We start from the raw sequence: 230,686 nt of genomic DNA, 5'->3' as shown, positions 1-230,686 counted from the left end.
CAATTTGGAAGGACAACCATAACAGGGGTTTTTTCAGAGCAAAACTCAGAACGTCAAACCGTAAACGTGCAAGGCGGAGGAGCGGTGCAGGAGTTTGAAAAGTTTATTTTAGATTACGATGAGAATAGACACTTTTTCTTATCGCATTACTTTAGGGATAATTATGATAAGGTTTTAAAGAATTACCCGTTTATCAATACCAATGTTCAAATTACTCGTGTTCAAATTTGGGTAACAAACCGTAGTACATCTTCTCAGAACATAAGTAATGCGCGTAATATTGTTGCTATTCAGGATTTAGGAGAATCTAATCCAGAACATGTAGGAGTGTTGCTAGATCCAGACGGAAACCCTATTAACCCTCCATCGTTCTCAGGATTTTTACATGCTTCGTCAACAGCTTTTCCAGATAACAGCAATAACAATTTTAATCCAGAAGGAATTAATGGTGCTCAGCAAACAGCACTAACATCCGCTATACGAGAAATATCGACGGTAGATCAAGGTTTTGGAATTCATGCTTCGGAAGTAGATGAAGGTGTAGATTATGCGAAATTAGAAAATGCTCGTCAACTAAAAACTAACGAATATACACTACACCCACAACTAGGGTATATCTCATTAAACCAACGCATCTCTAACGATGAAATTTTGGCTATTGCCTTTCAATATACCGTAAACGGGCAAGTGTATCAAGTAGGAGAATTTGCTAATGATGGAGTAAATGCTACACAAACAGGCATGAACCCTAATAATCCTAATACACCTCCAAATAACCAAAACCCACAGCAAGAGGTTGCTATTACGCAAAATTTAGTAGTAAAACTACTAAAAAGCCCTGTAACCAATGTTAAAGAACCAATTTGGGATTTAATGATGAAAAACATCTATAGTTTAGATGCTTACCAGTTGGAACGCGAGGATTTTAGGTTTAATATTCTTTACACAGACCCTCAACCATTAAACTATATTTCTCAAGCACCAAACTCCTCTACACCTTTACCAAACGATGTAGAGAAAACCAGCTTATTGCAAGTATTTAGTTTAGATAAATTAAATGCCAATAACGACCCCGTTGCGGGCGGAGATGGTTTCTTTGATTTTGTAGAAGGCCTCACTATCGATTCACAAAACGGGCGTATAATTTTTACTTCGGTAGAACCTTTTGGTAAACACCTGTTTGATAAATTAGATTTAACACCTACCGGAGGAAGTGAAGATTATAAAGACGAAAGTACTTACAACGACAACCAAAAACGTTATGTTTTTAGGTCTCTCTATACCACTACAAAAACACAAGCAGAGCAAGAAAATGCAGAGAAAAATAAATTCCAATTAAAAGGAAGCTATAAATCATCTGGGCAAGACGGTATCCCTATTGGAGCTTTTAACGTTCCGCAAGGTTCTGTAACGGTATCTGCAGGAGGACGTGTTTTGCAAGAAGGTGTAGATTATACGGTAGATTACCAATTAGGACGCGTAAAAATTATTAACGATGCCTTGCTGGCTTCAAATACACCTGTACAAGTTTCTACCGAAAATAATGCTATGTTTGGGCAGCAAACAAAGCGTTTTACAGGAATTAATGTGGAGCATAAGTTTAGTGATAATTTTATTATTGGAGGTACTTTTTTAAACCTAAATGAGCGTCCAATTACTCAAAAAGCAAACTATAGCTACGAGCCTGTAAATAACTCTATTTATGGTGTAAACCTAAACTATTCTACCGAGGTTCCTTTCTTTACACGTTTAGTTAATAAATTACCTAATATAGATACCGATGTTGCTTCTAACTTCTCGGTGAGAGGAGAGTTTGCTTATCTGCAACCGGGATCTCCTAAGGCAGACGATTTTAATGGTAAGGCAACCTCTTATGTAGATGATTTTGAAGCCTCTCAAACAGCCATTTCTGTAATGTCGCCAACATCTTGGTTCTTATCAAGTGCGCCTTTAGGTTTTGGCGGAGAAAAAGCCAATAACGATTTATCATCAGGTTACCGTAGAGCAAAGTTAAATTGGTACACCATAGACCCTATTTTTTATAGCAGACAACGTCCTACAGGAATTACCGACGAAGATGTTTCTACCTATGCAACACGTAGGGTTTATGTAGATGAAATTTTCCCTAATACCGATATTGTACAAGGACAAACACAAGCAATTTATACCTTAGATTTAGCATACTATCCCAAAGAACGAGGAATGTATAACTATAATCCTGCTGCAGCTGGCGGAAATACCTTGCCAACTCCTCAGGATAATTTTGGTGGGATAATGCGTGAAATTACCACCACAAACTTCGAACAGTCTAATGTAGAATTTATTGAGTTTTGGGTAATGGACCCTTATGTTTACAACGAGAATGCTAACCTTAACCAAGGGAAAATAACCTTTAACTTAGGAAGTATTTCGGAAGATGTTTTAAAAGATGGAAGAAAACAATACGAAAATGGTCTACCTAAAGACCCTTCGATAAACAATACCATTACAACCGCATTTGGAAAAGTGCCAGCAAACCAATCCTTGGTATATGCCTTTGATTCTGAAGGACAAGAGCGTGTAAACCAAGATATAGGTTTAGATGGATTAACCGATCAGGAAGAGCGAGAATTTTTCCCACAGTTTGCAGGCCTAGATGACCCTTCTAACGATAATTATGAATATTTCTTATCGGTAGATGGTGGTATTGTAGAACGTTACCGTAACTATAACGGAGTGCAAGGAAACTCACCTACAGATGTAGGCCAAACCAATAGAGGGAACTCAACACTTCCTTCTACCGAAGATATCAATAGAGACAATACCATGAACACCATAGATAGTTATTTCGAATATGAAGTTCCTATCTATAGAAACATGGGAATAGATAATAATACAAGTTCTGTAGCCGGAATTAATCACGATTACATCACCGATGTTAAAGAAGTAACCACAACACTTAAAAACGGAGAACAAATGGATGTGCGTTGGGTGCAATTTAAAGTGCCGCTTCGTACAGAAAGCGAATTTTCTGTAAACGGAATAGCCGATTTGCGTTCGGTGCGCTTTATGCGAATGTTTTTAAGTGGTTTTAGTGATGATGTAGTGGTGCGTTTTGGTGCTTTAAACTTAGTAAGAGGTGATTATAGAAAGTATAATTTAGCCATTGTTCCAGATGGTTCAGACCCAGATAATACACCAGGCACAACCCTTGAAGTAGCCGCAGTAAGCGAAGAGCAAACCTCGTATTATGTTACACCTCCAGGAGTTTATCGAGAGGAGATGATTAATAACAATCAGCGTATTCGTGAAGATGAACAATCGTTATCTTTAAAAGTAAAAGGCTTAGCACCTGGCGACTCTAGAGGGGTTTATAAAAACTTCCAAGTAGATATGCGTCAATATAAAAACTTGGAAATGTTTTTACACGCAGAAAGCTTACCAGCACCTTCATCGCCTATTAGCGATGGCGAACTTTCTGCCTTTGTACGTATAGGAACCGATTTTACAGATAACTTCTACCAAGTAGAAATTCCTTTACAAGTAACCAATCAAACCAGTAGCGATCCGCGAGTTGTTTGGCCAGAAGCTAACGATTTATTACTGCCGCTAGATTTGTTGCAGCAAATAAAATCTACCGTAATAGGAAACGCTACATACAACAGGCAGGATTTAAACTTTTTTGATGAAAATTTACAACCAATTTCTGGCAATACAGCAACCGATGGAATGCGTGTCGGTATAAAAGGAAACCCGAGCTTTGGGAACATCCGTATTGTAATGTTGGGCTTAAAAAACACGGGAGATCGAGAAGTTGGAGGAGAAGTTTGGTTTAACGAGTTACGTTTATCCGATATGAAAAACCAAGGCGGTTGGGCTGCGGTGGTAAATATGGATACTAATTTTGCAGATTTTGCTAGTATTTCTGCTACAGGAAGAAGAAGTACAGTAGGTTTTGGTTCGATAGAGCAAGGACCTAACCAACGTAGCCGTGAAGATGTAAAACAATACGATGTAGTAACCAATGTAAATGTAGGGCAGTTATTGCCGAAAAAATGGGGGGTCAAAATTCCGGTTTCTTATAGTAGAGGAGAGGAGCTGATTACGCCACAATACGATCCAGAATTTTTAGACCTAGAGTTGGAAACCTTATTGGATAACACCAACAACCAAGCAAGAAAAGATGAGTTAAAAGAGCGCGCAGAGGATTATACCCTAAGGCAAAGTGTTAGTGTTATCGGGTTAAGAAAAGAACGCACCAATCAAGACCGTAAAGCACAGCCTTATGATGTAGAAAATTTCTCTATCTCTGGAGCGTATAACCAAGAAGATCATAGAGATTTTGAGATAGAAGAGGCCTTAGACCAAAATGTAAATTTAGGGGCTACCTACGATTATAGTTTTAGACCTAAAAAGATAGAACCTTTTAAAAACATTAGTTTTTTAGATAGTAGTAGGTATTATCAGCCAATTAAAGATTTCAATTTTAATTTATTACCAACCAGTTTTTCTGCCAGCAGTAATATTGTGCGTCAATATAACGAACAAACTTTTAGAGAAATTAATTTGCCTCCAGGTTCATTAGGTTTACCAAAGCTGTATCAGCGTGATTATCGCTTTAACTGGCAGTATAGCTTGAATTATAAACTTACCGAATCTTTACAATTTAACTTTAACTCTTCTAGTAACCGTATTGTACGTAATTATTTTAGAGAAGATAATACACAGGATAACAGCGTAGGAATTTGGGATAACATGTTTGATGTAGGTGACCCAAATCAACATTACCAAAGTTTACAAGTAAATTATGATATTCCATTTAAAAAAATTCCTGTTTTAGAGTTTATTCAGGCACAATATTCTTATACTGGTAATTTTCAGTGGCAAAAGGGCTCGGAAGTTTTACGAAATTTACCAGGAATACCAGACTTAGGAAATTCTATTCAAAATTCAAATACCCATCAAATAAACGGGAACTTGGATATGGATAAGCTTTACCGTTATATTGGTTTGAAGAAAAAAGGTAAAAACTTAAGATCTGTTCAGCGCCGTACCTTACCAAACCGTTTAGGATTTTCACGTGGCGATGATGAGGAAAATAAAACGAACACCCCAAATACAAATACCAAACTTTCTTTTGGAGACAAAGCACTTAATACCCTAATAGGTGTTGCTACGGCAGTAAAACGTGTAAATATTAATTATCAAGAAACCAACGGGATATACTTACCGGGATACACCAATGATATTGGTTTTGTGGGTACGCTAAAACCTACGGCAGGCTTTACATTTGGAGCGCAAAATGATGTACGAGAAATTGCCGCTAGAAACGGGTGGTTAACATTATATCAGGAATTTAACGAGCTATATACTCAAACAGAAACCAAAGATTTGAATATTCAGGCAGAAATAGATTTACTGCCCGACCTTACCATAGACCTTAATGCTAATAGAATGTATAATGAAACTTATACAGAAAATTACAGGGTGAGTCCTTACGATTTACAATACCGATCGCTTACACCAAACACCTATGGTAATTTCAACATATCGACAATTATGTTAGGTTCTGCTTTTAGTAAAAGTAGTCAGGAATTTTCGGAAGCCTTTAATGAATTTAGAGAAAACAGGTTGATTGTAGCCAGAAGATTGGCACAACAAGCAGGAATAGATATAAGTAATCCAGCCAATATAGATCAAGCAACAGGTTACCCTAAAGGCTTTAGCGGAGGGAGTCAACAAGTTTTATTACCCTCGTTTCTTGCAGCATATACCGGTAAAGATGCTGCTAGTGTAAGCTTAGGAACATTTAGAGATACCCCGCTGCCTAACTGGAATGTAAAATATACAGGACTAATGCGTATTAAATGGTTTAGAGACAATTTTAAACGTTTTAGTATGCAGCATGGGTACAGTGCAACCTATAATATTAACCAATTCCAAACCAACTTAAGCTATAACAGAAGTAATCCTTATAGCACAAACAACCTAAACCAAGCAGGCGATTATAAAAGTGAAACGCTAATTTCTAACATCAATTTAGTAGAGCAATTCTCTCCCCTAATCAAGCTAGATATGGAGATGCAAAACGCTATAAAAATTCTAGCAGAAGTTCGTAAAGACAGAGCCTTATCGTTAAGTTTTGATAACAATTTACTTACCGAAATTCAAGGGAATGAATATATAGTAGGCTTAGGATACCGTATTAAAAACTTAAAAATAGTAAGTAATTTAGGAGGAAGCAGACGCGTTTTAAGTAGCGATTTAAATTTTAAAGCAGATTTCTCTTTTAGAAGAAACAAAACCATTATACGTTACCTAGATATAGAAAACAGCCAAACAACTGCAGGGCAAGATATCTGGGGCTTTACCTTTAACGCAGATTATGCCATAACAAAAAACTTAACCGCAATATTCTTTTACGACCACAGCTTCTCGGAGTATGCTATCTCTACGGCTTTCCCGCAAACAACCATACGTTCAGGAATAACCTTGCGTTATAATTTTGGAAATTAAATAACAACCTAAATATATAAATTATGAACATACCAGAAGAATTGAAGTACACCAAAGATCACGAATGGGTAAAGATTGAAGGTGATGTGGCAATTGTAGGAATTACCGATTTCGCTCAAAGCGAGTTAGGAGACATCGTTTATGTAGAAGTAGATACGCTAGACGAAACCCTAGACAAAGATGAGGTTTTTGGAACTGTCGAAGCCGTAAAAACAGTATCCGATTTATTTCTTCCGCTTTCAGGAGAAATCGTCGAGTTTAACGAAGGTCTGGAAGATGAGCCTGAAAATGTAAACACAGCCCCTTATGAAAACGGGTGGATTATTAAAATTAAAATCTCTAACCCAGCAGAAGTAGAAGGCTTATTAGATGCAGCAGCTTATAAAGAGCTTATTGGAGCATAAAAAACTATTATTTACAGCGGCCATTTGCTATACCGCAGTACTGCTTTACCTTTCGTTAGGGAACATTTCTAACATTCCTAGACCAAAGTTTCAATTAGCAGATAAAGTATGGCATTTTATCGCTTATTGTGGTTTAGCTAGCCTTTGGGGGCTAGCTTTTTTTGCTATAAAAAAACACAACTTAACCAAAACGATAATAATTATTTGTATAGCTGCTATTGTTTTTGGCATAATTGTTGAGTTTCTACAAGGAAGCCTAACGAGTTATCGTACATTTGATTTTTTCGACGCCTTGGCTAATACATTAGGAGTAATCGTTGCAGTACCGATTTTACTATTTATTAATCATAAATACCGCGATAAAATTTAAATAGTATTTTAATTTCGTAAAAAAATATTTACATTAGCACCCGATACTAAAACACTATGGAACCAAAAAAGAACCCCAAAAAAGATTTACGAAAGAGAAGTATCCTTTTCTTTCAAGTAGGTCTTATTGTAATGCTAGCCGTTACGTATGTTGCCATTGAATGGAAAACCTACGAGAAAAAGGCTATAGAACAAGATGTAGTTCAATTCGATCAATTAGAGGAAGAGGAAGCGCCAGTAGTGATGCCGCCAGATATGCCACCACCGCCACCGCCACCGCCACCAGCACCAGAAAAAATTGAGATTATTGAAGATGATTCTGAAATTGAAGAACAAATTATAGAATCAACAGAGGTAACAGAAGAAGTTCCAGAAATTGTTGAGGTAGCAGAAGTAGCAGATGTTCCAGAAGAAGTGATAGAAGATGTCCCTTTTGCAGCTATCGAGGATGTGCCAATTTTTCCAGGTTGCGAAAAATATAAGTCTAATAACGAGCGTAAAGACTGTATGAGCGAAAAAATTAAAAATTTCGTGAATAAGAAATTTAATACAGATTTAGGTGCAGAATTAGGTTTAAGTGGTATTAACCGTGTTTATGTACGTTTTAAAATTGATAGAGACGGTAAAATTACAGGAGTGCAAGCAAGAGCACCACACCCAAGATTGCAACGAGAAGCTGAGCGTGTAGTAAAAATGTTACCAAGTATGACACCAGGAAAACAGCGAGGTAAAGCTGTTGGGGTATTATACTCGTTACCAATTGTATTTAAAGTTCAGTAAAAAAACAATCCATATATAAAAAGCCTTGATGTTTACATCAAGGCTTTTTTTTGAGCTTTTAAGTAACTAATTTTTTGGTATGTATAAGAATAATTTTCTATTTTTAGTTCTGCTAAATTTCTGTAGCTTGCTTAAAAACAGCAGGACTTAATTTATCTGACAACCTTTATTAACTCGAAAAATACTTTATAAAACTTTGGGTGAGTACAAGGTGAGTCCAATATAAGTCCAATGTGTCTCCAGTATTTCTTATAAAAACATTGGACACAGACTGAAAGTATCCTCAAAATAGTTTGTAAAGCAGTTAACTCCGTATATAATTAAGTGTTTTTTGCTAAAAAGTTGTATATATTTGAGGGTATATGGAAGTTGGCAAACAGTTAAATAACTTATGGTAATTTTATTAAGTGTATTAATTTTTATAATTGTGCCTATTCTATTTATTATCTATGTACACATATCTGAAAAGAGAATAATTCAAAGAAGTAATAAACAGCAGCAACAAGAGTACCAACCGCAATTATCGAAGTTAAAATGGTCATCCAACGAAGGTGAAATTTCTGAATCTGTTCCACGTTATAGACTCTTTGGGAGGTTACCTCTTCTGACTTATAAGTCTTAACGTAACCTTTAGAACTTTGAATTATACCTTGATAAGTGATTCTAATATGATTTTTTTCTATAAGTCTTATCAGATTTTCTGATTCTAAATACAAAAGGATTTCACTTATTTTAACTAAATTTTTTGTCTGTTGAGTTTGTTTTGAGAATATATCAACGAAAAGTTCATCAACTGTTTTGTTATCAGAATTAGAAAGTTCGATTTTCTTGTTGGTGTCGTTAATAAGTTTAATACGTAAATCGTCAAAATATAAACTTAAAGTTTCAGACTCAATTAAATAATTTAAGCAGTTATCTAATAATTCTAAATTATCTTCAATAAGATTTTGTTTTGACATAAAATTTGAATTTAAAAATTTAAATTACGGAATTAAAAACCGATTTGCCAACAAAGTATAACAAAAATAGAGGTTAAGTTGTTTCGCCTCCAAGTAAAAGTAAACAGCAAAAACAAACCACAACGGAACAGAAACTAAACCTTTACCTCTACTTCTGTTATACCAAGACGTTGTACGTCATACCAAAAAAAACGAGAAAATTGATTAAAGAAATAAAAAGTGAGTTAAAAAGAATTGAAAAAGAAAAGGGAATTCAGATTCTGTATGCTGTTGAATCTGGAAGTAGAGCTTGGGGGTTTGCTTCAACTGATAGTGATTGGGATGTGAGATTCTTATATATTCAAAATCCGAATTGGTATTTATCCATTGATGACAGAAAGGATAATATGGAAGTAATGTTGCCAAATGATTTAGATTTTGCAGGTTGGGAATTAAGAAAAACTCTAAAATTATTTAGAAAGTCAAATCCACCTTTATTAGAATGGTTGAGAAGTCCTTTTATCTATTTAGAACAATATTCGACAGCGGAAAAAATGCGTGAATTGACCAAATATTATTTTAATCCAAAGTCTTGTACTTATCATTATTTGCATATGGCAAAAGGAAATTATCGAGACTATTTACAAACTGATTTAGTAAGAGTTAAAAAATACTTTTATGTTTTAAGACCAATATTAGCTTGTAAATGGATTGAATCTATGGGAACAATGGCACCAATGGAATTTGAAAAACTTATAAATACTCAAGTTGAGAATCCTGAATTGAAAAAAGAAATTGAGAATTTATTGGATCGAAAAAAATCAGGAGAGGAACTTGACAAAGAACCTCGAATTGATATAATTAATGAATTTGTTGAAAAGCAAATTGAACACTTTGAAAAGAAAGTAGAAGATTATAATAAAAATTTCAAACCAGAAACTGAAAAGCTTGACAAGCTTTTCAGAGAAACATTAAACGAGGTTTGGAAATAAAAAGTGATTTTCCAATAAAGATGGTAACCGCTACACAAACCTTATAACTTTACTTAAGTTAATTTTATATAAGCCGTTTTAAGCGGCTTTATTTTTTTATCAGTTGAGTGACTAGCTAATAGTTGATTGCAGATTGAGTAGATTTCTTTTTTATTGTTTAAAGATATTTTATTTAGCATAAACCTAGCCATTTATATTTTAGCATTTTTAACGAGTTAATAAGTTTGAAATTTAGCTTTTTGAAGTATCTTTGCTGTTCGAAAAAAATATCGACTAAGTCAATAGAAATTTTAGGCATAGTGCTACAGCAATATATAGAAAACTTTAAAGAAATTACAAAAATGCGCTTAGCAGTAAGTGTGGTTTTTTCTTCGGTAGCAGGATATTTTTTAGGCGCCCCACAAATAGATTTCTTTGTTGTATTGTTGCTTGCTATAGGCGGGTACTTTATGGTTGGTGCATCTAATGTATTTAATCAAATCATAGAGAAAAATACAGATGCGCTAATGCATCGCACAAAAAATCGTCCGTTACCTTCTGGTAGAATAAAACCAACTTCAGCTTTATTTTTGGCTATTTTACTTAGCTTGTTAGGGCTGTTGGTGTTGTACATGATAAACCCTAAAACGGCATTTTTTGGAGGTTTATCTATCCTGTTGTACGTAGCTGTTTATACGCCGTTAAAAAGAGTTACGCCTTTGTCGGTATTTGTAGGAGCTTTTCCTGGGGCTATTCCTTTTATGTTGGGCTGGGTTGCCGCAACAAATAATTTTGGGATAGAGGCAGGAACACTTTTTATGATACAATTTTTTTGGCAATTCCCTCATTTTTGGGCCTTAGGTTGGTGGTTGTATGACGATTATGAGCGCGGAGGCTTTTTTATGCTCCCTACAGGAAAAAGAGATATAGGTACGGCCATTCAGATAATATTATATTGTATTTGGACAATTATTGTTTCGGTAGTACCAGTGTTGGGGGTTACAGGCGATTTAAAACTTTCGGTAGTTTCGGCAATTATTATTTTCTTGTTAGGATTACTTATGCTGTTTTATGCAATAAAACTATTTAGAAATAAAGATGAAGCAACGGCAAAACAACTTATGTTTGCAAGTGTATCGTATATAACACTTTTACAAATAATTTATGTAGCCGATAAATATATAAGAATATGGATTTAACTAAAGGAACCGAGCCTGAAAAGATAAAACGCTCGAAAAAAATGATGCTATGGTTTGCCATAGTTAGTATGGCAATGATGTTTGCGGGACTAACAAGTGCTTATGTAGTTAGTAAAAATAGACCAGACTGGCCAGAGGATGTAGTTTTGCCAGATGCTTTTCTTTGGAGTACGTTATTTATTGTTTTAAGTAGCGTTACCTTTATTTTAGCAAAAAAAGCTTTGCTGAAGAGCAATAGAAGCTTGGCGAGCAAAATGTTAATCGCGACCTTAATATTAGGTTTGGTGTTTGTTATATTGCAATTTGTAGGTTTTCAGCAATTTATAAATCAAGGGCTTTTTCCTGCAGGAAGTACAAGTGTGATTAATGTTTCGTTTTATTATTTAATTATTTTTACACACTTAGTCCACGTATTTGCTGGAATTATTGTTTTGCTGGTTGTAATTTATAATCATTTTAAACAACGATATTATCCCGGTCAAATGCTTGGTATAGAGCTTGGTGCTACTTTTTGGCATTTTGTGGACATTCTCTGGATATATTTGTTTTTATTTTTATATTTCTTAAGATAATAAAATTATCTATTTTTGCGTAATATTTAACATTAATTTCATTCTATGGAAGCTACTGTTGAAAAAACAGGAACAGAAGGAAAAGTATGGGGTGGGGGTCACAACTCTTCTCCATTAAAAGCTAGCTATGGTAAGCTAATGATGTGGTTTTTTATCACCTCAGATACCTTAACATTTTCAGCGTTTTTAGCGGCTTACGGTTTTTCAAGATTTAAATTTTTAGATGCTTGGCCAATTGCCGACGAAGTGTTTAACCACTTCCCATTTTTACATGGAGTAGATGCACCTATGTATTATGTGGCATTGATGACTTTTATCTTAATATTTTCATCGGTAACTATGGTGTTGGCAGTAAATGCTGGGCACGAGATGAATAAGAAAAAGGTTACACTATACATGTTCCTTACCGTTGTTGGAGGGATAATATTTTTAGGCTCTCAGGCTTGGGAATGGAAAAACTTTATAAAAGGTACCTACGGTGCTGTAGAAACCAGAGGAGGAAGAATTATTCAATTTGTAAATACAGAAGGGAAACGAGTAGCATTAGCAGATTTTGCTCAGCCGTTGCCTGTTGTTCGTGAAGCGCACGAAGCTTCAAACGGATTGTGGTATGCAGCTGATGAAAGACCGAATCCTTCATTTTCTTTAGAAGAAGTTAAAGCAGGATTTACAAAAAATGACAATATATTGGTGCGTTTGCAAAATAATGCAGAAGAAGGCGGTAAAGTTGTACTCTCTAGAGAAGAATCTTTAGCGGTGATGAACAATCAAGCAAACCTAGTTGTAGAAGGTGCAAACCTTACACGTAATGAATATGGACATCCGCTATTTGCAGATTTCTTTTTCTTTATTACAGGATTTCATGGGTTTCACGTATTCACTGGGGTAGTAATTAATATTATTATCTTCTTCAATGTACTTATAGGAACTTACGAAAGAAGAAAAAGTTACGAAATGGTAGAAAAAGTTGGGCTTTACTGGCACTTTGTAGATTTAGTGTGGGTATTTGTATTTACTTTCTTCTACTTAGTTTAAAAATATAAAAGCAATAAGAAATGGCACAAGACGCATCACATTCAACTAATGCAGTAAAAAGAATTTGGACTGTATTTGTAATCTTATCTGTAATTACTCTCGTAGAAGTAGTGCTTGGTATTTTTAGACCAGAAGTTTTAATAAATACCTCATTTTTAACTATGCACTTGCTTAACTGGATATTTATTATCCTAACCATTGCAAAAGCCTATTATATTGTATGGTCTTTTATGCACATGGAGCACGAAACAAAAGGTTTAAGACGTTCTGTAGTATGGACGGTTGTATTCCTTGTATGTTATCTTACTTTTATACTGTTAGATGAAGGTACTTATATTTTCAATGTCTATAAAGATGGCTATATTCAGTGGAAATTCTAAGATAAGTTAAAAACATTAAAAAGGCGGTTTATTCAAACCGTCTTTTTTATTTTTGTATAGTTTTATTTTTAGCTTAACAGCAGAATAATTTAAAAAGCATACATGAAAAAAATAGCCGTATTATTCTCCTTATTTGCACTTCCTATTTTAGCATATTTGTTTTTCTCCTCAGGTGTAAATAATTTTGCTAAACTTCCTGTGTTGACAGAAAACATTTCTGAACTTTCTGAATTTGCCACCTTAGATGGAAAGCCAATAACATTAACCAACAAAATTACCGTATTAGGTTTTTTTGGGAAAAATGTTGACGCCCTAGAAGGAAACGCGTTTAACCTTACCGAAAAAATTTACGATAAAAACCATGAGTTTGTAGATTTTCAATTTATTTTTCTTGCCGATACAAGTCAAAAAATAGCAGTGAAAAAGCTGTTAGATGAATTAGCAACCACAACAAACATAAAAAATTGGAAGGTAGGTTTTGGTACAGAAAAAGCGATAGAAGCTGTATTTAATAGCTTGCAAACTACCCAAACATTAGATGATTATTATACCACTCCTTTTGTTTATATCATCGATAAAGAACGAAAGTTAAGAGGGCGTATAGATGATGAAGACGTTGCCGATGGTAAGCTTTACGGATATGATACACGCTCTGTAGCAATTCTATCTAATAAAATGGCAGATGATGTACGTGTAATTCTTGCAGAATACAGGTTGGCATTAAAGAAGTATAACAAAAACAAGTCAGAGTAAATGAAACGTAAATATTCTTATATAGGGTTAACCATTGTAATTCTAGTATTTGGGATATTATTTATTCCTAAAATCGTAGATACCTTAGCGCACGATAAAGTAGTAAAATCCGACAGGCTTAATAGGTCTCAAACGGCTTCAGAAGAGCTAGCCTATATAGAAATACATGGCGAACCTAAAAAAGTACCATCTTTTGAATTGATAAATCAGCATAAGGATACCGTTAGCAATAAAACCTATTTAGGTAAAGTATATGTAGTAGAATTTTTCTTTACTACTTGCCCTACCATTTGCCCTATTATGAATAAAAATATGGTAGCTATACAAAAGGAAATCAACAATACCGAAAATTTTGGAATAGCCTCATTTTCTATCAACGCAGACCATGATACTCCAGAAGTTTTAAAAGCTTATGCTGAAAAGTATGGAGTAAGCAACCCTAATTGGCACATGCTTACAGGAAATCAGTCTGAGATTATAGAACTTGCCAATAAAGGCTTTAACCTGTATGCAGCCTATAGCGAAAATGCTCCAGGAAACTTTGAGCATTCGGGTTATTTTGCCTTGGTAGATCAGGAAGGTTTTATACGCTCTCGTCGCGATCAGTTTGGGAATCCAATTATTTTCTATAATGGGCTAGAGGAAGATGATTTAACATTACTAAAAGAAGATATAAAAAAATTACTTAAAAATGGCTAAAACAGACCGCACTGCAGTTCCGGTAATTATTACCCTTTCTATTTTAATTCCGCTTGTTGTTTTGGTGCTTATGTACCTACCTGAACGATATGATTTACTAGGATTAGAAGTAGGAACATTTCCCTTTTTTCATGCTGTTTTAAATGGTTCTACAGCAGTATTGTTACTGTTGGGTTTTTTTCTTATAAAAAACAATAAGCCAAACCAACATAAATATGCCATGATAACGGCCTTTGTGCTTTCATCGGTGTTTTTGGTAAGTTATGTGTTGTCAAAAATTAGTAACCCGCCTGTACCTTACGGCGGAGAAGGCTTTTTACGTTATTTATATTTCTTTATATTAATTACTCATATCGTGCTTTCGGCAGTTATTGTACCTTTGGTACTTTTTACCATGTATAGGGGGTTAACAAAGGAGTATGCTAAACATAAAAAAATAGCAAAATACACTTTTCCTGTATGGCTTTATGTGGCTATAACAGGGGTTTTGGTTTACGTGTTTATGGTGCCTTATTATTAATATAACTATAATAATTATGAGAAATATAGGAAAAAAAAGTGTCTTGTTCGTTGTTTTAGGTTTTTTACCTTTATTAACGCAGGCTCAATGTGCAATGTGTAGAGCCGTTTTAGAAACACAAGCCGATGGGAATGCAGCAGAAGCAATTAATGATGGAATTGTTTACCTCATGATATTTCCTTACTTGCTAATGGGAGGATTAGGTATTTTTGTATGGCGAGAAATGAAAAAGAGAAATAAAAAAGCCTGACTTTTTATATAAAAGCTAAAAAAAGCCTAAATTGCTGTAACGATTCCATAATAAAAGAGTCATATTAATATAGCGTATACTAAATTTAGGTTATGATAGAAATAAAAAATCTTCACAAGTCATACCGGACGGGAACTAATGCATTACACGTTCTTAAAGGGATAGATTTTTCTGTAAAAGAAGGCGAGCTTGTTGCCATCATGGGTTCTTCGGGCTCAGGAAAGTCTACATTGCTTAACATTTTAGGAATGTTGGACGAAGCAGACGAAGGTTCTTATACGCTTGATGATGTTCCTATAAAAAATCTAAACGAAAAAATTGCGGCAAAATATCGCAATAAATTTTTAGGATTTATCTTCCAATCTTTTAATTTAATAAACTATAAAACCGCCCTGGATAATGTGGCTTTACCTTTGTATTATCAAGGAATAGGGAAAAAAGAACGCACCGAGCGTGCATATGCTTACTTAGAAAAAGTAGGCTTGGCACAATGGGCAACACATTTACCTAACGAGCTTTCTGGCGGGCAAAAACAAAGGGTAGCCATTGCAAGGGCATTAGCGAGCGAGCCTAAGGTGTTGCTCGCAGATGAACCTACAGGAGCCTTGGATACCAAAACCTCTTATGAGGTGATGAACCTTATACAAGAAATTAACGATGAGGGAAAAACCATCCTTATTGTTACTCACGAGGAAGATATTGCGCAGATGACAAAACGCATCGTACACTTGAAAGATGGTGTAATTATCGACGATAAACCTGTAAAACAAGTAAGGGCATTAGCACATGTTTGATTTAGACCGTTGGGAAGAAATATTTGATACTATACGTAAAAATAAATTGCGTACTTTTCTAACAGGGCTTTCGGTGGCCTCGGGAATTTTTATCATGGTAATTCTATTGGGTTTTGGGCAAGGAATGCAAAATGGAATTCAGAAGCAATTTCAGCGAGATGCCGCTAACCGAATATCAATTTGGCCAGGAGTAACTGCCATAGAATATAAAGGTTTAAACCCTAATAGAAGAATTCAGTTTAAAAATAGCGACTATACTTTAGCAGCACAAAAATACTCAGATCAGCTTGCTTATAAATCACCTTTATATAGAATATGGGGAGGCTTAGTTTCTTATGGAAAAGAATCGGGAAATTATAGGGTAGAGGGTGTTTTACCAGATTATCAATTTCTTGAAAATGCAGAAATGTTGGATGGGAGATTTATCAATCACCTAGATTTTCAAGATAAAAGAAAAGTAGCCGTTATTGGGAATAAGGTAAAAACAGATATTTTTAAAGATAAGGAAGAAGTACTGGGCGAAAGAATAGAAATTAGCGGAATTAATTTTATAGTAGTAGGCGTATACACAGATCCAGGAGGAGAACGAGAGGAATCTAGGGTGTTTTTACCCATATCAACAACTCAACAAGTATTTAGCGGTGGGAATAATATAGATAATTTATCGTTTACGCTTCCTCAAGAAGAAAATTTTGAAGCAGCCTTAGCTACCTCACAAAGCTTTATTAAAAATATAGAACAGCAGCTTAAGCAAAAACACACTGTAGCTCCAGAAGATGAAAGTGCAATTAATGTAAGTAACTCGCTAGAACACGCAAAACAGATTTATGACCTAATATTTATTATAAAAACCTTTTTTTGGTGGGTAGGGATAGCAACAATATTTGCAGGCGTAGTAGGGGTAAGTAATATTATGCTGATTATCGTAAAAGAACGCACTAAAGAAATAGGAATTAGAAAAGCACTAGGAGCTCGTCCTATTTCTATTATAGGAATGGTTTTGCAAGAATCTATTTTTGTAACCGCTATTGCAGGTTTTTTAGGATTAATAACAAGCATGTTGCTGTTAGAATTAATAGGGCCATACATTCAAACAGATTTTATTGTAAATCCTACAGTAAATTTTAATGTCGCTTTAAGCACTGTAATTGTGCTTATTGTAGCAGGAGGAATTGCTGGCTTTTTTCCAGCAAGAAGAGCGGCCAGAATTAAACCTATTGTAGCCTTAAGAGACGAATAATATGTTTACTAGAGATAAATGGGAAGAAATAATAGAATCGCTTAGTGCCAATTGGGTAAGAACTATTCTTACGGCATTAGGTGTGGTATGGGGTATTTTTATTCTGGTAATATTATTAGCTGCAGGAACGGGCCTAGAAAACGGAATTAAAAAAGGCTTTGGAGGTTTGGCTACCAATACAATGTTTATGTGGGCTCAAAATACCTCTAAACCTTACAAAGGTATGCCTAAAGGGAGATTTTATAATTTTAAAATTGAAGATGTAGCGGCTTTAAAAACAGAAATTGAAGGCTTAAAATATGTTTCACCAAGAAACCAGTTAGGAGGCTTCGGGGGGAATAACAATGTGGTTAGAGGTTTAAAAACAGGAGCGTTTAATGTTTATGGAGATTACCCAGAAATTATTAGGCAACAACCCATGGATATTACATCTGGACGATTTCTAAACTACAATGATATCGACCAAAAAAGAAAAGTAGCTGTAATAGGGCAAACGGTTAAAACAACCTTGTTTGATAAAGATGAAAAAGCTTTAGGAGATTATATCAAGATAAACGGTGTTAACTTTCAAGTAATAGGAACTTTTGCCAAAAAAGGCAATGGAGGGCAAAATGCAGAAGAAGCACAAAAAGAAATTTATGTGCCATTTTCAGCCTTTTCGCAAGCCTTTAACCGTGCAAATAATGTAGATTGGATGGTGATTACCGCCGATAATAAAAACTCGATAACCGATTTAAAAACACAAGTATTTGATATTATAAAACAACGGCACACCATAGACCCTAGCGATGATAGAGCCGTAGGAAATTTCGATTTATATAAGGAATTTAAAAAAATACAAGGCTTGTTTTTGGCATTAAACATTATTGCCTTTGGAGTTGGTATTTTGGTATTGCTTTCAGGAGTTATTGGGATTAGTAATATTATGCTTATCGTAGTAAAAGAACGTACAAAAGAAATAGGCATTCGCAGAGCATTAGGAGCAACCCCGTGGACAATTCGAAGTCAAATTTTATTAGAATCTGTGTTTCTAACTATTATTTCAGGAATGGTAGGGATTGTTTTTGCCACAGGAGTGTTAATGTTGGCTAATTTTATGTTAGATAATATGGCTTCGGCAGATATCATGTTTGCCAATCCAACAGTAAATATAGGCGTAATTGCAATAGCATTATTAATTTTAGTTGTTTCTGGAATTTTAGCAGGTTTAATTCCAGCACAAAATGCTATAAAAGTAAAACCTGTAGACGCATTAAGAACAGAATAATATAATACATTACATAATGAAACGAACCTTTACTATTAGTATACTAGTGCTTATCCTTGTTGTTTTTGTGGGGGCTATGTTCTACCTATACAAGAAAAATCAAGAAAGTCCAGTGGTTTATAAAACCGAAAAACCCTCGGAAAAGGATATTGTAAAACAGACCGTTGCTACAGGGAATATCGTGCCTAAGGAGGAGATTCTTATTAAACCTAATATTTCAGGTATTATAAACCGTATATACATAAAAGCAGGCGATACCATTGCCGTAAACGATTTGATTGCAGAACTAAAAGTGGTGCCTAATGTATCTAATTTAGCCAATGCAAAAAATCAAATATCAACTGCCAAAATTGCTTTAGATAACGAGGAGAGAATGTATAACCGACAAAAAGAATTATACGATAAAGGCGTGATTTCTGCAAACGATTTTGACCAAGCACAAGTTGCTTTCGATCAAGCAAAACAAACTTATTCTGCAGCAAAGCAAACCTATGAGATTATAAAAACCGGTACCACAAGCGGAGTAGGAACTGCTGCCAATACTAAGATTCGCTCTACCATTTCGGGTATGGTTCTAGATGTGCCTGTAAAAGAAGGAAACCAGGTTATCGAAGCTAACAATTTTAACGAAGGGACAACCATAGCGACTTTAGCAAATGTTGATAAAATGATTTTTAAAGGAAAAGTAGATGAGTCTGAAGTTGGCAAAATAACCGAGGGACTTCCGTTAGAAATTACAGTTGGAGCCATCGAGAATAAAAAATTTAAAGCCGTATTAGATTATATTGCTCCAAAAGGAATAGATGAGAATGGAGCTGTGCAATTTGAAATAGAGGGAACACTAGAAAATCCAGAAAAAACGTTTATACGTGCAGGATTAAGCGCAAATGCTTCTATTATTTTAGATCGTGCAGATAATGTCTTAGCCGTAAAAGAATCGTTATTGCAATTTGATGAAAAAACAAATACGCCTTATGTAGAAATTAAGAAAGGAAACGAACAAAACTTTATCCGTAAAGATGTTGTTTTGGGTGTAAGCGATGGCATTTATGTAGAAATAAAAGAAGGGGTTTCTAAAAATGATGAAATTAAAATCTGGAACCCTATTGTAAAACCTACAAGCTTTACAAAACCTCAATAAAATATTAATAAATTAAGCTTTACTTTAGTAATGAATTATACTCGTTTTATCATAGTTCTAACTGCTTTTTTTCTCCTTAATATAGGGAAGGGCAATCTTTATGCGCAAGAAAAAAGTACTTTATGGTCGTTAGAAGAATGTATTGCTCATGCTTTAAAACATAACATCTCTATAAAAGATGCGCAGCTGGATTTAGAGTTGATGGAGGTAGATGTTTTACAAGCAAAATCTAATTATTTACCATCGGTTAACGGGCAAGCAACCAACTCATGGAATACAGGGTTAACACAAAATATAACTACAGGTATTTTACAAACTCAAACCACACGTAATTTATCTTTAGGAGTAACCGCAGGAGTAGATTTATTTAAAGGGCTGGTTAACTTAAGGCAATTACAACGTGCAAAATTAAGTCAATTATCTAGCCAATATTCTTTAGATAAAATGGAAAACGATATTGCTCTTTTTGTAATAAACGCTTACCTAGAAGTTTTAATAAACAAACAAACTTTAGCCGTGCTTACCGAGCAGAATAATGTAACGTTATCACAATATAAGCGAACACAAGATTTAATTGATGCAGGAACACTTCCTCAGGGTGATATCCTAGAAATAGAAGCGACTAATGCAGATGAGCAGCAGCAAATTATCAATGCAGAAAACAATATAAGAATAGCACTCATCAATTTAGCTCAACTATTAAGGATAGAAAATTATAGCTCATTTGATATTCCAGACCAAACTTACGAAGTTCCAATGGCGCTTATCTTAGAGAAAACACCTCAGGAAATTATAGAAATAGCAAAACAAAACCGTTATGAGATAAAAATTGCCGAATCTAATGTAGCGGTTGCCGAAAAAGATATAGCCTTAGCAAAAGGAAACTACTGGCCAAGCTTACAGGCTTTTTTCAATTACAATACACGAGAGTCTGGAGCTAACCAAATCCTACAATCGGGGATAGACCCTGCCCAACCAACAATGCCGATAGGGGTAGTGGAAACAACAGGACAAACCGTAGTAGCTCCTAATTATTTGGTAGAAGAGGTTTCTCCTAAACCTTTTTTCGATCAATTGTCTCTAAACGATGGGATATCTTACGGGGTTCAACTAAATGTACCTATTTTTAACGGGTTTTCTACACGCAATTCGGTAAAACGTAGCAAGATAAATGCCGAGCGTGCAAAATATAAACTAGAGCAGGCAACGCTAGATTTAGAATCTGATATTTACCAAGCTTATGTAGATGCACAAGGATCCGCAAAATCATTCGAAGCAGCTACCAAAGCAGTAAAAGCACAACAGCAAGCTTACCAATATGCTAAAGATAGATACGATGTTGGGCTTATTAACGCCTTTGATTTCAGTCAGTCTAAATTTAGGCTAACCAATGCAGAGAGCAATCTTATTCGAGCAAAATTCGATTATATTTTTAAATTAAAATTACTCGAGTTATATTTCGGCATTAATCCAGAAGATATTCAACTTTAGGTCGCATATCATAAAACAATTAGCGTGGCAAAAATATTACTGCTAGAAACAACTACCACCAATTGCTCTGTGGCACTTTGTGAGAACGAGAACATTATTGCTTTGTATGAAGATGCAGAAAATGGTTATTCTCATGCAGAAAAGCTTCATCTTTTTATAGAAAAAGCACTTCAAGATGCTAAACTTAGCTTGCAGCAACTTGACGCTATTGCGGTAAGTAAAGGGCCAGGTTCGTATACAGGTTTGCGTATAGGGGTATCGGCAGCAAAGGGGCTTTGTTATAGTTTATCAATTCCGCTTATAGCGATTGAAACCATGGAGGTTTTAGCTAGAGGAGCTCAAGTAGATGTAGGCGATTTTATTATCCCGATGCTCGATGCTAGAAGGATGGAGGTGTACACCGCAGTTTTCGATGCTACTTATAAGAAGCTAGAAAATACTTTAGCAAAAATATTAACAGCAGATGCTTATAAGGAATATGTAACTTCGGGAAGTTCGGTTTGTTTTATCGGTAATGCAAATGAAAAATGTAAAACCTTTATTCCTTCATCAGAAAAGATTAATTATATAGCTGCATTGCCTTCGGCTAAGAATATGGCTGTAGCTGCTTCAGAAAAATATAAGCAACACCTATTTGAGGATGTTGCCTATTTTGAGCCTTTTTACTTGAAAGACTTTGTGGTTACTCCTAAGAAAAAATAGGCATTACTCTGGTGGTGTGTTTTGTTTGTAGAGAAAAACATCGTGCGAGGAGTTTGGAGCGCTAATTCCAGCTTCGTCTAGGCGTATTTTTATTTGTTCCATAGTATACCAATGGCAGTCCCAGAAATTTTTTGTAGTAGCCCAATAACGTATAGATAAGTTTATGACGCTATCATCTAAAGACTCTAATAAAACCCTAGGGGCGGGTGTTTTTAGGATGTTTTTTTGCTCATTAAGAAGTTGTAATAAAATATCTTTTGCTAATTTTAAATCTGCATTGTAAGGAATTTTAATTGCAATTTTATCTCGCCTTTTTCCTTCGGAAGTGTAATTGATAACTTTATTATTAGAGAGAATTCCATTAGGAATTACAGCCAATTGGTTTCCGTCTGTCTTAATTTTAGTATAGAATAGCGAAATGCTTTTTACCGTACCCAATACCCCTTGAGCTTCTACATAATCATCTATTTTAAACGGTTTAAGAATAATAATTAAAATACCACCAGCAAAATTAGAAAGCGAGCCTTGTAAAGCAAGTCCAATGGCTAGAGTGGCCGAACCTATAATGGCAATAAACGATGTGGTTTGGATACCAAGCTGAGATGCCGCAGTAATAAACACAGCAAGTTTTAAAATAATATTTAAAATAGAAACAATAAACTGTTCAAAAGCAAGGTCGTAATCTTTTAGTGCGAGGTATTTTTTTACGTACTTAATAAATAGTCTTGTAAGCCATAATCCTACAACTAAAATTAAAATAGCAGCAATAATATGCGGGATAAAATCTAGAAGCTGGTGATAATATTTTTTAATTAGTGTTGGAATTGAAATAAAATTCTCCATAAAAAGTTTATTTTTAACCACAAAAAGGTATGATTATGCCTGCAAAGCTAAGAAAATATAAGAGGGATAGGAATAAAGAATGCTATCATAAACAAAAGTTGTTAAAAAAAATAACACAATGTGTAAATTTAATGTTTTGGTAACAATAGAAATACTTTAAGTATAGTATTAAAATATGATTTTTGCCATTTCTTAAAAAATATAGATTTTATGGAAAATGTTTACATCGTTATGCTTGTACTTTTATTCGCGCTAGCCATTACAGATTTGGTGGTTGGGGTGAGTAACGATGCAGTAAATTTCTTGAACTCAGCTATTGGATCTCGTGCTGTTTCTTTAAAAACAATTATGATTGTAGCAAGTTTAGGAGTTGCTTTTGGTGCTATTTTTTCAAGCGGATTAATGGAAGTAGCCCGAAAAGGTATTTTTGTACCTGGACAGTTTACCTTTGAAGAAATTATGGTAATCTTTACTGCGGTTATGCTTACAGATGTACTGTTGTTAGACTTTTTTAACTCTTTAGGTTTACCTACTTCTACAACAGTATCTATTGTATTTGAGTTGCTTGGAGCAGCGGTAAGTGTTGCGGTTATAAAACTTTACAATACTTCGGCAGATTTTAGCGAGCTTATTTACTATATAAACACTTCTAAAGCAACCCAAATTATTATCGGAATACTGTTATCGGTCATCATTGCCTTTTCCATAGGTGCCTTGGTGCAATACCTTTCTCGATTGGTGTTTTCTTTCCAATATGAGAAAAAAATGAAACACGTAGGAGCAGTTTTTGGAGGGCTTTCAATTACATCTATCACCTATTTTATTTTTATAAAAGGAATGAAAAGTATTGGCTTTATTCCTGTAGAAATAAAAAACTATGTTAACGACCAAACCTTGATAATTATAATAGGAAGCTTTATTTTTTGGACGGTTGTTTCGCAAATAGCCATGAGTGTTTTTAAGCTTAATATCTTAAAAGCCATTATTGTTATTGGTACTTTTGCATTGGCATTAGCTTTTGCAGGAAACGATTTAGTAAACTTTATTGGAGTGCCTATTGCGGCATGGCAATCGGTAGGAATATGGCAAGCATCAGGTTTAGCGCCTAACGAGTTAATGATGGATGGATTAGCAGGAAGTGTAGAAACACCAGAGTTTTTACTGGTTATAGCAGGGGCCATTATGGTAATTACACTTTGGGTATCTAGTAAGGCAAAAGCCGTAGTGGATACGGGTGTAAACCTATCTAGACAAGGAGACGGAGCGGAGCGATTTCAGCCTAATAACTTATCTAGAATTATAGTGCGGTACTCTATTTTTACAGGAAATATTATAGGCTCTTTGCTTCCTAAAAAAGTAAAAAATAAGATAGAAGCTAAGTTTCAGAAAAAAGAAGATTTTGTAAAAGAAAAACGTATAGATGCACCTGCATTTGATATGGTAAGAGCTTCTGTAAACCTTGTTGTAGCAAGTATTCTTATCTCGATAGGTACAAACTTAAAATTACCACTATCAACCACCTATGTAACTTTTATGGTGGCAATGGGTACATCTTTAGCCGATAGGGCTTGGGATAGGGAAAGTGCAGTTTACCGAGTAGCAGGTGTAATTAATGTAGTAGGCGGATGGTTTGTAACGGCCTTGGTAGCCTTTGTGGCAGCTGCTATTTTTGCTTCTATTATCTGGTATGGCGGAATTACCGCCGTAGTAATACTGGTAGCTTTAGGAACATTCTTTGTTGTTAGAGGAGCAGTTTTGCATTCTAAAAAGGTGAAAGAAGAAAAAGAGAAGAAGAAGTTTAACCGCCGTGACATTATTACAATTAATGAAATTACCATAGAGACTTCAGAAAATGTTGTAGATGTAATAGATGGTATTAGCAAACGCTATAACCGTGTGGTAGATCATTTAGGGTATCATGATTTAGGGAAACTAAAGAAAGATGCCAGAAAAGTTAAAAAATTAGAAAGCGATGTAGATGAACTTAAAGGTAATATATTCTACTTTATAAAATCGCTTGAAGATGATACGGTAGAAGCAAGTAAATTCTATATCTTAGTGCTAGATCACTTACAAGAAATGGTACAAGCCATATCAGAAATCACAAAATCAAGTTATAAGCACGTTAACAACAACCATAAGAACTTGAAATTTAATCAGATTAGAGATCTGAAGAGTGTAGATAGGGAAATGGAAGTGCTTTTTAATGAGATAATCACTACTTTCCAAACACATTCGTTTGAAAATATCAATAAAATTATTGAAGAAAAAGAAGGGCTTCTTGATAAGGTTTCAGGCTTAATTCAAAAACAAATTAACCGAATTAGAACCTCGGAAACTAGTCCGAAAAACACAAAACTTTATTTTGGGTTATTATTAGAAACTAAAGATTTAATAAGTGCAACCTTAAGCCTATTAAAATTATTTAGAGATTATTATGAAGATGCAAAAAAAGCCTTCTAAAAAATAATTGCGTTAACTTAAACAAAGTTGACAAATTTATAATAGGATGATTTAATTTAAAAAAGCTGCCTGAAAAGGCAGCTTTTTTAGCTAATTACTTTTAGGGGAGAGGGAATGCGTGTAATAAAAAAAGCATCTTTTCTTTTATAGACAAGATGCTTTTTACTACCTGTAAGAGTAATTTACTTATCCATTTACAGCCTCTACATAGTTTACCTTGCCCTGCATCATATCGCGTAACATGGTTTCTATACCGTTTTTTAAGGTAATGGTAGAAGATGGGCAGCCGCTACAAGCACCTTGTAGAATTACTTTTACTGTTTGTGTTTCTGGATTGTAAGAATCAAACAAAATGTTTCCGCCATCGTTTGCTACAGCAGGTTTTACATATTCATCTAAAATAGCAACAATCTCTTTAGAGGTGTCATCTAAATTTTCGATGTTAACTTTAGTTTCTGCTGCTTTATTTTTATTGGCTTCTAGCTTTTCTTCGGCAATTATTGTTTTACCTTCTTGGATGTAATTACGGATAAACTCTCTCAACTCCATTGTGATGTCATTCCATTCTGCGATATCATATTTTTGGATAGAAATATAATTCTCATCAAAATACAATTCTTTAATAAAAGGAAAGTGAAATAAGGCTTGTGCTAAAGGTGAAATTGCAGTTTCATCTATGTTTTTAAACTCAAAACTTTGCAAAACAAGCTTTTTGTTGGCTACAAATTTCATCACCCCAGGGTTAGGAGTACTTTCTGCATATACCGTAACCGCAACATTTTGCGAAGGCTTATGGTTAATAATTAAAGGTTTCCCTTCGTTTAGATAAGTTTGTATTTGTTCTGCCAGCTCACCTTCTACAGCATCCCATTCTACAATGTCATACTTTTCTACAGCAATAAAATTTTGTGCCATGTACACTTTTTTTACGAAAGGTAAATAGAAGAGTTGTTGGGCTAGTGGTGCGTTTTTAGCCTCGTCGATGTTGTTTAATTCGAAGGCTTCATCGTTAAAAAGAAATTTATTTGCCTCGAATTTTACAATATTTTTACGATTTGTGTGTTTTATATCGATAGAATAGTTACTCATGTTATAAATTTTTTAGCAAAAATACTAAAAGAAATATAACAATTTGAATATATTTACGGCTTACTATTTATTTTAAGAAAGCATTTAGATTTTAAGTACGCAGCTTTTTTATGTTAAAAAGATATTTTAAATTCACGTCGAGTAATTTTGTTAATATTTTGCTAACATATATATTTGAATTATTTTAGCTGAGTTGAGATAACCCAAACGCATATGAAATTTTTTAAGACTACTCTTATACTTATTCTTGCAAGTTTACCTTGCATATCATTTTCGCAAGAACGCGGTATACCCGTATATTCAGATTATTTAACCGATAACCTTTACCTTTTGCATCCGTCAATGGCAGGAGCAGGGGTGCGTAGTAAAATACGCCTTACAGGAAGAAGGCAATGGTTTGATGTAGAGGATGCTCCAGGGCTAGAAACCGCAAGTATTAATGGTAGAGTAGCCGATAATATAGGGCTAGGAGGTATTTTGTATAACGATAGTAATGGGCGTTTTTCTCAGCAAGGGGTTTATGCTACTTTTGCGTATCACTTATTGCTTTCTAGAGATCGTGTAGATCTTAATCAATTATCATTTGGTTTAAGCGTAGGTGTGCAACAAGAAAAATTAGACGAAACAAATTTAATAGGCGGTGTAAATCCTAATGATCCGGCTATTTCTGGGGCAGAGCTTTCAGACTCTTATTTTAATGTAGATTTTGGAATGTCCTATTATTATATGGAGTTTTATGCCCATGCTACAGTAAAGAATATTATTCCGCAGAAACGTGAAATATTTGATGATTTAGAGACCGATAATCAGCGTCAATACATTGGGTCTGTAGGTTATGTTATTGCGCCATTTGGCTCGGATTGGTCGTTTGACCCTTCGGTAATGTTAATGTATAAGGAAGAAACTACCGAAACAAATTTAGACATTAACGGTAAAGCTATGTACGGAACAGATTTTGGTAGCCTTTGGGGTGGAGTTTCTTACAGAAGAAGTTTTGATGGTGCAGAATATACAGAAAACGGAACAACTATAAATAATCAAAAATTACAGTACATTACACCATTTATAGGGATAAACTATAAAGATTTTATGTTTGCGTACACTTATACCTATCAAGCAAACTCTATAGTGTTAAGTAACTCTGGTTTTCACCAAATTACTTTAGGATTTAATTTTGGTAAGAGCAACGAGCGTTACCACTGTAATTGCCCTGCAATTAATTACTAAAACGGATTTTTTTAAAAGTCTAAATAACTAACTTCAAATTCTGGGTTAGGAACAAAATGCCTTAACAATTGTACATCTTTATTGGTGTAGAATTTTGGGGCATTTTGTGGTTTTGAGACTAAAGCTCGGTAAGTTGCTAAAATATTTTTGGTTTGCTGCGCAACAGCTTGTCCAGAGTCTATTATCTTTACCTCTGGGGGTAATATCTCTTGCAATAAAGGAATTAGATAAGGATAATGACTACAGCCCAAAACAAGGTAATCTATTTCTTTAGCTAGCATGGGAGCTAAAAGTGAACGTAATAATTTTTTTGTTTCTGTGTGATATTCTTTTCCTGCTTCTATAGCTTCTACGAGTCCTTTTCCTATCACTTCTATCACTTCTACATCTTGGGTATATAACTCGGAAGTTTTGCTAAATAACTCGCTGCTAAGCGTTCCTTTTGTAGCTAAAATGCCTATTATTTTTTTCTGACTAGATAATGCAGCTGGTTTTATGGCGGGCTCTATGCCTATTATGGGGGTGTTAAAACTTTCTCTGAGTTCTGTAATTGCATTTGTTGTAGCGGTGTTGCAAGCAACAACAATAATTTTACACCCCATTTTTATAAGTAGCTCGGTGTTTTTTTTACTTAGCCGTATTATTTCTTCTTTGCTTTTTTGACCATAAGGAGCATTAATGCTATCGGCCAAATAAATGCAGGATTCTAACGGGAGGGATTGGTGTATTTCTTTAAAGATGGAAGTGCCTCCAACTCCCGAATCAAAAATTCCTATAGCTCCTGTTGCATTCATAAATAAACTTTGGTATTGAAAATATTCATTTTTTTATCAATAGGCTAATAAAAGATAAACTTTCTATCGAAAAATGGATGTGATAAAAAAACAAAGCACTTTGTAAAGATACAAAGTGCTTTTTAGATTTTAAGAAATTTAAGTTGGATTAGATACCTAAATCTTTTTTAACATCGTTCATTAAATTATAACCGTCTGCTAATAAAACTCCAGTTCCGGTAGTAGAGTCTAATACGTAGCTATAACCTTTTGCACGTGCCACTTTTTGGATTGCTTGGCGTGCTTTTTCTAATACAGGTTTAATAAGCTCTTCTTCTTTTTTGGCAAGTTCTTGTTGCGCTGTTTGTCTGTATTGCATTATTTTTTGCTGATCAGCTTGTAGTTCTAAAGCTCTTGCCTCATTTTCTTCATCGGTTTTAGAATTTGCTTCAGATTGGTAGCGCTCGTTTTTGCTTTGAGCTTCTTTGTATAAGTTTTGCATTTCAGACTCGTAAGTTTTAGAAAGTTTTTCTAATTGAGCCATTGCAGATTTGTAAGAAGGCATAGCTTCAATTAAATCTTGTGTAGCTATGTGTGCTACTTTAGAGTCTTGTGCTTGTGCTGTAAATGCTCCCGCAAATACAAATGATAAGGCAATTAAAAAGGTTTTGAAATTTTTCATTGTTCGTTTAATTAAATTTGATTTTTATTGATTACTTATTTCTATTTCTTACTTCTTGTAATGAGTCTCTCATGCGTTGTCTTTCTTGTAAGATTTTGTTTCGGCGTTCTTCAAACTCACGTTTTCTAGCTTGGCGCAATGAGTCTCTTTTATTTTTTCTGTCTTGTAATTCTTGTTCTCTTTTGTTTACAATAGCTTCTCGCTCTTCTGTGCGTTCTTTTTCTTCTTCGGCATCTTCTCTTGCTTTGGTAACAGATTTATAAACTTCTTTTTTAGGTTTTTCTTCTTCTGCTTTTTTATTTTTTCTGTCATCTACACGTTGTTTTCTTGCAGAACGTTCTATCATTCTTAAAACCTGGTCGCTAATGTCGTGTCTGTTTGCAGAATAAAGCATTAATGCATCGGCAGAGTTTTCATAAATAAAATCATATTCTCTTGTAGATCCTATTTCTTGTACCGCATTAAAAACTTGGTCTTGCACCGGCTGTAACAACTGTTTTTTTTGGGTTATTAAAGCTCCGTTAGGGCCAAATTTCTCTTGTTGGTAATTAGACATTTGTTCTTCTTCATATTTTATTTCTGCTTCGCGTTCTTCTATCAATTCTCTTGTAAGCAAGGCGCGTTCGGTGTCTAAGCTTTCTTTAAGGTCTGCAATAGTTTGCATTTTTTTCTCTAAAGCGGTTTTCCATTTTTGCACTTGGTTACTTAATTGTTGGTTTGCTTGTTGGTATTCTGGTACATTTTCTAAAATGTAATCCATGTCAACATAACCTATTTTTAAGCCGCGTTGTGCTTCTGCTTGAAAGCTTAAGCTTAGAGTTACGATTATGATTAAAATTAATTTCTTCATAGTTTAGGTTGTTAATGAAAATATTGTGCCAAACACAAATGTACTAAAATTGTTGTCCAATAATAAAATGTGTTTCCCATCCATTTGCTCCAGAATTTGTTCCTGGGATAGGGTCAAAGCCATATCCAAAGTCAATTCCTAAAAGCCCAAATGCAGGCATAAAGATACGAATTCCAAATCCAGCAGAACGATTTAACTCAAATGGATTAAAATCTTTAAAACTATCAAATGTAGACCCTCCTTCTGCAAATACCAAGGTATAAATAGAGGCAGTAGGCTTTAATGTTATTGGGTAACGTAATTCTAACGAGTATTTGTTGTAAATTGTTGCCCCGTCATTATAAGAAGCTGAAGATGTTACCTCTCTATCTCTCGGGATAAGGGTGTTGTTTCGGTATCCACGCAGACGGATGTTTTCTGTTCCATCTAGTGTAAAGTTAGATAAACCATCTCCTCCTAAAAGGAAACGTTCGAAAGGAGGTACGCCTCTATCTTTATTGTAAGAACCAAGGAAACCATATTCTACACTAGAACGTAATACTAGTTTAGCGAATAGGTTGGTGTACCAATCTCCGTTAAATTTAATTTTATAATATTCTAGCCAGTTGTATTTCTTTTGGTCTATTTTGGCAAGGTCAGGGTTACCATCTTTATCTTGGTAGTTCGGGTCGTCTGCCAAGCCTGCATAATCTACATCGTTAAACATAGAGTAAGGCGGGGTTAATTTTGCTGTAATGCTAAATTTAGATCCTCCCATTGGATAAATAGGATTGGTGTAGGTGTTATCCCTACTTAATCCTATTGTTAGGGCTAGGTTGTTTGATGTTCCTTCTGGGAAATTGAATAAACCTATCTGGTAGTTTTCCATTTTATAATGCTGGTAGCTAATGGCTGCAGATAAGGTAAAATAATCATCTGGAACGGTTAGACGTTTAGCTACACCAACAGAACCTCCTGTAATTAAAAAACGTCTGCTACGGTCTGTATCACGGTTATAGAAATCGTAGTAATAACGATTGGTATGTGAGAACGATGTGGTTAATCGGATAGGTTTTTTTCCTCCCAACCAAGGTTCAGAGAATGTTAAACTATAGGTTTGGTAATAACTTGAAGCTTGTGCTCTTAGCGATAAAGATTGCCCGTCACCCATAGGTAATGGTTTGTAAGAGTCTTTATCGAAAATTCCACGAAGCGAAAAGTTATTTAACGATAATCCTAAAGTACCTACAAAGCCGCCACCGCCGTAACCTCCTTGAAGCTCAATTTGGCTAGCTCCGCTTTCTACAACACTATACTCTAAATCTAGGGTTCCTGCTTGTGGGTTTACGTTTTTGAATTCTGGCGAAAGTTGTTCGGCATCAAAAAAGCCTAATTGTCCTAATTCTCTTATGGTTCTCACAACGTCTTGTTTGCTGTATTTTTGTCCAGGTCTTGTACGTAAGTTTCTGTAGATAACACGGTCGTGAGTTCTGTCGTTACCTTTAACGGTGATGTTATCAAAATAAGCAATTTTTCCTTCTTGGATACGGATTTCAAAATCTATGGTATCGTTATAAATTTTGGTTTCTACGGCGTTTATTTGAGAGAACAGATACCCGTTGTTTTGGTACAAGTTGGTTAAATCTTCGGCATCTGGTTTGGTGTTATCGGCTATTTTTTTGTCTAAAAGCACGCCGTTGTAAACGTCGCCTTTATCGATGCCTAAAACCATACGTAATTGCTGGTCGGTGTATACGCTGTTTCCTAAAAAAGAAATGTCGCCAAAGTAGTATTTGTCTCCTTCTTCGATGGCTAAATCTAATCCTATGTTTTTATCGTCTATTTTATAGATGCTATCTTTTGTAAAACGCGCGTCTCTGTATCCTTTAGATTTGTAAAAATCTACTACTTTCTTTTTGCTTTCTTTAAATTCTTCTGCGGTATATTTAGAGCGTTTCCAAAAGCGCAAAAAGTTTTTGCGTTTGGTTTTCATTTTACGTCTTATTTTGCCATCAGAAAAAACTTCGTTTCCTTCAATATTAAGTTTACTTATTTTTACTTTTTGACCTTTATCAAGATTTAAAATTAAGTTTACTTTAGGTTTTTCTCCAGTAGTGGTGTCTTTTATATTGACGGTTTGGATGTCTACATCGGTGTTGAAAAACCCTTTTTCTTTATACTTGTTTACAATGCCACTTTTGGTGGTAGCAATAAAGTTTTCGGTAACTTTTGTGCCTTTTTTTAGTTTATGTTCTTTTATAAAGGCAGCTTGTTTTTTAGGTTTTTTTATTCCTTTTACAACGGTTTTGTTGAGTTCAGGAACTTCTACAATTTCTAACTCTAATTGAGCGGTGTTGTTTTCTATTTTACTTACGTAGAAGTTGATGTCGCTAAATAAACCTAAATCCCATAATTTTTGGATAACATTGCTAAGGCGATCGCCAGGGATGTAAAGTTTTTCTCCTTTTTTTAATCCTGTAAATGCAATAATGGTTTGTTCATTATAGCTGGTGTTTCCTATTACTTTTATGTCGCCAAGGGTGTATTCTTTAGCATTTGCAATAGGGACATCGTTTTGTGCATAGGCTGTGTGTAGGCTGCTTATTAGCAATAGGCAGTAGCATATGATGAGTAATTTATTATTCATTAAAGCATTAATTGAGTTGTTCGCTTGTTTTTCCAAATCTTCTTTCTCTATTTTGATAATCGATAATGGCTTCAAAAAGGTTTTCTTTTCTAAAATCTGGCCATAGTATCGGGGTAAAATATAATTCTGCGTAAGCAATTTGCCAAAGCATAAAGTTACTTATGCGTTGTTCGCCGCTTGTTCTGATGAGTAAATCTACATCAGGCATATTATGTGTGTAAAGGTAATTGTCTATAGTGTTTTCCGAAATATCTTCTAAAGTAATTGTGTTTTCTTTAACTTTTTGAGTAATGTTTTTTATTGCGGAAACCAATTCTTCGCGTGCGCCATAGCTAAGTGCCAGGGTTAGCGTCATGTGTGAGTTGTTTTGGGTGGCTTGAATTACTTCTTCTAGCTCGGCTTTAACTTTTTTAGGAAGACGTTCTAGGTTTCCTATAGCGTTAAGCTTTATATTGTTTTTGTTGAGGGTATTTAATTCTTTTTTAAGTGAGGAAACCAGAAGCTTCATTAATGTTTTTACTTCTAGTTTTGGTCGGTTCCAATTTTCTGTAGAAAAGGCATAGAGGCTAAGGTTTTTGATGCCTAATTTTGCGCAGGTTTCTACGGTTTCTCTAACGGCGATTGTTCCTTTCTCGTGTCCTGCTACTCGGAGTAAGCCTTGTTTTTTAGCCCATCTTCCGTTGCCATCCATGATGATAGCAATGTGTTTTGGGAGTTTATTTTTATCTATTTCTTTATCCATATTTAAAATATACAATAGCAGGGTTTTCTTCCGAAGGTGTAAGTTAAACTAATTCCTGTAAAGATATACCAATCGTTTGTATTAGGGTTCCCAAAGGAAGGGAATGTTTCTTTTGCGTTTATTTCTTTAGGGTTGCTTCCGTCTATATTATCGGTAAATGTATATCGAGCTCCTATTTCTAGGGCTAAAACCCATTTTGTATTAATGGTGCCTTTAATACCAATAACCATAGGTATTGCTATGGTGGTATTATTGCTGTGTGTTGTAAGTTTGTTGTTTTTGATATGCATGTGGTTGGTAAATGCAGCGGTTAATCCTGTGTATAAGTAAGGAGTAAGTTGTGGCTTGTAATTGTGCAAGTTCCATTCCCAAAATGTATATTCTAATCCAAGAGAGGCCTCGGTTAGTCCGTTAGTAAACGATAAGCCTCTTTGTTGCCTGCGTTGTTCATCACTATCGGCATCATTGGCTTTTAACTTTGTGTGTAAAATTGAAAACCTAAAAGCATGTCTGGCGCTTCTGTTCCATTTAAATATAGCTCCTCCAACAAGGGTGTTTGGGGAAATGTAATTGGTTTTACCAACATCGCCTACAAAGTTAGCACCTCCTAAAAAAGGACCAACTTCATAGGTTTGAGCTTGTGATATATACCCCAAAAGAGTCATGCTTATTAGCGTTATTAAATACCTCATAGATTTTCAAAAGTTTGCAAATATAAAAATTAAGTTTTCACTTCCTTAATATATAGATGTTTTGTATTTGTTAATAAACAAATTTATGAGTTATTTATTGTTTGTTTCTTTTGTCTTCTCCCCATAAAAGTTTTTTTCTGAGGGTTTTTATAAAACTATCTTCGTGTAATAATACTAGCCCAATAGTAAAGTTGGCTTTTTTAATACTAATAGTTGTATTGGTGTTTAAACTGGTTGTTTTAGCGTCTAACGAGGCTAAAAATTTATCTTCACGGCTTATTACTTTTAATTTAATCTCGGTGTTATCAGGGATAATCAGGGGTCTGGCGTTAAGGTTATGCGGTGCTATTGGGGTAATGGCAAAGGCATTGGTGGCGGGCTCTATAATTGGACCGCCGCAACTTAACGAGTAACCTGTAGAGCCAGTGGGTGTAGAGATAATAAGCCCATCTGCCCAATATGCACTGAGGTAATTATCGTTTAGCCATGTTTCTACGGTGATCATCGAGGTTGTGTTTTTTCTACTTATTGCAATTTCATTTAAAGCAAAGCCTATGTTGGAAAGACGTTTGTTTTGAGGTGATGTTGCAACGCTAAGTAATGAGCGTTGAGAAATATTGTATTCTTTATTTATAATAGCCTGTATGGCTGCTTTTATTTCTTTTTTATGGATGGAAGCAAGAAAGCCTAACCGTCCTGTATTAATACCAACAATAGGGATGTTTAAATCTTTTACGTAGCTAACACTTTTTAGAATCGTACCGTCGCCACCTATTCCGAAAAATAAGTCGAAACTGTTATCAAGTTTTATAAAAGTTGGATAGTTATAATCTGGAAGTCTTAGCTTATGATTGTTTTGTATAGAGGTAAAGAAGTTTTTTTCTACATAAGTGTCTATGTTATACTCTTTAAGTAATTGAAAGAGTTCTTGTAGGTAAACTTCAGAGTTTTCATGATAAAATTGTCCGTATATGGCTACTTTCACGTGAAATGTTTTTTGTAATTAAATATTTAAATATTTGTCAAGGTATTTAGAGCGGTCTTTCAGGTTTTCTAAAAACGCATCTTCTTGGTGTGAGCTGATAATTTTATAGTTATACCTTCTAAAGTTTTGTAGTATCTCGTTTATTCCTTCTGGACTTAATTTAATAGTAATTTGTGCAGTATCGTTAGATAATTTATTTACGATAGCTCCTAATATTTTGTTTTGTCCAGATTCTACAATTTGACAAATTTCGCTAAAAGAATAATCTTTAATGCCTTTTTCTATTATAATTATAGCACCAGGTTCATGTAAAAATGATGTATTGTAAAACATATCGAGTATATCATGTAGCTCAATATACCCAAGATATGTTTGAGTGTTTTTAGTAACAACAGGTATTATATTGGCATTGTTTTTTGCAAAAGCCGTATAGCAGTCTAGCCAATGCTCTTCGGGATGGGTGCTAAAATACTCGATAGCATATCGATAATCGGTTAATTTTTTGTTCGCTTCAAAACAGCGTATATCGTTTTCTGCAATACAGCCAATAAATTTATTTTTCTCTTTTATAGGGATGTGGCTTAACGTAAGCTCATTAAATAAAGTTTGAAAATGGGCTATAGATTGACTGATATCCTGGATTTTGACATCGTTTATTACATAAGACTCAATACTCATAAGCTTATATTTTCTTGCAAAATAATTAAAATAACAAATATAATGGTAGAAGTACTTTGTATTTTTGTCTAAATTTAAAGTTCTAACGATGACAAAACTAAGCGTAAACATCAATAAAATAGCAACCTTAAGAAATGCTAGAGGAGGAAACACACCTAATGTAGTGACGGCTGCAACAAACGCAGAAGCGTATGGAGCACAAGGCATAACGGTACATCCTAGACCAGATGAAAGACATATAACCTATCAAGATGTAAAGGATTTACAACCTATAGTTACCACCGAGTTTAATATAGAAGGAAACCCAATTCCGCAATTTATAGAATTAGTCTTAAAAAACAAGCCAACACAAGTAACTTTAGTACCAGATGGGGATGATGTACTTACATCTAATGCGGGCTGGGATACCCTAAAAAACAAAACGTTTTTACAGGACGTAATAAAAACTTTTAAAGCAGAAGGAATACGAACTTCTATTTTTGTAGATCCCGTTTTAGCGCAAATAGAAGGAGCAAAAGAAACGGGGGCAGACAGAATAGAACTTTATACAGAAGCCTATGCCGTAGCCTTTGCAAAAGGCGATACAAGTGCCGTAAAACCTTACGCAGCCTGTGCAGAATTAGCACATAAACTAAACCTAGGGGTAAATGCAGGGCACGATTTATCGCTCGATAATATTGCTTTTTTTAAAAAGAATATGCCTTATTTAGATGAGGTTTCTATTGGGCATGCCTTAATTTCAGAGGCGATTTATCAAGGCTTAGAAAATGTGATACAACAATACCTAAAATTTTTAAAATAATGATTAAGCTGCATTCTAATATTATAGGAGATAAGGGGCAACCTCTTTTAATCTTACATGGGTTTTTAGGAATGGGCGATAATTGGAAAACGTTAGCGAAGAAGTATAATAAAGAAGGTTTCCAAGTACACCTTATCGATCAACGAAATCATGGTCGTAGTCCACATACATCCGAATTTAATTACGATATATTAGCTACAGATGTCGTAGATTACTGTAAACAACATCAGCTAAAAAATATATACCTATTAGGGCATTCTATGGGAGGGAAAACAGCAATGCAAGTTGCAGTAAAATATCCCGAATTACTTAAAGCTTTACTGGTTATCGATATCGCACCTAAATATTACCCACCACATCATCAAACTATTTTAGAAGGCTTAACGGCGCTTTACAAAGCTCACTTAACCGATAGAGGAGATGCCGATACACTGTTAGCTACATATATTTCAGATTGGGGAGTACGGCAATTCTTGTTAAAAAATTTATATTGGAAAGATAAAGAAACACTTGCTCTACGTATAAATTTGCCTGTTTTGAAAGAAAAAATAGAGCAAATAGGAACTTCTATTAGCGATGATGCGATGTACATGGGGAAAACACTTTTTATCAACGGAAAAAAATCTAATTATATAACAGAAAATGACAAAGATTTGATTTTAAAACATTTTCCCAATGCAGAAATAGAACCAATTGAAGGAGCAGGACATTGGGTACATGCAGAAAAAGCAAAGGAGTTTTTTGAAAAAACCATACTGTTTATGAAAAAAACCGATTAAAAACTCTTATGTATGCATAACATTTTGTAAGTTTATCGGTGTAATAATGTTATTATTGCCAATTAATAAAGGAAATGTGTAACAAATTCGTAAAACTATGATGAAAAAAATATTACTTTTTTTAGTGCTTATTTCTTCGGTATCTGTTTCCTATGCAGGAGGTTATCGCGTAAGTACACAAGGGCAAAGAGCTCTAGCCATGGGTCATACAGGGGTGGCCGTTGTTAATAATGCAGAACTAGCCTTTTTTAATCCCGCAGGGCTAGTATATTTAGAAAATAAAATTAATATTTCTGCAGGGGTAACTGGGGTAATCTCCAATATTAGTTGGCAGAATACACAAACAGGCGAGCATATAGCGGCCGATAATCCGTTTAGTACGCCGTTTTATTTATATGCTTCTTACCGAGCAACAGATTGGTTAACACTAGGTTTAAGCGTATATACACCTTACGGAAGTACGGTAGAATACCCAACAGATTGGTCGGGGTCTCACTTAGTAAACACTATAGATCTTCAAGCAATCTACATTCAACCGGTAGTATCGCTTAAGTTGTCAGAATACTTTAGTGTAGGCGGTGGACCTATTTTTGTAACAGGAGGTGTAAAATTCAACAGAAACTTAAACAGAACCTTAACAGACGAAGAAGGAAACCGTTCTAATGTAGAAATAGATGCCTCTGGTGTAAACGGCTGGGGATGGTCTGCCGGATTTATGTTTAACCCTACCGAAGATTTTAGATTAGGATTTCACTATCGTTCAGAAATTATCCTAGAGGAAGAAAGTGGAGAAGCTGTATTTTCTAATGTTCCTAACTCTCCGTTAGCACCTGTACAAAACGGTAAAGTAGCTTTTGGAGCAAAAATGCCTATGCCTGCAGAAATAACAGTAGGACTTTCGTATCAATTTACCGATAAATGGTTATTTGCATTTGATTATAACCGAGCTTTATGGAGTGCCTATAGCTCGTTAGATATTAATTTTGCACCAGAAGAATATCCAGATTCTATCAATCCACGTAATTATAAAAATGCTTCAACCTATCGTTTAGGTTTACAATACCAAGCAATGGATAACTTAACCTTAAGAGCAGGTTGGTATTATGACGAAACGCCTGTGCAAAGTGGTTATTTTGCACCAGAAACACCTCGTAATGATTCTCAGGGATATACAGGAGGGCTTTCTTACCAAATTACCCCAAGAATAGCTATCGATGCTGCTTTTACCTACTTACACTTTAAGGAGGTAGAAGAATCTTACGACCACTATCAAGAAAATGGACAAGAGGTTACTTTCGAAGGGCTTTACAAGAGTAATGCTTTTTTACCAGGTTTAGGTGTAACTATTAACTTATAAAAACATTTAGATAATTATGAAAAATTACTTTAAATATACAATTGCCTCTGTTATTGCTGTCGGAATGTTTTCTTGTGAACCAGAATTTGAAAATTCTGTAGAAGATCAAGGCTTTTATTCTAATGGAGATGCAGATTTTTCTACTTATGTTTCTGTAGGAAATTCACTAACAGCAGGCTATGCAGATAATGCTCTTTATAAACAAGGACAAGAAAATTCGTTCCCTAACATTGTTGCGCACCAACTTAAACATGTAGGCGGTGGAGATTTTACACAACCACTTATGAATGATAACTTAGGAGGGCTCTTATTTGACGGTCAAGTAATCGCAACTACACGTTTGGTACTAGGGGTAGATGCAGAAGGTAACCCTACGCCTAAAAACATTGCAGGAGCACCTTCTACAGAGATAACACAAACCTTAACAGGAACTTATAATAATATGGGAGTTCCGGGAGCGAAGAGTTTTCACTTACTGCTCGAAGGTTATGGTAATGCTGCTAATCTAGCTATAGGAAAGGCAAATCCATATTTTGTTCGTTTTCGTTCTTCAGAAAATGCAACAGTTATTGGCGATGCTGTAAAGCAAAACCCAAGCTTTTTTAGTCTTTGGATAGGAAATAACGATGTGTTGAGTTATGCTACTTCAGGTGGTGCAGGAACAGATCAAACAGGGAATTTAGACCCTTCAACGTATGGGGCTAACGATATTACAGATCCTAACGTATTTGCGTCTGTATATAGCCAAGAAGTAGATGCCTTAATGCAATCGGCTACAAGTGGTGTACTAATTAATATTCCAAACGTAGCGTATACACCATATTTTACTACGGTTCCTTATGCTCCATTAGATCCATCTAACCCTTCTTTTGGACCCATGATTCCACAACTTAATGAAACCTACGGAATGTTGAATAATGTTTTTGCCTATTTAAACGTTCCAGAACGTAGTATCGTGTTCTCTGAAACCGCTGCTAATCCCGTTGTTATTAAAGATGAAGACTTAACAGACCTTTCTACAGAAATAACACAAGTATTAATGGCTAATGGTTTAAATCAAACCGTTGCAACACTTATGGGAATGCAATATGGGCAAGCACGACAAGCTACTCCAGAAGATTTATTGGTGTTAACAAGTAGAGGAGTGATAGGCGAACTTAATCAAGAGCACCTAGAAGCGTTACTAGCCATGAATGTTCCGCAGGAAATAGCAGCACAACTTTCAGTAAACGGAATAACTTACCCATTAACCGATCAATGGGTGCTTACCAATACAGAGCAAGCTATAGTAAATCAAGCAACTGCTGCATATAATGCCGTAATAGAAGGTTTAGCTACGGCAAAAAATTTAGCTTTTGTAGATGCGAATGCGATGATGGAGCAATTGGCAAATGGGGGAATTACTTATGACGGAGGAATGGTAACTTCTGCTTTTGCTACGGGAGGTGCTTTTTCTTTAGACGGAATCCATTTAACACCACGAGGAAATGCCATTATGGCTAATTATATTATTAGAGCTTTAAACGAAACTTACAATGCTACGGTTCCTGTAGTTAATGTAGGAAATTATAGCGGTACACCAGCACTTGGAGCTACAGAGTAGTAGAAAATATAAGATTAAAATAGTTAAAATGCCGAGAAAACTCGGCATTTTATGTTTTATAACTTCATAAATAATAGTACTTTTAAAAACAGAAATTAATAGAAAATACCTCATCATGAAACTTATTCTAAAAATACTCATCACTGCATTTATCGTAGTAGCATTGGCAAACTTACTTCCAGGAGTGGCAATAAAAAGTTATTGGACAGGAATAGGAGTTGCTATAGTTCTTGGTATTATGAATGCTCTAGTAAAACCAGTATTGATAATTTTCACCTTGCCTGTTACCATTATTACTTTTGGGTTATTTTTGCTGGTAATTAATGCCGCAATTATTTTAATGACAACAGGACTTATTAGTGGGTTTTATGTCGATAATTTTTGGTGGGCATTATTATTTAGTTTGCTGCTTTCTTTTTTTCAAGCAGCGCTATTTTCCATATTCGAAAGAGATAGAGAATATTAAGAATTTGCCAATAGGTAATTGTAAACGCTAGTATTCTAGTACATTTTAAAAAACATATAAAAGCAAAATTAATTAAAAACTTGGTTGGCAGACAAATAAATTGTAATTTTGCCAACCAATTTTTTAGAATTACAAACACATGAACATCACAAGAGAAAATATTGACGAGCTCAATGCAGTGGTAAAGGTTGAAATTGCCAAAGAAGATTACAACCCAAAGGTAGAAAAAGTGCTAAAAGATTACCGTAAAACCGCTAATATTCCAGGATTTAGAAAAGGGCATGTGCCAATGAGTTTAGTGAAAAAACAATACGGGAAAGCCGTATTGGTAGATGAGGTAAATAAACTCTTGCAAGAATCGCTTAATAAATATTTAACCGAAGAAAAATTAGATGTTCTAGGGAATCCGTTGCCAAAAGAACAAGAAAATTTCGATTGGGATCAGGAAAATTATGCTTTTGAATTTGAACTTGGCCTAGCTCCAAAATTCGAAGTATCCTTACAAGCAAAAGATGCCATTACGCATTACCAAATTGTTGCAGATGATGCTATGATAGACAATCAGCTGAAAACTATCCAAAAGCAATACGGGAAACTAGTAGCAAAACAGGAAGCAGAAGAAGGTGATATGTTTACAGGAACCTTTAAAAATGAGGCTGAAGGAATAGAGAACTCAGCTACATTTAGCACCGAAGCGATTAAAGGAAAACGCAACTTGAGTAAATTTGTAGGGGCAAAAGTTGGTGATACGCTAACATTAAAAACAAAAAGTTTATTTGAGAACGAGCATGATTTAATGCAACACCTTAAAGTAGAACATGATAAAGCACATGATTTAGATGTTGAGGTAACTTTCGAAATTTCGGAAATAAATAAACAAGAGCTTGCAGAATTAGACCAAGAATTATTCGATAAGCTTTTCGGGAAAGATAACGTAAAATCAGTAACAGAATTAAAAGAGCGCATAAAAGCAGATGCTGAAAAGCAATTTGAGCAACAAAGCGATCAACAATTACTTAACGATGTTACCGAAGCATTAATCGAAAACACTAAATTTGAGCTTCCTCAAGCATTTTTAGAAAAATGGATACGCTTTAACGGTGAAAACGAATTAAGCGAAGAGCAAGCTAAAGAAGAATACGAGAAAAGTGAAAAAGGAATTCGTTTCCAATTAATCGAGGGGAAATTAATACAAGATAACTCTCTTCAAGTAACTTTCGATGAAATTAAAGATTTCACCAAAGATCGTATCAAAGCGCAAATGGCTCAATTTGGGCAATTAAACCCAGAAGATAAAGAGTTAGACGATATCGCCGCAAGAGTATTAGGAAACCAAGAAGAAGTAAGAAAGCTTTCAGAACAATTGATGAATCAGAAAATTTTAGACTTCTATAAAGAAAAAGCAAACCTAACTCCTAAAAAGGTAACTTACGAAAATTTTGTTAAGGAAGTATATCAATAAAATAAACAAAAATTTAATACTTATATTTAAGGCGTTAAACCCATTTAGGGAAACGCCTTTTTTTTGTATAAAATAATTCAAATAATATCACCATGGATTTTGGAAAAGAATTTGAAAAGTATGCAGTAAAGCATCACGGAATAAACAGTAACTATTATAATAAAATTATTAGCAGCCTTACTCCAGTAGGGATGACGCCTAACATTATTGAGGAACGCCAAATGAATATTGTGGCAATGGATGTTTTCTCACGTTTGATGATGGACAGGATAATCTTTTTAGGAACCGCTATTAACGATCAAGTAGCCAATATTATTCAGGCTCAATTACTTTTTTTAGAAAGTACAGACGCTAAAAAAGATATTCAAATATACATCAACTCTCCAGGAGGAAGTGTGTATGCAGGTTTAGGAATTTACGATACCATGCAATTTATCAAGCCAGATGTTGCTACCATCTGTACAGGAATGGCAGCTTCTATGGGAGCGGTTTTATTATGCGCAGGACAAAAAGGAAAACGTAGTGGTTTACCACATTCACGTGTGATGATACACCAACCTTTAGGAGGCGCACAAGGACAGGCCAGTGATATCGAAATTACCGCAAGAGAGATTTTAATTCTTAAAGAGGAGTTATACAATATCATCTCTAAACATAGCGGGCAATCATACGATAAAGTTTACGAAGATAGTGACCGTGATTATTGGATGAAAGCCGATAAAGCAAAAGCATACGGAATGATAGATGAGGTGTTAACAAGAGACGAAATTAAATAAATTTATGGCTAAGGAAGATTTAGAATGTTCATTTTGCGGTCGTAAAAAAGCAGATACCGAAATCCTTATTGCAGGATTAGACGCTCATATTTGCGACCGATGTATAGAACAAGCCTATGGAATTGTTGTAGAGGAAACCCAGCAGGAAACAAAAAAAGAACTCTCAGCAGAATTTGAGTTACGTAAACCAAAAGCAATAAAAGGCTTCTTAGACGATTATGTAATTGGACAAAACTACACTAAAAAAGTAATGTCTGTAGCTGTTTATAACCATTATAAACGCCTATTACAACCTAATTCAGATGATGATATAGAAATCCAGAAAAGTAACATCATCATGATTGGGCAAACCGGAACAGGAAAAACACTTATTGCAAAAACAATAGCTAGAATGCTAAACGTGCCGCTAGCAATTGTAGATGCTACAGTACTTACCGAAGCAGGTTATGTAGGAGAAGATGTAGAGAGTATTTTAACGCGTTTATTGCAAGCAGCAGATTATAACGTAGAGAAAGCAGAACAAGGAATTGTTTTTATAGATGAAATAGATAAAATAGCTCGTAAAAGCGATAACCCTTCCATTACACGCGATGTGAGCGGAGAAGGAGTGCAACAAGGTTTGTTGAAACTTTTAGAAGGAACGGTTGTAAATGTTCCGCCTAAAGGAGGAAGAAAACATCCAGACCAAAAATTTATAGAGGTAAACACAGAGAACATTTTGTTTATTGCAGGAGGAGCTTTTGATGGAATCGAAAAAGCCATTGCAAAACGATTAAATATGCAAGCGGTAGGCTATAGCGCGTCTAAATCTGACGATGCTATCGATCAAGAAAACCTATTGCAATATGTAATTCCTAAAGATTTAAAAGATTTTGGATTAATTCCTGAAATTATAGGAAGGTTACCTATGCTTACCTATATGAGTCCATTAGATAAGAAAGCCCTAAAAGCAATTCTTACAGAACCTAAAAACGCTTTGATTAAACAGTACACAAAGCTTTTTGAAATGGATAATATCAGCTTAGAAATCACTGAGGGAGCTTTAGATTATATTGTTGATAAAGCGGTAGAATATAAACTAGGCGCAAGAGGTTTACGCTCGCTATGTGAAGCTATTTTGACCGATGCAATGTATGAATTTCCAGATAGCGATGTAACCGAGTTTAAGCTCACAAAAACCTATGCAGAAAAAGCATTAAATAAGTCTACGCTTAATAAACTTAAAGCTGTTTCTTAAGCAGGAGAAGAATCCTTTTTTTGTAGAACGATAAAGTTTAAAATTAAAAAGCTCATTTCAATTGAAATGAGCTTTTTTTATGAGTTATGTGTATGACGATTTTACATCATTCCTGGCATTCCGCCCATGCCTTGTGGCATAGCTCCGCCTTTGTCATCTTCAGGAAGTTCAACTAAAGCACACTCTGTAGTAAGAATCATCCCAGCAACCGAAGCCGCATTTTCTAACGCAACACGCGTTACTTTTTTAGGGTCGATAATTCCAGCAGCAAGCATGTCTACATAAGTTTCTGATTTTGCATCATAGCCAAAATCTTTTTTTCCTTCTAGTACTTTGTTGATTACTACAGAACCTTCTCCTCCAGCATTTTCTACAATGGTACGCAATGGGGCTTCTATGGCTTTTGCTACAATTTGTACTCCTGTGGTTTCGTCAAGGTTATCGGTAGTTAATTTTTCTAGTACAGCTTTGGCTCTTACTAGAGCAACACCTCCACCAGCTACAATACCTTCTTCTACAGCGGCACGAGTAGCATGTAAAGCATCATCTACACGGTCTTTTTTCTCTTTCATTTCTACTTCAGAAGCAGCACCTACATAAAGTACGGCAACACCGCCAGCAAGTTTAGCAAGGCGTTCTTGTAGTTTTTCCTTGTCGTAATCTGAAGTGGTGCTTTCTATCTGTGCTTTTACCTGATTAACACGGTTTTTAATCATTTCATCATCACCAGCACCATTTACGATAGTTGTATTGTCTTTATCGATAGATACTTTCTCGGCGGTTCCTAATTGTTCGATAGTTGCATTCTCTAGAGTGAAGCCTCTTTCTTCAGAGATAACAGTACCTCCTGTTAGGATAGCAATATCTTCTAGCATTGCTTTTCTGCGATCTCCAAAACCTGGTGCTTTTACAGCAGCAATTTTAAGTGATCCTCTTAGCTTGTTTACTACAAGTGTAGCTAAAGCCTCCCCATCTACATCTTCAGCAATAATTAAAAGAGGTTTTCCACTTTGTGCTACAGGCTCTAGTACAGGCATAAGATCCTTCATGGTAGAGATTTTCTTATCGAAAATTAAAATGTAAGGATTATCTAATTCTGTAGTCATTTTCTCGCTGTTGGTCACAAAGTAAGGTGATAAGTAACCACGGTCAAATTGCATTCCTTCTACTACATCTACATAAGTTTCTGTTCCTTTGGCTTCTTCTACAGTAATAACACCTTCTTTTCCTACTTTGTTAAACGCTTGAGCGATTAAATCTCCAATAACTTCATCGTTATTAGCAGAGATGGCTGCTACTTGTTTAATTTGTTCAGAAGAGCTTCCTACTTCTTTGGTTTGTTTGGCTAAATTTGCAGTAAGTGCTTCTACGGCTTTGTCTATTCCGCGTTTTAAGTCCATTGGGTTAGCTCCTGCAGCAACGTTTTTAAGTCCTTCAGAAACAATTGCCTGAGCAAGTACTGTTGCGGTAGTTGTACCGTCTCCTGCAAGATCGTTAGTTTTAGAAGCTACTTCTTTTACCATCTGAGCTCCCATGTTCTCTAGCGTGTCTTCTAATTCTATTTCTTTAGCTACAGAAACACCATCTTTAGTTACAGTTGGTGCTCCAAATGATTTTCCTATAATAACGTTACGACCTTTTGGTCCTAAAGTAACTTTAACGGCGTTTGCTAAAGCATCTACACCGCGTTTGATCCCGTCTCTTGCTTGAACGTCAAATTTTATATCTTTTGCCATAATTGTTTGCTTTTTGTTTGTGTTATTTTAATACAGTGAGTGAATTATAGAATACCTAAGATTTCGTCTTCTCTCATAATAAGGTAATCCTTTCCTTCTAATTTTAATTCTGTTCCAGAAAATTTTCCGTAGAGTACACTATCACCAACTTTAACAGTCATATCGTGATCTTTTTTACCGTTTCCTACGGCAACTACTTTTCCTTGTTGTGGTTTTTCTTTTGCAGAATCAGGAATGTATATACCCGAGGCGGTTTTGTTTTCTGCTGCTACAGGTTCTACAACTACTCTGTCAGCTAAAGGTTTAAAGTTTAATCCCATATTGCATGTATTTTTTATTGAATAATAGTTATAAATTTTGTTTCAGAATAGACTAAAAGTATGCCATATAAAGAAAAATGCCAACTTGTCACGGTGACAGTTGGCATTTTTATATGCGTGTATATGGTTTGCTTATTTGCTTTCTGGCTCTGCTGCTGGTGTGCTTGTATTTGGTGCTGCAGGAGGTGTTATCGTTTTTGTAGGAACGGGAACGGTGTTTTCTTTCATGATTCTTGATTCTTGGGTGGCCGTGTTACCGTCCATAATAGAAACATTGGCTAAAAGGATTAACACCAATAAGATTGTTGCTAAGGTCCAAGTACTTTTGTCAAGGAAGTTTGTGGTTTTCTGTACACCACCTATTTGTTGGTTTCCACCACCTCCAAACGAAGATGATAATCCCCCTCCTTTAGGGTTTTGTACCATAATAACAACGACTAGCAAAAAGGCTACAATAACGATTAAAACTAAAAATATTGAAAATGTGCTCATTGGTTTTTATTTTCTTGTATTTTTTCGATTGCTCGAATTTGGTCTGCAAAGAAACCACTTTTTTCTGGATTTTTCAAAATTAATATTTTATAAGCCTGAATTGCTTTCTGATAATTTTTCTGTTCTAAATAAACTTTAGCCAGTGTTTCTGTCATTAAGCGGCTTTCGGGCTCGGTTTTGAAAGATAACTCACGTGTGGGTTGTTTATCTTTCTGGGGTACAATTTTAGGGTTTTTTGCGATAAAATTGTCAATTAATTGTAATTTTTTATTTTTTTCTGCCGATTTTTTTTCAGATGCTTTGGTTTTTTGAGGTTCAGTGGGTATTTTTTTTGCCTGCGTAAGCTTTAGCCATTCGTTAAAAGAGTAGGTTTCTTCTTTTGTAAAGTTTAGTGGTTTGCCTAAATCTAATGTTGTTTCTTCTTGGTGGGTTTCTTTTTGGGTAGGCTCAAATAAATTAGGGTCTAGTATTTTTTCTGCTTCGGCTACATTTATCGATAAATCTTTATCATTATCTTGAGCTTGTTGGGTGATCTCTTGGTTGTTTTTTGCTACCTGATGTTGGTTAAAAGCCTTAGAGGTAATGTAATCAAACAAGACATTCCTATCGGTTGTTTGGGCTGCTGTGCGTTTTAATGCTGCATTGTAAGCAAAGCTGTTGTTGTTTTTTAAGGCTTTTAATAACAAGGCTTGTGCCGATTGGAAGTAGGGGTGCTTCTCGGTTAATTCTTTAAGGAAATCGGTATCCTTTAAGCTAATCGCGTTAGAACTTTGTAGTAGGGCATGATATTTCTCTCGGACGCTATTCATTACCAATTAGAAAGGGATTCGTTAAAAACATCTTGTGTTATACGGTTGTAAATCTCTTCGATGGCAGTATCTAGCGTGCCTCCTATAAGTTGTTGATTGGCATCATAGTCGTAATAAAAAGAGAAGCGCTTTTCGAAATCTTTTTCTGGGTCTAGGTTGTTGTAAAAACGTACGTTTATGGCAACGGTTAGGCGGTTTTGTGCGGCGGTATTGCTACTTGTCGAGGTCATAGGAGCTATGTAGTAGTCTATAATTTCGCCTTCATAAATTAAGTCACCATTATTATTGGTTAACGAAAGGCTTGTTTGGTTCTGGATAAGGTCTTGAAGCTGTATTGTGAAAGTTCTGTCTATACCAGGCTCTACTAGGGTTGCATTGTTTTGGAAAAAATTTACCTGAAAGGTTTCGGCTTCCCCAATGTCTGCACCTGTAAACGAATAGATACCACATCCGCTCATAGTTGTTAAGGTAATTATGCTTAAGTAGAAAAGTAACTTTTTCAATTTTATAGGTGTTAGGGTTATAAATCGTATTGCTTTATTTTTCTATATAAAGTGCGTTCGCTAATGCCTAATTCTTCGGCAGCTGCTTTTCTTTTTCCGTTGTGGCGTTCGAGCGATTTTTTAATTAGTTCTATTTCTTTTTCTTGTAAAGAAAGAGTTTCTTCTTCTTCAATTTCTTCTGCGAAAGCATATTTATCTTCTTCGATAAGTGAATTATTTTTTTCAGGAATTTGAAGTACTTCTAATTTATCTTCAAATTCTTCTTCAAAATCTTGCTGAGCAGGCGATTCTCCGTAAATCTTATTAATTAGGTTTTGGTTGTCTGTTTGTACTTGCTCATTATTACCGCTTTGCATTAATTCAAGGGTAAGCTGTTTTAAATCGTTCAAATCGTTTTTCATATCGAAAAGAACTTTGTATAAAATTTCACGCTCGTTGCTAAAGTCGTTAGCTTTTTTTTCTTCACTAACAATAGCGGGTAGGTGGTTTGTATTATCTGGCAGGTATGTTTTTAACGTGTGTGCAGAGATAATACGCTCTTGCTCAATTACCGAAATTTGTTCGGCGATATTGCGCAACTGCCTAATGTTTCCTGGCCAACGATATTTTTGTAGTAATTGTACGGCATCATCGGTTAGTTTTACAGAGGGCATTTTGTATTTTAAAGCAAAATCTGATGCGAATTTTCTAAAAAGTAAATGGATATCGTCCTTTCTTTCTCGCAATGGAGGGAGTAACACTTCTACGGTACTTAAACGGTAGTAAAGGTCTTCTCTGAATTTACCTTTTTTTATAGCATCAAACATTTTTACGTTGGTAGCTGCTACAATTCTAACATTTGTTTTTTGTACTTTAGAGGAACCTACTTTTATAAACTCTCCGTTTTCTAAAACACGTAATAAGCGTACTTGTGTAGTTAGGGGGAGTTCCCCTACTTCATCTAGAAAAATAGTGCCGCCATCGGCTACTTCAAAATAACCGCTTCGTGTTTGTGTTGCACCGGTAAAAGCTCCTTTTTCGTGTCCAAAAAGCTCACTGTCTATTGTTCCTTCGGGGATAGCTCCACAGTTTACGGCAATGTACTTGCCGTGTTTTCTGTGAGATAACGAATGTATTATTCTTGGGATGCTTTCTTTTCCTACACCACTTTCTCCTGTTACTAATACGGATATATCTGTAGGCGCTACACGTATTGCTTTTTCTATGGCGTGGTTAAGCCCAGGATCGTTCCCGATAATTTCAAATCGTTGTTTTGTTGCTTGCACAGATTCCATTATGAAAAATATTAATTGTTATCAGAATAACCTATAGCTTCACCAATAAGGGTTGCGCTTGTGCAATCGGTAATTTTTACCATAACAAAATCTCCAATTTTATAGTTTTCTTTAGGAAAAACCACCATGGTGTTCTGCGAGTTTCTTCCGCTCCAGTGTTGGTCTGATTTTTTAGATTCTTTTTCGATAAGAATTTCCTGTGTTTTGCCTACTTGTTGTTCTGTTCGGTATAACGAGTGTTTTTGTTGTAGCTGGATAATTTCTTGTAAACGACGTTTTTTGTCTGCTTCAAGCACATCGTCTTCAAATTTTCTTCCTGCCATGGTTCCAGGGCGTTCTGAATAGGCAAACATAAACCCGAAATCGTATTTTACATATTCCATTAAAGAAAGTGTATCTTGGTGATCTTCTTCTGTTTCTGTAGGGAAACCAGCAATCATATCTTGAGAGATAGCACAATCTGGAATTATCTTTTTAATATTATCAATGAGTTCGAAATATTCTTGGCGTGTATGTAAGCGGTTCATCTTTTTTAATATACGGTCGCTTCCGCTCTGTACAGGTAAATGTATGTATTTACAGATATTTTGGTGCTTAGCCATCGCTTCGATTACATCAAGCGTCATATCTTGCGGATTGGAAGTAGAAAAGCGGATGCGCATTTTGGGTTGTGCTTTAGCAACCATGTCCAAAAGGTTGGCAAAATTTACCGCAGTGGCTTTTTGCATTTCGGTAGCTTTTTCGAAATCTTTTTTTAGTCCGCCGCCATACCAAAGGTAACTGTCTACGTTTTGCCCTAGCAAGGTAATTTCTTTAAACCCTTTTGCAGCCAAATCGTTAACTTCTTCTAGGATGCTTTGTGGGTTACGGCTACGTTCTCTACCACGGGTAAACGGAACTACACAAAAAGTACACATGTTGTCGCACCCACGGGTAATAGATACAAAAGCTGTAACACCATTGCTTTGTAAACGAACAGGCGAAATGTCTCCGTAGGTTTCCTCCTTAGAAAGGATTACGTTTACGGCATTTCTACCTTCTTCCACTTCGCTTATTAGGTTAGGTAAATCTTTATAAGCATCGGGACCCACAACAAGGTCTACAATTTTTTCCTCTTCAAGAAATTTGCTTTTAAGGCGTTCTGCCATGCAGCCCAATACGCCTACCTTCATTTTGGGGTTAATGCGTTTTACGGCATTGTATTTTTCTAAACGTTTACGTACGGTTTGTTCTGCTTTTTCACGGATGGAGCATGTGTTTACCAAAACCAAATCGGCATCTTCTAAGTTTTGGGTGGTGTTAAAACCTTCTTTTGCAAGAATAGAAGCAACAATTTCACTATCGCTAAAATTCATTTGGCATCCATAACTTTCTATAAAAAGTTTACGGCTGTTTTCTGGTTTCGGGGTGGTTACTAGGCTGTTGCCTTGTTGTTTTTCGTCGATAACCTTCTCCATATATCTTTCTTAAATTAAATTATTAAGGAAAGCAAATATACATGTAATTTGAGTTTCTGACAAACTGACAGCATGAAGTTTTTTTAGGTGCTTTTAAAAATAAAATACTCTGTAAGTTGTTGATGTATATTTGTTTACATGTTTTTTAAAAAAAAATAGTTTTGAAGCTATTAAGAAAATAGTTTACTTTTGGCTAATTATCTAACTTAATTATAATCAATTATGAGTTTACAGCAGTTAACAGAAAAAATAGAAAAAGCACCAGAATTAGATTTTGGGTCTATATTTAACGATAGCATAGAGCTATTTAAAAAGGTATGGGTTCCGGGTTTTGTAACCATTTTACTTACGCTACTTTTAATGTTGCCTTTTTATATAGTAATGTACTTGCCATTAATAACGATGGGGGTAATGGATCCTGAAATGTTAGAGTATGGAGGTTCTGCAGTGAGTATGGGTACAATGATATTTACTTACGGGATGATGTTGGTGTTTTTGGTAGCGGTGTGCTACATAAGCTTGGCTTTGCAAGCTGCGTTTTACAGAATTTGTAAATATAAAGACTTAGGGATAGAAGGGAAAGAAGATTATTTTTACTTCTTTAAAAAACAATATTTTAAGAGGACATTAGTGTTGGGTCTAATGACTTCGTTAATTGCGATGTTGGCAACTATGCTGTGTATGCTGCCTGTTTTTTATGTTATCGTGCCGCTTTCTTTTATGCCGATGTTTTTGGCACTTAAACCAGAATTAGAATGGAAAGATAATTTAAAAGCTAGCTTTGCTTTAGGGAATAAAAAATGGTTAATTACTTTCGGGTTAATAATGGTGAGCGGAATACTAGCGCAGTTTGTAGGAATGTTAGCTTGCGGGATAGGAGTTTTATTTACAGCGGCATTTGGTAAACTACCAGTGTATTTTATTTACAAAAAAGTAATAGGAATAGAAGAGGAGGAAACCTCGGAAATAGACGAAATAGGAAAGCTGGAGTTGTAGTGAATTAAAAGATGAATCCAAAAATTAAATTAGGCATTGTTCTCTCGGGCAATGCCTAATTTAAAAAAAATAATATAGTTTTGCACTTTAAATAAGAAGCGAATGGCAAAGAATTTAGTGATTGTAGAGTCACCTGCAAAAGCAAAAACCATAGAAAAATTTTTAGGGAAAGAGTATAAAGTAGTTTCAAGTTTTGGGCATATAGCCGATTTGCCTACAAAGGAATTAGGGGTAGATGTAGATGAAGACTTTAAACCTAAATATGTTGTAAATAAAGATAAAAAAGATGTTGTAAAACAACTAAAGTCTTTATCGGCAAAAGCAGAAACAATATGGCTAGCTAGTGATGAGGACCGTGAAGGAGAAGCAATAGCTTGGCACCTTGCGGAAACACTAAAATTAACTGACGAGAAAACAAAACGTATTGTTTTTCATGAGATTACCAAGAAAGCTATTCAGAATGCGATAGAAAATCCAAGAACAATAGATTATAACCTTGTAAACGCACAACAAGCTAGACGTATATTAGATCGTTTGGTAGGTTATGAGCTTTCTCCGGTTTTATGGCGAAAAGTAAAAGGAGGTTTATCGGCAGGTAGGGTGCAATCGGTGTCTGTGCGTTTAATTGTAGAGCGAGAAAGAGATATACAAGCATTTAATCCAGTAGCTTCGTTTAGAATCGATGCAGAGTTTACTACAACTGCAGGAAAAAGTTTTAAAGCAAAACTTCCTAAAAATTTCAATACAAAAGAAGAAGCAGAAGCTTTTTTAAAGGAAAACATAGGTGCGTCTTTTCAAGTAGCTGATTTAACCAAAAAACCAGCAAAAAAATATCCAGCGCCACCATTTACCACATCAACACTTCAGCAGGAAGCGGCAAGAAAATTATATTTTTCGGTAAGTAAAACCATGACGGTTGCGCAGCGTTTGTACGAAGCAGGATACATAACATACATGCGTACCGATAGTGTAAACCTGTCTGATGAAGCAAAGAATAGTGCAGCTCAAGAAATTGTAACCGCTTATGGCGAAAAGTATCATAAGGCCAGAAATTATAAAGGCAAAACAAAAGGAGCGCAGGAAGCACACGAAGCCATTAGGCCAACAAATTTTGCCAATCATGAAATTCCAGCAGAACGCGATCAGCAGCGTTTGTATCAATTAATTTGGCAACGTGCTATCGCTTCTCAAATGAGCGATGCAGAATTGGAACGTACCAATGTGAAAATTTCTGCAAACAAACACGATAAAGAGTTTACGGCCAATGGGGAAATGATAAAATTTGATGGATTTCTAAAAGTGTATTTAGAAGGAAATGACGATGAAAATGAAGAGCAGGCAGGCCTCTTGCCAGAAATGAAAAAATCAGACCAGCTTTATAATTCATACATTACCGCAACAGAACGATTTACGCGTCCGCCGGCACGTTATACAGAAGCCTCATTGGTTAAAAAGTTAGAAGAATTAGGCATAGGAAGACCTTCTACTTACGCACCTACAATTTCAACTATTCAAAATAGAAAATACGTAGAAAAAGGCAGTATAGAAGGCGAGGAGCGACCTTATGTGAAGTTTGTTTTAAAACAAGATAAACTTAAGGAAGAAAAGCTAACCGAAAAAGTAGGTTCAGATAAAGGGAAATTGATACCTACCGATGTAGGTATGGTGGTAAACGATTTTTTAGTAAATCATTTTACTTCGATTTTAGATTATAACTTTACAGCAAAAGTAGAAGAGGATTTTGATAATATTGCCGAAGGAAAAATAGAATGGACAGAAATGATTGGAGATTTCTACCAAGATTTTCATCCAACGGTAAAAGATGTTGCTGAAAACGCAGAAAGAGAAGTAGGAGAGCGTGTGTTAGGAAAAGACCCAGAAAGTGGGAAACCTGTAAGTGTACGTTTAGGGAAATTTGGACCAATGGTGCAAATAGGTACTGTAGAAGACGAAGAGAAACCAAGATTTGCAAGCTTAGGGCCTAACCAAACCTTAGCGAGTATCACTTTCGAGGAAGCTTTAGATTTATTTAAACTGCCTAAAGCTCTAGGAGAGTATAAAGAAGAAAAAGTAGAGGTAAATAATGGCAGATTTGGCCCTTATGTACGTTACGGGAAAAAATATGTTTCTCTGGCAAAAGGAGAAGACCCAATGGGTGTAGATTACAACAGAGCTTTAGAACTTATAAAAGAAAAAGAAAAAGCCGATGCGCCTATCTATAATTATGAAGGGAAGGATGTGCAGAAAGGCGTTGGTAGGTTTGGTCCGTATATTAAATGGGACGGAATGTTTATCAATGTAAATAAGAAATATGACTACGATAACCTTTCGGAGTCTGATATTATTGAACTTATTGAGGATAAGAAACGAAAAGAAATAGAAAAGCTTATTCACGATTGGCCAGAAGAAGGTATCCGTGTAGAAAAAGCACGTTGGGGAAGAAGTAAAATTCTTAAAGGAAAAACAAAAATAGAACTTCCTAAAACCGTAGATGCTCAAAAATTAACATTAGAGGAGGTAAAAGATATTATCGAAAAAAACAAGCCGAAATCTAAAGCTAAATCAACAAAGAAAACCACAGCCAAGAAAAGTACAGCAAAGAAAAAAACCACAACTAGGAAGACTAAATCTTCTAAAAAATAACCTATGAATTTTGATTTCTTAGCGCCTGTTGCAGACGAGGTTCTTGCAGCATTTCAAAATGATCAATTTGCTTATGGTCACGAAATTCAATTTCATACAGCAACAACATTTCCAGATTTAGAAAATGTTAAAATAGCCTTGTTGGGTGTTTGTGAGTCGAGGGTAAACCCGAAAGAATCCTCAACTGCTATTTTTAATGAAATTCGTAAAAATTTATATGGGCTGTATGCCGGGAATTGGGATGTTCAAGTAGCCGATATAGGTGATATTCTTGCAGGAGATACACCGGAAGATACGTATTTTGCGTTTCAAAACATTATAGAATATTTGTTAGACGCAAAGGTTATTCCGCTTATTTTAGGCGGAAGCCAGGAGTTGGTTTACTACTTATATAGGGCTTATGATAACCGTGGTATGGTGAATTATGTTAATGTAGATGCGCGTTTTGATATCGGAAATGCAGAGCAACCCATAAGTACCCACTCCTACGTAGGTAAAATGATAATGGATGAGCCTTACAACTTATTTAATTATGCTAACATTGGTTATCAAACCTATTTTTGCCCACAAGAAGAAATAGGGCTTATAGAAAAGCTTTTTTTTGAAGCTTATCGTTTAGGGGAAATCAGTAAAGATATTACCTTAATAGAGCCTATTATGCGTGATGCGGATATGCTAAGCATAGATGTTTCCTCGGTAGAGGCACTTACAAAAGGAAGCCCTAATGGTTTTTCTAATAGAGAAGCTTGTGCTTTATCAAGATATGCAGGTATTGGAGACAGATTAACATCTTTTGGGATTTTTCAGTTGTACGATTTGGAAAAAACAGAAAATAATTCTATGTTGGTCTCTCAAATGTTGTGGTACTTTATCGAAGGGGTAAATTATCGTAAACATGAAACTGATATTTTGAAGGAAGGAAGCTATCTTCGTTATGCTGTTCCTGTAGAAGATGTAGCTCCGCTAACTTTTTACAAGAGTACTAATTCGGGACGTTGGTGGATAGAAATACCTTTTTCTACAAGTTTTAACAATAAATTAAAAAAGCCAACGTTATTGTCTTGTAGTTATCAAGATTATTTAGATGCGTGCAATCAAGCGATACCAGAGCGTTGGTATAAGGCTAAACGCAAAAATGAAGTCTGATTTGTTAATATAATATTAAGTTTTTTGTATTTTTTTTAAGAAAAAAATTGTTTTTTAGTAAAGAATTAAATAGGTTTACGCCCCTAAAATAAGATCATCTTAACCTAAGTATAGTTATGAAGAAATTAGTTTTTATTATTTCTGTTTCCTTTTTGTTAGCTAGTTGCGGTAGTGGAGACCGCGGTCAACTTGTTGGAGCTAAAGGAAAAAAATGGCATCCAGAGAAGCCTTTGGGTATGTCTTTAGTACCAGGAGGTTCATTTTCTATGGGTAAATCAGACGAAGATTTAGCTGGTTTACAAAATGCCCCAACCAAAACTGTAACTGTTCGTTCTTTTTATATGGATGAAACAGAAATAACCAATTCAGAATATAGAAAATTTGTACACTGGGTTAGAGACTCTACCATTAGACAACGTCTAGGAGAAGAAGCAGAATTTTCTGGTGGAGGCGATGGAGATGGCGGAAACAACGGCTCTATTCAAGATTTTGCTTTTAAAGGATCAGCAAACGCAGATGATGCAGATGATGAAACTCCGTATCAGCAATATTCTATCCATTACGATCCAACAAACCAACGTTTAAATTGGGATGTAGATATTATTTGGGAAACAAACGAGTACCCAGACCAATACTATGTTACGGTTATGGATGAAATGTATCTGCCTGCAGACCAATCATACAATGGGCAACGCTTAATGGATGTTACAAAATTTAAGTACAGCTATAAAACAATGGATATTGAAGCGGCAGCACGTTCAAAAGGTGACCGTTCGCAATTTATCAAAGAACATTTAGTAGAGGTTTATCCAGATACAACCGTATGGATTAGAGACTTTAATTACTCTTACAATGAACCAATGCATAACGATTATTTCTGGCATGCTGCTTATGATGAATATCCTGTAGTAGGAGTTTCTTGGACACAAGCAAAAGCTTTTTGCGACTGGAGAACCTTATACCATAACGCTTACAGACGTTCTAAAGGAATTCATAATGTAAACTCTTACCGTTTGCCATCTGAGGCAGAGTGGGAATATGCAGCGCGTGGAGGTATAGAAGGAGCAACATACCCTTGGGGTGGTCCTTACGCTAAAGATGATAGAGGTTGTTTCTTAGCAAACTTTAAACCAATGCGTGGAGATTATGCAGCAGATCAAGCCTTATATACTGTAGAAGCAGAATCGTTCGAAGCAAATGATTTCGGATTATACAACATGTCTGGTAACGTTGCAGAATGGGTGAACTCCTCATACAGTGCAGAATCTTACCAATACTCTTCAACCATCAACCCAAATGTTAACGATAAGAAGAATAAACGTAAAGTAGTACGCGGAGGTTCATGGAAAGACGTGTCGTATTACTTAGAAGTAAGCTCTAGAGACTATGAATACGCAGATTCTGCAAGAAGTTATATAGGCTTTAGAACAGTACAAGATTATTTAGGGAATGATTTAGATTTAAATCAACCTCCAAGATAATAATACCAATTAAAATTAAATTAAAAACAAACTTAACTTAAAAACTTAAAATTATGGCAAAATCAAAGAGTGGAAAAAAGATAATGAACATGGTGTACGGTTTAGGTGCAGCAGTTGTAATCTTAGGAGCATTATTTAAAATTATGCACTGGCCAATGGGTAACGAAATGTTAATCGCAGGGCTAGTTACTGAGGCATTAGTATTTTTCATTTCTGCTTTTGAACCTGTAGATGATGAATTAGACTGGTCATTAGTATATCCTGAATTAGCAGGCGGACAAGGAGCTCCAAAAGGAAAAGCGATTGCACAATCACAAGAAGTAGCAGAAACAGAAGGTTTATTATCTAAGAAATTAGACAAAATGCTTAAAGATGCTAAAATAGACGGAGCCTTAATGGAAAGCTTAGGAAATAGCATTAAAAACTTCGAAGGAGCAGCTAAAAATATGGCACCTACTGTAGATGCTGTAGCTTCACAGAAAAAATACAGTGAAGAAATGACTTTAGCAGCTTCACAAATGGAAAAATTAAACAACTTATATAAAGTTCAATTAGAATCTACTTCAAAGCAAGCAGAAGTTAATCAAGCTGTAGCAGACAATGCAGTGAAATTAAGAGCAGAAATGGAGTCTTTAGCAACTAACCTTTCTTCATTAAACAATGTTTACGGAGGAATGTTATCTGCAATGTCACCAAAAAACTAAGAAACTTAGTAGATCACTAATTGTATAACTTAATATAACTAAAATATATGGCATCAGGAAAACAAACGCCAAGGCAGAAGATGATTAACCTTATGTATTTAGTATTCATCGCGATGATGGCACTAAATATGTCTAAGGAAGTGTTATCTGCTTTTGGAATGATGAACGAAAGCCTTACAGAAGCTAATCAAGCTGCTACAGAAAGAAACAGCTCGTTCATGACAGGCCTTACAGAAAAAGCTGCAGAGCAACCTGAAAAGTATAAAGAATTAGCAACTAAAGCTAAGAAAGTACAGGAAGCCTCATCAGAGCTTAACAACTATATTGCAACCCTTAAAGAAGATGCATTAAAAACAGTAGATAATCCAACAGATTACGAAACAATGGATAAATCTGGGTTTTTTGATGAGAAATTTTACCAAAGTAAAGTAACTAAAGAAGGGCAAGAGTTTGTAGGGAAGATAGAAGCTTATAGAAATGAATTAGCTACAGTATTAGGCGATGATTATGAAAGCATCCTTAAAGATGTGAATCGTAAATTTAGCACCGCTAAAGTAACCGACAGAGAAGGAGTTAAAAAAGATTGGATTCACTATAACTTTGTAGGATATCCTTTAGTAGCTTCTATTACAAAGCTTACACAAATGCAAGCAGACATTAAAACGATAGAAAATCAAATTCTAGCTGCAATGCTTTCAGGACAGTTAAAGGACGAAGTTTCTATGACAAACTATACAACTTTAATGGAAACTTCTAAATCTGCTTACTTCGGAAGCGATACTTTTGATGGGCAAATTGTATTAGGACGTAAAGATGCAACTACAAAACCTAACAAAGTAGAGCTAAAACTAGACGGTAGAGATTTAACAGAAGGAAAAGATTTCGAAATTAAAGACGGACGTGTAGCTTTAACAACAAACGCAGGTAGCGTAGGAGAACATACTATAGAAGGTAAACTTATCTTTAATCAAGATGGAGAACCAATAGAAGTTCCGGTAAAACAAACTTATACCGTTATACCTAAGCCTAATGCAGCAGTAATTTCTGCAGATAAAATGAATGTAGTTTACCGTGGTGTAAATAACCCGATGACTATCTCTATCCCAGGTGTGCCAAGCGTAAGTGCAAACGCACCAGGATTATCATCAGCAGGAGGAGCAGGAAAATATGTAATGAATGTTACAGGAATAAAATCTCGTGAAGTGAAAATTAACGTTTCAGGGAAATTACCAAACGGAGAGACAGTTTCTGACAGTAAAAACTTTAGAATTAAAGAAATTCCACGTCCTGTAGGAACCGTACGAGGAGAAGATGGAAACGGAGGGCCTGTAAGAATGCAACGTAACGGATTAGAAATTTCTACCATTAGTGCTAAAATTCCAGATTTCGACTTTGATTTAAAATTAGCGGTATCAGGATTTAAAATGCAGGTTGCAGGACAACCAATTGTAGAAGTACACGGACAGAAACTAAACGGAGCTGCTAAACGTGCATTGCAAAATGCAAAACGTGGAGATGTAGTTCAGATTTTTGATATTAGAGCTAAAATTGCAGGAAACTCATCGTACAGACTACCATCTGTATCTCCAGTAATTGTTCAGCTTACAAATTAATAAAACAAGATATACCTAGCCATAAATCAAAATGTGCTTTATGGCTAAGCATATCTAACCAATACTAGTAATAGCAAATAAATTTATAACACATGAAATTGAAAAGCCTTTTTGCTGCCGTTTTGATAGGATTTGCTGGGACTTCAGCTTTTGCTCAGCTTAACATTTTAAATGCTAAGTCGCCAGATGAAATCGGGAAGAAAACACAAGCGCAGATAGAAAATGATAACGATGAGCCACTACCATACGGATATGTTGGTGAGCGTGATATTTTATGGGGGAAAACGGTTTGGGAGTACATCGATTTAGATGAGCGTATAAACATACCGTTATTATATCCGCTAGACACTGGTAGGTTAGGTAACGAGCGTATGTCGTTGTTTCAAGTATTATTAACTAATATTAGAAACGGAGAAATTAAAAATGTTTATGCAGACTCTTATTTTAACCGTAAGCGTACATTAGAAGAGTTAGGGCCAACCTTATCTAGACGTGATACCTTATCTCAAGGATATGCACAGCTAAATGCAGGAGAAGCTCTAGACCCTCAGTTTATACGAAGAACCGATATTGACGGTTCTGATGTACAAGGCTACAGAATACGTGGGTATTGGTATTTTGATAAGCGTCAAGGTGATTTACGTTACCGTTTATTGGGTATTTGCCCAATGGTAGTAGATGCTTATGCTAAAAGCCAAAATAACGAAGACGCTAAACCTGTAGAGTTGTTTTGGGTATTCTACCCAGAAGCAAGAAAAGTAATGCATAAAGCTATGGCATTTAATACAGATAACTCTTCAGAGCCTATCACTTTCGATCATTTGTTAAACTCAAGAAGATTTAACGGTGTTATTTATAAAGATGATAACATGTATGGCGATCGTGAGATTGAAGAATATGTTGCTGATAATGCACTAATGCAGTTATTAGAATCAGATCGTATTAAAGAGTCAGTTCGTAATTTCGAATCATATATGTGGAGTTACTAGACTAGCTTGCATATTATAAATAGATAAAAACGCTCTTTTTAAAGGGCGTTTTTTATTTTTGTACCATGGTATACAATTATCTCATTATAGGTTGTGGTTTAGCGGGAATTAGCCTGTCTGAACAACTTTATCAAGAACAGGACTCTTTTTTTGTTATCGATGGCGATACAGAACGCTCTACCAGTGTAGCAGGAGGAATTTTTAATCCCATAATGTTAAAACGTTTTAGTTTAGCCTGGGAGGCAGATAAACAACTCCCGTATGCTTTAGATATTTATAAGCGTTTGGAAAACCTTCATCAAACAACCTTTATTCATGAGCTTCCTATTTATAGAAAGTTTAATGGAGTTGAAGAACAAAACAATTGGTTTGTTGCGTCAGATAAACCTGGTTTGAATTCCTTTTTATCTTCAACTTTAACAGAAGAAGTAGATGAGCTGTGTTCGAAATTTAAATTCGGGGAGGTAAAACAGACAGGCTACGTAAATACAGCTTTACTACAAAAAAAACATATAAACTGGTTAAAGGAGGAAAATAGGTTTAGCCAAGAGAAGTTTGATTACCAACAATTGCATTACCACCAAGAAGAAAATATTTATACTTACAAAACATTAAGAGCAAAGCATATTATTTTTGCTGAAGGGGTTGGATTACGTAAAAACCCTTTTTTTAATTGGCTTCCATTAAAGATGAATAAAGGAGAATATATTGTGGTCGAGGCACCAGAATTTAAGCTTTCTTCTGTTATAAAAGCAGGAATGTTTGTATTGCCCTTAGGGAATAATTATTATAAGATTGGAGCTACTTATGATAACACAGGGAATGATTATTTACCTACTTCAGAAAAGAAAAAACAGCTCATACAAGCCTTTGAGGAAATTAGCCATAAACCGTACACATTAATAGATCAAGAAGTAGGCTTACGCCCAGCTACAGCAGACAGGCGTCCGTTTTTAGGAAAACATCCTAAAAACAGCAATATGTATGTTTGTAATGGCTTTGGTAGCAGAGGAGTTTTAATAGCCCCTACTGCTGCAAAACAACTTCTTTGTTACATAAATGGACAAGCAGATTTACCAGAAGAGGTAGACATTACTCGTTATGCGAAGCTGATTTAACTTTAGTTTCATCGTAATGCAAAAAGAAGTTTATCCAAATATTACGAGAAAGTCTCATAATAACAGGCATAAACACCACTAAAGTACCCATAATGGCATAAAAAGAAGTCATTAAAGAAGTGCCAATAAAATAATAAGAAATAATAAAAGCAGCTACCGCAAAAGCCACACCTACACCATAACTAACGTACATAGCACCATAAAAAAACGAAGGCTCTATTTTGTATTTTGTATGGCAGTGAGAACACCTTTCATGCATATTGTAAATAGCACCTAACCTATAAGGGTTTGATTTTTTATACATAGCCTCTTGATGACAAACGGGGCAAGTTCCTGTAAAAATACTATATAGTTTAGTGCCTTTTAAAAAACTCATGCTGTATATTTTTATATCTTATACAAAATTAAGCATATTTGCAGAATTGCTATGTTATTAAAGTTACAATTATGCTTAATATTTCAAATGTATCTATTTCTTTTCAGGGAGAGTACCTGTTTAATGGAATTAGTTTCAAGTTAAATCCAGGAAACAGGATTGGTTTAGTAGGAAAAAATGGAGCCGGAAAATCTACCATGCTTAAAATTCTTTCTGGAGATATAGAACCAGATACAGGACAAATAGCAAAGGAAAAAGGAACCCGAATAGGCTTTTTACGTCAAGATATAGATTTTGAAGAAGGACGTACCGTTTTAGATGAAGCTTATCAAGCATTTACTACGATAAAAAGTTTAGAGCAGCAGCTAGAAGAAATCAATAAGCAATTAGCAGAGCGTTCCGATTATGAATCTGATTCATACAATGAGCTTATTGTGCAGTTGAACGAAGTTCAGCACCAATACGAAATACATGGAGGCTATAATTACCAAGGAAACACCGAACGTATTCTGCAAGGTTTGGGTTTCTCTCGAGATGATTTTGATAAATATACCGAAACCTTTTCTGGGGGATGGCGTATGCGTATTGAACTGGCAAAACTGTTATTACAAAACAACGATATCCTTTTACTCGATGAGCCAACCAACCACCTGGATATAGAAAGTATAATTTGGTTAGAGGGCTTTTTAAAAAATTATGCTGGTTGTGTGGTTATTGTATCGCACGATAAAATGTTTTTAGACCAAGTAACAAACCGAACCATAGAAATCCTGTTAGGCAATATTTACGATTATAACCAACCCTATTCAAAATACCTAGAAATACGTAAAGAGCGTAGAGAGCAGCAAGCCGCAGCACAAAAAAACCAACAAAAAGAGATTGCCCATACCGAGAAGCTAATAGAGAAATTTAAGGCAAAAGCAAGTAAGGCTTCTATGGCACAATCCCTGATGAAAAAACTGGAAAAAATAGACAGGATAGAAGTAGATGAAACCGATAATAGCGTAATGACGCTTAATTTTCCGGTTTCGGTAACTCCAGGGAAAGTGGTGGTCGATGCAGAACATATTGTTAAAAATTACGGAGATGTAGAGGTTTTAAAAGGCGTAAAACTAGAAGTAGCTCGAGGAGATAAAATTGCTTTTGTAGGGCAAAACGGACAAGGAAAATCTACCCTAGCTAAAATTATAGTAGGAGAAATCAATTACCAAGGAAACTTAAAACTGGGGCATAATGTTCAAATTGGTTATTTTGCTCAAAATCAAGCAGAATACCTAGACGGAAATAAAACCGTTTTAGATACCATGATAGATGCTGCAAATGCTTCTAACCGTACAAAAGTTAGAGATATTTTGGGCGCTTTTTTATTTAGAGGAGAAGAGGCAGATAAGTATGTAAAAGTATTGTCGGGAGGTGAACGCAACCGTTTAGCTTTAGCTAAATTAATGTTACAGCCGTTTAATGTCTTGGTGATGGATGAGCCTACCAACCACCTTGATATCTTATCTAAAAATGTTTTAAAAGAAGCATTAAAACGTTTTGAAGGTACACTGATAGTGGTATCGCACGATAGGGATTTTTTACAAGGTTTAACCAATAAAGTGTATGAATTTAAAGAGCATAAACTTACCGAGTTTTTAGGCGATATAGAGTATTACCTAGAGGAAAGAGCAATAGATAATTTAAGAGAAGCCGAAAAGAAAACTCAAAAAAGCACTAAAGAACCTGTTATAGCAGAGCAGCCCGCTAAGTTATCATATCAACAACAAAAAGAAGTAAAGTCGCTGAAAAATAAAATTAGTAATATTGAAAAGCAAATCAATAAACTAGAAGCTGAGCTGAAGCTGTTGGATAAGAAATTAGCCTCAGATTATGAAAAACTGCTTCAGGATAAAAGTTTCTTTAGTGATTATGAGAAAAAGAAAGAGTACTTACAAGTACTTATGCAAGACTGGGAAGAAAAACAATTAGCCTTAGATGAATTATCGCTTTAATCCCTATTCCTTAAAAGCATTCTTCAATCATAGCAAATAATGCATTAGGTAACGGAGGGTTTTTCCAATTTATTTCTAAGCTTAGTGTTTTTTCTATCAGTCTTACTTGATTGTTTGTAGCAGAAGAGAACACAAGGTTACCTATGTTTTCTGTAAGTGCTTCTTTAAACAAATTATCTGCATAAATTAATGCTAAAGTTTCTTCTAGTAAGAGCATTGCCTTTTTGGCATAGTATTTATCGGCAGGACTTATTTCTTCAGATTGATGTTCCCATTTTAAAGCAATTTTCTTGTTTAACTTACCACTAATGGCTGTTTCAAGTTGGTTTATATCCTTTTTTAAAGACAACATTGTAGGGGTGTCTTTTTCGGTAGGGACAAAAGCTATTTCACCATCAGAAAATAAATGTGCATAAGTCTCTATATCATGGATATAAATACTTGTTATGTTAAGCGCATGTATATAATTAACTCCCATATTAGTGTTTTTTTCGGCTATTAAAACGGAATTTTCTGTTGCCGTATAATTAATAAAATACCCATAGTGTGTAATTCCCGATGCAGTACTAATGCTTATTTGCGGAGGAATAAAATGATCTGAATTTTTATCTAATTCTACCGCTTTTTCAAGTGTTTTAAGAACAGTATCGGTTGTTAGCGCCTTTAGTTTTAAAAGTGTTTTGTAGTTCATGGCTTTAAAATATAGTTTTACAGAGCTACAAAGTTGAGTTTATCTGGTGAGTTTTGGTTCACAGAATTCCGTGATATTTACTAATTAGCAGCATTAAGTTAAAGATATTAATGTTGAAATAGTATTTTTGTGCTTTTAAAACACTGTAAATCAGTGATTTGTTTTTATGTTTTAAAATAATATCAAATTTTATTTAATTTATTTGGTTTGAAAGTATTTAAATCCCTATATTTGCAGTCCGATATCGCGGGATAGAGCAGTAGGTAGCTCGTCGGGCTCATAACCCGAAGGTCACAGGTTCGAGTCCTGTTCCCGCTACTAGAACAAAACAAACCCCTGTATTTACAGGGGTTTGTTTGTTTTTAGAGTTGCTTTTCGGTTTATATTTGGTTCAATTTATTTACTGCTAAGCTTTCTTAAAAAAATAAAAGCACAACCAATTTGGTTGTGCTTTTTACTTTATGATGTGGTTGTAGGTTATTCTATAATCGTTAATTCGTCTACAATGCGTTCAGCACCAGCATACTTATCGATTAGCCAAAGTACGTATCTGATATCCACATTGATAGTACGTTGTAATTTAGAATCGAAAATAACATCACCGGCCATTGCTTCGATGTTACCATCAAATGCTAAACCTATTAATTCTCCATTTCCGTTTAGTACAGGCGAACCGGAGTTTCCTCCTGTAATATCGTTGTCAGATAAAAAGTTTACAGGTAGTTCGCCTTTACTGTTGGCATATCTTCCGTAGTCTTTCTTCTCATAGATGTCTAACATATTTTGAGATAAATCAAACTCACTATCGTTTGGCTTGTATTTTTTAACCATTCCTTTTAAGGTGGTGTAGTTGTTAATACTAGCATCGTTTGTAGGATCTTTCGGTAAAGCTCTTACTTTTCCGTAAGATAAACGTAAAGTAGAGTTTGCATCTGGGTATTTAATATCGCTAAAACCAGATTTGCGTAAACCGTCTACTAATAATCTAAATGACTTTTGGTAATCGTTTAGTGGTTGTACTAAGTTTTCAGGTTGTTCTCTATATTTACCTAACAATTGAGATGATAAAATATATAACGGATCGTTAGCTAATAATTCTTTATTTGGGTATTTTAAGAAAGCTGTTACACGCTCTTTAGAGGAAAAAATACTCAATTCGAAAATAGCATTTACGTAATTGGTAAAATCACCATCTTTAGCAATTTTAGCAACAATCTCTGGTAATTCGTAATCTGCTTTAGTTGAATATAACTTTAGTTGCTCTGCTAAAATTTCTTTCTCTAATGGTAAATGATAGTTTGTGTATTTGCTCTCTATAAAAGCATTCAATTTAGGCTCTAAATTCTTACGAGCAGCTTCATCGGCATTAACATACGATTCTAAGCTTTTACCAATTTGATATGGTAAAACAGAAAACTTACTAGAACGTAATAACGACATTAAGTAGTTGTCGTGCTTTGCCTTATTGTTGGTTAAGCTGTAGTAATTGTTAATGTTAGTAACCACATCTCCATAGGTTGCTTTGTTGGCTTTTTTGTTAGCCCATCGGTTAAATTTCTTTTCAACTTTACGTTTAGTTTCGGCAGTTTTATGAGCTGTTAACGCATCAATCATACCTTGTCTATTTTTCCAGTAGTTAGCAATTCCGGCATACTGAGAAGCATACATTAAGTTGATAGAAGCATCCTCGTCCATGTATTTTTTCATTACATCCATGCTAAGTTTAGAGCCTTCTACCCAAGCAGGATAAGCGTAGTTTACGTTTTGCTCGATTCCTTCGGCGGGCATCCAACGGTTTGTTCTACCAGGATAACCTAAAATCATTGCAAAATCGTTTTCTTTTACTCCTTTAATGTTTACGGGTAAGTGGTATTTTGCTTTTAATGGTACGTTATTTTCAGAGTATTCCGCAGGGTTTCCGTCAGCATCGGCATATACTCTAAATAAAGAGAAATCTCCTGTGTGACGTGGCCATTCCCAGTTATCGGTATCTCCACCATATTTACCCACTTTATCAGAAGGTGTACCTACCAACCGAACATCTTTGTAATCTTCGTATACAAAATAGTAATATTCATTTCCTTGGTAAAAAGAACGTACAGAAACGGTGTATTTACCACCTTCGTTGTTCTCTTGTTCTATTTTAGCAATTTCTTTGTTAATAGTAGCTTCACGTTCTTTTTCGGTCATCGAATCGTTTACTTTAGATAAGATACGTTCAGAAACATCATCCATTCTTACAAAGAATCTCACAAAAAGACTTTCTGGTTTAAGCTCGTCTTTTAATGTTTTTGCCCAAAATCCATTTTTAAGGTGGTTTTGTTCTTCGGTAGATAATTCTGCAATAGCATCATAACCACAGTGGTGATTTGTAAGTACCAATCCATTATCAGAAATAATACTAGCGGTACAACCACCATCAAACTGAACAATAGCGTCTTTAATACTTTGGTTGTTGATACTGTAAATTTCTTCAGCAGTTAACTGAAGTCCCATTTTTTGCATATCACGTTCGTTTAAACGTTTAATATGCATTAAAAACCACATGCCTTCATTGGCAAACAACGAAGCAGGCAGAAAGATTAAAAAAGCAATTAAAAAAAGGCTTGTTTTTTTCATAATATAATTTAAATAATAAAAAATTAGGTTGATTTTTTTTAGTAGTATCCCCACCTAAAAATTTAATAAGATTAAGGTGTCTATTTGATACTTAGACTAAGTAAACAATCAGTTCGTAAAAATACTTAATAATTTAGTTGAAGAAAAAGGCTAAACGTTAAAAATTATACCAACTCGATACCAAAAAGGTATAGGGAGTAATTGAGATGATTGTATAGGAATACAATCAATGTTAATGAAGCTTAATTTATAGTCGATTTTATATGTAACTATAGATAGAGAAAGGCAGCTATTATTGTTAAATATCTATCGTGAATTTTTTTCATACTCATAAATAAAGCTAAAAAACACTTTTAAACCTCTTTTTCAAGAAATTAGGTTTGTAACTATGGGGAATAAGGATGTTTTCTTTAAACTATATATAAAACAACAAGAACTTTTGTGTTGTTTTTTTTCTAGGAAGAGACATCTATTTTTAAAACCTTTTGTAACCTTAATGGATGTAAGGTTTTATGATTCAAACAAACCCAATCTAATAAAGCATCGTATTGATAATATAATATACCGCTCCAGAGATATACAATACTAGAAGAGTTTATTGTGTTACTTACAAAATTGATTGCAGGGGATATTTTATTGTTTGGAAGTATTTCTAGACTAAATAACTCTTCCTGAACGGATAAGTCGTCCTTTTTTCTGTGTACACTCATCCAAAAACAAAGTTTAGCTTTATTTGCCTTGATAGGCCAAGTAATTGCTTTTTTAGGTTGAAATGCTTTTAGTTTAATGTGTAATTTTTGTGAAGCTAATGCGATATCTTTAATTACTATACGGCAATAGCGTTCATAGGGACTGTGATAATTAAACTCAAAACCTTCGAGCAGCTTTGGCTTTCCATCCCATAGTTTTTTTTCTCCAATGGGGGCAGGATTATCAGTACAAGCAGCCAATTGTAGTCGTGTTCTTAATCTACAAAAGGATTTAGAATCAGAAAAATCTCTACTGTATGTTTTTATGCCGATTCTTATTTTTTTCGCCAAGGTAGAAGCTCTTCCAAAATCAGAAGCTGCTTTTTGGGTTCGCTCAGTTTGTTTTATTTTATTTTTCTGTGGTTTTCGCTGAATGACTGTTTTACCATCAAGGGTACGAAACACTAGGTCACCTAGACTTCCGGTTATCTGATTATTTTTTCCTAAGTATGCCATTGTTATTGCTTTTAATTAGTTATTTCTACTGATAGTGCGTTAAGTTTATGTCCATTATTTTATGGAATATATTGCTGTCATATTGGAGTCACTTTGGACTCACCCTGTACTCATAATGAAGCCTGAGGGGCAATATTATTTTCTTAATAGCTAAAAAACAACATGTTAATTGTATGAATATACGTGTTTCTAAACAATAAAACTAATATAAAACCTCTGAATGATGAGAAGTTAGATATTATTGACAGGAAATCACTAAAAAGTGTGAGCGAGTATCATTCATGTTAATCAAGTGGGAATAGTAGCTAATCAGGTAGTATTATTATTCATTATATGGCGTTTTTAAAAAAGTTGATTTTCTATTGTTTAAGTGTAAATTATGTAAAAATCGAAGGCTTGAGTTTTGTAGGAAAAATACTATATTTTCTTTATTTGTATTTTTTGATGTAGTGGTAAAAAACAATATCTTTAAACTTTTGAATTAAAGGTAAAAAATCCTCAATGTCTGAAGATCATAAAAAACAACTCGAACAACAACTTTGGAATATCGCCAACACCCTTAGAGGCAAAATGAATGCCGATGAATTTAGAGACTATATTTTAGGCTTTATTTTCTACAAGTATTTAGCAGAAAAGATGGAAATTTATGCCAACGCCATTCTGCAACCCGATGGCATCCAATTTACCGATATAGACGAAAACAGCCCTGAAGGACAAGAGTACATTGACGCCATTCGAGAAGAAGCCTTAGAAAAGTTAGGCTACTTTTTAAAACCATCCGAATTGTTTACTTCCATAGCTAAACGTGGAAATTTTAATGATGATGGCGAGCCTTTAGTCAAGGAAGAAGAAAGTACGTATAGCACGAAAACCAACTTCATTTTAGAAGATCTTCAAAAAATATTAAACAACGTACAAAACAGTACCATGGGTACGGAGAGTGAAGAAGATTTCGATAACCTCTTTGAGGATATGGATTTAAACTCCACTAAATTAGGAAAAACCCCAGAAGCAAGAAACGAGATTATTGCCAAAGTATTGGCACATTTAGATAACATCGATTTTCAGTTAGACCAAACCGAATTAGATGTTTTAGGAGATGCCTACGAATATTTAATCGGTAAATTTGCTAGTGGTGCAGGTAAAAAAGCTGGGGAATTTTACACGCCTCAAGAGGTGAGTATGGTCTTGGCAAAGTTGGTAACCACAGGAAAAAAGAAGTTAAAATCGGTGTACGATCCTACTTGCGGAAGTGGTTCGCTCTTGTTACGTGTAGCCAAGGAAGTAGAGGAGGTGAATAACTTTTACGGACAAGAACTCAACCGTACCACCTATAACTTGGCACGAATGAACATGATTTTGCACGGGGTGCATTATCGTAAGTTCGATATTAAACAAGAAGACACTTTAGAGCATCCGCAGCACATAGACCTCCGTTTTGAAGCCATTGTTGCCAATCCGCCCTTTTCTGCCAATTGGAGTGCCAACCAACTTTTTATGACCGACGATAGATTTAGTCAATACGGTAAGTTAGCCCCAAAAAGTAAGGCCGATTTTGCTTTTATACAGCACATGGTACATCATTTAGCTGAAAACGGACAAATGGCAGTGGTGTTACCACATGGCGCCTTGTTTAGAGGAAGTGCCGAAGGTCATATTAGAGAATATCTTATAAAAGAGAAAAACTATCTGGATGCCGTAATAGGTTTGCCTGCCAATATTTTTTATGGTACCAGCATACCTACCTGTATTTTGGTGTTTAAAAAGTGTAAAGAACACCCAAACGATATTTTGTTTATCGATGCCAGCGAGCATTACGAAAAGGTAAAAACGCAAAATGTATTGACCCAAGAAAACATAGACAAAATAATTACCACCTATCGCGAACGCAAAACCGAAGATAAATACAGCTATGTAGCTACCTTAGATGAAATTGCTGAAAATGATTACAACCTAAACATACCACGTTATGTAGATACCTTTGAAGAAGAAGCACCGGTTGATATTGATGCGGTTATGGCAAACATAAAAAGCCTGGAAACCCAACGCGCTGAACTCGATAAAGAGATTGACGGGTATTTTAAGGAATTAGGACTGAATTTTTTTAACGCTTAAAAAATCTCTAAGGTGAATAAAAACAGTAACGAAATAAGAAAAGTTCCCAATTTGCGATTTCCAGGGTTTCATGAGGAGTGGGAAGAGAAATCTTTTAAAGAGCTTACAAAAATCAATCAAGGTTTACAAATTGCAATTTCTGAGCGTTATACCGAAAAAGTTGAAGGAGGCTATTTCTATATTACTAATGAATTTTTAAAAGCTGGAAATACTAAAAAATATTATATAAAAAACCCTCCGAAGTCTGTTTTATGTTCTGAGAATGATGTGTTAATGACAAGAACAGGAAATACAGGAATGGTCGTGACTGGTGTTTCTGGAGCTTTTCATAATAATTTTTTTAAAATAAAATTTAATGATGAAAGTCTAGATAAAGATTTTCTAGTTCATTTTTTAAAGTCTCATAAAATACAATGCTTGATTTTAAGATTAGCAGGAACATCAACTATTCCAGATCTTAATCATTCGGATTTTTACAGAATAACTATTGTTAAACCACAATTGTTTGAACAAAAAAAGATAGCGAGTTTTATCAACTTATTGAATTCAAGTATCTCTACTCAAAACAAAATAATTGAGGATTATAAGACACTCAAAAAAGGGGTGATGCAGAAAATCTTTAAGCAAGAGATACGGTTTAAAGATAAGGATGGAAAGGAATTTCCTAAATGGCAAAAAAAGAAGTTGGGTTTATTTTTAATTCAACATAATGAGAAAACAAAATATAGTGATCAGTACCCCGTTCTAACCTCTTCGAGACAAGGAATTATGTTTCAAACAGAATACTATTCGGGTAATCAAGTTGCGAGCAAGGATAATACAGGTTATAATGTTGTACCAAGAAATTATTTTACTTATCGCCATATGAGTGATGATTTAGTTTTTAAATTTAATAGGAATACAATTTGTGAAAAAGGAATTGTAAGTACTTTATATCCTGTTTTCTCAGCGAAAAATATAAATGACAAGTTCCTTGAATATAAATTAAACGATGGAGATGAAGTCAAAAAATATGCTCTACTTCAAAAACAAGGTGGATCAAGAACATATTTGTACTTTAAAAAATTATCTAATATGAATATGAATTTACCTTGCTTAGAAGAACAACAAAAAATTGCATCAACCCTTTCTACTATTGATAAAAAAATAGCTTTAGAAGAAGACTATTTAGACAAATTAAAGGCTCAAAAAAAATACTTGTTGCAAAACATGTTTATATAAATAAGTTTTGCAGTAAAAACTTTTTCTGTTGTTGATATTGCTCTAAAAGTTGCTTTTCTTTGTCCAGTTTTGCATCAAGGGATGAAAGAAAATTGGCGATTTTGGTTTGTTCTTCTAATGAAGGATAGGGTAATTTTATTTCAGAGAAGTATTTATAACTAATCATTTTACCATCTCTAATACCTTCAAGTTTTCTATTTAATTCTATGATGTAGGCAGCTGTTTTTAAATAATACTTATAAAACACTCGATTCATATTTTTTATAGGTCTTAAAATAATATATGCAGGACTACAAATCCCTTTGTAATTAGAGTATTCTATTCCTCCTTGAAAAGACCTTAAACTTATAATAAAATCACCCTCTTGAACAACTTTATAGGCGCTTACACTTTTTGCTGTAACTCCAATGTTATAGTCAATCAAATCTCTTGGAATAGCACCTTTATCTTGAGTAATTGCAAGAATTGGCAAATCGGAATTGTGCTCTTTATCTGATATATTCTTGAACAGTAAATTTCCGTTTTTAAATTCCCATTCAGAAAAATCATTTCCATTATCGTCCTTAAATCGTAATTGTTGAGAAAATATCTTTTGTTGCAATCCTTTGGAGAGGGATTTTAAGTCTTCAACTATTTTGTTAGAGGTTTGGATGCGAGCGTCAATTAAAGTTAGAAAATCTACTAATTTATGTTGTTCTTCAATTTCAGGAAAAGTTAATTTAATTTTTTCTAATCTTCCTTTTGAAATTCCCAAGACCTTAGTGCCTTGAGCAATTTTCATTATCTGTATTCTTACCTCATAAGTTTTCATTAAAAAAGAAGCAAAACCATTTACTATTTCTTTTGATTCTTTCCTTGCTAAAAACGTATGTAATCCTGCTACTAATTTTTCTTTATTTAGATTTTTTATTTCAATTGTTTTTCCAATATCATTATAATCTTCTGAAGCATCCGCTATAACTAAATCGCCTACTTTTAAATAATTATCTTCATCAATAGATTTCGTATCTATTTCTTTATTTATGAAAGGTACTATTTCAATATCAATATCAAACAGTGAGTTGAATTTAGTATGAATATCTCCATAATGAATGTTTTTTATTTCTCCTTTTTCATAATTAAGATTTTCACGAGAGTATGAATTTGTTTTTTTAAACGAATAAATATTATTGAACACTCTTTTTTTCCACTCCTCATTAAACCCCGGAAACCTCAATTTAGGGATATTTCCTTTGGTGGGAACATAAATTTCTAAAATACTTAAGGAAATCTTTTCCCGAATTACTTTCCTTTATGTTTAAAATCCTTAAGTGTAGTTTTGGGTTTTCAACGAAAATTCAAAACAATGAACCCCAAAAAAAGCATTCAACAAGTAGCCAAAATGTGGCAAAAAGACAAAAAACAATACGTAAAAAAATCTACCATTTCCTCGTATTTATTGCTGTTAGAAAACCATTTATTGCCAGAGTTTGGTAATCAAAACACCATTACAGAAGATGAAGCACAAGCGTTTGTGTTCAAAAAATTAGAAAGTGGCTTAAGCAAAAAGACAATTAAGGACATGCTTATTGTTTTAAAAATGGTGCTGAAATTTGGTGCAAAACACAAATGGCTGGTCTATCAACCTTTCGATATTCAATTCCCAACCGAAAGAAAACAACACCAATTGGAAGTGCTGAGTAAAGCGCAACAAAAAACCATTATGCAATACATAAAAAACAACTTTACGTTTAGAAACCTTGGCGTGTATTTGTGTTTAAGCACCGGCATGCGTATCGGCGAAGTGTGTGCCTTAACCTGGGAAGACATAGATATTGCCAACGGCGTGATTCATATTAATAAAACCATACAACGCATTTATAACATTGAGGAACATACGCGCAAAACAGAGCTTATTATTGACACGCCCAAAACTAAAAACTCGCATAGGGAAATTCCCATTAGCAGTGATTTATTAAAACTGGTAAAGCCTTTTAAGAACATTGTAAACAGTTCCTTTTATGTGCTTACCAACGAAGCCACCCCAACCGAACCCAGAACTTACAGAAACTATTACAACAATTTAATGGAGGCAATAGGTATGCCTAAATTAAAATTCCACGGACTCCGCCATAGTTTTGCCACCCGATGCATAGAAAGTAATTGCGATTATAAAACGGTAAGCGTTTTGTTGGGACACGCCAACATAAGCACCACCTTAAACTTGTACGTACACCCCAACTTTGAACAAAAGAAAAAAGCTATCAACCAAATGTTTCGTTCATTAAAATGATATTCCGTGAGTTTTTATGGTAAAAGCTTTTTTGTTTTCACAATATTAAGCTGTATATTTACTAACCACAATACACTTTCCGTGCCTCTTTACAATGCACACTCGGGAGGTTTTTTCTTTTAAGTTGGTGACTCAAAAAAAATACTATTTGTTTATAGATGAAAGCGGTGATCATGGTTTGGTTAAACTCGATCCTTCTTTTCCCGTTTTTTTACTTTGTGGGTTATTGACTTCCGAAGATCATTATAACACGATCCGGGATAGAATTAATACATTAAAAGGTAAGTTCTGGAAAAACAAGAAAGTGATTCTTCATTCTAGGGATATCAGGAAGTGCGAAAAAGAGTTCCAGATTCTATTTGATTTAAAAATCAAAAAAGAATTTTATGAAACAATCAATGATATTATACAAAACAGTAAGTACAGGATTATTTCGTCGGCTATTGATAAGGCTAAATACATAAAAATGTATGGCAGGCTTTCAAATGATGTGTATGAACTAGCACTTTCATTTATCATTGAAAGAGCAATCTTTAGCTTGGACGAAGTTAAAAATGTTGAAAAGCACTTAGAAATTGTAATAGAAAAAAGAGGAAAAAAGGAAGATAGAAAATTAGCAGAACACTTTCAAAGATTATTGTCCAGAGGCACAAACTATGTTTCAGCACGGCGTTTAAAAGAAGTAAATGTTAAAATTGTATTTAAAGATAAAAAGGAAAATATTAATGGACTCCAATTGGCGGATTTGGTGGCTTATCCCATAGCAAGATATGTTATAGACCCAAAAAGAGCGAATCCGGCATATGATATTTTAAACTCGAAAATATACACCAAAAAAGGTAAAAAATATGGGCTTAAGGTGTTTCCGTAAAAAACACAAGCCAAACTTTCGTTTGGCTTTAGTTCGACCGGGGACACCCCAATCCTTATATTTTTATATGACAAAAATAATATATTTTAGAATTCCAAACAAACTTATTAACATTTGTATTGAGGGTAATTAAAAAATAAATGAGCACACAATCTGAACAAATATTAGAAAATAAATTAGTAGAACAACTACAAAGCTTGGGGTATGCAAAAGTTAGCATTCCAGACGAAACAGCTTTATTGGCTAATTTAAAAACACAGTTAGAAACCCATAACAACATTAGGTTTACAGCTAACGAGTTTGAACGTGTACTCAATATACTAAGTAAAGGTTCGGTGTTTGAAAAAGCCAAAACCCTACGTGAAAAACAGCATATTGTACGAGATAATGGCGACAATCTTTATTTCGAGTTTTTAAATACCGAGCATTGGTGTCAAAACCAATATCAGGTTACCAACCAAGTCACCATGGAAGGCTCTTATAAAAACCGCTACGATGTTACCTTGTTAATTAATGGTTTGCCTTTAGTGCAAATAGAATTAAAGCGTAGAGGTTTGGAAATGAAAGAAGCCTTTAACCAGATTAATCGTTATCAAAAACATAGTTTTGGAAGTGGAAGAGGGCTATTTCATTACGTACAATTATTCGTTATTAGTAATGGCGTAGATACTAAATATTTTAGCAATTTTGGTACTCACAAGCAGGAGTATTTACAAACATTTCATTGGACAGATGAAAACAACAACCCTTATAACAATATTTTAAAAGGGTTTGCTGATAGCTTTTTAGAGCCATGTCAGTTAAGTAAGCTTATTTGCAAGTATATTGTATTGAATGAAACAGATAAGCGTCTTATGGTGCTTAGACCTTATCAGTATTATGCGGTTGAAAAAATTATTAAAAAGGTTACAGAAAACGAAATCCTTAATGGTTATAAAGTAGAAAAAAATGGGTATATCTGGCACACTACCGGTAGTGGAAAAACCTTAACCAGTTTTAAGGCTAGTCAGATTCTTTCAAAAATTCCAGCGATAAAAAAAGTGGTGTTTGTCGTAGATAGAAAAGATTTAGATTATCAAACCAATCAAGAATACGACAAATTTAGCAAGGGCTGTGTGAGTTCGGCTGAAAACACAAGTCAACTTATAAAAAAGTTTAACGATCCTAATGTTAAAATCATAGTCACCACGATTCAAAAATTAAATAATGCCATTTCAGGAAAGCATCTTTATAAAATGAAAGGCATGCAAGACCAACGCATGGTTTTTATTTTTGATGAATGCCATCGTTCACAATTTGGGTCCACACACCAAGCCATTGTAAGTTATTTTTCAAACATTCAGCTATTCGGATTTACAGGTACGCCTATTTTAGAACAGAATTCCGATGGTATGAAAACCACAGCAAGTTTGTTTGGTAACTGTTTGCATAAATATGTTATTACAGATGCTATAAAAGATGATAATGTGCTTAAATTTTCTATTGAATACATTAGAACCTTCAAACAAAAAGAGCATATAATAGATTTAAAGGTTGAAGAAATTAATGAAGCAGAGGTTTTTGAATCGCCAGAACGTAAAAACGCCATTGTAGATTATATTATTAAATATCACAACTTAAAAACACAAAGTAGAAAGTTTTGTGCCATGATGTGCGTGCAAGATATAGATGCTGTTATTCAATATTATGAACTTTTTAAACAAAAAAAGCAAAACGGCGAACACAACCTAAAGATTGCAACCATATTTAGTTACGCTCAAAATCAAGATGAAGTAGATTACCAAACCAAAGCTCTAGCCATGGCCGCCGAACCAAGTTCAGAATATGTGCCAAGTCCGCACCGAAGAGAGTTATTAGAAACCTATGTGGAAGATTTTAATAAAATGTTTGGAATGGCAGAAAGTATAAAAGATACGCAAGGCTATTATAATTATTACAATACCGTTGCCAAGAAATCTAAAAATAACGAAACAGATATTTTATTAGTGGCAAACATGTTTTTAACGGGGTTTGATAGCAAATATGTGAATACATTGTATGTAGATAAAAACTTAAAATACCACGGATTAATTCAAGCATTTAGCCGTACAAACCGCATATTAGACAAAAACAAAACCCAAGGAAATATTGTAAGTTTTAGAAATTTAAAAGAAAATACCGACGAAGCTATTGCCTTGTTTAGTAACAAAGAAGCGATTGCCGAAATTCTTTTAGAACCCTATGAAGCTTATGTTGATAAATTTAATGAAGCGGTACAAAAACTTTTAGAAATAACACCAAGCGAAGACGCTGTAGATTCACTTTATACAGAAGACGAAAAACTACAGTTTGTTTATGCTTTTAGAGCTCTTATGCGTCTTAATAAGAAAATGGGGCATTTTACCGAGTTTTCATGGAAGGATTTAGATATAAGTGAAAATGATTTTGCTGAATACACTTCTAAATACATGAAATTAAAAGATGGTATTAATGTTAAGTCTTCCACAGAAAAAGCATCGATACTAAATGATATCGATTTTGAATTAGAGTTATTGAAACGTGACACTATAAACGTGAGTTACATTATAGAGTTACTGGCAAAATTTAAGTCGAAGCACAGTGAAAAGGATAAAAAAAATATCGAAGATGATATTTCTAGATTGTTAAAAAGTGAAGTAACTCTAAGAAGCAAGCGCGAATTAATTGAAAAATTTATTCAAGATAATTTACCTCAAATAGAAGATTCAGACAGCATTCCACAAGAGTTTGAGAAGTTCTGGACAGAGCAACAGCAAAAAGCATTTGAAACCTTTGTAAAAGAAGAAAACCTATCATCAGAAAAGACTCAAAAACTTATTGAAGATTATCTGTATGCCGAAAGAAAACCCTTAAGAGATGAACTTCTAGGTCTTATTGAAGGAGATAAACCATCGGTGTTAAAACGAAAATCTATTGGCGATAGAATTTTACAAAAGGTGGTTAATTTTGTAGAGACATTTATAAATGGGATGGATGGTTAAAAAGTAAATAGCTTGGTAGTAGTAATCAACTTTATTGGATGCTATCATAGGTTTTTTGGTGGGAATTATACGATAAAAACTACTTTAATACGGATAAAAAAAGAAGCCCTATGAAAGTTATTCATAGGGCTTTTTATAAGATAGAAAGACTTCTTATTTAGTAAGGTCTTTAACGTTTTTCTTAACGTCTTCTGCGCCTTTTTCAATAGCGTCTCCTGTTTTTTCAGCAGCTTCTTTTACAGCGTCTGTTGCGTCTTTAGCAGCTTCTTTAGCTTTTTCAGTTCCTTCTTCGATAGCTTTTTCTGCTGCATCAGTTGCTTTTTCAGCTTCTTTACCAGCTTCGTCAGCTACTTCTTTCACTGCTTTTTTAGTTTCTTTAGCTGTTTCTTTTGCGTTGTCTTTAGCTGTTTCTACAGCTTCTTTAGCGTCCTCTTTGGTAGTTTCTCTACAAGAAGTTACCGCTAATACCATTGATAGTGCCATTGCACCTACAAATAACTTTTTCATAACGAGTTAGTGTTTTTAGAGTTAAAATTAATTTAGTATTATATGTTGATCGTAGATACAAAGATAATGTTTTTATTTTTTTTATATTATTTTTTAATAAAATTTATCATTTCTTAAGCTCTAAACGGAAATTAATTTTTTTTCATCGATTAGATGTATTATTTTCTGGGTAGCATTTAGTTGGCTCATTACAAACTGTATGGCATTGTTTCCCATATTAAAACAAGTTTGGGGGGTTGTTAAAAAATTATTAAAAGCTAATTTTAATTCATAATCATTAGCAACCTCAATTAACCCACCTGCTTGTTTCATGGCTATAGCTTCTGGAAATTTTTTATGATTTACCCCAATTATTATTGGAATTCCAAAGGTTGCAGGTTCTAAAATATTGTGTAGTCCTGTGTTTCCCATTGCTCCACCAACGTAGGCAAAAGCAGCATAGCTGTATAGTTTACTTAAAAGTCCTATACTGTCTATTAACAGTACTTGGGTGTTTTTTACGTTGCTACTAGTGGTAAGTTGAGAATATTTTTGTGTAGGCACTTGTAGTTGTTTATAAATCATATTAATATGATTTTCTTTAACTACATGAGGGGCTATAATCAATTTAACATCATGTTTTGTCTGGTTGATATAATCAATAATTGCTTTTTCGTCTTCAGGCCAAGTGCTTCCACATACAATGCAGATTTTTCCGTCGATAAACTCATCGATAAACGGAACATTATTGTTATGTGTGCGTTGTTTATAAACCCTATCGTAACGTGTATCGCCTCCTAGAATTGCATTTTTATAACCATTGGCAAGCAATAGGTTTTTAGAGCTTTCTTCTTGGGTAAAAATATAATCGAAAGAAAATAAAGCTTGCTGTAAAAATTTTCCATAAGGTTTAAAATAGATTTGATTTTCACGAAAAACTCCCGAAATAATCATTTTTGGAATTCCTCTGCTATGTAATTCTTTAAGGTAGTTTGGCCAAACTTCGTATTTCACAAAAATAGCGAGTTGTATATTAAGGCTTGCCACAAAGCGCTTTGCATTTTTTTTGGTATCTAAAGGAAGGTAAATAGTGCAATCTGCCAGTAAATTATTTTTTTTAATTTCATAGCCCGACGGAGAGAAAAAGCTAATAAGAATTTTATAGGTAGGGAAATCTCTTTTTAGTGCTTCAATTACAGGTACAGCCTGCTCATACTCACCTAAAGAGGCGGCATGTATCCAAATAATTTTATCTTGAATTGTGAAAGTTTTGTTTAAATGCTTCCAAACAAATTTTCTGCCGTTTATAAATAACTTCATTTTAGAACTAAAAAGCGCGCTTATTTTTAAACCGATGCCTGTAATGTGTATAAGAATATTATAGAGTAGCTGCAAAAGAAAGTTTTTAATTAAAATAAGTTTTTGATGAAAACTGAAGTCAACAATTTTTGATTTTGTATTTTCGTTATGCTAAAATATAAGATTTTAGGGAATAAAAAGCTAAACAGAATTTTTACTGATGAAGAAAATCCAAATGGTCGACCTCCAAGGTCAATACCAAGCTATAAAAGAACAAGTAAACCAATCGCTTACCGAAGTGATAGAGAGTGCAGCCTTCGTTAATGGGCCGCAAGTACATAAGTTTCAAGAAGAATTAGAAAATTATTTAGGTGCAAAGCATGTAATTCCTTGTGCCAATGGTACCGATGCTTTACAAATAGCCATGATGGGACTGGGTTTGAAACCAGGAGATGAGGTGATTACTGCCGATTTTACTTTTGCCGCAACTGTAGAAGTAATTGCTTTATTGCAATTAACCCCTGTTTTGGTTGATGTAGAAAAAGATACGTTCAACATAGATCCTGAAGCCATAAAAAAAGCCATTACTCCGAAAACCAAAGCCATTGTTCCGGTACATTTATTTGGTCAGGCAGCTAATATGGATGCCATTATGGAAATCGCTAAGGAACATAATTTATATGTAATAGAAGATAATGCCCAAGGCATCGGAGCTAATTACCACTTTAAAGACGGAAGTTCTATAAAAACTGGGGTAATAGGTGATGTAGGAACGACCTCGTTTTTTCCATCTAAAAACCTAGGTTGCTATGGTGATGGCGGAGCTATCTTTACCAACAATGATGAATTAGCTTATATGATTAGAGGTATTGTAAACCACGGTATGTATGAGCGTTATCATCACGATGTGGTAGGGGTAAACTCTAGGTTAGACAGTATGCAAGCGGCTATCCTAAGAGCAAAACTTCCTAACTTAGATGCGTATAATAATGCGCGTAAAAAGGCGGCAGAAAGATATACAGCAGCTTTTAAGGATAATAAACATATTATAACACCTGTTATTTTAGGTGAAGAGGATACGCATGTTTTTCATCAGTATACTTTAAGAATTACGAATGGGAAACGAGATGCTTTAGTAAAACATCTGCAAGAAAACGCTATTCCTTGTGGGGTGTATTACCCAATACCTTTACACTTGCAAAAGGCGTATAAGGATGAACGTTATAAGGAAGAAAACTTCGAGGTAACTAATTTACTTGTAAAAGAGGTTATCTCTTTACCAATGCACACCGAATTAGAGGAAGAGCAAATTGCTTTTATTACTAAAACTGTTAATGATTTTGTAGGTGAAAGCTAACAAAAGCAGTTAGCTTTCTGTTATAAAGAGTTGTTTAAATTATAAAACCCCTGTTTTATTTATATAAAACAGGGGTTTATTTTTGTTTTAAACGTTATGCTTAATTATAACTCAGGGCTATTGGTTAGCATACTGCGATCTATTTTTTTAACTAAACCTTGCAGTACTTTTCCTGGTCCTACTTCTGTAAACGAAGCAGCCCCGTCTTTAATCATGTTTTGCACACTTTGCGTCCATTTAACAGGAGCTGTAAGCTGACTAATTAAGTTTTCTTTTATTAAAGCAGCATCATTAACAGCTGCTGTGCTTACGTTTTGGTATATAGGGCACAATGGTGTATTAAATGTAGTGGCTTCAATAGCTTTTGCAAGTTCTTCACGAGCAGGTTCCATTAAAGGAGAGTGGAATGCTCCGCCCACAGGCAGCATTAACGCACGTTTTGCACCATTTTCTTTTAAAGCTTCACAGGCTTTCTCGATAGCTTCTTTTTCACCAGAAATCACCAATTGTCCTGGACAGTTATAGTTTGCCGGAACAACAATACCCTCAATAGAAGCACAAACATCTTCTACAATTTTATCTTCAAGTCCTAATACTGCAGCCATTGTAGACGGGTTGATTTCGCAAGCTTTCTGCATCGCTTGTGCACGTTGGGCTACAAGTTTTAGTCCGTCTTCGAATTCTAAAGTTCTGTTTGCTACTAATGCAGAAAACTCTCCAAGCGAGTGTCCTGCTACCATATTAGGAGTGGCTTTATCTCCTAAAACCTTATACATAATTACAGAATGTAGAAAAATAGCGGGTTGTGTAACATTAGTTTGCTTGAGATCCTCTGCAGAACCTTCAAACATAATGTCTGTTATAGAGAAATTTAATATTTTATTTGCTTGATTAAACAAGGCCTGGGCTTCTGGATATTTTTCGAATAAATCTAACCCCATACCCGTATATTGTGCTCCCTGACCGGGAAAAACAAATGCTTTCATAAATAAAATTTAAAGTTTTAGGGGTAAAAATACTAAATAATAACAAGCTAACCGCGTTTTTATCTCGGGGCTGTTGTTATATTTTTTTGGTATACGTAAAAAAGGTATAATTATAGTTATGACGATTGTCAGCTTGATGGGGTTCTTCCCGTGTTACTTCCCAATTTTCTTTATTGAATGTTGGGAAATAAGCATCGGCATCTGGAAAAGAATGTTGCACTTGCGTAAGCTCTATTTTATCGGCAAGTGGTAAGAAAAGCTTGTAAATTTCGCCTCCCCCAATAATAAAAACTTCTTCATTTTTAGGGCAAGCCGCAAGAGCTTCCTCTACCGAATTTACTACAATGCAATTGGGATTAGTATAATCTTTATTTCTTGTAATAACAATATGGGTACGGTTAGGAAGTGTTTTTGGGAGCGACTCGAATGTTTTTCTACCCATAATAATATAATGGTGACTTGTTAAGCTTTTAAAATGCTTAAAATCGTTGGGTAGGTGCCATAGCATTTTATTGTCTTTTCCTAAGGCATTATTTTCTGCTACAGCAGCAATTAGCGTAATGGTCATTCTGTTAAATATTTTCAGACGAGATATCCTCCTCCTTATCTTTTTCTTCTATGGCTATTTCTGGAGCATTCGTAATGGCTTGCTGGATTTTTATTTCTTTTTTCACCTCTTTTTCTAACTGGTTTATTCTTTTTTGTTGTTTGGCAACTAGTTTTTCGAGTTGGTTTTCTTCCCAGGCTTTTCCCATAAATTTATTCATTATAAAAACGTTGATAAAATGAATTAATAAGAAAAATAGCCATAATAAAATTGCCCAGACATACCAGTCAAGGTTAAAAAACCGTATTCCTTCCCCAATGTTAAAAATTACATTTAAGACAATAAACAACACTGCGCCAGCTAGAAAAACCACAAAATGTCGCATAAGTGCTTTTTTTTGTCTTATTCTGCGTTGAGCGTTTTCGATAAGTTCACGTTGCTCAGGGTCTATGCCTGTGTGTTTTTTTGCGGCCATTTTTTAGAATGTTATTGGTTAGTTACCCAAATTTACGTAAAAATATTAGGTTATTCAACAGCTTATACGGCTACTTTTGCCTTGATATGAGGGTGAGGATTGTAATTTTCTAATTTAAAATCTTCAAATTCAAAATCAAAAATATTTTTAATTTCTGGGTTTATTTTTATTGTAGGTAAGCTTTTAGGCGAACGCGAAAGTTGCAAATTTACCTGCTCAAAGTGGTTGTTGTAGATGTGTACATCTCCAAATGTATGGATAAAATCACCATATTCATAGCCACATACTTGCGCAATCATCATGGTTAATAATGCGTAGGATGCAATGTTGAAAGGAACGCCTAAAAAAACATCGGCGCTACGTTGGTAAAGCTGGCAGGATAACTTTCCGTTTGCTACATAGAACTGAAAAAAAGCATGGCAGGGCGGTAAAGCCGCTTTTCCGTCTGCTACATTTTCACTAAACGATTTTTTTCCGCTAGGCATAACACTAGGGTTCCATGCTGTAACCATCATTCTGCGGCTGTTGGGGTTGTTTTTTAGCGTTGCAATAACATCCTGAATTTGGTCTATCCCTTCGTTGTTCCAATTTCTCCATTGTTGCCCATAAATAGGGCCTAAATCACCTTTTTCATTTGCCCATTCATTCCATATTCTTACGCCATTATCTTGGAGGTATTTTATGTTGGTATCTCCTTTTAAAAACCATAAAAGTTCATGAATAATCGATTTTAGGTGTAACTTCTTGGTAGTGACCATTGGGAAACCATTTTGTAAATCAAATCGCATTTGATATCCAAAAACACTTCTTGTCCCAGTTCCTGTACGATCTCCTTTATCGGTGCCGTTTTCTATTACATGATTTAGTAAATCGAGGTATTGCTTCATCCGTTTTTTTATTTTGGGCGTTCGGGCGGGCTTTCGCAAGTCGCTTTTTGCTATTATAGCAAAAGAGCTCCAACAATTTGCTCAATCCCTAACGCGTAAAGGTAAAAAAATCTTTTAGAATTATGATTCCTGATTTGAGAGGAATTCGGCTATTTTTTCTATAAAGAGGTTTGGTTTCTCTTTATGTACTGTATGTCCTGTGTCGGGCAGAATGAGCTTTTTTGTTTTTCCTTGCACGTTTTCTAAGGTTTTATCTAATTGCAACAACGAGCCATATTCATCGGCTTCTCCTTGTATAAAAAATACTGGACAATTAATTTGTTGTAATTCAGGTTCGATATTCCATTGCCTAAAACCTTCGCTTTGCCATATAGTAACCCATGCTTCGAATAGGTTTTGGGTATTTTCTTTATGGTATTTGTATAATTTTTGAGGTAAGTTGGTGTTTTTATATGCTGTTTGAGCTTGTTGTATTCCTGCTAGTGTAATTTCTTCAACAAAAATATGGGCGGCTTCAGCAATAACAGCTTTTATGTTTTTTGGGTATAGGCTAGCGGTAAGCAGTGCAATTGTTCCGCCGTCGCTATGCCCTAATAGAACGGGGTTTTTAAAGTTGAATTTATCCATTAGCTTTTTTACCACTTCGGCTTCCAAGCTCATATAATTAATCGGTCTGTAAGTGGTTTGCATTGCGGCCGATTTTCCGTAACCTAAACGGTCATATACAAAAATGTTGTAGTTGGTTTTTAGGGCTAATTTTTGAGGTATATCTCGCCATAATTCTACACAGCCTAAAGAGTCGTGTAATAAAATTAAGGTGGGATTCGAGGGGTTGATTATATACTGCTCATAATATAATTTTTGCCCATCTACATTTATGTAAGCTTGTTTATGCTTGGGTGTTTCCATAATGCATTAGCCTATAATCATACCGGCAATAGTGGCAGACATTAACGAGGCTAAGGTACCACCAATTACTGCTTTTAAGCCAAATTCTGATAAGGTTTTACGTTGCCCAGGCGCTAAAGATCCTATTCCGCCAAGTTGTATTCCTATCGAAGCAAAGTTGGCAAATCCGCACAGCATATACGTTGCCATGATGATTGATTTTTCATAGGTGAAATACATTCCTTTAGAAGCGTCTTTTAATTCTGCAAGTTGGATGTATCCAATAAACTCACTAGCCGCAAGTTTTATTCCTAGTAATTGCCCCATAAGCATCATGTCTTCTTTTGCAACGCCTATTAACCACATTAAAGGAGAAAAAACATAGCCTAAAACTGCTTCTAGAGAAAATGTTTGATAAGGGGTGTTTTCGGCTAAGTAGGGGTTAAGGTTAGTCCAATCTCCAATCATTTCGAAGCCGTAATTAACCATAGCGATAAGCGCAACAAAAACCAACAACATGGCACCTACGTTTGCGGCAAGTTTAAGTCCTTCTGTAGTACCATTGGCAATGGCATCGAGAATATTGCTTCCTATTTTTTCGGTAGAAACCTCAATATTAGAAACAATTTTTTCTTGCTGAGGATAGAGTATTTTAGAAATAACAATAGCCCCTGGAGCAGCCATTACAGAGGCTGCTAGTAGGTGTTTTGCAAATTCGAGTCGGGCTTGTGGGTCATCGCCACCTAAAAACCCGATATAAGCAGCAAGTACCCCTCCTGCAACGGTTGCCATACCTCCAACCATAACAAGTAATATTTCAGAGCGTGTCATGCGTTCTAGGTAGGCTTTAATCATTAAAGGAGCTTCTGTTTGTCCTAAAAAGATGTTTCCTGCAACGCTTAAGCTCTCAGGTCCAGAAACGCCTAATAATTTGGTGAGTACCCAAGCTAAGCCTTTTACAATTACCTGAATAACGCCTAGGTAAAAAAGGATAGAGGTAAGGGCAGAGAAAAAGATTACCGTAGGTAACACTTGAAATAAGAAAATAAAGCCATAGCTTTTGGTGTCCATTAATCCTCCGAGAAGAAATTCGCTACCCGTAGCGGTAAATTCTAATATTTTAACGAAAATATGCCCGACAAATTCAAAAGCAGTTTGTACAAATTCTATTTTTAAAATTCCGAAGGCTAATAAAAGTTGGAGTCCTAGCCCTAGACTAACAGTACGCCAGTTAATAGCTTTTCGGTTATTGCTAAGAAAAAAGGAAATAATTAATATGCTAAACATTCCTAATGCGCCTCGCCACAGACTTTGCATGCTAAAGCCTTGACTGGGGATTACCTGAGATTTTTTTTTGGGTGCCAGTTTGGTTTTGGCTGCAGATAATGTTATTTTGTTTCCTTTATGGAGTAAGGTGAGGTTGTTTTTGGTAAGAGCGCTAACTTTTATTTGAGAAAGGCTGTCTTTAGGAAATTCATGAAAGAGAAGAAGTAATTTATCTTTTTTGATGTAGCTTCCTGAGCTTACAACCGTATGGAGGCTATCTTTAAAGGTGAAACTTTCTTTCGAAAATTCTAAACTTTTAATGTTTTCAAAGTTGGTGTTTTCTGTGTGTTGATCAAACAGCCATTCTTTGTCTATATTTTGTGCTTGTGTAAAACAGGTAACAAAACTTATCAGGAGGGTGATAAAAATATTTGTTTTCATTGTTTTTAATATAAGGTTCAAGTAAGTAATAAGCACTTACTTTTTAGGATGAGGTTTATTTGCGTTTAGAAATTTCATCTCGAATACGTGCAGCAGCTTCGTAATCTTCATTATTAACGGCCTCTTCTAATGCATTATTGAGTTCTGATAGCGATTTATGTTTAAGGTTGTTATCGTTATCTGTAGGAGCGGCTTCGGGAGCTTCATGTTCGATATCTGGTGTAGCCATTTGGTAAGCGTCTTCTTGCTCGTCGGTTGCTTTTAAGTGTACACCTGCTTTGTCTAGGATGTTTTTGTAAGTAAAAATAGGCGCATTAAAACGCAGTGCTAATGCAATGGCATCGCTTGTGCGCGCATCTATAATTTCTTCTATTTTATCACGCTCGCAGATTAGGCTGGAATAAAACACACCATCTACCAGTTTATGGATGATAACTTGTTTTACAATAATAGAGAACCTGTCTGCAAAGTTTTTAAATAAATCGTGGGTTAGTGGTCTTGGTGGGCGGATGTCTTTTTCTATGGCAATGGCTATGGATTGTGCTTCGAAAGCTCCAATAACAATTGGAAGTTGGCGTTCCCCTTCCATTTCGCTTAATAATAAGGCGTAAGCCCCATTTTGGGTTTGGCTGTAAGAAATTCCTTTAATGGTTAATCGCACTAAACTCATACTACAAAATAATCAAAATAAATTAAATAAAAAAGCGGTCTAAAATTGTTATACAAATTTAGACCGCTTCCTAAATTTACGGGGCACAATTTATAAAAAATTATGCGTTTTTAGCTTTAAAATCTTTTAATTTTTCAATTAATTTAGGCATTACTTCAAAGGCATCACCAACAATACCGTAATCGGCTACTTTAAAGAAGGGTGCTTCGGGGTCGTTATTGATAACTACTTTTGTTTTTGAAGCGTTAATTCCTGCAATATGTTGGATGGCTCCAGAAATACCTACTGCGATATATAAGTTGGAAGCAACGGGTTTACCTGTTTGGCCAACGTGTTCACTGTGTGGTCTCCACCCCATGTCACTAACAGGCTTAGAGCATGCTGTTGCAGCACCTAGTGTGCTAGCAAGTTCTTCTATCATTCCCCAATTTTCAGGGCCTTTAAGTCCTCTTCCTCCTGATACTACAATTTCGGCATCGGCAATGGTGATTTTATCTGTTGCTTTGTCTATACTATCTATATTAATTTTGAAGTCATCACTGCTTAAGCTTGGCTCAAAATTTTCTACGTTAGCAGTTGTAGGGTTTTCTTTTAATCCAAAAGCATTTTTTGCAAGTCCTACAATTTTATTTTCAGAAGCGATTGTAGTAATGTTGAAGGCTTTGTTGGAAAAAGCATTTCTTTTTACTTGAAAAGGAGAAGTGCTTACAGGGAGTTCAACAACATTTGCAGCATATCCTGCTTCTAAGTTTACCGCTAGTAAGGGAGCAATGTACTTATCATTTGCAGTTTGCCCAATTACAATTACTTTAGCTTCTGCTTTTTTAGCGGCTTGGGTGATAACATCGGCGTATGCTTCGGCATTAAATTTATCAAGTTTACTATTGTTAATCGAAAGTATGTTTTCTACACCGTAATTGCCTACTTCCTCTGCGTTTTCGTTATTGATGCTTACTGCGGTTACGTTTGTACCCATTTGCTCTGCAATGGCTTTGGCAAACGAAGCGGCTTCGAAAGCTGCTTTTTTATATTTTCCGTTTTCTGATTCTGTATATACTAAAACTGCCATGTTTTTCTTTTTTTTAATTACTATTTCGGGTTTGTGTTAAACTTAGATTACTTTAGCTTCGTTGTGAAGTAAGTTGATTAATTCATCTAAGTTTTCAGGATCGATTAGTTTTACTTCTCCTTTTGGAGCAGGTTTTTCAAATTTAGCAGCTTCGGTTTGAGGGGTGGCATTTATAGGCTCTACAACGTTTAAAGGTTTTTTACGAGCCATCATAATTCCTCTCATGTTAGGGATGCGAAGATCGCTTTCTTCAACAAGTCCTTTTTGTCCTCCTATAACTAATGGAAGCGAGCTAGATAAAGTTTCTTTACCTCCGTCTATTTCTCTAATGATGGTTGCTTTATTGTCTTCTATTTCTAAACCTGTACAAGCATTTACAAAATTGGCACCTATAAGTTGTGCTAACATCCCAGGAACCATTCCTCCATTATAATCTATAGATTCTCTTCCTGCGATTACTAAATCGTAATTACCTTCTTTAGCTACTTTCGCTAACTCTTTAGCTACTTGGAATCCGTCTTTAGCTTCAGTATTTATACGTATAGCGTTATCAGCACCTATAGCTAGGGCTTTTCTTAGTGTAGGTTCGGTTTCGGCACCACCCACATTAATAACATCTACACTAGCACCTTGTTTTTCTTTAAACCACATAGCGCGTGTTAGTCCAAATTCATCGTAAGGATTAATTACAAATTGTACGGCGTTGGTGTCAAATTTTGTGTCATTTTCCGTAAAGTTAATCTTAGATGTAGTATCAGGAACATGACTTATACAGACTAATATTTTCATATTTTTTAGTTTATAGTGAGTTATTTTTCTAAAATAATTGATGCGAATATACACAAAATTAAGAAAAAAATTACTATGCTTGCATAATATTTTTTGTAAGAAATAGATAGTTTTTAGCAATAGGAATTACTAAGTTTGTAACTTGTAAAATTTAGAGTGAATAGATAATGAGAACAATTCAATTTAGAGAGGCCGTTTGTGAGGCTATGAGTGAAGAAATGCGCAGAGATGAAGCTGTGTATTTAATGGGAGAGGAAGTAGCCGAATATAATGGAGCCTATAAAGCGTCTAAAGGGATGTTGGATGAGTTTGGGCCTGAACGTGTAATAGATACGCCTATTGCCGAAGCTGGTTTTGCAGGGATTGGAGTAGGTTCTACCATGACGGGAACTAGACCAATTATCGAGTTTATGACGTTTAACTTTTCTTTGGTAGGAATAGACCAAATTATTAATAATGCCGCTAAGATTAGACAAATGTCTGGCGGGCAATTTAATTGTCCGATTGTTTTTAGAGGCCCAACCGCCTCTGCAGGACAGTTAGCTGCAACACACTCACAGGCTTTTGAAAGTTGGTATGCAAATTGCCCTGGTTTAAAAGTAATTGTGCCTTCTAATCCTTATGATGCAAAAGGTTTATTGAAATCGGCAATTAGAGATGATGATCCTGTTATTTTTATGGAAAGTGAGCAGATGTATGGCGATAAAGCTGAGGTGCCAGAAGAGGAATACACAATCCCAATAGGTGTAGCTGATATAAAAAGAGAGGGAGATGATGTTACCATCGTATCTTTCGGGAAGATTATAAAAGAAGCTTATAAAGCAGCCGAAACTTTGGCAGAGGAAGGAATATCTTGCGAAGTGATAGACCTTAGAACGGTTAGACCATTAGACTATGATACGGTGATAAAATCGGTAAAGAAAACAAATAGATTAGTGATTTTAGAAGAAGCTTGGCCTTTTGGAAACGTTTCTACCGAAATAACTTACCAAGTACAAGAGCAAGCTTTTGATTATTTAGATGCACCTATCCAAAAAATAAACACAGCAGATACACCTGCACCTTATTCACCTGTACTTCTTAAAGAATTTTTACCAAACAGCGAAGACGTTGTTAAAGCTGTAAAAAAAGTACTGTACAAGTAATAGTGATAATTTTTTTCAAAAAACTTCATCTTGTATAAATTTTTATATAAGATGAAGTTTTTTATTTTTAACCAATGATTAAATTCCAATTAATAACATTTCTTTTTATCTTAATAGGCGGAGTAATTACTGCTCAAACTAAAGTAGATGGCGTGGTGGTAGATGAGCAAAATAATCCTGTGCCATTTGCTAACGTTATTTTCTCAAGTTCTTCTGTAGGAACAATTACCAACGAGAACGGTAAGTTTTACTTACAATCTGATAATAACTACAAAAGCTTGGAGGTGTCTTTTATGGGATTTAAATCAAGAAAAGTAACCCTAGTAAAAAATGTAACTTATGAGATGGAAATTGTATTGGAAGAAGAAACAAGTGCATTACAAGAAGTAGTTATTTACCAAGGGAAAACTTCCAAGAAAAACAATCCAGCTATAGATATTCTTCGTAAAATATGGGAGAACAAACGTTCTAATGGGGTTAAAAAATTTAAACAATACCAATACCGAAAATACGAAAAGCAAGAATTTGACCTTAACACCATAGATAGTGCCTTTGCGAATAAAAAGATATTTAAAGGCATGGAGTTTATTTTTGAAGAGGCCGATACCAACCGAGTAACCGGGAAAACCTACTTGCCTATTTATTTAAACGAGGCAGTTTATCAGGTTTATGGAAACAATGTTATAGGGAAAAATAAAGAAATTCTTAAAGGAAACAAAAACTCAGGATATAGCGATAATCAAACCTTGATAGATTTTGTAAAAGACCTTTATGCAGATTATAATATCTATGATAACTATTTAAAATTTTTCGATAAAAGCTTTGTAAGTCCATTATCTCGTACAGGAATCAACGTGTACAACTACGTGCTGGCAGATACCGCTTTTATAGATAATAAATGGTGTTATAAAATTGTGTATTATCCAAGACGAAGAAACGAGCTTACTTTTAAAGGCGACTTTTGGGTAAACGATACCACCTGGGCAATCAAGAAAATAAACATGCAAGTTTCCAAAAGTGCCAACATTAACTGGGTAAAGGAAATTTATATAGAACAGGAATACGATGTGCTAAACGATTCTATTTTCCTAATTACACGCGACCACTTTATGTCAGATTTTTCATTCAATAAAAAAGAAAAATCAAGAGGAATGTACGGAAAGCGCACCACACTATACGATAATTATAAATTTGATATAAAAAAACCAAACAACTTCTACAAAGAAACCGTAGACCCCTATAATTACGAAGTTTATAACCGCGACGAAGCTTTTTGGGAATATAACCGAATAGAGAAATTAAACAAAGACGAGAGGAAAGTATATACCTTATTAGATACCTTAAAAACCGTAAAAGCATTTAAACGCATTTATGATATAGGGACAATATTGGCTTCAGGTTATGTAGAATTAGACAACTTTGATTTTGGGCCCGTATTCTCTGCATTCGGATTTAACGAAGTAGAAGGAATGCGAATTCGTTTAGGAGGTAGAACCTATTTTGGACGTAACGATCCTTGGCGTATAGAAGGTTATACCGCTTATGGTTTTAAAGATAACAAATTTAAGTACGGAATTTCGGGGAAATGGTTGCTGGATAGAAGAAAACGACTGATAATCTCAGGCGGAAACAGGCGAGATGTTGAACAATTAGGATCAAGCCTTACCAATACCAACGATGTTTTGGGCAGAAGTTTAGCCTCTTCTTCATTAATCACGGTAAGCGCCAATAACACCCTGTCAGAAATAAACTTATCTACTTTTGCCGTAGAGATAGAACCCGCTAAAAATTTAAACATTAGGGTAGGAGGTTCTTATCGAGAGTTATCGGCAGCATCGCCAGATTTTAGCTTAACCCATTATACAGATAATACCCACACAACCACTTCAGATGAGATACATCAAACCGAAATATCTACCACAATACGTTATACGCCAGGAAAAATAACAAGCGGGTATGGAGTGGAGCGTAATGTTATAAATTTAGGCGATTATCCGGAGTTGTTTTTAAACTATTCTTTAGGGCTTAAAGACGTGATAGGAAGTGGATTTGATTATAAAACCATCCAATTCTTTTACCGTCAGCCATGGCAAATAGGAGGTTTTGGTAAATTTACATCAACCGTCGAAGCAGGGAAAACCTTTGGTGAAGTCCCCTTAGGGCTGTTAAACGTAGTGCCAGGAAACCAAACGCTGTTTTCTATTTACGGGAGCTACCCTTTGGTTGATTATTATGAGTTTGTAACCGACACGTATTTAAGTGTGCATTTTGAGCATAACTTTAACGGAAGGCTTTTTTCACGTATTCCGCTTATTAGAAAGTTAAACCTGCGGGAAATTGTAGGCTTTAGGAGTGTTATTGGAGAAATTTCGGATAAAAATCAAGCGCTTAATGCCTCTACTTCTCATCCCGATTTATTTGCGCCATCTTCTAAACCATATTGGGCATGGAGTGTAGGTGTAGGAAATATTTTTAAAGTTTTTAGATTAGATTTTCACTTCCGTGGAAACTATTTAGAAAACCCTGGTGCGCGATCTTTTGGAGTAACTGGAGCCTTTGGTTTTTATTTCTAAAAATAATAAGCACAAGTATTTACATTTTACGTACCTTTGCAAACCTAAATTAAAGAATAAAAATAATTTTTAATATAGAAAGAAATGACATTTGATGTATTAATTGAAATTCCAAGAGGAAGCAGAAATAAGTATGAATTTGATTTCGATATAAAGAAAATCCGTTTTGATAGAATGCTATACTCTTCTATGATGTATCCTGCAGATTACGGATTTATACCAGAAACTTTAGCTTTAGATAACGACCCGTTAGATGTTTTAGTAATGTTTACAGAGCCAACCGTGCCAGGATGCGTTGCGGAGGTAAAACCTATTGGGGTTTTTCATATGTCTGATGAAAAAGGACCAGACGAAAAAATAATATGTGTGCCCGTAAGCGACCCAATCTGGAATACTTATGAGGATTTAAGCGATTTAAATCAGCACCGTGTTAAGGAGATAGAACATTTCTTTAAAGTATATAAAGATTTAGAGCATAAAAAAGTAGAGTTAAGAGGTTGGGGCGATGTACAAGAAGCTAAAAAATTAGTGGAAGAGTGTACAAAACGTTACCAAGAAAGCAATTTACCAGAAGGGAAATTTAGTATTTAAACACTACTATTCTTTTTTAAAGAAAAAATCAAAAAAACGTCTAAAAAATACTTTTTAGACGTTTTTTTGTATGGTAGGTTTTCCTTATTTTAAATTGTTTGGATATAGAGCTTGCCTTTTGATATAAGTTAGAAAATAAAAGCTAAACTGTTTTCTTTAGTATTTTTTTATAAGTAAATGTAGCTAAAAAATAAACTAAAGAAATCAACAAGAATATAGTCCCAGTCATTGCGAAAAACTCAACAAACCTCATTAGCATACTCGGTTCTTTTGGGTCGGCATCCATTATAAACCCGAGATTTGTGAGAATTAATGACAGAAATAAGATTTTAAAAATATTTTTTTTCATTTTGATTAAGGTTAAGTAGGTTTTTTATAGAAGTCTGTCTATAAGTTAGAAAATAACGTGTTTTTAAACCTTATTTTAGCTAGGGTCTATACTGGTTCCTGCTGCTGCACGCTCTGCTTTAGGGCTTTTTCTAGGCATAGTTCCAAAAATATGATCCCATAGTGGAGAGGAAACCCCAAAGGCTTTATCGGGTTCTCTGTAATGATGAATGCTGTGGTGGTGCCATAAAATTTTTAGGAAATTTTTAGGCACTTTAAATGCATGTACCGAGTAATGTATGCCCAAATATCCTGCGTAGCCAATTAAAAAACCTGCTAGAAAGCCAAAAACATAGTCTCCTAAAACAGCTCGGTAAATTATAAATAAAATACTAGCAATAATTAGACTTAATACAGGAGGCATGGCTAGGCGAGATTTATCTTTAGGGTAATCGTGGTGCACGCCGTGCATGGTGTAAGAAACTTTCTTTTTGGTAGGCGAGGTAGCAGGAATATGGTATAAATACCTGTGCATAATGTATTCTACAAAAGTGAAGAAAAATAACCCCGCAGCAAAAAGTAAAATCATCATAGGGGTTTCAAAACCTTTTTCGATGATTCCGTAGTAGATAAGTGCGGCAGAAATTATCCCAAAAATTAGTAGTGGTGCAGAAATATGCGTGTGTGTAAGTTTTTCTAAAAAGGGATTTTTAAATAATTTCGGAGATCCTTTGTGTTTTGGGCGTTTTAGTTTGGTAGATTCCATATTATTTATGCTTTTATATAATTAAAAATTTTATTTATATAAATTTAATAACTTACATGAATAATCCATGCAATTCTCCGTCAATTTTATTAATAATATTTCCTAAATCTTCAGGATTGTCTACAAAGTTTACATTATCTACATCTATAATTAGTAAGTTTCCTTTGTCGTATTCTTGTATCCATGCTTCGTAGCGTTCGTTTAGCCTGCTTAGGTAATCTATAGAGATAGAGTTTTCGTATTCACGACCTCGTTTATGAATTTGCCCTACTAAATTAGGAATGCTGCTTCTTAGGTAGATTAATAAATCGGGGCTTTTGGTAACGCTTTCCATAAGGTCAAATAAAGAACTGTAATTTTGAAAATCTCTATTTGTCATTAATCCCATAGCGTGTAGGTTAGGAGCAAAGATGTATGCATCCTCATAAATAGTACGGTCTTGAATAATGGTTTTGCCGCTTTCACGAATTTCTAAAATTTGCCTAAACCTACTGTTTAAAAAATAGATTTGAAGATTGAATGACCAACGTTCCATCTGGTCGTAAAAATCTTCTAAATAAGGGTTTTCTAAAACGTCTTCAAAATGGGGTTCCCAATTATAATGCTTTGCTAAAAGCTTGGTAAGGGTGGTTTTTCCTGCGCCAATATTTCCGGCAACTGCTATATGCATGCTAAATTTAGTTTGGTGTTAATTGATATGTATAAAGAAAATTTCCATCGTAAATATAAAGATTTTCATGGGTGAAATAAAAATCTTTACAGGTATTTTCTAAACCATTAATCGGAATAAAACGAGCATTTGCAACTTCCTGAATATATAGTTTTTCCTCTTTTTTAGCTATTAGTTTATTGTTGTTGTTATGTATTTTTTCAAACCCGTTATGAGGGGTCGTTGCTAGCATTTTTCCGTAACGGTTATACTTAATAATTTTTTTAGGGCTAAGTAACCAGCAATAATTATAGTTTCCTGTTAAGCCTATAACTTCGTCTTTGATAGGTAAAGGAGCGATTGTGTTTGATAAGTTTTTGTAATCGATGAGTTCGAGCTGTGTATTATCGGTGTTATAAATCCATAATTTAGGATTGATTGCGGTAGCAGCGTATGAAATGGTTTTAAAGTTTGTAATATGATTGAAATTAATTCGGGTAATCTCGTTAAGCTTATTGTCTAGCAGGATAATGCTGTTGGTTTCTTTAAAAAATACAAGAATTTTTAGCGGATTAATAACATCTACGCTGGTTATTTCTCCTAATCCAAGTGTTTTAAATTGGTAGTTTTCTTGTTGTCCTTTTTTATAAAGCGTCTGACTCTTGATGTAATAGCTGTTTTGTAAATTATCGATACCTACAAAACGGTCTGCAATTAATTTTTCTTTACCAACAAGTTTTACATAAATACTGTCTTGCCCAAAACTTGCTTGCATATAAAAAGTAAGTAAAAGAAATAAAACGTATTTCATAAATTATAAGTTTTGTAACCAGCAGTCTACGGTATCGGTAAGCATGTGGAAACTGAGCCCGATAGCAATTAAACGTATCCAGTAATTTTTACTAAAAATAGCAATTAGCGTATAAATGCTCCAAGCCCAATAACTATGCAATACATGAAAATTAATACTGCAACGCTCAGGGTCAAAAATAGGCGAAGCTAACAAATGGTCTGCATCTACCAGCATGGTGGCGAGTAATATTAAATACGCTTTTTTCCAATGTTTTTTATCGTAAAGGTATGCAATACCTATAATTACTAAAAAATGCATTCCGTAATGAATACTGTTTTGAAGCATTTTTATTTCTTTTTAGGTTCAATATCACTTTTGTCTGGCAAGAGTAAGTTTTTTAGCTTTTTTTCTAAAATAACATACCTTGCAATCCCAATAACAATAAATAGTACAGAAAATACCAAGGCCATATACCCAATACCTTGCAAATTAGGGTACTCTTTAAGTTGTAAAATAGCAATGCCGCCAACCAGCAGGTATAAAGAGGCTTTTGTGTAAGAAAGCAATGTGCGCTCATTGGCTAGTTTGGTGCGTTCTAGTGCTAAATATTCGCGCAGATTTGTTTCGTCTTTAATCCTTGGTTTTAACGGGTTATGAATTTTTATTTTCCTTACTTTTTTAACAGGCATTGTTTATAGGGTTAGGTAGCGTTGTTATAAAATTACATATTTTTTTACAAAGAAAACGTATTCTGTAAAGTTGTTGACAAAATGACTTTAGGAAGTCATCTTTTTAGAAAAAATTTAGAAACAAGACTACTTAAATAATGTATTTTTGTAAGTGCAAAAGTACGTAAATCATGTCTTGTTTTCCCGATATTAATGAACTTACTCCAAACCAATATATAGATACTATAAATGGAGTGGAAATATGGCTTAAGCGGGAAGATTTATTGCATCCTTTTATTTCGGGAAACAAGTATAGGAAACTAAAATATAATGTTCAAGATGCTGCTTCTGTAAAAAAAACAATCTTAACTTTTGGCGGTGCTTTTTCTAATCATATTGCAGCGACTGCAGCAGCAGGAAAACAAGCAAATATAAAAACCATTGGAGTAATAAGAGGAGAAGAGCTTGCTAATGACTTATCCAAAACACTTGCCGAAAACTCTACCTTGCAGTTTGCACACAACAACGGAATGGATTTACATTTTGTAACCAGGCAGGCGTATCGAGAAAAGCATACTTCAATCTTTCAGGAAAATTTAAAAAAGCGTTTTGGGGAAGTTCTAATCGTACCCGAAGGAGGTAGTAATAAGCGCGCAATACAAGGCTGCACCGAGATTTTAAGTAAAGAAGATATAGAAAACTTTACCCAGGTGTGTTGTGCAGTAGGTACAGGCGGTACAATTTCGGGGATAATCCAATCGGCAGCGCAAACACGTATTATAGGTTTTTCAGCACTAAAGGCAGCATCGTTAGCCACTGCGATAGCAGCAAATGTAAATACCTCTAATTGGCAATTAAACACCAATTATATATTTGGTGGTTATGCAAAAGTACCCGAAGCACTTGTAGTTTTTATCAATAATTTTAAAAATCAATATAAAATACAATTAGACCCTATTTATACAGGGAAAATGATGTATGGCATTTTTGATTTATGCACAAAAGGGGTATTTCCGAAAAATACTCGTATTTTAGCAATCCATACCGGTGGGTTACAAGGTATAGCGGGTATTAATAAACGTTTAAAACAAAAAAACAGCTTACAACTTATATGAAAATTTCTTCTTATATAAAAAACATAGGACTTTGTTTATTGCTTAGTGTGATTATTACATCTTGCGGAAGCAAAAAGAAAACCACTTCAAAAAAACGTAATCAAACCACACAGCAAATACAAAAACCACGTCCTAAGGTTGATAAACCTCATTTAAATGTTTCGGATTATGAAAACATGACGGTAGACCCTAAAAAAGATGTTTCGGGTTTTGAAAGTCCTGTAGAAAAATACATTTATACTTATGCAGAGATTGCTATGGAAGAAATGCGTTTATACCATGTGCCTGCAAGTATTACCTTGGCACAAGGAATTTTAGAGTCAAGTTCAGGAAATGGAGATTTAACCAGGCGCTCAAACAATCATTTTGGGATAAAATGTAACGGTTGGCAAGGAGAGAAAGTATATCATGACGACGACGCTTACCAAGAGTGTTTTAGAAAATATATAAACCCTAAATATTCATTTAGAGATCACTCCTTGTTTTTAGCTAAACGTAAGCGTTATGCCAGTTTGTTTGAGCTAGATAAGGACGATTATAAAGGTTGGGCAAAAGGATTAAAACGAGCGGGTTATGCTACAGATCCTCGCTACCCTAACAAGCTTATAAGTCTTATAGAACGTTATAATTTGCAAGAATACGATAATATTGTTCTAGGAGAAGGCAGCAGAAAAGGAAGCAGAACAAAGCCCCATAAATCCAAGCCTAACTACAATAGTACACCCTATGTAGTAGAAAAGGGAGATACCTTGTATAATATTAGTAGGCGTTTTGATATAAGCGTTGAAGAGTTAAAGCAGATAAACAATTTAAAATCTAATAGTCTAAGTATAGGGCAAAAACTATACATAAAAAAGCAATAAACATGTTATATAAACGAAGTAGTCAGTTATTTAAAGAAGCTCAGAATTATATTCCTGGTGGAGTAAACTCTCCCGTAAGGGCTTTTTCGGCAGTTGGCGGGACTCCTATTTTTATGAAAGAAGCTAAAGGAGCTTATTTGTATGATGAAGATGGAAGAAAATATATCGATTATATCAATTCTTGGGGGCCTCAAATTTTAGGACATGCTTATCCGCCTGTAATTGAGGCTGTAATTGATAAAACTAAAAAAGGAACTTCCTTTGGTGCTCCCACAGAAATAGAAACTCAAATCGCAGAATTAGCGGTAAACATGGTGCCAAATATAGACCAAATTAGAATGGTAAACAGCGGTACAGAAGCATGTATGAGTGCAGTACGTTTGGCAAGAGGGTATACCAGCAGAGATAAAATAATAAAGTTTGCAGGTTGCTATCACGGGCATAGTGACTCTTTTCTAATTCAAGCAGGAAGCGGAGCCGTTACCTTTGGTACACCAAATAGTCCAGGAGTAACTAAAGGAACAGCAAAAGATACTTTATTGGCTACGTATAACGATTTATCTAGTGTCGAGAACCTGTTGAATGCAAATAAAGAGGAAGTAGCTTGTGTAATTATAGAACCTGTTGCCGGAAATATGGGATGTATTCCACCTACAAGAGAATTTTTACAAGGCTTAAAGGATTTATGTGCTAAACACGATACATTACTAATTTTTGATGAAGTAATGACGGGCTTTAGGTTAGCATTAGGAGGCGCACAAGAAGCCTACGAAGTAGATGCCGATATTGTAACCTTTGGAAAAGTAATAGGTGGAGGACTCCCTGTAGGTGCTTTTGCTGCTCGAAAAGAAATTATGGATTATTTAGCACCTAATGGTCCCGTATATCAAGCAGGAACTTTAAGCGGAAACCCATTAGCCATGGCAGCAGGTTTGGCCATGCTATCTGCCTTGCACCAAGATCCTGGAGTATATCAGCGTTTAAGTGAAAAAACAACTTATTTACGAAGAGGAATAGCTGAGGTGCTAGAACAACAAAATGTAACATATCAATTAAACCAAAAAGGGTCTATGATGTCATTACATTTTACCGACACTCCAGTTACCGATTTTGCTTCTGCAGTAAAAGGGAATAATGAATCTTTCAAAAAGTATTTCCATGGGATGTTGGCCGAGGGTGTTTACTTACCACCTAGTGCTTTTGAAACCTGGTTTATTACCGATGCATTAACTTATCAAGATATCGATAAAACTATAGAAGCAACAGCAAAAGTTGCAAAAACATTATAATTACTGGTTTATAATTATAAAAAGAGGCTGTCTGGAAAGGCAGCCTCTTTTTATTTTATAAAGTTTGGTTTATTGCTAATAATTCTTCTAGGTAATCTCGTTTGTTAGAAAGTCTGGGTATTTTATGCTGTCCTCCTAGTTTTTCATGTTTTTTGGACCATGCATAGAATAAACCTTCTTTTGCCTGATGTATTTTCGGGCTGTTTAGCGTAGAGTTGTTGTAGCGCTTAGCTTCATAATCGCTGTTTAGCTTTTGTAGGTGAGTATCTAAACATTGGGTAAATTTAAGAGGGTCTGTAGGAGATTTTTTAAATTCTATAATCCACTCATGAGCTCCTTTTTCTTTTCCTTCCATAAAAATAGGTGCTACTGTGTAATCGATAATTTCGCAAGCCAGTTCGTTACAAGTGTTTTTTAATGCATTTTCTGCATTTTCAATAATAAGTTCCTCTCCAAATACATTGATGTGGTGTTTGGTTCTGCCCGTAATTTTTATTCGGTAAGGAGAGGTGTTTGTAAAGCGTACAGTGTCTCCTATTTTATAACGCCATAAACCTGCATTGGTGGTAATAATTAAAGCATAATTCTTACCTATTTCTACTTCGTTTAAAGGGATTATTTTTTCTTGTGGCCTATCATAGGTATCCATTGGAATAAATTCGTAGAAAATTCCATAATCTAAAAGCAATAAGAGTTCGCTGCTGTTATTTTGGTCTTGTACAGCAAAAAAACCTTCCGATGCGTTATAGATTTCATAGTACCTAAACTTCTCTGAAGGAATTATTTTTTTATACTGTTTGGCATAAGGCTCAAAGTTAACACCGCCATGGAAGTAGACTTCTAGATCTGGCCAAATTTCAAGTAAGTTTTCGTGTCCTGTTTCTGTAATAACTTTATTGAGCAATACAAGCATCCATGATGGAACCCCCGCTATACTGGTAACATTTTCCTTAAGGGTTTCTTTTACAATGGCTTGTATTTTTTCTTCAAAGTTACTCATTAACGAGATTTCATTTCCTGGTGTACTGCTATAGGTTGCCCAAAACGGCATGTTATCAATTAAGATAGCCGATAAATCTCCAAAAACGGTTCCGTTTTCTTTATAAAGTTCTTTACTGCCGCCTAGCCTTAAATTTTTTCCTGTAAAAAGCTTCGCATTGTCGTTATTATTTAAATATAGGCACAATAAATCTTTTCCTGCAGCATAATGGCAATCTTCCAAAGACTCGTTGCTAACAGGAATAAATTTACTTTTAGCATTGGTTGTTCCGCTAGATTTAGCAAACCATTTGATAGGAGTTGGCCAAAAGATATTGTTTTCGCCGCGTCTTGCTCGTTCTATTTGTGGTTCTACATCTTCGTAAGATTGTACAGGTAAACGTTGGTTAAAATCCTGATAACTTTTTATCGAAGCAAAATCGTATTGTTTACCTATTTCTGTATCTTTTGCTTTGTCTAAAAGCTGATGTAGTAATTCGTTTTGAACTTCGTGTGGGTATTTTATAAAAAGCTCCATTTGGTGTATGCGTTTCTTTAAAAACCAAGAAGCAATAGAATTTACTATAGGAATTGACATAGATAATGTATATTTAAACCCTCTTCGGGAAAAATATAAAAATATAATTTTTTTGAGCTTTATAAAAGCGATGTTGATAAAATAAAATTACACGGAATAACACCTTTTGAGAAGTAATTACTATGCAAGAAAATAAAATAACATATACAGGAGTTTTACAGAAAATGAAAACCGAGTTACAGGCTCAAGTTCAGTATTATTTAGATTTTCCTACAGATGTACTTCAGGTAAATTTGTTGTTGGGGAAAACTATATCGATTGATTTTCAAGGCTATGAGTGTCTGAGTTGCCATGAGGATAAAAAAATATTTCGACAAGGTTTTTGTTATGATTGTTTTTATCAAACCCCTAGAGCTGGCGATTGGATAATGAAACCTGAGTTAAGCAAGGCTCATTTAGATCAAGAAGATCGAGATTTAGCCTACGAGAAGGCAGTGCAATTACAACCACACATTGTTTATTTAGCAAATTCTAGTAACATAAAAGTAGGTGTAACCCGAAAAACACAGATTCCAACCCGTTGGATAGATCAAGGTGCACACGAGGCCATTAAAGTGGTAGAGGTACCTAACCGCTATCTTGCTGGGATTACAGAAGTAGCTTTGAAAGCGCATGTTGCCGATAAAACCAATTGGCGAACCATGCTAAAAAATGAATTGGTAGATGAGGATTTGGAAGCTAAAAAGCAAAGCTTACAGCAATATTTACCTACAGAGGTACAAGAATATTATTTAGAAAATGAAAAAGAAACAATTATAAATTTCCCTGTACTTTCTTATCCCGAAAAGTTAACGAGTCTAAATCTTGCTAAAACTTTAAATTATGAAGGGGAGCTGGTGGGTATAAAAGGGCAATATTTGCTCTTTAAAGACAATACGGTTTTTAATGTAAGGGCACACGAAGGTTACGTAATTAACCTATCATTACTGTAATATCATTAAACAAAAAAGTGCTGAAATTTCAGCACTTTTTTGTTTTTTAAAATTCTTCTTTATCTCGTAAAGACTGGATGTAAGCAGCTTTCTGAAGTTGTTTTCTTTTGGTTACAGACTTTTTGGTATAATGTTGTTTCTCTCTAAGTTTCTGTAAAACCTTGGTGTCTTTAAATTTTCGTTTTAGACGTTTTAAAGCTCTTTCTATTTTTTCTCCGTCTTTAACTTTTACAATTAGCATATATATTTATTATTTATTTTTTCAGAAAACCAAAACTCTTTTGGAAAAGGCTGTACTTTTGGAGTTGCAATATTACTCATAAATATGTAGAAAACAGCCAAAAATAGAATGTTTTTATTAGAATTGGTACTTTATGTTGTAGTAACACAGGTGTAGGTGTTTGTTTTGTTAAAAAAGATTTGTGTTTTAGATGATAAGACGGGACGTTGTTATTTTAAAGCTCAAATAAATACAAATAGTGAATTTGGTAGGAATTTAGATTAGAAAAAGAGGGATTTTAATCCCCCTTTTTATGTAAATATAAGATGAAGTTTTTTAAAAACGCATTCCTAATCCAAATCCAATAAGCATAGGGTCTAATTTTACTTTGGCAGGAATAGCCAATTTGCTTCCTTCAGGTGAGCCTTCTGGTAATAAATTGGTTGCATTTACAGTAACATCTGTTTCTAAGAAAAGCTTTTTAAAATCGACATTGATAAAGAATTTCTCTGTAATATCGATATCAAAACCAAATTGGTATCCCCAGCCAAACTTATTATCATAGCTAATGTCTTGTGCAACACCAGATTTTTCATTGTAGAAAATAGTGTAATTAACACCTAACCCAACATAAGGTTTAAATACTTCTCCTATTTTATGGTGGTACTGAAAGTTTAATGTAGGAGGCAATAACCAAACGCTTCCTAAATCTACATCTGCATTATTAGGCCCATTTATAGCAGATAGGTCAGACCCAAGTGTTCCTACGCTGTGTTTTGATGTTCCTAAAATTAATTCTGCAGCAAAATTTTTAGTAAAGAAATAAGTAAAATCTAATTCTGGGATAAAATTAGCATTAACATCTATCTGTCCTCCAATAGTAGAGATATTTGCTCTATTATGAGGGACAACCCCTACACCTCGTAACCGCATTTGCCATTTGTACGATGTTTCTTTTTCAGATGAAGGTGAATTTTCTTGTGCGAATGTTGTTCCACTTAATAAAAGTACCCCAGCAATAGTAAGCAATAATGTTTTCATAATATTTAATTTTTAATACTTGAGTAAAAGTAAGCTGAGGGGTAAGTATTGTATATGATAAAAATCATCTATAAATTATGGGTAGATGAACAGAAATATAGAATGCTTTGTTTTGTTTTTTTTAGCGAACTAATAAGATATCTTTAAGTAAATAAGTATTTGTAAATTAAATAGTTGAAATTTTATTTAAACATGTTTAAACCAATGCAGAATCCGTTTGCTAAATAGTTGTTAATTTGTATTAAACATTGTTAAAATTACTTGCTGTTATCTGTAAGCCAAGCAGCGCTAGGTGTAGCAACTTCTGTTAAGGAGGCTTTTAATTTACCTCGATTTAAATTAAGGTGTTGATATTCGGTTCTTTCGTATAATAAATTATAGGCAGATTGGTGAAATCCGTATTGTTTAAGTGAGTTAAATTTGTGTGTTGTTTTTTTCGGTGATAAGTTTATGGTATCCAATTCAATTTTTAAAAGATCCACTAAAGTATCGTTTACAAAGGCTTGATTATAGCTAATAGGTTTGTTAGTTAACCTTTGCTGATTAATTTCTTTTATTATTTCGAAAACAATAGGGGCGTTATTTTCGGCTTGTCTACGAGCCCAAAATTTTTTGTAGTATAAGGTTTGTGATTTTGGGGTTTTGTAGGTTAACTCTAGGCTGTCTAGTAAGTGGTTTAGGTTACGTTTTATATAAATATCCCGAATAAGAAATTCATTATTATACGTAAATATTAATTTTTCTAACTTATCGTACCCGTATTTTTTAAAAGATTCGTGAATTATCTTTAAGTTTTCGGGGTTTCTTATCCATGTGTTTTCAACCCAATTCTCGTGTCGTAAATCAAAAAAAGAGGTCTTGGTTTCGGTATAAAACGCTTGTTCTTTTTCTGTTTTAATGTTACATGAACTTAGGCATAAAATAAAACAGATTAATAAGGGTATTTTTTTCATAGAAAAGTTTTTATAAACAAACAGGGCTTCATACATAGAAACCCTGTTTGTTAATTGTAAAGATAAAATTATTTTTATTTCCACCAATTTTCCTTTTCTGTTGGCGAGTAATCTTCCCAACCTTGGGAGATGTATTTTTTGCTAGGAAAAAACTCTCCTGCTCCTATATCAAAATCATCATTAGCGTTTGGTACTCTATAGTCTCCCCAATTAGCTATTTTTTTTGGAGCATTAATGTTAGGTTGCCAAGTTCCTATAAAAGCATTATTAAAATAACCATCGGAAAACAATTCTATATCATCATATTTTATTTCATCTTTAGCAGATAAATACCATTTAGAATATAATTTACCTTTAAATATTCCAGTGTTTTTTTGTAAAGAATCTTCTTTAAACTTATATTCTGCAATAAGTATTCCTTGAGATTTTATTTTGTGAGATTCATATTCATTGTCAACACCAAAATGTAAATTTTTCACTTCTCTAATTTTAATGATACCGATGCTTCCTGTAAAGTTGTAGATTTTTCCTTTTATAGCATATTTTCCTGTAATGCTGTACTTGTTTAAATTGTTTATATCCTGTTTTACACTTAGTATTTTTATTTTTAAGCGTTGGTGGTTTTTACCTAGAATGCCTAACGTAGGTCTATCCTGTATCCAGAGATTGGCAAAGTTATAGTTATTGTATATTGCTAGTGCATTTTCTGGTTTAAGTGCTGTATTGTTTGTTATTTTTTGTTCTGTAATGTTGTTTTGAGCGCATGCTAGGCTTGTAAAAAATAATAAAGTTAATAAAGGTTTCATTGTTGAGTTTTTAAGCTTGTTTTGTAATTACTGAAAGCATAAGTCTAGGAGGCGGTTAAGGCTTTAATATTTGTAATCCTGATGCCTTTAAAGCAATCGTCGGCACAGTTTGGCTCAACATAACCACAGGTGGAAATTATTCCGTTATTTTTTGTTTCAAAATATACTTTAGCGTTTTCTCTTTTTATAAGCCAATTGTTCTTTACTTTTTTATACACTTCATCAAGGGTAATTGCTTCTGTTCCATTTTTATGGGTATTTATTTCCTTTCCTTTTTCTATCCAAGCTATGTTGTCGATTTCTTTTAAAGAGCTTTGGGGATGAGATTGCTTAAATTCCCGTTGTATAACTTTACCTTTTTTTACGGTAATTGTGGTTTGTTGTGTTATTCCTGTCCACGAACTGTTGCTTACTGTATATTGGTAGGAGTTACCTGTACTTTTCTTAAAGCTTTCCCATGTTTTTTTACTCGTGTCATATTCATTTTGATAATTGATGTTTGTGGGTGCGCAAGCAAAAATAAAACTGCTTAATAGCAGGATATTGGTTAAGTAGAATATCTTTTTCATTTTTTAAATTTTCGGGTATAAGGTAAGTCTATTTCTTTTTACCAAAAATACCTTTAATTAGGTCTTTAGCGGCATCTTTAACTTCTTCTTTATCGGTTTTATCCTCTTTTGTTTTTTCTGTTTCGTTGTTGTTATTTAAAAATTTATTTATTTCATCTTTAGCTTTATCCTTTAAATTGTCTTTTTGCTCTTCAATTATTTTGTTGCTTAACTCTTTAGTAGCTTGTTGGATGTCTAATTGTAATTGAGGGTTGGTGAAATTTCCGCTAACGCCAATAGGTAAGTTTATAAGGGTATTTTCTAGATTTTGATTACTTAATTTTGCAAGATTACTTCCTATATCTTTTCCGAGGTAGCTTGCAGGAAGTGCTACGGCAAGTTGATAGTTTATAGAGTTGTCAAAACCATGACTACCGGCTACTTGTATGTTAACATCTTTATTAATAGCGATGTTAAAAGGTTTTACCTTTACTTGTCCGTTATCAAAATTTAAAGATGCGGTTACTTCTTTTAAGTTTAGATTGTCAAGGCTAAGTTTATCTATGCGGTTGTCTAATTGCTTAAGCAAAGGCGATTTTTCTGATTTCACTTGAGCTTCTATAACTTCGGCAAAAGCATTTCCGGCAAGAGAACCCAGTACAGGAGTTAGCGTTTTTGTAAGGTTTCCTTTTAAGCTTAAACGGGTTGAAAAATCACCATCTAGGGTGTTGGCAATAGGAGCAATACTTTGCAATAAACCTATTCCTGTAAAGGATTGCGCTATGTTCATGTGGTTAAGCTCTAATTGAGTTGCAAAGGTAGGGGCGTTGTTTTTTGTAGAAACATTTCCGTTAAGGCGAATGTTTCCTCCAAAAAGGTCTGAGGTGATATTTGTTAAACTAGCAGTTTCATCTTTTATACGTAGGCTTCCTTTTACATTTTTTAAGTTTAAGTTGTCGTAGATAACGGTATTTGCTGTAAAATTTAGCGTTGCATCAAGGAAAGAAGGTATTTTTATTTGTTCTTCAGGTGTACTTTCATCTTGTGGCTTTTCCTTTGAAGCTTCGGAGGTTTTTGGGGTTTCTTCGGTTGTACTTACCATAAAATCGTTTATAGAAAAAGTATTTGAACTTACATTAAAAACACCTTTTAAGTCTTGGTCTGCAAATAAATACCCCATAATATTTTCGATGTTTCCGTTAAAAGAAGCGTCGGTTTTTCCTGTGGTTAGTGTTAATTGCTCTAAGTTAACTTTGTTTAGGTTAAACAGTACTTTAGCTTGATTAATAGCAATTGGGTTGGCAAAATCATCAGAGGTGTAACTGAAATTATTCAGCCCAATTTCTCCGTTGCTTTTAATGTTATGGTATTGTTCTTTCTCTAAAGAATTCATGTCGAATTGTGTAGTGATATTAGCAGAAAGAACACCATTTAATTTAGTATCAAGTTCGATAGGGTATACTTGTTCTATGTTGGATAAATTTAAAATTCCATTAGCGGTTAAATTTATTTTTGCATTGCTAGTGATATCTTTAAATTTTCCAGAGGCTTTAAATTGATCTTGGTCTATTCTAAACCTTAAGTTATTTAGGTTAACATAGGTATTTTCTAAAATTCCTGTTTCGTTATTAATAGCAATATCAAGGTCTATATCGTTTACGGCTTTTGGTAAACTAGGGTATTTAAAGTAGGCTTTGTTACTTTTTATGTTAATAGCAAAAGTAGGAATATGGGTTTCGTCTATAACTCCTTCAACTTGTCCGTTAATGCTAAAATCTCCCGAAGTTTTTACATCAGAAATATCTTTAGCATAGGTTTCTGGGATAAGCCCAAGAAAGTTTCTAAAGTCAGAATTTGGAGTGCTAAAGTTAAGTTTTGTCTCGGTGGTTTTTTCGTTTACTTGTACATACCCGTTAAAGGCTAATGGTAATTGATTAATAAGGGCTTTATTGTCTAGAAATTCAAATTTCATTTTTTCTAAATCCATATTAAAATCAGCATCTAATTTTATACGGTGTTTATTTAGGTAAGCTACATCTTCTGTTATGAACGAAACAGTTGTATTGGTTTTTGTTTTTAGCTTAGAGGTGCTTGCCGAAAAATCGCCTGTTCCTTCATGGTTAAAATCCTCCAACAGAAAAGTCATGTTAGAAGACTTATCGTTATAACGGATATTGCTGTTTGCTATCTTGTAGTGTTGTAGCCCAAGATTAAATGTGTTTTTTTCGGTAGGTGTTTCGCTAGGTTCAGTAGGTGTTTTACTTTCTTTTGTGATGTTGTAGTTGGCGTTTCCGAGGCTGTCTACTTTTATGGTAATATTCGCTTTATTTATTAAAAACTCTTTAAGATTAATGTTATCTGTACCTTTTAGAAGTTGTAAAAGCTCTATTTGTAGCTCGATATCTTTAATTTGTGCAAGTGTATCTCCCTGAAAAGGTGCCTTGTTAATTACGCTAACATCATGTAAACCAAGCGATGCTTTAGGGAAACTGCTTAATAGGCTTAGGTTTAATTTTTTCCAGTTTACTTCGGCATTAATATTTTCGTTAATGGCGTTTTTTACTCCCGCTTCTAATTTATCTTTAAAGAAAAAAGGAATTACCAGTAAGGCAATAATAAGTAGGAGTAGTAAGATGCCTATTAGTTTAAAAATCTTTTTCATGGTGTTTAGAGGTTTATTTCTTCTGCAGGTTTAAGGTTAAATTTTCTTCGTAAAATGTATGTGCCAAGATACAAAAACGGCGTGTCTAAAGCAGCAATAAGTACTTTAAATAAAAAGCCGCTTAGCAATAAAATGCTAAAGTTTTCCCAAGCTATTTTTCCTACGCTGCAAAGTAGGAAAACCACTGTAAAGGTATCTACAAACTGTGATAAGAAAGTAGAGCAGTTGTTTCTAAGCCATAAGTGTTTACCTTTTGTAAGTTTTTTCCAGAAATGGAATAATTGTATATCGATATATTGTGCAAATAAATACGCTAGCATAGAAGCTAAAACCGCAATAACAGTGCTGCCAAAAACCTTAGAGAATAGCTTGTCGTTTATGGGCGACCAACTTGTGGCAGGAGCCATTTGTGCCGTGTAAACAATAAGCATAGAGAATAAGGAAGCAAAAATACCGGCTGTTACAATTTGGTTAGCTTTCCGTTTACCATAAATTTCACTAATCAAATCGGTAATTAAAAAAGTGATAGGATAGGGGAGAACACCTACCGAAATTTCAAAAGTATAAACCCCAAAAAAATCCCAATAGAAAAATTTTTGAAAAATAAGGTTAGAAGCCACCAACGATGCAATAAATAACGATGCTAGCACAAGGTAAACCTTATATGCTGAATAATGCTGCGGATGAATTTCTTTCATAAAATTATGTATACAAACTGCAAAAATACGTTTATGTTATTTTCTTTTGTTTAATTTGCCAAAAAATACCAAATCTATTTTTTTTGAAACATACACGCGTATATTTATCCTTAGGAAGCAACCTTGATGAAAAGCTAAAACATCTACAAAATGCTATAAATGCAATACATAACCAGGTAGGAAATATTGCCGAAATATCTAGTGTATATCAAACACCTGCTTGGGGCTTTGACGGGAACGATTTTTATAACATTTGTATTGGTGTAGATACTTTTTTACCCCCAGAAAAATTGCTCGAAAAACTGCTAGAAATAGAAAAAACACTAGGAAGGACAAGAAATAAAGAGGTAAATGCTTACCAAAATAGAAGTATAGATATAGATGTTATTTTTTATGGAAATATACTTGTAGATAAACCAAAGTTAACCATTCCGCACCCAAGGTTAACCGTACGAAAATTTGTGCTGTTTCCATTGGCAGAAATAGCTCCAAATTTTATACACCCCAGTTTAAATAAATCTATAGAGGTATTGAAGGCAACCACAAAAGATGTTTCTTTAATAAGCAAAGTGCCTCAAAAACTTAACAAACCTTTACTTCCCGACAATCCTTATAATTATTTGGTTATAGAAGGAGCTATAGGAGTAGGGAAAACAAGTTTATCAACTTTGGCGGCTCAAGATTATAATACGGCGTTGGTTTTGGAGCGTTATAAAGATAACCCATTTCTTCCTAAATTTTATAAAAATCAATCACGTTATGCTTTTCCGTTAGAGATGTCCTTTCTGGCCGATAGGTATCAGCAACTTATTGATGATATTTCACAATACAATATTTTTACAGACCATGTAATTGCTGATTATGATATTTATAAATCCTTAATTTTTGCAAAAATAACCTTAGCCCCAGAGGAGTTTGCTTTGTATAAAAAGCTATTCAACATCATGTATAAAGATGTAGCAAAACCCGATATGTATGTGTATTTATACCAAAATACCGAACGATTATTAGAAAACATAAAGAAAAGAGGGCGAAGCTATGAGCAAGACATTAGAGGCCAGTATTTAGAAAAGATAAACGAAGGCTATTTGAGTTTTATAAAAAATCAGCATTACTTTCCTATCAAGATAATCGATGTTTCTGAACTCGATTTTATAGCCAATAGAGAAGATTACCTAAAGCTTTTAGAAACTATTTTTAATTAAGTTAGTTTGCTAAAAACATCCCAAACTACCACCCCAACACTTACCGATATGTTTAACGAGTGTTTATTACCGTATTGAGGGATTTCAATCACCTTATCACTTGCCGAAACTACCGTTTGCTGTACACCTTTTACCTCATTGCCAAAAACAAGCGCATATTTTTCTTCTTTATTAGGACTAAAGTCATTAAGCATTTGGGCATTTTCAGCTTGTTCGATGCTTAAAATTTTTACGTTTTCGGTTTTAAGTTGCTCAATTATTTCTAGCGTATCTTTAGCATAAACCCAATCAACCGTGTTGGTAGCGCCCAAGGCTGTTTTATGGATGTCTTTATGCGGCGGAGTAGCTGTAATCCCACACAAATAAATTTTTTCTACCAAAAAAGCATCTGCCGTTCTAAAAACAGACCCAATGTTATGCAAGCTTCTTACATTGTCTAACACAACGATAATAGGTGTTTTCTTGGTGTTCTTAAATTCAGAAACACTAATGCGTTCTAACTCACTATTTTTAAGTTTTCTGTTTTTCATGATAGGTACACTTGGTTGTATTTTTAAGCGGAAGCAAAAATAGGAAAACTTACACTAAAAAAGTCGCTTATTTTTTCTGCATATAAAAGAGCTTACAAGATGTAAAAGGTTTTTAAGAAAAGGATAGTTTGTGTACTTTTACTTTTTCTAATAATAAAGACAAGAAATTGACAGCAAAAAAAGCAAAGAAGGTAACTCCGTTAATGCAACAATATTACTCGATTAAACAAAAATATCCAGATGCGATGCTTTTGTTTCGAGTGGGCGATTTTTATGAAACTTTTGGCGAAGATGCTGTTAAGGCTGCAAACATATTACAAATTGTACTTACCCATAGAAATAACGGCGATGAAAAAACCGAGCTTGCAGGTTTTCCGCACCACTCGTTAAACACCTATTTGCCCAAATTGGTAAAAGCGGGTCAGCGCGTGGCTATTTGCGATCAGTTGGAAGACCCAAAGCAAACCAAAAAAATCGTAAAACGAGGGGTTACAGAGTTAGTTACACCTGGAGTAGCGCTTAATGATGAAGTGTTGCAGCAAAAAAGCAATAATTTTTTAGCGGCTATACATGTAGATAAACAAACTTACGGGGTGGCTTTTCTAGATGTTTCTACCGGAGAATTTCTTACGGCCCAAGGAAATCAAGAATATATAGATAAATTGCTGCAAAATTTTTCACCTAGTGAATTATTAATTCAGAAAAAGCATAAGAAAATTATAGCTGAAAACTTTCAGCAAGATACCCATCGTTTTTATTTAGACGATTGGGTTTTTACCCCAGACTATGCTAACGAAACTCTTACAAACCATTTTGATACTAATAGTCTAAAAGGTTTCGGGATTGCCCAACTACCTTTAGGAATAATGGCGGCAGGAGCTGTTTTATATTACCTAAGCGAAACACAACACAATAAATTAAAGCACATTACTTCGATTGCGCGTATTGCAGAAGAAGAATACGTTTGGATGGATAGGTTTACCATCAGAAATTTAGAATTATACCAAGCCAACACACCACAAGCAGTAACTTTGATTGATGTGATTGATAAAACCCATTCTGCTATGGGCGGGCGTATGTTAAAACGTTGGTTGGCCTTGCCGTTAAAAAATCAATCTAAAATAGAGCAACGCCATAAAATAGTTGCTTATTTGGCAGAAAATACCGAGGTACTTGAAAAGCTACAAAATCAAATAAAACAAATAGGCGATTTAGAGCGCCTTATTTCTAAAGTAGCTACACAAAAAATAAGCCCGAGAGAAGTACTGCAGTTAAAAACATCTTTAGATGCGATTATTCCTATTAAAGAAATTACTTTTCAAACAGCAGTAGAGCCATTAAAAGTGCTTTCCGATAATTTACACGATTGCGCTTTGTTGCGTGAAAAAATAACAGAAGCAATTCACCCAGATGCACCTGTAAATATTGCTAAAGGAAATGCTATTGCCGATGGTTTTTCAGAAGAGTTAGATGAACTTAGAAAAATTGCTTTTTCGGGGAAAGATTATTTAGATAAAATGTTGGAGCGAGAAGTAGCGCAAACAGGAATTACCAGCCTAAAAATAGGGAGTAATAATGTTTTTGGCTATTATCTAGAGGTAAGAAACACCCATCGTGATAAAGTACCAGAAAATTGGATTCGTAAACAAACACTGGTAAATGCAGAACGCTACATTACCGAAGAATTAAAAACATACGAATCTAAAATATTAGGCGCGCAAGAAAAAATACAAAGTTTAGAGCAAGAGCTGTTTACAAAACTAGTTGTTTGGATTTACGATTATATAAAAATTGTTCAGCAAAACGCCATAAAAATAGGGCAATTAGATTGTTTAGCAGGTTTTGCACGTTTAGCCCTAGAGCACAATTACCAGCAACCAGTTATGAATCAAGGGTATGATATTCATATCGAAGAAGGCAGGCATCCCGTTATCGAGAAGCAACTCCCTCCCGATAAGCCTTATGTAGCAAACTCGGTAAGTTTATCGCAAGATGAACAACAAATTATCATGATAACAGGTCCCAACATGAGTGGTAAATCTGCTATTTTAAGGCAAACCGCTCTAATTGTTTTATTGGCACAAATGGGAAGCTTTGTACCTGCAAAAAAAGCAGAAATTGGGGTGATAGATAAAATTTTTACCCGAGTAGGTGCTAGTGATAACATAAGTATGGGCGAATCTACTTTTATGGTAGAAATGAACGAAACCGCCAGTATATTAAATAACATCTCTAAACGCAGCTTAGTATTGCTAGATGAAATTGGTAGAGGAACAAGTACTTATGATGGAATTTCGATAGCTTGGGCAATTAGCGAATATTTACACCAGCACCCTAGTAGGCCTAAAACTTTGTTTGCCACACATTATCATGAACTTAATGAGATGAAGCAAACTTTTGAGCGGATAAAAAACTATAATGTTTCGGTAAAAGAAACCAAAAATAATGTACTGTTTTTAAGGAAACTGGTACCAGGAGGAAGTGAGCATAGCTTTGGAATTCATGTTGCAAAAATGGCAGGAATGCCACAGCAGGTTATTCATCGTTCAGAAAAGATTTTAAAGAAGTTAGAAAAATCGCATCGACAAGAAAATAAAGATGAACAACTAAAAAAAGCCACGGAAGCTGAACCTCAATTAAGTTTTTTTAAATTAGATGATCCTTTATTGGAGGAGGTGAAACAAGAAATTTTACAAACTGATATAGATACACTTACACCTGTGGAAGCCTTGATGAAGCTTAATGAGATAAAGCGATTATTAACCCCAAAGCCATAAAAAAGTATTTTTTTTTGAAAAAAGCTTTGTAGAAACAAGAAAAACACATATATTTGCAACCGCAAATCGTTGCACGTTCATTTACATAACGCGAAAATAGCTCAGCTGGTAGAGCGCCACCTTGCCAAGGTGGAGGTCGCGGGTTCGAATCCCGTTTTTCGCTCTAAGCTGTAAATTAAAATATACGCTCGGATGGTGGAATTGGTAGACACGTTGGACTTAAAATCCAATGACCATTGCGGTCGTGCGGGTTCAAGTCCCGCTCCGAGTACCACGAAAACCCCTGTAATCACAGGGGTTTTTTAGTTTTTAGCCGTTTTTGTTTTTACGAAAAATATGGAAAAAACTAAAAACGAACATAGAAACGGACATAGAAATACAATTATATACTTTGATATTCGCATGAAAAAACAAAGGTTTTTCAAAGCTGTCTATTTACATGAAACCAACCCCTAGTTGTTTGTTGCTTTAAGGATTTTTTTCTTTTTAAAGAATAAAGCAATATAGGATAAGAGTGCACAAACTACACCTATCCAAACCATAGCCCATACGGCGGGCATGCTTTGTGCCAAGCTACCTTCTTCGATGAGTAACACTCTAAAAGCTTTTAAGAAATGTGTGAGTGGGATTACATTTGCAATGGCAACTACCCATTCTGGCATTTGAGATAATGGCCAAGTAAAACCACTTAGAATAAAGCTGGGCGTGGCTATAACCATTAAGATTTCGGTGGCTTTTAGCTGACTAGGAATTAAAATACTTACTAAAATTCCGATAAAAGAAACCGAAGCTACAAAGACCCCTGCAATAAGGGTTAATGCACCCAGGTTTTCGTAAAATGGAATTCTAAACCAAATGGTAAATAAATAATAGAGTAGCCATATTCCGAAGCTCATTAGCAAGTACGGAATTATCTTTACCGCCATTATTTTAAGGATAGATGGATTTTGAGTAATTAATGTTTTAAACGTTCCATTTTCATATTCCGAAGCAAAAGAAAGTGCTAGGCCTAATAACAGTACTTGTTGTAGTACTGTGGCTAAAATTCCTGGCCATAAAAAATACATGTAATTGGTACTACGGTTATACTTTTTAATAAACGTAGTTTTAAAGGGTTCGTACTGGGTAAGGGCAATGCTTTCGGGCATGCCTTGTTTTTTTAGACTTTCTATTTGTACGCCTGCTTTTAATGTTCCTAAACAGATTTGTATTGCTGTTGAGGCATAATTGGCGGTTAGCACATTTGATGTATTTACAATGGTTAAGATTTCGGGATATTTTTTTGTCATTATTTGTTTTTCGAAATCTTTAGGGATAATTACAATTGCAGGAATGTTATCATTCTCCGCAACTATTTGTGTTAATTTATTCTGGTCATACTGAAGGTAAGCTACATTTAGCACTTCATTATCTTGCATCATCTCAACAGCCTTTTTGCTCATTTGGCTTTGATCTTCATCAACTACCACAATAGGTAAATCGGTAACTTTTCCTTTTTGGTAAACAAAGCCCAAAAGTATTCCGTACATAATGGGAGCGCCAATAAATAGTAACCGGAGTACGCTGTTGTTCCAAAATAATCGAAACTCTCTGTTGATAAGTGCGATGAAGTTTTTCATGTTAGATTAAGGTAAATTCAGAATTACAGTGGTTTTTGTAAATAATTCTTGTGCTTTTTTAATATCGGTAGGTGTTACTTTTATTTCAAACAGGCTTTCTTGTATTTCGTAATCAGGGTATGCTGTTGCAATGTTAGCATAGGCACCTAAGGCTTTAATAGTGGTTATTTTCCCTTCGATAGTGGTGTTGTTATAAATCACATTAACGCTTACTTTTTGGTCTTTTTTTACTTTATCGAGTTGACTCTCTGGAATTGTAAACCTAAAATAAGTAGAGTTAGAAATTGTACCGCTAAAAAGCGTATAGCCAGGAAGGGCCAATTCTCCTACATTAAGGCTTATGTTTTCTATAGTTATATCTTGCGGCGCAATGATATAGCGTTCTGCATCTGCACTAGAGACTTCTTCTAAAGCTCCTAATGCTCTTTTTTGTTGCCCTAAGGCCATTTTTTGTTGTTCTATTCGAACGCCATGTTTTACATCGGATATTTCGGCTTGAACTGCCAAATATTGCGATTGTGCTCCTTGGTATTTAGCAAAAGCTTCATCGTAGGTTTGTTGAGGTATTAGCGAATCTTTTAGCATGTTCGCTAACCTTGTAATCGACTTTTTTGCAAAGTCATATTGTTCTTTTAATGCTACTCTTTTTGCTTCTAATTGCTTAAGTTGGTTTTTGGTAGCCCCTTTTACTGCCATTTCATATTGAGCTGTTGCAGATTCTACCGCACCTTTTGCTTGGTTTTTTTTGGCGTCTACCTCGGGAATGTCTAAAATGGCAAGGGTGTCTCCCTTTTTAACAAGCTCTCCTTCTTGAACGCGAATGTCGATTATTTTACCAGGTATTTTAGCAACTACGCCTAGTTGTTCTCGTTCTATTTTCCCTTGAATGTTGTTTTTTTGAGGGGTGTTGCATCCTGAAAGTAAGAGCGTTATGATGGTAGTGGCTAGGTATATGTTTTTCATTTCTATTGGGTTAAAACGGTGTTTGTTAATTCTCCTGTTACCAATATGGCTTCGAGAGCAGCAAGTCGTTGGTTTATCAAGGCGTTAACTTTATTTGTAGCTGCTTTTAATAAGTCGTTTTCGGCTTCTAAGCGCTGGGAAATATTAATAAGGCCTTCTTGGTATTGTTTTATAGCCATGCTTAAGTTATGCGAGGCCACTTTCTCTTGTGTTAATCCTATTTGGTATTTTTGATTTTGAATTTGGTATTGGGAGATGTTGTTTTCTAGCAGCACATTAAACTTTTCTTTGGCATCTGTTAGTTTATTATCTATTTGTAATGCGTTTAATTTAGCTTTGTGTATTTTATGCTTACGCTCAAAGCCACTAAATAGTTCCCATTTCATAGAAACACCAAGCATCCAATTAGGGCTTAGTGTAAACTCGTTTAATTTGCCATAAAGGTTATTGTTCATGATGGGGAGGTTTGGAGTAATTACTGTAGCATCAAACACACTGGTGTAAGAAACTCCACCAAAAGCGCCTAAAACAGGAAGGTAGCTGCCTTTTTCTTTTTTTATCGCGTAAGCCGATGCTTTTTTATAAGAGGCTAAGGCTTTTAATTCTTGTTTGTTTTCTGTAGATAGGTTTTCTGGAATGCTGTAAGGTGTAAGTAAATAATTTACTTGATTGATTTCCTCTAGGGTATAGCCTGTAAGGTAGTTTATTTTTTGGAAGAGTACTTTTTTGTTGCCTTCAAGTTCTATTTTTTTACCTTCAAGTTCTAAGTTGGCTAGCTTTATTTTATCCCTGTCGTAAGGAATGGCTAAGCCTTCCTCGATGGCTCTTTCCACTCTTTTGGTTTCTATAGCTAGGCGTTTTTGGCTATCTTCTAAAAGGATTTCGATAGCATCAAGCAATCGGATTTGGTCGAATGCATGAATAACCTCTTTCACCAAGTTTTCCTTTTCTGCTTCGGCAAGGTATGTTGTACCTTGTTGCTTTTGAGCTAAGGCTTTTGCCCCGTTTTCTATTTGAAAACCGCTAAAAAGCACTGTTTTTGCCATTAGGCTACCCATTAAAATGTTTCCGTAATTATCAAACGATGCTTTTTCATCAAAAATAGGTTGGTTTAATACCGGGATTTGCCCAGTAGGCAGATCGACCGTTATGTTTGTATCGAAATACATATAATTGGCTGAGCCTTCTATTTTTGGGATGTATTTGTTCCAAACACTTTTTCTTTCGGTATTTATTTTTTCTACTTCTAAGAGCTTATTTTTAATAGCGGCATTTTTATCGATAGCCTTTTCAATGGCCTCTTGTAAAGACGGGCTGACTTCTAGTTGCGTTTGCGAAACTCCTAAGAATGTAGCAAGACAAGCGATGATGGTGGTGGTGGTTTTGAATGCCATTTTATTTTTTGTCTAAATTTTGATTTATTTTTTCAAAAGTTTCTTTAATGATCATTATGTTTTCATTATCAATTCCTGTCAAGGCTTTTTTTATTGTTTTATGGACAAGTGGAATTATTTTTTTTCTAAACTTTTCCCCGCAGAAGTTAAAAAAATTAATTTTAATCGCCTATCATTTTTATCGTTTCTTCTTTCTACCAATCCGTCTTTTTCCATTTTATCTATTAAACGGCTTATGCTGGGACGATCCCGAAAACTCTTTTGGGCAAGGTATTGTTGCGAGCATCCGTTTTTCTCCCATAATATTGCTAAGATAGACCAATGTTCTTTAGAAATTTCAATTTTATTTTTTTAAAAACTAGTTCCTAAAGCACGATTAAATGTGTGTGGGGTTCTGCCTGTAAGCAAATTATAAAAATCTTGATAATTTAAAACTGATTGCATAGACAACTGTTGTATTTACAACAAAAATAGATTTAATCTTTATAAGAAATAGTTTTTGATTATAGATGGCTCTATCTCGTAAAATGTCCTTTAAAATTTGTATAGCTTAATTTTTAAGAAGATTTATTGGCTAATTGCCCACAGGCAGCATCAATATCTTTTCCTCTAGATTTTCGTACGGTAACCGTTATATGGTTGCGTTCTAATGCATTTTGGTATGCGTTGGTTACCCGTTCATCGGCTTGCTGAAACATGCCATCATCTATAGGGTTGTATTCTATAATGTTTACTTTACAAGGAATGAGTTTACAGAATTTAACCAAGGCATCAATATCTTCCTTTTTATCGTTAATATCTTTCCAGATAATATATTCGTAAGTAACTCTTTTTTTAGTTTTTTGATGCCAATAAAGTAAGGCTTCTTTTACATCGGCTAACGGGAAAGTTGTATTAAAAGGCATTATGCGCGAACGCACTTCATCTATAGCAGAATGTAAGGATAGAGCTAAGTTAAATTTCACCTCATCATCTGCAAGTTTTTTAATCATTTTAGGCACGCCAGAAGTAGAAACAGTAATACGTCTAGGCGACATGCCAAGCCCTTCTGAAGAGGTAATTTTATCTATAGCTTTTAGAACATTTTTGTAGTTCATTAAAGGCTCTCCCATCCCCATAAAAACAATATTAGATAACGGAATGTTATTGTATAGCCTGCTTTCTTGGTCTATGGCAACAACCTGATCGTATATTTCGTCAGGGTTAAGGTTACGCATTCGTTTTAGGCGAGCTGTGGCGCAAAATTTACAATCTAAGCTACAACCTACTTGAGAAGATACACAAGCCGTGGTTCGCGAATAGGTAGGAATTAGTACAGATTCTACTGTTAATCCATCATGCAATTTCACGGCATTTTTGATGGTGCCATCTTTGCTTCTTTGCATTTTATCTACACGCACATGATTAATAACAAAATTATCCTCTAACATACGGCGTGTTGTTTTAGAGAGGTTTGTCATGTCGGCAAAGTTATGCGCTGCTTTGCTCCATAGCCACTCATATACTTGTGTTCCTCTAAATGATTTTTCGCCTTGAGCTACAAAAAAATCTTGTAATTCTTGCTTACTAAGTGCTCTTATATCTTTTTTTTGAACTTTCATAGAACAAAGGTATAAATAATAAAAGGTTATCTAAAAAGCTAAAAAATAATCAAACTTCCAATCTGCTTTTAGATTAGTGCTTGTTTTGAAGCTTTAGATAACCCTTTTTGTGTTATATCAAACTGTTTAACAACGCTTATATAATAAGCATAGCGTCTCCATAAGAATAAAACTTGTATTCTTCTTTTACAGCTTCTTCGTAAGCTTTTTTCATTAAATCATGCCCTGCAAAAGCAGAAATCATCATTAATAAGGTTGATTTTGGTGTATGGAAATTGGTAATCATACAGTTAGCAATGCTAAAATCATAAGGAGGGAAGATAAACTTATTTGTCCATCCTTTAAATTCGTTTAATGTACCATTAGAAGATACGGAGCTTTCTAAGGCACGCATTACGGTTGTTCCTACCGCGCAAATTCTTCGTTTTTCGGCAATAGCGTTATTTACCACGGCTACAGCTTCTGTAGAAATTTCTGCTTCTTCGCTATCCATTTTATGTTTAGATAGATCTTCTACTTCTACTGGGTTAAAAGTTCCTAGGCCAATATGCAGGGTAACTTCAGCTAGATTTACTCCTTTTATTTCTAAACGTTTAAGCAGGTGTTTAGAGAAGTGTAATCCTGCGGTTGGTGCAGCTACAGCACCTTCAGATTTAGCATATATGGTTTGGTAACGGTCTGCATCTTCTGGCTCAACCTCTCGTTTTATATATTTAGGAAGCGGAGTTTCTCCTAGTTCGTTAAGCTTGTTTCTAAACTCTTCATAAGAGCCATCGTAAAGAAAACGTAAGGTACGCCCTCTAGAAGTCGTGTTGTCGATTACTTCGGCTACAAGGCTTTCATCTTCACCAAAATAAAGCTTATTTCCTATACGTATTTTACGTGCGGGATCTACCAATACATCCCACAGGCGTGTTTCGGCATTTAATTCTCTAAGTAAGAAAACTTCGATACGTGCACCTGTTTTTTCTTTATTTCCGAAAAGACGAGCAGGAAAAACTTTGGTGTTGTTTAAAATCATAACATCTTCTGGTTCGAAATAATCGATAAGATCTTTAAACAATTTATGTTCTATGGTCTGCTCTTTACGGTTTACCACCATAAGTCTGGCTTCATCTCTGTTTTCTGAAGGATATTCGGCTAAGAGTTTTTTTGGCAGTTCAAAATCGAACTGTGAAAGTTTCATTCCCATACTAGATTTTTTAGAAGTGCAAATATACAACTCCGCAATAGGCGTTGTCAAGTAAATGGGCAATTATTTCAGCAATAGATTTTTATAGTGTTTTTTTACAGAAATAGAGAGCTTTTCGAGGTCATCCCAGAACTTAGGGTACGATTTAGAAACCACTTCTGCATTTTTAATGGTAAGAGGTGTTTTTAGCACTAAAGGGGCAAAACTCATTGCCATCCTATGGTCGTTGTATGTATTTATTTGGATGTTTTTATTTAATTTAGAACAAGGAGCTAAGTTTAAAGAGCTAGAGGTTAAGCTTAATTCGCCCCCTAGTTTTTCTATTTCGTTTTTTAAAGCAACAAGCCTATCAGTTTCTTTAATTTTTAAGGTATGTAAGCCTGTAAGTTTGCAGCCTATACCGAGCCCTAAACAGGTTACTACTATTGTTTGGGCAATATCGGGGGTTTCTAATAAATTGGCCTCAAAGTATAAGGGGAGTTTACGAGGCGTTTTAGAAAGTTCTATATAGTTTTTGGTAATAAACTTGGTTTTTACGCCTAAAGGCTCATACAATTGCTGTAGTAAGGCATCGCCTTGAAGGCTATCTTGCTTAAATGTGTTTAGCCTAACTTTAGCGGTAGAGGTTAAAGCAACCAAACTATAGAAGTAGGATGCAGCACTCCAATCGGATTCTACAAAGAAATGATGTTTTTTAATTTTGGTTAATGGTCGTATAGAAATTTGATATTGGTTAAAGCTAACTTCGGCACCTAAGGCGCTTAGTAGTGCGTAGGTCATTTGTACATAAGGTAGCGAGGTAACTTCTTTTTCGAGAGTAATTTCTAAGCCTTGTGGTAAATTTGGGGCTATAAGCATTAAGGCAGAAATGTATTGACTGCTAATGTTAGCTACAAGATTGACGTTGTTTTTTAATAGATTTTTTCCTTTTATTTTTAAAGGAGGGAAGCCGTCTTTATCGAGGTAAGTTATATCGGCTCCTAAAGTTTTTAGTGCATCGACTAAAATTTTAATGGGACGCTCCTGCATGCGTTTGCTTCCGGTAAGAACAACTTCGGCTGAATTAGGGTTAGACGCAAAAAAGGCAGTAAGAAAACGCATGGCAGTACCTGCATGGCCTACATTGTAGGTGTTACTTTTGGTAGAGAGAATTTTTTGGAGATCGATAGTATCGTCTGCCGTTGATAGGTTTTCTATTAGGATATCAGGATAAAGGGCTTGTAATATCAATAACCTGTTCGACTCGCTTTTAGAGCCAGTAATCTTTATTTCGGATTCTTTTATGGTGTTTTTTACCGCAGTTAAGTGTACCGAAAAAGATTGTTTATTCATTTTGTTTACGTTTAAGCGCAGTTTTAAATTTTAAATAGCTAATAATGAACCCGTAAAAAAAGCTGCTAATTATATTGGCAATAATAAATCTAATAGGTGCTACTTTTATGCGTTCTTCATAAAAGGTGGTAAAATCTATCCTATAATTAAATAGTGTGATAAAAAGATTGTAAAGAATAAAAAATCCAAGTCCTAAAAACAGTACAGATCTCCAAAAACTAGGTGTGTTTGTTATTTTTTTGAAACTCATTTTTATTGAAGTTTTTTGTTTTGATGATGGCGGTTGTGGTCTCGTTTTGTTTTTAAATCTAATTTTTTATCAAAAGCATCTTGTAGGTTTATACCTGTTTGGTTGGCAAGGCAAAGTACTACAAAAACTACATCGGCTAGTTCTTCGCCTAAATCTTTGTTTTTATCGCTTTCCTTTTCGCTTTGTTCGCCGTAACGGCGTGCAATAATGCGTGCAACTTCACCTACTTCTTCTGTGAGTTGTGCCATATTGGTAAGCTCGTTAAAATAACGTACACCATGTTCTTTAATCCAATTATCTACGGCTTTTTGCGCATCTTGTATATTCATTATTCTTTATTTTTAGAGTCTATAATTATGGTTACAGGGCCGTCGTTAACTAGGCTTACTTTCATATCTGCTCCAAATTCGCCTGTTTGTATTGTTCTGCCTAGTTGTTTTTCTAATTCTTCTATAAATTTTTTATATAAAGGAATGGCTATTGTGGGTTTTGCTGCTTTTATAAAACTTGGTCTGTTGCCTTTTTTGGTACTTGCGTGTAAGGTAAACTGGCTTACAACGAGTAGCTCTCCTTCAATATCTTGTACAGAGAGATTCATTGCTTGGGCTTTATCGGCAAAAATGCGCATGTTTATTATTTTTCGGCAAAGCCATTCGATGTCGGTAAGCTTATCTTGTTCTTCAATACCAACTAAAATTAATAAACCTTGATTTATTTTACCAACCGTTGTTGTTGCTATACTAACTTCCGCTTGTGCTACACGTTGGATTACTGCTCTCATGAGTCTTTATTTTTATAAATATCGGTTCGGTAGTTTTCTTCTTCGCCTTCTAGTATTTGTAAGTATGATTTGTACCGGGACCACGCAATTTCGTCATTTTCAAGTGCATCTTTTACAGCGCATTTCGGCTCGTTTAAGTGTAGACAATTGTTGAATTTACAATCTTGTTTTTTGTTAAAAAATTCAGGAAAATAATTTCCTAATTCTTGTTTCTCTATTTCTACAATTCCAAAGCCTTTGATTCCTGGAGTGTCTATAATTCTGGCCCCGAAAGGTAAATCGTACATTTCTGCAAAGGTAGTAGTGTGTTGCCCTTGTAGGTGTTGTTGAGAAATTTCGGCAGTTTTTAAGGTTAAATCAGCATCTAAGTTATTAATAATGGTCGATTTCCCTACGCCGCTATGCCCAGAAAATAAGCAGGTTTTATCTTTCATAGCGAGCTTTAATTTATCGACATTGAAGCCTGTTTTTGCCGAAATAGGCATGCATGTATAGCCTATTTCTCGGTATAGCGCCATCAGGTAACGTATCTCGTCTTTTTCGGTTTCGCTATAAGTGTCTACTTTGTTAAAAAGTAAGATAACAGGAATGTGATAAGCTTCGGCAGTTACCAAAAAGCGGTCGATAAATGTAGTGAATGTTGGAGGGTTGTTAAGCGTAATAACCAATAGCGCTAGGTCTATATTTGCTGCAATAATATGAGTTTGCTTAGATAAATTGACCGATTTTCGGATAATGTAATTATGCCGAGGAGCTATTTCTTGAATTACTCCAATAGTTTCATCGGCAGTTTCTTCTAGTTTAAACTTTACTTTATCGCCTACGGCTACGGGGTTGGTGTTTTTGATTCCCTTTAGGCGAAACTTCCCCTTTAACCTACATGAATAAGTTAAGTTATCTTTGGTTTTTACAGCGTACCAACTTCCGGTAGACTTATATACAATTCCTTCAATCAATGTGTTAATTATAAATTTTGCAACAGTTTCAAAAATACAAATTTATGGTGTCCTATGTGTCAATTACCATAGTTGTTTGCTGTAATTGGTTAATTTTTTCTGTTTGCAATTAATATTCTTTTTGTTGTCGAATAGATTCTTGGTGAATGGCTTTAAAAAACTGAAGGATAAAATCTTCACTGAGTTGTTTTTCTTTTCCTAATTGAATCATTTTTTGAGAAATTTCATTCCATCTTTTTGCTTGAAGGATAGCTACATTTTTTTTGTTTTTTATTGCGCCTATTTCTTTAACAATCCCCATGCGTTCTCCTAAAATGGCAATTAATTGTTTATCGGTAACATCTATTTTGGCTCTAAGACTAGCTAAATCATCTATAAATGTTTTGCTGTTAGAGATTTCTCTTTTAATACTTAGGTTTTTTGTTATTTCGGATAAGTGGGAAGGGGTGATTTGTTGTTTTGCATCGCTCCAAGCTTCATCTGGATTAGGATGAGTTTCTATCATAAATCCATCATAGTTTAAATCTAGTGCTGTTTGGCATAAATCGAAAATTAGAGAGCGATTTCCCGCAATATGCGAAGGATCTAATAGCAAAGGTAAATCTGGAACTTCTGTTTGCAAATCAATTGGGATCTGCCATTCTGGATTATTGCGGTAGGTGATTTTTTGATAGGTAGAAAACCCCCTATGGATGGCACCTAATTTGGAGATGTTTTGCTTGTAGAGGCGTTCTACAGCTCCTAGCCAAAGCGCTAAATCTGGATTAATGGGGTTTTTAACCAAAACAATTTTATCTGTTCCTTTAAGTGCTTCTGCTATTTCCTGCACTACAAAAGGCGATACAGTAGTTCTGGCTCCTAACCATAAAACATCTACTTCGTGCTTTAAGGCTAAGTCTACATGCGTAGGGTTTGCAACTTCGGTAGCGGTAAGCAAACCTGTTTCTTTTTTGGCTTTAAGCAACCATTCTAACCCTATTATTCCTACTCCTTCAAAGTTTCCAGGACGTGTTCGAGGTTTCCATATTCCTGCACGTAGTATGCTTGTATCTGTATTTTTAAGTGCGCGAGCAGTAGATAAAACTTGCGCCTCTGTTTCTGCACTGCACGGGCCAGCAATTACTAAAGGGCGCGATAAATTAAAAGCATTTAACCAAGTATTTAACTCCTTCTTATTTTTCATAATCGGTTATTTCTTCAATGTATTTATCCTGATTATTTTTAAACACTATTTTAAATAAATACAGCTGCAAAATTATTCTTTCTTAGGGGAAACTTAGCTAAATTAACAACTAATTTTAAATTTAAGAAATGGCTTCTTTTTCAAAACACTTATTTATACTTAAATTAGCTACTTTTATAAAAATTTACAGATATGGGGATAGAGGTGAAAAATATAACAAAATATTATGGTGATCAACAGGCACTTAATGATGTTTCCTTTAGCGTTGGAAAGGGAGAAATTGTAGGTTTTTTAGGTCCTAATGGAGCGGGGAAATCAACTATGATGAAAATACTTACAGGTTATATTACTCCAAATAAAGGAGAGGCTTTTATAAATGGAAATAGTGTAAAGGACGAAATAAAAAAAGTGCAACAGGAAATAGGTTATTTGCCAGAGCACAACCCATTGTATCTTGAGATGTATGTTCGAGAATATCTTAATTTTTTAGCAAGAATACACCGAGTTCCCCAAAAGCGCATAGCGGAAGTTATACAACTTACAGGGCTTACCCCGGAAGCTAATAAAAAAATAGAGCAACTTTCTAAAGGATACCGTCAGCGAGTAGGAATAGCAGCTGCACTTCTGCACGACCCTAAGGTGTTAATTTTAGATGAGCCTACTACAGGCTTAGATCCTAACCAATTGGTAGAAATTAGAAATTTAATTAAAAAAGTAGGAGAAGAGAAGACTATTTTTCTTTCTACACACATTATGCAAGAGGTCGAGGCTCTTTGTGAGCGTGTGGTAATTATTAATAAAGGATGTATTGTAACGGATAAAAAGTTAGCAGATTTAAAAGGTTCAGAAGAGCAAATATTACGCGTAGAATTTGATTATCGTGTAGAAACTGTTGCCTTACAACGGCTAGAGCATTTGCTAGAAGCTGTGAATGTAGGCGGGTTCTTGTATGAATTATCTTTTTCTACCACAACCGATATGCGTTCTGCTGTTTTTGATTTTGCTCATGATAACGGACTTAAAATATTGCAATTACACCAAAAGCATGAAAATCTAGAAGAATTGTTTAGAAAACTTACGGTTGGATAAATATAAGTTTTCTAGTAAAAGTTTTTGTGCTTTTACTAAAAATGTAACGAGACTTCTTTATGTGTTGTTTAGTATAATGTGATAACTTCTTTGCGAAATGTGTTTCTTATAGGTTTTGTTTTAAAAGTAAAGCTTAGTGATATGAGCTGCTGAATCCAAAACAATAGATATAAAAAAATCCCTGCAGTTTGCAGGGATTTTTAGAATATTAATAAGTTTTTATATTCTTATTTTTTAGCAAACTTGAAAGTTTTAGTCTCTCCGTTAACTTTTACTTGTGCGATATATACACCAGTTTGTAAGTTAGCGATGTTTACTTGAGCATTAGTGTTGTTAACAGCTTGAGAAGCTACTTCTTGTCCTAATAAGTTGTAAACTTTTACGTTTTCGATTACAGACTCACCTTCAACAAATAAGTTGTTGTTGCTAGTGTAGTGAGTGAAAGCTTTAGCGATAACATCTTCTACTCCTAATTGACTATCTGTAGTGAAAGACCAAACAACAACAGTGTCTGTAGAATCACCACCTTGGTTGAAAGGAGTTACTCTCCAGTAATAAGTAGTACTTGCAGTAAAATAGTTCTGACCAGGTAAATGTAATCCTTCAATATCATTAGAAGCAAAAGTACCAGCAATAGGATTTCCGAAGTTAGGGTCAGTATCCATTTCAAATTTGTAACCATCTGCGGTATCTCCAGTTGTAGGAGCATCCCATGCAAAATCTACAGCAGTAACAGTAGCACCATCTCTGTCTGTCATTTCGTAATAAGCAACAGCAGTAGCAGCGTCTGCAGGAGTTGGGTTAGAAACAGCACCTGGAACTACAGGAACATTAGAGCTAGTAGTTACCGTAAAATCAAAAGGTCCTGTACTACCATTTCCTAAAACACTGAATAAGTCATCAAAGTATATATAATAAGTTTGATTTGCAGTAGCAGCGAAAGTAACTTCAGCATAAGGCTTGTTGTTGTTTCCGTACCAGTCTGCATCTAAACAGGTTAAGTCAGAACAAGATGTTCCACCCATAACACTTAATGTTGCAAAATAATCTGCTGCAGGATCTGCAGGAGTGTTAGATGTTACAGTAACCATTAAGGTTTGTGTTGGTGTATAAGAATACCATACTCCATTTTGAGCACTTGCATTTTCTGCCGTTACACAGCCTTGAGCAGCAGGTGTTCCATTTACATTGGCATTAGTAATAGTGGTGCTAGCATCTGCAGCTACAGATATAACTTCAGCATTAGCACAATCTGTTTGTGCATTTAGTGTAAAAGCAGCAAATAAAGCTACAATACCTAGTGTAATTTTTTTCATAAGTTATTTGTTTTGTTTATTTTAATGATGATGTAAATTTAACACTTATTTTTAATTATCCAAATAGTTGGTTGTTAAATTTTATAAGGATATGATAAAATAGCCGAAGTTATCCTATATGTAATACCGCCTAAAATCACTATATTTGTAGTCTGTGAAAGTAATAGAGCAAATAAAAGCACCAGTAAAATATGAGATGGAACTTTTTGAAAAAAAGTTTTCTCTTGCAATGTCTTCAAGAGTTGCGCTTTTAAATAGAATTACCCATTATGTAGTAAACCGTAAAGGAAAACAAATGCGTCCGATGTTTGTTTTTTTGGTTTCTAAAATGGTGGCTTCGGGAGAAGTAAATGAACGTACTTATCGGGGGGCATCGGTCATCGAATTAATTCATACAGCAACCTTAGTGCATGATGATGTTGTAGATGATAGTAACCGCCGACGGGGCTTTTTTTCTATAAATGCACTGTGGAAAAATAAGATAGCCGTTTTAGTAGGCGATTATTTATTGTCTAAAGGTTTGTTGCTCTCTATAGATAATGGTGATTTTGATTTGCTTAGGATTATTTCGGTAGCTGTGCGTGAAATGAGCGAAGGAGAATTACTTCAAATAGAAAAAGCTAGAAAATTAGATATTACAGAGGCGGTATATTACGATATTATCCGTCAAAAAACAGCTACTTTAATTGCTGCTTGCTGTAGTTTAGGAGCAGCATCGGTAAAACCAAATACTGAGCATGTAGAGCGTATGCGTAAATTTGGAGAGCTTATAGGCATGGCTTTTCAAATAAAAGATGATTTATTTGATTATGGGGAAGATAAAATAGGTAAACCAACAGGTATAGATATTAAGGAACAAAAAATGACGCTTCCATTGATTTATGCGTTAAACCAAGCTTCAGAGAAAGACCGTAGGTGGCTTATCAATTCGATAAAAAATCATAATACAAATAAAAAAAGAGTAAAAGAGGTAATTGCTTTTGTGAAGCAAGCGGGTGGATTAACTTATGCTGTAACACAAATGAAAAAATATCAGCAAGAAGCTCAAGAAATATTATTGTCATACCCTGATTCTCCATATAAAGAAGCACTTTTATTGATGATGACTTACGTTATAGACAGAAAAAAGTGATTTTTATGCTTTTCTAGGCAACCCTTTTTAATAAAACATCGTTTATAAAAGTAGAGACCTTTTAAAAACGTGAAAATAATTCGTCTACATAATAAAAAAAGCGAGCAAAAACTTATAGCTACTGCAGCTAATGGTGATGCTAAGGCACAAAAAGTACTGTTTGATACTTATGCGCCTAAAATGCTAAGCCTTTGCAGGATGTATGTGAAGGACCTGCATTATGCAGAGGACGTTATGTTAAGTGCGTTTTATAAAGTGTTTTGTAATTTAAAACATTACCGCCATAAAGGTAAATTTCAAGCTTGGCTACGTGTAATTATGACGCGAGAAGCTATAGATTTTTTACGTAGTAAAAAACCTTTTTATTCAACAGAAGATTTTCCGTTACATAAACTATATAAAGCAGAAGAAAACCAACAAGAGGTTTCTGACGAGATACAATATGCAATCGATGCGTTGCCCGATGGATATAAAATGGTGTTTTTACTTTATGTAGTAGAGGAGTACAAGTATAAGGAAATAGCAGCGATGCTAGGTATAGCAGAAGGAACATCAAAATCTCAATTAGCTAAAGCACGTAATTTATTAAAAAAAGCCTTAGGAAGTAAAGAAAAACTATTGCATGAATAAAATAGACAATAATATAAAAGAGTATTTTCTTGAGCGGAGCATTCAACCAGCTCAAGATAGCTGGGGAAATCTAGAAAAAGCATTAGCTAAAAAGAAAACAAAACAACGGCGGAAATATTATTTTACAGGAATAACCGCTGCAGTGGTTGTGCTACTTGTTTTTGTGTTAGGTATACAAACTAATCCTATTTCAGAAAAAGAACATATACCTATAAAAAGTACAAGTCCAATTATAGTTGAAACACAAAAGAAAACTCATGATGAAAAAGTAAATAAAGAACTTGTTGAAATTGATAAAGAAAGACGTAAGCCCCAACAAAATATTGTTGCAAAAAGTAAAAAGGCAGAAAATAAACAAGCCCTAAAAAAGGTTGCACCTATATTACTAGATAAAAATATTCATACAAAAAATATTGCCATAGAAAATACCTTTAAAGAAGTAATAAATAAGGAGGAGTTAGAAAAAACAGTAAACTCATACCTCAAAAAAGCACAAATAGAGGTGAGGGCACAAAAAATATTATTTGGAAGTAGTAATTATGTAGATGCGCAATTATTACAGAAAGATGTGGAAGAAACTGTAAACCCATCAATACCAACAAAAATAAACCATTGGTTAGAGCAAAGAATTATTCAATTAAAATCTACAGTAGTAAACAGTATATCAAAAAAATCAACAAATAAAAACCTTATTAACAAAAACTAACGTTATGAAAAAAGTAATTATTCTATTCTGTGTGTTTGTTTTTCCTATCCAATTTTATGCACAATTTCAAGCAACTATCTATAATGAGCAAGAAAAGCAAATTCATAAATTAAAAGAAGAAAGAACAAAAATCCCTCAAGAAGAAAAAGAACATTTAAAAGATAAATTTATATTAATTCAAGCGCGTTTAGATAAAAATGAGATAACTCCAGAAGAAGCAGAAACCCTAAAACAGCAAGCAGCCCAAAAGCATGCATTGAATATAGAAAATAAACTTAATATAATAGATGAAAGTATTGCGTATTTAGAGCGCAATATGGATGGCGGTAGAAGGCATGTGGAAGTGAATTTTAATTCTATCATATTTGATGATGATATGGTACTTCGAGATTCTATCCCAAAAAGAACGCAGTCGGGAATTGTTTTATCTTTCGGTTTGAACAATGCTATCCAAGAAGATGGAGGTTTAGATAAGTCTCCTTATAAAATAGGAGGAAGCAAGTATTTTGAATTAGGTTATGAGTTTCAGACAAATTTAGGAAAGCAAGGTTTGGTACGGTTTAAATACGGACTTTCATTTCAGTTTAACGGTTTAAAGCCAGAAAAAAACAACTATTTTGTAGAAAAAGATGAGCAGACAGTATTAGAGGAGTTTCCTCATCATTTAAAAAAGGCTAAATTGAGAATGGATAATTTGGTAATTCCTTTTCATATCGAATTTGGACCTTCTAAAGTAGCTTATAACAGTAGTAAAGCTTATTTTTTAAACGATAAATTTAAAATAGGATTAGGAGGTTATGCAGGAGTAAACCTTAATACGGTTCAGAAATTAAAGTATAAAGAAAACGGAAACAGCAGAAAAACCAAGCATAAGGAAAGTTATAATACCAATAATTTTATTTACGGATTAAGTGGCTATATAGGTTACGATTGGTTAACCGTTTTTGTAAAGTACGATTGCAATACATTGTTTAGAGATAATCCTAATGAGGAGCATAATATATCGGCTGGGTTACGATTTTCTCTATATTAAAATAAACAAGCTAAATATGTTAAGGATGCCGTTTGGTGTCCTTTTTTTGTGGAATAGTATTAAAAAAATCTTAAATTGCAGCCTCATAACTTAAACTTTACTTAATGAAAAAAATTGCAACTCTTTTACTGTTTTGTATAAGCATGTCTTTATGGGCACAGGAAAAACAAGATTATTGGCAAGTAAGTAATGCTAATTTTTCAGCTATATCCACACAATCGGTAAAATTTCAACTTAATATAGCTAAATTTCGCACAGTTATTACAAGTATAGTTCCAGAAAGTACAGAAATACAAATTCCATCGTTATCAGGGAATTTAGTAACCTATAAGGTGCAAGAGTTTTCTAACTTTAGTCCTGAGCTAGCTGCTAAATACCCTTCTATAAAATCATATAGAGGTTATGCTGTAAATAATCCATCCGAAAAGATAAGCATTTCTTTAACGCAGACAGGAATAAAAGCTTCTGTAATAGGCGATAAAGGAACAAGCATTATACAACCAATAGAAAACTCTAATACTTATGAAGTAAAGCGAGCAGAAGAAATTCAGCCAGCATCGCCTTTACAATGTTATGTAGAGGAAAGTGTACAAGCGGCGGTTTTTAACACGCAATCGCAAATGGGCGTTACTTCAGATGGTGTTATGAGAACTTACCGCTTAGCGGTAGCAACCGATGGAGAATATAGCCAACTTTTTAACAATGATCCTGTTTTAATTCTAGGAGGTATTAACGATGTACTAAGTTTTATAAACCCAATATATGAAAATGACCTTAGTATACACTTAGAATTAATTGCAAACACAGACGATTTATTTTACACCAACAGATTAACCGACCCATTTACAGGAAACCAAGGAAATATTGAATATGAAATTCAACCAGAAATGACCAATGTTATCGGAGAGGCAAATTATGATGTAGGTATTTTGTTTTCTGGTCGTCTTGGAGGTGGGAAAGCTAGTGGCATAGGTGCTGTTTGTGTAGATAATACAAAAGGCGGAGCTTATGCAGGAACAGGAGGGTCTGCAGCACCAGATGGCTATTATTTTGCGGTAAACCTAGTAGCTCATGAATTAGGACACATGTTTGGAGCTAATCATACTTTTTCAAGAACAGAATATACAGGAGTTAATGTAGAGCCAGGAAGTGGTAATACCATTATGGGCTATGCAGGAGTAACTTTTTATTATGATGTGCAAAAACAATCGGAAGCGCAATTCTCGTTTGCAAGTATATTTCAAATAACAAATTATGTTGAAAGTGTAAATTGTGCTGTTGAGACACCATTAACCAATATTGCTCCAATAGTAGATGCAGGAATGTCATATACAATTCCAAAAGGAACTGCTTTTAAGTTAACAGCGCAAGGAAGTGATGCAGATAGCGATGTGCTTACCTATTCATGGGAGCAATCGGATAGTAATTTCTCTAATCCTTACGATTATTCATATCCAAGTCCAACGTTAGCAGGTAATCAGATTACACCTAGCTATAAAGTTTTTCCTCACACAGAAAGTCCAGAAAGATACTTTCCTTCATTAGAAAAAATCTTAAAAGGAAAATTATATAGTACATGGGAAATGACATCGGATGTAAGTAAAACAATGTCTTTTGTAGTAACAGCAAGAGATAATAATCCTGTAGGTGGGCAAATAGCTTTAGATTATACAGAGGTGGAAGTAGTAGAAACAGCAGGACCTTTTGCAGTTACTTCTATTAGCTCAACAGATGCTTATGTAGCAGGAAATCAGCATAACCTTACTTGGGATGTGGCAAATACCAATCAAGCTCCTGTAAATACCACATTGGTAAATATATTAATCTCTACAGATAACGGTGAAACTTTTACAACATTGTTAGCCAATACTGCTAATGATGGACAAGAGAATATTACATTGCCAAACCAAGAAACAGAAGGTGCATTTATTATTATAGAAGCAGTTGATAATGTATTCTTGGCAGCAAGTCCTAAATTTACAATAGGAAATATAATTACTCCGCAGTATTGTAATAATTATACAGGAGCACCAGTAGCGATAGGAGCGACCTCAAATCAAGCTGTGTCTACATCATTCTCAGTACCTCAAAGTGGAACAATTACAGACCTTAACCTTACCGTAGATATTACACACGGAAATATAGGAAACTTAGGCTTGATACTTGTAGCTCCAGGAGGAAACGCAACTTCAGATAAAATGATTTTTATAGGAAACTGTTACGGAGACGGCTCGCTTAAGGTAACTTTCGATCAAGAAGCGGCAGAATCTCTACCTATGCATTGCGGAGATTTAACAGGGCAACGTGTAGAACCTCTTAACTTGAATTTAGCAGATTATTATGGAGAAGATATGCAAGGTGTTTGGGAGCTCTATGTTTGGAATTTAGATGGAGGAGAAACAGGAATGCTAAATTCAGCAACTTTAGAAATTTGTACAGAAGAAGCTTTAAGCACTAATACATATAATTTAGATAAGCAAGCAAAAATAAGTGTTTACCCCAACCCAAGTAAAGGTCAGCTTCACATAGATTATACAAATACCGCAATAGAAGGAAATGCAAGCCTAGAAGTTTATGACCTAACAGGAAAATTAATTTATATAGAAAACAACTTGAAGCAGTTACCTTCTAAAATAGATTTATCTTTCCTAACAAAAGGATTGTACATCATGAAGATTAAAGATGCAAAAACAAATTTTGTAGAAAAAATAATTATTGAATAATGCGGTTATTTTTTTTAGTATGTAGCCTATGTTTCTTTACCGCTTGTGCTAGTTGGAAAGGAGAAAAAAGTATCGCTTATAAATCGTTACTTGAATTAAATGATCCTGTAAAAGATTTAAACATAAACAAGGTTAAGCTTATAAATAGTCAGTTAGAGTTGGCAAAAGTATATGCTTATTTAGGAAGAACCATAAAGCCAGGACGTAAAATACCAGCGGTAGATTTTACCAATCAAAGTGTTTTAGTAATTTCACATCATATAGAGAATGACAGGTATAATAGTTTGGAAATAAACAAAATAAGTTTATGTAGAGATGCTTTGACTATAGAAGCAAAAGAAACTTTACAAGCTAATTTACCAAACACCGCAGCGGTAAAGTTTCCTTTCAGGATTATCGTTTTAGAAACAAAGGTGGAAGTTGAGCAGTTAAATTTAAAAGTAAACTAGTTTTTATTTAGCACTGAATTTTGTTTATTTTTGGTCTGTTTTTCTGTAGAGTTAAATAAAACACAGCAGTTGAAATTCAGGGGAAGATAAATGATTAAAAAAACAACCATCGATAAAGTCTTCGAAGCAACACGCTTGGAAGAAGTAATAGGCGATTTTGTACAGCTTAAACGCTCAGGAAGTAACCTAAAAGGCTTGAGTCCGTTCACCGATGAACGGACTCCTAGCTTTATGGTTTCGCCTGTTAAGCAAATCTGGAAAGACTTTAGTAGTGGCAAAGGAGGAAATGTAATTGCTTTTTTAATGGAGCATGAACATTTTAGTTACCCCGAAGCAATTAAATACTTGGCGAAAAAATATGCCATTGAAATAGAGGAAACTCAACAAACAGACGAAGAAAAAAAAATAGCCGATGAACGCGAAAGCCTTTATCTAGTAAATAAATTTGCAGCCGAGTATTTTTCTAATCAACTCTTAAAAACAAGTCAAGGTAAAGCCATTGGTTTAAGCTATTTTAAAGAACGAGGGTTTACTACAGAAACCATTCAGAAGTTTCAATTAGGTTATTCTCCAGACCAGTGGGAAGCATTTACGCAAGAAGCGCTTTCAAAAAGCTATCAGTTAACATTTTTAGAAAAAACAGGACTTACAATTGTCAAAGAGGAAAAAAAATTCGACCGCTTTAAAGGTCGAGTAATGTTTCCTATACACTCCATGTCGGGGAGGGTATTAGGTTTTGGCGGGCGTATTCTTGACAATACTAAAAAAGCTGCTAAATACCTTAATTCTCCAGAAAGCGATATTTACCATAAAAGTAAAATTCTATACGGTATTTATTTTGCAAAACAAGCCATAGCCAAGCAAGATATTTGCTATTTGGTAGAAGGTTATACCGATGTTATCCAGCTGCATCAGCGTGGGGTAGAAAATGTGGTAGCATCGTCAGGAACAGCCTTAACACCAGAGCAAATACGTTTAATCAAGCGGCTTACCAACAATATTACCGTACTTTTTGATGGTGATGCGGCAGGAATGCGAGCTTCTTTACGAGGGATAGACTTGATATTGGAGCAAGATTTAAACGTAAAGGTATGTGCTTTTCCAGAAGGAGAAGACCCAGATAGTTTTGCCAAAAAAAATAATCAGGAACAAATACAAGCTTTTTTAAATGAGAATGCTCAAGATTTTATTCAATATAAAGCTTCATTGTTGGTTGAAGAAGCACAAAACGACCCGATAAAACGAGCAGAAACCATTCGGGATATGGTAGGGAGTATCTCTAAAATTCCTGATGCTATAAAGCAAGAAGTTTACATCAAAACATGTGCTAAATTGATGGATATTTCGGAAGAAATACTCTACAGTTCGTTAGCGCAACTTATGGCGGGGAAACAAAAATCAGATGTTACCAAGCCTAAGCCTCAGCCTATGGAAGTGGTGAAACTTCAGGAGGCCAAACCGCGTATTAATCGGCAGCATGCCTTAGAGCGTAATATAATTAGTTTGTTATTGCGTTATGGAAATATACTTAGCGAGTTTCAGGATTTTGCTTTTAAATTAACCGATGAGGGCGAAGTTTTTTTAGAACCTGAAATCCAAGAGGCAAAAGTGTACGAAAAAGTTTATTTAGACCTTCAGGAAGACGAAATAAAGTTTACACATCCAGACTTTAAAGTGTTATATGATAAAATTATGGAAACCTTTCAGGCTAAAGGTGAACTAAAAGTAGATAGTTTTATACAAGATTTATCTCCTGCCGAAGCACAAGAGGTTACCAGCATATTAATGCAACAAGAACGCGAGCAATTACACCGTTGGGAAGACCAAGAAATTTACGTAAAAAACAAGAGTGAATTAGAACCCAGAGAAGTAAATGAAACCATCTTGAATTTACGTTTATTCCTTATAAAACAAAAGGTAAATGAGCTTCTAGAAAAGGTAAAAGACAACCCCGAATTACACCATGAAGAAATTATTATGGAAACAATGGATTATAAAGCCTTAGAAACGGTAATAGCAAAAAAACTAGGACGAGTTTTATAAAAACACGCCCTAGCATTATTGGGTTATGCTATAAAACCTACGCCAGCAGTAGTGTTTGTTTTAGCATCGATAAGAATAAAAGCGCCGTTCTCTTTATTTTCAGCATAAGCATCATAATGTAAAGGCTGGGCAAGTTGAATTTCAATATTTCCAAACTCATTCATGGTTAAGGCATCGCTTGTTTCAATCTGGCTAAAGTTATCTATACTTATTTTATGTAGAATATTTTTTACTTTAGCTTTTACTCTTTTAACGCCATGTTGAAGAAAGTATGTTGAAGCCGCTGTTAGCGCCTGATTGTCCATCCAACAAATGTTAGCTTTTATGTTTTTTGCCGATTTTGGAAGCTGGTCTGACTTTACAATTAAGTCGCCTCGTGATACATTTACCTCGTCATGTAAGCTTATTGTGATAGCAGATCCAGCACTTGCACTTGAGTATGCTTGGTTAAAAAAAGATATGGTTTTAATGCTAGATGTTTTCCCCGAAGGTAAAATAGTTACAGAGTCACCAACGTTTAGTTCTCCTCCTTTAAGCTTTCCTGCAAAGCCTCTAAAATCATGAAACTCTTCTTTTTTTGGGCGTATTACCGTTTGTACTTGAAAACGAGCACTAGCGCTAGTCGTGTTATTTTTAGGCTGTAAATTTTCTAAATAAGAAAGTAGTGTTTCTGCCTGGTACCACTTCATTTGGGGAGAGGTGTTTACTACATTATCGCCATGTAAAGCACTAATAGGAATATAGGTAATATTGCTTTTTTTGTAATTTACTTGTGCTGCTAAGGTTTTAAAATCGTTTATAATGTTTTGATATTTTTCTTGATTATAATCGATTAAATCCATTTTATTTACCGCTACAATTATATCTTTTGTTTGTAGAAGATTATTTATAAAAAAATGTCTTTTTGTTTGTTCGGTAACGCCTTTTCTGGCATCTATTAGAATAATTGAAACTTGCGAGGTAGAAGCGCCTGTAACCATATTTCTGGTGTACTCAACATGCCCTGGCGTATCGGCAATAATATATGAACGATTTGGTGTAGAGAAATAAATATGGGCAACATCTATAGTGATGCCTTGTTCTCTTTCCGCAACAAGTCCATCGGTAGCTAAGGAGAAGTCTAAATAATCGTATCCCTTTTGTTTACTACTCTGTTTAATAGCGTCTAGTTTATCTTTAGGTAATGAGTTGGTATCGTGTAGTAAGCGCCCGATTAGTGTAGATTTTCCGTCGTCTACATTTCCTGCGGTACTTAATTTTAGCACTTTATTTTTATTGTTTTCCATAATGGTTTGTTCCTTTTTCTTAAAAATAGCCTTGTTGTTTTCTTTTTTCCATTGCAGCTTCAGATCTTTTGTCGTCTATCCTAGCTCCGCGTTCAGATAGGTTAGAATTTTTAATTTCTTCCACTACCTGGTCTATAGTAAAAGCAAGTGATTCGACAGCGGCGGTACAGCTCATATCTCCTACGGTTCTAAAACGCACTATTTTTTCGGTTACGAGTTCGTTTTTTTCTCGGTACACATATTCATCATGTGCCGACCAAATTAGTCCGTCACGTTCAAAAACTTTTCTTTTATGGGCAAAATAGATGCTAGGAATGGCTATTTTTTCTTGTTGTATATAGCTCCATACATCCAATTCTGTCCAATTAGAAATAGGAAAAACCCTAACGTTTTGTCCAAAGTCTATTTTGCCGTTAAGCATATCAAAAACTTCTGGACGCTGATTTTTCTCATCCCATTGTCCAAAATCATCTCGTACAGAAAAAAACCTTTCTTTTGCTCTTGCTTTTTCTTCGTCTCTTCGGGCTCCTCCAATACAAGCGTCAAAACCATGTTTTTCTATGGCTTGTAATAAGCTTTCTGTTTGTAGACTGTTTCGGCTAGCGTATTTTCCTTTTTCTTCTTTTACAATTCCCGCATCTATATTGTCTTGTACGTAATGTACATGTAGTTCTAAATCTAATTCCTTAACTAGTTTATCACGAAAGGCAATGGTTTCGGGAAAATTATGCCCAGTATCAATGTGTAATAAAGGAAATGGGATTCTGGCAGGATAAAATGCTTTTTGTGCTAGCCGTACTAGGGTGATAGAATCTTTACCTCCAGAAAATAGAATGGCAGGTTTCTCAAACTGCCCTGCAACTTCGCGCAGAATGTATATAGCTTCATCTTCTAAAGGATTGTTGTTTACTTTTAAATTCATAGTTCATTTTTTATTGATGGATGCCACACTCTCTATTTGCTAATGCTTTTGTGGGGTCGTAATATCTTTTTTCGTTAGGAAGGCTATGTTCGAGCAGGTAATTGTCTAAATCTAGATCGGTGTAATGGTAAAAAGGACTTATTTTTAAAATTCCATCTGCACCTTTAGATACAATACCTATTTTATCACGATAATTTGTTTGGCCTTTTCTTAAATTTGTAAACCAAACATCGGGTTGGTGTGTATTCATCGCACGTTTAAACGGCTCTAGTTTTACTTGTTCGCTAAATATTTTATGTTCTGGTGTATCAACTTCAGGAATGCCAAGTGTGACGTTTCTATAACCTACCGATTGTTTTGGTACATAGACATCTATATTAAGAATAAGTTTTTCTATTAGTTCTTTTGCATGCCTGTAAGTGGCATCGGTATTATAGCCTGTATCGCACCAAATAACACTTATGTTTGGGTGTATTTTTGTAACAAGGTGAAGTATTGCAGCTTCGTAGGGTCTAAAATTGGTGGTGATAACGGGTTTTACGCCTTGGGTTAATGCCCATTTTACAATTTCTTCTGGTGTTTTGTTTTCTAAGGACGTGTTGATTTCTTGTAAATTCATAGTAGTTATTTTCCCCATTTTGTTAAACTCCATAATCGCTCATGGAAATAATAGAGGAATGTTTTTGTTAGTAATTCGAAGGCTCCGATAGAAAAAGCGATAGAAAATTCTCCAGAGATTAGCCAAGAGATAAGTATGGTATCTAGTGTGCCTAGGGCTCTCCAAGAGATGGCTTTTACCATGCTTCTGTAATGGCTCTCGTTTTTTTCTTTGGGTTGTTTTTTTTCTTTTCGGTTGTTATATAAATGATCAAATAACATAATATATATATCCTATCGGTTTAGTAGGGTTTACAAAGCTAGTTTTATTTTTGTGTTCAACCATAGAAAAATTAAAATTTATGAATTTGATTTCTGCTATCAGTAAAATGGAAGTGATTGAAAATGGAAGTTTTTACTTATTTATTTCTTGTGTTAGTTGGTAGAGGCTTTTTTGTTTAAGTACTTTTAGTGTGCTATCTCTTACTTCTAGCATTAGACGATTTATTCCGCAGGTAGCTTCGTCTGGGCAGTCATCACATTTTTCGTAAAAATTAAGGCTAACACAAGGAACCATAGCGATAGGTCCGCTTAATAAGCGTATAATTTCTGCCATAGGTATATCTTTAGGGTTTTTAAGGAAATAATAGCCACCGTTTTTTCCTTTTTTAGAAGTTAGAATTCCGCCTTTTTTGAGTGTTAATAAAATGGATTCTAAAAATTTATGCGAAATATTTTCCGCTTCTGCAATAACCGAAATAGGGATAGGCCCGTTGTTACTTCTACTACATAAGTAGGTAAGCGCTTTAATTCCGTATTTTGTTTTTTTAGCTAGCACAGTTTATTGAGGAATAAAATTATTTAAATTCTTGAGGGATTTTACAAACAGGAATTGGGTTTATTTTGTGTAAATTGGCATGATGAAGGCGCGTATATATGTTAAGTACTTCGGCTTTTCTTCCGTCAAAATCATTAGGGGTTTTGTTTTGAAGGTATGCATTCATGGCCCATTCTAGCTCATTATAGCTTGCTCCTAATTGATCTTCATCGGTACGGCTGTCTCCAAATAATCCATCGGTTGGGGCTGCATTTATAATGCTTTCGGAAACATTTAATATTTTACCAAGAGCATAGACTTCACTTTTTAGTAAATCGGCAATGGGACTAATATCTACACCTCCGTCGCCATATTTTGTAAAAAATCCAACGCCAAAATCTTCAATTTTATTTCCTGTACCAACAACAAGGTAGCCGTGAATTCCTGCTAGGTAATACAAGGTTGTCATACGCAATCTAGCGCGTGTATTGGCAAGGCTTAGGTTGTATTTTTGTATGTTATCGCTTATAGGAAGAGTGTTTTGTAGGCTGTCAAAACTTTTAGTGAGTTCAATACAAACATCAGAAACATTAGGAAATTGATTTTTTAACTGTTCAATATGTGTTTTTGCTCGTGAGACTTGTTTACTATCTTGGTGAATGGGCATTTCTACACACAAGGTATCAAGCCCTGTTTTTGCACATAATGCCGAGGTAACAGCAGAGTCAATCCCGCCGCTTATGCCAATTACAAAACCGTTAACTTTACTTGTTTTTGCGTAATTTTTTAGCCAATTTGTGATATGTGTAGCAACTTTTTCTGTTTGCATTGTTTAAATTTAAATTACATTTGTAGAGAAAGCACGTAAAGATACTTAAAACCTTAATGCGTGTAAATAATTATAAGGTTTTTTATTTTTATGTCTTTAATTTTTAAATTATAAAACAGAAGCTTACCGATGAAGTACTTAGTTGTTTTCTCTTTCTTGTTAACTTTTATAGCTTGTAAAAAAGAAGATAAAGTAGCCCGAGAAATTGCTGAAATCCCTATAGATTTTGATGTGGAACGTTTTGATATTGCTTTCTCGGAAGCAACCCCAGAAACACTTCCTGAATTAAAAAAAGATTTCCCTTTCTTGTTTCCAGCGCATTTCCCAGATTCGGTTTGGGTTAATAGGTTATCTGATACCATTCAGCTTGAGCTTTCTAACGAAGTGAAAAAAGCCTATCCAAATTTTGTAAAAGAAAAAAACGATTTAAAAGTATTATTTCAGCACTTAACGTATTATTTCCCTAACTTTAAAACCCCAACGGTAACTACCTTAACTTCCGATGTTGATTTTAAGAATAAAGTAATGGTAACGCCAGATAAATTATTAATAGCCTTAGATAATTATTTAGGCGAAAATCATCATTTCTACGTAGGTATTCCTGCTTATATAAAATCAGGGATGAATAAGGAGTCGTTGTTGGTAGATGTTGCAGGAGCTTATGCCGCAGAATTTACGCCAAAAGCAACAAAACGTTCGTTCTTGGCGAGTATGGTGTATTATGGCAAACTACTCTACCTAAAAGATATGCTTTTGCCCCAAACACCAGATTATCTAAAGATAGGATATACCGACGAGCAATTTGCCTGGGCAGAAGCGAATGAAGACCAGATTTGGCGTTTTTTTATAGAAAAGGAAATGTTGTATGATACAGACCCAAAACTCAAAGAGCGGTTTATAAATTTAGCTCCTTTCTCTAAATTTGGTTTACAGTTAGATAATGAAAGTCCGCCACAATTAGGGCAATATATAGGTTGGCAAATTGTACGTCAATTTACCCAAAAAAATACTGTATCTTTGCCCGAATTATTGGTCTTAGATGAAGAAGCTTTATTTAAACAATCAAATTTTAAACCTAGAAAACCCTAATGAGTACAAAAAAATCTGATATAAAAATTACCGTAGAAGTAGACGAAAACCATATCCCCGAAAACATTAAGTGGTCTGCTCAGGATGGAGGCGTAGATAAGGCGGATGCTAAAGCAATGTTACTTTCGTTATGGGATGGTGAACAACAAGAAACCTTACGTATAGATTTATGGACAAAAGAAATGCCTGTAGACCAAATGCGTGTGTTTTTCCACCAAACCTTAGTAGCTATGAGTAACACATATTACCGTGCAACACAAGATGAAAAGATGATGGAAACTATGAAAGATTTTTGTGATTATTTTGCCGAAAAACTAGAGCTTAAAAAGGAATAGCTTATTGTTTAAAAAAGGTATTCCAATACTCTTCGTTGTGGAGGTATTCTTCTATAATATAATCAATTCTAGATTCTCCGTTAATAACCAAAATCTGGTTGTTGGGTTTTATGATAGCATAGGAGCCACAAAGTGCAGGAATGTTAAAAATGCCTCTTTTTAAAACATTTTTTTCATCAGAAAAGAAAGGAGTTTCTTGTAGGCTTGTGTTTAGAAACACTCCTTTTTCAAAAAACATAAAAGGCGTAACTTCGGGATTTTTCTTTTTAAGCTTCTTAAAAATAGGGTGATAAAAGTTTTTATAGGCTCTTAGCTTTTTATCAGGAGTGGTGTTATGATTTCTTGTACCTCCGCATAAATCATCTTTATGCATAAAGCTAATAACTATTGTATTATTTGTTTTGATAGGTGTGTTGGTTTCGGTACTTAAAAATTCAACCCACTTTTTATGATTTGTTGTCGAGGCAGTATAAGCGGGAATAAGCTTAGCGATGCGTAAGCTTTTTTTTATAGAGTCGGAAGAGTTTGGAGCCTCCTTAAGGATATAATCCCATCGTGAGTAGATATCAGTTCTCCATTTTTCATTAAAAACGTTTTCGCTAATGGATTTTCCGTTTTCATCTACCCAAGTTCTAAGTTCTGTTTGGGCATTAAGTTTAAAGGAAAAAAAAGTAACTGTAATAAGTAAGAATAAAGAAAAAGTTTTCATAACTAAGTGTTATAAAGATTGGTTAATGCTACCAATATAATTTAAAACTTCTTCTTTTCCAAGTTTTTGTAGTGATGAGGTGACAAAATAAGGAGGTGGAGCCTCCCAATTAGCGGCTAAAACTTCAAAGTATGCTTGGAGTTTAGTGTCTATTTGCTGTGGTTTTAATTTGTCGACTTTTGTAAAAATAATGCTAAACGGAATTTGGTTTTCCCCTAGCCATTGCATAAAATCTAAATCTATTTTTTGCGGCTCATGTCGGATATCTACCAAAACAAAAGCACAAACCAGCTGCCTGCGCTTTAAAAAGTATTGCGTAATGTATTTTTGGAAGGTTTTTTTATCCTTTTTACTTACGCGCGCATAACCATAGCCAGGCAAGTCTACCAGATGCCAAGCATTATTGATTAAAAAATGATTGATAAGCTGTGTTTTCCCTGGTTTTCCAGAAGTTTTAGCAAGATTTTTATTGTCTGTAAGCGTATTTATTAACGAAGATTTACCCACATTACTACGACCAATAAAGGCATACTCGGGTAAGCTGCTGTTAGGGCATTTACTTACATCGCTGTTACTAATAACAAATTTTGCTGAGCTTATCTTCATGCGTATTACTAAAATTAAAAATTTCTTTTAGAGAGCCAGTTGTTTAATAAGTGGTTAAATTCATCTGGATGTTCCATCATGGCTGCATGCCCGCATTTATCAATCCAAAACAAATCAGAATCTGGTAAAAGCTTATGGAAGTCTTCAGCCACCTCAGGAGGTGTAACATTGTCTTGTTTTCCCCAAATAATACATGTTGGTGTATGCATTTTAGGTAAATCTTTAGACATGTTATGGCGTATTGCACTTTTGGCAATCGCTAAAGTTTTTACAAGTTTGTTTCTGTCGTTTACAGTGGCAAAAACATCATCTACAATCTCTTTAGTTGCCACTTTAGGATCGTAAAAAACATTTTCGGCTTTTTTCTTTATAAAATCATAATCTCCACGTCTTGGATAGCTCTCTCCCATAGCGCTTTCATACAGGCCAGAGCTTCCTGTTATAACAAGACCTTTTACAATGTCCGGAAATAATTTTGTGGTTACTAAGGCAATATGTCCACCTAGGGAATTTCCTAACAAAATTACTTTACCATAATTTCGTGTCTTTATAAATTCATGAATATACTTAGCAAAGGTGCCTACACTTGTTTTAAGTAAAGGCATTGTATATAATGGGAGTTCTGGAATTACTATTTTATAGCCTTTGGTAGGAAAAAAATTGGCAACGCCATCAAAGTTACTTAAGCCACCCATTAATCCGTGTAAGATTACAATAGGGGTGCCTTCTCCTATTTCAACAAAGCTAAATTTTCCGTCTTTTTTTAGTTCTCTTTTCATTAATCCGACTTGCGATTAGCAATCACAAATATAGATATTATTGCGTAAGTAGAAATGTTTTTTAGAAAAAGCTTAGGTTAAGAGTTTGTTTAGGTGTTGAAAATCAGTAATTAAAGTTTTTTCGTAAAAGGAATATTTGAGTTTTTTTTAAGAATTTAAGTTGTATTTGTGGCTGGTTATGAAAGTGTTAATAGTTAATTAAAAAATAAAAACTTATTAACAATGTGGGTGAAAGTGGTGAAAAGTGGAGAAAAAATCAATATCTTTGAATTAATAATTCTCTTTTGTGGTAAACTTAATCGGAACATACGAGTGTAAAATAGATGCCAAAGGTAGGCTTTTACTGCCTTCTGCGCTTAAAAAAAAGCTTTTGCCAGTGTTGGAGCAAGGCTTTGTTTTGAAGCGTTCTGTTTTTCAGTCTTGTATAGAAATGTATCCTATGCAAGAATGGAATGTTCTTATGGCTCGTATTAATAAATTAAATAGGTTTAAAAAGAAGAATAACGATTTTATTAGAAAATTTACAGCAGGAGTAAAAGAGATAGAAATAGATGCCAGTGGGCGGTTGTTAGTGCCTAAAGATTTGTATGCTTTTGCAGGGCTTAAAAAGGAGATTGTGTTATCGTCTGCAGTGAATATTGTAGAGATTTGGGATAAAGAAAAGTATGAAAAAGTCATCGAAGATGTAGGTGATGATTTTTCTGATTTAGTAGAAGAAGTAATGGGAGATAATCATGAGTTTGAATAGCAATTACCATCATCCGGTTTTATTAACCGAAAGCGTAGAAGGCTTAAACATAAACCCAGAAGGTACTTATGTAGATGTAACTTTTGGAGGAGGTGGGCATTCGCGAGCAATATTAAGTAAGCTGAATGATAAAGGGCGTTTATATGCTTTTGATCAAGATAAAGATGCTGTAGCAAATAGCATAGAAGATGAACGCTTTACGTTAATCGAAGCCAATTTTAGGTATGTAAAAAAGTTTTTACGCCTTTATGGAGTACGAAAAGTAGATGGGATATTGGGTGATTTTGGAGTTTCTTCTCATCAGTTTGATCAACCAGAAAGAGGTTTTTCTACTCGTTATGATGGGCAGCTAGATATGCGTATGAATCAAGGCGATAACCTTAATGCGTTCTTGGTGGTTAATACATACTCGGAAAGCAAGCTAAGGGATATTTTTTATAAGTATGGCGAACTTAAAAATGCTCCGAAATTGGCAAGGGAAATTGTAACAGCGCGTAAAGAAGGAGAAATAAAAACTAGTGCTGCTTTAAAAGATTTATTAATGCCTTTTTTGCATAAAGGAAAAGAATTTAAAGTGTTGGCGCAAATCTATCAAGCTATTCGGATAGAGGTGAATCAAGAATTAGAAGTATTAAAAGAGTTTTTGATGCAAACACAAGATTTACTTGAGCCAGGAGGAAGGTTGAGTTTGATTTCCTACCATTCGTTAGAAGACCGTTTGGTGAAAAGATACATCCGAAGTGGTTTATTTGAAGGACAACCTGAAAAGGATTTCTATGGAAATATTTCTGTTCCTTTTAAAAAAGTAGGGCAATTAATTGTTCCTTCCAAAGAGGAAATTGAAAAGAATAATAGAGCACGTAGTGCAAAATTGCGTATAGCAAAGAGGCTGTAAATATCAATGTTGTGAAAAAAAGAGTGTACGACATATTAAAAGGGAAATTTCTTGTAAGTGAAGATTCACTTAAAAATTGGCGCTTTATTCTGTTTTGTACGCTTCTGGCTATTGTGATGATATCTTGTTCGCATAGCGCAGAACGTAAAGTACACGAGATAGCAAAGCTTCATAAAGAAGTACGAGAATTACGAAGTGAATTTGTAGATACGCAAAAAAGGTTAATGACCTTAAAAATGGAATCTACTATTAAGGAGCGAGTGGCGGATATGGGCATAAAGCCAGCAGATAATCCTCCACAAAAAATCTTAGTATTAAATACAACGGAAGAGGAATAAATAGTAAATGACTACAGAAAAAAACATATTAAAAAAACTCTATCTAGTAGCAGGGCTTATGCTGTTGCTGGTGTTGTTTATTGTTTTTAAGTTAGTAAATATTCAAGTTTTAGAAGGAGATAAATACCGTGAGTTAGCTCAAAAAACAGTATATAAAAACTTTGTAATCCCTGCAAATCGAGGAAATTTATACGATGTAAATCAAAACCTATTAGCAACTTCTGTTCCCGAGTATGATATACGTTTTGATGCAGTAACCGTTTCGGAAGAGAACTTTAATAAGAACTTGCGTCCGCTTTCAGATAGTTTATCAAAACTTTTAGGAAGAAGTTCATCGTATTACCAAACAGCTTTAAGAAGAGCAAGAGCCAATAAGAATAGGTATTTTCTTGTTGCTCGTAACTTAGATTATTTTCAATATACCAAGATTCGTAATTTTCCTATTTTTAATTTAGGCGCGTATAAAGGAGGCTTTATAGCAGAACAAGAAACGGTTAGAGAACTTCCTTTAGGTAAAATAGGTGAAAGAACCGTAGGAAGAGGTCAGGCGGGTTTAGAAGGGGCTTACGATCAATACCTTAGAGGAAGCGAAGGGCATCGGTTAAAACAGAAAATTGCTAAAGGACAATGGAAACCGTTAAGCGACGCCAATGAAGTAGAACCTAAAGATGGGTTAGATGTAGTCTCGACAATAGATGTTAATATTCAGGACATTGCACACCATGCTTTGTTAGCGCAATTAGAGAAATATAAAGCAGATCATGGTACCGTTGTGGTTATGGATACAAAATCTGGCGAGATTAAGGCCATGGCAAACCTAGGTGTTACTTCAGAAGGCACCTATTATGAAAAAAGAAATTATGCCATTTGGGAATCCCATGAGCCAGGCTCTACTTTTAAATTAATGACATTAGTGGCAGCTTTGGAGGATAAAGTAATTGATACCAGCGATGTTTTTGATACAGAAAATGGACGTATTAAATACTATGACCGTATAGTAAAAGATTCCCGTATTGGCGGATATGGAGAAATATCGGTTGCTCGTGCTTTTGAAGTTTCTTCTAACACCGTGTTTTCACGCTTTATTACAGAAGGTTATAAAGATAATCCTGAAGCTTTTATAGATAGGCTAGATTATATGGGATTAAATAAAACATTAGGCGTTAATATAAAAGGAGAGGGCAAACCTAGAATTCCGCATCCAGACGATAAAAACTGGTATGGTACAACGTTACCTTGGATGTCTTTTGGGTACGGCGTATTGCAAACACCCTTGCAAACTTTAGCCTTTTATAATGCCGTAGCTAATGATGGGATTATGGTAAAACCTCGCTTAATAAGAGCTGTAAAAGATAAAAGTAAATATGTAGAGCATTATACAAAACCCGAGATTTTAGGTACAGTATGTTCTAAAGAGACAGCAAAAAAAGCACAGGCAATTATGGAGAATACAATCTCTAGAGGAACAGGATCAAGAATTTATTCTAAAGAGTTTTCTATGGCAGGAAAAACAGGAACTTGTCTTACGGGCTATGGAAGCGGAAGGCAAAACTCGGAATACATAGCTTCTTTTGCAGGGTATTTTCCAGCAGATAACCCTAAATACTCTTGTATTGTGGTAATTAGTAAACCTGATAAAAACATAGGCTTTTATGGCGGAATCGTAGCCGCACCTGTTTTTAAACAAATAGCACAAAAAATATACACCAATACACCTGTTACCGATAGTATAAACTTAAAAGGGCTAAAAAATATAGCAGTAGAAACAGCCTACGAGGATTATTACACAAAAGCTCAAAAATATAAAACAATTGTTCCTAATGTAATAGGATTACCTGTTATGGATGCTGTATCCTTGTTAGAAAACTTAGGGCTGAAAGTGAAAACCAAAGGAATAGGGGTAATAAAAGAACAATCGGTTGCACAAGGTAATAAAGTAAAAGCAAATCAACTTATTTATTTACAAGCAAGCTAATGCAGTTAAAAGAACTTTTATATAAGGTAGAAATAGAAACCGTTGTAGGCGATACCTCGGTAGCGATAAATAAATTAACTTTCGATTCACGTACCATCGAGACGGAAGATGTTTTTATTGCTATTGTTGGCGATAAAATAGACGGACATAAGTTTATCGAAGCTGCTATTAATAAAGGAGCAATTGCAATAGTTTGCCAGGAGTTACCAACAATTCAAGTAGAAGGAATAACCTATATTCTGGTAAAGGATACGGCTAAAGAATTAGCCATTTTAGCAGCTAATTATTATAAAAACCCTTCGGAAGAATTAAAACTGGTAGGCATTACAGGAACAAACGGAAAAACCACCATAAGCTCGTTGCTTTATCAGTTATTTACAAAGTTAGGCTATAAGGTAGGACTTATTTCTACCGTAAATATAAAAGTAGGCGATGAGATATATGCCACAAAACTTACCACGCCAGATGCAATTACCATAAACAAATACTTAAGTAAAATGCTTGAAGCAGGAGTTGAATTCTGTTTTATGGAAGTAAGTTCACATGGTATTGCTCAGTTTAGAACCAATGGCTTACACTTTACAGGAGGCGTTTTTACAAACCTATCGCACGATCATTTAGACTATCATCCCACATTTTCTGCGTATAGAGATGTTAAGAAATCTTTTTTTGATCAATTACCAAAAACAGCATTTGCTTTAACCAATATAGACGATAAAAATGGGAGTTTGATGTTGCAAAACACCAAAGCAAAAACCTATACGTATGCATTAAAAAACAATGCTAATTATAAGGCTAAAATTATAGAAAGTAGTTTTGGTGGGACACTTTTAAGAATAGCCGACCAAGAAGTTTGGGTAAAGCTTATAGGAAGTTTTAACGCTTATAATATGTTGGCAATTTATGCTGTTGCAGAATTATTAGGTGTAGAGAAATTAGAAAATTTAAAATACATAAGCACACTTACTCCTGTAGACGGGAGGTTTGAATATTTTATTTCCTCCAACAAAATTACAGCTATAGTAGATTATGCACATACCCCAGATGCATTAGAAAATGTATTAAATACAATTAATGACATAAGAACAAAAAATGAAACACTATTTACTTTAGTGGGCTGTGGAGGTGATAGAGATACCACAAAACGACCACTTATGGCAAAAATAGCCGTAGAAAACAGCACTAAAGTTATTTTAACCAGCGATAATCCCAGAACAGAAAATCCTGATAAAATAATAGACGATATGCTTACAGGAATAACCCCCACAGAAGAGCAAAAAACACTATGTATTACCAACCGAAAACAAGCCATAAAAACCGCAGCAAGCATGGCTAAAGAAGGCGATATTATTCTTATAGCAGGTAAAGGGCACGAAACCTATCAAGAAATTAATGGCGAACGTAGTTACTTTAATGATATGGATTATATAAAAGAATTTTTAGAACTCAACCAATAATAAAACCAACTAACCAATGTTATATTATTTATTCGAAATTATAGATAAAAATTATGACTTCCCAGGGTCTCACCTGTTTTCATTTTTATCATTCAGAGCAGGGATGGCCATTATACTATCGTTGCTTATCTCTACAATTTTCGGAAAAAAAATTATCAATATACTACGCCGAAAGCAAGTAGGGGAAAGCGTTCGTGATTTAGGTTTAGAAGGGCAAACCGAGAAAGCAGGAACGCCAACCATGGGAGGGATAATTATAATTTTAGCAACACTTATCCCTGTATTATTGTTTGCAGACGTTACTAACATTTACATCATTATGCTCATCATTACAACACTATGGATGGGAGCTATTGGTTTTTTAGATGATTATATAAAAACATTTAAGAAAAATAAAGAAGGACTTAAAGGGCGTTTTAAAGTTATTGGGCAAGTAGGTTTAGGAGTTATTGTGGGAGCAATTATGTTTTTTCACCCCGATGTTACCGTAAAGCAGAAAGCAAACGATACCACAGTACATCAGCAAACCATAGGTAGTAAAGTGGTTAATTTTAAAAACGAAGAAAAATCTACCAAAACTACTATTCCTTTCATGAAGAATAATGAGTTTGATTACGCCAGTGCCATTACTTGGATTAATCCAGCTTACTATAAATACGCGTGGCTTATTTTTATTCCAGTAGTTATTTTTATTGTTACTGCCGTTTCTAATGGGGCAAACCTAACCGACGGGATAGATGGGCTTGCCGCAGGAACTTCGGCCATTATTGTATTGGCTTTAGGCTTGTTTGCTTGGGTTTCGGGAAATATAATTTTCTCAGATTACCTCGATGTGATGAATATTCCTAGATCTGGCGAAATGACCATCTATATTGCCGCTTTTGCAGGAGCTTTAGTTGGTTTTTTGTGGTACAATACATATCCAGCACAAGTTTTTATGGGCGATACAGGAAGTTTGACTATTGGCGGAATTATAGCCGTTTTAGCCATTGCTACAAGAAAAGAATTGCTCTTACCTGTATTATGTGGAATTTTTGTTATCGAAAATCTTTCGGTGGTAATGCAGGTAAGCTGGTTTAAATATACAAAAAAGAAATTTGGAGAGGGACGACGAATATTTTTAATGTCACCCCTACATCACCATTATCAGAAAAAAGGATTGCACGAAAGCAAAATCGTAGTAAGGTTTTGGGTTGTAGGTATTTTGTTAGCCATTATCAGTATTGTAACACTAAAACTTAGGTAATGAAAAATATTGTAGTTCTTGGCGGAGGCGAAAGCGGTGTAGGTGCTGCTATTTTAGCAAAACAGAAAGGCTATCAAGTGTTCTTATCGGATATTGGTAAAATTGCGAATGAACATAAAAAAGTGCTTTTACATCATGCTATAAATTGGGAGGAAAATCAGCATACAAAAGCATCTATTTTAGCTGCAAATGTAGTGGTGAAAAGTCCAGGAATTCCAGATACAATAAAATTAATAAAGGAAATAAAAGAAAAAGGAATTCCAGTAATTTCCGAAATAGAATTTGCAGCGCAGCATACACAAATTCCTATTATAGCCATAACAGGAAGCAACGGAAAAACCACCACAACCCAGTGGATTTTTGATGTGCTGAAAAGAGGAGGTTTAACGGTAGAAGCAGTAGGCAATATAGGCGAAAGTTTTGCAAAAGCTGTAGCCGAAAAAACACCCGATTATTTTGTGGTAGAAGTGAGTAGTTTTCAGTTAGATGGAATAAAAACTTTCAGACCACATATAGCTGTTTTAACCAATATTACACCCGATCATTTAGATAGGTACGAAGGTAGTTTTGAGAAATATACAGCTTCAAAATTTAGACTGATAGAAAATCAAACTGCCGAGGATTATTTTATATATGATTCTGATAATGAAGTGATAAAAAACTATGTAATAAACAATAACATTCAAGGAATACAAATTCCGCTTAGCCTAAAACCCATTAAAGGAAGTGGAACATATATAGAAGCAGAAGATATAATAATAGAAACAGAAAAAACAACCATACATATGCCAAATACAAAAATTGCTTTACAAGGAGAGCATAATGCTAAAAATGCTATGGCAGCCGCTACTGTAGCAAAGTTATTAAAGATAAGAAAACAGACTATTAGAGAGAGTTTAGAAAACTTTCAAGGAGTAGAGCATAGGCTAGAAAAGGTGCTTAAAATAAACAATGTACAATACATAAACGATTCTAAGGCAACTAACATCAATGCAACTTATTATGCGTTAGACAGTATGTCGGAAAATACTATTTGGATTGTAGGCGGTGTAGATAAAGGAAATAATTACCAAGAACTAATAGGTTTAGTAAACGAAAAAGTAAAAGCTATTATTTGTTTAGGCGTAGATAACGAAAAAATTAAAAGTTCCTTTAGTAATTGTGTAGATACCATATTAGAAACATCCTCTATGCAGGAAGCTGTAAATGCGGCTTATAGCATAGCAGAAAAAGGCAATACGGTATTGTTATCACCAGCATGTGCTAGCTTTGATTTGTTTGAAAATTATGAAGATAGAGGAAGACAATTTAAAGAAGCAATAAGAAACTTATAAAATAACTTTGTGTGTTAGGGATTAAGAACATAAAAAAACGTGGAATTTTTAACTACCTTAAGGGAGATAAAGCCCTTTGGGGAGTAATTGCCTTATTGGCGATATTCTCATTTATTCCCGTGTATAGTTCTAGTAGTAACATTGCTTATTTATATGGCGATGGCGGAACTTTTAAATTTCTTATAACTCATTTTATGCACTTGTTTTTAGGTTTTGTAATAATAGCTGTAATTCATAGGGTGCCGTACCGGTATTTTAGAGGGCTTTCTATTATTGCAATGCCTATTGTATTCCTTTTGTTAATATTAACAATAGCACAAGGCACTACTATAGATGGCGCTAATGCTAGCCGTTGGATAAAAATCCCATTTATCAATAAAACCATTCAAACCTCTACCGTGGCAGGTGTAGTTTTAATGGTGTTTGTGGCGCGTTACCTTTCTAAAATTCAGCATAAAAACATCACTTTTAAAGAGTCCTTTGTATGGTTATGGGCGCCAGTTGGGGCGGTGTTAATTTGTATCCTACCAGCCAACTTATCTACCACAGCAATTATTTTTGCTATGGTAATGCTGCTTGTTTTTATAGGAGGTTATCCAATAAAGTATATAGGCGCTATGTGTTTAGCAGGAATAGTGGTGTTGAGTATTTTTATACTCACAGCAAAAGCTTTTCCAGGACTTTTGTCCAACAGGGTTGATACCTGGATAAGCCGAGTAGAAAATTTTGCAGATAGCGAAGCAACAGAAGCAGATTACCAAATAGAAAAAGCTAAAACCGCCATTGCAACAGGAGGAATTACAGGAATAGGAGTAGGGAAGAGTGTGCAACGAAACTTTCTGCCACAATCCTCTTCCGATTTTATTTTCGCCATTATTGTAGAGGAAATGGGTTTAATAGGAGGCATAATTGTACTATTAGCTTATCTATTTATTTTATTTAGGATAATTGTTATCGCAACTAAAGCAACCACTGTTTTTGGTAAACTTTTAGTAATAGGAGTAGGGCTGCCAATTATTTTTCAGGCCTTTATAAATATAGGAGTAGCGGTAGAGGTATTTCCCGTTACTGGGCAAACACTCCCTTTAATTAGTAGCGGTGGGACCTCTATTTGGATGACATGTGCTGCCTTTGGTATTATTTTAAGTGTAAGTGTTAAACAAGAAGATGAGGAAGTAAAATTAAATGAAGAAGAAGAGGTAGAAGATTCAGAAAACCCGTTAGATGTATTAAGCGAAGCCTTATGAAAAAACCAAAGTTTATATTATCAGGAGGAGGAACAGGAGGACATATTTATCCTGCCATAGCTATTGCAAACGAGCTTAAACGTCGTTTTCCAACAGCCGAATTTCTGTTTGTAGGAGCTGAAAATCGTATGGAGATGCAAAAAGTTCCACAAGCAGGTTATCCTATAAAAGGTTTGTGGATAAGCGGGATTCAACGGAAATTGAGTTTAGATAATTTGGCTTTTCCTTTTAAACTGTTATCAAGTCTTTTAAAATCAAGAAAAATACTCAATCAGTTTAAACCAGATGTGGTAATTGGTACAGGAGGTTTTGCAAGTGGTCCGTTATTAAAAATGGCTAATGCAAAAAAAATTCCTACGTTGTTACAGGAGCAAAATTCTTACGCAGGCATAACAAACAAGTGGCTTGCCGATAAGGCAGATGTTATTTGTGTAGCCTATAAGGGAATGGAGCGTTATTTCCCAAAAGAAAAAATAGTATTTACAGGAAATCCTGTACGTCAAGATTTGTTGGAGATTTCAGGGAAAACAGATAAAGCAAAACAGGTTTTTAAACTAACCCCAGAAAAACAAATCATTTTAATTTTAGGAGGTAGTTTAGGTGCAAGAAGAATTAATCAGGAAATAGCCAAGCAGATAGCTTATTTTAAAACAAAAGATATTCAGCTAATATGGCAAACAGGAAAGCTGTATTACGACGAATACAAAAAATATAACAGCGAGAACATAAGAGTTTTTGAGTTCCTAAACGAAATGGACTTAGCTTATGCGGCGGCAGATATTATAATTTCAAGAGCAGGTGCAGGAACCGTTTCAGAGTTGGCCATAGTTGGGAAACCAGTTGTTTTTATACCATCACCCAATGTTGCAGAAGATCATCAAACTAAAAATGCGATGGCTATGGTAGAAAATAATGCAGCAATATGCATCCGAGAGGAAAGTTTAGAAGAAGATTTTTGTAATCAACTTACAGCATTATTAAATGATCCGACAAAACAAAAAGCCTTAAGTGAGAATTTAAAACATTTAGCTAAACCAAAGGCAACAAAAGTAATCGTAGACCACATAGAAAAACTATTAAAAAAGTAATGCAGGCATTTAAATACATAACACATATCTATTTTATAGGCATCGGAGGTATTGGGATGAGTGCCTTAGCACGCTATTTTAAAAAGCAAGGAAAAACAGTGGGCGGTTACGATAGAGAAGAAACTAAAATAACTCAAAGCTTGGCAGAAGAAGGTGTTTTATTAAGCTACGATATTTCTTCGAAAGCAATTCCAAAAACCTTTTTAAATGCCGAAAATACGTTAGTTGTATATACTCCTGCCATTAGCGAGACAAACGAGCAATGGCAATATTTTAAAGAGCAACACTTTTTAATCAAAAAACGAGCCGAAGTTTTAGGGATGATAAGTAGCAATTTGCCAACACTTGCCATTGCAGGTACGCACGGTAAAACCACCACCACGGCAATTTTAGCACATTTATTAAAACAATCGGGGTATAAAATTACTGCTTTTTTAGGCGGAATAAGTGAAAATTATCAAAGCAATTACATCGGTGACGGAAATGATGTTATGGTGGTAGAGGCCGATGAATACGATAGGTCCTTTTTACAACTCTCACCAGATTATGTAGGCATCACCTCTACAGACGATGATCATTTAGATATTTATCAAGAAAGTAAACATTTACAACATGCATTTTCTGAATTTATGCGCAAAGTGCCAGATTTAGCAAATGTATTTGTAACCGAAGGAGTAGATTTTGAAGGAAATAAAATAGGCTTTACTGAAGGCTCAGCCTATCATATAAAAAATGTAAGTATAAAAAACGGAAATTATATTTTCGATCTAGAAACCCCTAAAGTATATTTAGAGAAGTTAGAATTTTCGCTTCCGGGGCGTTATAATTTAACAAATGCATCCATGGCAATGGCAATGGCATTAACTTTTGGGGCTTCCCCAGAGATGTTAAAGCAAGCGCTTAAATCTTTTACAGGGGTAGACAGGCGCTTTACATACCACTTAAAAACACCAAAAGTTCTAATAGAAGATTATGCACATCACCCAACCGAGATAAAAGCGGTAGCTCAAGCGGTAAAAGAGATGTATCCAGGAAAAGAGACCTTAGCGATATTTCAGCCCCATTTATATTCCAGAACACGCGATTTTTCAAAAGAATTTTCAGCGAGTTTGTCCGCGTTTAATCAAGTTGTATTATTACCCATATATCCCGCTCGCGAAAAACCTATAGAAGGCGTAAATGCAGCAATGTTGTTGGAAAAAATAAACACAAAAAAGCAGTTGGTAAACAAATCTAAATTGCCTATAATCGCAGCCCAAACTACGGCAGAGGTTATTGTAGTAATGGGCGCAGGAGATATTGGAAAAGAAGTTGTAAATATTAAAGCAGCGTTAAAGCATGAAAATTAATTGGAATCACATAAAAACCTTTGCGTTATTTGCAGTTCTTGTGTTCTCCTATGGGTTTTCGGCACAACGAAATTCAGCAAGGAAATTAGAGAAGATAAACGTTATTTATACCAATGATGCCCAACGGTTTATTACAGAAAAAACCGTTGATAACTTGTTGATAGTAAATCCAGATAGTTTGCAAAATCAAACAAAAGAAAGTTTAGATTTGAATAGGCTGGAACAGAGTTTATTAAGTCACCCAATGTTGAAGGGCGCAGAAGTATATTTAGAGCCTACAGGAACATTAGGCGCTATTATTACACAAAGAGAACCTTTAGCTAGAGTATTTGCAGAAAAAAATTATTATATAGATACAGACGGCTTAGAAATGCCTCTTTCTATAAATTATTCCGCAAGAGTGCCTGTAGTTGCAGGTATAAATAAAGAAGATATTGATAAAATATACCCTTTATTACAGCGAATAGCTTCAGATGAATTTTTAAAAAAACATGTTGTAGCTATAGAAAAGCAAAAAAATAAAGGCTATAAAATGAAATTAAGAAGGCTAACAGCAGACGTAGAATTAGGCGAAGTAGAAAAATTAGACCTTAAAATAAATAATTTAAAAGCTTTTTATAAAAAAGCTTTACAAGAAGAAGTATTGGAAAACTATAAAAGTATTTCCCTGAAGTTTGATAACCAGGTGGTTTGTGTTAAAAACGGATAATATAGATTATGGAAAATAAAGATATTGCTGTAGGATTAGACATCGGGACAACAAAAATTGTTGTTATGATTGGTCGTTACAACGAATACGGAAAAGTAGAAATATTAGGCATTGGTAGGTCTAAAAGCCTAGGCGTACACCGTGGTGTTGTAAATAACATTACCCAAACCATTCAGTCTATCCAACAAGCAGTACAACAAGCCGAAGCCGAAGCTGGCGTTAAAGTTCAGGATGTGGTAGTAGGTATAGCAGGACAACATATTAGAAGCTTACAACATAGCGATTACATTACCAGAGATAATGCAGATAAGGTAATAGATGATGAGGATATTGACACCCTTTGCAACCAAGTACACAAACTTGTAATGCTTCCAGGAGAAGAGATAATTCATGTTTTACCACAAGAATTTAAAGTAGATGGGCAAGCAGAAATCTCTGAACCAATCGGGATGTATGGAGGTAGGTTGGAAGCTAATTTCCATGTAGTAGTGGGGCAAATATCTTCGATAAGAAATATTGGACGTTGTGTAAAAAATGCAGGATTAGAACTTTCAGGCATCACTTTAGAACCTTTAGCTTCAGCCAATGCAGTATTAAGTCAAGAAGAGAAAGAAGCTGGAGTAGCCCTTGTAGATATAGGAGGAGGTACAACAGATTTAGCCATTTTTAAAGACGGACTCATCCGTCATACTGCAGTGATTCCTTTTGGTGGGAATGTAATTACCGAAGACATTAAAGAAGGATGCTCTATTATAGAAAAACAAGCCGAATTATTGAAGGTGAAATTTGGTTCTGCTTGGCCAGGAGAAAATAAAGATAATGAGATTGTCTCCATCCCTGGATTACGAGGCAGAGAACCTAAAGAAATCACCCTTAAAAACCTATCTAAAATAATTCACTACCGTGTGGTAGAAATTATAGAACAAGTATTTGTAGAGATTAAAAACTACGGATACGAAGAGCAAAAGAAAAAGCTAATCGCAGGTATTGTTATTACGGGAGGCGGAGCAAACTTGAAACACCTAAAGCAGCTTGTAGAATACATTACAGGAATGGATACCCGTATAGGTTACCCTAACGAGCATCTAGCTGGAGATAGCGCAAGCGAAGCTACAAGCCCTATTTATGCCACTGCAGTAGGTTTGGTGCTTAATAGCTTAGAACGTAAAAAAAGACAACAATTACATGCACCAGTAGTTACAGAAAAACAGCCTTTAGAAGCAGACACTGAAGCAGAAAATACCCAAATAGAAGAAGAACCTAACCAAGATAAGGTTGTAGAAGAACAAAAAATGAAATCGAAAAACTTTATGGAAAAGTTTTTCGATAAATTTAAAGATTTCTTAGACAACGCAGAATAATACAGCTAACGAAAAGATAAGCATTATGAATAATAGCAACGAATTTGATATTTCTTTCGATCTTCCTAAAAACCAGTCCAATGTAATTAAAGTAATAGGTGTGGGAGGAGGAGGCTCCAATGCCATTAATCACATGTTTAAACAAGGCATAAAAGGAGTAGACTTTGTAGTTTGTAATACAGATTCACAAGCTTTAGAAAACAGCCCTGTACCAACCAAACTTCAATTAGGAGTTAACCTAACCGAAGGTTTGGGAGCAGGAGCAAACCCAGAAATAGGAGAGCAAGCAGCCTTAGAAAGTTTTGAAGACCTAAAAACCATGCTAAATACCAATACTAAAATGGTATTTATTACTGCAGGAATGGGAGGCGGTACAGGTACTGGTGCAGCTCCAATTATTGCAAAGCAAGCAAAAGAAATGGATATTCTTACCGTAGGTATTGTAACTATCCCTTTTCAGTTTGAAGGAAGAATGCGTAATGAACAAGCACAACTAGGAGTAGAAAAATTACGTGCAAATGTAGATTCGCTTATCGTTATCAATAATAATAAATTAAGAGAAGTGTATGGAAACCTTGGCTTTAAAGCTGGTTTCTCTAAAGCAGATGAAGTTTTAGCAACCGCCTCTCGAGGAATAGCAGAAGTTATTACCCATCACTATACACAAAATATAGATTTACGCGATGCCAAAACGGTATTAAGCGATAGCGGAACTGCCATTATGGGGTCGGCAACAGCAACAGGAAGTAACCGTGCGCAAGAAGCTATAACAAAAGCTTTAGATTCTCCATTATTAAACGATAATAAAATTAGAGGTGCCCAGAATGTATTATTGCTTATTGTTTCAGGCAGACAGGAAATTACTATAGATGAAATAGGAGAAATCAACGACCTTATTCAAACCGAAGCAGGAAATAGTGCCAACATTATTATGGGGGTAGGAGAAGACGATAGCCTAGAAGAAGCAATCTCAGTAACTGTAATTGCTACAGGTTTTAACTCAGAGCAACAGGATGAAATTACCAATACAGAGACAAAAAAAATTATCCATACGCTAGAGGATGAACAAAAAGCAGTACACGATTTAACCAAAAAAACACAACAGCCTTTAGAAACCCCTTCGATAGATAAACCCTTATCGGAAGAAAAAGTAGTACACACATTATTAGATGAAGAGGAAGAAGCTGTTGCTAATGAAATCCCTTTTAAAGAAGATTTAACCAAAGCGGTAACCACACCATCTCAGCCTGTAGCAGAAATACCACAACAAGAAGTACAACAGCCTATAATGGATGAGATTGATGACGATTTTATTATTGTAGATCGTACATCTCCTATTCATGATATAGAAGTAAACAACCCTGAAGAAGTATTACCAGAAGAACCAGAACAACAAGGGATGTTTGTTTTTGATTTTCCTATCAATACCACCGAAAACACATCAGAAACCTCTGGAAATGAAACTTTAGAAAATACAGCAAAAACAGACGTAAAAGCAGTACCAACCCAATCGGCAGTTAAAAAAACATATACTCTTACAGACGAGGGAGATAACGGAACAACACCTACGGCTAGTTTAACTACTCAGCCAGAAACCAACACCAAAGGAGAAACACGTTATAACCTTGACGATTATTTAGATTTGGAGGAAAATCTGGATAAAGCAACACCTCAGCAAGTACATATTCCAGAACCAAAATTAGCAACAACCTCAACCATTAATATTCCAAAAAATGAGGTGAAGGTAGAAGAACAAGAAGAGGAAATTAACCCCTTAGAAACGCCAATCTCTAGCGATATTGCCATGAGAGCTGCAGAGCGTAGGGCAAAAATGAAAAACTTTAACTATAAGTTTAGAACAAACACTAAAAACTTAGAGGATATAGAAAAGCAACCTGCTTATAAACGTGCAGGAATAAATATTGATAATAAAAATAGTATTCAAGAGCAAGAACGTATTTCTAGAACAACATTGAGTGTTGATAAAAATAACGAAATGAATTTCCGTACAAACAATTCATTTTTACATGACAATGTAGATTAATGCTAATAGAAAAACAGTAAAAAAACCCGAATTAAAACTAAAAGTAATTCGGGTTTTTTTACTATATTCGCTATCCTTAAAAATAAAATTATGAGTTTAGAGCAAGAAGTAATGACGCAAATGAAGGCAGCAATGAAAGCAAAAGATGCTGCAGCTTTAGAAGCATTACGTGCCGTTAAAAGTGCTATATTATTAGAAAAAACCAATGGCGGTAATGCAGAATTCTCTGAAGACGACGGGATAAAACTAGTTCAGAAGTTGGTTAAACAACGTAAGGATAGTGCTCAAATTTATAGAGAACAGAATCGAGTAGATTTGGCAGAACCAGAAGAAAAGCAAGCTGAAATAATAGCACAATTTCTACCAGAACAATTATCTGAAGAAGAAGTAGCTAAAGTAATAGAGGAACTAATTGCTACTGCAGGGGCTACCAGTATGAAAGATATGGGGAAAATTATGGGCATGGCAACTAAAACTTTAGCAGGAAAAGCAGACGGAAAAACAATATCTAGTTTAGTTAAACAAAAATTAAGCTAATAATTAGTTTATAGGCCGCGTAGTTCAACTGGATAGAATATCAGATTTCGGCTCTGAGGGTTGGGGGTTCGAATCCTCCCGCGGTCACAAAAAGCCTTCTTAATCTCTGGATTTTGGAGGCTTTTTTATTTGTAATGCATTGATAATCATTTGTTTGTTTCATTGTTTCAATAAATGCCACTAATCCGATTTGTCCGACATTTGTCCGACATCTTTACTATATCCTTGTATTCTTCATATAAAGCTAAAAAAGAAGGAAAATGAATAATCTAGAAGTAATTACAGATCCTAATGTAGAAACAGTTTTTACAAAATACCCAGATTTTGTAAAAGAAAAAATGGATTCCCTGCGCAAATTAGTCATAGAAACAGCCCGGGAAACCGAAGAAGTTACTAGGCTAACAGAAACGCTTAAATGGGGAGAGCCTAGTTTTGTAACCAAACACGGAAGTACTTTACGAATGGATTGGAAAGAGAAAAGTCCCAATCAATATGCTTTATATTTTCAATGCACAAGCAGGTTGGTAACAACCTTTAAGAGGCTGTTTAGTAATACACTTCAGTTTGAAGGAAATCGGGCAATTGTTTTTGAAATAAATCAAGAAATTCCAGTGTTGGAATTAAAAGAATGTATAAAAGCAGCTTTAAGATATCATAAAGTAAAGCACGAGATAACATTAGGAATATAAAGAGGAGAGCCATTATAAACTAACTAGAAAATAAAACGTTAACCCTAAAGTAAATAATGCAACCAAACAAGAATTTTAGAAACAATGGCGCAATAGGGGCTTTGCTTGATGAGTATGAAAAATCAATAAAGGAACTTATAGAAACCATTAGTGATATTCCTCCGCATAAGTTTGTTGAAATTAGAGATATCAATACGAATGATGAAGATTGTAAATCTATCCAAAACATACTAACCCATGTTGTGCAAAGTGGTTATACCTATGCGATAGAAGTTAGAAGATGGTTGGGTGAAAAAATAGACTATAAGAATAAAAAAAAGCTCTTAACAGCTAATGAATATAAATGGGCATTACAAGAAATGTTTGCATTTAATGAAAAACTGTTTATAGATTATCCAAACCTTGAATTATGCGAAAATAATCCCGATAAAAAGATTAAAGTTAGGTGGGGACAATGTTATGATGTAGAACAATTATTTGAGCATGCAATTGTACATATACTAAGACACCGCAGACAAATAGAGAAATTTAAAATTAACCATAGCCCAAATAACCAATGAAAAATATAAACATCGTTATTATAATATCCCTGTTCTCTTTTCTTTACAGTAATGCACAAGAAGATAGTTTTGAAAGAGAGTTAAAAAACTTTCGTTTTAGCTTAAACATGGTGTTAGAACAATATGAAGATGAGAAAGTTTATAAGCTAGATTTTAATAAAAGAGATAGCTTAATAATATACATAGATAATTTTACTGCTAAAAATAAAGCTAACATCAAAAAACACCGCGAAAAGATTTTAGCGAGTTATAAAGACAATCCCGATTTTAGGTTTGATACCACAAAATATAAAAAAGTTGACGTAAGCGAGATAAACAACAACCTAAAAGATTTTGATTTAAAAGAAAACGTGCCTTTATCTCAACTGCTTTGGATTGACCCTATGATAGAAATCTCCTCGTTAAAAACCATTTACTATTCCCGAGAAAAAGGCGCAGCCGAATTGGCGGTATACACTACCAAAGCCAACATTGCTACTTCGTTGATTAAAACACGCAAATTGGGGCATTCACAATGGGAAATTATAGATAATTCGTATGCTGTTGTTGGTAAATTTATCTATGATTTAAATAAAGGCTGCGTTGTACACATGGAGTTGTTTGAATTAAAATAAATAACAAGACATACCTGTTTTTTAGTCTAACAGGTATTTTTTAATAGCAGCTAGAAATCACATAAAAATGTGTATTTTTAGAACTTAAATTTTAGTTATGGAAACTGCTTTTCTAGAAAGCTATCAGCATATTTTTGAGAAAGAATTACTCCAAGAAATGCTAGAAATAGGCACGCTTAAAGAGGTCAAAAAAGACGAACAGATTATAGATGTTGGCTCGTACGTGAAATTTATCCCGTTATTGATAAACGGAGCTATAAAAGTTTTGCGAGAAGACAATCAAGGCGATGAGCTTTTTTTATATTTTTTAGAAAAAGGAGAAACCTGTTCGGTAACCATGAGTTGTTGCTTGGGGCATCATAAAAGTAAAATACGAGCCATTGCCGAAACAGATACCTTATTAATTACGTTTCCTGTACAAAAAATGGAGGAATGGACTTCTAAATACAAAACATGGAGAGATTTTGTTTTTCAAAGCTACCACGAACGTGTAAACGAACTATTAGAAACCATAGATACTATTGCTTTTCAGCAGATGGACGATAGGCTAATAAGTTATTTAAAAGAAAAAGTAAGAGTAAGTAACTCTGCAAGTTTAACCACAACGCATCAAGAAATAGCATACGATTTACACACCTCTAGGGTGGTGATTTCACGCTTGCTGAAAAAGTTAGAAAAATTGCATAAAATAAAACTAAATCGTAACGCCATAGAAGTGTTAAATTTAGATTAGAAATGAAAAATACATTCCTTATCCTAACCTTAATATTGTTTCAAGTTAGTTTAGCACAAACGGTAAACTTAAAAGAAGGCGATATTATTTTCTGTGAAAGTTATACAGAAGGGCTCTCGGAAGCAATAAATAAAGTAACCCAACACCAAGAAACAAAAAATTACTCCCACATGGGGATTCTGGAAAAAACAGATGAAACCTGGTATGTATTGCATGCAGGTTTTAATAATGGTTCAGAAAAATTAAGTCTAAAATCATTTATCTTATCACAAACAGACAGCCTAAAAAAGCCTCGGGCATTACAGGTTTATCGGTTAAAAGACGAATTTCAGTATAGCATACCACAGGCAATTAAGCAAGCCACAGCCATGTTGGGAAAACCATATAACCATAGCTATATTTTAAACGATACAAGTTATTACTGCTCAGATTTTATCTACCGAAGCTTCAATGAAGCAGAAATATTTGAATTAAACCCCATGACGTTTAAAAATCCTGGTACAAATGTTTATCATCAATCTTGGGTAGAGTATTATAATGCGTTAAATTTGCCTATACCAGAAGGTAAATTGGGCTGTAATCCAAACGGAATGGCAGCTTCAGAAAAACTGGAATATGTAGGAGCTTTACAGCCTACGTTGTATATAGAATAGAAACCTTTTAAATAAAATAAGATGAAAAAAATAATTATTGCCATTGGGATTGTACTGTTAGGGTTTACAGCATGTAAACAAGAAAATAAATTAGCAACAGATTATAACGAAACCATGAAAGAAGCATTGGCCGCACACGATGCCGTAATGCCAAAAATGGGAACTTTAGGAATGTTGCGAGAAGATATAAAGAAAAAAGCAGCAACCGATACCATAACAGCTAATCAAGAGCGTTACCAAGAAGCCATTGGGAAACTAGAAGAAGCTCACCATTTAATGATGAATTGGATGAAAGATTTCTCTAATGAGTTCCCTAATGCACTATCTAAAGAGGTTTTAAGTGATGATGTTTATAAAGAAAAACTTCCTTTATTAAAAGAACAAGCAGAAAAAGCTGAAGAGATGAAGAATGCTATTAATAGCAGTATTAAAAATGCTCAAGAACTTCTTAAGAAATAATAATGGCAAAAATAAATAGAGTTTTTCCACACATTACAGCATTGCTTTTTAGGTTGTTTTTTGGTGGACTTATGTTAACACACGGGATTCCTAAGTTGCAAAACCTATTAACGGCTCAAGAGGTTAGTTTTCCAGATCCTTTAGGAGTAGGAGCAGTACCCAGTTTAATATTAACTATTTTCTCGGAAGTAGTTTGTGCAGGCTTACTTGTTTTAGGCTTGGCAACACGTTTAGCAAGTATTCCTTTAATTATTACCATGCTAGTTATTGTGTTTATCGTACATTTAAACGATGGTTTAAGCGGTCAGGAATTGCCACTTCTATACTTGATAGGATATTTAGGAATTCTATTATTAGGACCAGGAAAATACTCGATAGATTACCTGCGAAAATAAAAAATAATACACCTAGTCCTAAATGCATTTATCCGCTTTAGGACTAGTTTTTTTTTGTTACATTTTTAGATACTATACCTCCTCAACTAGCTGAATTAAGCTTTTACAGGTATCATTAAATACAGCAATTTTTCGTTCCCATAAATAAAAAGTAAATCCAATAAGATAACAAATGTCTTTTTAGTTAATAAGTAGGTTTTTAACTTTTAAAACTTTTATAAGAAAACTCTTGTTGATTGTTTATCGAAGCAGTTTACTCCTTACCCTACTTAACGTTTCTCTACTTACATGTAGATATTTAGATAGTTCCGTTAAGGTGATATCCTGGAGCCACTGAGGTCTGTTTTTTTGTAACCATAGATAGCGGTCTTTTGGGGTTTTGAGTGTTAGTATTTGATAATGGTCTTGTTTTTTACCTATAATTTCTTGCGATAGATCTATGCATAGCTGTAATAAGTCCGGATTTTGCTTAAAAATAGAAACCATTTCTTTTAAAGGATACTTTACAATGGTTGTGGTGGAGATAGCACAAATGGAGTAAGGCAAGGCTGTGTGCTGGTGTACATCATTCCAATTATCTATATAATCATTTCTGGTACAAAAACTGGCAATTCTTTCGATTCCTGATTCATTAAGGTAGAATAGTTTTAATTGCCCACTAACCACAAAAATCCCATGATTTAATTTCTGTCCCTCTTTGCATAACAATTCATTTTTATTGAGTTTTTGAACCATAGAAATATTTTGAAGCTTGTTCCAGCTCTGTTCTTCAACATAGGGGAATTTGATGGCAAGTTGTTCGTGAAAGTTTTTGATTGTCAGTGCGTCATTCATTTTTGGTGAAAAATTGGAGTAGATTTTCTAAATCATAAAGATAATAAAACAGGAAAAACTTTTAAATAGCGTTTTGTGATTTGAATCACGTTTTGTTGAGTGTATGGAAATTAATTTTGCTTTGAGTAATACATCAAAACATAAATTTAAAATCTATCATGATGAATATCACGAAGTATACATTTTTAGCCTTCTTTCTATTTTCAACCTTTTTGACTTCAGTTAGTATGGCTGTGCCTGTTAAAAAAACACCTTATAACTATATGAAAACAAATATGATGCATTCAAATGACAGAGAATTAATCAACAAAACTTTTCAAGACTATGTTGATTTATGGAATAAACACGAAATACAATCTTGGGGAAACCTTTTTACAGAGGATACCGATTTTATTACCTGGTCCGGAACTTGGTTTAAATCGAATGCGGTTAATATAGCTGAACACCAAAAAGCCCATAACATGTTGAAGCAACAAGGGCAAAATATGACATACAAATTAAGTCTTGAAAAAATTGAGCTTATTGATTCTACTACTGCTGTTGTTCATGCTATTTGGTTTTGGCCCGATTTTAAAACCCCAAAGAGAATAGAAAATCGAAAAGGTATATTAACAATGTTACTTATTAAAAAGGAAGGAAAATGGTTAATCAGGACAACCCAAAATACCAGATTGTAGTAAATGAGGAGGAAAAAAGTATTGTTAATTGTAGGAGCAGGATCAAGGGTAGGTTTTGCAGCAGCTAAAAAGTTTATTAATGAAGGTTTTAAAGTTTTGCTGTTAAGCAGAAATCAAGATAATCTTAATATCCTTAAAGGGGAATTATTAAAGTATGGTGATGATGTGGCAACCTATGTTGCTGATGTTTCTGACGAAACCAACTTAAACCAAACGCTTGATATAATTTCAAAAAACCATAAAATAGATGTACTTCTGTATAATGTTGCTCGTATTGTACAAAAGGATATTTTAGAGGAGGCTTCAGGTGATTTACAACTTGATTATCATGCTAATGTAATAGGATTGCAGTTGCTTGTAAAAAGGCTATTGAAGAATTTAACCGAAACTAAAGGTACGATTTTGGTAACGGGAGGAGGAATAGCACTATCCCCAAAGCCTGCTTATGCTTCTTTATCTATGACAAGTGCAGCTTTAAGGTCGATGGTAAACTGTCTCGAAAATAGTTTAAAGTCAAAAAACATATTTATTGCGTTGCTGATGATAAACCATAGAATTAGCGAAGACTCATCACTCCATCATCCTGACAAAATTGCAAATACATTTTGGGGTTTATATAATGATAAATCGGTTCATGAAGTCCTAATGTAACCATAAAACAATGAAGGTCAAGAAGCTGTTCTTGTGTTTTTTGCGGAATATTAATAAGTTTGTTACAAAATAATTATAATCATTTTTATGGCTTGTTTTTGTAGGTTAAGGAATTTCAGCTAAGTAATAGGCAATTCCGTACAGTTTTCAATCATTCTTCTATCAGTATAGTTTAATACTGTTTATACTTTAGCCTTTTCTTAAGGTTACTGGAGAGTTATGCTGTTTAGGTATTACAGCCTATTTACTTTTTCATACTTAGAAATCCAGTTTAACCTTCACGAACAAATTAATGCCAAAAAAGAAACGACCTGTTCGCTATACAGGTCAACATTTTACGATTGATAAGCACCTGATTACAGATACTATTTCACAAATACAAATAAACCCAAATGATACCATTATTGATATAGGTGCAGGAAAAGGATTTATTACGGTTCATTTAGTAAAAAGCAGCAATAAAGTTATAGCCGTCGAAAACGATTATAAATTATATAAACACTTAAGAAAAAGGTTCATAGAAAATAAGAATATTCACATTGTCAGAGAAGATTTCAGGAAGTATATAGTTCCTAAGATTCCATTTAAAGTTGTTTCAAATATACCTTTTGGAATTACATCCGACATATTTAAAATTCTGATGTTTAAAAATGCAGCGTTTTTTCAGGAAGGTGCTATAATACTTCAGTTAGAACCTGCAAGAAAACTCTTTACAAAGAAGGTCTATAATCCTTTCGTGATATTTTATCATACATTTTTCGATTTAAGAATTATGTATGAAATAAGTCCGGAAAGTTTTTTGCCTCCTCCCACAGTTAAATCAGTGTTGTTGAAAATAACCAAAAAGCAACCAGCGTTTGATGTCAATTATAAGGAAAAGTACCTGTGTTTTATTTCATATATGCTTAAGCGGCCTCACTTGCCAACCCGTACTGCCTTAAAAAAAGTATTCAGGAAAAATCAAGTCAGGGAGCTTGCAGAGAAATTTAATATAGATTTAAATGCAGAAATAGTCTGTTTAGAAACACCCCAATGGGTGAATTGCTTTCTTGAAATGCTCGAAGTTGTTCCTGAAAAATATCATCCTAAAAACTAGTTTCGAACAAATCTTTATTAAGAAAACTCAATTATTGGAAATTATTTGCGTTTCCGATAATTGAGTTTTTGTTTAAAACAATATAATGGAAATCTTTTTGTCAAGTAATTTTCATGAGTATTAATTTATATACGAAAAACTTCCTTCTATTATTTTATTTTTCGGGTTTTGTATAAGTAACGATATCAATTCCAACTCCATTAGGGTCTTTAATTGCGAAATGTCTATCACCCCAAGGCTCATCTCTTATTTCAATTTCCATTAGAATTCCTTTCTCTTTAAGCTCTTTATAAACTTTATCTACATTTTCAACTTCAATTGTTAAATAAACACCTTTTCCGTTGAATGCCGATTGAAAAATTGGCTTTTGGCTAGGGTGATTTGGTTTTAAAAAACTGATTTCTTCCGATTGATTAGGTGTATGAAGTAATAAATAGAACTCGTTTTCAAAACTTACCCCAAAGCCCAAAACTTCTGTGTAGAATTTCTTGGTTTCCTGTAGTTTTTCGGTAATTATTCCTGCGTTAAGCTTCATCTTGTTTGTTGTTTGTGCATTTGTATAACCTACCATTAGGACAAATACGGTTAATAATAATGTTTTCATTGCCAATAATTTTGTTGTTACAAATATAGATTGGCAAGAAACCGAGGCATTGTAAAAATCGGACAATCTTAACGGAAGGCTTCTGAAGGTGTTACACCATAAAATGTTTTGAAGTTTTTAATAAAATGGGCTTGGTCAAAAAATCCAACATCAAAATATAGTTTGTTTTCTTTTAAACTTTGTATTGAAGGTTTTGCATTTAAAATATGCTGAAAGCGTACAACATTACTAAACGATTTTGCTGTAGTTCCAATATAAAAATTGAAAATTCTGCGAAGTTGTCTTGAACTTAAGCCTGTATTAAGGTCTTTTTCGGTATCCAAATATCCATGTCTTTGGAAAATTTGTTTCAGTGAATCTAAAAAACGATAATCGTAATGAATATCTTGAAAGTTTAGAATTCCGATTATTCTTTCGTTCAGCCTTTTTGTAATGTTTTCAAATGAATCCACAGGCTTGATTTCTGAAGTAATCCAATTGGAAAAGTCAGGCAAAACCTTGTATAATTCCTGAGATTGATTGCTTAAAGTTTTAGCATCAACTCCAAACAAGTGAGGGAATGCAGAAGGTAAAAACCGAACACCTATATAATCAAATTCTTTTCCAATTGGAAATTGAACGAACTTTCTACAAAATCCCATTACAAAGTTTTCAGCAGGTTGTTTATGATCGAAAAAAATGTCGATGCAACCGTCTGAAACCACGCGATAATTATAGTCTTTTAATAATGGTTGCTGTGATTTAAGTTGCCAAAAACAGTAAATAAAATTCTCAATATCTTTATTTGGTTGGATTTCTTGATAGTTTATATCATTATCTGTAGCCGAAACGCTTGGTTGAATCGGTTTGTAATATTTTCTTATAACCGGATACATTGTTATTAGGCAGAGTCTTTTTTATTTTTCATTTAACAACGTTATTTTTTTTGAATAAAGCCACAATTCAGATGTATTAAATTTCACAGTTTGAGAATAAGCTTTTATCAAACTTTCATCATCAAAAACAAAAATATTTTGAAGTTTGCTTAACTCTTGAATATTTTCGATTGGAATGAATAATTGTTAGCTATTTGATTCTCCTCCAGAGATAGTTTTGTAGCCTTTTTAAAAATGTCTCTACGCAATTTACAAAGGTTTATATACAAGTACTATTATACCACAGTCAAAGTGTTTTGAAGAAACCAAATTTAGTTTTTGCATTGCATCTACATCCTGAAAAATTGGCATTCCACTACCAAGTATTGAAGGATTGATAAACAAATGAAGCTCGTCAATAAGTTTTTCTTTGATTAAGGATGAAACAAACTGACCACCGCCATAAACAATTAGGTCATTACCTGATTGATTTTTCAATGCGTTAATCTTCTCAACAAAATCTCCATTTTCAATGGTTGTATTCTCCCATTCTGATTTAGTCAAGGTTTTACTAAACACTATTTTAGGTGTTTGAGTGTATATAACTCCTGCTTTCTGTTCAGGATTGCTTTTGTCGTTGGCAACTGCCGCCCAATGTGGAATAAACCCCTTTGCTAAATTTTTTCCTAGTAATATGGTGTCAACTTCTTTTAATATTTCGCTAACATAATTTTTTATATCATTAGACCAGTTTAACTCCATCCAATCCATTTCTCCACTACGACTTGAGATAAATCCGTCAACGGACATTTGAACTTGTAATTTTAATTTTCTCATTTTTTATTCTTTTTAATTTATGAAACCAATCGGTTGTAAATATAACCGCAACCTTTTTTTGGGTTTTGTAAATTTATTTTGGTCTTTTATTATTATGTTGGAATTTTCTGTTTTGGCTTGTTTTTTTTTAATGCCCGCTAACTTCAGTTTATTCACTACTTATTCCCGTATTATGGACAGTAATCTCCTGTCTTGAACTAACTGTATAGATTAAAAAAAGACATGATTTTTTGTGTCTTGTTAAATTTTAACAGCAAATATGATTTTTCAAGTATAACGAATCAACAATTCCAAATCAGGAAAAAACGACTCCTAAAAAGTGTCACCCTAAAAACTAACTTTGGGCAAACCTTTATTGAAATAAGCCAATAGCACTTTTGTTATAACTTCTAAACTTCCACAGGTTAAAGTATGGGAACACATTGAAACCCCATATTACTCATAAAACGTACAACAAAGTTGGTTTTATCACTTGTGCCATAGACGCGTAATATATTATCACAATCTTCTAGGTCGAAATTTATTTCGTAAGCGGGTAATTTATTTTTTAATTGATCAACAATTTCCTGAGCTTCTTTCTCTTGAACAATATCTGTTTTAAAAATAGCGACAATCATTTCAGGTTTATTTCTAATAAAATTATTTGTTTTTTATTGGGAAAAATAAGAACATCTTTAGCTCATAACTTGATGTCATTGCAGTAGTGTTCAATTGTATGAGTCCTAATAGCTGAGGTGCTTATATTCAACCGAATAGGCTAATTATCATTATACAACAGATTGAATTTATGCCCATCGGGGTCGGTAAAAACACAAACAAAAAAACCGTTTTTATCGTAAAATTCTTTTCTGTCAAAATTTGAATCGAAGATAATTTTACCACCGGCTTTTTTTATTTTTTCTACACAATGGTCATATTCCGTTTTAGATTCTATAGCCAAAGAAAACATGACTTCATTCCCATTGTTCAAATCAGCAACTTTACTCTCTAAGCTTACTTCTAGCTGCTCTTTCTTAAAAAAATGGATAACAAAATTATCAGGACCAAAAAAGAAACTTACTAAATCGTTTGAAGGACTTCCATTTAGCTTAAAACCTAAGGATTTATAAAACTTTGTAGTTCGTTCAATATTTTCCACTCCAAGATTTGCCCACATTTGTTTTGGATTCATATTGTTTGATTGTGTTTTTAAAGCAAGCTAAGTGGTGTGTGTTTTAAACATCTTATTCATTCCAAATTTAATTGCCAAGAAACTCCGAACCTATCCTCTACAAAAGCAAATTGTTTGCTAAAGTCGTAGTTGTCTAGTGGCATTTTTACATCTCCGTTTTCTGATAGCTTTTCAAAAAGATATTCAATGTCTTTAGCTGTTTCACATTCTACCCAGTTTGAAATAGCAGGTGTAAAATCCCATTCGTGTTGAATAAAACTGTCGCTACAAATAAACTGTTTGCCATTCAGTTCAAAAATTGCTTTTATAACTGTTCCTTCTTTACCAGGGCCATTTTTGTCGTATCGTTGTATTTCTATTACTTTGGAATTATCGAACAAATCAATATAAAAGTTCATGGCTTCCTCTGCGTTGTTTTTCTGAAACGTTAAAAAGCTTGTAATCTGTTTTTTCATCTATCTTAAAATTTTCGTTCTTGGTATGGCAATCCCTTTTGATTCTCGCAATAGGTCTTTAAACTAAATAAAAACATTGCCCAATTATAATTGCACCATTGGTAAAACTCCGTTAATTCTCTCCAATTTGAATGCTTTAAAACGACAGCTGTTACGTTGTCCTTTTCTGATAGTTCAAAAGAAATTGTTGTGCCTACCCATTCCTTATCGGAAGCAATACATTCCCAAATAATTTTAGCGTTTTCCTTTAATTCTATGGTCTTCATTTTTGTGATATAGCCTTCATCAAAGTCAAATTCGTTTACAAAACCTACCTCAGGTTTTACCTTTAGTTTATTAGTCCAGACTTCTCCCAAGCCTTCTTCTGAGGTAAGTGCCTGGTAAACTGACTCTATAGGTGCTTTGATATAGTTGACTTGTTCTATGCTTTCCATTTTTATATATATTTAGGCTTTGATATTTGTGAGTCCTTATTTTTATTTCCGATTGTATTCTAATTTTCACTTTGAATAGGTTAATAATAGAACCCCATTATTATACTTTTTAGTCTGCCTTAAATTTAAATTAACGGCATTTTTTTGCCTGTTAAAAAGAGGTTTTCCGTCGCCTAAAACAACAGGAAAAAGCAATATTTTATACTCATCTATTAGTTTTAGTTCAGTTAGCTTTTGTATAATACTTGCGCTTCCTATAATTATTATATTCTTCCCTTCTTCCTTTTTTAATGTTGTCACCTGCTCAACTAGACTAACTTGAGATAGTTTGGAATTATTCCAACTTAAATCACTAATTGTAGAAGAAAAGACAATTTTTCTCATCCCATTCATAAAATCGGCCAATGGTTCATCTTTTATAGTAACATTAGGCCAATATTGAGAAAGGCTTTCGTATGTTTTACGACCAAACAAAAATGTATCTGCGTTTTTATATTCTTGAGCAATATCCGATTCCATTTCTGCTAAAAACCGTTGTGTGACAAAATCCATTTCTTGTCCTTCTCTTCCAGCCATAAAACCATCCAAAGACAGAAACTCATATGCTATTAGTTTTCTCATTTACTTCTATTTTTTTGTCCATGCGTTTCCCAAGCCCTCTTCTGAGGCAGGTGCTTGACAAACTATCTCTATAAGTGGTTTATTTCAGCGAATGAAAACCGATTGTGTTTCCTTCAGTATCGCTAACCAAAGAAACAAAACCATGTTCGCCAATAGCCATTTTAGCCTGCAGTATCTTGCCATCATTAGCTGTTACACGGCTTTCAGGTTCAGCGCAATCATCACATCCAAAATAAACAATGCTTCCATTGGCAGAAGGTTCAACACCTTTCATTTTTACCAAAGCACCGGAAGCGCCATAGCTATCCATATCACTTGGGAAACCTTTCATTTGGATAGAAGCATCGGAAGGGTCGCTTATTTCTTCTAAAGTAACCTGAAATACACTTTCGTAAAATTTAGCGGCTCTTTCCAAGTCGTCCACATAAATTTCAAACCAGACAATAGGATTATTTTTTTTCATCATTAATTAAGTTTAAGTTATTCTTCAAAGATGAAAAAACAGGAGATAAATAATCTTGTCCTATGGCAAGTTTTAAAGCTCTTTTCTAATTCTGCTTAGAGAAGTATCGGTAACCCCTAAATAACTGGCAATATGCTTTAAAGGAACTTGTTTTATAACTTGTGGTTTTTCTTTCATCAGGTTTAAATACCTTTCTGTAGCAGTTAATGTAATCATCGATAAGGAGCGTTGTTTAGCGATAAAAAGCTGATTTGTCATCCAATTACGTCCCCATTCCCTAAAACCTTCTATCTTATGGAATAGTTCTTGAAAAGTTTCATATTCTATTTTCCATAATGCACCATCAGTTACTGCTTGAATGCTTTCAAGGGCAGGGATTCTCTGGAATAAAGAAGAAGAATCGATTAAAACTTCATGAGCATTAAAAAAACCGGTAGTTACTTCTTCTCCATCATAATTGAAAATAGAAGACCTGAAAATACCACGTTCTATTAAATAATATTCATTGCAAATACTTCCAGAGTGCACTATCGTTTGATTCTTCGAACATTCAACTCTGCTATGCGAATTGATTATTTCTTGATATTCGCTTTTTAGGATGGTAGGATAGTTATAAATTCTTTCAAAAAAAGCACTTTTCATAGATGTATTATTTTTGTAAATATAAAAAATGTAAATAAAATATACTTGTTTAGTTTTTATTATCAATATTTTATTTTTTTACATTTGTTTTTAAGAATTTTATTTAAAAATGGAAAAAGTAGATGCATACATAAAAAGTATAAAAAATTGGAAGGAAGAAACAACGTTGTTGCGCCAAATTTGTTTGGACTGTGGTCTTGAAGAAGATTTTAAATGGAAGCATCCTTGTTATACATTTCAAGGGAAAAACGTAGTGTTAATTCATGGCTTTAAAGATTATTGTGCCTTACTTTTTCATAAAGGAGTGCTGTTAAAAGACACCGATGAAGTTTTAATTCAGCAAACAGAAAATGTGCAAACGGCTCGTCAAATTAGATTTACAAAACCAGAAGAGGTTATAGATTTGACGCCAACAATCAAAAGATATATTTTTGAAGCGATAGAAGTTGAAAAAGCAGGTGTAAAAGTAAAAACGAAAGAAACTTCAGAATTTGAAATGCCAAGTGAATTTAAAGAAATTCTAGAAGAAAACTCAGCTATAAAAAAAGTTTTCGAAGCATTAACACCAGGAAGGCAACGAAGTTACTTGTTGTATTTTTCTCAAGCCAAACAATCAAAAACACGTTTATCGAGAATAGAAAAATCGATACCTAAAATGTTTCAAGGTAAAGGACATAACGAAAGGTAACCAATAAAGCTACTCAAACAGAATAGCTTTATCGATTAATTTTATTGCAAACTCTTATGATGGTTGATGAAACATTTGTGTAGAAACCGCAATACGATTCCAAATATTAATTTCTCCTATTTGTATAATAATTTGTGCTATTTCATTGTCGTTAAAGTAACTTTTAAGCTTTTGGAAGGTTTCTTCTGTTAATCCATTATTACTTATCTGTGTTATTTCATCAGTAACCGCTAACAAGGCTTTTTCTTTTTCAGAAAATAAAGGAGATTCTTTCCAGGCGCTCAACGCAAAAATTCTGTTTTGTTTTTCTCCGTTTTTTAAAGCTTCAGTAGTGTGTATTTCTATACAGTAAGCACAACCGTTAATTTGAGAACTTCTTATTTTTATAAGGTTTTTACTGGTTTTTGAAAGGGATGTTGTTTCAAGGTATTTAGAAATTTCTAAAATAGCTTTGTAAGCATTGGGTTCTAATTGCTGAATGTTTAGTCTTTGTTCCATAATTTTCATTTTATAAATCAAAGATATTATTCCTTATGATGTTAAAACTTAAACTGGTTTAAGAAGGGTTGTTTTGTAGTTTCTTTCTTATTTCGCTAAGGTATTCTGGTGTAAAACCTAAATAGGAAGCTAGCATATATTGAGGAACACGTTGTAAGAAATCAGGAAAATGAGCAGCAAAGTGAGTGTATAATTCTTCTCTAGAATAATCATATAAGTATTTGATGCGAAACTGTGAAGCGGCATACGCATGTTGTAAGATAATTCTAAAATATTTTTCTAGCGCAGGGATTTTTTTAAAAAGTTTTTCTGCGGTGGAGCTGTGTAAAATAATTACGTTCGTATTTTCAATAGCTTGTATATAAAAAGGGGATTGTTGCTGTTTTAACAAGCTCATGTGGTCTGTCATCCACCAGTTTTCAATGGCAAATTGTGTGATTTGTTCTGTGCCGTTTTCTTTAATAAAAAACATGCGCAAACAGCCCTGACTAACAAAATAGTAATCTTTACAAATGTTGCCAGTCTTTACAAGGTATTCCTTCTTTTTTACAGTTTTTACTTGGATAGCCGCTGTAAGTTGCGTTATCTCTGTATCAGTTAAAGAAACATAAGCTTGTATATGTTTAATTAGGTTAGTGGTATCTGTACAATTTGTTGAAGCCATATAACAAAGAAAACATATCTTGTGGTATTTTTCAATAAAAAGGAATGTGGATTGTAGGTTTTCTTTAGAGCATTCCCGAAAGTTGTGTGTGAATTTAGATAATTATCTAATTACCAAAGTGATACAAATAAAAAAACCTTCAAAATCTACAGATTAAGAAGGTTTTTAGTGACCTCGGCAGGATTCAAACCTGCAACCGCCTGAGCCGTAATCAGGTACTCTATTCAGTTGAGCTACGAGGCCTTTGCGGCTGCAAATATACAATGTTTTGTTTATTAAATCAAAATAATAACAAAAAAATATTATGAGTTTATTTTAAAGTAGTGTTTGATTGAAATCATTTATCTTTGCAGCTTCAAAATAGACTAGATATATGGCTATAGTTTTTATACTTCTTGGATTAGTTTTATTGGTAGTAGGAGGAGAGTTTTTGGTGCGTTCCTCTGTGGCAATATCATTTAAATTTAAAATTTCTAAAATGATTATTGGGTTAACAGTGGTGTCTTTTGCTACTTCTTTACCTGAATTATTAGTGAGTTTACAAGCAGCTATCGCAGGCTCTTCAGACATAAGTTTAGGAAATGTAGTAGGCTCTAATATCGCAAATATAGGATTGGTATTAGGGATTACCGCGCTTATTACCAACATTGCAGTAGATAGAGATTTTTATAGGTTTAATTGGCCTGTAATGATGTTGTTTTCTATCGTCTTATATTTTTGTTTACAATCTGGCGGAGGTATTTCTAGAATAGAAGGAATAGGGCTTGTTATTGCAATTGTATTGTACTTGGTGTTATTGTTGCAACGCGCAAGACGAAATCCGCCTGCCGATGCAACCGAAGAAGTCGATGAAAAATTGCAATATACATCGATGTTTAAAACAATTGTATGGCTAATAATTGGTGGAGTTGCTTTGTACTTTGGCTCAGATTGGTTGGTGAATGGAGCCGTAGATTTAGCCGAAAAATTAGGTGTAAGCGAGCGCGTTATATCTGTAACAATGATTGCCGTTGGGACGAGTGTTCCAGAATTAGCAGCTTCTGTGATTGCTGCACTTAAAAAAGAAAAAGCCTTATCTATAGGAAACTTAATCGGATCTAATATTTTTAATATCGCTTCGGTATTAGGGATTACAGCAATTATTCAGCCTATCAAAATGCAGTCTGAAGGAATATTAACGTTTGATATTTGGTGGATGATAGGTTTTGCCTTTGTTTTATTTCCGTTGGTGTTTTTACCTAAAAAGTATGAGTTTACAAAGTATAAAGGACTGTTGTTAGTTGGGGCTTATGCGGTTTTTGTTTCGCTTTCCTTTTTATAGCCCTTGTTTTTTTAGGGGGTGAAGTTTAATTTTGTTATTTTTTTAGAATAAAATTACATTTTTGAAGGGGTGTTTTTGTTTTTGTTTTATTTTTGTGGTCTCAACACAACAAAAATATTATGTCAACATTACGATTTCACGCTTTAAAACAAATCTCTACGCGTAAGCCAGTAGAGGTTCAAGAACCGCACCGACGTTCAGAAATTTACGCCACAAATGTCTTTAATAAAAAGGCAATGCGTCAATTTCTTACAAAAACATCTTTCAATAGTTTGATGGATGCTATCGAGAAAGGAACAAAAATAGAACGCCATTTAGCCGACTATATTTCTACAGGGATGAAGGAGTGGGCAATCTCTAAAGGAGTAACCCATTATACACATTGGTTTCAGCCGCTTACCGGATCTACAGCAGAAAAGCATGATGCCTTTTTTGATATAGATGATGATTTATCTGCTATAGAAAAATTTGGAGGTTCGGCTTTAGTGCAACAAGAACCCGATGCTTCAAGCTTTCCTAACGGCGGAATTCGTAATACCTTCGAAGCTAGAGGTTATACCGCTTGGGATCCCACCTCACCAGCCTTTATTTGGGGTACAACGCTCTGTATTCCTACAGTATTTGTCTCTTATACAGGAGAAGCTTTAGATTATAAAACTCCTTTATTACGCTCTTTACAAGTTCTTGATAGTGCAGCAACTAAAGTTGTTCAGTATTTCGATAAGAAAGTAAAAAAAGTAAATGCAACTTTAGGCTGGGAGCAAGAATACTTCTTGATTGATAAAGATTTAGCAAATTCTAGGCCAGATATTATGCTTTCAGGAAGAACTCTATTAGGGCATGCTCCAGCAAAAGGGCAGCAGTTAGACGATCATTATTTTGGCTCTATACCTTCACGTATATTAAACTATATGCGCGATTTAGAAAACGAATGTATGCTGTTGGGAATCCCCGCAAAAACGCGTCATAACGAAGTAGCTCCCAATCAGTTTGAATTAGCTCCTATTTTTGAAGAAGCAAACCTCGCAGTAGATCATAACCTGTTGTTGATGGATGTGATGGGGAAAGTTGCTGAACGCCATAACTTTAAAGTGCTATTTCACGAGAAACCATTTGCTGGTGTAAACGGAAGCGGAAAACACAACAACTGGTCTTTAGCTACAGATACAGGCATAAACTTGTTAAGTCCAGGAGCAACTCCTATGAAAAATTTACAGTTTTTAACCTTCTTTGTAAACACCATAAAAGCGGTTCACGATTATGAAGAATTAATTAGAGCGGCCATAGCAACCGCTTCTAACGACCATAGATTAGGAGCAAATGAGGCACCGCCAGCAATTATATCGGTATTTATAGGATCGCAGTTAGATGAGGTGCTTAACGAGCTAGAAAAAGTAACCGATGGGAAATTATCTCCGCAAGAAAAAACAGAATTAAAGCTAAATGTAGTTGGGAAAATACCTGAAATATTACTCGATAATACAGATCGTAACCGTACTTCGCCATTTGCTTTTACAGGAAATAAATTTGAGCTTCGTGCGGTAGGTTCTACAGCAAATTGCTCTAATGCCATGACGGTTATAAACACGATTGTAGCAAGGCAATTAGAAGAATTTAAGAAAGAGGTAGATGCATTAATCGCAACAGAAAATATGAAAAAAGACGATGCGATTTTTAATGTCTTGCGCGAGTATATCAAAGCCTCTAAAAAAATACGTTTTGAGGGTGACGGCTATGGTGATGCATGGGAAAAAGAAGCTTTAAAACGTAAATTAAGCAATAATAAAACAACTCCAATTGCTTTAAAAGCAAAGATATCTCCATTAGCGATAGACCTTTATACACGCATGGAGGTGATGAATGAAGTAGAGATTCAAGCCCGTTACGATATAGAGATGGAGGAGTATGCAAAACATATCCAGATAGAAGGACGTGTGTTGGGCGATATTGCAAGAAATCATGTTATTCCTACAGCTATCCGCTACCAAAATATTCTTATAGAAAATGTAAAAGGACTTAAAGATATTTATGGCGATAGTTTTAAAACCTACGCAGAAGAGCAATTGCGTATTATAGAAGCTATATCGGGACATATAGCCAAAATAAACAAAGCAACTACACAGATGATAGATGCACGTAAAAAGGCCAATAAATTAACCTGTATAGAAGAAAAAGCAATAATGTATTGCGATGAGGTAAAGCCCTATTTTGATGATATCCGTTACCATTGTGATAAATTGGAAGTATTGGTAGACGATGAGCTTTGGCCATTAACCAAATACCGAGAATTACTTTTTACACATTAAAAAATTATTTCATCCCGTTTTTCTTAAAACGGGATTTTTTATTTGTTATTTTTGCATTTCAAATTTAATAGTATGAGTCAAAAAGTTAGTAAACGTTACGCGCAACGAGGGGTTTCTGCAGAGAAAGAAGAAGTACATAAAGCAATAAAAAACATAGATAAAGGCTTGTTTCCTAAAGCTTTTTGTAAAATTATTCCCGATTACTTAACTCAAGATGATGAGTATTGCCTTATCATGCATGCAGATGGAGCAGGAACAAAATCGTCTTTGGCTTATATGTATTGGAAAGAAACCGGAGACATTTCTGTTTGGAAAGGAATCGCCCAAGATGCATTAATTATGAATGTAGACGATTTACTTTGTGTAGGCGCTACCGATAATATACTACTATCTTCAACCATAGGAAGAAACAAAAACTTAATTCCAGGAGAGGTGATTTCTGCTATTATTAATGGAACCGAAGAATTGGTAACCGAGCTTAAAAAGTTTGGCGTAGAGATTCATACTACCGGAGGAGAAACTGCAGATGTAGGAGATTTAGTGAAAACTATTATTGTAGATTCTACAGTAACTGCAAGAATTAAAAAAGATAAGGTTATAGATAATGCCAATATAAAACCTGGCGATGTGATAGTAGGTTTAGCCTCTTTTGGGCAAGCAACATACGAGCAGCGTTATAATGGAGGAATGGGAAGCAATGGATTAACTTCCGCTAGGCATGATGTGTTTACCCATGCATTAGCCGAAAAATATCCAGAAAGTTTTGATGCTTCGATTCCTAAAGAATTGGTTTATTCAGGAAGCAAAAAGCTTACCGATACTGTAGCAGATGTTCCTGTAGATGCTGGGAAATTAGTGCTTTCGCCAACCCGAACATACGCCCCTATCATCAAGAAGATATTAGAAAAATATTCTGCAAAAGAAATCCACGGAATGGTACATTGCAGCGGAGGCGCACAAACCAAAATTTTACATTTTATAGATAACTTACATATTATTAAAGACAATATGTTTGAAGTGCCACCGTTGTTTAAATTGATTCAGGAAGAAAGCAAAACAGATTGGAAAGAGATGTATCAGGTATTTAATATGGGGCATCGTATGGAGTTGTATGTGCCAGAGGAAATAGCTACCGATATTATTGAAATTTCAAAAACGTTTAATGTCGATGCAAAAATTGTTGGCCGTGTAGAAGCTTCCGAAGAAAAAAAACTTAGCATAAAAAGCAGTTTAGGAAGTTTTCAATATCAATAAATACATAAACTATTTTTTTGTGGATTACAAACAGAAATTATGGCTGATAATTGCTCTTTGTACTTGTGCTATTGGTTTTTCTCAACAACCACAATTAGCTACTCCCTTAGAGTTAGAGATAAAGCCTGTAGATTCCTTACCATTCGATAAAACGTTGATAGAGCCAAGCCTGGTTCCTCCAACAGTATTAAGGTTAAGTCCTAGGCGTTGGCAATGGAAAAAAGTAAATAAAATAGGCTTAGATGTTAACGAAGTTGCTTTTGTAAACTGGAATGCAGGAGGTGCAAATGCCATTTCGGGCTTATTAAAAACAGAGTTTCAACGTATTTATGAAACAAATAAATTACGTTGGAATAATGAACTGAAAGCACGCTACGGACTTAATGAGCAAAAAGGAAGAGAGCTCCAAAAAACCGATGATCATTTAGAATTTAACTCTACTGTTGGTTACCGTAGAGATTCTTCTTCAGCATGGTTTTATTCTGCGAAATTTAATTTCAGCACGCAAATTTCTAACGGATATAAATACCCTGATACCGATAATAAAATATCAACCTTTATGGCTCCTGCTTATTGGTATTTAGGTTTAGGGACAGAATATGGTAAAAAAATAAAATCGTTTACATTATATTTATCGCCACTTACCTTAAAATCTACATTTGTATTAGACCAAGAGTTGGCTAATTCGGGAGCATTTGGTGTAAAAGCCGCTGTTAAAGATGCCGATGGAAATATTATAAAAAGAGGAAGAAATAGCCGTACAGAGCTAGGAGCATTAATTACCAATGAATACAATACCGAGATATTTAACAATATTAAATTAAAGCATAAAATAAGCCTATATACCGATTACCTAAATAATTTTGGAAATATAGACATCAATTGGGAGTTGAGCTTTAATTTTAAAGTAAATAAATATGTGCTTGCAAGTATAGGTTCGCATTTAAAGTATGATGATGATGTTAAGATACAGAAAAAGAATGATGCGGGCGAAATGGTAGATGCAGGCTCGCGTGTACAATGGAAGCAGCAATTGGGAATTGGAGTGTTGCTAGCGCTTTAAAAATGCTCGTTTAATTGCTGTTGTTGCTTTTTGGTAAGTTTTTGTACAACCAGTTGGTAGCTGTGATTTATCAATGTTGTAAGTAAGCTAGGCGCAATATCCTTGTGGTATATTTTTATAGTGTTCCAATGTTTTTTGTGCATGTGGTATCCAGGTAGTATGCTTTCGGGATATTTAGCCCGTAATTCTTCTGCTTTTTCAGGTTCACATTTTAAGTTTACTTCTGGGATTCCGCTTTCCCATGAGTTAATGTTGGTAAGGGCAAACATTTTTCCCATAACCTTAAATACAAGAATATCTTTAGTGAAAGGGAAATCTTCTTCGCTCGCTTTTTTTTCTAAACAAAAATTTCTAAAATCTTCTAGGTTCATAACGTAGTTTTTAGTCTTTTTTTGCTTCCACTTTTTTAAGGGAAGTTTGTGTTTCCAATCCTGTATAATCTAATTTCCAGTTAATGGTTTCTACAATTTTTTCCATAAGTTGTATGGTTTCAAGCGCTTGTTTAGAAGCTTCGGCAAGTAAACCACTTTCGGGTACTTTATCTACGATATATTGTTTTGCTTCTTGGTTAATGTCGGTTAAATCTGTAGAGGTAAACGGGTTTGCCCAGCCTTCTTGTTTGTCATAGTATTTAAAATCGGTTTCTATGGTGAGCAATTCGGGTTTAGGAAACTCGGTTAGAATAATGGTTTTATTTTGGGTGTCGGCATGCATTTTTACTTTGGTCAAGTCGAAACCAATGTGTGCTTTCGCCTCGATTAATACAAGTGCTTTTTTACTTCCAAAAAGTAAATTTACCCATTTATCTTTTACGTTTTTGTAGTGGTAAATTTCAGAGAAATCGCCTTCTATAGTGATGAATTTACAAACACTTCTTATTTTTTCCATAAGTACAACAGATTGCTTTTCTACACGTTCTTTCTTTCTGTTTCTGTTAAATTTAGAAAGAATAAAATAAGCGATAACAGCCCCTACAGCAAGTCCTATAAATAGTAATTCCATAGTTGTTTTTATAAATTTTCTAGATGGGTAAATTTAAACCCTTTTTTATATTTAAGTCCGTAGCCTAGTATTCGGTCTAAGCTGGCATGAGTAAATAAGATAATTCCAATAAGTTTAAGCCAAGGGATTTGTGTATAGATTCCAATAGTAAAAATAAAAATAGCAAGTCCTTTATGGTGAAAAATATTATAGACCATTGCCCCTGTGGTATTACCAAAAGCATAGCCTAGCATGCCTATATCAGGGAGAAATAATAAGCCAAAAAACCACCACCAAGAGATAGATAAAGTACTAAAAGCATAAGCGCCTAGAGCAAACATGGCAAATTCTTCTAATTTTAAGCTTAGTTTCATTTTGCTAGTGTTTTATATAAAATAGGTTTACTTGGGCTAGCATCGTTTTTAAAAGGAGCTATTTGTAGGTTTAATAAATAGTCGCCGTCGGTTATTTTGTTGGGTACATAAATCAACTCGGTAATTGTAGCGTGCTTTCGTGGAGCTTTAGGGTAATTCCAAAATGCTCGATGAGCTTTTAGGAGTCCGTCATCTTTTTCTTTATCAACCGATGGCAAATCTATTAAAAGATGCTCAACTCCTGCTTCTCTAATATAGGTTGCTGCGCTTTCTGTAAGGTAAGGCCAATTAGAGTGATTGTAATTTTTTTGTTTTTTACTTTTAAGATTAGGGAGTGTTCTAATAATAAGCGCCTCGCAACTGCCTGGAGAAAATAAGGTTTTTAATTGTTGCTTAGAAATTACAAAATCTTCACCTTTCTTTTCTGGAGCTACCGAGATTAGTTTTGCTGTAAAAAAATATTTATTAAGTGCTTTATTTACGTTGTAAAACTCTTTGGAGATATGCCCGTAACATTCTGTATGCGTTCCGTGTGCATGGGGGTTAAACCATATACTGTTGAAGTTTATCGAAGCGCCTTCCGATACTTTTGCAATCCAATCTCCTTCTTTTACAGGGGTTATTTTTGGAGCTGAAAGATACCAAGCCAAAGGGTTTGCGTCATCACCACTTAAACTAATAGCGATATCTATCGGTTTGCTTAAATCTATTGTTAAAGTTCGGTTAGAAAATTTTATTTGTGTTTTCATAATGGAAAGAAATGCTTTCTAAAATAGGTAAAAAAACACAAACAACCTATTATCTTACACTTTTTATTACAAACAATAAAGCTATAAAACAAATAAAGGCAACCAGTACAAAGATGCTTCCTTTGTAATATTTTTTATGAAGCTTTTTATCTTTGCGGTAACTAATTACCATAAAAATTACAAAAGCTAATACAAATAAACCCGAAAAAATTAGCTGTCCTTGACTAAACATTATTATCTTTTTAAACAAAATTACAGTAATTAAACTTTATAAACTAAAAAATAATTATACGAATGAAAAATAAATTAGCTGCCGTACAACAGTTTCATGAAGCTTTTGGGTTAGGAGTAAACGAAAAACCAAGCGTAGCCTTAGGAGAGCAAAAGCATAAATTGCGTTTTAATTTGATGAAAGAGGAAAATGAAGAATACCTCGAAGCTGCACAAAATAACGATTTGGTTGAGGTTGCCGATGCTCTAGGCGATATGTTATATATTCTTTGTGGAACCATTTTAGAACATGGGATGCAATATAAAATTGAAGAGGTTTTTAATGAAATTCAACGAAGCAATATGAGTAAATTAGGAGCGGATGGAAAACCTATTTATAGAGAAGATGGAAAGGTGCTAAAAGGCCCTAATTACTTTAAACCCGATATTAAAAGTATTTTAGAAAAGTAAATAGAGAAGCAAAAAAAGCTATGGGGGTTCCCATAGCTTTAAACTAAAGTTTAGTTCTGATATAAATAAAATAGAGTGGTTTACTTATTAGTTCTGGGACAAATTTCGGTTGAATAACCTTTATGCGCAATACGTATTTTTACGTATTTTTTAGTTTTATAGCGGGAGTTATACGTGTTTTTACGTATTTGAAACTTAAAAATTAAATAAGATATTTGTTTAAATTAAAATGTAGTTATGAAATTAGATAAACAAAGCGGAACCGTAATTAACTTAGAAGAGGCAGTAAATTATACACATTCATTTCAGGAACAACAACCAGAAGCAACAAAATCATTTTATGTGGGTGTAGAAAAAATACAAGGTATTTTACAGCAAGAAGGCTGCATGGGGATTAGAATGTATAATGGTAATGTAGCGGATGCTAACAACGAGATTAAAGCGAATTTAGTACTGGTTGGTGTTAATGAAGAAGGGGAGGATATGACTGATGGAATAATTTTAGAAAGATTAATTCGGTGTCCAACCATTTGCCCAAAGCAAAGCCCGTTAATAAAACGATAAACCTTGTATCAATTATTTCTTTATATAGCTCTTTTTATAGGTGTTATACCTTTTTGGGTGTTGATTTATAAAAATAGGGAGTTTTCTTTTAAGCAACCTATTGTACCTTTTATATGGCTAACTTTTATTGCGTCTTTATATGAGTCTGTAGGTACACTGCTATTGCAATTAGATACTTCGTATTGGTTTCGTTTTTATCCATTAGTCGAGTTTAGTGCGTTATATTATTTTTTTTATCGCTTAATAAAACCTAAAAACAAAACACTATATGGGGTGTTTTTGGTACTTTTTGTACTTGTATATGGCTATTCTATTTTTTATTGGAAAAAGTATGATGATACATTATTTCCCGATGCCATTACAACAACATTTTTAACGCTATTTGTGTTTTTTGGTGCTATTCAATGGGTGAAAAACCTATTTGAAAAAATGCATATTTCTAATTTATGGAAAAACGCTGGATTTTACTTTATTTCAGGATTTACCATTTATTATTCCAGTACATTCTTGTTTTTTTTACTTAGTGACCTTATTTTTAGCAGCAATCTTTATTATAATGATTATTCATTTGTCAATGTACTAGCAACATTGATTTTAAGAGTGCTTTTGATTATAGGTGTATGGAACATGAATCGGAATTGAAATTATTTTTTTGGGTAGGCACAGCTATTATGCTGGGTTTAACTTTCATGGTATTGTTACTCACGGTAATTTATCAAAAAAAAGTACATCAATTAAAACAGAAAGAGGCAGAAAGCTTACTAAAGGTTTCTTTACTAACCGAGAAAAAGGAACGAAAACGGATTGCCTCAGATTTACACGATGGCGTTATAGGAGATTTAAATGCTATTCGTAATTATGTTACGGTATTGAGTAATCAGCTCGAAAAAGAAAGCTCCTCATCGGCTGTACTTTTAAAAGAAGTTACACAAGCCTTAACAGCCATGCAAGAAAATATAAAGTGCATTAGTTATAACCTGATGCCACCCATGCTGGATGATAGTGGATTTCTAGTTGCCATAGAGGAGTATTTTAAAAAATTAGAGAAATGGAATGCCCTAAGCATTACTTTTCATTATTCCCCAAAACATCTTGTTATACCTAATTTTGTAGCTTACGAGCTTTACCGCGTTGTGCAAGAATTAATCAGTAATATGTTAAAATATGGGAAGGTTGAGAATGTTGATTTTTTGATAATATACCAAGAAGGTAGTTATACCATAAGCATTACAGATAACGGAATCCCATTTAATTTTTACGAAAGTTTACGCAATAGTTCTGGGATGGGATTAAAAAGCATTATCTCGAGGTTAAAGCAATTTGATGCCAACCTTACACAAGAACAAATTGATAGCGGTAATAAATTGATAATAACCTTTAAAGAAAATACCCATGTTACGGATAGCCATAGCTGATGACCATCAGTTGTTTAGAAAAAGCCTAAAACTTTTAATTGATAGTTTTGGAGAAATGCAGGTGGTGCTAGAAGCCGCAAATGGGAAAGAGCTTTTAGAAAACTTAAATACTGCAGAAGTAGATATTTTGTTGCTAGACCTTCAGATGCCAACAATGAATGGTTTTCAAACAATTCCAGCAATAAACAAGGCTTATCCTGAAATTAAAATTCTTGTGCTTACCTCGTTAAGCGAAAAAGAAACCATAAAAGCAATTCTAGGATTAGAAGTCCAGGGGTATTTTACAAAAGATGCCGACCCCAACGAGCTTAAAGAAGCCATTTTAAAACTGCATCAGCATGGTTTTTATTTAGAGAAAAAACTTGCTTCAATCATAGAAACTCAGGTAGAAAACCAAGCGAATGCTTTAGTGTTTTCTGATAGAGAAAAAGAGATTATTCGTTTGATATTAAAAGAATATAGCGGAAAAGAAATAGGAAATGAACTTAATATTAGCCCTCGAACGGTAGAAAAACATAAATATAATCTAATGGCAAAAACCTCTTCTAAAAATTTTATAGGGGTTGTTGTTTATGTTTTTACCCAAGGAGTTATTCCGATAGAAGAATTAAAAATATAAGAAAACACACTAATTGTTACCAATAGCCGAAATAATTGTTTGAGCATGAACGCGAGAATTTTCAATAAACCATTTATGCGTTTCTAAACCGCCGCAAATTACTCCAGCTAGGTAAATTCCTTTAACGTTGGTTTCCATTGTTTTTGGGTTGTAATTGGGAATTTTATGCGTTCCTAAAAGCTCGATGCCTAGTTTCTGTAAAAAATCAAAATTAGGGCGATAGCCTGTTAATGCTAGTACAAAATTATTGGCAATTGTTTTTGATATTTTTTTATCGATGCAAATATCTACTTCGTCGGTTCTAATTTCTGTAATTTCAGCACGGTAATAGGCTTTTATGCTTCCTTCAGCAATACGGTTTTCGATGTCTGGTTTCACCCAATATTTTACACGTTCGCCAATAGCTTCTCCTCTAATCACCATGGTAACTTTACCGCCTTTTCGGTATATTTCTAGGGCAGCATCTACCGAGGAGTTACTTGCGCCTACAACAATTACCTGTTGCCCTGCAAAATAATGAGGGTTTTTGTAGTAATGAAAAACCTTGGGTAAATTCTCTCCTTTTACATTCAAGTAATTTGGGATATCGTAAAAACCGGTGGCTATAACTATGTTTTTAGCCTGATATTGTTTTTTTGAAGTGTTTACCGTAAAAATATCGTTTGCTTTAGTAACTTTTTCTACTTTTTCAAATAGGTTGATAAAAAGTTTGTTAGCTGTTGCAATACGACGATAATATTCTAAAGCCTCTTCTTTTGAGGGCTTAGGGTTTTTACTAATAAATGGAATCCCATCGATTTCTAATTTTTCTGAGCTCGAAAAAAAACGCATATTAGAAGGGTAATGATAAAGGGAGTTTACCAGAGTTCCTTTTTCAATAACAAGGTAAGTTAATCCTTTTTTCTTAGCTTCTAGCGCACAAGCAATCCCTATAGGTCCTGCTCCAACAATAATAAGGTCGTAAATATAGTTGCTTTTAAAATTATTGGTTTGCAATTTCTTTAAGATTTTGTATGGTTTCGGTAGGGTTTGTAGCTTTAAATACAAAACTTCCAGCAACAAGTACATCGGCGCCAGCATCAACAAGTGCTTTTGCGTTACTACTGGTTACACCACCGTCTATTTCTATTTGAGTATTCGCATTATTATCGGCAATTAACTCTCGCAATTGTTTTACTTTTTTGTACGTGTTTTCGATAAATTTTTGTCCTCCAAAACCAGGATTAACACTCATTACACAAACTAGATCAATATCGTTAATAACATCTTCTAGTAAATTAACATTGGTGTGCGGGTTTAAGGCAACTCCTGCGCGCATTCCCGCAGCTTTTATGGCTTGTAAGGTGCGGTGTAAATGAGTGCAAGCCTCATAATGTACGGTAAGAATATCGGCTCCTAAATTGGCAAACGTATCAATGTACCTATCGGGGTCTACAATCATTAAATGTACATCGATAACTTTTCCTGCATGCCTATTAATGGCTTCTAGCACAGGCATCCCAAAAGAGATGTTGGGTACAAAAACACCGTCCATAATATCAATATGAAACCAATCGGCTTGGCTTTCGTTTATCATTTCGATATCGCGTTGCAGGTTAGCAAAATCGGCTGCTAAAATAGAAGGAGCTATTAACTTATTCATAGAGTTTTGTGTTGTTTAAGCAAAGGTACAAAGAAGCTTTTTTATGTAGAAATTTTTATATCGAAAAGAATAAGGCAGCAAAAAAGCCTCGAAATATATATATTCCGAGGCTTTCATTCATCAAAAAACGAACAGTAAAAACTGTTGTTTATCCTAAGTAAGTTTTTAATATCTTACTGCGTGTTGTATGTTTTAAGCGTCTAATAGCTTTTTCTTTAATTTGGCGTACACGTTCGCGGGTAAGGTCGAAGGTTTCTCCAATTTCCTCTAAGGTCATTGCTTGCTGATCTCCTAATCCAAAATATAGCCTAATCACATCGGCTTCACGCGGTGTAAGTGTTTCCAACGCACGCTCAATTTCTGTTTTTAACGAATCGTGCAACAGGTCTTTATCAGGGTTTGGCGATTCTCCAGAACGCAAAACGTCATACAGGTTAGAATCTTCGCCTTCTACCAAAGGAGCATCCATAGATAGGTGTCTCCCTGAGTTTTTCATCGATTCTTTAACATCGTTTACCGTCATGTCTAACTCCTGTGCAATTTCTTCAGCATTTGGAGGACGTTGGTTTGCTTGTTCTAAAAACGCATACATTTTGTTTATTTTGTTTATAGAACCAATTTTGTTTAGTGGTAATCTAACAATACGCGATTGCTCTGCAAGGGCTTGTAAAATAGACTGTCTAATCCACCAAACGGCATACGAGATGAACTTAAAACCTCTAGTTTCATCAAAACGTTTTGCAGCTTTTATAAGCCCAAGGTTTCCTTCGTTAATTAAATCGGGAAGGGTTAGCCCTTGGTTTTGATATTGTTTTGCAACAGATACCACAAAACGTAAGTTTGCGTTAGTAAGTTTTTCTAAAGCGCGTTCATCGCCAGCTTTAATACGTTGCGCTAATTCTACCTCTTCTTCGGCAGTAATTAAATCAACTTTACCAATTTCTTGTAAGTACTTATCTAACGAAGCAGTTTCACGATTAGTTACCTGTTTCGTAATTTTTAATTGTCTCATCTTCTCTCCTCCTAGAATTTAAAATGGGTTACGTATAGGTTATACGAAAGTAACAGCGGAAATGTTACAAACAAATTCATTTTTTTTAGAAAAAATCTAAATCTTATATTTGTTGCCTTATTTATATAGAGAAATGGAATACGCAAAAAACATACTGGAAACCATAGGAAACACTCCTTTGGTAAAACTGAATAAGCTTACGCAAGAAATCCCAGCTTTGGTATTGGCAAAATACGAAACTTTTAATCCTGGGAATTCTGTAAAAGACCGTATGGCTTTAAAAATGATTGAAGATGCAGAGGCTGATGGGCGCTTAAAACCTGGAGGTACTATTATAGAAGGAACTTCTGGAAATACAGGAATGGGGCTTGCATTAGCTGCTATTGTAAAAGGTTATAAAATGATTTGTGTAATTGCCGATAAGCAAAGTAAAGAAAAAGTAGATATTCTTCGTGCAGTAGGTAGTGAAGTAATTGTTTGCCCTACCAATGTAGAACCCGATGACCCTCGTTCCTATTATTCTACCTCAAAGCGTTTGGCAGAAGAAACCCCTAATGCATGGTATGTAAATCAGTACGATAATCCGTCTAATACAAAAGCACATTACGAAACAACTGGTCCAGAAATTTGGGAGCAAACCGATGGAAAAATCACTCATTTTGTTGTTGGAGTAGGTACAGGAGGAACCATTTCGGGTGTAGGAAAGTATTTAAAAGAGAAAAATCCTAACATTAAAATTTGGGGAATAGATACTTACGGAAGTGTATTTAAAAAATACCACGAAACAGGAATTTTTGATGAAAAAGAAATTTACCCTTACATCACCGAAGGAATAGGGGAAGATATTTTACCTAAAAATGTAAATTTTGAGGTGATTGATGGTTTTACAAAAGTTACCGATAAAGATGCGGCGGTTTACACGCAGCGATTGGCAAAAGAAGAAGGGATGTTTGTAGGAAACTCGGCAGGAGCTGCTATAAAAGGTGTTTTACAACTAAAAGAACACTTTACAAAAGATGATGTTGTTGTTGTGCTTTTTCATGACCATGGGAGCAGGTATGTAGGTAAAATGTTTAACGATGATTGGATGAAAGCCCAAGGGTTTATAGAGTAAAAACCTTATAAAGAATCATTTATGTGAAAATCTTGCCGGTATGTCGGCAAGATTTTTTATTTTTAGAGAAGAATTTTATACAATAAGACGTTTTCGATGATAGGTTTGTACATAAACAAACTTCTTTTATTTTCTAAAAATCGCTAAATGAAAGAGGATTTTATACATTATTTGTGGAAGTTTAAAAAATTCGATTTTTTAAAAGCGAAAACAACAGCAGGAGATGAAATTTATATACGTTCCTCTGGGATGCATAATACACAAAAGGCTGGGCCAGATTTTTTTAATGCGCAATTAGATATAGGAACACAGCACTGGGCGGGTAATGTAGAGGTGCATCAAAAATCTAGCGATTGGTTTGCGCACAACCATCATACCGATTCTGCTTATGATAATGTAATCCTTCATGTAGTTTGGGAGCATGATGTTGAGGTGTATAGAAATAACAACACGCCAATTCCAACCTTGGTTATTGCAAATTATATAGATGATAAATTATTAGAAAATTACCATCAACTTTTTACTAAAAAGGAGACTAAGTTTATTAATTGCGCTTCGTATTTTCCTAACTTTAACTCTTTAAAAATAGATTTTTGGTTAACCAAGTTGTATGCCGAGCGCTTAGAAAATAAAGCAGTCTATATAGAAAAATTGTTAGCAGAAAACAATTTCCATTGGGAGCAAACTTTGTTTTGTATGTTGGCTAAATATTTTGGACTTAAACAAAACGCAACGCCTTTTATTGCAATTGCACAATCGGTTCCTTTTGCAATGCTTCAAAAAGAAACTCAAGCAGAAAAAATAGAAGCATTGTTATTTGGGCAAGCAGGGCTTTTAGAGGAAACCAAAGACGATTATCAGAAAAAATTACAACGAGAATATCAGTTTTTAAAAACTAAATTCAAGTGTTCGCCAATAGCCGAACCTGTGCATTTTTTTAGACTCAGGCCTTTAAATTTCCCAACCGTTAGGCTAGCCCAATTGGCAAGTTTATATACTAAACAAAAAAACTTGTTTAGTCAATTAATTCAGGTGGATAAACTGGAAGACTTCTATCAAGTATTGTCGGTAAAAACTTCTCCGTATTGGGAAACACATTATAATTTTGGCAAAACAAGTAAATTTTTCATCAAGAAAACAAGCAAAAAATTTATTAACTTACTTTTAATCAATGCCGTGTTTCCGTTGCAGTTTGTCTATGGGCGGGCAATAGGAAAACCTTTTGATGAGAAAATTTTCGAATTTTTAAAACAACTTCCGCCAGAAAATAATCATATTCTTACTCAATATCATAAGCTTCATAATAATCTAGGCAACAGTGCAATGCATTCGCAAGCTTTATTGCAAATGTATACCGAATATTGCACTAAAAATAAATGCTTACTATGTACTTTAGGAAATCAAGTTTTGTAAGCATCTTAAAGAATTGTAAATTTGTGCGGTGCTAAAAATAATATATAAAATACGATACTTTTTTGAGCGTTACGGTTTTTTTGTAAGTTCAAGAATAGCCGACCGAATAGGAATTCGTGTTAAAAGTATTCGTTTGTTTTTTATATACCTTTCATTTGCTACGCTAGGCATGGGCTTTGCGCTTTATTTAACACTAGCTTTTTGGCTCCGCTTAAAAGATTTGGTTTATACCAAACGGACTTCGGTGTTCGATTTATAATAACAATTCCTATTCGATACTTTTAAAAATTCAAGAAAATATCTTGAGTTTTATTCTTTAGTAAATCTAAAATCGAGAATAAATAATTATTTTTATGAGAAAAATTGTACTATCTGTACTATTAACCTGTACCAGTTTATCACTATTATTTTCACAGCCAGAAGATGAGGATTATTCCAGGTTGGGCTTAAACGTAGAAGCCCAATTAATCAATCCCACTAAGCGAATTAACGATGCTAAAATTTCGCTTAAAGTTACCGGAGGTAAAGCTCCTTACTTCTATAAATGGTCTAACCAAACAACACCACTTAGTTCTTCTGTTTCAGAAAATATTATAGAAGGCATTCCTTACCAAGTTATAGTTACCGATGCGAACGGAGCAAGTATAACCAAAACCTATAAAGTTCCCTCCAAATCAATTACCGAAATTTTTAACGGAATTGTTCAACCCGCTGTAGATTTTCAAGCAGCAATTTTATTCTGGGATCCTTTTGCCGCATTAAATCTTTACGATCCTGTTATTTATACCGATGAGGCCGAAGTAGCTATACCTAACTGGAGCCCTGATAAAGACCGTATCTATACATTACAGAAATGGTATGTTGCTGATAATACGCACATCCAAAAAGGAGAAAAACTAGCAAAGATATTGGATGATAAAGGAAATGAAACAATCGCTTATGCGGAAGCGAACGGAACCTTAACACAATACATCAACGCAGGTGAAATAATTTATGATTCCACAAAACAAGCGGATGTTATTGAGCAAGGAGCACATAATTTAGCCAAAATAACTTTCGATGATCCACAGCCCTTATACCATCCTAATGGAGATAAACGCAAAAATAACATTCCGTTTATTGTGGTTTGGCTTATTCTAGGGAGTATATTTTTCACCTTTAAATTAGGATTTGTAAACATAAAAGGATTTAAACATTCTATACAATTAGCACAAGGTAAATTCGATAATCCCAATGCACCCGGTACCATTACACACTTTCAAGCTATGGCAACCGCAGTTTCGGCTACGGTTGGTTTAGGAAATATTGCAGGTGTTGCGGTAGCTATTTCTTTAGGTGGTGCAGGGGCTACTTTCTGGATGTTTTTAGCTGGTTTTTTTGGGATGTCTTTAAAGTTTGTAGAATGTACATTAGGCGTAAAATATAGGCATATTAACCATGAAGGGAGAATTTTTGGTGGACCTATGAATTACCTTCGTTATGGTTTAGAAAAACGGAACATGAAAGGATTGGGGAAAGCATTAGCCATACTGTTTGCCTTGTTGGGCGTTGGTGCTTCGTTAGGTGGCGGAAACATGCTACAGGCCAATCAAGCATTCGAAATTGTTGAAACACAATTAGATTTTCTTCATGGACATGGTTTTGAGTTTGGGATAGGTTTTGCTTTACTTGTAGGTGCGGTAATTATAGGAGGAATAAATAGCATTGCTAAAGTTACCAGTAAAGTAGTGCCCGTTATGGCTATTATCTATGTTGTAGGCTCGCTTATTATTATAGGAGTAAACTACCAGAATATAGGGACAGCTTTTACCGCTATTTTTGAAGGAGCTTTTTCTGCACAAGCTTTAAAAGGTGGTTTTTTAGGCGTATTAATCGTAGGATTGCAACGTGCCGCATTTTCTAGTGAAGCAGGTGTAGGTTCGGCAGCTATTGCGCACAGTGCTTCAAAAACAGAAACGCCAATAGCCGACGGGTATGCTGCTTTAATAGAACCTTTTATCGATACAATGGTAGTTTGTACCATGACGGCTTTAGTGCTTATTTTTACAGGGAAACACGAGGTGTCTGAAGTGGCAGGAGTAGCACTTACCTCAGAAGCTTTTGCTAGTGTTATCTCATGGTTTCCTAGTGTGTTGGCAGTAGCGGTATTTTTATTTGCATTTTCCACTATGATTTCATGGTCGTATTACGGGATGCGTTCTTGGACATACCTTTTTGGGAAAAGCAAAAAGTCTGAATTGCTTTATAAAATTTTATTTCTAGTCTTTGTTGTTGTAGGGGCTTCGGTAAGCTTAGGAGCCGTGTTAGATTTTTCAGACATGATGATTTTGGCGATGTCTTTCCCTAATATTATTGGATTATATATAATGGCAGGAGAAGTAAAGCAGGATATGAAAGCTTATGTAAAGAAGCTTAAAAATAATGAATTGTATCGTGTGCCAGAGACAACCGATTAATGGTTTTATTTAACAAAAAATTCACATTTTAACGTTCTGTTTTTTGAAGTAGCTTATTTTTTTATGATATTGTGCCGTTAATTCATTTTAACAATAGAAAAGTATTAATTAATTGTAAAAAAATATGAGGAAAATATTGTTTTCGGTATTACTAATATGTAGTATATTGAATTTAACATACGCCCAAGATGACGAAGAGGAGGTCGGTAGTTCCGAGCTCAAAGTAACCGCAACAATAGGCAATCCCTCAGGAATAATAAATAATGGATTTATCGAGCTAAGTGTAAAAGGTGGTGTCCCGCCTTATACTTATGCTTGGTCAGATCAAAATACTTCATTAAAATCTAATAGAGCAGAAAACCTTGTAGAAGGTATAAACTATGATGTTTTAATCACCGATGCTAACCAGAACTCTTTTACAGGAACCTATCGCGTTCCTGTAGAATCTATTACAGAGCATTTTAATGGTTTTTTTAAACCTATTGTAGATAAAATGGGAGTGGTTTTATTTTCAGACCCGTTTGCTGCTTTAGGTTTTTACGACCCTGTAATCTATTCTAAACGTACACAAGTTGCTCCTATTAGTTGGGAAGCTACTACAGCGGTTTCGTATAGTTTAAAAAAATGGTTGGTCTCAGATGAAAACCATATAACTAAAGGGCAGGAAATTGCTGTTGTAGCACTTTCCAACGGAAGCGAAGAAATAATAAAAGCTAGCGCTAGTGGAAATTTAAAACATTTACTAGCGGAAGGCGAGGTAATTTTTAATCCAAATAATGCAGAACATTTAATTGCTCAAGGTTCACAATATTTTGCAGAGATAGAGTTTGATGAGCCTGTTGCTTTACGTTATCCTAACGGAACACTAAAGCGAAGCGGTGTTCCATTTATTGTAGTGTGGTTAATTTTAGGAGCGGTGTTTTTTACCCTAAGAATGGGCTTTATTAACATTAGAGGCTTTAAACATGCTATTGCCTTAGCAAGGGGTAAGTACGATAATCCTGATGCTCCAGGAACCATAACGCACTTTCAGGCGTTAGCAACTGCAGTATCGGCAACAGTAGGTTTAGGTAATATTGCAGGTGTAGCAGTAGCGGTTTCTTTAGGAGGTGCGGGAGCTACTTTTTGGATGATTGTTGCAGGGATATTAGGAATGTCAACTAAGTTTGTTGAATGCACACTTGGTGTAAAGTATAGGCATATCACAAAAGATGGTCGTGTTTTTGGCGGACCGATGAACTATTTACGCTATGGCTTAGAAAAACGAAATTTAAAAGGTTTAGGTAAATTTTTGGCAGGCTTTTTTGCGGTGTTAGCTATTGGTGCTTCTTTTGGTGGCGGAAATATGTTTCAGGCCAATCAATCTTACGAAATTTTATCAGGACAATTTCCCGCTTTAGTAGGGCATGGTTTTACCTTTGGGGTTGTTATAGCGCTTCTTGTAGGAGTGGTAATTATAGGCGGAATAAGAAGTATTGCAAAAGTAACAGGGAAGGTGGTTCCTTTTATGGCGGTAATTTATATTATTGTTTCGCTAATTGTTATAGGTGTTAATATTCATAACATAGGTCCTGCAATTTCTGCAATTATCGATGGGGCTTTTTCTCCAGATGCATTAAAAGGTGGTTTTATAGGAGTGTTAATTGTAGGTTTTCAACGTGCTGCATTTTCTAACGAAGCAGGAGTAGGTTCTGCTGCCATTGCACATAGTACAGTAAAAACCAATCATCCCCCATCCGAAGGTTTTGTGGCTTTGTTAGAGCCTTTTATCGATACGGTTGTGGTTTGTACACTTACAGCATTGGTACTTATTTTTACAGGAATGCACGAAGTTCAAGGTTTAGGAGGGGTGCAACTTACTTCAGATGCTTTTGCAAGTGTTATCTCGTGGTTCCCGTATGTATTGGCTGTGGCGGTGTTTTTATTTGCATTTTCCACCATGATTTCGTGGTCGTATTACGGGATGCGAGCATGGACTTATCTTTTTGGTAAGAGTAAAAGGTCGGAGTTATTCTATAAATTGTTATTTTTAGTCTTTATTGTTGTAGGGGCGTCGGTAAGTTTAGGAGCGGTGTTAGATTTTTCAGACATGATGATTCTAGCCATGTCTTTCCCAAATATTATCGGATTGTATATTTTATCTAAAGAAGTTCGCGGTGATTTACGTGAATATTTAAAAAAGTTAAATGCAGGCGAGTTGTTTAAAAAGCAACGTGAAAACAAGAAGAAAATGGAATAAAATTTAATAATTATGAAAAAACTTAAACCCCATTACGTGCTTACCCAAAGCCAACGCAATGGGGTTTTTGCTTTAGCAGCAGTAATTGTCCTAGTTTTGTTAGGAATAGTTTTATTGCCAAGTTTTTTTACAAAACCTGTTTTTGCAGATAAAAACTTAGAGAAGTTACGTATGCAGGTAGATTCTTTACGCCGTATAGATAGTATTGAAAAAGTAAAACGTCAGCAAAAAATATACCCGTTTAATCCTAATTTTATTTCCGATTATAAAGGCTATACTTTGGGAATGACTCCAGAAGAAATCGACCGCTTGCATGCATTTAGAGCAGAGGGTAAATGGATAAATTCATCGGCAGATTTTAAAAGAGTTACCAAAGTACCCGATTCTATTTTTCTTAAAATAGCGCCTTTTTTTAAATTTCCAGACTGGGTGGTACAAAAACAAAAGAAAAATGCAGAGAAATCTTCGACCAAAGTAAAGCTTAGCTATGCCGATAAGGTAGATTTAAATAAGGTCACTCAAGCAGATTTACAAAATATTAGTGGCGTAGGAGAAGTCCTTTCGTTACGTATCATAAGGTATAGAAATAAATTAGGAGGTTTTGTAGACGATATACAGCTAAAAGATATTTATGGATTAAAAACAGCTACTAGGATAAAAATTCTAGAAAAATTTACTGTAAAATCTGGCGTCAAGCCTCAAAAAATAAACCTAAATACCGCTAGTGTTTTAGATTTGGTAGAGGTGGTTTATTTTGATTACGAATTGGCTAGGGCTATTGTAACCTATAGAAAACTACATGAAGGAATACAAGATTTTGAAGAATTAACAAAAATAGAGGGCTTTCCTGCTTACAAATTAGATAGAATAAAATTATATTTGGCGATTGAGAAATAACCGACAGAATTTATTAAAAAAATTACAGAGATATGTATTTTACAGAAGAACATGAAATGTTTCGAAAGAGTTTACGCGATTTCTTGCAGAAAGAAGTAGTGCCGTATATTGATAAGTGGGAAGAAACAGGTACTATAGAACGTTTTATTTGGAAGAAATTTGGAGATATGGGCTATTTTGGGCTTAACTCTCCAGAAGAATATGGAGGCTTAAATTTAGATTTATTCTATACCGTAATTTTCTTAGAAGAACTTCAACGTGTTAATTCTGGTGGATTTGCAGCTGCAATGTGGGCGCATGCTTATTTGGCAATGACGCATCTTAATAAAGAAGGAAATCACGAAATTAAAGAAAAATATTTAGCACCTAGCATAAGTGGTGATATGATTGGTTGCCTTTGTATAACAGAGCCTTTTGGAGGGTCTGATGTAGCTGGTATGAAAACTACTGCTGTAAAAGAAGGAGGGCATTATATCTTAAACGGGTCAAAAACATTTATAACAAACGGTGTTTATTCAGATTATTTGGTAGTGGCAGCAAAGACTTCACCTGAACTAGGTAATAAAGGAATGAGCATTTTTGTAGTAGATAGAGAAACCCCAGGAATATCATCAACAAAGCTAAATAAGTTAGGTTGGAGAGCTTCAGATACGGCAGAAATCGCTTTTGACAATGTGAAAATTCCTGTAGAAAACTTAATGGGAGAAGAAGGAAAAGGCTTTCCTTACATTATGCAGCATTTTGCTTTAGAGCGATTGGTGATGGGAGTAAATGCACATGCAAGAGCTCAGTATGCGTTAGAGTACACTATTCAGTATATGAGCGAACGCACGGCTTTTGGGCGTTCTATCGATAAATTCCAGGCGTTGAGGCATAAAGTAGCAGAGTTAGCTAGTCAGGCAGAAATGTGTAAAGAGTTTAATTATTCCATTACCAAACGTATGTTAGATGGTGAATATGTAGTTAAAGAAGCCAGCATGTCTAAAATGTTATCAACTAAAATGGCAGATGAGGTAATGTATGGTTGCTTACAACTTCTTGGCGGTTATGGTTATATGGAAGATTACCCATTAGCAAGAATGTTTAGAGATAGTAGGCTCGGGCCTATTGGCGGTGGTACTTCTGAAATTTTGAAAGAAATTATCGCCAAAATGGTGATTGATGGTAAAGAGTACAAACCTGCGACATAAATATTATTAGATGTTGTAGGGGTAAGGTTTTGGCGAAAATTCCCTTACTATTATCGCCAAAATGGTGATTGATGGTAAAGAGTACAAACCTGCGACATAAATATTATTAGATGTTGTAGGGGTAAGGTTTTGGCGAAAATTCCCTTACTATTATCGCCAAAATGGTGATTGATGGTAAAGAGTACAAACCTGCGACATAAATATTATTAGATGTTGTAGGAGTAAGGTTTTGGCGAAAATTCCCTTACTATTATCGCCAAAATGGTGATTGATGGTAAAGAGTACAAGCCTGCGACATAAATATTATTAGATGTTGTAGGGGTAAGGTTTTGGCGAAAATTCCCTTACCATTATCGCCAAAATGGTGATTGATGGTAAAGAGTACAAACCTGCGACATAAAACTTGAGGTTAAAAAACTAATAATTATAAAATACTATTTGCAGGTATAGTAAAAAGTATTATTTTTGCAGCCATATTTTTAAAGAGAGGAGGTGATGACCCTATGTTAATTATACCGGTTAAAGACGGAGAAAATATCGATAGAGCTTTAAAGCGTTATAAACGTAAGTTTGACAGAACAAAGACGATGAGACAGTTAAGAGAACGCCAAACATTTACAAAGCCTTCTGTAAAGAAGAGAGCTCAAATGCAAAAAGCACAGTATGTACAACATTTAAGAGATCAAGAAAGTTTCTAAAAGTTGTTACAGCTTAAATTATTAACTGTTGGTTTATAAAAGATTTGATACTTTTGTAAATCAACAGTTTTTTTATATATGTTGCTAACTGCTTTTTTAGATTACCTTGAATTAGAAAAAAAATATAGTTTTCATACGCTGAAAGCCTATAAGAAAGATGTAGAAGATTTTTTAAATTTTCTAAAAGAAAAACACGAAAACACCTCTTGTTTAACGGCTGATTATCTAGTTGTTCGAAGTTGGCTTGTAGAACTATCGGAGAGAAATTACAGTAATCGCTCCATTAATAGAAAAGTAACCTCTTTAAAACGATACTATGCTTTTCTTTTTCATATAAAAGAAGTGAAAGTTAATCCCTTATCTGAGCATAAAGCATTAAAAACGGACATGAAAATTTACCCGCCTTTTTCAATAAAGGAAATGGAAGAAGCTATTGAGGGAGTTTCTGTAGTTGATTTTAAGTCGGCGAGAGCTCGTTTAATTATAGAGATTTTGTATAGTACAGGGATGCGACGTGCAGAATTAATTTCGCTTAAAATTCAAGATGTTAATTTAGAAACCCAGCAAATAAAAGTAAAAGGAAAAGGAGGGAAGTATAGAATTATTCCAATGCTAACATCTTTAAATAGTATATTGAGGCAATACATAGCTTTTAGATCAGAGTTACCTGTAATAGAGGATAGGCAATTTTTGTTGCTTACAGAACGAGGAAAAAAAACCTATGGAGCTTTGTTGTATAGGACTGTAGTAACTGCTTTGACAGGTGTGTCTTCTAAACTTAAACGAAGTCCGCATATGTTACGACATACATTTGCAACACACTTGTTAAATGATGGAGCCGATTTAGCATCGGTAAAAGAACTTATGGGGCACGCAAGCTTGTCAAGTACGCAGGTGTATACGCATACAAGTATTAGTGAATTGGCGAATATTTATAAAAACGCCCATCCTAGGAGTGAAAAAAAATAGATTGTATTTTTTTCATTTTCAATAAATTATAAATTAAAGTGAAAAAATAATGCAAAAAAGTAAAAAAAAATTTTGCAGAAACGATATAGAGGTCTATATTTGCAGTCCGTTAAGCAAACGGGCTTTAAAATAAGCCGATGTAGCTCAGCTGGCTAGAGCAGCTGATTTGTAATCAGCAGGTCGTGGGTTCGAGTCCCTCCATCGGCTCTTAATTATTAAAGTTAGTTCTTTTAAAGAATAAAAAAAAACATTGGGAAGATACTCAAGCGGCCAACGAGGACAGACTGTAAATCTGTTGGTTTTTACCTTCGCAGGTTCGAATCCTGCTCTTCCCACTTATAAGTTAAAATTGCGGGAGTAGCTCAGTTGGTAGAGCGTCAGCCTTCCAAGCTGAATGTCGCCGGTTCGAACCCGGTCTCCCGCTCTCACATAAAACGGAAGTTTTAAGCCGACGTAGCTCAGGGGTAGAGCGCTTCCTTGGTAAGGAAGAGGTCACGAGTTCAATTCTCGTCGTTGGCTCTGTGTTAGGTACAGCGTTTGTTGTAGCTATTTTGTTGTTTAATTGAATTTTGAACACTAATATATAACTAAGATTAAATAAGTATTAATTATGGCAAAGGAAACTTACGATCGTTCCAAACCGCACTTGAATATAGGTACAATTGGACACGTAGATCACGGAAAAACAACTTTGACAGCAGCTATCACTAGAGTAATGGCTGATGCTGGATATTCAGAAGCTAGTGCTTTTGACCAAATTGATAACGCTCCTGAGGAGAAAGAGAGAGGGATTACTATTAACTCATCTCACGTAGAATATCAAACTGCTAATCGTCACTATGCGCACGTTGATTGTCCTGGTCACGCCGATTATGTAAAGAACATGGTAACGGGTGCTGCTCAGATGGATGGTGCTATTCTTGTAGTTGCTGCTACAGATGGTCCTATGCCACAAACACGTGAGCATATCTTATTAGGTCGTCAGGTAGGTATTCCTCGTATTGTTGTTTTCTTAAATAAAGTAGATTTAGTGGATGATGAGGAGCTTTTAGAGCTTGTTGAGATGGAAGTTAGAGATTTATTATCTTTCTATGAGTATGATGGAGATAATGGGCCTGTTGTTTCTGGATCTGCGTTAGGAGCTTTAAACGGTGAGCCAAAATGGGCTGAAACTGTAATGAAGTTAATGGAGGAAGTTGATAACTGGATTGAATTACCTCAGCGTGATGTGGATAAGGATTTCTTAATGCCAATCGAAGATGTATTCTCTATTACCGGTCGTGGTACTGTTGCAACTGGACGTATTGAAACAGGTGTAGCTAACACTGGAGATCCTGTAGAGATTATCGGTATGGGAGCTGAAAAATTAACTTCTACTATTACAGGAGTTGAGATGTTCCGTAAAATATTAGATAGAGGGGAAGCTGGAGATAACGTAGGTATCTTATTAAGAGGAATCGAGAAAACTCAGATTTCTAGAGGTATGGTTATCGTAAAGCCAGGATCTGTAACTCCTCACGCTAAATTTAAAGCAGAGGTTTATATCCTTAAGAAAGAAGAAGGTGGACGTCACACTCCATTCCATAATAACTACCGTCCTCAATTTTATGTACGTACAACAGACGTAACAGGTAATATTTCTTTACCAGAAGGAGTTGAGATGGTGATGCCGGGAGATAACCTTACAATTACTGTAGAGCTTATTCAGGCAATTGCAATGAATATTGGTCTTCGTTTTGCTATCCGTGAAGGAGGTAGAACAGTAGGGGCTGGTCAGGTAACTGAAATTTTAGATTAATTATCTGGAAAATAAAATAAAGTCAAAGGTGTTCCTTGGGAATGCCTTGACTTTTATAAATACGGGTTTAGCTCAGTTGGTAGAGCACTGGTCTCCAAAACCAGGTGTCGGGAGTTCGAGCCTCTCAACCCGTGCTTTTAAGGAATGAAGCTCTTTCTTTTGAGCTTTAAAAAAAATACTACAGATGGCAGGATTTTCAACTTATATATCAGAGTCTTTTAACGAATTAAAAAATCACGTTACCTGGCCTACTTATACTGAAGCACAAAAATTAACTATTATTGTGCTTGTTTTTTCAGTTTTATTTTCTTTGTTGATATGGGGGGTAGATTCATTGTTTTCTCATATTATTGAATTGTATTTTAACTGGGTTAAATCTTAATTTAATAAAAGAAAAGAAATATGGCTGAAGATAAGTTGAGAAAATGGTATGTAGTAAGAGCAGTTAGTGGGCAAGAAAATAAGGTGAAAGACTATATTGAGAAGGAGATTGCTCATGAAGGTCTTGAGGATTATGTAGGGGAGATACTTGTGCCGACAGAAAAAGTTGTTCAGGTGCGTAACGGGAAAAAAATAAGTAAAGAAAGAGTTTATTTTCCAGGTTATGTAATGATTCAAGCAAATTTAGAAGGAGAAGTGCCGCACGTAATAAAATCTATTAACGGTGTTATTGGGTTTTTAGGGGAAACCAAAGGAGGAGATCCTGTTCCTTTAAGGAAATCTGAGGTGAATAGAATGTTAGGTAAAGTAGATGAATTATCTGTAAAAGAAGATAATGTAGCTATACCTTATACGGTAGGAGAAACGATAAAAGTGATAGATGGGCCATTTAATGGCTTTAATGGTACGGTAGAAAATGTAAATGAAGAAAAGCGTAAACTAGAAGTAATGGTGAAAATATTTGGAAGAAAAACACCATTAGAATTAAGCTATATGCAAGTAGAGAAAATTTAAATTGTTACAACTTAAATATAGAATTATTTTATAGGCTTCCAAAATTATAGAATAATTCAAGCATTAAAAAAATAACAAAATGGCAAAAGAAGTAAGTAAGGTTGTAAAACTACAAGTTAAAGGTGGTGCCGCTAACCCGTCACCTCCAGTTGGACCTGCTTTAGGTGCTGCCGGAGTTAATATCATGGAATTCTGTAAGCAATTCAATGGTAGAACTCAAGATAAGGCAGGAAAAGTATTGCCGGTTGTGATAACAGTTTATTCAGACAAGTCTTTTGACTTTGTTGTGAAAACACCACCAGCGGCAGTGCAGCTTATGGAAGCAGCAAAAACAAAAAAAGGTTCAGGAGAGCCTAACCGTAAAAAAGTAGCAAGTGTTTCTTGGGATCAAGTTAAAGCTATTGCGGAAGATAAAATGCAAGACTTAAATGCATTTACAGTAGAGTCGGCAATGAAAATGGTTGCAGGTACAGCCCGTTCTATGGGAATATCTGTAAAAGGTGATGCACCATTTTAATCTTTAAAATAAGTAACAATGGCAAAATTAACAAAGAAACAAAAAGAAGCACAATCTAAAGTTGATGCTTCAAAACAATATACTGTTGCAGAAGCCTCGGCACTTATTAAAGAAGTTTCGACCGTAAACTTTGATGCTTCTGTAGATTTAGCTGTGCGTCTTAATGTAGATCCTAGAAAAGCAAACCAAATGGTTCGTGGAGTAGTAACACTTCCTCACGGAACAGGTAAAGATGTAAAAGTTTTAGCTTTAGTTACTCCAGACAAGGAGCAAGAAGCTAAGGATGCTGGAGCTGATTACGTTGGTTTAGACGAGTACCTTGATAAAATTAAAGGAGGTTGGACAGATGTTGATGTAATTATCACTATGCCTAGCGTTATGGGGAAATTAGGACCTCTAGGTAGAGTTTTAGGGCCAAGAGGATTAATGCCTAACCCGAAAACAGGTACTGTAACTATGGATATTGCTAAAGCAGTTAGCGATGTTAAAGCTGGTAAAATTGACTTTAAAGTTGATAAAACAGGTATCGTACATGCAAGTATAGGAAAAGCATCTTTCGATGCTGAAAAAATAGCAGGAAACGCAAGAGAATTATTAACTACTTTAGTAAAGTTAAAACCTCAAGCAGCAAAAGGTGTATATATAAAAAGTATATACATGTCTAGCACAATGAGTCCAGGTATAGAAATAGATTCAAAAAGGTTTACTGAGCAATAATAGATTATTATGACAAGAGAAGAAAAATCACAAGTAATAAAAGATTTAACTGCCCAGTTAGCTGATACATCAACAATCTATTTGGCAGATATTTCGGGCTTAGATGCAGGAGCAACGTCTAACTTACGTAGAGCTTGTTTCAAAGCAAATGTAAAGCTTTCGGTAGTAAAAAACACATTATTGGCGAAAGCCATGGAGCAAAGTGGTATTGATTATGGAGACCTTCCATCAACCTTAAAAGGAAATACCTCTATTATGATTGCTGAAGTTGGTAATGCACCAGCAAAAGTAATTAAAGAATTTAGAAAGAAAAATGAGAAGCCTATTTTAAAAGGAGCTTTTATAGACGAAGCTGTTTATGTAGGAGATGAGTACTTAGAAACCCTTGCCAATATCAAATCTAAAGAAGAAGTTATTGGAGATATCATCGGGTTATTACAATCACCAGCTAAAAACGTTGTTTCGGCACTTAAGTCTGGAGGAAGTAAATTATCAGGTATTCTTAAAACCCTTTCTGAAAAAGAATAATTTCGTACGCACTTTTTAATTTTATATTTAACAAACACATTTTAAAACGATAGAAAATGGCAGATTTAAAAGATTTCGCAGAACAATTAGTTAACCTTACTGTAAAAGAAGTAAATGAGTTAGCAGATATTTTAAAAGAAGAGTATGGTATCGAGCCTGCTGCTGCTGCAGTTGCAGTTGCTGGAGGTGCTGCTGCTGGTGGTGCAGATGCTGCTGATGAGCAAACAGAATTCGACGTAATTCTTAAAGCTGCAGGAGGATCTAAATTAGCAGTTGTAAAACTAGTTAAAGAATTAACTGGTCTTGGTCTTAAAGATGCTAAAGAATTGGTAGACGGAGCTCCTAAGCCAGTTAAAGAAGGTATCGCTAAAGACGAAGCAGAAGCACTTAAATCTCAGTTAGAAGAAGCTGGAGCAGAGGTTGAGCTTAAATAAGCAAACACTCTAAATTACATAAGGTTTAGGCCTCGGGATGTGCTCCTAGAGGTCTAGACCATTTTGCGTATTTATACGTAAGTGTTTATAAAACACTATTTTTACTATATATTTTATATACTTTCAGTCTGAAATGGCTCATGCTGAAAACCTTAAATTCCGTCCTATAGATGTTAGAAACGCAAACTGAACGATTGAATTTTTCTTCTGTAAAAAATAGACCTGATTATCCAGATTTCTTGGATATTCAGATAAAATCTTTTCAAGATTTTTTCCAATTAGAAACCAAATCAGAAGAAAGGGGAAATGAAGGCTTATACAATACCTTCATGGAGAATTTCCCAATTACCGACACCCGTAACCAATTTGTATTAGAGTTTTTAGACTATTTCGTAGATCCTCCTCGCTATTCTATTCAAGAATGTATCGAGCGTGGGTTAACGTATAGCGTTCCTCTTAAAGCAAGATTAAAATTATATTGTACCGACCCTGAACACGAAGATTTTGAAACCATCGTACAGGATGTATACTTAGGAACCATTCCTTACATGACGCCAAGTGGTACATTTGTTATTAATGGGGCAGAACGCGTTGTTGTTTCTCAATTACACCGTTCACCTGGCGTATTCTTTGGGCAATCTTTCCATGCAAACGGAACTAAATTATATTCTGCAAGAGTAATTCCTTTTAAAGGCTCTTGGATAGAATTCGCAACCGATATTAATAGCGTGATGTACGCTTATATCGATCGTAAAAAGAAATTACCAGTTACTACACTCTTTAGAGCTATTGGCTTTGAAAGAGATAAAGATATTTTAGAAATTTTTGACCTTGCAGAAGAAGTAAAAGTTTCTAAATCTGGATTAAAAAAAGTTTTAGGACGTAAATTAGCAGCCCGTGTTTTAAATACATGGTATGAAGATTTTGTAGATGAAGATACAGGAGAAGTTGTTTCTATCGAGCGTAACGAAATCGTCCTAGATCGTGATACCGTATTAGAAAAAGAGCATATCGAAGAAATCTTAGAAACAGGATCTAAAACTATCCTACTTCATAAAGAAGATAATTCTACAGGAGATTATGCAATTATTCATAATACATTACAAAAAGACCCTACAAACTCAGAAAAAGAGGCTGTAGAACATATTTATAGACAATTGCGTAATGCCGAGCCGCCAGATGAAGAAACTGCTCGTGGTATTATCGATAAATTGTTCTTCTCAGACCAACGTTACAACCTAGGAGAAGTTGGTCGTTACCGAATGAATAAAAAATTAGGTCTTAATATCGAAATGGATAAGCAAGTACTTACCAATGAAGATATTATTACCATTGTAAAATATTTAATAGAGTTAATTAACTCTAAAGCAGAGATAGATGATATCGATCACCTTTCTAACCGTCGTGTAAGAACCGTGGGAGAACAATTATCTCAGCAGTTTGGTGTTGGTTTAGCACGTATGGCTCGTACCATTCGTGAGCGTATGAACGTTCGTGATAACGAAGTGTTTACGCCAATAGATTTGATTAATGCAAAAACATTATCTTCTGTAATTAACTCATTTTTTGGTACCAACCAGTTATCTCAGTTTATGGATCAAACCAATCCATTAGCAGAGATTACTCATAAACGTAGATTATCTGCGTTAGGGCCAGGAGGTTTATCTAGAGAACGTGCAGGTTTCGAAGTTCGTGACGTTCACTTTACACACTACGGAAGACTTTGTCCTATCGAAACCCCAGAAGGACCTAACATTGGGCTTATTTCTTCACTTTCTGTGTATGCGAAAGTTAACGGAATGGGCTTTATTGAAACACCTTACCGTAAAGTAGAAGACGGAAAAGTTAACTTAAGCGATGCACCTACTTATTTATCTGCAGAAGAAGAAGAAGATAAATTAATTGCACAAGCCAATATACCAATGCATGAAGATGGTACTATTTCAACAGACCAACTTATTGCACGTATGGAAGGAGATTTCCCTGTAATTACACCAAGCGAAGTAAATTATACCGATGTAGCACCAAACCAAATTTCGTCTATATCAGCATCACTTATTCCGTTCTTAGAGCATGATGATGCAAACCGTGCATTGATGGGATCTAACATGATGCGCCAAGCAGTACCTTTATTACGTGTAGATGCACCTATTGTAGGAACAGGGCTTGAACGTCAAGTAGCTTCAGACTCTAGAGTACTTATGAATGCAGAAGGAGCAGGAGTAGTAGAGTATGTAGATGCAAGACAAATAACCATAAAATACGATCGCACAGAAGAAGAACGTATGGTAAGCTTCGATTCTGATTCTAAAACCTACGATCTTATTAAATTTAGAAAAACTAACCAAGGTACATCGGTAACCCTAAAACCTATAGTTAAAGTTGGAGACCGTGTAGAGAAAGGACAAGTATTGTGTCAAGGTTATGCTACCGAAAATGGAGAGCTGGCTTTAGGACGTAATATGAAAGTAGCCTTTATGCCTTGGAAAGGATATAACTTTGAGGATGCAATTGTAATTTCAGAAAAAGTAGTAAGAGAGGATATCTTTACTTCAATTCATATCGATGAATATTCATTAGAAGTTCGTGATACTAAATTAGGAAACGAAGAATTAACTAACGATATCCCTAACGTATCTGAAGAAGCTACAAAAGACCTTGATGAAAATGGTATGATTAGAATTGGAGCAGAAGTTAAACCTGGCGACATTCTAATTGGAAAAATTACTCCAAAAGGAGAAAGCGATCCAACCCCAGAAGAAAAGTTACTACGTGCCATATTTGGTGATAAAGCGGGAGATGTAAAAGATGCATCGTTAAAAGCTTCACCATCATTAAACGGTGTAGTTATCAACAAAAAGTTATTTGCACGTGCCGTAAAAGATAAGCGTAAACGTGCACAAGATAAAGAACAAATAGCTAAGCTAGAAGATAAATATTTAGCGAAGTTTGAAGTTTTAAGAAATGAATTAATCGAAAAGCTTTTTGCCATCGTAGCAGGTAAAACAGCACAAGGAGTTAAAAACGATTTAGGAGAAGTAGTTTTACCAAAAGGTAAAAAATACACCCTTAAAATGTTAAACTCTGTAGATGACTATACGCATTTAACACATGGAGTTTGGACTACAGACGATCATGTAAATGCTTTAGTAGCCGATTTAATTCATAACTATAAAATTAAAGAAAACGACTTACAAGGAAACTTGCGTCGTGAGAAATTTACCATTACAGTAGGAGATGAGTTACCATCTGGAATTTTAAAACTTGCTAAAATTTATGTTGCTAAAAAACGTAAACTAAAAGTAGGAGATAAAATGGCAGGACGTCACGGTAACAAAGGTATTGTTGCACGAATAGTACGTCAGGAAGACATGCCATTCTTAGAAGACGGAACACCAGTAGATATCGTACTAAACCCACTTGGGGTACCATCTCGTATGAACATTGGGCAGATTTACGAAACTGTTTTAGGATGGGCAGGTCAAAAATTAGGGCAAAAATACGCGACTCCTATTTTCGATGGGGCTTCATTAGAACAAATTAATGAGCTTACCGATAAAGCAGGCATCCCAAGATACGGGCATACCTATTTATACGATGGAGGAACAGGAGATCGTTTTGACCAACCAGCAACCGTAGGAGTAATCTACATGCTGAAATTAGGTCACATGATTGATGATAAAATGCACGCACGTTCTATAGGACCATACTCGCTAATTACACAACAGCCATTAGGAGGTAAAGCTCAATTTGGAGGTCAGCGTTTTGGAGAGATGGAAGTTTGGGCACTTGAAGCTTATGGAGCATCAAGCACATTGAGAGAAATCCTTACTGTAAAATCAGACGATGTTATCGGAAGAGCAAAAACTTACGAAGCAATCGTGAAAGGAGAACCAATGCCAGAACCAGGATTACCAGAATCGTTCAATGTACTTATGCATGAACTTAAAGGTCTAGGTTTAGATATTAAGTTGGAAGAGTAATAACAATTGAAATAATTGTTAAGAGTAAAAATTACATCAAATTCTTTTAGTACCATATACTATGGCAAGAAATAACGATAAGAATACACAAAAGAGATTTAATAAAATCTCCATAGGTTTAGCTTCTCCAGAGGCCATTTTGGCAGAGTCTCGTGGAGAGGTTTTAAAACCAGAAACCATTAACTACCGTACGCACAAACCTGAACGTGATGGGCTTTTCTGTGAGCGTATCTTCGGACCTGTAAAAGATTATGAGTGTGCATGTGGTAAGTATAAAAGAATACGCTATAAAGGTATTGTTTGTGACCGTTGTGGTGTAGAAGTTACCGAGAAAAAGGTACGTAGAGACCGTGTGGGGCATATTAATTTAGTTGTACCCGTAGCACACATCTGGTATTTCCGTTCTTTACCTAATAAAATAGGTTATTTGTTAGGAATACCTTCTAAAAAACTCGATATGATTATTTACTACGAACGTTACGTAGTAATTCAGCCGGGTAATGCTAAAAATGAAGAAGGAGAACCATTACAAAAAATGGATTTCCTTACCGAGGAAGAGTATTTAAACATTTTAGATACACTTCCACAAGAAAATATGTACCTAGAGGATTCTGACCCTAATAAGTTTATTGCAAAAATGGGAGCAGAATGCTTAATAGATATTTTACAGCGTTTAGATTTAGATGAATTATCATACGAGCTTAGACATAAAGCTAATAACGAGACTTCTAAACAACGTAAAACAGAAGCGCTAAAACGTTTACAAGTAGTAGAAGCTTTTAGAGACGCTAATTTAAATAAAGAAAACAAACCGGAGTGGATGATTATGAAAGTTGTTCCGGTTATTCCACCAGAGTTAAGACCATTAGTGCCTTTAGATGGTGGACGCTTTGCAACTTCAGATTTAAATGATTTATACAGACGTGTAATTATCCGTAATAACCGTCTTAAGCGTTTAATGGAAATCAAAGCACCAGAAGTTATCTTGCGTAACGAAAAGCGTATGCTACAGGAATCTGTAGATTCGTTATTCGATAATACAAGAAAATCTTCAGCGGTAAAAACAGACTCTAACCGTCCGTTAAAATCACTTTCAGATTCATTAAAAGGTAAGCAAGGGCGTTTCCGTCAAAACTTATTAGGTAAACGTGTAGATTATTCAGCGCGTTCGGTAATTGTTGTAGGGCCAGAGCTTAAAATGTACGAGTGTGGTTTGCCTAAAAACATGGCAGCAGAATTATACAAGCCTTTTATTATCAGAAAACTAATAGAAAGAGGTATTGTAAAAACGGTAAAGTCTGCAAAGAAAATAATCGATAAAAAAGAGCCTATAGTATGGGATATTTTAGAAAACGTTCTTAAAGGACATCCTGTATTATTAAACCGTGCTCCTACGCTTCACCGTCTAGGAATTCAGGCATTTCAACCTAAATTAATAGAAGGGAAAGCAATACAATTACACCCATTAGCCTGTACCGCATTTAACGCCGATTTTGATGGTGACCAGATGGCAGTACACCTACCATTAGGGCCAGAGGCTATTTTAGAAGCGCAGTTATTAATGTTGGCATCGCACAACATTCTTAACCCAGCTAACGGGTCGCCAATTACGGTACCGTCTCAAGATATGGTACTTGGGTTGTATTACATGACGAAAGAGCGTAAATCTACACCAGACTTTAAAGTAGCAGGTGAAGGTTTAACTTTCTATTCGCCAGAAGAAGTTAACATCGCTTACAACGAGAAAAAAGTTAGTCTTAATGCTAGTATAAAAGTTAGAACTAAAGACTTTAACGAAGAAGGCGAATTAACAACACAATTAATACAAACTACCGTTGGTAGAGTATTATTTAATGAAGTAGTTCCAGAAAAAGCTGGTTTTATTAACGAAGTACTTACCAAAAAGAACTTACGTGATATTATCGGTAAGATATTAAAAGTAACAAGTGTGCCAGAAACAGGTAATTTCTTAGATAGAATGAAATCCCTAGGATATGGCTTTGCATTTAGAGGAGGTCTATCATTCTCTTTAGGAGATATTATTATCCCAGAAGAGAAGTTTACCATGATAGAAGAGGCAAACACCCAAGTAGATTCGATTACAGGAAACTACAACATGGGACTTATTACCAATAACGAGCGTTACAATCAGGTAATTGATATTTGGACAGCAACCAATGCTAACCTTACAGAACTTGCCATGAAACGAATTAGAGAAGATAAACAAGGATTTAACTCTGTGTTTATGATGCTTGATTCTGGAGCAAGGGGATCTAAAGAGCAGATTCGTCAGTTAACTGGTATGCGTGGACTGATGGCAAAACCTAAGAAATCTAACTCGGGTGGAGGAGAAATTATTGAAAACCCAATTCTTTCTAACTTTAAAGAAGGACTTTCAATTTTAGAATACTTTATCTCTACACACGGTGCGCGTAAAGGACTTGCCGATACCGCATTAAAAACGGCCGATGCAGGTTACTTAACTCGTCGTTTGGTTGATGTTTCGCAAGATGTAATCATTAACGAAGAAGACTGTGGTACTTTAAGAGGTATAGAAGTAAAAGCGCTTAAAAAGAATGAAGAAGTAGTAGAAAGTCTTGGCGCAAGAGTTGTAGGTAGAACCAGCTTAAACGATGTTATAGACCCAATTACTCAAGAACTTCTTGTAAAAGCAGGAGAGGAAATTACGGAAGAAATTGTAGAAAAAATAAACAATTCTGCCTTAGACAGTATCGAAGTACGTTCGCCATTATCATGTGAAGCTAAACAAGGTATTTGTGTAAAATGTTACGGCCGAAGCCTCTCTACCAACAAAACAGTACAAAAAGGAGAAGCAGTAGGAGTAGTTGCAGCACAATCTATTGGAGAACCAGGTACTCAGCTTACCTTACGTACGTTCCACGTAGGAGGTATTGCAGGAAACATTTCGGAAGAAAATAAAGTAATAGCTAAATTTGATGGTATTGCAGAAATAGACGATTTAAAAACTGTTGCAGGAGAAACCCAAGAAGGAGAAACGGCAGAAATCGTAATTTCTAGAACATCGGAAGTTAAAATACATGATGGAGACACAGGCATAATGTTAGCAAATAATGTTATCCCTTACGGAGCTCAATTATTTATAAAACCAGGCGATAAGGTGAAAAAAGGCGATGTAATTTGCCAGTGGGATCCTTATAACGGGGTAATTATTTCTGAGTTTGCAGGTATTATTAAATTCGAAAACATAGAACAAGGAATTACTTATCAAGTAGAAACCGATGAACAAACAGGTTTCCAAGAAAAAGTAATTTCAGAATCTAGAAATAAAAAGAAAATACCTACACTTCTTATCTTAGATAAAGAAGGACAGGTAATACGTTCTTACAACTTACCAGTTGGTGCTCACTTAATGGTAGATGATGCTGAAAAAATTAAAATAGGTAAGATTTTAGTGAAAATACCACGTAAATCTTCTAAAGCAGGTGATATTACTGGAGGTCTTCCTCGTGTAACCGAGTTATTCGAAGCACGTAACCCTTCTAATCCAGCTGTAGTAAGTGAGATAGACGGAGTGGTTTCTTTTGGTAAAATTAAACGAGGTAACCGCGAGATAATCGTAGAGTCTAAACTAGGAGAAATTAAAAAGTATTTGGTAAAACTTTCTAATCAAATTCTTGTTCAAGAAAACGATTATGTTAGAGCAGGAATGCCTTTATCGGATGGTGCAATTACCCCAGAAGATATATTAAACATCAAAGGACCAAGTGCTGTACAACAATACTTAGTAAATGAAGTACAGGAAGTATATCGTTTACAAGGAGTGAAAATTAACGATAAGCACTTCGAGGTAGTTGTACGCCAAATGATGCAAAAAGTAAGAATCCAAGATGCTGGAGATACCATATTCCTAGAAAACCAATTAGTTCATAAAATGGACTTTATGGAGGAAAATGATGAGATTTTCGGTAAGAAGGTTGTAGAAGATGCAGGCGATAGTGTAAACTTAAAAGCAGGACAAATTATCACTGCTCGTCAATTAAGAGATGAAAACTCTCTTTTACGTCGAGAAGATAAGGTATTGGTTTCTGCAAGAGAGGCACAACCAGCAACGGCAACGCCAATCTTACAAGGTATTACAAGAGCTTCGTTACAAACAAAATCCTTTATTTCTGCGGCATCGTTCCAGGAAACAACAAAAGTACTTAACGAGGCAGCGGTAAGTGGTAAAGTAGACCAGTTAGAGGGTCTTAAAGAAAACGTAATTGTAGGACATAAAATACCTGCAGGTACAGGACTACGTGAGTTCGATAACATTATTGTAGGGTCTAAAGATGACTTTAAAGAAGTGGAAGAGAACAAGCAAGAAGTAAACTTAAACTAATAAAAAAATACTTGTTATGAGCGAAGATAAAAAAGCGAAGCAGAACCAGTTAAATATAGAGTTAGACGAGAAAGTTGCACAAGGTACTTATAGTAATCTAGCAGTAATTAACCATTCACCTTCAGAGTTTGTGGTAGATTTTGTAAATATTATGCCTGGCGTACCAAAAAGCAAAGTGCAGTCTAGAATTATATTAACGCCTCAGCATGCTAAGCGTTTGCTAAAGGCTTTAGGAGATAATGTAGCAAGATTTGAACAAGCTCATGGTGAAATAAAAGATTATGATAAGCCTCCAATCCCAATGAATTTTGGGCCTACAGGGCAAGCTTAATCTAATTAATAAGTATAAAAAGTAAAAAAGTGTCATGTTTTCGCATGGCACTTTTTATTTCATAATAAATACAATTTTCTAATCTGTAATACTTTATACCGCAACACTTCTATCGTAAGAAGCTTTAAGCTTTTGTATGATAAGTGGAATTTCATCTTCATCAAGATTTCCAAAACCTATCCTTAAGCAACAATACTCTTTGTTTTGGTAGAGCAAAGTTTCAGGAATATAAATACCTGCCAACTCGGCATTTTTAGCAAATTGAAATAAAGATATAGCCGGAGAGAAGCTTACCCAAACTGCTAATCCACCATCGGGAACTTGAAAAGCGATTTTATTTTTAAAAGTATTGTTTAACTCACTGCACATTACATCTCTGCGGTGTTTATATACTTTTAATGATCTTTTTATTTGTCTGTGTATTTCTCCTTCATGAATCATTTCTGATAAAATTTGTTCCAAAACAAGATCACCTTGCCTATCTATCATCTGTCGGTAGTTTTTAGCCTCTGTAATAAAAGCAGAAGGAGCAACCATAAAGCTTGTTTGTAAGGTAGGAAGAAGCGATTGTCCAAACCTGCCAAGATAAATTACATTACCGTAGGTATCGGCACTAATTAGCGGAGTTCTTGCGGTGGCTTCGTACTGAAAATCATAATCAAAATCGTCTTCTATTATGGCAAATTTGTATTGTTTAGCCAATTGTAAAAGTTTTATTCTTCTAGCAGCACTTAGTGCATAGGTTGTAGGGTATTGCCTATTGGAACAGATATAAACAGCCCTAATTTTTTGTCTTTGCTCGAGTAATGTTGTTAAGGCTTTTATGTTTAAACCTTCGTTATCTACCGGAATACTTATTAGTTGTGCTTTAGATTGTTGAAAAATCATGTTTGAGGTAAACGGATTTTTATTTCCTATTACCACAATATCTCTAGGTTTTATAAGCAATTGTGCTACGATGTATAAACACATTTCGGTGCTACGTGTAGCCATAAGGTTAGTAGGCTTTAGGTGTAAATTTCGGGTAAGGTTTAGGTAGTTGCTAAGTTGTTTTTCAAAATAGGAATTGGGTTCAAACATGCGGTCGTTCCATTTCCCTATTAAAGATTTTCGTTTTAAGGATGCAGAATACCATTTTGTTAATTGATTTATTTGTAATAAGCCTACATCGGGTTGCCCATCGTTAAGGGTATAAGTTGTAGTTGGTTTTTTATAAGGCGATGCTAAATGGATTGATGGAAAGAATGAAAAACCTGTTTGTTGTGGGTATTGATTAGCCAACTGTGTTGGTTCGGCAGTGGCTGTTGTTTTATGTTTATTGGGTTTTAGTACATAAGTGCCTTTATTGGGAATAATTTCCACCCAACTTTGTAACGCTAATTCTTCATATACTGCAACAATAGTATTACGGTGCAAATGTATTGCTTTACTTAAAGGGCGCGTACCAGGAAGCTTAGTTCCTTGTGGTAAAATTCCGCGTTGTATGGCATTGCTTAGTTGCTGTGCTAGCTGTAGGTATATTGGGGTTGCTAGTGTATGCTCTATATGTAAGAGTTTTGTGTAAAAAGTAATATCCGGACTATTCATTGTTTTATAACTGGACTAGTGTACTCGTCCAGAAAGTTACAACATTTGCTCCGGATAATAATAAAATTGTTGATTTATGTTTAAGCAGAGCTTTACTTACATTTTTTTACTTAGTAGTATATTTTTTTATGCGCAAGAAACCCCAGTTGCCGAGCAGTTGGAAGAAGTTATTTTACAAGAAAACCGTTTACAAATTCCTTTTGAAGAGGCTACACGAAACATTCAGGTAATAGGTAAAGAAACTATAAAAAAATTACCTATATCTTCGGTTAACGAAGCCTTGTCTTATGTTTTAGGTATAGATGTTAGGCAACGTGGACCTTTTGGAAGTCAAGCCGATGTGAGTATTGATGGGGGTTCTTTCGAGCAAACCATTATACTTTGGAACGGTGTAAAAATTAGCGATGTACAAACGGCTCACCATTCGTTAAACCTTCCCATTCCTTTACACGCTATAGAACGTATAGAAATTATTAAAGGACCCGCTTCAAGAATGTACGGTATTAATGCTTTAACAGGAGCTATTAATATTGTAACTAAAACCAGTTATACGCCTTTTGTAAATATTCATGCCTATGGTGGAAGCTCTTTTAAGAAAAAAGACAAAGGTGATGGAAGTGGTATTTATGCAGGAGGCGGGGTGGAAGCTTCCGCTGGAATTTCTATAGGGAAAACACAGCATTTATTTGCCTTAGCTACCGAAAAAGCAAACGGGCAACGTTACAATACTGCTTCTGAAAACAAAAAAGCTTTATATCAAGGTAATTATAAGCTTAATGATAAAAACTTTATCGATGTAATGGGCGGTTATGTAGCCAACGAGTTTGGAGCAAATGCTTATTATGCTGCACCTTACGATAAGGAAGCTTACGAGTTGGTAAACACTTTGGTTACCAGTGTAGGAAGCAAACATTATATAACCGATAATTTGATAATAAAACCCCGTTTAAGCAATAGGTATAATGAGGACGATTATCGTTTTTACAGAGATGATATAAGTAAGGCGCGCTCTCAGCATTATACCAATGCTTTTATGGCAGAGTTACATGGGGTATATACTAGTGCTGTTGGTGATTTCGGTTTTGGTTATGAAGCACGTTTTGAGGAAGTAAACAGCTCGAACCTTGGGAAACACGAGCGTAAAAATCAGGGCTGGTTTGCGGAGTATAAAACAACACTTTTTGATAATTTACTGCTTAACGCTGGCGCTTACTTTAATTATAATACAGATTATGGTTTTGATTGGTACCCAGGGATAGAGCTTGCCTATACTTTACCTAAACATTGGAAAATAAATGTAAATCTTGGTAGCAGTCAGCGTATTCCTTCGTTTACCGATTTATACTTAAACCAACGTCCAGGAAATATTGGTAACCCTAATTTACAACCTGAAGCTGCTTGGCAATACGAAGCAGGAGCAACGTATAAAGCTAACGGAATGTATTTTTATGCAGGTGCTTTTTTACGTGATATTAGCAATTTTATAGATTGGACACGTATAGTACCCGAAGAACCTTACCAACCTTTTAATGTAGGAAACCAAAAAATGAGAGGTTTACATGTAAGCTGGCAACAAAATTTAAAAATAACCAAAAATGATGTGTTTACCTATCAAGTAAATTATCAATATTTAAGCCCTAAAAAGGAAGATAGAACTAACGAGTTAATTTCTAAATATGTTTTAGAAAGTTTAAAGCATCAAGCCATTATAGGAGTTTCTTATACTAAAAATAAATACTTACTTAGTTGGCAAAACCGATGGATTAAACGTGAACTGAACGATGCCTATTGGGTGAGCGATATAAAACTAAGCTACCGTATGCCTCAATTAGAACTTTACACCCAAGTGAGTAATTTATTTAATACCCGTTATACCGAAGCTGGAGCTGTGCCCATGCCAACCCGATGGGTTAATTTAGGCTTGCGCTACCAAATAGGATTGTAAGCCATAGTAAATGGTTTTAATACTTGTAAACGAAGTATAGTTTATATAGAAGTTGTTAAAGTTAATTTTTATTTATTACTTAAATGTTTCTTTATTGAGATAGTTTTTAATATATTTAACTTAAATTAACTTAAAAAATTTATATAATGAAACAACACACACACACACACACAGATTTTACTGGTTTAAGCTAGTTTTTATACTAAGTGTATTTATTTTTTCTAGTTGTGAGGAAGATGTCCTTATAGAAGAAACAAGCGTAAGCGAAACAACAAAAAAAGGAGGGATACAAGAATTATCTATTGAAGAGTTTAAAACGTTGAGTTCAAGTTTTCAATTTAATACGGTTAATAATTTAAGCGGAGAAATGCCTTATACACATACGTATTTAGGTCCTGGCTATAAGGTAGAGCGAGAGGGAGTAACTTCGTACACTTTTGGAATAATTTCTTTAGAAGAGGAATATTATAAAACTCCAAAATCGTATTATGAGAATTTGGTGGTTGTAGAAGATAGCGAAGGAACAAGAGGTTTTGTGATGCGTTATGCTATAGAAACCGATGAGCCTATAGAATGGGAACCTGTTTTTGGTAAAAATATACAATCATATCCTTGTGGAGAGGTGTCAGTAGTAGGGATATACCCATGTATATGTGCAGGGCATTTTCCAGGAGATCCGAGTTGTACATGTGGTACTAAAGGTTATGTACAAGAATTTACACAAGGTGTCCCATGTGGAGCGGTTTATGTTACCGAGGATGGTGAAAAAGGAGGTGGCTTTAATATAGGTGGAACTCCAAGTGGTACTAGTGGAGGAGGAAGTACAAATCCTTCTGGATGGTATGGTTATCCGCAATATATACCAGGAAACGATTACACTAATGAAAACTTTACCCAAGAGCCTTTTACACAAATACCAGAGCCTAAACTAATAGACGATTATACAGCTGCCAAAATTACATTTATAGCAGGAACACTAGGTTTAAGCGAGGAAGCTGAAAATTGGTTAATAACCAGCGGCAACAAAGCAAGTGTAACAACATTAATAAATAAATTATTTGCAAAGTTGTTATCTCCACTTCATACAGAAGAAAGCAAAGCTGCTTTTAGAGAGGTAATTAATTTTGCAATAGAAAACCATTTCTCCCCTGAAGCGATGGAGTTTGCTAATGAAGCAGTAAATATAATAAGCGAACATCCTTCGTTTAATATGGATGTTTCTCGCTCGTTTAAATCACCCTATAATATAGATTTAACTTCAGTTACACCAAATGCTACAAACCCAGAACCAGAAAAGGTAAGGTTTATAAATATTTATGATAAACTAACAAATACTTCTTTATTTAAAAATATATTTCAAGCAACTTTTGGACAAAACCCTAATCTAAATGTAAGTTTTGAGATAGCAGATAACCTTCCCTCAACACAAAATCCCACAAAACAAGCTAATGGGCATACCGATTTGGTAAACGGTACATACAATAATACTACCAATAGTATTAACACTGTAAATATTGTTATACGGATTAATAAACAAGCTTTAGTAGGAGGGATTAATTTGCCTAAAGCTTCTAATATAACGGTGGCAAGAACTATACTACACGAAACTATTCATGCTTTTTTAACTTTAAAAAAATTAGACAGTAATGCAGGGGCAACTTTGCCTAACATTAACAATAAGGATTTAAGTATGATGATTAACGATATGTACAATAACTTTAACAGTCCCAATAGCGACCAGCACAGTTTTATGTTCAACCATTTAGTGCCAACCCTTGCTAGTAACTTGGCAGTGGTAAAAGATGACATGATACCGCAAAATGAACAGAATTCTGCAGAGTCTTTAGACTTTGGAGGAACTCATAATGGACTTACTGTTCCTCCAACTCCTTTTAATTGGAACGATTTTTTCTATTATTATAGTATGGAAGGCTTGCACCATACCCAAACATTTGATGACGAAATAAAAAGTGATGATATAGAATTTCACATTTATGGAAGATACATTACTGTAGGGCGAAGTTTTAGTAAAAATTAGATATATGAAAGTTTCAATTTATATAATATTTTTCTTTCAGTTTTTGCCATTGCATTTTTTTGGACAAAATAATTACCAAGAATTAAAGGAGATGTATTTTGATAAAGATACTTTATATGTTTATTACAATGGGGGAGAGTTACAAAAATCAGAAATTGTTTCTGTAGGAAGTAAGTTGTTAGGACCTTACTATTATGAAAAAGTGTTTTTCTTTAAAAAGAATGTGTTTTATGATGAGGACTTTATTCGTTTTATAAAAAGCAAATACCTTGATTTTTCTTTAAAAATCCCGGATTTAAAACTCATAGACACTACTTGGATAAATAAGAACCAAGATAAGATTGTATATCCGGAACTTTTTGAAAGGTTTAATGTTTGGGAGTTATACCAGCTTTTAACCCCAAGAGTTGTTTATTTGATAGAAGAGGAGAATTTTTTCGGTGCCAAAGTTTATGCCAGAGAAGTACGTATATATTCTAATTATAGCCCGCCAGAATAATGAAAAAATATAGTTTAGTTATAGTATTACAATTTCTTCTTTTACCCGTGTTTTCTCAAAATACTTACCAAGAACTAAAAGAGAAATATTTTGATAAAGACACGCTATATGTGTATTATGACGGAGGTAAAAATCAAGAAACTCGTTTAATAGGTTTAAAGAATAGAAAATATGCAGGAGATTATGATTATTGGAAAAAGGTGTATTTAGATGAATATTTACATCAAAGTAGATATTATATTGTTTTTGTAAAAAATAGGTATTTAAATCCATCCTTAAAAGTTCCTGATGTCAAACTCATAGACACTACTTGGATAAATAACAATCAAGATAAAATAATATATCCGAACTTGTTTGAAAGGTTTAAAGTTTGGGAGTTATACCAGCTTTTAACCCCAAGAGTTGTTTATTTGATAGAAGAGGAGAATTTTTTTGGTGCTAAAGTATATGCTAGGGAAGTTTTCGTTTCTTCTAATTATAGCCCGCCAGAATAATGAAAAAATATAGTTTAGTTATAGTATTACAATTTCTTGTTTTACCGTTGTTTTCTCAAAATACTTATCAAGAACTAAAAGAGAAATATTTTGATAAAGACACGCTATACGTGTATTATGACGGAGGTAAAAATCAAGAAACTCGTCTTATAGGCTTAAAGAATAGAAAATATGCAGGAGACTATGATTATTGGAAAACCATCTATTTTAAGGAAAACGTTATTTATGATAAAGACTTTATAACTTTTATAAAAAGTAGGTATTTAAACGCCTCTTTAAAAGTTCCTGATGTCAAACTCATAGACACTACTTGGATAAATAACAACCAAGATAAAATAATATATCCTAAGCTTTTTGAGAAGTTTAACGTGATAGAAATGTATAATATACTTGTTTATAAAACTATATATTTGATAGAAGAAGAAAATTTTTTCGGTGCCAAAGTTTATGCTAGAGAAGTACGTATATATTCTAATTATAGTCTACCATTTTAACTGATGCTGTGATGAAAAAATATAGTTTAGTTATTGAACCTCAATTAAATGGTTTTTTTAAGGTTTATGAAGCAACGCAAAACTTACAAATGGTTACTATACCTTAACCATATTATGAATGTTTTATAGTGCAAACCCCAACTTTATTTCTCAAGAGTAAAGTTGGGTATTTGTTTTTGTAAAGAATAGTGATAAAATTTTAGCAGGTAGCAAATGCACTTTTTTTATTTATTCGCTATGGTTTGCGCAGCTATAAATGCTGTTGTCCATGCATTTTGGAAGTTAAAACCTCCTGTAATAGCATCGATGTTTAAAACCTCACCCGCAAAATAAAGATTTTCTTGTTGTTTACTTTGCATGGTTTTAAAGTTAATTTCCTTTAGGTCTACGCCACCCGCTGTAACAAACTCTTCTTTAAAAGTGCTTTTTCCGTTTACTTGGTAGGTTGCTGCAGTAAGCTGATTGGCTAATGTATGTAGCTGGCTATTGTTTAAATCGGCCCATTTTACATGTTCGTTAATACTACTTGCACTTACAATACGTTCCCATAAACGATTGGGGAGCTTGTAAAGTTTATGCTTGCTTACTGTTTTTTTAGCTTCTGCTTTGCGTATTTTTTGAAGGTCTTCGAGTATGGAAGCTGTATTGTGTTGTGGTACCCAATTTACTGCAATATGAAACTGATAATTTTTATCGGCCAAAATACGCGCACCCCATGCTGATAGTCTTAAGATAGCGGGACCACTCATGCCCCAATGTGTAATTAGTAAAGGGCCGCTAGCTTCTAGTTTTGTTTCTTTTACCTTAATGTTTGCTTTAGCAGTTATTCCCATTAAATCTTTAATGCGGTTATCCTTAATATTAAAGGTAAACAGCGAAGGTACAGGCGGTACAATGGTATGCGCTAATTTGTTTATAAGCTGCCATATTTTCGGGTTACTTCCTGTAGTAATGGCAAGGTGGGTACACGTATAATTGCTTTTTGAAGTGTTTAGTTCCCAAACATTTTCTTTCTTACAGAAACCCTGTACGCTAACCCCTGTTAATATTTCTATTTTTAAACGTTTTGCTTCTTGTAAAAAACAGTTGATAATTGTTTCAGAAGAATCTGTATCGGGAAACATACGTCCGTCGTCTTCTATTTTTAAGTTTACACCTCTATCGGCAAACCAAGCTATTGTATCGCCAGAACAAAACCGATGAAAGGGTCCTAGTAGTTCTTTTTCTCCTCTTGGGTAAAATTGAGTTAGCGCTTTAGGGTCAAAACAGGCATGGGTTACATTACACCTTCCGCCGCCAGAAATTCTAACTTTAGCTAAAACATCTTTGCCTCTTTCTAAAATGGCTATTTTTAGTTTTTTATTTTGTTCGGCTATATTGATAGCCGTAAAGAAACCCGCAGCTCCTCCACCCACAATAATAACATCATACTTCATTATAAGCTTTTTAAGAGTGTTTTTCTAAGCAAGGTTTATTAAAACTCTGAGGTGAAATGGAATTTTATACTGGGGTATTTTTGTTGTGTCATTTGTAATGAAAAAGGAGAATCTGCAAGAAATACCAATTGCCCACGCTTGTCGGTAGCTAAAAATTTACTTTTTACACGTTTAAAGTCGGCAAATTCTTCATTTTTTTCATCTTCGGGTTCTACCCAACAAGCTTTATGTACATTAATGTTTTCGTAGGTACATTTTGCACCATATTCATGCTCTAAGCGGTATTGGATAACTTCATATTGTAAGGCCCCAACGGTTCCTATAATTTTTCGGTTGTTAAGGTTTAATCTAAAAAGCTGGGCAACCCCTTCGTCCATCAATTGGTCTATTCCTTTTTCTAATTGTTTAGACTTCATTGGGTCTGCGTTATTAATGTACCTAAAGTGCTCTGGAGAGAAGCTCGGAATGCCTTTATAATTTAAAAGTTCTCCTTCGGTAAGGGTATCGCCAATTTTAAAGTTTCCTGTGTCGTGTAAACCTACAATATCTCCTGGGAAAGAGTTTTCTACAATTTCTTTTTTCTCGGCAAAAAATGCATTAGGGCTGCTAAAACGTAATTTTTTATTTTGGCGTACATGTAGGTAAGGGACATTTCGTTTAAAAATGCCCGAAACTATTTTTACAAAGGCTAAACGGTCGCGGTGTTTAGGATCCATATTAGCATGTATTTTGAATACAAAACCTGTAAAATTATCTTCTTCTGGGCTTACTATTCTGGTTTCGCTTTCTTTGGGTAGCGGTGTTGGGGCAATATCTATAAAGCAGTCTAGCAATTCTCGTACACCAAAGTTGTTTAATGCCGAACCAAAAAATACAGGTTGAAGTTTTGCAGCTTTGTAGGCTTCTTGGTCAAAATCAGGGTAAACACCTTGCACAAGTTCTAATTCATCACGTAAGGTATTTGCTGCATCGCTACCAATAAGGTCGTCTAATTCCGGATTGTTAATATCGGTAACTTCTATGGTTTCTTCGATATCTTTACGGGGGTCGCCTGTAAACAGGTTAATGTTTTGCTCCCAAATATTGTATATTCCTTTAAAATCGTACCCCATCCCGATAGGGTAACTAAGTGGGGTTACTTTAAGGTGGAGTTTTTGTTCGATTTCGTCTAGCAAGTCAAAGGCATCTTTTCCCTCACGATCCAGTTTATTGATAAAAACAATAATAGGAATGTTACGCATACGGCAAACTTCTACCAATTTCTCGGTTTGCTCCTCAACTCCTTTAGCAACGTCAATTACAACAATTACACTATCTACTGCCGTTAGGGTTCTAAAGGTATCTTCGGCAAAATCTTTGTGTCCTGGAGTATCAAGAATGTTAATCTTAATGTCTTTATACTCGAAAGCTAACACCGATGTAGCCACCGAAATCCCACGTTGACGTTCAATTTCCATGAAATCGCTGGTGGCACCTTTTTTTGCTTTATTAGATTTTACAGCACCAGCTTCTTGTATAGCGCCTCCAAAAAGGAGTAGTTTTTCGGTTAAGGTGGTTTTACCCGCATCTGGGTGAGAGATAATTCCGAATGTACGACGTTTATTTATTTCGTTTTGTAACTTCATGGGGAGTTGAAAATTTTGTGGGGCAAAGATATTCTTTTTTGTCCTGCTACAAAAAAATAAGGAGTTTCTTGTAAAGAGATAACTATTTTTAAAGAATGTTAATTTAATTATGGCGTTTTGTTTGTTTTTTTTATATTCGCCCTTAACCTAAATAATTAAATAGAATTAAGTTATGAAAAAAATACTCCCGTTGTTTTGTGTTTGCGGTTTGTTATGGATAGGCTGTGCAGATGAGAAAAAAAGCACTCCAGCAGAAGCATCAGATACACAAACTACAAAACAGGTAGATAAGAAAACAGAAACTACACCAGCAGCAAAAGCTAGCCCCAAAACAAATCCACCTCATGGAGAGCCAGGTCACCGTTGTGGTATTCCTGTTGGTGCGCCTTTAGATGGGTCTGCAACTCAGAGCGGAAACAATGCAAATTTACTAAATAAGGATTTGTACGGAAACACGGGGAATACTACCCAAAAAGCAAATACCACCGTACAACCACGTGCTAAGCAGCAAACGGCAGAGGGTATGCAAGGAAAACCAAATCCTCCACATGGGCAAGCAGGGCACCGTTGTGATGTAAAAGTAGGTGAACCTTTACCGTAAAATAAAAAATGAAAATATATTTGGTGAAAATCGCTTTCTGTTTTACATGAAAGCGATTTTTGCTTTATGCAAAAAGCAGTTTCTTAAAACCTGTTTAAAATACTTCTAAATGATTGTTAGATTTTGTATTTTTGGAGGCTTGTGGAATGAGCAAAATTTTTTCGTTGAAAAAAGGTTTCAACTTAAGGGTATTTTGCAGCTTAAAGAAGTCTTAGGTCTTTAGGTTTTAAGTTGTGTAATATTAAAATTTGAAAAATTGTAAAAGATGAAAGAATACGTAATTTTAGTAAACGAAAAAGATGAGCAGATTGGTTTGATGGAGAAAATTGAAGCTCATGAAAAAGCATTGCTTCATCGAGCTTTTTCTGTATTTGTTTATAATGAAAAAGGAGAAGTTTTATTACAGCAAAGGGCTTTAGGGAAATATCACTCTCCAGGATTATGGACTAACACTTGTTGCAGTCACCAACGTGAAGGAGAAACAAATATCGAAGCAGGAAAGCGAAGGCTACAAGAAGAAATGGGCTTTAGTACAGATTTGGAAGAAAGTATTTCTTTTATTTATAAAGCTCCATTTACAAATGGATTGAGTGAGCATGAATACGATTATATTTTAATAGGCAAATATAATAGAGATCCTAACGTAAACCCTTCAGAAGTAGCAGCTTGGAAATGGATGAAGCTAGAAGATATAAAAGCAGATATGGAAGCAAATCCTGAAATATATACCGCTTGGTTTAAAATAATTTTCGAAAAGTATTACGCGCATATTTCATGATTACAGTAAACAGAAAATCTCATTTTAATGCAGCACACCGGTTATTTCGGAAGGAGTGGAGCGATCAAAAAAATTCCGAAGTATTTGGGAAATGTAGCAACCCCAATTATCATGGGCATAATTATAAGTTGATTGTATCGGTAACCGGGAAAATAAACCCGGAAACAGGTTTTGTAATCGATTTAAAAATATTAAAACAGCTTATAAAAGAACATGTAGAGAATCATTTTGATCACAAAAACTTAAATATAGAAGTTCCAGAATTTAAGGAGCTAAACCCCACTGCAGAAAATATAGCTGTTGTTATCTGGGAAAAACTTCGACCTTATATCGCTAAAGAGCACAAACTAGGAGTTACCTTATATGAAACCCCAAGAAATTTTGTGAGTTACCAAGGCGAACAGGCTTGAATTAATATATAGAGAATTTTTAATGAAAAACACCCAAACATTATATCCACTAACATTTCATCCAATCCCAAAAGAAAAAATCTGGGGAGGTACTAAATTGAGAAAGCTGTTAAATAAGCCTTTTTCTGGAAACCATATTGGGGAAAGTTGGGAAATTAGCGATGTGGGGAACGATTGCTCTGTTGTAAAAAATGGACCTCTGGCAGGAAACACATTACGAGACTTAATGCAGCGTTATCCAAAAGAAATAGTAGGGGAGGAAGTTTATAAAAAATTTAAGCATCATTTTCCGTTATTGATAAAGTTTATCGATGCCCGAGAAAACTTATCAGTACAGTTGCATCCTGATGATGAAATTGCAAAAAAACGCCATAACTCATACGGGAAAACCGAAATGTGGTATATAATGCAAGCAGATGATGATAGCCGTATCATTATAGATTTTAATGAGCAAATCTCGAAAGATGTTTACCTAAAACATTTAAAAAAAGAGAGTTTACCAACCATACTAAATGCCGAAAAAGTTAAAACAGGCGACTGTTATATTATTCACCCTGGCTTAATTCATGCCATTGGGAAAGGAGTGTTGTTGACAGAAATACAGCAAACCTCAGATGTTACTTACCGTGTTTATGATTGGAACCGTCCTGACATTAATGGCGAAAAACGAGAACTACACACTGCATTGGCATTAGATGCTATAGATTTTTCTAAAACAAGTAATTATAAATTAGCTTATACTAAAAAAGAAAACGATTCTGTAAGAATGGAACAGAATCAGTACTTTACAACCAACTATTTATACCTTACACAAGCAAAAGCAGTTTCTTACGCAACGGTAGAATCGTTTATTATATATATATGTGTAGAAGGGAAATGCGAAATTTCATGTAAAAAAACTAAGGAAAAAGTAGCATTAAACACAGGACAAACAGCCTTAATCCCGGCACAATGTGAGGCTGTTTTTATAGAAACTGATAAGTGTGTGCTTTTAGAAGTAACAATATAAAAATAAGTTGTACTTTTGCAATCTAAAATAAACCTTATGGCAAGTATAAGAAACCTAAAAAAAGATTTGAATTATGTAACAGCAGGTATTATAGAAGCTGCATATATTCAACAAATTTTAAATCCTAATGCAAACACCGAGCAAACAGAAGCTATTGTAGATGAAGCTATAGCTATTCACGGTGATTTTATTAGAGAAATTAATAATAAAAATGTAGAAAATAGAAGTGCTCACTTAAAAGAAGTAAATCAAAGTATTGAGAAACAAGCTCAAGACTTGGTGGCTAAATTAAACGCACTATAAGTAATACATCGTTTTATTTATAAGAAACAAAAAATCCAGGAAATTCCTGGATTTTTTGTTTTTACTATGAATCTTTTATAGTTTATGAACGTTTCTCAATCACCTTATCAGCTAGCTTTTCTTCTTTTTTACGTCCCTTGATGTATTTTTTTAACTCTTTTCCGTAAATAGATTTTTTAATAGGCTTGTCTAGAGCGCTATAAATCGTGTCGAGGTATTTAATGTTAGCATCGTAGATTTCTGTAAGTGCCAAAAATGGTGCGATAGCATAATCTTTATTACCAATAGCATAATTTACAGTGTAAAGGTATTTGCGTTTTAATAAGTTTTCATATTTTTTTCTAGAAGCAGCAATAGCAGTACTGTCTTTATTTTTATGGGCTTCAAAATTCTCTTGAATTAACTCTAGACTGTTTGCATTAAATTGCTTTAGAATTTCTTGGTATTTTTCCCAACGAATTTGGTTTTCAGAACCTGTTATCTTGACGTCTAATTCAAAATTATCAAGACTAGTATTCAATGTCATTTCTCCAGGTTCTGCGAAAAAATCAATAATATCATCATTTTTATCCCCATCTATTTTATCAAGGTATAAGAAAAGTAAACGAGGTTCTTTTAAATTTGTAGTAAGATGATAGTTGGCATCACCATTTATTTGGATAGAATCAAGGTTTACAATAAGCGTGTCTTTCATCTTTTGCAGAAAAAGCGTTCCTTTTTTTAGTCCATCTACATGTCCGCTAAGTGTAAAACTCTTTTTTTCTTTACAGGCACTAAGTAATGTAATAACACTAAGTATGCTAATTATTTTTTTCATTAAATAAGGTATAATAAAGTGGGGTAAATATACTTTAATTTATTAGTTTCCTGAGGCAATTTGCATCAAGATAGCGCAGGCGTAGGCGCTCCAAGTACCAACAACATAACCTAAAACAGCTAAAAGAACTCCAACAGAAGCTAATGACGGATGAAATGCTGCGGCTACAACAGGAGCCGATGCGGCTCCACCAACATTTGCTTGGCTTCCTACCGCTAAAAAGAAATAAGGAGCTTTAATAAGTTTAGCAACCAAAATAAGCAAGCCTGCGTGTATAGCCATCCAGACTAAACCAATACCTATTAGCCCAGGGTTGTCAAATATCATCCCTAAATCCATTTTCATACCTATAGTAGCTACTAAGATGTAGATAAAAATACTTCCTAATTTACTAGCACCTGCTCCTTCATAGGTTTTTGCCTTTGTAAAAGAAAGCAATATTCCGATAAATGTCGCAATGGTTATCATCCAGAAAAACGTAGACGTAAACGATGATAAGGCTGAAGTACTATCATTAAACGTTTCAAAATTATCTTTCAAGAAATTAGAGATACTCTCAGAACCCCAATGAGCTATCCCAACAGCTCCTAAAGCTAAACCTAACATAATCATATAATCGGTTAAGGTAGGTGTACGTGTAATGCTGGCAGTGTAGTTAGATACTTTTTCTTTAAGCTCGGTAATCGCAGACGAATCTGCTTTAAGCCATTTATCGATGGCTTTTGTTCTTCCTATGCCTATTAACACCACGGCCATCCAAATATTAGCTACAACAATATCAACAAAAACCATTCCTCCGTATTTTTCAGGGTTATATTGGAAAATTTCTAACATAGCAGCTTGGTTTGCACCACCGCCAATCCAACTACCTGCAAGTGTGGCTAAACCTCTCCATATAGCATCTGGGCCAATGCCTGCAACTGTTTCGGGAGAAATTGAGCCTACAATAAGTATAGCTATAGGGCCGCCTATCACAATACCTAGAGTTCCTGTAAAAAACATAATTAGCGCCTTAGGGCCTAAGTTTAAAATGGCTTTTAGATCAATACTTAATGTCATTAATACAAGAGATGCGGGTAAAAGATACCTGCTTGCTACATAATATAGGTTAGACTCTTTAGCGCTAATTATTCCAATAGAGTTTAATATAGCCGGAATTAAATAACACATTAATAAAGCGGGAATAACTTTGTAAAATTTAACCCATAATCCTTTCTTTATAGAAGAAGTATAAAATACAAAAGCCAATACTAGCATTAATAATCCAAATACAATAGCATCATTAGTAAATAAAGGGGTCTTTTCCATGTTTTTTTAAGATTTGGCGTAAATATAATTACTTTGAGAGAAGTTGCAAGCCTGAAATTCTACGTTTTTATAGTAGAGAGGTTATTTTTCTAAAAAAAATATTATTTTATCTTGTTGTGAATAAATAGTTTAAGTTTAATCTTGAAAAATAATCTAAGAAAATAGAATAAAAAACTTGCCAAAGTAAAAAACGGTTGTATATTTGCAGCCCGCTAAGCGGTCAAGTATAAAGCTTGAGAGTTCATTGAGGAGTTAGGGTGAGAGTAGTGTAGGAGCAGGAGTAGAAAGGATATTGTTTTTAGAAAATCGGTTAAAAAAAATATTTTTAAAAAATTTTCAAAAACATTTGGTCAGAAAGAAAAAAGCTTATACATTTGCAGCCGCAAACAACGAGAGTGGGTTTGTAAGAAACAAGAAGAAACGATAAGGGTTTATAAAAGGTTCGATTCCTTTCTTTTTAACAGAATGAGAGTTCATTGAAATATTGACAGTAAAAACGAATTAAAGCTAAATAGCAAATAAATATCCTTTTTTAGAGCAAATGGAAAAAACAACGATGAAGAGTTTGATCCTGGCTCAGGATGAACGCTAGCGGCAGGCTTAACACATGCAAGTCGAACGGTAACATAGAAAAGCTTGCTTTTCTGATGACGAGTGGCGCACGGGTGAGTAACGCGTATACAATTTACCTATCACAGGGGTATAGCTCGAAGAAATTTGAATTAATCCCCCATGGTATATATGATTGGCATCAATTATATATTAAAGTTTCGGCGGTGATAGATGAGTATGCGTCCTATTAGTTAGTTGGTAAGGTAACGGCTTACCAAGGCGACGATAGGTAGGGGTCCTGAGAGGGAGATCCCCCACACTGGTACTGAGACACGGACCAGACTCCTACGGGAGGCAGCAGTGAGGAATATTGGACAATGGAGGCAACTCTGATCCAGCCATGCCGCGTGCAGGAAGACTGCCCTATGGGTTGTAAACTGCTTTTATACAGGAAGAATAATGAGTACGTGTACTCAGATGACGGTACTGTAAGAATAAGCATCGGCTAACTCCGTGCCAGCAGCCGCGGTAATACGGAGGATGCAAGCGTTATCCGGAATCATT

General features: G+C 34.7%; 220 protein-coding genes, 10 tRNA genes and 1 rRNA gene (1 of these 231 cut by a window edge). 136 read left to right on the top strand and 95 right to left on the bottom strand.

Going from position 1 to position 230,686, the window contains the following annotated elements:
- The 4 genes in view from sov to GGR32_RS05270 are tightly spaced (at most 56 nt apart) and all read left to right on the top strand, a layout consistent with a single transcriptional unit that may run on beyond the window.
- On the top strand, positions 1-6,495 hold the 3' portion of the coding sequence (gene sov, locus GGR32_RS05285; RefSeq protein WP_246415173.1) for a T9SS outer membrane translocon Sov/SprA. It extends 783 nt beyond the left edge of the window; 6,495 of the gene's 7,278 nt are visible here — the last part of the coding sequence; the start codon falls outside the window, past its left edge; its stop codon occupies positions 6,493-6,495.
- A 23-nt stretch (positions 6,496-6,518) separates the two neighbouring features.
- Positions 6,519-6,899: a glycine cleavage system protein GcvH gene (gcvH, locus tag GGR32_RS05280; RefSeq protein ID WP_183477142.1), complete on the top strand. Its 381-nt coding sequence runs from the start codon at positions 6,519-6,521 to the stop codon at positions 6,897-6,899.
- The gene (locus tag GGR32_RS05275) at positions 6,865-7,269 is read left to right on the top strand and encodes a VanZ family protein (RefSeq protein WP_183477141.1); all 405 of its coding nucleotides are present in this window, start codon (positions 6,865-6,867) and stop codon (positions 7,267-7,269) included. The genes gcvH and GGR32_RS05275 overlap by 35 nt, the downstream gene beginning before the upstream one ends.
- Positions 7,270-7,325: 56 nt before the next feature.
- Positions 7,326-8,048, top strand: coding sequence for an energy transducer TonB (locus tag GGR32_RS05270; RefSeq protein ID WP_183477140.1), 723 nt, complete (start codon positions 7,326-7,328; stop codon positions 8,046-8,048).
- Between the two features lie 443 nt (positions 8,049-8,491).
- Here GGR32_RS05270 and GGR32_RS05265 read toward each other — a convergent pair whose 3' ends face one another.
- Positions 8,492-9,007, bottom strand: coding sequence for a hypothetical protein (locus GGR32_RS05265; RefSeq protein WP_183477139.1), 516 nt, complete (start codon positions 9,005-9,007; stop codon positions 8,492-8,494).
- A gap of 200 nt (positions 9,008-9,207) precedes the next feature.
- On the opposite strand from GGR32_RS05265, the gene GGR32_RS05260 reads away from it, so the two are divergent.
- The 15 genes from GGR32_RS05260 to tsaB all read left to right on the top strand — a co-directional run bounded on the left by GGR32_RS05260 (position 9,208) and on the right by tsaB (position 22,000).
- On the top strand, positions 9,208-9,978 hold the full coding sequence (locus GGR32_RS05260; RefSeq protein WP_183477138.1) for a nucleotidyltransferase domain-containing protein: 771 nt from the start codon (positions 9,208-9,210) through the stop codon (positions 9,976-9,978).
- Between the two features lie 281 nt (positions 9,979-10,259).
- Positions 10,260-11,156, top strand: coding sequence for a heme o synthase (gene cyoE, locus GGR32_RS05255; RefSeq protein ID WP_343066424.1), 897 nt, complete (start codon positions 10,260-10,262; stop codon positions 11,154-11,156).
- Positions 11,147-11,728, top strand: a complete 582-nt coding sequence (locus tag GGR32_RS05250) for a cytochrome c oxidase subunit 3 (protein ID WP_183477137.1) — start codon at positions 11,147-11,149, stop codon at positions 11,726-11,728. Before cyoE ends, GGR32_RS05250 begins: the two co-directional genes overlap by 10 nt.
- 45 nt (positions 11,729-11,773) lie before the next feature.
- Positions 11,774-12,763 carry a cytochrome c oxidase subunit 3 gene (locus tag GGR32_RS05245; RefSeq protein ID WP_183477136.1) on the top strand — a complete coding sequence of 330 codons (990 nt, stop codon included), beginning with the start codon at positions 11,774-11,776 and terminating at the stop codon, positions 12,761-12,763.
- 20 nt (positions 12,764-12,783) lie between these two features.
- Positions 12,784-13,143 (top strand): cytochrome C oxidase subunit IV family protein, encoded by a 360-nt coding sequence (locus tag GGR32_RS05240; RefSeq protein ID WP_183477135.1) that lies wholly within the window; start codon positions 12,784-12,786, stop codon positions 13,141-13,143.
- Between the two features lie 102 nt (positions 13,144-13,245).
- On the top strand, positions 13,246-13,896 hold the full coding sequence (locus tag GGR32_RS05235; RefSeq protein WP_183477134.1) for a hypothetical protein: 651 nt from the start codon (positions 13,246-13,248) through the stop codon (positions 13,894-13,896).
- Positions 13,897-14,595, top strand: coding sequence for an SCO family protein (locus tag GGR32_RS05230; RefSeq protein WP_183477133.1), 699 nt, complete (start codon positions 13,897-13,899; stop codon positions 14,593-14,595).
- Positions 14,588-15,115, top strand: a complete 528-nt coding sequence (locus GGR32_RS05225; protein ID WP_183477132.1) for a DUF420 domain-containing protein — start codon at positions 14,588-14,590, stop codon at positions 15,113-15,115. Before GGR32_RS05230 ends, GGR32_RS05225 begins: the two co-directional genes overlap by 8 nt.
- 16 nt (positions 15,116-15,131) lie before the next feature.
- Positions 15,132-15,365, top strand: a complete 234-nt coding sequence (locus GGR32_RS05220; RefSeq protein WP_183477131.1) for a hypothetical protein — start codon at positions 15,132-15,134, stop codon at positions 15,363-15,365.
- Positions 15,366-15,457: 92 nt separating this feature from the next.
- Positions 15,458-16,159, top strand: coding sequence for an ABC transporter ATP-binding protein (locus GGR32_RS05215; protein ID WP_183477130.1), 702 nt, complete (start codon positions 15,458-15,460; stop codon positions 16,157-16,159).
- Positions 16,152-17,399 (top strand): ABC transporter permease, encoded by a 1,248-nt coding sequence (locus GGR32_RS05210; protein WP_183477129.1) that lies wholly within the window; start codon positions 16,152-16,154, stop codon positions 17,397-17,399. The genes GGR32_RS05215 and GGR32_RS05210 overlap by 8 nt, the downstream gene beginning before the upstream one ends.
- Before the next feature lies 1 nt (position 17,400).
- Positions 17,401-18,666: an ABC transporter permease gene (locus GGR32_RS05205; protein WP_183477128.1), complete on the top strand. Its 1,266-nt coding sequence runs from the start codon at positions 17,401-17,403 to the stop codon at positions 18,664-18,666.
- Positions 18,667-18,682: 16 nt separating this feature from the next.
- Positions 18,683-19,807 (top strand): efflux RND transporter periplasmic adaptor subunit, encoded by a 1,125-nt coding sequence (locus GGR32_RS05200; protein WP_183477127.1) that lies wholly within the window; start codon positions 18,683-18,685, stop codon positions 19,805-19,807.
- 30 nt (positions 19,808-19,837) lie between these two features.
- Positions 19,838-21,298 (top strand): TolC family protein, encoded by a 1,461-nt coding sequence (locus GGR32_RS05195; RefSeq protein WP_183477126.1) that lies wholly within the window; start codon positions 19,838-19,840, stop codon positions 21,296-21,298.
- A gap of 24 nt (positions 21,299-21,322) precedes the next feature.
- Positions 21,323-22,000: a tRNA (adenosine(37)-N6)-threonylcarbamoyltransferase complex dimerization subunit type 1 TsaB gene (tsaB, locus tag GGR32_RS05190; RefSeq protein WP_183477125.1), complete on the top strand. Its 678-nt coding sequence runs from the start codon at positions 21,323-21,325 to the stop codon at positions 21,998-22,000.
- Positions 22,001-22,003: 3 nt separating this feature from the next.
- On the opposite strand, the gene GGR32_RS05185 is transcribed toward tsaB, so the two are convergent.
- Positions 22,004-22,843: a mechanosensitive ion channel family protein gene (locus GGR32_RS05185; protein ID WP_183477124.1), complete on the bottom strand. Its 840-nt coding sequence runs from the start codon at positions 22,841-22,843 to the stop codon at positions 22,004-22,006.
- 210 nt (positions 22,844-23,053) lie between these two features.
- Here GGR32_RS05185 and GGR32_RS05180 point away from each other — a divergent pair, with 210 nt between their 5' ends.
- Complete coding sequence (locus tag GGR32_RS05180; protein ID WP_183477123.1) at positions 23,054-25,306, top strand: inorganic phosphate transporter; 2,253 nt, start codon at positions 23,054-23,056, stop codon at positions 25,304-25,306.
- Between the two features lie 186 nt (positions 25,307-25,492).
- Here the strand turns inward: GGR32_RS05180 and GGR32_RS05175 are convergent, their stop codons facing one another.
- Positions 25,493-26,395, bottom strand: a complete 903-nt coding sequence (locus tag GGR32_RS05175; RefSeq protein ID WP_183477122.1) for a NifU family protein — start codon at positions 26,393-26,395, stop codon at positions 25,493-25,495.
- 213 nt (positions 26,396-26,608) lie between these two features.
- Here GGR32_RS05175 and GGR32_RS05170 point away from each other — a divergent pair, with 213 nt between their 5' ends.
- Positions 26,609-27,622 (top strand): PorP/SprF family type IX secretion system membrane protein, encoded by a 1,014-nt coding sequence (locus GGR32_RS05170; protein ID WP_183477121.1) that lies wholly within the window; start codon positions 26,609-26,611, stop codon positions 27,620-27,622.
- An 11-nt stretch (positions 27,623-27,633) separates the two neighbouring features.
- Here GGR32_RS05170 and murI read toward each other — a convergent pair whose 3' ends face one another.
- From murI to GGR32_RS05130, 8 genes are all read right to left on the bottom strand, one after another.
- Positions 27,634-28,416, bottom strand: a complete 783-nt coding sequence (murI, locus tag GGR32_RS05165; protein ID WP_183477120.1) for a glutamate racemase — start codon at positions 28,414-28,416, stop codon at positions 27,634-27,636.
- A gap of 148 nt (positions 28,417-28,564) precedes the next feature.
- Positions 28,565-29,077, bottom strand: a complete 513-nt coding sequence (locus GGR32_RS05160; protein WP_183477119.1) for an OmpH/Skp family outer membrane protein — start codon at positions 29,075-29,077, stop codon at positions 28,565-28,567.
- Between the two features lie 31 nt (positions 29,078-29,108).
- On the bottom strand, positions 29,109-29,927 hold the full coding sequence (locus GGR32_RS05155; protein WP_183477118.1) for an OmpH/Skp family outer membrane protein: 819 nt from the start codon (positions 29,925-29,927) through the stop codon (positions 29,109-29,111).
- A gap of 43 nt (positions 29,928-29,970) precedes the next feature.
- A complete protein-coding gene (locus GGR32_RS05150; RefSeq protein WP_425487748.1) occupies positions 29,971-32,628 on the bottom strand; it encodes a BamA/OMP85 family outer membrane protein in 2,658 nt (885 codons plus the stop codon).
- Positions 32,561-33,295, bottom strand: a complete 735-nt coding sequence (gene uppS, locus GGR32_RS05145; RefSeq protein WP_183477117.1) for an undecaprenyl pyrophosphate synthase — start codon at positions 33,293-33,295, stop codon at positions 32,561-32,563. The genes GGR32_RS05150 and uppS overlap by 68 nt, the downstream gene beginning before the upstream one ends.
- 2 nt (positions 33,296-33,297) lie before the next feature.
- Positions 33,298-33,987, bottom strand: coding sequence for a type IX secretion system protein PorG (gene porG / locus GGR32_RS05140; RefSeq protein ID WP_183477116.1), 690 nt, complete (start codon positions 33,985-33,987; stop codon positions 33,298-33,300).
- Between the two features lie 94 nt (positions 33,988-34,081).
- Positions 34,082-34,972, bottom strand: coding sequence for an NAD kinase (locus GGR32_RS05135; protein WP_183477115.1), 891 nt, complete (start codon positions 34,970-34,972; stop codon positions 34,082-34,084).
- A gap of 18 nt (positions 34,973-34,990) precedes the next feature.
- Entirely contained in the window at positions 34,991-35,650 is a 660-nt protein-coding gene (locus GGR32_RS05130) for a CBS domain-containing protein (RefSeq protein WP_183477114.1), read from the bottom strand.
- Between the two features lie 88 nt (positions 35,651-35,738).
- Here GGR32_RS05130 and GGR32_RS05125 point away from each other — a divergent pair, with 88 nt between their 5' ends.
- The 8 genes from GGR32_RS05125 to clpX all read left to right on the top strand — a co-directional run bounded on the left by GGR32_RS05125 (position 35,739) and on the right by clpX (position 44,132).
- Positions 35,739-36,452, top strand: a complete 714-nt coding sequence (locus tag GGR32_RS05125; protein WP_183477113.1) for a pyridoxine 5'-phosphate synthase — start codon at positions 35,739-35,741, stop codon at positions 36,450-36,452.
- A gap of 2 nt (positions 36,453-36,454) precedes the next feature.
- On the top strand, positions 36,455-37,231 hold the full coding sequence (locus GGR32_RS05120) for an alpha/beta fold hydrolase (protein ID WP_425487750.1): 777 nt from the start codon (positions 36,455-36,457) through the stop codon (positions 37,229-37,231).
- 100 nt (positions 37,232-37,331) lie between these two features.
- A complete protein-coding gene (locus GGR32_RS05115; protein WP_183477173.1) occupies positions 37,332-38,588 on the top strand; it encodes an OmpP1/FadL family transporter in 1,257 nt (418 codons plus the stop codon).
- A 16-nt stretch (positions 38,589-38,604) separates the two neighbouring features.
- Positions 38,605-40,191, top strand: a complete 1,587-nt coding sequence (locus GGR32_RS05110) for an SGNH/GDSL hydrolase family protein (protein WP_183477111.1) — start codon at positions 38,605-38,607, stop codon at positions 40,189-40,191.
- 115 nt (positions 40,192-40,306) lie between these two features.
- Entirely contained in the window at positions 40,307-40,657 is a 351-nt protein-coding gene (locus tag GGR32_RS05105; protein ID WP_183477110.1) for a phage holin family protein, read from the top strand.
- A gap of 139 nt (positions 40,658-40,796) precedes the next feature.
- Positions 40,797-42,119 carry a trigger factor gene (tig, locus tag GGR32_RS05100; protein ID WP_183477109.1) on the top strand — a complete coding sequence of 441 codons (1,323 nt, stop codon included), beginning with the start codon at positions 40,797-40,799 and terminating at the stop codon, positions 42,117-42,119.
- A gap of 92 nt (positions 42,120-42,211) precedes the next feature.
- Entirely contained in the window at positions 42,212-42,895 is a 684-nt protein-coding gene (gene clpP / locus GGR32_RS05095) for an ATP-dependent Clp endopeptidase proteolytic subunit ClpP (protein ID WP_183477108.1), read from the top strand.
- Between the two features lie 4 nt (positions 42,896-42,899).
- Positions 42,900-44,132, top strand: a complete 1,233-nt coding sequence (gene clpX / locus GGR32_RS05090; protein WP_183477107.1) for an ATP-dependent Clp protease ATP-binding subunit ClpX — start codon at positions 42,900-42,902, stop codon at positions 44,130-44,132.
- A 101-nt stretch (positions 44,133-44,233) separates the two neighbouring features.
- On the opposite strand, the gene groL is transcribed toward clpX, so the two are convergent.
- The 7 genes from groL to miaB all read right to left on the bottom strand — a co-directional run bounded on the left by groL (position 44,234) and on the right by miaB (position 50,723).
- Positions 44,234-45,868 (bottom strand): chaperonin GroEL, encoded by a 1,635-nt coding sequence (gene groL / locus GGR32_RS05085; protein WP_183477106.1) that lies wholly within the window; start codon positions 45,866-45,868, stop codon positions 44,234-44,236.
- A gap of 44 nt (positions 45,869-45,912) precedes the next feature.
- Positions 45,913-46,188 (bottom strand): co-chaperone GroES, encoded by a 276-nt coding sequence (locus GGR32_RS05080; protein WP_183477105.1) that lies wholly within the window; start codon positions 46,186-46,188, stop codon positions 45,913-45,915.
- 132 nt (positions 46,189-46,320) lie between these two features.
- Positions 46,321-46,680, bottom strand: a complete 360-nt coding sequence (gene secG / locus GGR32_RS05075) for a preprotein translocase subunit SecG (RefSeq protein ID WP_183477104.1) — start codon at positions 46,678-46,680, stop codon at positions 46,321-46,323.
- Positions 46,677-47,489: a hypothetical protein gene (locus GGR32_RS05070; protein ID WP_183477103.1), complete on the bottom strand. Its 813-nt coding sequence runs from the start codon at positions 47,487-47,489 to the stop codon at positions 46,677-46,679. Before GGR32_RS05070 ends, secG begins: the two co-directional genes overlap by 4 nt.
- Complete coding sequence (locus tag GGR32_RS05065; RefSeq protein ID WP_425487749.1) at positions 47,489-47,998, bottom strand: LptE family protein; 510 nt, start codon at positions 47,996-47,998, stop codon at positions 47,489-47,491. Before GGR32_RS05065 ends, GGR32_RS05070 begins: the two co-directional genes overlap by 1 nt.
- Positions 47,999-48,009: 11 nt before the next feature.
- Positions 48,010-49,266: a sigma-54 interaction domain-containing protein gene (locus GGR32_RS05060; protein ID WP_183477102.1), complete on the bottom strand. Its 1,257-nt coding sequence runs from the start codon at positions 49,264-49,266 to the stop codon at positions 48,010-48,012.
- 11 nt (positions 49,267-49,277) lie between these two features.
- Entirely contained in the window at positions 49,278-50,723 is a 1,446-nt protein-coding gene (gene miaB, locus GGR32_RS05055) for a tRNA (N6-isopentenyl adenosine(37)-C2)-methylthiotransferase MiaB (protein WP_183477101.1), read from the bottom strand.
- Positions 50,724-50,945: 222 nt separating this feature from the next.
- Between miaB and GGR32_RS05050 the strand changes: the two genes are divergently transcribed.
- The 8 genes from GGR32_RS05050 (at position 50,946) to GGR32_RS05015 (ending at position 61,413) form a co-directional block, all read left to right on the top strand.
- Positions 50,946-51,719 carry a hypothetical protein gene (locus tag GGR32_RS05050; protein ID WP_183477100.1) on the top strand — a complete coding sequence of 258 codons (774 nt, stop codon included), beginning with the start codon at positions 50,946-50,948 and terminating at the stop codon, positions 51,717-51,719.
- Positions 51,720-51,821: 102 nt separating this feature from the next.
- The gene (topA, locus tag GGR32_RS05045) at positions 51,822-54,362 is read left to right on the top strand and encodes a type I DNA topoisomerase (protein WP_183477099.1); all 2,541 of its coding nucleotides are present in this window, start codon (positions 51,822-51,824) and stop codon (positions 54,360-54,362) included.
- A 3-nt stretch (positions 54,363-54,365) separates the two neighbouring features.
- Positions 54,366-55,508 (top strand): formimidoylglutamase, encoded by a 1,143-nt coding sequence (locus tag GGR32_RS05040; protein WP_183477098.1) that lies wholly within the window; start codon positions 54,366-54,368, stop codon positions 55,506-55,508.
- Positions 55,509-55,624: 116 nt separating this feature from the next.
- Positions 55,625-56,989, top strand: a complete 1,365-nt coding sequence (gene porK, locus GGR32_RS05035) for a T9SS ring complex lipoprotein PorK/GldK (RefSeq protein WP_183477097.1) — start codon at positions 55,625-55,627, stop codon at positions 56,987-56,989.
- 53 nt (positions 56,990-57,042) lie between these two features.
- Entirely contained in the window at positions 57,043-57,693 is a 651-nt protein-coding gene (gene porL, locus GGR32_RS05030) for a type IX secretion system motor protein PorL/GldL (RefSeq protein ID WP_183477096.1), read from the top strand.
- A gap of 47 nt (positions 57,694-57,740) precedes the next feature.
- Entirely contained in the window at positions 57,741-59,306 is a 1,566-nt protein-coding gene (porM, locus tag GGR32_RS05025) for a type IX secretion system motor protein PorM/GldM (protein ID WP_183477095.1), read from the top strand.
- Positions 59,307-59,398: 92 nt separating this feature from the next.
- On the top strand, positions 59,399-60,295 hold the full coding sequence (porN, locus tag GGR32_RS05020; RefSeq protein ID WP_183477094.1) for a type IX secretion system ring subunit PorN/GldN: 897 nt from the start codon (positions 59,399-59,401) through the stop codon (positions 60,293-60,295).
- 65 nt (positions 60,296-60,360) lie between these two features.
- Positions 60,361-61,413 (top strand): NAD(P)/FAD-dependent oxidoreductase, encoded by a 1,053-nt coding sequence (locus GGR32_RS05015; protein WP_183477093.1) that lies wholly within the window; start codon positions 60,361-60,363, stop codon positions 61,411-61,413.
- On the opposite strand, the gene GGR32_RS05010 is transcribed toward GGR32_RS05015, so the two are convergent.
- Entirely contained in the window at positions 61,388-61,789 is a 402-nt protein-coding gene (locus tag GGR32_RS05010) for a DUF983 domain-containing protein (RefSeq protein ID WP_183477092.1), read from the bottom strand. The genes GGR32_RS05015 and GGR32_RS05010 overlap by 26 nt on opposite strands.
- A 71-nt stretch (positions 61,790-61,860) precedes the next feature.
- Between GGR32_RS05010 and GGR32_RS05005 the strand changes: the two genes are divergently transcribed.
- Positions 61,861-63,783, top strand: a complete 1,923-nt coding sequence (locus GGR32_RS05005) for an ABC-F family ATP-binding cassette domain-containing protein (RefSeq protein WP_183477089.1) — start codon at positions 61,861-61,863, stop codon at positions 63,781-63,783.
- A gap of 10 nt (positions 63,784-63,793) precedes the next feature.
- On the opposite strand, the gene GGR32_RS05000 is transcribed toward GGR32_RS05005, so the two are convergent.
- Entirely contained in the window at positions 63,794-64,474 is a 681-nt protein-coding gene (locus GGR32_RS05000) for a hypothetical protein (protein WP_183477087.1), read from the bottom strand.
- Between the two features lie 245 nt (positions 64,475-64,719).
- On the opposite strand from GGR32_RS05000, the gene GGR32_RS04995 reads away from it, so the two are divergent.
- Positions 64,720-64,792 (top strand) — tRNA-Met (locus tag GGR32_RS04995).
- A 159-nt stretch (positions 64,793-64,951) separates the two neighbouring features.
- Here the strand turns inward: GGR32_RS04995 and GGR32_RS04990 are convergent.
- Positions 64,952-67,093 carry a S46 family peptidase gene (locus GGR32_RS04990; protein ID WP_183477085.1) on the bottom strand — a complete coding sequence of 714 codons (2,142 nt, stop codon included), beginning with the start codon at positions 67,091-67,093 and terminating at the stop codon, positions 64,952-64,954.
- 455 nt (positions 67,094-67,548) lie between these two features.
- A complete protein-coding gene (locus GGR32_RS04985; RefSeq protein ID WP_183477083.1) occupies positions 67,549-68,298 on the bottom strand; it encodes a hypothetical protein in 750 nt (249 codons plus the stop codon).
- A 501-nt stretch (positions 68,299-68,799) separates the two neighbouring features.
- On the opposite strand from GGR32_RS04985, the gene GGR32_RS04980 reads away from it, so the two are divergent.
- Positions 68,800-70,413 carry a type I restriction-modification system subunit M gene (locus GGR32_RS04980; protein WP_183477081.1) on the top strand — a complete coding sequence of 538 codons (1,614 nt, stop codon included), beginning with the start codon at positions 68,800-68,802 and terminating at the stop codon, positions 70,411-70,413.
- 12 nt (positions 70,414-70,425) lie between these two features.
- Positions 70,426-71,634: a restriction endonuclease subunit S gene (locus GGR32_RS04975; protein ID WP_183477079.1), complete on the top strand. Its 1,209-nt coding sequence runs from the start codon at positions 70,426-70,428 to the stop codon at positions 71,632-71,634.
- On the opposite strand, the gene GGR32_RS04970 is transcribed toward GGR32_RS04975, so the two are convergent.
- Positions 71,627-72,850 carry a restriction endonuclease subunit S gene (locus tag GGR32_RS04970; RefSeq protein ID WP_246415171.1) on the bottom strand — a complete coding sequence of 408 codons (1,224 nt, stop codon included), beginning with the start codon at positions 72,848-72,850 and terminating at the stop codon, positions 71,627-71,629. The genes GGR32_RS04975 and GGR32_RS04970 overlap by 8 nt on opposite strands.
- A 129-nt stretch (positions 72,851-72,979) precedes the next feature.
- On the opposite strand from GGR32_RS04970, the gene GGR32_RS04965 reads away from it, so the two are divergent.
- The 3 genes from GGR32_RS04965 to GGR32_RS04955 all read left to right on the top strand — a co-directional run bounded on the left by GGR32_RS04965 (position 72,980) and on the right by GGR32_RS04955 (position 77,776).
- Positions 72,980-73,906: a tyrosine-type recombinase/integrase gene (locus GGR32_RS04965; protein ID WP_183477075.1), complete on the top strand. Its 927-nt coding sequence runs from the start codon at positions 72,980-72,982 to the stop codon at positions 73,904-73,906.
- Positions 73,907-74,054: 148 nt separating this feature from the next.
- The gene (locus GGR32_RS04960) at positions 74,055-74,777 is read left to right on the top strand and encodes a DUF3800 domain-containing protein (protein ID WP_221403691.1); all 723 of its coding nucleotides are present in this window, start codon (positions 74,055-74,057) and stop codon (positions 74,775-74,777) included.
- Positions 74,778-74,917: 140 nt separating this feature from the next.
- Positions 74,918-77,776 (top strand): type I restriction endonuclease subunit R, encoded by a 2,859-nt coding sequence (locus GGR32_RS04955; RefSeq protein ID WP_183477071.1) that lies wholly within the window; start codon positions 74,918-74,920, stop codon positions 77,774-77,776.
- Between the two features lie 153 nt (positions 77,777-77,929).
- Here GGR32_RS04955 and GGR32_RS04950 read toward each other — a convergent pair whose 3' ends face one another.
- Both GGR32_RS04950 and GGR32_RS04945 read right to left on the bottom strand, forming a co-directional pair.
- Complete coding sequence (locus tag GGR32_RS04950; protein ID WP_183477069.1) at positions 77,930-78,283, bottom strand: hypothetical protein; 354 nt, start codon at positions 78,281-78,283, stop codon at positions 77,930-77,932.
- A 120-nt stretch (positions 78,284-78,403) separates the two neighbouring features.
- The gene (locus GGR32_RS04945) at positions 78,404-79,582 is read right to left on the bottom strand and encodes a 3-deoxy-D-manno-octulosonic acid transferase (protein WP_183477067.1); all 1,179 of its coding nucleotides are present in this window, start codon (positions 79,580-79,582) and stop codon (positions 78,404-78,406) included.
- Positions 79,583-79,781: 199 nt separating this feature from the next.
- Between GGR32_RS04945 and GGR32_RS04940 the strand changes: the two genes are divergently transcribed.
- On the top strand, positions 79,782-80,918 hold the full coding sequence (locus GGR32_RS04940; protein WP_183477065.1) for a DegT/DnrJ/EryC1/StrS family aminotransferase: 1,137 nt from the start codon (positions 79,782-79,784) through the stop codon (positions 80,916-80,918).
- A gap of 104 nt (positions 80,919-81,022) precedes the next feature.
- Here GGR32_RS04940 and fabD read toward each other — a convergent pair whose 3' ends face one another.
- The 9 genes from fabD to GGR32_RS04895 all read right to left on the bottom strand — a co-directional run bounded on the left by fabD (position 81,023) and on the right by GGR32_RS04895 (position 88,936).
- Complete coding sequence (gene fabD, locus GGR32_RS04935) at positions 81,023-81,904, bottom strand: ACP S-malonyltransferase (RefSeq protein WP_183477063.1); 882 nt, start codon at positions 81,902-81,904, stop codon at positions 81,023-81,025.
- 76 nt (positions 81,905-81,980) lie between these two features.
- Positions 81,981-82,472: a dihydrofolate reductase gene (locus GGR32_RS04930; RefSeq protein ID WP_183477061.1), complete on the bottom strand. Its 492-nt coding sequence runs from the start codon at positions 82,470-82,472 to the stop codon at positions 81,981-81,983.
- Between the two features lie 4 nt (positions 82,473-82,476).
- Positions 82,477-82,926, bottom strand: coding sequence for a 2TM domain-containing protein (locus GGR32_RS04925; RefSeq protein WP_183477059.1), 450 nt, complete (start codon positions 82,924-82,926; stop codon positions 82,477-82,479).
- 62 nt (positions 82,927-82,988) lie between these two features.
- Positions 82,989-83,813 carry a thymidylate synthase gene (locus GGR32_RS04920; RefSeq protein WP_183477057.1) on the bottom strand — a complete coding sequence of 275 codons (825 nt, stop codon included), beginning with the start codon at positions 83,811-83,813 and terminating at the stop codon, positions 82,989-82,991.
- Positions 83,814-83,933: 120 nt separating this feature from the next.
- Positions 83,934-84,722 (bottom strand): alpha/beta fold hydrolase, encoded by a 789-nt coding sequence (locus tag GGR32_RS04915; protein WP_183477055.1) that lies wholly within the window; start codon positions 84,720-84,722, stop codon positions 83,934-83,936.
- Positions 84,723-84,728: 6 nt separating this feature from the next.
- Positions 84,729-86,408 carry a NupC/NupG family nucleoside CNT transporter gene (locus tag GGR32_RS04910; protein ID WP_183477053.1) on the bottom strand — a complete coding sequence of 560 codons (1,680 nt, stop codon included), beginning with the start codon at positions 86,406-86,408 and terminating at the stop codon, positions 84,729-84,731.
- A gap of 55 nt (positions 86,409-86,463) precedes the next feature.
- Positions 86,464-87,078 carry a bifunctional nuclease family protein gene (locus GGR32_RS04905; protein ID WP_183477051.1) on the bottom strand — a complete coding sequence of 205 codons (615 nt, stop codon included), beginning with the start codon at positions 87,076-87,078 and terminating at the stop codon, positions 86,464-86,466.
- Between the two features lie 100 nt (positions 87,079-87,178).
- Positions 87,179-88,147 (bottom strand): electron transfer flavoprotein subunit alpha/FixB family protein, encoded by a 969-nt coding sequence (locus tag GGR32_RS04900; protein ID WP_183477050.1) that lies wholly within the window; start codon positions 88,145-88,147, stop codon positions 87,179-87,181.
- Between the two features lie 42 nt (positions 88,148-88,189).
- Positions 88,190-88,936 (bottom strand): electron transfer flavoprotein subunit beta/FixA family protein, encoded by a 747-nt coding sequence (locus GGR32_RS04895; protein ID WP_183477048.1) that lies wholly within the window; start codon positions 88,934-88,936, stop codon positions 88,190-88,192.
- A gap of 167 nt (positions 88,937-89,103) precedes the next feature.
- On the opposite strand from GGR32_RS04895, the gene GGR32_RS04890 reads away from it, so the two are divergent.
- The 3 genes from GGR32_RS04890 to GGR32_RS04880 all read left to right on the top strand — a co-directional run bounded on the left by GGR32_RS04890 (position 89,104) and on the right by GGR32_RS04880 (position 93,245).
- On the top strand, positions 89,104-90,081 hold the full coding sequence (locus GGR32_RS04890) for a pyruvate dehydrogenase complex E1 component subunit beta (protein WP_183477046.1): 978 nt from the start codon (positions 89,104-89,106) through the stop codon (positions 90,079-90,081).
- A gap of 74 nt (positions 90,082-90,155) precedes the next feature.
- Positions 90,156-92,654, top strand: a complete 2,499-nt coding sequence (locus GGR32_RS04885) for a DUF5686 and carboxypeptidase-like regulatory domain-containing protein (RefSeq protein WP_183477044.1) — start codon at positions 90,156-90,158, stop codon at positions 92,652-92,654.
- Positions 92,655-92,738: 84 nt separating this feature from the next.
- A complete protein-coding gene (locus GGR32_RS04880; protein ID WP_183477042.1) occupies positions 92,739-93,245 on the top strand; it encodes an inorganic diphosphatase in 507 nt (168 codons plus the stop codon).
- Between the two features lie 424 nt (positions 93,246-93,669).
- Here GGR32_RS04880 and GGR32_RS04875 read toward each other — a convergent pair whose 3' ends face one another.
- Genes GGR32_RS04875 through GGR32_RS04855 form a run of 5 tightly spaced genes read right to left on the bottom strand, consistent with a single transcriptional unit; the run spans position 93,670 to position 96,469 of the window.
- A complete protein-coding gene (locus GGR32_RS04875; RefSeq protein WP_183477040.1) occupies positions 93,670-94,338 on the bottom strand; it encodes a sterol desaturase family protein in 669 nt (222 codons plus the stop codon).
- A 52-nt stretch (positions 94,339-94,390) separates the two neighbouring features.
- Positions 94,391-95,008, bottom strand: a complete 618-nt coding sequence (locus GGR32_RS04870) for a deoxynucleoside kinase (protein WP_183477033.1) — start codon at positions 95,006-95,008, stop codon at positions 94,391-94,393.
- A gap of 7 nt (positions 95,009-95,015) precedes the next feature.
- A complete protein-coding gene (locus GGR32_RS04865) occupies positions 95,016-95,798 on the bottom strand; it encodes a hypothetical protein (RefSeq protein ID WP_183477031.1) in 783 nt (260 codons plus the stop codon).
- Positions 95,799-95,801: 3 nt separating this feature from the next.
- Entirely contained in the window at positions 95,802-96,125 is a 324-nt protein-coding gene (locus GGR32_RS04860; RefSeq protein ID WP_183477029.1) for a DUF6122 family protein, read from the bottom strand.
- 2 nt (positions 96,126-96,127) lie between these two features.
- On the bottom strand, positions 96,128-96,469 hold the full coding sequence (locus GGR32_RS04855; protein WP_183477027.1) for a DUF202 domain-containing protein: 342 nt from the start codon (positions 96,467-96,469) through the stop codon (positions 96,128-96,130).
- A gap of 170 nt (positions 96,470-96,639) precedes the next feature.
- Between GGR32_RS04855 and GGR32_RS04850 the strand changes: the two genes are divergently transcribed.
- From GGR32_RS04850 to hemL, 3 genes are read left to right on the top strand one after another with little or no spacing between them, the layout of a single operon-like run.
- On the top strand, positions 96,640-97,563 hold the full coding sequence (locus tag GGR32_RS04850; RefSeq protein WP_183477025.1) for a 1-aminocyclopropane-1-carboxylate deaminase/D-cysteine desulfhydrase: 924 nt from the start codon (positions 96,640-96,642) through the stop codon (positions 97,561-97,563).
- Positions 97,560-98,426, top strand: coding sequence for a glucosaminidase domain-containing protein (locus GGR32_RS04845; RefSeq protein ID WP_183477023.1), 867 nt, complete (start codon positions 97,560-97,562; stop codon positions 98,424-98,426). The genes GGR32_RS04850 and GGR32_RS04845 overlap by 4 nt, the downstream gene beginning before the upstream one ends.
- 2 nt (positions 98,427-98,428) lie before the next feature.
- A complete protein-coding gene (gene hemL / locus GGR32_RS04840) occupies positions 98,429-99,715 on the top strand; it encodes a glutamate-1-semialdehyde 2,1-aminomutase (RefSeq protein WP_183477021.1) in 1,287 nt (428 codons plus the stop codon).
- 55 nt (positions 99,716-99,770) lie between these two features.
- Here hemL and GGR32_RS04835 read toward each other — a convergent pair whose 3' ends face one another.
- Positions 99,771-101,291, bottom strand: coding sequence for a GH3 auxin-responsive promoter family protein (locus GGR32_RS04835; protein ID WP_183477019.1), 1,521 nt, complete (start codon positions 101,289-101,291; stop codon positions 99,771-99,773).
- 137 nt (positions 101,292-101,428) lie between these two features.
- On the opposite strand from GGR32_RS04835, the gene GGR32_RS04830 reads away from it, so the two are divergent.
- The gene (locus GGR32_RS04830) at positions 101,429-102,223 is read left to right on the top strand and encodes a DUF2797 domain-containing protein (RefSeq protein ID WP_183477171.1); all 795 of its coding nucleotides are present in this window, start codon (positions 101,429-101,431) and stop codon (positions 102,221-102,223) included.
- 46 nt (positions 102,224-102,269) lie between these two features.
- Here the strand turns inward: GGR32_RS04830 and rpsU (GGR32_RS04825) are convergent, their stop codons facing one another.
- From rpsU (GGR32_RS04825) to GGR32_RS04795, 7 genes are all read right to left on the bottom strand, one after another.
- Complete coding sequence (rpsU, locus tag GGR32_RS04825; RefSeq protein WP_183477017.1) at positions 102,270-102,464, bottom strand: 30S ribosomal protein S21; 195 nt, start codon at positions 102,462-102,464, stop codon at positions 102,270-102,272.
- 315 nt (positions 102,465-102,779) lie between these two features.
- On the bottom strand, positions 102,780-103,484 hold the full coding sequence (locus tag GGR32_RS04820; RefSeq protein WP_183477015.1) for an OmpW/AlkL family protein: 705 nt from the start codon (positions 103,482-103,484) through the stop codon (positions 102,780-102,782).
- Positions 103,485-103,741: 257 nt separating this feature from the next.
- Complete coding sequence (locus GGR32_RS04815; protein ID WP_183477013.1) at positions 103,742-104,437, bottom strand: hypothetical protein; 696 nt, start codon at positions 104,435-104,437, stop codon at positions 103,742-103,744.
- A gap of 74 nt (positions 104,438-104,511) precedes the next feature.
- Positions 104,512-105,243 (bottom strand): hypothetical protein, encoded by a 732-nt coding sequence (locus tag GGR32_RS04810; protein ID WP_183477011.1) that lies wholly within the window; start codon positions 105,241-105,243, stop codon positions 104,512-104,514.
- A 44-nt stretch (positions 105,244-105,287) separates the two neighbouring features.
- Positions 105,288-105,812, bottom strand: coding sequence for a hypothetical protein (locus GGR32_RS04805; protein WP_183477009.1), 525 nt, complete (start codon positions 105,810-105,812; stop codon positions 105,288-105,290).
- Positions 105,813-105,840: 28 nt separating this feature from the next.
- Positions 105,841-108,453: an AsmA-like C-terminal region-containing protein gene (locus GGR32_RS04800; protein ID WP_183477007.1), complete on the bottom strand. Its 2,613-nt coding sequence runs from the start codon at positions 108,451-108,453 to the stop codon at positions 105,841-105,843.
- A gap of 5 nt (positions 108,454-108,458) precedes the next feature.
- On the bottom strand, positions 108,459-109,151 hold the full coding sequence (locus GGR32_RS04795; RefSeq protein ID WP_183477005.1) for a queuosine precursor transporter: 693 nt from the start codon (positions 109,149-109,151) through the stop codon (positions 108,459-108,461).
- Between the two features lie 83 nt (positions 109,152-109,234).
- Here GGR32_RS04795 and folK point away from each other — a divergent pair, with 83 nt between their 5' ends.
- On the top strand, positions 109,235-110,356 hold the full coding sequence (folK, locus tag GGR32_RS04790; RefSeq protein ID WP_183477003.1) for a 2-amino-4-hydroxy-6-hydroxymethyldihydropteridine diphosphokinase: 1,122 nt from the start codon (positions 109,235-109,237) through the stop codon (positions 110,354-110,356).
- Here folK and GGR32_RS04785 read toward each other — a convergent pair.
- On the bottom strand, positions 110,353-110,886 hold the full coding sequence (locus tag GGR32_RS04785; protein WP_183477001.1) for an RNA methyltransferase: 534 nt from the start codon (positions 110,884-110,886) through the stop codon (positions 110,353-110,355). The two genes, folK and GGR32_RS04785, sit on opposite strands and share 4 nt — an antisense overlap.
- A gap of 203 nt (positions 110,887-111,089) precedes the next feature.
- On the opposite strand from GGR32_RS04785, the gene mutS reads away from it, so the two are divergent.
- From mutS to GGR32_RS04770, 3 genes are all read left to right on the top strand, one after another.
- Positions 111,090-113,663: a DNA mismatch repair protein MutS gene (mutS, locus tag GGR32_RS04780; protein ID WP_183477170.1), complete on the top strand. Its 2,574-nt coding sequence runs from the start codon at positions 111,090-111,092 to the stop codon at positions 113,661-113,663.
- A gap of 90 nt (positions 113,664-113,753) precedes the next feature.
- A tRNA-Gly gene (locus GGR32_RS04775) sits at positions 113,754-113,826 on the top strand.
- Positions 113,827-113,849: 23 nt separating this feature from the next.
- A tRNA-Leu gene (locus tag GGR32_RS04770) sits at positions 113,850-113,937 on the top strand.
- A 178-nt stretch (positions 113,938-114,115) separates the two neighbouring features.
- On the opposite strand, the gene GGR32_RS04765 is transcribed toward GGR32_RS04770, so the two are convergent.
- From GGR32_RS04765 to GGR32_RS04715, 11 genes are all read right to left on the bottom strand, one after another.
- Positions 114,116-115,282 (bottom strand): ABC transporter permease, encoded by a 1,167-nt coding sequence (locus tag GGR32_RS04765; protein WP_183476999.1) that lies wholly within the window; start codon positions 115,280-115,282, stop codon positions 114,116-114,118.
- A gap of 6 nt (positions 115,283-115,288) precedes the next feature.
- Positions 115,289-116,245 carry an HlyD family secretion protein gene (locus GGR32_RS04760; RefSeq protein ID WP_183476997.1) on the bottom strand — a complete coding sequence of 319 codons (957 nt, stop codon included), beginning with the start codon at positions 116,243-116,245 and terminating at the stop codon, positions 115,289-115,291.
- A 2-nt stretch (positions 116,246-116,247) separates the two neighbouring features.
- Complete coding sequence (locus tag GGR32_RS04755; protein ID WP_183476995.1) at positions 116,248-117,639, bottom strand: TolC family protein; 1,392 nt, start codon at positions 117,637-117,639, stop codon at positions 116,248-116,250.
- A 114-nt stretch (positions 117,640-117,753) separates the two neighbouring features.
- Entirely contained in the window at positions 117,754-117,981 is a 228-nt protein-coding gene (locus GGR32_RS12130) for a MarR family winged helix-turn-helix transcriptional regulator (RefSeq protein WP_183477169.1), read from the bottom strand.
- Positions 117,982-118,196: 215 nt separating this feature from the next.
- Positions 118,197-119,240: a dual-specificity RNA methyltransferase RlmN gene (rlmN, locus tag GGR32_RS04745; protein ID WP_183476993.1), complete on the bottom strand. Its 1,044-nt coding sequence runs from the start codon at positions 119,238-119,240 to the stop codon at positions 118,197-118,199.
- Between the two features lie 136 nt (positions 119,241-119,376).
- Positions 119,377-120,426: a tRNA preQ1(34) S-adenosylmethionine ribosyltransferase-isomerase QueA gene (queA, locus tag GGR32_RS04740; RefSeq protein ID WP_183476991.1), complete on the bottom strand. Its 1,050-nt coding sequence runs from the start codon at positions 120,424-120,426 to the stop codon at positions 119,377-119,379.
- Between the two features lie 69 nt (positions 120,427-120,495).
- Positions 120,496-121,764 carry a 3-phosphoshikimate 1-carboxyvinyltransferase gene (locus GGR32_RS04735; protein ID WP_183476989.1) on the bottom strand — a complete coding sequence of 423 codons (1,269 nt, stop codon included), beginning with the start codon at positions 121,762-121,764 and terminating at the stop codon, positions 120,496-120,498.
- A 252-nt stretch (positions 121,765-122,016) separates the two neighbouring features.
- Complete coding sequence (locus GGR32_RS04730) at positions 122,017-122,343, bottom strand: nucleotide pyrophosphohydrolase (RefSeq protein ID WP_183476987.1); 327 nt, start codon at positions 122,341-122,343, stop codon at positions 122,017-122,019.
- Entirely contained in the window at positions 122,343-122,795 is a 453-nt protein-coding gene (dtd, locus tag GGR32_RS04725) for a D-aminoacyl-tRNA deacylase (protein ID WP_183476985.1), read from the bottom strand. Before dtd ends, GGR32_RS04730 begins: the two co-directional genes overlap by 1 nt.
- The gene (gene rsgA / locus GGR32_RS04720; protein ID WP_183477168.1) at positions 122,792-123,748 is read right to left on the bottom strand and encodes a ribosome small subunit-dependent GTPase A; all 957 of its coding nucleotides are present in this window, start codon (positions 123,746-123,748) and stop codon (positions 122,792-122,794) included. Before rsgA ends, dtd begins: the two co-directional genes overlap by 4 nt.
- 112 nt (positions 123,749-123,860) lie before the next feature.
- The gene (locus GGR32_RS04715) at positions 123,861-124,934 is read right to left on the bottom strand and encodes a bifunctional 3-deoxy-7-phosphoheptulonate synthase/chorismate mutase type II (protein ID WP_183476984.1); all 1,074 of its coding nucleotides are present in this window, start codon (positions 124,932-124,934) and stop codon (positions 123,861-123,863) included.
- A gap of 192 nt (positions 124,935-125,126) precedes the next feature.
- Between GGR32_RS04715 and gldA the strand changes: the two genes are divergently transcribed.
- Positions 125,127-126,023, top strand: a complete 897-nt coding sequence (gene gldA / locus GGR32_RS04710) for a gliding motility-associated ABC transporter ATP-binding subunit GldA (RefSeq protein WP_183476982.1) — start codon at positions 125,127-125,129, stop codon at positions 126,021-126,023.
- A 227-nt stretch (positions 126,024-126,250) separates the two neighbouring features.
- Here the strand turns inward: gldA and GGR32_RS04705 are convergent, their stop codons facing one another.
- Positions 126,251-127,339, bottom strand: a complete 1,089-nt coding sequence (locus tag GGR32_RS04705) for a T9SS type A sorting domain-containing protein (RefSeq protein WP_183476980.1) — start codon at positions 127,337-127,339, stop codon at positions 126,251-126,253.
- A gap of 154 nt (positions 127,340-127,493) precedes the next feature.
- Between GGR32_RS04705 and GGR32_RS04700 the strand changes: the two genes are divergently transcribed.
- The 7 genes from GGR32_RS04700 (at position 127,494) to dnaG (ending at position 136,055) form a co-directional block, all read left to right on the top strand.
- Complete coding sequence (locus GGR32_RS04700; RefSeq protein WP_183476978.1) at positions 127,494-128,471, top strand: polyprenyl synthetase family protein; 978 nt, start codon at positions 127,494-127,496, stop codon at positions 128,469-128,471.
- Between the two features lie 69 nt (positions 128,472-128,540).
- Complete coding sequence (locus tag GGR32_RS04695; protein ID WP_183476976.1) at positions 128,541-129,101, top strand: sigma-70 family RNA polymerase sigma factor; 561 nt, start codon at positions 128,541-128,543, stop codon at positions 129,099-129,101.
- Positions 129,094-129,807, top strand: coding sequence for a hypothetical protein (locus GGR32_RS04690; RefSeq protein ID WP_183476974.1), 714 nt, complete (start codon positions 129,094-129,096; stop codon positions 129,805-129,807). The genes GGR32_RS04695 and GGR32_RS04690 overlap by 8 nt, the downstream gene beginning before the upstream one ends.
- 4 nt (positions 129,808-129,811) lie before the next feature.
- Positions 129,812-130,840, top strand: coding sequence for a hypothetical protein (locus GGR32_RS04685; RefSeq protein WP_183476972.1), 1,029 nt, complete (start codon positions 129,812-129,814; stop codon positions 130,838-130,840).
- A gap of 104 nt (positions 130,841-130,944) precedes the next feature.
- Complete coding sequence (locus GGR32_RS04680; protein WP_183476970.1) at positions 130,945-133,563, top strand: zinc-dependent metalloprotease; 2,619 nt, start codon at positions 130,945-130,947, stop codon at positions 133,561-133,563.
- Entirely contained in the window at positions 133,563-134,012 is a 450-nt protein-coding gene (locus tag GGR32_RS04675; RefSeq protein WP_183476967.1) for a hypothetical protein, read from the top strand. Before GGR32_RS04680 ends, GGR32_RS04675 begins: the two co-directional genes overlap by 1 nt.
- A gap of 90 nt (positions 134,013-134,102) precedes the next feature.
- Positions 134,103-136,055, top strand: coding sequence for a DNA primase (dnaG, locus tag GGR32_RS04670; RefSeq protein ID WP_183476965.1), 1,953 nt, complete (start codon positions 134,103-134,105; stop codon positions 136,053-136,055).
- A 23-nt stretch (positions 136,056-136,078) separates the two neighbouring features.
- Here dnaG and GGR32_RS04665 read toward each other — a convergent pair whose 3' ends face one another.
- From GGR32_RS04665 to nadE, 6 genes are all read right to left on the bottom strand, one after another.
- Positions 136,079-137,341, bottom strand: coding sequence for a sulfate adenylyltransferase subunit 1 (locus tag GGR32_RS04665; RefSeq protein WP_183476963.1), 1,263 nt, complete (start codon positions 137,339-137,341; stop codon positions 136,079-136,081).
- A gap of 19 nt (positions 137,342-137,360) precedes the next feature.
- Positions 137,361-138,263, bottom strand: coding sequence for a sulfate adenylyltransferase subunit CysD (gene cysD / locus GGR32_RS04660; protein ID WP_183476961.1), 903 nt, complete (start codon positions 138,261-138,263; stop codon positions 137,361-137,363).
- Positions 138,264-138,273: 10 nt separating this feature from the next.
- Positions 138,274-138,882 (bottom strand): phosphoadenosine phosphosulfate reductase domain-containing protein, encoded by a 609-nt coding sequence (locus tag GGR32_RS04655; RefSeq protein WP_183476958.1) that lies wholly within the window; start codon positions 138,880-138,882, stop codon positions 138,274-138,276.
- 5 nt (positions 138,883-138,887) lie between these two features.
- Positions 138,888-139,142, bottom strand: coding sequence for a DUF2061 domain-containing protein (locus GGR32_RS04650; RefSeq protein WP_183476956.1), 255 nt, complete (start codon positions 139,140-139,142; stop codon positions 138,888-138,890).
- A 133-nt stretch (positions 139,143-139,275) separates the two neighbouring features.
- Entirely contained in the window at positions 139,276-139,698 is a 423-nt protein-coding gene (locus GGR32_RS04645; RefSeq protein ID WP_183476954.1) for an Rrf2 family transcriptional regulator, read from the bottom strand.
- 19 nt (positions 139,699-139,717) lie between these two features.
- The gene (gene nadE, locus GGR32_RS04640) at positions 139,718-140,506 is read right to left on the bottom strand and encodes an NAD(+) synthase (RefSeq protein WP_183476953.1); all 789 of its coding nucleotides are present in this window, start codon (positions 140,504-140,506) and stop codon (positions 139,718-139,720) included.
- 129 nt (positions 140,507-140,635) lie between these two features.
- On the opposite strand from nadE, the gene gldB reads away from it, so the two are divergent.
- Both gldB and gldC read left to right on the top strand, forming a co-directional pair.
- Positions 140,636-141,595, top strand: a complete 960-nt coding sequence (gldB, locus tag GGR32_RS04635) for a gliding motility lipoprotein GldB (protein WP_183476951.1) — start codon at positions 140,636-140,638, stop codon at positions 141,593-141,595.
- Positions 141,595-141,930 carry a gliding motility protein GldC gene (gldC, locus tag GGR32_RS04630; RefSeq protein WP_183476949.1) on the top strand — a complete coding sequence of 112 codons (336 nt, stop codon included), beginning with the start codon at positions 141,595-141,597 and terminating at the stop codon, positions 141,928-141,930. The genes gldB and gldC overlap by 1 nt, the downstream gene beginning before the upstream one ends.
- Position 141,931: 1 nt before the next feature.
- Here the strand turns inward: gldC and GGR32_RS04625 are convergent, their stop codons facing one another.
- Genes GGR32_RS04625 through GGR32_RS04615 form a run of 3 tightly spaced genes read right to left on the bottom strand, consistent with a single transcriptional unit; the run spans position 141,932 to position 144,024 of the window.
- The gene (locus tag GGR32_RS04625) at positions 141,932-142,639 is read right to left on the bottom strand and encodes a hypothetical protein (protein ID WP_183476947.1); all 708 of its coding nucleotides are present in this window, start codon (positions 142,637-142,639) and stop codon (positions 141,932-141,934) included.
- 9 nt (positions 142,640-142,648) lie between these two features.
- A complete protein-coding gene (gene yihA, locus GGR32_RS04620) occupies positions 142,649-143,245 on the bottom strand; it encodes a ribosome biogenesis GTP-binding protein YihA/YsxC (protein WP_183476945.1) in 597 nt (198 codons plus the stop codon).
- Between the two features lie 14 nt (positions 143,246-143,259).
- Positions 143,260-144,024, bottom strand: coding sequence for an alpha/beta fold hydrolase (locus GGR32_RS04615; RefSeq protein WP_183476943.1), 765 nt, complete (start codon positions 144,022-144,024; stop codon positions 143,260-143,262).
- Positions 144,025-144,310: 286 nt separating this feature from the next.
- On the opposite strand from GGR32_RS04615, the gene mraZ reads away from it, so the two are divergent.
- The 22 genes from mraZ (at position 144,311) to GGR32_RS04505 (ending at position 164,455) form a co-directional block, all read left to right on the top strand.
- Complete coding sequence (gene mraZ, locus GGR32_RS04610) at positions 144,311-144,772, top strand: division/cell wall cluster transcriptional repressor MraZ (RefSeq protein WP_183476940.1); 462 nt, start codon at positions 144,311-144,313, stop codon at positions 144,770-144,772.
- Positions 144,759-145,667, top strand: a complete 909-nt coding sequence (gene rsmH, locus GGR32_RS04605; RefSeq protein ID WP_183476938.1) for a 16S rRNA (cytosine(1402)-N(4))-methyltransferase RsmH — start codon at positions 144,759-144,761, stop codon at positions 145,665-145,667. The genes mraZ and rsmH overlap by 14 nt, the downstream gene beginning before the upstream one ends.
- 11 nt (positions 145,668-145,678) lie before the next feature.
- A complete protein-coding gene (locus GGR32_RS04600) occupies positions 145,679-146,005 on the top strand; it encodes an FtsL-like putative cell division protein (protein ID WP_183476936.1) in 327 nt (108 codons plus the stop codon).
- 7 nt (positions 146,006-146,012) lie between these two features.
- A complete protein-coding gene (locus GGR32_RS04595; RefSeq protein WP_183476934.1) occupies positions 146,013-147,980 on the top strand; it encodes a penicillin-binding protein in 1,968 nt (655 codons plus the stop codon).
- Entirely contained in the window at positions 147,980-149,437 is a 1,458-nt protein-coding gene (locus GGR32_RS04590; RefSeq protein ID WP_183476932.1) for a UDP-N-acetylmuramoyl-L-alanyl-D-glutamate--2,6-diaminopimelate ligase, read from the top strand. Before GGR32_RS04595 ends, GGR32_RS04590 begins: the two co-directional genes overlap by 1 nt.
- 16 nt (positions 149,438-149,453) lie before the next feature.
- Positions 149,454-150,683, top strand: a complete 1,230-nt coding sequence (gene mraY / locus GGR32_RS04585) for a phospho-N-acetylmuramoyl-pentapeptide-transferase (RefSeq protein ID WP_183476930.1) — start codon at positions 149,454-149,456, stop codon at positions 150,681-150,683.
- A complete protein-coding gene (gene murD, locus GGR32_RS04580) occupies positions 150,683-152,017 on the top strand; it encodes a UDP-N-acetylmuramoyl-L-alanine--D-glutamate ligase (protein ID WP_183476928.1) in 1,335 nt (444 codons plus the stop codon). Before mraY ends, murD begins: the two co-directional genes overlap by 1 nt.
- A gap of 11 nt (positions 152,018-152,028) precedes the next feature.
- Positions 152,029-153,264 carry an FtsW/RodA/SpoVE family cell cycle protein gene (locus GGR32_RS04575; RefSeq protein ID WP_343066423.1) on the top strand — a complete coding sequence of 412 codons (1,236 nt, stop codon included), beginning with the start codon at positions 152,029-152,031 and terminating at the stop codon, positions 153,262-153,264.
- Positions 153,261-154,352 (top strand): undecaprenyldiphospho-muramoylpentapeptide beta-N-acetylglucosaminyltransferase, encoded by a 1,092-nt coding sequence (gene murG, locus GGR32_RS04570; RefSeq protein ID WP_183476926.1) that lies wholly within the window; start codon positions 153,261-153,263, stop codon positions 154,350-154,352. Before GGR32_RS04575 ends, murG begins: the two co-directional genes overlap by 4 nt.
- On the top strand, positions 154,352-155,701 hold the full coding sequence (murC, locus tag GGR32_RS04565) for a UDP-N-acetylmuramate--L-alanine ligase (RefSeq protein WP_183476924.1): 1,350 nt from the start codon (positions 154,352-154,354) through the stop codon (positions 155,699-155,701). The genes murG and murC overlap by 1 nt, the downstream gene beginning before the upstream one ends.
- Positions 155,691-156,410 carry a cell division protein FtsQ/DivIB gene (locus GGR32_RS04560; RefSeq protein WP_183476922.1) on the top strand — a complete coding sequence of 240 codons (720 nt, stop codon included), beginning with the start codon at positions 155,691-155,693 and terminating at the stop codon, positions 156,408-156,410. Before murC ends, GGR32_RS04560 begins: the two co-directional genes overlap by 11 nt.
- Before the next feature lie 8 nt (positions 156,411-156,418).
- A complete protein-coding gene (ftsA, locus tag GGR32_RS04555) occupies positions 156,419-157,771 on the top strand; it encodes a cell division protein FtsA (RefSeq protein ID WP_183476920.1) in 1,353 nt (450 codons plus the stop codon).
- Positions 157,772-157,796: 25 nt separating this feature from the next.
- Positions 157,797-159,815 carry a cell division protein FtsZ gene (gene ftsZ, locus GGR32_RS04550; protein WP_183476919.1) on the top strand — a complete coding sequence of 673 codons (2,019 nt, stop codon included), beginning with the start codon at positions 157,797-157,799 and terminating at the stop codon, positions 159,813-159,815.
- Positions 159,816-159,905: 90 nt separating this feature from the next.
- Positions 159,906-160,352: a GatB/YqeY domain-containing protein gene (locus tag GGR32_RS04545; RefSeq protein ID WP_183476917.1), complete on the top strand. Its 447-nt coding sequence runs from the start codon at positions 159,906-159,908 to the stop codon at positions 160,350-160,352.
- A 13-nt stretch (positions 160,353-160,365) separates the two neighbouring features.
- Positions 160,366-160,439, top strand: a tRNA-Arg gene (locus GGR32_RS04540).
- A gap of 173 nt (positions 160,440-160,612) precedes the next feature.
- Positions 160,613-161,041 carry a DUF1801 domain-containing protein gene (locus tag GGR32_RS04535; RefSeq protein ID WP_183476915.1) on the top strand — a complete coding sequence of 143 codons (429 nt, stop codon included), beginning with the start codon at positions 160,613-160,615 and terminating at the stop codon, positions 161,039-161,041.
- Positions 161,042-161,097: 56 nt separating this feature from the next.
- On the top strand, positions 161,098-161,601 hold the full coding sequence (locus tag GGR32_RS04530; protein ID WP_183476913.1) for a DinB family protein: 504 nt from the start codon (positions 161,098-161,100) through the stop codon (positions 161,599-161,601).
- Complete coding sequence (locus GGR32_RS04525; RefSeq protein WP_183476911.1) at positions 161,598-162,215, top strand: hypothetical protein; 618 nt, start codon at positions 161,598-161,600, stop codon at positions 162,213-162,215. Before GGR32_RS04530 ends, GGR32_RS04525 begins: the two co-directional genes overlap by 4 nt.
- A gap of 97 nt (positions 162,216-162,312) precedes the next feature.
- Positions 162,313-162,948 carry a Crp/Fnr family transcriptional regulator gene (locus GGR32_RS04520; RefSeq protein WP_183476909.1) on the top strand — a complete coding sequence of 212 codons (636 nt, stop codon included), beginning with the start codon at positions 162,313-162,315 and terminating at the stop codon, positions 162,946-162,948.
- Positions 162,949-162,950: 2 nt separating this feature from the next.
- On the top strand, positions 162,951-163,601 hold the full coding sequence (locus tag GGR32_RS04515; protein WP_183476907.1) for a YiiX/YebB-like N1pC/P60 family cysteine hydrolase: 651 nt from the start codon (positions 162,951-162,953) through the stop codon (positions 163,599-163,601).
- 21 nt (positions 163,602-163,622) lie between these two features.
- Positions 163,623-164,060 carry an HAD family hydrolase gene (locus tag GGR32_RS04510; RefSeq protein ID WP_183476905.1) on the top strand — a complete coding sequence of 146 codons (438 nt, stop codon included), beginning with the start codon at positions 163,623-163,625 and terminating at the stop codon, positions 164,058-164,060.
- 2 nt (positions 164,061-164,062) lie between these two features.
- The gene (locus GGR32_RS04505) at positions 164,063-164,455 is read left to right on the top strand and encodes a DoxX family protein (RefSeq protein WP_183476903.1); all 393 of its coding nucleotides are present in this window, start codon (positions 164,063-164,065) and stop codon (positions 164,453-164,455) included.
- Positions 164,456-164,695: 240 nt separating this feature from the next.
- Here the strand turns inward: GGR32_RS04505 and GGR32_RS04500 are convergent, their stop codons facing one another.
- Positions 164,696-165,289 (bottom strand): Crp/Fnr family transcriptional regulator, encoded by a 594-nt coding sequence (locus GGR32_RS04500; RefSeq protein WP_183476901.1) that lies wholly within the window; start codon positions 165,287-165,289, stop codon positions 164,696-164,698.
- A gap of 158 nt (positions 165,290-165,447) precedes the next feature.
- Between GGR32_RS04500 and GGR32_RS04495 the strand changes: the two genes are divergently transcribed.
- From GGR32_RS04495 to erm, 3 genes are all read left to right on the top strand, one after another.
- The gene (locus GGR32_RS04495; RefSeq protein ID WP_221403688.1) at positions 165,448-165,966 is read left to right on the top strand and encodes an SgcJ/EcaC family oxidoreductase; all 519 of its coding nucleotides are present in this window, start codon (positions 165,448-165,450) and stop codon (positions 165,964-165,966) included.
- A 3-nt stretch (positions 165,967-165,969) separates the two neighbouring features.
- Positions 165,970-166,617, top strand: coding sequence for an SDR family NAD(P)-dependent oxidoreductase (locus tag GGR32_RS04490; protein WP_183476891.1), 648 nt, complete (start codon positions 165,970-165,972; stop codon positions 166,615-166,617).
- Between the two features lie 292 nt (positions 166,618-166,909).
- Positions 166,910-167,713 carry a 23S ribosomal RNA methyltransferase Erm gene (erm, locus tag GGR32_RS04485; protein WP_183476890.1) on the top strand — a complete coding sequence of 268 codons (804 nt, stop codon included), beginning with the start codon at positions 166,910-166,912 and terminating at the stop codon, positions 167,711-167,713.
- Positions 167,714-167,867: 154 nt separating this feature from the next.
- Here the strand turns inward: erm and GGR32_RS04480 are convergent, their stop codons facing one another.
- The 10 genes from GGR32_RS04480 to GGR32_RS04435 all read right to left on the bottom strand — a co-directional run bounded on the left by GGR32_RS04480 (position 167,868) and on the right by GGR32_RS04435 (position 173,794).
- On the bottom strand, positions 167,868-168,248 hold the full coding sequence (locus GGR32_RS04480; protein ID WP_183477166.1) for a VOC family protein: 381 nt from the start codon (positions 168,246-168,248) through the stop codon (positions 167,868-167,870).
- Between the two features lie 137 nt (positions 168,249-168,385).
- The gene (locus GGR32_RS04475) at positions 168,386-169,192 is read right to left on the bottom strand and encodes an AraC family transcriptional regulator (RefSeq protein ID WP_183476888.1); all 807 of its coding nucleotides are present in this window, start codon (positions 169,190-169,192) and stop codon (positions 168,386-168,388) included.
- Positions 169,193-169,441: 249 nt separating this feature from the next.
- A complete protein-coding gene (locus GGR32_RS04470) occupies positions 169,442-170,008 on the bottom strand; it encodes a dihydrofolate reductase family protein (RefSeq protein ID WP_183476886.1) in 567 nt (188 codons plus the stop codon).
- Between the two features lie 404 nt (positions 170,009-170,412).
- Positions 170,413-170,625: a glycoside hydrolase family 25 domain-containing protein gene (locus tag GGR32_RS04465; RefSeq protein ID WP_183476884.1), complete on the bottom strand. Its 213-nt coding sequence runs from the start codon at positions 170,623-170,625 to the stop codon at positions 170,413-170,415.
- Between the two features lie 140 nt (positions 170,626-170,765).
- Complete coding sequence (locus GGR32_RS04460) at positions 170,766-171,179, bottom strand: VOC family protein (protein ID WP_183476882.1); 414 nt, start codon at positions 171,177-171,179, stop codon at positions 170,766-170,768.
- 56 nt (positions 171,180-171,235) lie between these two features.
- Positions 171,236-171,634 carry a VOC family protein gene (locus GGR32_RS04455; RefSeq protein ID WP_183476880.1) on the bottom strand — a complete coding sequence of 133 codons (399 nt, stop codon included), beginning with the start codon at positions 171,632-171,634 and terminating at the stop codon, positions 171,236-171,238.
- Between the two features lie 5 nt (positions 171,635-171,639).
- Positions 171,640-172,068: an SRPBCC family protein gene (locus GGR32_RS04450; RefSeq protein ID WP_183476878.1), complete on the bottom strand. Its 429-nt coding sequence runs from the start codon at positions 172,066-172,068 to the stop codon at positions 171,640-171,642.
- 66 nt (positions 172,069-172,134) lie between these two features.
- Complete coding sequence (locus tag GGR32_RS04445) at positions 172,135-172,689, bottom strand: dihydrofolate reductase family protein (RefSeq protein ID WP_183476876.1); 555 nt, start codon at positions 172,687-172,689, stop codon at positions 172,135-172,137.
- Positions 172,690-172,768: 79 nt separating this feature from the next.
- Positions 172,769-173,155, bottom strand: coding sequence for a VOC family protein (locus GGR32_RS04440; RefSeq protein ID WP_246415170.1), 387 nt, complete (start codon positions 173,153-173,155; stop codon positions 172,769-172,771).
- 69 nt (positions 173,156-173,224) lie between these two features.
- A complete protein-coding gene (locus GGR32_RS04435; RefSeq protein ID WP_183476875.1) occupies positions 173,225-173,794 on the bottom strand; it encodes a Crp/Fnr family transcriptional regulator in 570 nt (189 codons plus the stop codon).
- Between the two features lie 109 nt (positions 173,795-173,903).
- On the opposite strand from GGR32_RS04435, the gene GGR32_RS04430 reads away from it, so the two are divergent.
- On the top strand, positions 173,904-174,482 hold the full coding sequence (locus GGR32_RS04430; RefSeq protein ID WP_183476873.1) for a YdeI/OmpD-associated family protein: 579 nt from the start codon (positions 173,904-173,906) through the stop codon (positions 174,480-174,482).
- A 54-nt stretch (positions 174,483-174,536) separates the two neighbouring features.
- On the opposite strand, the gene GGR32_RS04425 is transcribed toward GGR32_RS04430, so the two are convergent.
- The 3 genes from GGR32_RS04425 to GGR32_RS04415 all read right to left on the bottom strand — a co-directional run bounded on the left by GGR32_RS04425 (position 174,537) and on the right by GGR32_RS04415 (position 175,887).
- Positions 174,537-174,980, bottom strand: coding sequence for a carboxymuconolactone decarboxylase family protein (locus GGR32_RS04425; RefSeq protein ID WP_183476871.1), 444 nt, complete (start codon positions 174,978-174,980; stop codon positions 174,537-174,539).
- A 58-nt stretch (positions 174,981-175,038) separates the two neighbouring features.
- Positions 175,039-175,644 (bottom strand): Crp/Fnr family transcriptional regulator, encoded by a 606-nt coding sequence (locus tag GGR32_RS04420; protein WP_183476869.1) that lies wholly within the window; start codon positions 175,642-175,644, stop codon positions 175,039-175,041.
- Positions 175,645-175,813: 169 nt separating this feature from the next.
- Positions 175,814-175,887 (bottom strand) — tRNA-Arg (locus GGR32_RS04415).
- 130 nt (positions 175,888-176,017) lie between these two features.
- Here GGR32_RS04415 and GGR32_RS04410 point away from each other — a divergent pair.
- The 4 genes from GGR32_RS04410 (at position 176,018) to GGR32_RS04395 (ending at position 181,588) form a co-directional block, all read left to right on the top strand.
- The gene (locus GGR32_RS04410; RefSeq protein WP_183476867.1) at positions 176,018-176,965 is read left to right on the top strand and encodes a calcium/sodium antiporter; all 948 of its coding nucleotides are present in this window, start codon (positions 176,018-176,020) and stop codon (positions 176,963-176,965) included.
- Between the two features lie 119 nt (positions 176,966-177,084).
- A complete protein-coding gene (locus tag GGR32_RS04405; RefSeq protein ID WP_183476859.1) occupies positions 177,085-179,271 on the top strand; it encodes a glutamine synthetase III family protein in 2,187 nt (728 codons plus the stop codon).
- Between the two features lie 72 nt (positions 179,272-179,343).
- Positions 179,344-180,525 carry an AIR synthase related protein gene (locus tag GGR32_RS04400; RefSeq protein ID WP_183476857.1) on the top strand — a complete coding sequence of 394 codons (1,182 nt, stop codon included), beginning with the start codon at positions 179,344-179,346 and terminating at the stop codon, positions 180,523-180,525.
- A 19-nt stretch (positions 180,526-180,544) separates the two neighbouring features.
- On the top strand, positions 180,545-181,588 hold the full coding sequence (locus GGR32_RS04395) for a DUF3078 domain-containing protein (protein WP_183476855.1): 1,044 nt from the start codon (positions 180,545-180,547) through the stop codon (positions 181,586-181,588).
- Here GGR32_RS04395 and GGR32_RS04390 read toward each other — a convergent pair.
- The 4 genes from GGR32_RS04390 to GGR32_RS04375 are packed head-to-tail and all read right to left on the bottom strand — an operon-like array spanning position 181,585 to position 183,692.
- Positions 181,585-181,959: an MmcQ/YjbR family DNA-binding protein gene (locus tag GGR32_RS04390; protein ID WP_183476853.1), complete on the bottom strand. Its 375-nt coding sequence runs from the start codon at positions 181,957-181,959 to the stop codon at positions 181,585-181,587. The two genes, GGR32_RS04395 and GGR32_RS04390, sit on opposite strands and share 4 nt — an antisense overlap.
- A gap of 10 nt (positions 181,960-181,969) precedes the next feature.
- Positions 181,970-182,590, bottom strand: a complete 621-nt coding sequence (locus tag GGR32_RS04385) for a DUF4230 domain-containing protein (protein WP_183476851.1) — start codon at positions 182,588-182,590, stop codon at positions 181,970-181,972.
- 8 nt (positions 182,591-182,598) lie between these two features.
- A complete protein-coding gene (locus tag GGR32_RS04380; RefSeq protein WP_183476849.1) occupies positions 182,599-182,943 on the bottom strand; it encodes a DUF4260 domain-containing protein in 345 nt (114 codons plus the stop codon).
- Positions 182,940-183,692 carry a cyclase family protein gene (locus GGR32_RS04375; protein ID WP_183476847.1) on the bottom strand — a complete coding sequence of 251 codons (753 nt, stop codon included), beginning with the start codon at positions 183,690-183,692 and terminating at the stop codon, positions 182,940-182,942. The genes GGR32_RS04380 and GGR32_RS04375 overlap by 4 nt, the downstream gene beginning before the upstream one ends.
- Before the next feature lie 294 nt (positions 183,693-183,986).
- Here GGR32_RS04375 and GGR32_RS04370 point away from each other — a divergent pair, with 294 nt between their 5' ends.
- The 5 genes from GGR32_RS04370 to GGR32_RS04350 all read left to right on the top strand — a co-directional run bounded on the left by GGR32_RS04370 (position 183,987) and on the right by GGR32_RS04350 (position 186,971).
- Positions 183,987-184,373: a pyrophosphohydrolase domain-containing protein gene (locus GGR32_RS04370; RefSeq protein WP_183476845.1), complete on the top strand. Its 387-nt coding sequence runs from the start codon at positions 183,987-183,989 to the stop codon at positions 184,371-184,373.
- Positions 184,374-184,610: 237 nt separating this feature from the next.
- A complete protein-coding gene (locus tag GGR32_RS04365) occupies positions 184,611-184,937 on the top strand; it encodes a hypothetical protein (protein ID WP_183476843.1) in 327 nt (108 codons plus the stop codon).
- Positions 184,938-184,940: 3 nt separating this feature from the next.
- Positions 184,941-185,579: a hypothetical protein gene (locus GGR32_RS04360; RefSeq protein WP_221403687.1), complete on the top strand. Its 639-nt coding sequence runs from the start codon at positions 184,941-184,943 to the stop codon at positions 185,577-185,579.
- Complete coding sequence (locus tag GGR32_RS04355) at positions 185,558-186,352, top strand: sensor histidine kinase (RefSeq protein ID WP_183476839.1); 795 nt, start codon at positions 185,558-185,560, stop codon at positions 186,350-186,352. The genes GGR32_RS04360 and GGR32_RS04355 overlap by 22 nt, the downstream gene beginning before the upstream one ends.
- Entirely contained in the window at positions 186,330-186,971 is a 642-nt protein-coding gene (locus tag GGR32_RS04350; RefSeq protein ID WP_183476837.1) for a response regulator transcription factor, read from the top strand. Before GGR32_RS04355 ends, GGR32_RS04350 begins: the two co-directional genes overlap by 23 nt.
- Before the next feature lie 9 nt (positions 186,972-186,980).
- On the opposite strand, the gene GGR32_RS04345 is transcribed toward GGR32_RS04350, so the two are convergent.
- From GGR32_RS04345 to GGR32_RS04335, 3 genes are all read right to left on the bottom strand, one after another.
- Complete coding sequence (locus GGR32_RS04345; protein WP_246415168.1) at positions 186,981-187,967, bottom strand: YpdA family putative bacillithiol disulfide reductase; 987 nt, start codon at positions 187,965-187,967, stop codon at positions 186,981-186,983.
- Positions 187,954-188,613 carry a ribulose-phosphate 3-epimerase gene (gene rpe / locus GGR32_RS04340; protein ID WP_183476833.1) on the bottom strand — a complete coding sequence of 220 codons (660 nt, stop codon included), beginning with the start codon at positions 188,611-188,613 and terminating at the stop codon, positions 187,954-187,956. Before rpe ends, GGR32_RS04345 begins: the two co-directional genes overlap by 14 nt.
- A 148-nt stretch (positions 188,614-188,761) precedes the next feature.
- Positions 188,762-189,625 carry a sigma-70 family RNA polymerase sigma factor gene (locus GGR32_RS04335; protein WP_183476831.1) on the bottom strand — a complete coding sequence of 288 codons (864 nt, stop codon included), beginning with the start codon at positions 189,623-189,625 and terminating at the stop codon, positions 188,762-188,764.
- A 133-nt stretch (positions 189,626-189,758) separates the two neighbouring features.
- Between GGR32_RS04335 and GGR32_RS04330 the strand changes: the two genes are divergently transcribed.
- The 24 genes from GGR32_RS04330 to GGR32_RS04220 all read left to right on the top strand — a co-directional run bounded on the left by GGR32_RS04330 (position 189,759) and on the right by GGR32_RS04220 (position 214,226).
- Complete coding sequence (locus GGR32_RS04330) at positions 189,759-190,739, top strand: PLP-dependent cysteine synthase family protein (RefSeq protein WP_183476829.1); 981 nt, start codon at positions 189,759-189,761, stop codon at positions 190,737-190,739.
- A 147-nt stretch (positions 190,740-190,886) separates the two neighbouring features.
- The gene (locus GGR32_RS04325) at positions 190,887-192,152 is read left to right on the top strand and encodes a DUF2851 family protein (RefSeq protein WP_183476827.1); all 1,266 of its coding nucleotides are present in this window, start codon (positions 190,887-190,889) and stop codon (positions 192,150-192,152) included.
- A gap of 28 nt (positions 192,153-192,180) precedes the next feature.
- Complete coding sequence (locus GGR32_RS12035) at positions 192,181-192,411, top strand: PspC domain-containing protein (protein ID WP_343066422.1); 231 nt, start codon at positions 192,181-192,183, stop codon at positions 192,409-192,411.
- A gap of 94 nt (positions 192,412-192,505) precedes the next feature.
- A complete protein-coding gene (locus GGR32_RS04320) occupies positions 192,506-194,608 on the top strand; it encodes an amino acid carrier protein (protein ID WP_183476826.1) in 2,103 nt (700 codons plus the stop codon).
- A gap of 124 nt (positions 194,609-194,732) precedes the next feature.
- Complete coding sequence (locus GGR32_RS04315; protein WP_183476825.1) at positions 194,733-196,847, top strand: amino acid carrier protein; 2,115 nt, start codon at positions 194,733-194,735, stop codon at positions 196,845-196,847.
- Between the two features lie 12 nt (positions 196,848-196,859).
- A complete protein-coding gene (locus tag GGR32_RS04310) occupies positions 196,860-197,744 on the top strand; it encodes a ComEA family DNA-binding protein (RefSeq protein ID WP_183476823.1) in 885 nt (294 codons plus the stop codon).
- A gap of 32 nt (positions 197,745-197,776) precedes the next feature.
- Entirely contained in the window at positions 197,777-198,934 is a 1,158-nt protein-coding gene (locus tag GGR32_RS04305) for an acyl-CoA dehydrogenase family protein (protein WP_183476821.1), read from the top strand.
- A gap of 503 nt (positions 198,935-199,437) precedes the next feature.
- Positions 199,438-199,632, top strand: a complete 195-nt coding sequence (gene rpsU / locus GGR32_RS04300) for a 30S ribosomal protein S21 (RefSeq protein ID WP_183476819.1) — start codon at positions 199,438-199,440, stop codon at positions 199,630-199,632.
- Positions 199,633-199,710: 78 nt separating this feature from the next.
- Complete coding sequence (locus tag GGR32_RS04295; RefSeq protein ID WP_183476818.1) at positions 199,711-200,601, top strand: tyrosine-type recombinase/integrase; 891 nt, start codon at positions 199,711-199,713, stop codon at positions 200,599-200,601.
- A 133-nt stretch (positions 200,602-200,734) separates the two neighbouring features.
- Positions 200,735-200,808 (top strand) — tRNA-Thr (locus GGR32_RS04290).
- Positions 200,809-200,853: 45 nt separating this feature from the next.
- Positions 200,854-200,936, top strand: a tRNA-Tyr gene (locus GGR32_RS04285).
- A 16-nt stretch (positions 200,937-200,952) separates the two neighbouring features.
- A tRNA-Gly gene (locus GGR32_RS04280) sits at positions 200,953-201,025 on the top strand.
- A 23-nt stretch (positions 201,026-201,048) separates the two neighbouring features.
- A tRNA-Thr gene (locus GGR32_RS04275) sits at positions 201,049-201,120 on the top strand.
- 91 nt (positions 201,121-201,211) lie between these two features.
- The gene (gene tuf, locus GGR32_RS04270) at positions 201,212-202,399 is read left to right on the top strand and encodes an elongation factor Tu (protein WP_183476815.1); all 1,188 of its coding nucleotides are present in this window, start codon (positions 201,212-201,214) and stop codon (positions 202,397-202,399) included.
- 61 nt (positions 202,400-202,460) lie between these two features.
- Positions 202,461-202,533, top strand: a tRNA-Trp gene (locus GGR32_RS04265).
- 50 nt (positions 202,534-202,583) lie between these two features.
- Complete coding sequence (secE, locus tag GGR32_RS04260) at positions 202,584-202,781, top strand: preprotein translocase subunit SecE (protein ID WP_183476813.1); 198 nt, start codon at positions 202,584-202,586, stop codon at positions 202,779-202,781.
- A 20-nt stretch (positions 202,782-202,801) separates the two neighbouring features.
- The gene (nusG, locus tag GGR32_RS04255; protein WP_183476811.1) at positions 202,802-203,353 is read left to right on the top strand and encodes a transcription termination/antitermination protein NusG; all 552 of its coding nucleotides are present in this window, start codon (positions 202,802-202,804) and stop codon (positions 203,351-203,353) included.
- Positions 203,354-203,432: 79 nt separating this feature from the next.
- Positions 203,433-203,870, top strand: a complete 438-nt coding sequence (gene rplK, locus GGR32_RS04250; RefSeq protein WP_183476809.1) for a 50S ribosomal protein L11 — start codon at positions 203,433-203,435, stop codon at positions 203,868-203,870.
- A gap of 18 nt (positions 203,871-203,888) precedes the next feature.
- On the top strand, positions 203,889-204,587 hold the full coding sequence (gene rplA, locus GGR32_RS04245) for a 50S ribosomal protein L1 (RefSeq protein WP_183476807.1): 699 nt from the start codon (positions 203,889-203,891) through the stop codon (positions 204,585-204,587).
- 9 nt (positions 204,588-204,596) lie between these two features.
- On the top strand, positions 204,597-205,115 hold the full coding sequence (rplJ, locus tag GGR32_RS04240) for a 50S ribosomal protein L10 (RefSeq protein ID WP_183476805.1): 519 nt from the start codon (positions 204,597-204,599) through the stop codon (positions 205,113-205,115).
- A gap of 56 nt (positions 205,116-205,171) precedes the next feature.
- Positions 205,172-205,549 carry a 50S ribosomal protein L7/L12 gene (rplL, locus tag GGR32_RS04235; protein ID WP_183476803.1) on the top strand — a complete coding sequence of 126 codons (378 nt, stop codon included), beginning with the start codon at positions 205,172-205,174 and terminating at the stop codon, positions 205,547-205,549.
- Between the two features lie 170 nt (positions 205,550-205,719).
- Complete coding sequence (rpoB, locus tag GGR32_RS04230) at positions 205,720-209,532, top strand: DNA-directed RNA polymerase subunit beta (RefSeq protein WP_183476801.1); 3,813 nt, start codon at positions 205,720-205,722, stop codon at positions 209,530-209,532.
- A 61-nt stretch (positions 209,533-209,593) separates the two neighbouring features.
- Positions 209,594-213,895 (top strand): DNA-directed RNA polymerase subunit beta', encoded by a 4,302-nt coding sequence (gene rpoC, locus GGR32_RS04225; RefSeq protein WP_183476800.1) that lies wholly within the window; start codon positions 209,594-209,596, stop codon positions 213,893-213,895.
- 16 nt (positions 213,896-213,911) lie between these two features.
- Complete coding sequence (locus GGR32_RS04220) at positions 213,912-214,226, top strand: DUF3467 domain-containing protein (protein ID WP_183476798.1); 315 nt, start codon at positions 213,912-213,914, stop codon at positions 214,224-214,226.
- A 93-nt stretch (positions 214,227-214,319) separates the two neighbouring features.
- On the opposite strand, the gene GGR32_RS04215 is transcribed toward GGR32_RS04220, so the two are convergent.
- Complete coding sequence (locus tag GGR32_RS04215; RefSeq protein WP_183476796.1) at positions 214,320-215,813, bottom strand: aminotransferase-like domain-containing protein; 1,494 nt, start codon at positions 215,811-215,813, stop codon at positions 214,320-214,322.
- A 76-nt stretch (positions 215,814-215,889) separates the two neighbouring features.
- On the opposite strand from GGR32_RS04215, the gene GGR32_RS04210 reads away from it, so the two are divergent.
- The 5 genes from GGR32_RS04210 to GGR32_RS04190 all read left to right on the top strand — a co-directional run bounded on the left by GGR32_RS04210 (position 215,890) and on the right by GGR32_RS04190 (position 221,283).
- Entirely contained in the window at positions 215,890-217,758 is a 1,869-nt protein-coding gene (locus GGR32_RS04210; RefSeq protein WP_183476794.1) for a TonB-dependent receptor plug domain-containing protein, read from the top strand.
- Between the two features lie 319 nt (positions 217,759-218,077).
- On the top strand, positions 218,078-219,796 hold the full coding sequence (locus tag GGR32_RS04205) for a hypothetical protein (RefSeq protein ID WP_183476785.1): 1,719 nt from the start codon (positions 218,078-218,080) through the stop codon (positions 219,794-219,796).
- A 4-nt stretch (positions 219,797-219,800) separates the two neighbouring features.
- Positions 219,801-220,295, top strand: a complete 495-nt coding sequence (locus tag GGR32_RS04200) for a hypothetical protein (protein WP_183476783.1) — start codon at positions 219,801-219,803, stop codon at positions 220,293-220,295.
- Complete coding sequence (locus GGR32_RS04195; protein ID WP_183476782.1) at positions 220,295-220,789, top strand: hypothetical protein; 495 nt, start codon at positions 220,295-220,297, stop codon at positions 220,787-220,789. The genes GGR32_RS04200 and GGR32_RS04195 overlap by 1 nt, the downstream gene beginning before the upstream one ends.
- Positions 220,789-221,283 (top strand): hypothetical protein, encoded by a 495-nt coding sequence (locus tag GGR32_RS04190; RefSeq protein ID WP_183476780.1) that lies wholly within the window; start codon positions 220,789-220,791, stop codon positions 221,281-221,283. The genes GGR32_RS04195 and GGR32_RS04190 overlap by 1 nt, the downstream gene beginning before the upstream one ends.
- A 224-nt stretch (positions 221,284-221,507) precedes the next feature.
- Here GGR32_RS04190 and GGR32_RS04185 read toward each other — a convergent pair whose 3' ends face one another.
- Both GGR32_RS04185 and GGR32_RS04180 read right to left on the bottom strand, forming a co-directional pair.
- Positions 221,508-222,719, bottom strand: coding sequence for a BaiN/RdsA family NAD(P)/FAD-dependent oxidoreductase (locus GGR32_RS04185; RefSeq protein ID WP_183476779.1), 1,212 nt, complete (start codon positions 222,717-222,719; stop codon positions 221,508-221,510).
- Between the two features lie 38 nt (positions 222,720-222,757).
- On the bottom strand, positions 222,758-224,344 hold the full coding sequence (locus GGR32_RS04180) for a peptide chain release factor 3 (RefSeq protein WP_183476778.1): 1,587 nt from the start codon (positions 224,342-224,344) through the stop codon (positions 222,758-222,760).
- 172 nt (positions 224,345-224,516) lie between these two features.
- Here GGR32_RS04180 and GGR32_RS04175 point away from each other — a divergent pair, with 172 nt between their 5' ends.
- The 5 genes from GGR32_RS04175 (at position 224,517) to GGR32_RS04155 (ending at position 227,445) form a co-directional block, all read left to right on the top strand.
- Positions 224,517-224,945, top strand: coding sequence for a hypothetical protein (locus GGR32_RS04175; protein ID WP_183476776.1), 429 nt, complete (start codon positions 224,517-224,519; stop codon positions 224,943-224,945).
- A 265-nt stretch (positions 224,946-225,210) separates the two neighbouring features.
- Positions 225,211-225,723 (top strand): isopentenyl-diphosphate Delta-isomerase, encoded by a 513-nt coding sequence (gene idi / locus GGR32_RS04170; protein WP_183476774.1) that lies wholly within the window; start codon positions 225,211-225,213, stop codon positions 225,721-225,723.
- Positions 225,720-226,133 (top strand): 6-pyruvoyl trahydropterin synthase family protein, encoded by a 414-nt coding sequence (locus tag GGR32_RS04165; protein WP_183476772.1) that lies wholly within the window; start codon positions 225,720-225,722, stop codon positions 226,131-226,133. Before idi ends, GGR32_RS04165 begins: the two co-directional genes overlap by 4 nt.
- 22 nt (positions 226,134-226,155) lie before the next feature.
- Complete coding sequence (locus tag GGR32_RS04160) at positions 226,156-227,142, top strand: type I phosphomannose isomerase catalytic subunit (RefSeq protein WP_183476770.1); 987 nt, start codon at positions 226,156-226,158, stop codon at positions 227,140-227,142.
- A 36-nt stretch (positions 227,143-227,178) separates the two neighbouring features.
- Positions 227,179-227,445, top strand: coding sequence for a hypothetical protein (locus GGR32_RS04155; protein WP_183476768.1), 267 nt, complete (start codon positions 227,179-227,181; stop codon positions 227,443-227,445).
- A gap of 82 nt (positions 227,446-227,527) precedes the next feature.
- Here the strand turns inward: GGR32_RS04155 and GGR32_RS04150 are convergent, their stop codons facing one another.
- Both GGR32_RS04150 and GGR32_RS04145 read right to left on the bottom strand, forming a co-directional pair.
- The gene (locus GGR32_RS04150; protein WP_183476766.1) at positions 227,528-228,262 is read right to left on the bottom strand and encodes a DUF4369 domain-containing protein; all 735 of its coding nucleotides are present in this window, start codon (positions 228,260-228,262) and stop codon (positions 227,528-227,530) included.
- A 42-nt stretch (positions 228,263-228,304) separates the two neighbouring features.
- Positions 228,305-229,570 carry a DUF819 family protein gene (locus GGR32_RS04145; protein WP_183476764.1) on the bottom strand — a complete coding sequence of 422 codons (1,266 nt, stop codon included), beginning with the start codon at positions 229,568-229,570 and terminating at the stop codon, positions 228,305-228,307.
- Positions 229,571-230,123: 553 nt separating this feature from the next.
- Here GGR32_RS04145 and GGR32_RS04140 point away from each other — a divergent pair.
- Positions 230,124-230,686: ribosomal RNA gene (locus tag GGR32_RS04140) — 16S ribosomal RNA — on the top strand; the annotation flags it as partial.

It is taken from the genome of Mesonia hippocampi (genome assembly GCF_014197445.1).
Taxonomy (GTDB): Bacteria; Bacteroidota; Bacteroidia; order Flavobacteriales; family Flavobacteriaceae; genus Mesonia; species Mesonia hippocampi.
Note: the sequence above shows the minus strand (reverse complement) of the source record. Positions and strands in the feature narration are given on the sequence as shown.

What these genes read in the sequence shown, in the direction of transcription:
- GGR32_RS05130 (WP_183477114.1), bottom strand. Translation starts at nt 35,650, where the DNA reads ATGAGTATTGAGTCTTATGTAATAAACGATGTCAAAATCCAGGATATC.
- GGR32_RS05210 (WP_183477129.1), top strand. Translation starts at nt 16,152, where the DNA reads ATGTTTGATTTAGACCGTTGGGAAGAAATATTTGATACTATACGTAAA.
- GGR32_RS04180 (WP_183476778.1), bottom strand. Translation starts at nt 224,344, where the DNA reads ATGAAGTTACAAAACGAAATAAATAAACGTCGTACATTCGGAATTATC.
- GGR32_RS04915 (WP_183477055.1), bottom strand. Translation starts at nt 84,722, where the DNA reads ATGGAAACACCCAAGCATAAACAAGCTTACATAAATGTAGATGGGCAA.
- queA (WP_183476991.1), bottom strand. Translation starts at nt 120,426, where the DNA reads ATGAAACTTTCACAGTTCGATTTTGAACTGCCAAAAAAACTCTTAGCC.
- groL (WP_183477106.1), bottom strand. Translation starts at nt 45,868, where the DNA reads ATGGCAAAAGATATAAAATTTGACGTTCAAGCAAGAGACGGGATCAAA.
- GGR32_RS04805 (WP_183477009.1), bottom strand. Translation starts at nt 105,812, where the DNA reads ATGAAAAAGATATTCTACTTAACCAATATCCTGCTATTAAGCAGTTTT.
- GGR32_RS05070 (WP_183477103.1), bottom strand. Translation starts at nt 47,489, where the DNA reads ATGAATAGCGTCCGAGAGAAATATCATGCCCTACTACAAAGTTCTAAC.
- GGR32_RS04155 (WP_183476768.1), top strand. Translation starts at nt 227,179, where the DNA reads ATGGCAAGTATAAGAAACCTAAAAAAAGATTTGAATTATGTAACAGCA.
- porM (WP_183477095.1), top strand. Translation starts at nt 57,741, where the DNA reads ATGGCATCAGGAAAACAAACGCCAAGGCAGAAGATGATTAACCTTATG.
- GGR32_RS04460 (WP_183476882.1), bottom strand. Translation starts at nt 171,179, where the DNA reads ATGAATCCAAAACAAATGTGGGCAAATCTTGGAGTGGAAAATATTGAA.
- rpsU (WP_183477017.1), bottom strand. Translation starts at nt 102,464, where the DNA reads ATGCTAATTGTAAAAGTTAAAGACGGAGAAAAAATAGAAAGAGCTTTA.
- GGR32_RS05080 (WP_183477105.1), bottom strand. Translation starts at nt 46,188, where the DNA reads ATGGGATTAAACTTTAAACCTTTAGCTGACAGAGTAGTTGTAGAACCT.
- rplL (WP_183476803.1), top strand. Translation starts at nt 205,172, where the DNA reads ATGGCAGATTTAAAAGATTTCGCAGAACAATTAGTTAACCTTACTGTA.
- clpP (WP_183477108.1), top strand. Translation starts at nt 42,212, where the DNA reads ATGGATTTTGGAAAAGAATTTGAAAAGTATGCAGTAAAGCATCACGGA.
- GGR32_RS04450 (WP_183476878.1), bottom strand. Translation starts at nt 172,068, where the DNA reads ATGGAAAGCATAGAACAAGTCAACTATATCAAAGCACCTATAGAGTCA.
- GGR32_RS05000 (WP_183477087.1), bottom strand. Translation starts at nt 64,474, where the DNA reads ATGAACTACAAAACACTTTTAAAACTAAAGGCGCTAACAACCGATACT.
- GGR32_RS04980 (WP_183477081.1), top strand. Translation starts at nt 68,800, where the DNA reads ATGTCTGAAGATCATAAAAAACAACTCGAACAACAACTTTGGAATATC.
- GGR32_RS04445 (WP_183476876.1), bottom strand. Translation starts at nt 172,689, where the DNA reads ATGAGAAAACTAATAGCATATGAGTTTCTGTCTTTGGATGGTTTTATG.
- GGR32_RS04920 (WP_183477057.1), bottom strand. Translation starts at nt 83,813, where the DNA reads ATGAAGCAATACCTCGATTTACTAAATCATGTAATAGAAAACGGCACC.
- GGR32_RS05050 (WP_183477100.1), top strand. Translation starts at nt 50,946, where the DNA reads ATGAGTTTACAGCAGTTAACAGAAAAAATAGAAAAAGCACCAGAATTA.
- GGR32_RS05195 (WP_183477126.1), top strand. Translation starts at nt 19,838, where the DNA reads ATGAATTATACTCGTTTTATCATAGTTCTAACTGCTTTTTTTCTCCTT.
- GGR32_RS04760 (WP_183476997.1), bottom strand. Translation starts at nt 116,245, where the DNA reads ATGAAAAACATATACCTAGCCACTACCATCATAACGCTCTTACTTTCA.
- GGR32_RS04165 (WP_183476772.1), top strand. Translation starts at nt 225,720, where the DNA reads ATGATTACAGTAAACAGAAAATCTCATTTTAATGCAGCACACCGGTTA.
- GGR32_RS05060 (WP_183477102.1), bottom strand. Translation starts at nt 49,266, where the DNA reads ATGGAATCTGTGCAAGCAACAAAACAACGATTTGAAATTATCGGGAAC.
- GGR32_RS04685 (WP_183476972.1), top strand. Translation starts at nt 129,812, where the DNA reads ATGAAAAAAGTAATTATTCTATTCTGTGTGTTTGTTTTTCCTATCCAA.
- GGR32_RS04705 (WP_183476980.1), bottom strand. Translation starts at nt 127,339, where the DNA reads ATGAAAAAAATTACACTAGGTATTGTAGCTTTATTTGCTGCTTTTACA.
- GGR32_RS05105 (WP_183477110.1), top strand. Translation starts at nt 40,307, where the DNA reads ATGAAACTTATTCTAAAAATACTCATCACTGCATTTATCGTAGTAGCA.
- GGR32_RS04595 (WP_183476934.1), top strand. Translation starts at nt 146,013, where the DNA reads ATGACTACAGAAAAAAACATATTAAAAAAACTCTATCTAGTAGCAGGG.
- GGR32_RS04315 (WP_183476825.1), top strand. Translation starts at nt 194,733, where the DNA reads ATGAGGAAAATATTGTTTTCGGTATTACTAATATGTAGTATATTGAAT.
- GGR32_RS04175 (WP_183476776.1), top strand. Translation starts at nt 224,517, where the DNA reads ATGAAAAAAATACTCCCGTTGTTTTGTGTTTGCGGTTTGTTATGGATA.
- GGR32_RS04200 (WP_183476783.1), top strand. Translation starts at nt 219,801, where the DNA reads ATGAAAGTTTCAATTTATATAATATTTTTCTTTCAGTTTTTGCCATTG.
- GGR32_RS04370 (WP_183476845.1), top strand. Translation starts at nt 183,987, where the DNA reads ATGAAAAATAAATTAGCTGCCGTACAACAGTTTCATGAAGCTTTTGGG.
- porL (WP_183477096.1), top strand. Translation starts at nt 57,043, where the DNA reads ATGGCAAAATCAAAGAGTGGAAAAAAGATAATGAACATGGTGTACGGT.
- GGR32_RS04525 (WP_183476911.1), top strand. Translation starts at nt 161,598, where the DNA reads ATGAAAAATATAAACATCGTTATTATAATATCCCTGTTCTCTTTTCTT.
- GGR32_RS04675 (WP_183476967.1), top strand. Translation starts at nt 133,563, where the DNA reads ATGCGGTTATTTTTTTTAGTATGTAGCCTATGTTTCTTTACCGCTTGT.
- GGR32_RS04480 (WP_183477166.1), bottom strand. Translation starts at nt 168,248, where the DNA reads ATGAAGCTTAACGCAGGAATAATTACCGAAAAACTACAGGAAACCAAG.
- miaB (WP_183477101.1), bottom strand. Translation starts at nt 50,723, where the DNA reads ATGGAGAAGGTTATCGACGAAAAACAACAAGGCAACAGCCTAGTAACC.
- GGR32_RS05235 (WP_183477134.1), top strand. Translation starts at nt 13,246, where the DNA reads ATGAAAAAAATAGCCGTATTATTCTCCTTATTTGCACTTCCTATTTTA.
- GGR32_RS04810 (WP_183477011.1), bottom strand. Translation starts at nt 105,243, where the DNA reads ATGAAACCTTTATTAACTTTATTATTTTTTACAAGCCTAGCATGCGCT.
- GGR32_RS04855 (WP_183477027.1), bottom strand. Translation starts at nt 96,469, where the DNA reads ATGCCTGTTAAAAAAGTAAGGAAAATAAAAATTCATAACCCGTTAAAA.
- GGR32_RS04785 (WP_183477001.1), bottom strand. Translation starts at nt 110,886, where the DNA reads ATGAAAAACAGAAAACTTAAAAATAGTGAGTTAGAACGCATTAGTGTT.
- topA (WP_183477099.1), top strand. Translation starts at nt 51,822, where the DNA reads ATGGCAAAGAATTTAGTGATTGTAGAGTCACCTGCAAAAGCAAAAACC.
- GGR32_RS04690 (WP_183476974.1), top strand. Translation starts at nt 129,094, where the DNA reads ATGAATAAAATAGACAATAATATAAAAGAGTATTTTCTTGAGCGGAGC.
- GGR32_RS04900 (WP_183477050.1), bottom strand. Translation starts at nt 88,147, where the DNA reads ATGGCAGTTTTAGTATATACAGAATCAGAAAACGGAAAATATAAAAAA.
- GGR32_RS04650 (WP_183476956.1), bottom strand. Translation starts at nt 139,142, where the DNA reads ATGTTATTTGATCATTTATATAACAACCGAAAAGAAAAAAAACAACCC.
- GGR32_RS04845 (WP_183477023.1), top strand. Translation starts at nt 97,560, where the DNA reads ATGAAAATTTCTTCTTATATAAAAAACATAGGACTTTGTTTATTGCTT.
- GGR32_RS04755 (WP_183476995.1), bottom strand. Translation starts at nt 117,639, where the DNA reads ATGGCATTCAAAACCACCACCACCATCATCGCTTGTCTTGCTACATTC.
- dnaG (WP_183476965.1), top strand. Translation starts at nt 134,103, where the DNA reads ATGATTAAAAAAACAACCATCGATAAAGTCTTCGAAGCAACACGCTTG.
- GGR32_RS04985 (WP_183477083.1), bottom strand. Translation starts at nt 68,298, where the DNA reads ATGGCATACTTAGGAAAAAATAATCAGATAACCGGAAGTCTAGGTGAC.
- GGR32_RS04615 (WP_183476943.1), bottom strand. Translation starts at nt 144,024, where the DNA reads ATGAAAAGAGAACTAAAAAAAGACGGAAAATTTAGCTTTGTTGAAATA.
- murG (WP_183476926.1), top strand. Translation starts at nt 153,261, where the DNA reads ATGAAAAAACCAAAGTTTATATTATCAGGAGGAGGAACAGGAGGACAT.
- GGR32_RS04715 (WP_183476984.1), bottom strand. Translation starts at nt 124,934, where the DNA reads ATGAAAAATAAGAAGGAGTTAAATACTTGGTTAAATGCTTTTAATTTA.
- GGR32_RS04835 (WP_183477019.1), bottom strand. Translation starts at nt 101,291, where the DNA reads ATGTCAATTCCTATAGTAAATTCTATTGCTTCTTGGTTTTTAAAGAAA.
- GGR32_RS04800 (WP_183477007.1), bottom strand. Translation starts at nt 108,453, where the DNA reads ATGAAAAAGATTTTTAAACTAATAGGCATCTTACTACTCCTACTTATT.
- rpsU (WP_183476819.1), top strand. Translation starts at nt 199,438, where the DNA reads ATGTTAATTATACCGGTTAAAGACGGAGAAAATATCGATAGAGCTTTA.
- GGR32_RS05275 (WP_183477141.1), top strand. Translation starts at nt 6,865, where the DNA reads ATGCAGCAGCTTATAAAGAGCTTATTGGAGCATAAAAAACTATTATTT.
- GGR32_RS04625 (WP_183476947.1), bottom strand. Translation starts at nt 142,639, where the DNA reads ATGAAAACTTTTTCTTTATTCTTACTTATTACAGTTACTTTTTTTTCC.
- gldA (WP_183476982.1), top strand. Translation starts at nt 125,127, where the DNA reads ATGGGGATAGAGGTGAAAAATATAACAAAATATTATGGTGATCAACAG.
- GGR32_RS04730 (WP_183476987.1), bottom strand. Translation starts at nt 122,343, where the DNA reads ATGAATATACAAGATGCGCAAAAAGCCGTAGATAATTGGATTAAAGAA.
- GGR32_RS04320 (WP_183476826.1), top strand. Translation starts at nt 192,506, where the DNA reads ATGAGAAAAATTGTACTATCTGTACTATTAACCTGTACCAGTTTATCA.
- GGR32_RS04185 (WP_183476779.1), bottom strand. Translation starts at nt 222,719, where the DNA reads ATGAAGTATGATGTTATTATTGTGGGTGGAGGAGCTGCGGGTTTCTTT.
- GGR32_RS04965 (WP_183477075.1), top strand. Translation starts at nt 72,980, where the DNA reads ATGAACCCCAAAAAAAGCATTCAACAAGTAGCCAAAATGTGGCAAAAA.
- nadE (WP_183476953.1), bottom strand. Translation starts at nt 140,506, where the DNA reads ATGCAAACAGAAAAAGTTGCTACACATATCACAAATTGGCTAAAAAAT.
- ftsA (WP_183476920.1), top strand. Translation starts at nt 156,419, where the DNA reads ATGGAAAATAAAGATATTGCTGTAGGATTAGACATCGGGACAACAAAA.
- GGR32_RS04405 (WP_183476859.1), top strand. Translation starts at nt 177,085, where the DNA reads ATGTCAACATTACGATTTCACGCTTTAAAACAAATCTCTACGCGTAAG.
- GGR32_RS04905 (WP_183477051.1), bottom strand. Translation starts at nt 87,078, where the DNA reads ATGAGTTTAGTGCGATTAACCATTAAAGGAATTTCTTACAGCCAAACC.
- GGR32_RS04890 (WP_183477046.1), top strand. Translation starts at nt 89,104, where the DNA reads ATGAGAACAATTCAATTTAGAGAGGCCGTTTGTGAGGCTATGAGTGAA.
- GGR32_RS04815 (WP_183477013.1), bottom strand. Translation starts at nt 104,437, where the DNA reads ATGAAAAAAATACCCTTATTAATCTGTTTTATTTTATGCCTAAGTTCA.
- GGR32_RS05250 (WP_183477137.1), top strand. Translation starts at nt 11,147, where the DNA reads ATGGATTTAACTAAAGGAACCGAGCCTGAAAAGATAAAACGCTCGAAA.
- GGR32_RS04145 (WP_183476764.1), bottom strand. Translation starts at nt 229,570, where the DNA reads ATGGAAAAGACCCCTTTATTTACTAATGATGCTATTGTATTTGGATTA.
- idi (WP_183476774.1), top strand. Translation starts at nt 225,211, where the DNA reads ATGAAAGAATACGTAATTTTAGTAAACGAAAAAGATGAGCAGATTGGT.
- mraY (WP_183476930.1), top strand. Translation starts at nt 149,454, where the DNA reads ATGTTATATTATTTATTCGAAATTATAGATAAAAATTATGACTTCCCA.
- GGR32_RS04535 (WP_183476915.1), top strand. Translation starts at nt 160,613, where the DNA reads ATGAATAATCTAGAAGTAATTACAGATCCTAATGTAGAAACAGTTTTT.
- GGR32_RS05185 (WP_183477124.1), bottom strand. Translation starts at nt 22,843, where the DNA reads ATGGAGAATTTTATTTCAATTCCAACACTAATTAAAAAATATTATCAC.
- GGR32_RS04500 (WP_183476901.1), bottom strand. Translation starts at nt 165,289, where the DNA reads ATGAATGACGCACTGACAATCAAAAACTTTCACGAACAACTTGCCATC.
- GGR32_RS04495 (WP_221403688.1), top strand. Translation starts at nt 165,448, where the DNA reads ATGATGAATATCACGAAGTATACATTTTTAGCCTTCTTTCTATTTTCA.
- GGR32_RS05245 (WP_183477136.1), top strand. Translation starts at nt 11,774, where the DNA reads ATGGAAGCTACTGTTGAAAAAACAGGAACAGAAGGAAAAGTATGGGGT.
- GGR32_RS05215 (WP_183477130.1), top strand. Translation starts at nt 15,458, where the DNA reads ATGATAGAAATAAAAAATCTTCACAAGTCATACCGGACGGGAACTAAT.
- GGR32_RS04545 (WP_183476917.1), top strand. Translation starts at nt 159,906, where the DNA reads ATGAGTTTAGAGCAAGAAGTAATGACGCAAATGAAGGCAGCAATGAAA.
- GGR32_RS04190 (WP_183476780.1), top strand. Translation starts at nt 220,789, where the DNA reads ATGAAAAAATATAGTTTAGTTATAGTATTACAATTTCTTGTTTTACCG.
- hemL (WP_183477021.1), top strand. Translation starts at nt 98,429, where the DNA reads ATGTTATATAAACGAAGTAGTCAGTTATTTAAAGAAGCTCAGAATTAT.
- GGR32_RS05240 (WP_183477135.1), top strand. Translation starts at nt 12,784, where the DNA reads ATGGCACAAGACGCATCACATTCAACTAATGCAGTAAAAAGAATTTGG.
- GGR32_RS04440 (WP_246415170.1), bottom strand. Translation starts at nt 173,155, where the DNA reads ATGATGAAAAAAAATAATCCTATTGTCTGGTTTGAAATTTATGTGGAC.
- GGR32_RS05040 (WP_183477098.1), top strand. Translation starts at nt 54,366, where the DNA reads ATGAATTTTGATTTCTTAGCGCCTGTTGCAGACGAGGTTCTTGCAGCA.
- GGR32_RS05200 (WP_183477127.1), top strand. Translation starts at nt 18,683, where the DNA reads ATGAAACGAACCTTTACTATTAGTATACTAGTGCTTATCCTTGTTGTT.
- secG (WP_183477104.1), bottom strand. Translation starts at nt 46,680, where the DNA reads ATGAGCACATTTTCAATATTTTTAGTTTTAATCGTTATTGTAGCCTTT.
- GGR32_RS04420 (WP_183476869.1), bottom strand. Translation starts at nt 175,644, where the DNA reads ATGGCTTCAACAAATTGTACAGATACCACTAACCTAATTAAACATATA.
- gldB (WP_183476951.1), top strand. Translation starts at nt 140,636, where the DNA reads ATGAAGTACTTAGTTGTTTTCTCTTTCTTGTTAACTTTTATAGCTTGT.
- porK (WP_183477097.1), top strand. Translation starts at nt 55,625, where the DNA reads ATGAAGAAATTAGTTTTTATTATTTCTGTTTCCTTTTTGTTAGCTAGT.
- GGR32_RS04375 (WP_183476847.1), bottom strand. Translation starts at nt 183,692, where the DNA reads ATGAAAACACAAATAAAATTTTCTAACCGAACTTTAACAATAGATTTA.
- GGR32_RS04430 (WP_183476873.1), top strand. Translation starts at nt 173,904, where the DNA reads ATGGAAAAAGTAGATGCATACATAAAAAGTATAAAAAATTGGAAGGAA.
- clpX (WP_183477107.1), top strand. Translation starts at nt 42,900, where the DNA reads ATGGCTAAGGAAGATTTAGAATGTTCATTTTGCGGTCGTAAAAAAGCA.
- cysD (WP_183476961.1), bottom strand. Translation starts at nt 138,263, where the DNA reads ATGAATTTAAAAGTAAACAACAATCCTTTAGAAGATGAAGCTATATAC.
- porN (WP_183477094.1), top strand. Translation starts at nt 59,399, where the DNA reads ATGAAATTGAAAAGCCTTTTTGCTGCCGTTTTGATAGGATTTGCTGGG.
- dtd (WP_183476985.1), bottom strand. Translation starts at nt 122,795, where the DNA reads ATGAGAGCAGTAATCCAACGTGTAGCACAAGCGGAAGTTAGTATAGCA.
- mutS (WP_183477170.1), top strand. Translation starts at nt 111,090, where the DNA reads ATGCAACAATATTACTCGATTAAACAAAAATATCCAGATGCGATGCTT.
- GGR32_RS05270 (WP_183477140.1), top strand. Translation starts at nt 7,326, where the DNA reads ATGGAACCAAAAAAGAACCCCAAAAAAGATTTACGAAAGAGAAGTATC.
- GGR32_RS04955 (WP_183477071.1), top strand. Translation starts at nt 74,918, where the DNA reads ATGAGCACACAATCTGAACAAATATTAGAAAATAAATTAGTAGAACAA.
- GGR32_RS05155 (WP_183477118.1), bottom strand. Translation starts at nt 29,927, where the DNA reads ATGAAGAAATTAATTTTAATCATAATCGTAACTCTAAGCTTAAGCTTT.
- GGR32_RS04850 (WP_183477025.1), top strand. Translation starts at nt 96,640, where the DNA reads ATGTCTTGTTTTCCCGATATTAATGAACTTACTCCAAACCAATATATA.
- tuf (WP_183476815.1), top strand. Translation starts at nt 201,212, where the DNA reads ATGGCAAAGGAAACTTACGATCGTTCCAAACCGCACTTGAATATAGGT.
- GGR32_RS04590 (WP_183476932.1), top strand. Translation starts at nt 147,980, where the DNA reads ATGCAGTTAAAAGAACTTTTATATAAGGTAGAAATAGAAACCGTTGTA.
- GGR32_RS04390 (WP_183476853.1), bottom strand. Translation starts at nt 181,959, where the DNA reads ATGAACCTAGAAGATTTTAGAAATTTTTGTTTAGAAAAAAAAGCGAGC.
- GGR32_RS04895 (WP_183477048.1), bottom strand. Translation starts at nt 88,936, where the DNA reads ATGAAAATATTAGTCTGTATAAGTCATGTTCCTGATACTACATCTAAG.
- GGR32_RS04365 (WP_183476843.1), top strand. Translation starts at nt 184,611, where the DNA reads ATGAAATTAGATAAACAAAGCGGAACCGTAATTAACTTAGAAGAGGCA.
- GGR32_RS04435 (WP_183476875.1), bottom strand. Translation starts at nt 173,794, where the DNA reads ATGAAAAGTGCTTTTTTTGAAAGAATTTATAACTATCCTACCATCCTA.
- porG (WP_183477116.1), bottom strand. Translation starts at nt 33,987, where the DNA reads ATGAGGTATTTAATAACGCTAATAAGCATGACTCTTTTGGGGTATATA.
- GGR32_RS04215 (WP_183476796.1), bottom strand. Translation starts at nt 215,813, where the DNA reads ATGAATAGTCCGGATATTACTTTTTACACAAAACTCTTACATATAGAG.
- GGR32_RS05265 (WP_183477139.1), bottom strand. Translation starts at nt 9,007, where the DNA reads ATGTCAAAACAAAATCTTATTGAAGATAATTTAGAATTATTAGATAAC.
- rplJ (WP_183476805.1), top strand. Translation starts at nt 204,597, where the DNA reads ATGACAAGAGAAGAAAAATCACAAGTAATAAAAGATTTAACTGCCCAG.
- GGR32_RS04465 (WP_183476884.1), bottom strand. Translation starts at nt 170,625, where the DNA reads ATGATTGTCGCTATTTTTAAAACAGATATTGTTCAAGAGAAAGAAGCT.
- GGR32_RS04820 (WP_183477015.1), bottom strand. Translation starts at nt 103,484, where the DNA reads ATGAAAACATTATTGCTTACTATTGCTGGGGTACTTTTATTAAGTGGA.
- yihA (WP_183476945.1), bottom strand. Translation starts at nt 143,245, where the DNA reads ATGAAGATAAGCTCAGCAAAATTTGTTATTAGTAACAGCGATGTAAGT.
- GGR32_RS04410 (WP_183476867.1), top strand. Translation starts at nt 176,018, where the DNA reads ATGGCTATAGTTTTTATACTTCTTGGATTAGTTTTATTGGTAGTAGGA.
- rlmN (WP_183476993.1), bottom strand. Translation starts at nt 119,240, where the DNA reads ATGAAAGTTCAAAAAAAAGATATAAGAGCACTTAGTAAGCAAGAATTA.
- rplK (WP_183476809.1), top strand. Translation starts at nt 203,433, where the DNA reads ATGGCAAAAGAAGTAAGTAAGGTTGTAAAACTACAAGTTAAAGGTGGT.
- GGR32_RS04330 (WP_183476829.1), top strand. Translation starts at nt 189,759, where the DNA reads ATGGAATACGCAAAAAACATACTGGAAACCATAGGAAACACTCCTTTG.
- GGR32_RS04885 (WP_183477044.1), top strand. Translation starts at nt 90,156, where the DNA reads ATGATTAAATTCCAATTAATAACATTTCTTTTTATCTTAATAGGCGGA.
- GGR32_RS05110 (WP_183477111.1), top strand. Translation starts at nt 38,605, where the DNA reads ATGAAAAATTACTTTAAATATACAATTGCCTCTGTTATTGCTGTCGGA.
- GGR32_RS05175 (WP_183477122.1), bottom strand. Translation starts at nt 26,395, where the DNA reads ATGAGTAACTATTCTATCGATATAAAACACACAAATCGTAAAAATATT.
- GGR32_RS04160 (WP_183476770.1), top strand. Translation starts at nt 226,156, where the DNA reads ATGAAAAACACCCAAACATTATATCCACTAACATTTCATCCAATCCCA.
- erm (WP_183476890.1), top strand. Translation starts at nt 166,910, where the DNA reads ATGCCAAAAAAGAAACGACCTGTTCGCTATACAGGTCAACATTTTACG.
- GGR32_RS04765 (WP_183476999.1), bottom strand. Translation starts at nt 115,282, where the DNA reads ATGAAAAACTTCATCGCACTTATCAACAGAGAGTTTCGATTATTTTGG.
- GGR32_RS04350 (WP_183476837.1), top strand. Translation starts at nt 186,330, where the DNA reads ATGTTACGGATAGCCATAGCTGATGACCATCAGTTGTTTAGAAAAAGC.
- rpoC (WP_183476800.1), top strand. Translation starts at nt 209,594, where the DNA reads ATGGCAAGAAATAACGATAAGAATACACAAAAGAGATTTAATAAAATC.
- tig (WP_183477109.1), top strand. Translation starts at nt 40,797, where the DNA reads ATGAACATCACAAGAGAAAATATTGACGAGCTCAATGCAGTGGTAAAG.
- GGR32_RS04990 (WP_183477085.1), bottom strand. Translation starts at nt 67,093, where the DNA reads ATGAAAAAAACAAGCCTTTTTTTAATTGCTTTTTTAATCTTTCTGCCT.
- GGR32_RS05230 (WP_183477133.1), top strand. Translation starts at nt 13,897, where the DNA reads ATGAAACGTAAATATTCTTATATAGGGTTAACCATTGTAATTCTAGTA.
- GGR32_RS04455 (WP_183476880.1), bottom strand. Translation starts at nt 171,634, where the DNA reads ATGAAAAAACAGATTACAAGCTTTTTAACGTTTCAGAAAAACAACGCA.
- GGR32_RS04510 (WP_183476905.1), top strand. Translation starts at nt 163,623, where the DNA reads ATGAAAAAAATAATTATTGCCATTGGGATTGTACTGTTAGGGTTTACA.
- murC (WP_183476924.1), top strand. Translation starts at nt 154,352, where the DNA reads ATGCAGGCATTTAAATACATAACACATATCTATTTTATAGGCATCGGA.
- GGR32_RS05125 (WP_183477113.1), top strand. Translation starts at nt 35,739, where the DNA reads ATGACAAAACTAAGCGTAAACATCAATAAAATAGCAACCTTAAGAAAT.
- rplA (WP_183476807.1), top strand. Translation starts at nt 203,889, where the DNA reads ATGGCAAAATTAACAAAGAAACAAAAAGAAGCACAATCTAAAGTTGAT.
- gldC (WP_183476949.1), top strand. Translation starts at nt 141,595, where the DNA reads ATGAGTACAAAAAAATCTGATATAAAAATTACCGTAGAAGTAGACGAA.
- GGR32_RS04515 (WP_183476907.1), top strand. Translation starts at nt 162,951, where the DNA reads ATGAAAAATACATTCCTTATCCTAACCTTAATATTGTTTCAAGTTAGT.
- GGR32_RS04385 (WP_183476851.1), bottom strand. Translation starts at nt 182,590, where the DNA reads ATGGAATTACTATTTATAGGACTTGCTGTAGGGGCTGTTATCGCTTAT.
- GGR32_RS05225 (WP_183477132.1), top strand. Translation starts at nt 14,588, where the DNA reads ATGGCTAAAACAGACCGCACTGCAGTTCCGGTAATTATTACCCTTTCT.
- GGR32_RS04150 (WP_183476766.1), bottom strand. Translation starts at nt 228,262, where the DNA reads ATGAAAAAAATAATTAGCATACTTAGTGTTATTACATTACTTAGTGCC.
- GGR32_RS04930 (WP_183477061.1), bottom strand. Translation starts at nt 82,472, where the DNA reads ATGACCATTACGCTAATTGCTGCTGTAGCAGAAAATAATGCCTTAGGA.
- GGR32_RS04910 (WP_183477053.1), bottom strand. Translation starts at nt 86,408, where the DNA reads ATGAAAACAAATATTTTTATCACCCTCCTGATAAGTTTTGTTACCTGT.
- GGR32_RS05115 (WP_183477173.1), top strand. Translation starts at nt 37,332, where the DNA reads ATGAAAAAAATATTACTTTTTTTAGTGCTTATTTCTTCGGTATCTGTT.
- GGR32_RS05010 (WP_183477092.1), bottom strand. Translation starts at nt 61,789, where the DNA reads ATGAGTTTTTTAAAAGGCACTAAACTATATAGTATTTTTACAGGAACT.
- GGR32_RS04505 (WP_183476903.1), top strand. Translation starts at nt 164,063, where the DNA reads ATGGCAAAAATAAATAGAGTTTTTCCACACATTACAGCATTGCTTTTT.
- GGR32_RS04735 (WP_183476989.1), bottom strand. Translation starts at nt 121,764, where the DNA reads ATGAATAAACAATCTTTTTCGGTACACTTAACTGCGGTAAAAAACACC.
- rsmH (WP_183476938.1), top strand. Translation starts at nt 144,759, where the DNA reads ATGAGTTTGAATAGCAATTACCATCATCCGGTTTTATTAACCGAAAGC.
- murD (WP_183476928.1), top strand. Translation starts at nt 150,683, where the DNA reads ATGAAAAATATTGTAGTTCTTGGCGGAGGCGAAAGCGGTGTAGGTGCT.
- GGR32_RS04400 (WP_183476857.1), top strand. Translation starts at nt 179,344, where the DNA reads ATGAGTCAAAAAGTTAGTAAACGTTACGCGCAACGAGGGGTTTCTGCA.
- GGR32_RS05220 (WP_183477131.1), top strand. Translation starts at nt 15,132, where the DNA reads ATGAGAAATATAGGAAAAAAAAGTGTCTTGTTCGTTGTTTTAGGTTTT.
- GGR32_RS05205 (WP_183477128.1), top strand. Translation starts at nt 17,401, where the DNA reads ATGTTTACTAGAGATAAATGGGAAGAAATAATAGAATCGCTTAGTGCC.
- GGR32_RS05160 (WP_183477119.1), bottom strand. Translation starts at nt 29,077, where the DNA reads ATGAAAAATTTCAAAACCTTTTTAATTGCCTTATCATTTGTATTTGCG.
- rpe (WP_183476833.1), bottom strand. Translation starts at nt 188,613, where the DNA reads ATGAATAAGTTAATAGCTCCTTCTATTTTAGCAGCCGATTTTGCTAAC.
- GGR32_RS04325 (WP_183476827.1), top strand. Translation starts at nt 190,887, where the DNA reads ATGAAAGAGGATTTTATACATTATTTGTGGAAGTTTAAAAAATTCGAT.
- GGR32_RS04195 (WP_183476782.1), top strand. Translation starts at nt 220,295, where the DNA reads ATGAAAAAATATAGTTTAGTTATAGTATTACAATTTCTTCTTTTACCC.
- gcvH (WP_183477142.1), top strand. Translation starts at nt 6,519, where the DNA reads ATGAACATACCAGAAGAATTGAAGTACACCAAAGATCACGAATGGGTA.
- GGR32_RS04490 (WP_183476891.1), top strand. Translation starts at nt 165,970, where the DNA reads ATGAGGAGGAAAAAAGTATTGTTAATTGTAGGAGCAGGATCAAGGGTA.
- GGR32_RS04425 (WP_183476871.1), bottom strand. Translation starts at nt 174,980, where the DNA reads ATGGAACAAAGACTAAACATTCAGCAATTAGAACCCAATGCTTACAAA.
- GGR32_RS04860 (WP_183477029.1), bottom strand. Translation starts at nt 96,125, where the DNA reads ATGCTTCAAAACAGTATTCATTACGGAATGCATTTTTTAGTAATTATA.
- GGR32_RS04470 (WP_183476886.1), bottom strand. Translation starts at nt 170,008, where the DNA reads ATGAGAAAATTAAAATTACAAGTTCAAATGTCCGTTGACGGATTTATC.
- secE (WP_183476813.1), top strand. Translation starts at nt 202,584, where the DNA reads ATGGCAGGATTTTCAACTTATATATCAGAGTCTTTTAACGAATTAAAA.
- nusG (WP_183476811.1), top strand. Translation starts at nt 202,802, where the DNA reads ATGGCTGAAGATAAGTTGAGAAAATGGTATGTAGTAAGAGCAGTTAGT.
- GGR32_RS04335 (WP_183476831.1), bottom strand. Translation starts at nt 189,625, where the DNA reads ATGAGACAATTAAAAATTACGAAACAGGTAACTAATCGTGAAACTGCT.
- GGR32_RS04310 (WP_183476823.1), top strand. Translation starts at nt 196,860, where the DNA reads ATGAAAAAACTTAAACCCCATTACGTGCTTACCCAAAGCCAACGCAAT.
- GGR32_RS04210 (WP_183476794.1), top strand. Translation starts at nt 215,890, where the DNA reads ATGTTTAAGCAGAGCTTTACTTACATTTTTTTACTTAGTAGTATATTT.
- GGR32_RS04305 (WP_183476821.1), top strand. Translation starts at nt 197,777, where the DNA reads ATGTATTTTACAGAAGAACATGAAATGTTTCGAAAGAGTTTACGCGAT.
- GGR32_RS05180 (WP_183477123.1), top strand. Translation starts at nt 23,054, where the DNA reads ATGGAAAATGTTTACATCGTTATGCTTGTACTTTTATTCGCGCTAGCC.
- GGR32_RS04475 (WP_183476888.1), bottom strand. Translation starts at nt 169,192, where the DNA reads ATGTATCCGGTTATAAGAAAATATTACAAACCGATTCAACCAAGCGTT.
- GGR32_RS05170 (WP_183477121.1), top strand. Translation starts at nt 26,609, where the DNA reads ATGAAATTTTTTAAGACTACTCTTATACTTATTCTTGCAAGTTTACCT.
- GGR32_RS04865 (WP_183477031.1), bottom strand. Translation starts at nt 95,798, where the DNA reads ATGAAATACGTTTTATTTCTTTTACTTACTTTTTATATGCAAGCAAGT.
- fabD (WP_183477063.1), bottom strand. Translation starts at nt 81,904, where the DNA reads ATGAAAGCATTTGTTTTTCCCGGTCAGGGAGCACAATATACGGGTATG.
- GGR32_RS04940 (WP_183477065.1), top strand. Translation starts at nt 79,782, where the DNA reads ATGAAGAAAATCCAAATGGTCGACCTCCAAGGTCAATACCAAGCTATA.
- GGR32_RS04665 (WP_183476963.1), bottom strand. Translation starts at nt 137,341, where the DNA reads ATGGAAAACAATAAAAATAAAGTGCTAAAATTAAGTACCGCAGGAAAT.
- ftsZ (WP_183476919.1), top strand. Translation starts at nt 157,797, where the DNA reads ATGAATAATAGCAACGAATTTGATATTTCTTTCGATCTTCCTAAAAAC.
- murI (WP_183477120.1), bottom strand. Translation starts at nt 28,416, where the DNA reads ATGAATGCAACAGGAGCTATAGGAATTTTTGATTCGGGAGTTGGAGGC.
- GGR32_RS04355 (WP_183476839.1), top strand. Translation starts at nt 185,558, where the DNA reads ATGGAACATGAATCGGAATTGAAATTATTTTTTTGGGTAGGCACAGCT.
- GGR32_RS04380 (WP_183476849.1), bottom strand. Translation starts at nt 182,943, where the DNA reads ATGAAACTAAGCTTAAAATTAGAAGAATTTGCCATGTTTGCTCTAGGC.
- uppS (WP_183477117.1), bottom strand. Translation starts at nt 33,295, where the DNA reads ATGGATAAAGAAATAGATAAAAATAAACTCCCAAAACACATTGCTATC.
- GGR32_RS04560 (WP_183476922.1), top strand. Translation starts at nt 155,691, where the DNA reads ATGAAAATTAATTGGAATCACATAAAAACCTTTGCGTTATTTGCAGTT.
- GGR32_RS04870 (WP_183477033.1), bottom strand. Translation starts at nt 95,008, where the DNA reads ATGCATATAGCAGTTGCCGGAAATATTGGCGCAGGAAAAACCACCCTT.
- GGR32_RS04220 (WP_183476798.1), top strand. Translation starts at nt 213,912, where the DNA reads ATGAGCGAAGATAAAAAAGCGAAGCAGAACCAGTTAAATATAGAGTTA.
- GGR32_RS04880 (WP_183477042.1), top strand. Translation starts at nt 92,739, where the DNA reads ATGACATTTGATGTATTAATTGAAATTCCAAGAGGAAGCAGAAATAAG.
- GGR32_RS04925 (WP_183477059.1), bottom strand. Translation starts at nt 82,926, where the DNA reads ATGGCCGCAAAAAAACACACAGGCATAGACCCTGAGCAACGTGAACTT.
- GGR32_RS04795 (WP_183477005.1), bottom strand. Translation starts at nt 109,151, where the DNA reads ATGAAAGAAATTCATCCGCAGCATTATTCAGCATATAAGGTTTACCTT.
- GGR32_RS04655 (WP_183476958.1), bottom strand. Translation starts at nt 138,882, where the DNA reads ATGAATTTACAAGAAATCAACACGTCCTTAGAAAACAAAACACCAGAA.
- GGR32_RS04295 (WP_183476818.1), top strand. Translation starts at nt 199,711, where the DNA reads ATGTTGCTAACTGCTTTTTTAGATTACCTTGAATTAGAAAAAAAATAT.
- rpoB (WP_183476801.1), top strand. Translation starts at nt 205,720, where the DNA reads ATGTTAGAAACGCAAACTGAACGATTGAATTTTTCTTCTGTAAAAAAT.
- GGR32_RS04530 (WP_183476913.1), top strand. Translation starts at nt 161,098, where the DNA reads ATGCAACCAAACAAGAATTTTAGAAACAATGGCGCAATAGGGGCTTTG.
- GGR32_RS04680 (WP_183476970.1), top strand. Translation starts at nt 130,945, where the DNA reads ATGAAAAAAATTGCAACTCTTTTACTGTTTTGTATAAGCATGTCTTTA.
- GGR32_RS05005 (WP_183477089.1), top strand. Translation starts at nt 61,861, where the DNA reads ATGCTTAATATTTCAAATGTATCTATTTCTTTTCAGGGAGAGTACCTG.
- GGR32_RS05015 (WP_183477093.1), top strand. Translation starts at nt 60,361, where the DNA reads ATGGTATACAATTATCTCATTATAGGTTGTGGTTTAGCGGGAATTAGC.
- GGR32_RS04520 (WP_183476909.1), top strand. Translation starts at nt 162,313, where the DNA reads ATGGAAACTGCTTTTCTAGAAAGCTATCAGCATATTTTTGAGAAAGAA.
- GGR32_RS04950 (WP_183477069.1), bottom strand. Translation starts at nt 78,283, where the DNA reads ATGAAAAAGTTATTTGTAGGTGCAATGGCACTATCAATGGTATTAGCG.
- GGR32_RS04945 (WP_183477067.1), bottom strand. Translation starts at nt 79,582, where the DNA reads ATGAAGTTATTTATAAACGGCAGAAAATTTGTTTGGAAGCATTTAAAC.
- GGR32_RS04875 (WP_183477040.1), bottom strand. Translation starts at nt 94,338, where the DNA reads ATGGAATCTACCAAACTAAAACGCCCAAAACACAAAGGATCTCCGAAA.